The sequence below is a fragment of the Vibrio sp. D420a genome (assembly GCF_030248625.1).
GTDB lineage: Bacteria > Pseudomonadota > Gammaproteobacteria > Enterobacterales > Vibrionaceae > Vibrio > Vibrio fortis_A.
The window spans coordinates 1-198,312 of the sequence record NZ_JAHGAN010000028.1; the positions used below are offsets into that span (position 1 = coordinate 1).

A 198,312-nucleotide genomic window follows, 5' to 3' on the forward strand; every position below is an offset into this window, starting at 1 on the left:
CGGCAGACGTAGCGACCGATGCGGCGGGCAATACCAATACGGCGGCGACCCGAAGCACGCAGGCGGTCGATACGGTGGTGCCGACGGTCAGCTCAGTAAGCGTGCCAACAAATGGTACCTACAAAGCCAGCGACTCCCTCGACTTTACCGTTAACTATAATGAGAATATTACGGTTAATACCAGTGGTGGTACGCCTCGATTGGCTTTGAGCATTGGCTCCGTCAACCGTTACGCCAGCTATGTCTCTGGTAGTGGCAACAGTGCATTGGTATTCAGTTATACGGTTCAGTCAGGTGATAGCGACAACAATGGTATTGTGTTAAGTGCTACGCTGGACACCAACGGTGGAACTCTGCAAGACAGCGCCGGTAACAGTGCCAACACCACGCTGAATTCCGTTGGCAGCCTGACCTCTGTTCTGGTGGACACTGCGGTACCGACCGTGAGCAACGTTAGCTCGACGACAGCCGACGGCAGCTATAAGGAAGGCGATGTTGTGGCCATCACTGTAACCTTTAGTGAGGCGGTAACCGTGACCGGTACACCACAGCTGACTTTGGAAACCGGTGATAGCAACAGAACTGTTAACTACACAAGTGGCAGCGGTACAGACACCCTGATCTTTAACTACACCGTACAGGCAGGGGATACCAGCGCTGATCTGGATTACGCCAGTATCACGGCACTGACCCTGAATGGTGGCAGTATTCAGGATAGCGCAGGCAATGACGCTACCCTCACTTTAGTAGCTCCGGGTAGTACAGGCTCTCTGGCAGCGAATAAAGCACTTGTGATTGATACTGCGGTGCCTGTATTTGACACTGTTTCGGTAACCGATACGGATATATTCTACAAAGCCGGTGAAACCATCACTTTTGGTGTCAATCTGGGCGAAACCGGTCTGACGGTGACTGCCAACCTTTCTGTATTAGACAGTGACTTCGGTCCAGACGTGGCGCTGACCGATGATGGAGATGGCAGTTATAGCCTGACCACTTCAGCATTGAATACTAGTGGTAATATGCAGGAAGGTGCTATTGCGGTGACCTTTACCGCCAGTGACAGTGCCGGTAACCAGGCGAGTAACAGCTCGTTGAGTCTTAACCTGGATAAAACCGCACCGACCTTTGACAGCAATAACTCAACACCAAACGATAATGCCGCCGGGGTAACCGTCGGCGATAACATCGTTATCGACTTTAGCGAAGTGGTTACTCTGCTCAACGGCCAGATTATTACACTGGCGGATGTCACAAACGGTGTGATCGTCGAGACCTTTACTGCTACAAGCACTAACGCTGCAAGCGGTAATAACGGAGGTACCATTTCGGTATCATCCGACAAGGTGACGTTAAATCCGGGGACAGATCTGCTGGCAGGTACCGAATATGCAGTGCAGGTTTCGGCCTCTGCGATTCAGGATCTGGCAGGTAATAGCTTTGCCGGTATCAGTGATAACACCACCTTCAGCTTTAGGACGGCCCCAACTCTGGCGCTCAGTGCGTCTGCGACGGAAATGTCAGAAAAGGGTGGCAGCGTTACCTATACAGTGAGCCTGCAGGACGGAAAAGGTAATCCGTTTACTGCCAGTGAAAACATCGTAGCAGCTATCCAGTTCGGCGGAACTGCAACCAAGGATACGGATTACTCTGTTACCGGCCTGAGCTCTTCCGATGACATTACCATCGCTTCCGGCAGCTCATCGGCAACCTTGAGTGTAACAGCGACCGATGACGTAGAAGAGGATGACGCAGAAACGATAGTCGTTGCCCTGAATTCTGTATCATCCGGTACGGCAACGATCAGTAGCGGCAGTTCAGCTTCTGTTACCATTAATGAGAATAATCCACCGGTATTCAGTAACCTGGACGCGGCACCAGCCTTCACCGAAGACGGCTCAGCGGTCATTATTGATGGTGATGCCACGGTCAGCGATACGGAGCTGGATGCGCTAAATGGCGGTAACGGTAACTATGACGGTGCCACATTAACCATTGCCCGCAGCGGCGGTGCTAGTGGCAATGATCTCTTTGCGAATAACGGTTTACTGGGCGCGCTGAATGAGGGTGAGGATCTGGTTTACAACGGCACAACAATCGGTACGGTAACCAGCAACTCTAATGGTACGCTGATACTGACCTTTAACAGCAGTGCCACCACAGCGCTGGTTAACAGCGTGCTGCAGAATATCACCTATTCTAACAGTGCCAACGAGCCGGCCGGCTCTGTGGTACTGAGCTTTACCTTTAATGACGGCACTGAGAACAGCAGCGGCACCAATCAGGTAACCGCAAACATTACTGCAAGTAATGATGCGCCGACCCTGACGGCGTCGGCCGCTAATCCGACCTTTACCGAGGGCGGAAGTGCAGCCACTGTCTTCAGCAGTGCTAACGTGAGTACCGTAGAGAGTGGACAAACATTAAGTGGCCTGATGCTGATGGTAACTAATGTATCTGATAGTGGCAGTGAAGTGCTGACTGTGGATGGTACTGCTATCACGCTGGCTAGTGACGTAAACGGCACCACAACGGCTAACGGCCTGAGCTATACGGTAGCGGTTGCCGGGACTACGGCGACGTTAACCCTCACTGGCGGCAGCCTGACCGAGGCCGATCTGCAGACGTTGATCGATGGTATCAGCTACCAAAACAACAGCCAAGATCCGACCACGGACAGCAATCGTGTCGTCACCATTACCAGCCTGACCGACAGTGGCAGCGAAAATGCGACCACCAGCCTGAGCATTGCTTCTACGGTTACCCTGACAGCGGTTAACGATGAGCCGACCCTGACGGCTACGTCAGTTAATCCGACCTTTACTGAGAACGGTGATGCAGCGGTAGTATTCAGCAGCGCCACCGCCAGTACGGTAGAAACAGGCCAGACACTGAGCGGCCTGGTTCTGACGGTCAACAATGTCACCGACAGCGGCAGTGAAATGCTGACGGTCGATGGCACCGCCATCACGCTCGATGATGCAGCAAGTGGCACCACTGCAACCAATAGCTTGAGCTATGCGGTAACCGTTGCTTCGGATACCGTGACGGTATACTTCACCAGCGGCAGCCTGAGCAACGAAGCTCTGCAGACGCTGGTAGATGGAATCAACTACCAGAACAGCAGCGACGATCCAGCCATAGAGAATGCCCGTGTGGTTACGATTTCCAGCCTGACAGACAGTGGCTCTGGTAGTGGGGACAATGACAATACGAACGATACTCTGAGCATCGCCTCTAAAGTAACTCTCTCTGCGGTGAACGATGTGCCGATGGTGACCGGACTGGTCTCTGGTTTTAGTGCTACAGAAGATGTCGCAGCCAACCTGGATGTCAGCGGTATCACCGTCTCGGATGCAGAAGGGGATACCATTTCCATTGTACTAACGGTGAACAGTGGCGTACTGACGGCAGCCAATGGTGATGGGAGCATTAACGGTGTTACGGTCAGCGGCTCCGGCACAGCCAGTGTAATACTGAGCGGCAGCGCGGCTGATATTAACATCTGGCTGGATACGGCGAACATGCTGAGCTTTACCTCTTCCAGCAATACAAATGGTAATGTCACCCTGAAGGTAACGCCATCGGATGCGGAAGCCGGTAGTGCGGTATCCTCCTCAGTGAACGTTACTGCGGTGAATGATGCTCCGGTTATCAGCGGTACACCGGCAACCTCGGTTGCGGAAGACTCGGCCTACAGCTTTATCCCCTCAGGTAGTGATGTGGATACAGGTGACAGCCTGACCTACAGCATTGCCAATAAACCGGATTGGGCGGATTTCAGCACTTCCACCGGTGCGCTGACTGGCACCCCCGACAACGATGATGTGGGGAGCTACAACGATATCCGTATCACGGTAGCGGATAGCAGCAATGCCACGGATATCCTGACACCGTTCAGTATCAGCGTAACCAATGTGAACGACGCACCAACTATCAGCGGGACACCGGCTATCAAAGCCGTCCAGGACAGCGCTTACAGCTTTACCCCGGTGGGCAACGATGTTGATACTGGTGACTCGCTCACCTACAGCATCAACAAGACACCAGACTGGGCCAGCTTTGACCCTGTAACCGGTACGCTTTCCGGTACGCCGACCAATGACGATGTAGGCAATACCACCAATAATATCGTGATCAGCGTAAGCGACGGAGAGGAAACCGTTGCGCTGAAGGCCTTTGATCTGGAAGTGGAAAACATCAACGATGCACCGGTGATTAGCGGTACTCCGGCGACAACGGTAGCGGAAGATACGGCCTACAGCTTTACCCCGGACAGTAACGATATTGACGCTGATACCTTAACGTTCAGTATTGAGAACAAGCCGAGCTGGGCAAGCTTCGATACCGCAACTGGTGAGCTTTCCGGTACGCCGACCAATGATCATGTGGGCAGCACTCAGGATATCTTGATCAGTGTCAGTGACGGTGCCGGGACGGTATCGTTGCCGGCCTTTACCCTGACGGTAACCAATGTTAACGATGCGCCAACGATCAGTGGCTCACCGGCAACCAAAGCGGTGCAGGATACAGCGTACAGCTTTACGCCTGCCGGTAATGACGTGGATACAGGGGATACCCTGGCCTACAGCATCAGTAACAAGCCGGGCTGGGCGAGTTTTGATACAGCGACAGGTACGCTGTCTGGTACGCCGACGAATGATGATGTCGGTACCACCACCAGCAATATCGTCATCAGTGTCACTGACGGCGAGGAAACTGCTGCGCTGAGCAGCTTTGATCTGATGGTGACCAATGTCAATGACGCGCCGACCATCAGTGGTACTCCGGCCACCAGTGTGGAGCAGGATACGGATTACAGCTTTATACCGACCAGCGAAGATATTGATGGTGATACTCTCTCCTTCATGATCAGCAATAAACCGGCGTGGGCGAGCTTTGATACCGCGACGGGGGCATTGACCGGTACACCGGACAATAATGAAGTGGGTATTACAAGCGATATCCTGATCAGCGTTACTGACGGTGCAGAAACGGCAACTCTGGCAGCGTTCTCGTTGGAAGTTATCAATGTCAACGATGCACCGACCATCAGTGGTACTCCATCTACTAAGGCGGTGGAAGATGCGGTATACAGCTTCACGCCGGTCGTCGGTGATATTGATGATGACCCGCTGACATTCAGCATTATCAACAAACCTGACTGGATGAGCTTCAATACGGCAACGGGGGCACTGAGTGGCACGCCAACGAATGACGATGTGGGTGAAACCGATGGCATCATCATCAGTGTCAGTGATGATGCAGAAATCGCATCATTGGCAGCCTTCAGAGTGACGGTTGTAAATACCAATGATGCACCAGTCATCAGCGGCACACCGGTTACCAAAGCTGTACAGGGCAGTGGTTACGACTTTACCCCGGTGGGCAATGATGTCGATACCGGTGACTCGCTCACCTACAGCATCAACAACAAACCGGGTTGGGCGAACTTCGACACTACAACGGGCGCACTGACCGGTACACCGGACAATGATGATGTCGGTAGTTACAATGATATTCAGATCAGCGTATCGGACGGTACAGTGAGTGTTGCACTGGCTCCGTTCAGTATTGAGGTTGCCAATGTCAACGATGCACCGGTGATCAGCGGTACTCCGGCGACAACGGTAGCGGAAGATTCAGATTATCGCTTTATTCCTACGGGCAGTGATGTGGATGCTGGTGACAACCTGACCTACAGCATCAGCAACAAGCCTAGTTGGGCGAGCTTCGATACCACAACGGGGGCGCTGACCGGTACGCCGGATAATGATAATGTCGGCATCACCCGCGATATCGTCATCAGCGTTAGTGACGGCAAGGCAACGACGGCGTTAACCGCGTTTTCGGTTGAGGTGACCAATACTAACGACGCCCCGGTGGCGGTCAATGACAATAGCTATACGTTTGTCGTTAGTGACAGCGGCAGCTACACCTTGGATGTGCTTGCTAACGACACGGATGTGGATAACGATACGCTGCAACTGGCCTGGGTAAGTACCGACAGCGGTAGTGTCAGCATTCAGGGCGCATCCGTGGTGCTGGAAACGGACCTGGTTGGTGTGGTGAACCTTAAGTACGGGATCAGTGATGGTAACGGCGGCACCGCTACGGGAATAGCGACTGTAATGATTACATCGAATAGCGCTCAGGCACCGACCATCACCGCTCCGGAAAATGTGGAAGTAAAGGCCAACGCCTTGTTCACTAAAGTTGATCTCGGTGTGGCGGTTGCGGAAAACAGCAGCGGTGAGCCGCTGCCGGTATCACTGGTGGATCACTCTACCTTCTTTGCGCCGGGCCAGCACACCGTGTACTGGCGTACCCAAGATGCGAAAGGCAATGAGGCCAGAGCTAGCCAGCAGGTAACCGTGTATCCGTTGGTTTCTATCAGTAAGGATGATGTGACGACGGAAGGCACCAACCACACCGTTAAGGTATTCCTCAATGGTGAAGCGCCGAGTTATCCCGTAGTCATTCCATATACGGTAAGTGGCAGCAGCGATTCCGCAGACCACAACCTGGTGAGTGATAATGTTATTATCAACAGTGGTACTGAAGGCAGCATTGAGTTCTCCGTTAATGCCGATGAGGTAGCGGAGGGTACTGAAACGGTAGAGATCACTCTAGATGACAGCCTGAACCTCGGGAGTAAGTCCCATTATGTGCTGTCGGTCTATGAAGAGAACGTGGCACCGGAAGTGAGTATCATGGTTTCGCAGAGTGGCGAGTCCCGTCCGCTGGTAGAAAACAGCGCGGTGGCGGTTACGGTAACGGCCACCGTCACGGATGCCAACGCCGGTGACACGCACAGTTATAACTGGCTCAACGACAATGCGCAGTTGGCGAACATCAGTCAGAGTTATAACCAGTTTATCTTCTCTCCGGAAGGCTTAACACCGGGCATCTACCAACTGAAACTGGAAGTGACCGATAGTGCATCCGCGATGGTGACAACGGACATCTATATCGAGGTGGTGGCACAGCTGGCTACTCTGGACGGTCAGGACAGCGATGGCGACCTTATTCCGGATAATCAGGAAGGCTTTACCGACAGCGACAACGATGGTATCCCGGACTATCAGGATGCGATTAGTGAATGTAACGTTATTCAGGAGCAGGCACTGGAGTCGCAGAGTTACCTGGTTGAAGGTGAACCGGGTGTCTGTCTTCGCAAAGGCGTAACGTTAGCGAGCAACCAGACGGGCGGCGCTCAACTGATGACCCATGAGCTAACGGATGATACTGAGGCCGAGAACATTGGTGGGTTATTTGACTTTGTGGCATACGGATTGCCGACAGCAGGGCAGACCTATCAGGTCGTGTTCCCGCAGCGCCTACCTATCCCGGCAAATGCGGTGTACCGTAAATACAAAGAAAGCAGCGCTTGGGTTGATTTCCAGACAGATGCCAGCAACTACGTCTCGTCTACCAAGGGTGAAGAGGGCTACTGTCCGCCTCCGGGAGACAGTGTATGGAGCCAGGGGCTTACTGAAGGCGACTGGTGTGTGCAATTGACTATTCAGGACGGTGGTCCGAACGATGATGATGGCATGGCAAACGGTAGCATCGTTGACCCGGGTGGTGTAGCGACGACCTCGAAGAATACGCTTCCGGTTGCGGTTAACGATAGTGTGTATGTGGCGATAAATGGCTCACTGCAGATCGACGTGCTGGGTAATGACAGTGATGCGGATAATGATTCACTGATCATTACTAGTGTGAGTGCAAACTTTGGTACCGTCTCGATTGAGAACGGCATGATTGCGTATCGTGCAGCAGACAAGTTCTACGGTACCGACATCATCAGCTACAGCGTGACCGATGGTAACGGTGGTACGGCTTACGCCGACGTCACCGTCAATGTCACCCAGTCAGCAGGTGGCGTGGTTAAAAACAGTGCCGGAGGAGGCAGTATGGGCGGTTTGACCGTATTTACGCTGGGATTACTGGGTGCGTTTCGCCGTCATGGACGCAAATTCGCGGCGGCCCTGTTGGCGCTGCTGAGTTTCAGCAGCCAGGCGAACTGGTACCTGGATGCTGATTTAGGGGTGAGTATAGCCGATGCTCGCCTGACGGTGGCAGACAGCCAGTTGCAGGATACGGATAAGCGGGGTACAGCCTGGTCGTTAGGACTGGGCTACCATATCAATCCTGACTGGGCGGTTACCGGCCGCTACCTTGATTTAGGAGAAGGCAGCGCAACCCTGAGTCCGGGTAGCGGTATGAACCCGACGGAATACCACGCCAGCGTAGCTAAGGTTACGCCGGCACTGGCGGAGGGTTTTGCTGTGGATGTCAGTTACACCGTCCTCGAGGAAAACAGTGTCAGCCTACAGACGGTGCTGGGTAGTTTCTGGTGGGAAGTGGATTTTGACAGTGAGTACCAGGGTACTCATATCACCAGCAGCGAAGACGGGTTGGATCCGTACATCGGTATTGCTGTGGATTATCAGCTGAGCGATCAGTGGAGCGCCGGCTGGCAGTTTACCCGTTATTTTATTGATCTAAATGACGTGACGACTTTGACAATAAACCTGATGTACACTTTCGGAAATGAAAGCAACTAATGCCAGTTGTTTTCAAGTGAAAAAAGGTCTCGATTCATGATTGGAACGAGGCCCTTTTTTAAGAGTGTAATGTCCGATATGAAATAATACCAAAAGCCCCAATTAACTGGCCAAATTTGTCCAATTTCTACAAGAGCAGCAAAGCATCTTTCAAATGCGCCGACTTTTAAATGTGGGAAGAACCTGACAAATTAACCATACATCACAGGCCATGCGATTCGAGCCAGCTTATTGGATAACAAAATAACTGCAATGTTGAATGGCTTTCGTTGTTTTAGTTCCGACAGCCAAGAGCCAAAGTATCAGGCCTCGTATGTCGACACCGTGGCATTTCAAGACCAAAATACACAAGTGGGCTAAGAGCATTGATCCTTACGATACGTGAGAAACGTAACTTAGAGGGTAGGCGTTTACAAACTGAATTTATCAGTATACAGCTATTGATGGTAACTCTCGCTCTCGGGTCTAAGGTGTTGCTCTCGGCGTACAGCAGCAAATACAGTCAACTCTGTTGATTGTGTAGTGGAAGAAATGCTATTTCCTATCCAACGAGTTCAGACGGACAGAGGGCGCGAATTCTTTGCAGAGAAAGTCCAGAAGCAACTTATGTTATATGGTATTAAATTCCGCCCCAACAAGTCTGGTTCACCTCACTTGAACGGTAAAGTTGAACGTTCCCAGAAAACGGATAAAAGCGAGTTTTATCCGACCATAGATGTAAGTGTGGGGCCGGATGAGTTGGATCTGCTGCTATCTGAATGGCAGCATTACTACAACTGGGAGCGTCCACATAGCTCTTTAAAAGGGCTAACACCGATAGAAAAGATTACAGAGTTATCTGACCAAACTCCTCTGTCTGAAGAGGTATTACAGCGCTACCAGATATGGAAAGAGAGGTTTCAAGAGCAGAATTACAAGCTTGATCTTCAGTTAAGAAAATTGAAACCATCTCTGTGAATCACACAACTTAAGGGTACTGTTGGTTATGCCGCAATGTTTCTCGAATCTACTTCTAACGTGCTGCCTTTAATGATTTGGTAATCTCTAATTGCTAGCCTAATTCTGCCACGTTTTCTTTCAATAAGATTAGGCACTAAAACACCCTCAGGCTCTAATAGTTCTGAAAGCTGTTTTCGAGCTCTATATATTTGGATATTAATATGACTCTCTGCAAGCCCTAGATCTTTTGTTAGTTGTTCAATTGTTCGCCATCCCTGCATAGGTTCAGCGATATTGTTTTTTAGATCTTCTGCCTTATATCGTGCTAGCAAAGCTGTCAAATAATGATGACTTCGAGCCTGACAATCGATTGATCTTCGTTCATCTGTGATAGTGAGTTCAGTTACCTCTTCATCTAAGCTTAAATTGAAGGTGTAGCAAAGATTATTATTTGACTGTTTTTTAAGACACATTGTTTCGGCGTCTTCAGCCTCAACACTTTTGAATAACTGCCACGTTTTTTCTGAAAACTTGATTTGTTCACCGTCACTCAGGCTACTGCATAAATTGTTCTCAAAGTGCTCACATTGCCATTCTTGTTTTATCTGGTCATAAAATACGACTAACTCAGGAGATGTATCGTTAGGCAAAAAGTGGTAGTGCTCCAAATAAATAGGTTCGAGGCCAGATTCAATGTAAGCTTCTTGCTCCGTTGGCAACAGAATGTCTTTTGGTGGCTCAAGACTTTCGATGATGAAAGGATCTGTTTGCGAATTCGAGAATAAAATTTCGTCATTGACGTTAAGTAAGTGAGGTCGGTTGGGTTCAATTATCTTGCCATTTATTCTGACTCCGTTCTGGCTGACATCTCGGATAAACCAGTGTTTTTGAAACTCTATGATAGCGTGTATTCGTGAAACATCTGGTAAATTGATAGCTGTGTTAACAGATGACGAAAGCCGGCCAAACTGATGGAATGCTTTCAAATATATTGGTTTGGTAAATCTTTGATTATATAAATAAGCCATGTGTTTTCTCACCATTCATGAAACATTAAATGACGCTGCCTCTAAATAGTATAGCTATTTGCATAGTGTAGTGATTCTTCAATAATTAATTCGTCTAGCATCTCCAGTTGCTGTTGGTAACCATCAATACTCTGAGCTAGGTTCTCCATCGCTTGGCTGAGGACCTTTTCAACTCGCTCTGTTGTATCTTCATTTGTTTGCCACTGGTTTTGGATATGTATTATGTCGTCAGTGAGTTCGTTGGAAGTCCATAGTGATGTTAGCTTCCAACCTGTTTCATTGGCGAGTGGGGGGAAAATTGTTTTTGACAACTCGATGAACTTGTTCTCTTGTTCACGTTTGATTTTTATGGTTGCGATGAGGTTTAGGGCTTTTACATAGTTCATTAGTGATTTCCTGATTGCAGATAAAATTGATAGTCCTGGATAGCGGCGTTCTTAAATTCGCTATAGGAAGAAAAGCCAAGTATTGGCCAAAGATCGTTTGGGTCTTGCGCTACGCTGTTTGGATGTTTGGTTGAAAAAAACCAGTTCCATAACTGCTGATCATTGATGTTAAGGTCAGACAGCGACAATGAAGGGTTATCGCGTTTAAATGTGATACGGGTTTGATAGGCGGAATAGGACTTATTAAGCTTTAATAGTTCGAGTAGCTCCTCGTCAAAATGATCCTGGTTTGTACTTAACCACGCGAGTAAAGATTCATTGTAGACAAGTGCATCAAAGTCCAGGTGGTTGACTTGCTGTGAAGTTAACCACTTGGCCAAGTGCTTAAAATCTAATGCTTGATTTGTATAGGCTGATTGCCTAAATGCAATTTCGAGCAGGGCTCTTTGTATGTGCTCATCCGAAATACTTGGATTATGGAAGGATGCGGTTCTTAAGGCGCTTTTTCGAGAAATTGCTTGTTGTTTTAGCTCCCAAAAGCAACCATCAAGTTTAAGCTCTCGGTGAAGCTCTTCGCTTGTTATTGAATGTGCTGAGAGTTTTTGTTGGTGGTTTAGTTGTGAAACTAACCGCTCCCAGGCATCCGTTGGCTTAAAGTGATGTCTGTGATCTTTAGAGAGTGGGAGCGATAGATTTGGGTGCCTATCGAGTTTTTGTAGGAGATGAACGGCATCAGCTTCTTTGATATCTATATAGTTGTTTTCTGTAAACTTATACAATGATAGCGCCTGAACATCTCCAAGAAACTCTATGGCATAGTCATAAAGTTTAGAGAGAGTTCGCTCTGGATAGTGGAGTTGCTTGAATGCTTCTACAATTCGGGCTGAATCTTGTTGGCTCATTATGCGGTTTTTGACGGCATGCTCTAGGGTTGCACGTATGTTCACCATGGGAGTCGAGATATGTGGGTATCCCAATTCTGAAGGGCCATGAACTAGAGCCACCTCGTCGTCGTCTTCCAATACCCCGTTTATATAGTCTTCGAAGACGCTACCAGACCCTTCCATCCCATAATGGGTCAATTCTGATGCTCTCAAAGCTCCCATGCTCGAACAGCCGTATACTTTGATACCCAATGATAAGGCGTAGAGTATTTCTTTATGCCAAACTGCTGGTACACTTTCGAAGTAACCGTCAATCAAAACGATCACATTCGGTTGGTCGCGTGTGGCTAAATAAATATCTCCTTGTTTGGCGGGAGGACGGCAATCTGCATTTACAAGGCTTTTAATTTTTGCTGTGGAAAGGGTAGGGCCGGCAAACACGATAATACTCATGCGAATTCTCCCGTGCTTAATGAATCTTGTATAGCCAAAGCTCGCGTTCCCATCTTATAACCTGACTGTTCTTGAATACCTTCCAACCCTGGGACAATGACACGTACAACAGGTATACGATACTCACTTTTTTCTAGGTTTACGAAGACAGCCTGGTTAAGACCAGCCTTGTTTAGTTGACTTAAAATAAGTTCAATGTCTTTCGTAAAACACGTGTTATTCCAAGATTGGATATCTTTATAGTTTCTTAGCACTTTCGGCGATATGTTAAGTGGTTGATCTGTATTCTTGGTACTGATGCTTGAGTAAGTGTTGGCGTCAATATCATCTCTTGAGCCAGAAATCATGGTTAAGCGCGTTTGCGCTGCTTCCGTTAACGCTCTTAATAGGCTAATGGCCTTGCATGGATGAGTGCCAGAGCCAAAAGCTGGGTAAAGAGGGCCTTGCTCCGGTGAATTAGACATGATTCGACAAAAGAAGCTAGGAAGTGCAACATCGGTTGTGATATCCCAAACTTGAACATCAACGTTAGCCAGACGATATTTTTCTATAATCGTTAGGCAATCCTCATCATCAACGGTTTTTAAGTCTAGTTGGTTGGCATGTTGGTCAACTATATGACGCTGCTTTATTTTCCAAAGTGCTAGGGCATCGCGTTCGATTGTTTCGCAGAGTCCGTGTACTATCGCTTCCTCTAGACTGTTTCCGGAAGCCAAACCATTTGAACTCATGATGAAAGCGCCACTGCCAGTCGGTAGTGGGAGAGTATAGTTGCAGTGAACTACTTCATAAGGGACATACATAGATTGCTGATTAAACAAGTCAGTTCCTTTAATCCATAAACGTTGTTCATGTTCTGAAAACTGACTGAATTCCAGTTTGGGCAAAGCATTGATATTTATGACTGAGTACTTTTTCGAAAACTGATAAAAATCTGCTAGTTTAAGCGGTAGGTCAATATGTTCAGCGTGATACGTTTCTATTGCTTCCATAGCGCCAGAAACTTTTGCTGATATCAAATCCAAGCCTTTCCCCTGAGCAACCGAAATTGCATAAGAGTTAGGACGGCAGACTGTTACGACTGGAATTCCGATATGATCGAGGCCTGTAATGTTTGCAATGCGAGTTATTCCCATTTTTTTGAAATAAGCGGATATTCTTTCGAAAGTTGCCTCCGGAGAACACTGGCGATGCGTTCCTTTTTGGTGTTTTTTTAATGGCATTAATGTTCCTTCAGTAACTAGGGTTCGGAGCCAAGTGTCCAATTTGGCTCCTTATGAATAACTTGCGTTTTATTTAAGGAAGCTTCGCAAGTTTGCAACGGTGCAAACAGTTCCTACCAGTAAGCTTTCTTCTTGCAGATCTTTCGGGTTGACAGCTCCTACCTGCACACCTGCATCGCGATAGTATCGAGCCAATGATTGAGCAGTTAATGTGTTGCTGTTTTGCTTGATAGAGTTTATGTGAGGAACTAATTCATTTTGATGACGATGAATAGTGGCTTTTAATTCATGAAGCGTCTGTTGTAACTCATTGAGATCTTCACTTGCACCCTCCTCTAGGTTGAGTGTTTCTAGCTTGTTTAGATCACTTACGCTGAGATAGTGAACGTGGTAGGGGTAAAACTTGTTATCGTCTCTAACCAATAAAGGATTTACGTAGGAGACGATATAGATATTTTCAGGTACAGGTTCTGCGAGTTCTTTTAACGCTGATGATGGAAGGTGGTCGTTGACAAACCTCGAGATAGGAGCACCAGAGTTCAACTCAAGTTGGCTGATTGGAGTGTCTCTGTCAACGTCTGGATACGGAGAGTCGTGTAGAGGAGCACGTAACCTATTGAGCTGTAAAAGGCGTAGGTCGAGTAAATATCCAGGCTTTAAATCTGATATATTAATACCAGGAGGACACTGAGCATTTTCTAGGTTCCACGGTACGACTTTAGTTAGTGCTGGCCCTATAAGATTCATTTGTTGCAGTTTTTCCCCTTCCTTTTTCGCCCCGAAAAAGAAGTGAAAATCGGTTGCGCTATAGCACCACTCAATGCGTTTTACCGACTTTGAGGTGTAGTCTTCATAATTGATAAGCGTTGCTTGTTGGCCGTTTTGTCTGATCACATAAATATCTTGGGAACGCAGAGTCAGTTGACCTTTATCATCAATGTAAGGGCTTAATTCATTTTGAAGTTCTTCTATCGATTGGCTGTCCATATTTTCTCCTTAAATTACAAGTAGCCTAGCGTTTTTGCATTTTTTAATGCTTCAAGTATTAGTTGTTGCCAATGTTTGTTGCTTCGCTTTTCATCAATTACCTTTTTAAGTGGGTCAATGATGGGGGCGGGAAGTGCATGCTGACTTATGTCTAATAATGTTGTAACGATTTCTATAGTGCGTTCTTGAACGCTACCTGCTGTTGAGTTTGACTGTTTGAGCATTATTAGCTCAAGCTCTACGAGCAAAGCTAACCATTGAAGTGGAAATGGAAATTCGTCTGATAGAGCTCTCCAAATATTATTACTTTTTTGGACTAGCGTCTGACTGTGGGATATATCCCCTTGCCTAAAAGCAAGCCATGATTCATTTGCACTAGCAATAGCGACATAGTCATCCATGCCTGAATTTTTTGCATAGGAAAAAGCCTGTTCTACATAATTACGTGTATTTTCAATATCACCTTTTAATCTGAAAAGTACGGTTAAATAGGCGAGGCAACGGGTTTTTAGTGTTGCATCGGCTTTATCATTGGCGTTTTTTAATGCTGCTAAAAGGTGCTTCTCCGCTTCGGTATATTGTTGGCTAAATAAGTACGTAAATCCTAAACTGAATAAGCTGTGTGTTTGTAGTTGGTGATCGTCAGTTTCTAAAGATATGCTATGGGCTGTTTGAGCTAGATTGATTTGCTTAAGACTTAAATCGTAACGAGTCCGTCGTAATTCAAATTGCAGTTTTGCGTCATAAAATTGTGCTGATGATATTGGATCAGTAAAGTGTTCAAGGCATGTTTCAACGTTACTGATGATAGTACTCATACTAGACAATTCGTTACGCCAGTAATGGATATATAACTTCGCTAACTGGACTGTCAACCATGTGTTGTACCAACGCGAATCTTTCACCATATGACTGTTTATAAGAGCTTCGGCTTGGTCATAGCTCTTTAGGGCCTTTTCATGTAAATGATGGGTTTCTAGAGACTTTCCGTATTTCACGTGCAAACTGACACTGGTTAAAATGTCATCGTCTTTAATTTCATTAAGCGCTTCCAAGTAATGAGAGCGTGCTTCGTCGTGTCTTGCTAAACGGATCAAATTATCACCAAGCCCTATAAGAGCAGATAGTTTGTCAGGATTGGTTTCGTCATTTTTTATTGCATCTAACGATATATTTAATGACTTTTCAAAATGTCTGATAGCATCTTCTACCATTGAAGCTTTAGCAGCCTGATCACCAGCTGTTAAATAGTAGGTTGTCGCTCGTATGGGGGTATTAGTTTTTGACCAATGGTCGCCAATAATAGCTGGGTGGTATTCATATCCCTCTTGCTCTTCCATTGCCAATGCGAGCTGTTGGTGACTTATGTGCTGTGTTGTTGAACTTTCGTAGATGGCATCGCGGATTAGAGCGTGCTTGAATTGATAAAGGTTGCCTTCCACGCTACGTTGTTTAAAAACAATATTGTTACGTTGAAGTTCGTCTAAGTCAGCTTGAATCTGTCCTATGTTCTTATCTGAGGCATGTAGAATTAATGCTTCGCTAAACGTTCGTCCTATTGTTGCCGCAAGCTGAGCTGTATCTTTGGCGAAAGTCAAATCATTGAGTTTCTGTTGAAGGGTACCTCGGAGGTTTTCTGGTACTTGTAGTTCTGGCTCTTTCACGGTGAAGTCAATACAGCCATTTATCTTTTTAACTAGATTGTTCTTTTGAGCATGAAACACCAATTCTTCAAGAAAGAGTGGGTTCCCGTCACTTCTGGTTGTAAATAATTTTTTCACTTGCTCGCTGACGGTTACGTTGTCGAATAAGTGTTCAATCAGTTGGTGACTCTCGTTTTGTGACAGAGAGGAAAGTCCAATCTCGAGAGCTTTGGAGGATTTAAGGGTTTCAGGAATAGGTGTACGTGAGCTGTTCAGCCAATAAAAGCCAAGAGTAGTGGGTAGCTTTTCTTTAATTAGGTAGCCAATAAATTCTAATGTAGTGGCATCAGACCAATGGATATCTTCACAAATAAACAGGCATGAATCGTAACTGCTTTCAGAGCTATTGCAAATTAAAGACAGAAGACGAGACATAGTTAAAAAAAGATATGACTTCTGTTGGCTGAGAGTAAGGTTAGAGATAGCTTGTTGAAATTCTTTTTCATTTTGGTCAGATAACCTTGAGTAAGGTTGTAACCATGCCCAAAGAATAGCTGAACCTCTTTCTCGTTCTAATGCTGAGAGAGAGAGAGAACATATTGCTTTTTTGTAATTGTCCTCAGCATCTTGGCCGTTGAGATCAAAGTACGTGGAAAAAAAGTTTAGTAGAGGGTACAAAGCATTCGTGTGAAACTCAGGTAAACATTGCAAAGAAAACGAACTGGTGTTGCTTAAGCGCTCTTTTAGTTCGAGAATCAAACGCGATTTACCGATCCCTGCATCACCATAAACATGAAATAGTTGATATTGGCAGTTTGGTTGGTTTAGGCGACAGAGTTGTTCGAGAATGGTTTGACGACCCACAATAGAGTTGTGTGACTGTGTTTTGCGCAGAAATGAAAAAGCTTCAGATAAACGCTCTCCCTTAAGACGATATCCATAAGATGCCACATGTATTGAATCATTGACGACACACTCAAATAAAAGCTGGTTGCTTAACATGTCTTTGAATTGAGGTGAACAAATGATTCCTCCTGAGTCACTATTTCGAGCAAGAGTCATAGCTTCAGCTGCGACTCGTCCTTCAGGGGTAGCTCCGTCGATGCTTCTCATCATCCCTTTAGATAGGCCGATTCTAAGATCGAATTTGAGGTTATGTTGTTCCAAGAGCGAAGTTTGCTTAGTGTGTAGATTATTCCAAATGTCGAGCGCTGCTCTTGCACTAAGTCGACTATCGTTGTCACTGACATTGGGATAGCCGAAATAAAACAACGCAGTGTCACCAACAGACGCCACATGAGTAGCTCCATAACGAAGCGCTATATCGACACTTTGACTTTGCTGATCTGATAAGAGCATTTCCGCTATATCTTGTCTTTCGAGTGTTAACTCGTTAGAAGAGTAGGTTCTATCTTCAGAAAGGATCAAACATAGAGCCGTGATCTGTTTCCTCTCCGTGAATTCAGAGTAGTAAGAGGAAGATAATTCGATCGTTTGTGTTATTGACTCTTGTGCTGAACTTGAACCCTCAGTCGAGAATGAGCATGGGGCTTGTAATACTATGTCGGAAAAATTAAACCGTCGAAACTCATGATATAGTTCAACTGTGTTACCAGGACGGTCTAGTGCTTTTTTATTAAGTACACGTCGAAAAAAGTGTGCTGAATGGTGTCCAGCAAGGGGGCCTAACGGAATATTTGCAGCGCTAAGTTGATGAAAAAAAACGGACGCGGCACTGTTGCCTTTTATGACCGAAGTACCGGTGAGACACTCCAAAAATACAAGCCCCCAGGAATAAACGTCCGTTTGAGGTAAAGAAGGCTCGCCTCTTAGTTGTTCTGGAGCACTGTATTTTGGAGTCCCTAAGGTTTCATCATTTAATGTTAATGTTTGCAGATCCGACGTTTTGCTATCACTTTTTAGTGTACTTATCCCAAAATCTAGAACTTTGACGTGTTGTTTCGCTCCAACATTGAAGAGCATTATGTTAGCTGGCTTTATATCTCTGTGGATAATACCAAGAGTGTGCGCATGGGCGAGAGCATCCAGTACTGAAGCCATTATTTCTGCGGATTCTGTTGGTGATATCTGACCATTAGAGGCTATATAGTCTTTCAATGTTATGCCATCGACAAATTCATAAACGGCGTACAAGATGTGATCACCTTGTTGACCTTTGTCCAATAGCGATACGATGTTAGGGTGATTTAAACGACGGACTAAATCACATTCTCGATTAAAGCGAGCGATTTTCTTTTGTCTTTTATGAGGGCATTCAGAATTTGTTAATCTGAGAAACTTTATCGCGACGAATCTTTGAGTGTTGAGTTGTACAGCTTTGAAGACTTTTCCGAAGCCCCCTTCACCTATAGATTCAAGCAATGCGTATTGTTTGGAACTAAACTGCTCTTCAATTGCACCAGCAGTGGTTTCTTGTAAGGTCATTTATCTACTCTGGATGTCCATCTCAAGGAGTCTGATGTTAGTACTTAAGGGGTATGAGAGGATAATTAATTATCATTAATTTTAATAGTTAACCAGTAATCCATATGAGTTGTTTTTTGTTTTCGTGATTTAGGTTTCGTTTTATATTTATCATATGTAAAAACTTGTAACTCTGACTTTCTAATACGAAAGATAACCGCGTCATAAATTCATTGTTAAATATAAAGTTATCAATAACTATCTTGTAATTCCTTTGCTTATTCTTTCGGGTTTTCTTTTAAACTACTGATTATTCTAGGGGCTTCCTCTAATTTTACCAATTTTATACGTCATAAAAATATATTCAGCGAAGCCCATTAAAGCCTCAATGTGAAAATAATATTAGTAGATTTTTTTCTTGACCTGAAGTGGTTACAGGACCTTGTTGCTTAAATAGATGGAACTAAATCAGGACGCTACAATCTGAACGGCTACACCCATCAATCGTCGTAGTATTGTGCCTAAACCTCGTTACAAAACAACTGCTAGGTGGGGAAATTAAGCCTGAGGAACGATAATGCTCAGGTGGGTGAAACCTATACGATGATCAAAGCGTTGAACAAGCTTACTGGATTAGGTATGCCTGAAACTTATCGTATTGACTAAGAAATACACGAAACGGGCGGCTCTATCTCGAAGCTGAATTACGCAACAAAGCCAATTGCCTCACTAAGTTTAACGATTCGTTTTCTTACGATGTCTGACTGATATTAATCTAGATAAATCGAGTGGATGTCCAAATAGGCTTTGAATTGATCAAAAAATGCTTACGTTCTTGTCCTGCTCAATTACCCATCTCCTAGTTAGTGTAATTAACTGTAATTGGCATATGGCGCTCTACATAATAATCTTTCAGAAAGATGGAAAAATAAACAGGAGTACAACAATGACGGATAGTATACCTAATAAGAGCCTTGCCAGTTATCAAATGGTGATATTTCTGGCGATGCAAACCATCAATGACCAGTTTAAAAAGATGGCAAAAATGCCTGTTAAACCCGGTTCATCGCAACATGTATTGCGCACTGAGTTTGGCTACTGGCAAACTGAGGACGACAGTAAAGTTTACGACCGTCAGGTGGTGGCATCGAAAACTGAATATGAAGATGCACTCAATAGTTTTAAGCCATCTATTGAGGATAATGAACCTGTTTTCATGAAAGGCTTTTTTGGGACGATTGAGGTGCCATTTATTGAACCTGTCAGTGAAAAGGATGGGACAGTCAATCTCACCATCGTGTTCAAAAAAGCAGAATACAACTCCAAATTTAAGTCTATCAAAAGTAACAGTATTGACGGTATGAAAATCCTGTTTGAAGTCAATCCGAGTCTGGTGCCGACGCGCAAAACTGAAAAGACGGAATACATTTCTCAGGAAGCCAAAGACGCCGTTGATGCTGAAGTGCGGCGTTTACAAGATGCGACAGAAGAAGAAGGCGATCCATTAACGGACGAGGATTTTACTGTTCAGACCCTATTTTTGGATCTGGAAAACATCGACTACATCAATGACACCTCGGTGGTTCCAGCCAATGACGATCAAAAAGAAATTTCAGGTTTTATGCAATCCATGATGAGTTCTTATGTGCATTTGTCTGCCAAAGATGGCATCAACCCTTATGTTTTAGGCTACACCGTAGTAGTGCCAAAACTGGCAACAAGAGACAAAGCCGTCTTGCAGCCCACAGCCATGTCTTACTCGGTCTCTTATGCGGCAAATGACGCTGTTACTGGCGCAGATCTGCGACGTTCATCTGTTAACTACCTGATGGACACAGACAAAGAAAAAATCAGCTCGGATAAGGGCCGACTGGATGGCAGCTTGATAACGGCCGAGGATGCCAAAGACGGTTACTCGGTATTTGCCATTGATGGAGGGCTTTACAACTCGGCAGTTATTAACCCGTTACTGGCACAGCTCACTGGCATCATCAACAACGTTTTTAACGGCATTAAAGATAAAAATACTGGGGATACCCAACAGATCCTTGGCGGGCCTTCACAATCTTCAGGAAAGTCTCTGACGGTAGAAAATACGCAGAATTATTCGACGCCAAATGTCAGTCTTCAGCAACTCATCAATGAAGGCTACACCTACAGCGAGAGAAAAATAGTGGGCGAGGCCAGTTCCAGCTCCTTTAACCCCCGCTCTGGTGCCAGTACCGGCTCTGGTATGGAGGTCACTATGCACTACCGACCTCGGCTTACCCTGTCATTTGACGAGCACGGCATGAATTTATTCCTGCATTTTCAGGTAAAAAACAAATATTACTCACACGATGGCGTGGTCTTATTTTGGGATACCGGCAAGCGCAATGGCGATGCCGCAAACTATCGCACCGGCAAAATGCCTTCCAGTCAGAACCCAGAGTGTCAGGTGTTGCGTATTCGTTTGTCTCCCGATTCTAATGGGGGATTTAAAGCGTGCACAAAAGTGCTGGGAGAGAACGTTTTTGGCATCATCAAAAACGAAAAAAAGGTGGTTCAGGATGGCAATAAGCTGATTAACTCGGTGGGATTTTATAACAGCATCAAACCCGATGAAATTCTTGCTGAGATAGAGAAAAACATTATTCCAGCCGTGACTGGCCCTCGTATTATTTTGCCTTTGAGCAATGTCTATTCATATGTAGGAATGAACTTTGACGCCCCTGATTCGGCTTCAGACAGAGATTCTGTTGTAGCGGTACAGGCATCTTATGATCCTGAATACCAGGGAGACAAATAATGACTGCGTTAATTTCAATTCAACACGGTGCAGAACTGACTCGCAACTACGCTACACTGAAGTCAATTAAGGCTGGAAACGATCTGGTGGCAGCACTGGACCACAAAAAGTTGCCCATCGTATTTGCCATTGGTGAAGACAATATATTTCGGGCAATCGTGCAGCCTGAATCCCATCTTGAGCGAGAAAATCGCAATGCGCCCTGGGAAAGCTGGGAGCTGTTTAAAGGCGAAGTTCGTCATTTTGCTCAGTATCAAAAAAATGATGATGCTCAAATCAGACTGCTGCTGGTGGCTGTCGATAAAGATGAACAAGGCAATGAAACAGGGGAAAGAATGTTTTACTCTGAGTTGCTGGGTAATGATCTCAGAGGCGCCCTCAACAAGGGGGCTATCACCTGGACGGAGCAGCCACTGCCGGAAAATTTGGGGCGTATTAATCGTCTGCGTTGTGGTGAATACCATGCAGCTTTTTCCACAGAAGGTGAGCAGGCTTACTACTACACGCTAAGGTTGGGTGATAGCCCAGTGCAAAATGCCATTCCTGCGAATTCTGAGAAAATACATGACTTTCAGGTGGGGCAGTACCTGGGAGATGCCGGTTTCTTCCTGTTGTATCAGTCAGCTGCGGATGCGCAAACCTTGCTGTTTTCTCCAAGTGGATCGTTAACAGGGGAGAACAACTCGCGTTTTTCTGTATCAAAAGATACCCGCTCTATCGTTTTACTACCTGGCAGTGAAGATTCAAATTATGTGGTTTCTGGTGGGCGAGAAGTGACCCTCCACTATGACGAATTCTATCGTGATACTCTCATAGAAGCACGAGACGACAGTACTTTTACGCAGCTCACTACATCGCGTTCTGGTGAGGGAATATCACTGTTTGCCTTGGAATACGATGCACTCGATCATAGCCGGTTAGTGTACCTTACCAATCAATATTATGAATCGGAGCTGGGCACTTATAAAACCCAATGGACGCCAGACATTCCCCTGATGAAGGGCGTACGTCAGTTTTCCTGTGTAAAAAGCTCACAGTTAGAAAACCACCTGGTGGTGGTGGATGAGCGCGAACAGCTAATCCACTTCTTTCTGGATCCCACGTCGGGGCTTTGGAACGAGCAATATATTCGCGTTGCCGAACCACAGAAAATTGTTGAACAGTCTTCCTATATCACCCGCATGAGTGTCTATGACGACAACGGAAATCTGCTGCCCAATCAGGAGTGTTTTTTAACATCCGAGCGCACCATACAGGCTGAGGTCAATGGCGTAAGCCACATTTTGGGACCAGATCAGCCCAAAGCTGCTATGACTGATATGACAGGGGCGGTGACGGTTATTTTCCCCTGTGAATATCTGGATACACCTTTGATAAAAGTGGGTCTCAGCGCAGATAAAATAAGCCATGTTTTCGATCCCGCCCATACCGCAATGGAAACCCTGAGTCAGGTGAATGGCGCTTCAGGTTTCAAGGACGCCCGTACCGGTGATGACTTGCCTTTATGGGACAATGGAGAACAACCCTCAGACAGTAATTTGAATCAGGCCAGCTTGATATTTAAACAGATGGTGAGTAATCGCAGCGAGTTGATTGCTGATCAGCGGCAAGGTATCACGGGGATCATGAAGAGTGCGGAAGAAGGCATTCAGGACCAAAACTGGGGAGCGAAATTTGTCGGTGACGACATCAAATACCTCAACAGTGATGAAGCCGATGACGAGTTGCATCACGATGGCGGTTTTCATCCGTTTAAGTGGGCAGGTCATGTTATTGGCTCCATTTTCAGAGCCGTGAAAAATGCCTTTGTCACAGTGCGCTCTTTTGTCGCCAAAGTTAAGCGTAAGATCCTGACATTTGTGATCAAAATTGGCGCGTCCTTGGTGAAATTTGTGATCAAAACTGTAGAGGAAATCTTTCCTTTTATGACCTACGTGTTTGATGCCATTAAGCTTGTGTTTGACAAAGTGGTAGGTTGGCTCGGAAGTTTGCTGGGGGTTGATGACATTTGGCACACCCATAAACGGATCGCGACCTCAACACGAAATGGTGTGCAACAACAAATCCAGTATTTTGAAGCCCAGGCAGAAAAGTGGGAAAAGTATGTCGAAAAGGAGCTGAATGTGTTGGAAGACAAACTCCTGGCATTGCGTGGCGATGACGCCCCAGACCTGGAGGAACCTCGCAATAACCTGCTTGGCAGTGTTATGCGGCTGTTTAACAATCCCATTGTTAACTTTGGTTTGTACAACCTGCTGCACACGGGGGGGGCCAGCGCCCTTCGCAATGTCGAAGCCGATGGGTTTCCGGCGTTGGAGACCTACCTCGACGATAAAGAATCACTAGCAAAGAAATTGATTGTGCTTCTCAACGATCAGACTCAGGCGGTGCTTGACGGATTGCTGCACCCAACGCGCTTCCTCAAAGATCTGATGCGCATTATCGCTGATCTGGGCATTGCTATTATGGAAACCGTTAAATCCATGTTTGCCGGAATGGCGAGAATGTTGGTTGAAGGATTGAAACATATTCAAAACCTGTTGGATAAAAAAGTTGAGGTGCCATTTTTTACGATCTTTTATCAATTTATCGGTGGTTTGTATGAATCGGACAAAGTCGATACACCGAAACTATTGGACGTATTAGCGTTTATCACGGCAGTGCCAGTGTCTATTTCCTATCGGATCTTTACCTTTAAAAAGTTCTATAAGAACGTGCCTGACTGGTTTGGAAGTAAGGATATGTATGAGGACGTGTTTGCACCTGCTAATCCTGATGATTTGTTGCTGCCAACAAAGACAACGGGAGTCTTATCTGGAACCATGGATGAACCGTTATCTGGACCTATAGCTGAACGCAATCTGGTACGAGCAAGCGGCGGTAATCTCTTGCACTCTTATGCTGAATGGGGAGGCCTGATTGCTGCGAATAATTCTATCTTCATGCTGATCCTCGGGAAAACCGAGTTAGCCGACGAGCCAAAATGGAATGCTGCGAGCAAGATAGTGGGTATCATGGGGGCTTCTGTCAGCTTCCCGGTGATGAGTGGTGACAGTGCCGGTTGTCACAGTGTTCGAGAAGCGGCTTACATTCAAAGACTTATTTCGTATATCACCAGTAGCATAGACTTGTTAGCATTTCAGCCCTGGCATGAAGGTGACTATCAACGAGATGGATGGCGAAAATTGGGATATAGGAGTCGGTTAAGTGCTGCTGTCTCCGTCATTGTAATGGGGCTGACTATCGCGGCGGATGCCACTGAGAAAACCGACTGGAATGTTTGGGTCGCCGATACGACATCAACGGCTGGAGATACCCTTAGTGCCATGGGAGATGTCTTCAAAATAGAAAATCCCTACTATGTCGGTACAACCCTGGGTATTCAGTTTGTCGGAGCAGGTTTCGCATTTGGCAGTGCGATTGCCGCAACGCAGAGTTCATAGGAGTTAAACTGACTGGACTTGCCCGGTTGCGTGTCAAGGTGACCTGACCGGGTACTGTCTTTTCCAGGTAAAAATCACAGAATTAATAGGAATTAATCGGACCCCCACCATAAATTGATGAATCATAATTTGTTGCTTATTTTTAAAATTAACGTCTATCAGTAGGTTGCAAACCATGACTAGGGCACGCAAGCAGCAGGTAAATTTACAAGATATTAAGTATTACCATTGCATTTCACGCTGTGTGCGCCGTGCATATTTTTGTGGTGAAGACACACATACTGGCAAGTCATACGAGCATCGCAGGCAATGAGGAGTTTATTCAATCAGGTTTTCAATCTTAGGTACAAGATAAGCACACAAAGAATTTGGACATAGTAGGGGTCGGCGATTCGAGTTCGCCCGGACCCACCAAATTTTCATACTTTGGTATGGCAAAAAGCCCGCAGTTATGCGGGCTTTTTTGTATCTGAAAATCAGTCCTAAGCAAACTCTTTGGCTACATCAGAGAGAGTTTCGACGATGATATCAATGTGCTCTTTTTCGATGATCAGTGGTGGGGAAAGGGCGATGGTATTACCCATGCTACGAACCATGACGCCTTTGTCGTAGCAGCGCTTAAGGATATCAAAGCCGATTGGTTTACCGTGAGACGCTTCTGCGAACTGTACCGCACCAATTAATCCATAGTTGCGGATATCGATAATGTTTCCTGTTCCTTGTAATGAATGCAGCCCTTGCTCGAAGTACTGGCCAATCTCGCCTTTTGCTCGGGTAAGTAATCCCTCTTTTTCATAGATATCCAGAGTCGCCAGTCCAGCAGCACAGGCAACAGGGTGCCCTGAATAGGTATAGCCATGGAAAAACTCGACCGTGCCTTCAGGTGCACTGTTTACCACGGTGTTGTAGATGTGTTCGCTAGAGAAAACCGCGCCTAGTGGAACAACGCCACTACTGATCCCTTTTGCTGAAGTAATCAGATCGGGTACAACATCAAACTCTTCGGCGGCAAAGGCAGAGCCTAAGCGTCCCCAGCCAGTGATGACTTCATCAAAAATCAGTACCACATCATGACGCGTACAGATTTCACGTAGACGTCGTAAATAGCCTTTAGGTGGCAGGATAACGCCGCCGGCGCCTGAGATAGGCTCAACAATAACTGCAGCAATAGAGTCAGCGCCATGAAACTGGATAAGACGCTCTAATTGTTCGGCTTTCTCTACGCCATTATCCGGTAAGCCTTTGCTAAATGCGTTACGTTCGATGTCGAGCGTATGGTCGAGGTGGTCGGTCGCAAGTAGTGGACCAAAACCCTTACGATTAGGTGTTAAACCGCCTACGGATATTCCTCCAAAGTTAACCCCGTGATAGCCGAGTTCACGGCCAATCAGTTTATATTTACCAGTGTTACCTTTGGCTTGCTGATAAGCCAATGCAATTTTAAGTGCACTTTCAACGGCTTCGGATCCTGAATTGGTGAAGAACACTTTATTTAAACCCGGTGGTGTGTGTTTGATAAGACGTTCTGCAAACTCGAAACCGATATCATGCCCAAAATTGAACGGTGAACTGTAATCTAGCTCTGCGACCTGCTTTGCCATCGCTTCACCAATAGAGTTACGACCGTGGCCTGCATTCACACACCAAAGGCCAGCAGTTGCATCAAGCAGTTTGATGTTTCTATCAGAGTAGCAATACATACCCTCAGCGCGATTAATGATTCGAGGGTTGGCCTTGAAGTCGCGGTTTGCAGTGAACGGCATCCAGAATGCGTCGTAATTTACTTTTTTTTCCATGGTCGACATGCTCTGTGTTTGAAAATGTAGCGAGAATGTTATCCACGGCAAAACACCAATAAAATCACTCCGAATAAATATAAAGATTTATCGTCATCAAACTTTAGTCGTGTTGTTGGTCGCGCAATGTGCCTTGTAAGAAGCTGACGAATGCCTTTGCGGCCGTTGAGAGGTAGTGGCTCGATTTCCAACCAATCCCTAACTGTAATGGGATAGGGGGATCAAATGGAATGGCTTTCAGCTGCGGATCGTTAGCGACCAAAATTGGTAAGCAAGTACCAATGCCTATCTGCCGGCGGACCATAGATTTAAGCAGTTCTGGTAGGTTGGTCTCAAAGTGAATGTTGGGCTGGACTTTGTTTTGTTGGCAGTAGGTGTTGATCGTTTCACGCAAAAAATAGCCATTTTTAAACATTACCAATGGCTGCTTGCAAAACTCTTCTAAAGTGATGCTATTTCTTAATGCGAAGTCATGATTAGCGGGAACACAGGCCGCAATTTGGTCTTGAGCCAACAGTGTATGGCGAATCTGCTCGTGTTCGCGGTCACCTCTTATCAGCGCTAGGTCGAGTTCGCCATTAACAAGCATTTGCGCCAATGTCGCTGTACCAGCTTCGTGGACATTAATTTGAATTCCGGGATATGACTTTTTGAATTGCTCCAACGCGTCTGGAAGGTAGTAAGAAGCAAGCATTGCCGGCGCACCGAAATTAATCACTCCACTGGTTAATCCTTTCAACTCTTGTAGCTCTTTTTCAGCTTGTTCAACGTCTTCCAAGATGATTTTGGTGTGACGAAGCAGCACTTGCCCTTCGGCGGTCAGGCTCATTTGTCGCTCGGTTCGATTAATCAGTTTGAGCTCCAATTGTTGTTCGAGCTTCTTGATACTGGTACTGAGAGCAGACTGTGCAATCCCAAGTTGATCGGCGGCTTTGGTAAAGTTTCCAGTCTTTGCCAACTGGCTGAAATAGTAGAGACGTTTCAAATCCATTTTTATTGCCATCTATTTTGTATATGGAAACTATATCTACCATATATTGTTAATATAATCTCGCTGTCGTTATAGTTTTGTTAACTCAAGGCGTGGCTGATATCTAATGCTCAACATTGCTCAGTCATTCAACGTTTTAACAACAAAATATTATGAAAAAGCCGCTCAGCGGCACAGTCAAAAGGAAGTGAAACAATGAATATCGCGACGGTTTTTAGTGAAAACGTACAAGAAAAAAGTGGATTTATTATCTCGCAGCACCCAGAAAACTCACGTCTACAAGTCGTGACATTAGCGAAAGCAACGCTGGATAAGTTTTCTGAGCTCACGCAAGATTACAATCTTCAATCATTAGAATATAAAGCTTTTCTTCGTTTCGCTGTGGCCGATGCTCTTGATAAGGCGTGTGACTACCAGCTTGGTAAATTTCTCGTGGCAACCATGGAAGACAGGGAAACAGGCGCTTTTTTGTTAGAACCTGATGCGGAAGCGAAAGCGGCATTTGACGACAGTGATGAGCAACGTGACTTCTTTGTTATTTTGTCGACCGCAATATCTCATTTGATTGGGATTCCTAACTTCGATGCGATGTATGGTAAGTATTACGCGCGCTTCACCGTTAAAAATGATGACAATAGTGATAGTTATCTACGTCAGGCACATCGACGTATGGAACTTCACAATGATGGGACTTACGTTCAAGAGCGTACCGATTTCGTATTGATGATGAAGATGGATGAAAAGAATATGCAGATGGGCGACTCGTTATTGTTGCACGTTGATGATTGGCAAGATTTAGAGCGTTTCTATCATCATCCAATGGCGAAGCAAGATATTGTGTGGGGTGCACCGCCAAGTAAGAATGTCGGTTACACAGTAGATCACCCTGTGTTCTTTGAAGAGGATAAAAATGGCAAGCCTCATATGTTGTTCATCGACCAGTTTGCACAGCCGAAAAACATGCAGCAAGGCCTTTACCTTCACCAAATGAGTGAATCTCTAGAAAGCGATACTAACTGTTTTAATGTCCGTGTGAACGTCGGCAGTATGTTGGTGGTACAAAATCATTGCTGGCTGCATGGCCGCGATAAGTTTGTGGCAGACCCAGGCCTTAAGCGTGAGCTACTGCGTCAGCGTGGGCACTTTACTCGCTAGTTTTCGAACAATGATGATCAATAAGCGACTTGAACGACAGTAATGCGTTAAGTCGCTTAACTATAATAAAAATAGAGAAAGTAAATAAAAACGAAAAGAGTGAAGGAGCACCAGTCTTGGAAAAAGTGTATGACTACGTCGTAATCGGCGGTGGCATAGTCGGGGTATCGACGGCTTGGCAATTACAAAGCCACTTCCCAGATAAATCGATTTTGTTGATAGAAAAAGAATCGGGCTTTTCGCATCATCAAACAGGTCATAACAGCGGCGTTATTCATGCTGGCGTTTACTACGCGCCGGGCAGCTTGAAAGCGGAATTTTGCAAAGCGGGTGTGGAAGCGACGACGACGTTTTGTGCAAAGCACGACATCCCTGTTGAAAACTGTGGCAAATTGCTGGTGGCAACGTCTAAACAAGAAGTTGAGCGCATGCACGCGTTATATTTGCGTTGCCACGAAAATGGTTTGGATGTTGAGCTAATTGATGAACAGGAATTAAAGCGTCGTGAGCCAAACATTGTGGGCTTAGGCGCCATTGCGGTGTCTACGACGAGCATTGTTAATTATCGCCTTGTGACCGAGAAAATGGCTGAAGAGTTTGTCTCTGCTGGTGGCACAGTATCACTAAACACCGAAGTGACGGGATTGAATGAATCGCCAGATCGCATTGTCGTAACGGCTAATATCAACCAACAAGCGACATCTTATGCTGGCAACTTTTTGGTGGTTTGCTCAGGTCTAATGGCGGATCGTTTAACACGTATGATGGGCATTGAAACTGATTTCCAAATTGTTCCTTATCGCGGTGAATACTATCGATTACCAGAAAAATACAATGATATTGTGAATCATCTTATCTACCCAATTCCAGATCCCGACCTACCGTTCTTAGGCGTGCATTTGACTCGAATGATTGATGGTTCAGTCACTGTTGGGCCAAACGCTGTGCAAGGATGGAAAAGAGAAGGGTACGGGAAGATCAATTTTAGCGTTCGCGACGTGATGGATATGGTGCGTTTCCCGGGATTTTGGAAGGTTACCGCGAAGCACCTAAAGACGGGCTTAATTGAAACCAAGAACTCGTGGCGGAAGCCTGGTTACTTAAAGCTAGTAAACAAATATTGCCCTCAAATCCAAGTGGAAGATCTGGAACCATATCCTGCAGGTATTCGTGCTCAAGCGGTACTTAAAGACGGTACATTGGTGCACGACTTTTTGTTTGCTGAAAGCGAGCGAAGCCTTCATGTCTGTAATGCACCATCTCCTGCAGCAACATCTGCAATACCGATTGGCGGTTATATCTGTGACAAGATCATTGAAAAGCAGCAAATAGAGATAAGTTCAGATTCACTAGCTCAACAAGATAATAAAACAGCGTCAGAAGTGGCTTAAGTCGAACATAGAGTTTAACTCGTCATGTTCGTATCAATAAAAATGCCTGGGCAGCAATGCTCAGGCATTTTCATTTTCCGCCATTATTCATTTTCCGTTATATAGCTAACTCAGTAGCTTGCTTACGATAATAGTCTCGCATTGTTTTGGTAAAAAGTGAGCGTACTTTATTGAGCCCGGATGTTTTCTTGGTGATCGCCATGATTTCCAAATTGTAATAACGGCGGTCGGGGGCGATAGCAACAAGCTCACCAGACTCGACATAAGGCTGTGCATATTGTTCAGGTAAATAGCCAATAAAGCGAGAAGACAACAGCAGCGCCATACGAGATTCGTAGTTATAGGCGGTGGCTTTTAGATTCATATTGGCCAAGTGCCCATTAATGCGCTCTTGGGTTTTGATTCCAGCATAAACCACTGGAAAGCCGTCGATCACCTCATCAGTCAGTTCATGATCATCGAGTTGCGCCAACGGGTTATTATTACTGGCATACAGATAACAAATATCCGTGTAGATATGCTCATACTCTAATCCATCAAGCGCTCTGTGGTAGGGGATAAAGCCAATGTCTGCTTCTTCCTGCATTACCATTCTTTCGATCTCTGTCATTCTTGCGACTTCAGCCGTCAGATAAACCTCTTGCGCTAGTTTTGAAAACTTACGAATGACGGTAGGAATGCTAGCGCGTTTGTCTAGGCTTATCGTGTCACTAAATAGCACCGTCAAACTTCCCGATAACTGAATATCTAAATGATTGATTGTGTTTCGAAAGTCCTCTAGCTCTCCGAGTAATTTAACCGTTGCCTCATAGACAACAACACCTTCTTCCGTTAGTGCGAACCCTGCGCGGCCACGTCTACACAGAATGAGGTTGAGTCGAGATTCTAAGTTAGAGATATGAATACTGATCGTTGAACGGCTGATGTTGAGTTCTGTTTCGGCGGCAGAAAAGCCACCGCAATCGGCGACGACCTTAAATATCTTTAACTGCTTTATTTCGTAGTCACCAATTTGACCGACAGGCGAAGGATTCTTTGTCATTGTTTTAGGCTCATAAAACTTCATGTTTAAAGGAGAACATTTATCCCGATTAAGCGTTTGTTATTATTTTGTTATGTAAGTGGCTGATTATGCGTCAAACAAATTCAAGAATCTTTGAAGTTGTAGGAATTTATAAAATTAGGGACTGAAGTGATGAAACAATTAGATTTAGTAGTATCCCAATGCCTCATTAATGGCGAATGGGTAGAGTCAATTGATGGCAAACAATTTGAGGTTGTGAACCCAACGACAGGTGAAGTGATAACGCACGTGCCGGATATGGGGCAGCAAGAAGCGACAACCGCCGTGTTAGCCGCCCATGATGCATTTTTAGAATGGAAAAAAACAACCGCAAAGCATCGAGCGGGATTGTTGAGAAAATGGTTTGACCTCATTGTCGAGAATGCGGATTCACTGGCTCGACTACTTACATCAGAGCAAGGTAAACCTTATAAAGAAGCCTACGGCGAAGTGATGTATGGAGCCTCATTTCTTGAGTGGTTTGGTGAGGAAGCTAAGCGAGTCTATGGCGATATTATTCCATCTGCGAACCCTAACACACGCTACATGACAATTAAGCAACCTATCGGTGTGGTTACGGCGGTGACACCTTGGAACTTTCCAATCGCAATGATCGCTCGCAAAGTTGGGCCTGCGTTGGCTGCAGGGTGCACTGTGGTGGTTAAGCCAGGAGAAGATACCCCGTTGTGTACGCTGGCGATGGCGAAACTTGCCGAACAGGCCGGTATTCCTAAAGGTGTGCTAAATATTGTAACTACGTCCACACCTGCAAGTGTTGGTGAGGTGCTTTGTCAGCATCCTTTGGTTCGAAAAATCTCATTCACCGGTTCAACGCCTGTTGGCAAACATATACTTCGCCAAGCTGCGGATACAGTCAAAAAAGTCTCCCTTGAGCTGGGTGGCAACGCGCCATTTATTGTGTTTGAAGACGCGGACATTGAAAAAGCAGTTCAAGGTGCGTTGATTTCGAAATATCGAAATGCTGGCCAAACCTGCGTATGTACTAACCGTTTGTATATTCATGATTCGGTCTATGACCAATTTGTTGAGCTTTATACTCAAGCCGTGCGTGGCTTGGTGATTGGCGATGGCCTCTCTGATGGCACTGATATTGGCCCTCTGATTAATCAAAAAGCGGTTGATAAGGTGCATGGTTTAGTCGAGCAAGCGATTGAACAGGGGGCAACTCTTGTATTAGGAGGAAGCGTATCTAAGGTGGGTGGTCAGTTCTATCAACCTACTATTCTGACCAACGTCACTGAAAAGATGGACATCGCACACCAAGAGTTATTTGGCCCAGTCTCGACCATTTTCCGTTTTCGTGATGAAGAGGAAGTTATCCAGCGAGCGAACGACACACCTTATGGCTTAGCCGCTTATTTCTACACACAGAATCAAAGTCGAGTGTGGCGCGTTAGTGAAGCACTTGAGTACGGAATTGTAGGGACAAATGAGGGGATCATATCGACAGAAGTTGCCCCATTTGGCGGTGTTAAGGAATCTGGGAGTGGGCGTGAAGGCTCAAAGTATGGCATTGATGACTACTTGGAGATCAAATATCTATGTCAGGGCATCTAGTCGTCAGTTTATGACCTCTCAGCGTTTTGTTTGAAACATGCCTTTCATCTTATTGCAGTAACGAGAAACTTATTTCGATACCTCGCATGAAGCAGCACTCGATGTGCTGCTTTTTTTCGTTCTGCATCCCGGAAATTGTTGAATGACGAGTCCCCGTTTTTTGCATAGTCACGTATTAAAACTGCAAAGGTTTGAGATTTATAAAACTTTAGGTGGATAAATATGAATTTAATGAATGTAAACAAATTGTAATTATTGTTCACAAGGTGACAACGAGGAAATGAAGCGTCACCCAGCACTGTTTTGGAATAACTAGAACAGCGAGATCATATCAAGGAGATTATTCATGTTTAAAACCTTAGGCAAACTACGCAAAAGAAGTGTAACTAAACTCGTTGCTGGATATGCATTGGCTATTTCTAGCACATTTTTTACTGCGTCTCAGGCCTTTGCGGCAGAGCATAACTGGCGATTTGTGAACCTATACTCTCGCGGTACCGCTTATGGTGAAGTGTATAAGAGCTTTGCTGAAAACATTGAAACCATGTCTAACGGGCGTATTGCCGTTCAAGTGATGTATGCCGGTGAAGGCGTTGGTCAGACTGGCGTTTTGGGTTCGGTTAAATCTGGTTTAATGACAATGGGCGCACCTTTCCAACCGATGCATGCGGGAGAGTTCCCTGCAGGCGTGGTTGAAGTGGGTTTGCCAGGTATGACTGATGATGTCGGTGAGCTGAGTGCGCTATTCCACGAGAAAGGTTGGGGTGAAGTACTTGAAGAAGCTTACGACAAGCAGAACTTGGTATGGCTGGAACCGTACATTCAGCTACCGGTTTATGTGCTGACCAAAGAGCCAATTAACTCTGTGGAAGATTTTAAAGGCCTTAAGATTCGTGCGCCAGGCGCTTACGGAAAGTTCCTGCGTAATCTAGGTGCTTCACCGGCCTCACTGTCTTGGAGTGAAATTTACACCAGTCTGGCTACGGGTGTTATTGATGGGTCAATAGGCAGTAACTTGATTGACCATAGAGACGGAAACCACGTCGAAGTGGCGAAGTACATGTACCGCTTGCCAATCGCTGGTGCGCAGGCCCTTCCTATTGTTGTGAACAAAAGCGCGTGGAACAAGCTACCTGAAGATCTTCAAGCCATTGTTCGTGCAGCAAGCTCAGTTCACGCTCGTGAGCAGATGACAAAATCCCGCTTATGGGAGTCTCAAGCGATTGCTGATATGGAGTCAAAAGGCATGAAGTGGAGCCCAGAACCGAGTATTGAAGATATCGCTAAATGGAATGGTGCTGCTGGCTCTTTATGGAGCGAATATGCTGACGCTGACAAATACAGCCAACGCCTAATCAAAATTGTACAAAACAACGAATAAAAATTTGGCTTATCACTGATTTCAAATCATAGGGTAGATGTCGAATTATCAGTGAAATTGTCAATTTAGGGGGCTTGCCCCCTTTTCCTATTTGCTGCTAGGGATGAAGGTTATGTTTACTAAGGTGTTAACTGCTTATTGTTTGGGCATTAATCGGGTTGTGTATTGGGTTGGCGTGTCAGCATCGGTGTTGATGCCAATCCTTGCAGCCACTGTCGCCTTTGAGGTGTTTTCTCGATATGTATTAGGTGAGCCCACGATATGGGCATACGACGTATCACTGTTTTTATTTGGTTACATTGCCGCTCTGGGGGGGGCATTAGCGCAGCAGAACAAAGCGCATATTAATGTTGATGTTCTTTATCTGTCAGTGTCTACAAGAGTTCGTTCAGTGTTCAATCTGTTTTCCTACTCGTTGGCGATTTTCTTCCTTTGTGTCGTGATGATGATGGCATTTGGTAAGTTTGAAGAGGCGCTGGAGTTTAACTACCGACGCCAGTCTGAATGGGCCCCATCAATGGCGCATTTTTGGGTGATGATGATGTGTGCGAGCGCGGTGTTCATCGCTCAATTTACTAGTGACATGGTGCAAGACATCTATTTCGTTATCACAGGCAAAGACCTGATTGAACGAGAAGTAGAAAGTATCGAACAGTCACAAGAATTAATTGAGCAGGCGGGGGATGCATGAGTATTGAGGTATTAACGCTGCTTCTTATCGGCTGTATTTTATTTAGCTTTGCATTAGGTGCACCAGTTGGTCTCGCACTTGGTGGCATCGCTATGGGAATGGGTTATCTGACCTGGGGAGAGGGCATATTTAATTTAGTGCCAACCACGATAGAGAGTAACTTCTTTAGCTTTATTTTGTTGGCTATCCCGCTCTATATCTATATGGGACAACTGCTTACACGCTCCGGTATCGGGGATGCGATGTTTAACGCGAGTCAGATGGTGATCGGGCGTATCCGTGGCTCATTGGCGATCAGCGTCATTGGTGTCTGTTCCATGATTGGTGCTATGGTGGGCATCATCGGGGCAGGGATTATGACATCGGGAAGCATCGCGCTCAAACCGATGTTAGAACGTGGTTATGATAAACGTCTCGCCCTAGGTGTGATTATGGCAGGCGGTGGATTGGGAATCCTAATACCACCGAGTATCCCGATGATCATGTACGCGGCCACAACCCAGAACTCCGTGGGGCGCATGTTCTTAGCTGCGATCATTCCAGCTTTGATTTCCATAACCTTGCTAATCGCTTATGTGGTTATCAGCTGTAAGTTCAATCCGAAGAAAGCCCCTTTAGGTACGGGCGCTGAAAGCTCAATGACGGGCAAAGAGAAAATAAGAACTGCTCGTGACGGCATGTTTTCGCTGTTACTCATTGTGGCTGTGTTGGGCAGTATTATCACAGGTATCGCGACTCCGACGGAGTCTGGGGCTATTGGTGTTGTTGGTGCGATTCTTTTGGCTATTGTTTTTAAGCGCTTTCGCTTTGAAATGTTCAAATCTTCTGGTTTTGAAACAGCGATGTTGGTCAGCGTATCGATGTGGATCATTTTAGGTGCTTCTTTGTTTAGCAACTTCCACATGCTGAGTGGCGTGCAAAACATGGTCGCTCAAATCACGCAAGATCTCGGTTTGCCCCCATTAGGCGTGATTATCCTTCTGCAAGTCATCATGTTGTTGCTCGGTTTTATCATCGACGAACTGATCATCGTATTGATGTGCGCACCGCTGTTCACGCCAATAGTGGTATCGCTCGGTTATGATCCTATTTGGTTTGGAATTTTGATGATTCTAAACATCGAGATAGCAGTGCAAACACCCCCTTATGGCTTTGCGTTGTTTTATCTAAAAGGTATTGCTCCGCCGGGTGTCAGTATGATGGATATCTATCGCTCCATTTTGCCGTTCATTTTGCTGAAATTATGCGTCTTAATAGCCTGTATGTTGTTTCCTGAAATGGTGATGTGGCTACCTAACAAGGTTATGGGAGCAAATTGATATGAGTCTGAACAGAATTTTAATGCCTGTTGATCTTGCCTATCCAGAAGTGGTCAAAAGGGAAGTCGAGATGGCACTCAAACTGATCTCAGAAAATGGTGTGATTGATATGCTTTATGTGGATGACGCGCGAGTGCATCACAGTATGGTTCCGACGGTAAGTGGGGCGACATTTTCGGATAAACACCTAAGCGTTTTTGACAGTGTACAAACAATGTTGGAAGAGTTGGTGCCAAGACCACACCGCGGTAAAAGCATCATACGTAATGGGATTGTCTTTGACGAAGTGGTTATTCAAGCGAAACAGTCGAATGCTGACGCGATTGTGATGGCATCTGCCAAACCAAAATTTCGCTCTTATCTACTGGGTTCTAATGCAGCGAAGGTTGTTCGCCACGCCCATTGCTCGGTGTTTGTTGTGCGCTGATTGGCTGCAACGGATCCATACAATAACGCCTGCTATCTTTGACTTATTCAAGACCAAGATAGCAGGCGTTTTATGTTTAAGGGACATATCTAAGAAGGAAGCAACTTAAATCCTTCATATCGAATCAGATCTTGCTGCTTCAATATTTCCAGAGCCAGTTTCTTTGGCATTGGTTTGTAGTAATAGAAGCCCTGGATGTATTTTACGCCCAACCCTGCGAGTGTTTGGACTTGCGATTCGTTCTCCACACCCTCAACGATAACTTCCATTCCAAGTGAGTCGGCCAGTTGAAGCATAGACTCAAGAATAGGAACTCCTAAGCTCGACGAATCTGAGATGTTTTTTACAAACACACGGTCAATTTTAAGGACGCTAAAGGGGAACTGACGTACAAAGTCTAACCCCGCATAACCAGTGCCGAAGTCGTCGATTGCGATTTCTACGCCAGCTTCCGCCAGTTTGTTTAAGTTGGTTCGGATCGTCACCATGTCTTTTTCGAGGCACTCACCATCTTCAGTGACTTCAAAGATAAGTTTATTTAACGACTCAGGATTTTTACGAAATAGCCTAAGAACACTGTCGGCGAACTCTGGGTTTGAGACGACATTGCGGCTGATGTTGACGCTAATGTATCTATTCTCAAATAGAGAGCTGTTTGTTTTTAATGTGCTTAACACTTCTTCAAGCACAAAGTAGGTGAGATCTTCGATTAACCCTAGGCTTTCTGCGAGCGGGATGAAAATCGCAGGCGAGACACTGCCTTCGACTGGGTCATTCCATCGTAGGAGTGACTCGCAACCAACAACCTGTGAAGTGCGCTGATCAACAATAGGCTGAAGGTGAACATGTAAGTGTTTGTTTTTAAGTGCATTAGACAGTGAATACTCAAGGCCTCTCCGTTCTTGGTTTCTGTGCTTAATGTTCTGCGCAACGATGGTCGCGACACCCGCACAAAGAAAACCAAACCAAGAGTACTTAAGAAGGAAGTTGAGGTAATAGCCATAACCAGCATAAGAGATGACGGCTAGTGGATAAGTGTCAGACTCTATTTTTAAAGCTTTAATGTATGAAACTGGCTCGAGCGCAGAGATGTCTCGATGAATGACTTCAACCTTTGAATTCAGCCCGTATTGGGACAGATGATCTTCGACAATGTCAGAAATGTAATGCGGTGGGATTAATAGGCTGACACCTTCTTGGCTTACGTGATCTTTGAAGATCAGCATAATGGCTTTCGACTGAGAAATAGCAGAGTTGGTATAAGAAAGTGTTGTTAGATTCGGGTCATTGTTTATGCGGTTGCTGATGGTTTGATATAAAGGAAACCAAACGTCGCCTTCGGTTGTGGAGCAATAAAAGTAGTCTCGATCATTATATATCGCCGCTTCTTTTACCCAGTCCGTGTGAAATACAGCTTGCCTAAGCTCTCGCACAAATGCTTTACACGGAAGGCTAGCATTTTGCGTGGTTATAAAAGAATCGAACTGCGCCTTTATCTCATCTAATTTGGCTTCTGCGAGTACTACCGACTTCTCGCTCACATTCTTGTAGTGAAAGGGTGTGATGGGCAGAAGCATAGCCATAGAACAACAAAAAGAAGCAATGAAATGGAGTGAGGTCTTGGCAATGCTCTGGTACTTGATGGTCATAGTATATGGGACACTTACTCGGCGAGTTGAATATGTATTTTAATTTATAAAATCAATATCAATTGAAACAGGATGAGTTATCAATAATGTGAATGAAACCATAACTTTGTGAATTCTTATTCATTAATTTCGGCGGGCACTTTACATATTTTAAATTAGCGATTCCTTAATTGGTTTAATATTGTACAATGTGTGGCAAATCAATATGCATATTGTTGTTTATCTGGTGGTGAGGGGCTTTTGCATCGCATAACGGTGGTGTAGCTAGGGAGTGGAGGGGCTGACGATTTTCCTCGATGCGTATTTTATTAGGCTTTATTAATATATTTAATCTAAATGATCCTCCATCAAATAATTCCCATTGGTTATTTAAATGAGTAAAAAAGACGGGTAAATAATTCAGATTAGTCAAAAGTAAGATTATATTTTTTCTTTATCTGTGAGTTAAAATCACAACTTATATAAATGATACTCTTTTTATAAAAAATACATTATTAGTCTGTTTTTATTCATGCATAAAATCATTGTTAGGCGCTGTGATAGGCACAGTTATTCAACGAGGATTGATGTTTATGATGAAACGAACAGCACTACAACTCGCAATTTCAGTGGGTATCGTCGCACTACCGGGAATGGCAAATGCGAGCAGTACTCCAATGACCAACCCTAATAGCGGTGTGGTAGTAGGATATTGGCACAACTGGTGCGATGGAACTGGTTACAAGGGAGGCAACGCGCCTTGTGTCACTTTAGATGCGGTAAACCCGATGTACAACATTGTGAACGTCTCTTTTATGAAGGTTTATGATGTTGCAGAAGGCCGCATTCCTACTTTTAAGCTCGATCCAACTATTGGCCTTTCAGAGCAGCAGTTCATTAACCAAATATCAGAGCTTAATCAGCAAGGGCGTTCAGTACTTATCGCACTTGGTGGTGCTGATGCTCATATTGAACTTAAGACGGGAGACGAGACCGCGTTTGCCGAAGAGATCATTCGTCTTACTGAAAAATACGGTTTTGATGGTTTAGATATCGATTTAGAGCAAGCGGCTGTAACGGCTGCGGATAACCAAACCGTTATTCCGACAGCATTAAGACTGGTAAAAGATCATTACCGAGAGCAGGGCAAAAACTTCCTAATTACCATGGCACCTGAATTTCCATACCTGACTGCTGGTGGTAAATACGTCCCATATATCGATAACCTTGAAGGTTACTATGACTGGATTAACCCTCAATTCTACAACCAAGGTGGTGACGGTATTTGGGTCGAGGGTGTAGGTTGGATTGCTCAGAATAACGATGAATTGAAAGAAGAATTTATCTACTACATCTCCGATTCATTGAGCAACGGCACGCGTGGTTTTCATAAAATCCCTCACAACAAGTTAGTGTTTGGTATTCCATCTAACATTGACGCTGCGGCTACTGGTTACGTACAAGAACCACAAGATCTGTATTCAGCGTTTGAACAGTTATCAGAACAGGGTCAGCCATTGCGTGGCGTTATGACTTGGTCTGTGAACTGGGACATGGGCATTAACGCGCAAGGGCAAGAGTACAACGAAACCTTTATTAATGACTATGGCCCATTTATCCATGGCCAAGTGACCCCACCTCCGGGTAACGACGGTGAGCCAATCCTTAAAGGCGTTGGGAATACTCGAGTGCTACATAGAAGCGCTTTTGATGAGTTAGAGGGTGTCTCCGCGCATGATAAAGAGGACGGGGATTTAACGTCTTCAATCGTAGTCGAAGGTTACGTCGATACTGCTTCAATTGGCACTTACGTACTTACTTACAAGGTATCCGATAGCGATGATAACCAAACGACCCAAGCACGAAGCGTAGAGGTCTATAGCCAAAAGCCAGTGTTGAGTGGCGTAGAGAATACAACGGTAATGCTAGGCGACGATTTTGATGCATTGGAAGGTGTTACGGCCAACGATGCGGAAGACGGTGACTTAACAGCATCAATACAAGTCACTGGGCAAGTGGATGTAAATACTATCGGTACGTATTCCTTAGTTTATAAAGTGTCTGACAGTGCCGCTCAAATCGTTGAAGCGACACGTGCTGTGACAGTGACTGATGGAGCAACCTGTGCAAACCCTTGGGATGCAAATAGTGTATATGTTGAAGGCGACAAAGTCTCTCACGATGGACACCCATGGAAAGCGGGCTGGTGGACTCGAGGTGAAGAACCGGGCACTACGGGCGAGTGGGGTGTATGGAGCAAAGATTCCGACGCTTCGTGTGGTGGTGAAACGCCCGATCCTGATGTCGACCCTACGCTGGGCGTAACGGGCTTAGCATCTTCATACGCATTAGATAATGGTCAAGTAACGTTGAACCTACAGTTAGTTAGCAACCAAGCGTTAACGGTTGATGTGAATGTTCGTAATGCTTCGAATCAAGTGGTTGAGCAGTTTCAGACTCAAGTTAATGGCCAATCTGCATTAACTATTGAACTACAAGATATTGAGGCAGGTACGTATCAACTACTACTTGAAGGCGTCGCTGAAGATGGCGAAATGGTTTCATCACAAAACAGCTTTGTTGTGACTGATGAGACGACAACACCACCGCCGGGAGAGTATCCTGACTATGTAGCAGGCACTGCGTATCAAGCAGGGGACCGAGTGATAGGCGCTGACAACGGCGTCTACGAATGTAAGCCTTGGCCATACACAGCGTGGTGTGCGAGCGCGTCTTACGCTCCGGGAGATAGCCTATATTGGGATGATGCTTGGATTAAGCTATGATGATTTAGTGTGTATAAACTACACTGTCTGAAATAAAGAGAGCGGCCTTCGTGGGCGCTCTTTTTGTTGATAGCGTTCAACAAAGTGAGAGCTAAAGAGGCATTGTTAAGCTGTTCGACGTATCCATTGTTACGGGGTACTTTATGTTCTTTGAATAGAACAAACATCACCCTATTAATACACCTTGTTACACTTTTAAATTTTGTTCTGCACTTAGAGCATTGAGTTCCTAGTTTGCTCGCTGCATTATTCTAATTCTGAATTTTCCATTTCTAAGTATCTATTTTATGAATCTGGCTCAAGTCGACCTCAACTTATTAGTTATCCTCAAGCACCTGTTAGAAGAAAAGCATGTTTCAAATACCGCATTAGCGCTGGACATGAGCCAACCGACGATCAGCCGTTCATTGCAAAAACTTCGCACAGTTTTCAATGATGACTTGTTGGTTCGCAGTACTTATGGGTATGAGCTAACACCAAAAGCTGAGTCGATTAAACAAGACTTAACATCGGTATTAGGTCGATTGGAAAAGCTTGTAGCAGGGGATGTGTTTGAGCCAAGTGATAGCGATGCGACTGTTCGTTTCTTTGGTTTGGTACCTCAGATCACTCATTTGATGCCAAAAGTGATGGCGGAGGTTCGTCGTCAGGCTCCGAACATGATTGTGGACATCGACTCAATTCCTAAACGCCACTTCGAGAGTTTGATCTCAGGAGACGTACATTTTGTTCTCTCGACTCATGAGCCGTCTAGCTCAGAGCAGAACCTGTATCGCACCTTTGTGACCAGTCGCGATTATCGCTTGTTGATGAGTAAAGACCACCCGCTAGCAGACAAAGAGATCACGGTTGATGACCTTCTGAATAGTCAGTTAGGACAGATCTCACTTCAAGGTGATAAAAAACTGTCGATTGAAAGTCGTTTTAAAGATCTTGGATTAATCGACAAGCAACGTAAGTTGTCGATTCCTGTCCAACTCTCTAATTTCAATGTCGCTCCTGATATCGCAGAAACCACGGATATCATATTTCACCTTCCAACTCCTTTTGCCCAGCAAGCTGCGAAGCAACGTGAACTTGTGTGTAAAAGGGTACCAAAGGCACTTCGTCATCCTTCAGAAGATGTTTATCTATACTGGCACAAACGTTTTCACAATGATCCTATGTGTCAATGGATCCGACGTATTTTCAAAGAGTTATACAACTAAGTATCACTTTGTGTACGATAATCAGCACTGATTTACAGGTAATAATTAATCAATAAATGGATATGGAAGATAATCTGTATTTGAAAAATAAATAGTCAGAATTACTAAAGGGGATGAAACTTTCATTGATGTAAATGGTAACCGAATGTCTAATGCAAACCATTATCACTTGCAAATAAAGACATCATACTATGACGGATCGTTCTCTTTTTTCTCCTAAGCCTTTAGCTATTGCCGTAGCATTTATCTGTTCTTCTGTTTCAACGGTTTCCTTTGCCAACGAAGATTCTACAGAAACTGATGAACAGATGGTTGTCACCGCAACTCGTACAGAAACCTCTCTAAAACAAGCGCCTGCTTCTATGTCGGTAATCACGGCAGAGGATATTGAGAATAACCCTGGTATCACGCTAGCAGACATCGTTGCGGACTCTACTAGTGTTGAGTCAGACTTTGACAGCACGCGAGCAGGTCGTCAGATGATCTCTATTCGTGGCATGGATTCGGATTACACTTTGATCATGGTAAATGGTCGACGTCTAAGTTCTGCAAGTGCAATCATTCGTGGTAACGACTTCGATCTTTCAACCATTCCAGCAGATTCAATTGAGCGTGTTGAGATCATTCGAGGTCCTATGTCGGCGTTGTACGGTTCTGACGGTATGGGTGGTACGATTAACATCATCACTAAAGCACCAGAGAATGATTGGAGCTCGACATTGAGCATGGATACATCATCGCCAATGGATGGTAATGGTGGGCAAGAACATTCTGTCGGTCTAACTACTTCAGGCGCATTGATTGACGATGAGTTGTTTGCTCGCTTCTCTGTAAACCAAACCAGCCGTGATGCGTGGCAGCCTTATTCTGGAACTCACAGTGCAGGACACGATCGAGAGGATGTAACTGCTCTAGAAGGCCGCGATACCCTGAGCTTACTGGCTACATTGACATGGCATGCAACGGACAACCAGACAATCGATTTAGATCTTGGTTACAGTGACGACGAACGTGACACCGCGGCAGAACATGCGACCGGCCTGAATGTTTCAAATTCCAATGTGAAACGTAACAACCAAGCAATTACACACAGCGGCTACTGGAGTTGGGGTGATACTAAAGTTCGCTACTCTCGTGAGAATGTCATTGATAAAAATGCTGCGGATGTTGGTAGTTCAACACGTGATGTAGAAGAGCTAACACAGATCTTTGAAGCATCGGCTACAAGCTATCTTGGTGACAACCATATTCTAACGGTAGGTGTTGACTACCAATTGAGTGAGCTAACAAACGAAGAAAATGTCACGGGTGCTCCAGCGGAAGCGTATCAAGGTGCTTTGTTCATTCAAGATCAATGGAACGTTACTGAACAACTAACTGCTACCTTGGGTGGTCGTTTAGACAAGCACGAAAAATACGGTGAAGAATTCAGCCCCCGAGTCTATTTAGTTCATCAAACAACAGATGACTTAGTGATTAAGGGTGGTGTAGGTAAAGCATTCAAAGCGCCAACTCTGACTCAGAACCACGTTGGTTATACTGTTGCGAGTTGTAAAGGTTGGTGTGACATTGTCGGCAATGAAGATTTAAACCCAGAGACGAGCTGGAACTATGAACTAGCAGCGCTTTATAGCCAGCCTCGTTGGAACATCGAAGGTGCATTGTTCCGAAATGAAATCCAAGACTTGATCGACCGTGGTGACACAGAGTGTCTATCCGGCGGAACATGGGGTGGTAACGGTGTAGGTTGTGTTGATAATGGTGGTAATTTCGTAAGTAACGGAACCCGCACCTATGTCAACGTATCAGAAGCTGTTATCCAAGGTGTTGAACTGGCTGGTGGATTCCAAATTTCAGAACAATGGGATGTATCAGGTAACTATACATACCTAGACACAGAAGACAAATCAACGGGCGAAGAGTTACTTGAACGTTACAAGCATTCGAGCTTGGTAAAACTGAACTGGAGCCCAACTTACGACCTAACGGCATTTGTCAGTGCGAGATATCGTGGTGAACGCCAGATTGAAACGGATTTGACTCAAGACGCATACACCACGCTGAATATCGGTACTGTATACAACGTGAATGACTCGGTTCGCATTCGAGCTGGTATCACTAACTTAACTGATGAAGCAGTTTCTCAAGAACTTGAGAATATGGGTTATGTTGAAGAACCGCGTACTTACTATGTTGGCATGACGGCAGACTTCTAAGATCTAAAGTTACCTTCCAATAAAAACGCAGGTCAAAATGGCCTGCGTTTTTCGTCTCATAAGAAAATGTTTTTGGCTTTAGTGGGCGCCTTTTTTGACACAAGTGATGATAGCGTTACCTGAGTTCTGCTCCCAAGGCGTCAGCTTTTCATAGTCGTGCTCAAATAAGTGAACATCGAAATACGGTTCGAGGATTTGAACGATCTCTGCGAACGTGAATGCAACCATCGGATGCTCATCATGCCAGATTTGCGTCTGACCATCGGTTGTTTTCTCAATACTCAGCTTGAGTGCTTGTCGATCGACGTCACCAGCGTAGTACCACCCAGAACGGAAGGTGAATGCGTCTCGCTCTAGATTACTAGTGTGACGCACAAACAGATTGTTGTTGATCTTCGCTTTATCGACAACATTGAAGCAGAAGATACCATCAGGCTTTAAAGCAGCATGCACGCTCTCTACACAAGCTTTCAGTTTATCAATCCCATCGTTGTAATGAATCGAGTAAAGGAAACAAGTAATCAAATCAACGGGCTCATCTACTGTAAAGTGGCTCATGTTTTGTTGTGAAAACTGAGCTTCAGGACAGCGTCTCATTGCAATATCTAACATAGGTTGGTTCAAATCAAGCCCACTGCTGGTGTAGCCGTAATCAATAAAATGACGCACGTGCGGGCCGGTACCACAAGCGAGATCAAGGTGAGTACGACCGGTATTGCCGAAGATTTGATGTAATCTACGCACACAGTTACTTTGTGATTGATAGTCGATATCGAGACACATTAAATCGTAGTAACCAGAAAGATCGGTGTAGAGAGCATTAGTACGCATGTTGACCCGTAATGATGTGAATAATGTTGGAGAAGTGGCGCATCGTAAGGAACGTACTTGAGAAAGAGAAACAAAAAGGATTTATCGAGACGAGTAAATAGTTTTGCTATTGATTGGTAAGTCGCTGCTCTGAAAGGTTTATCTTCGAGCTTGAACTATAAATAAGGGTTCAGTTATGCTCTGAGGCTAGTTTTCTGTTCATCAATAAGAAGACAGTTAATATAAAGGCAGCATTAGAAACCCAGTAATACAAAGGAATGGATTCAATGGAAATCAGAAAGGATGATTTGTCGGGCGGCGATGTCATAGCGCTACTCGAGGAACACTTAGCCGACATGTACGCGACTTCACCACCTGAAAGCGTTCACGCTCTTGATGTCGGTGCACTAAAATCTTCAGACATTACGTTTTTCAGTGCATGGAAGGCTGATGTTTTACTTGGTTGTGTAGCAATCAAAGAGCTTGAGCCACAGCACGCAGAGCTTAAATCGATGCGAACATCTCGTCATGCACGAAAGGGCGGGGTTGCCAGCAAATTGCTGCAGCATGTACTCGAGGTTTCCTCTTCTCGTCAATATCAAACACTGAGTTTAGAGACGGGTTCTGAAGAGTACTTTAAACCAGCTCGTAACCTCTACGAGAAATTTGGCTTTCGTTATTGTGAACCTTTTGCGGACTACAAGCTCGATCCTCACAGTCACTTTATGACGATAGACATTCAATCAGCATGACCACATATTTATCAGGCTTCTCCCTTGGCTTATCTCTGATTCTAGCGATTGGCTCCCAAAATGCTTTTGTACTGAAGCAAGGTTTGAAAAATCAGCATGTCTTCATTGTCTGTTTAGTCTGCGCTGTGTCAGACGCACTGTTGATCAGTTTTGGTGTGGCAGGTTTTGGTGCAATTGTTGAGAAGTTTCCACAAATAGAACAGATCGCTCGATTTGGTGGTGCGCTGTTTTTGGCGGTGTATTCAATATTGAGTTTTCGTTCTGCGTTTACCGAAAACCACGCGCTAGAAACCCATGTTCAAACCAAAGGCTCTCTGCTTAAAGTGGTGTCGGTATGTTTGGCATTTACTTGGTTAAACCCACATGTGTATTTAGACACCGTCGTATTGCTTGGGTCTATCTCCACCCAGTACCAACCGAATGAAATGCAATTTGCCATTGGAGCGATCACTGCTTCATTCGTGTTCTTCTTTTCATTGGGGTTTGGGGCGAGATTTCTCTCTCCACTATTCAGTCGCCCTAAGTCATGGAAAATACTAGAGTTTATAGTTGGTGTTATGATGGCAACCATTGTAATCAGCCTGATTATCTAACAATCCTTAAGCGCTATATCACTGAGCCCACTTAATCTTATGATCAGTGGGCTTTTTGTATCGACACACCGGACTTCTTCGATTATTTGAATACTCACTAGGTTGCTAATATTGATATGCCTATTGATGTCTATGCTTTTGTTTTTTGTTCTACACTTAAGCTATTGAATATCGTCAATTAGCTAGGAATTACAAAGTGATATTACACAATTATAAGGCTTTGTTAGGAGGCGTTGCTGTAAGCTTGGTTACTGCTCCTTGTGCGATTGCGGACCTTCCGATTGAAGTAAATGTAGTAAACGAAGAACAGAGGGTTACTACTCCCTATTATTCAGAATGGCCATCATTAGAGAGTGCGATTGCAAAAGATCCTCAGATTGAAGCTCGTATCGCAGATATCTTAAGTCGTATGACATTGGGTGAGAAAGTCGGGCAAATGATCATGCCTGAATATCGACAAGTGACGCCGGCAGAAGCCAAACAATATAAGATCGGTTCAGTACTTAACGGTGGTGGTGGCTGGCCGAATGAAGATAAATACGCAACGGCGCAGGAGTGGGCGAAACAAGCGGACAGCTATTGGCTTGCGTTGGATGAAGCCTATGCCGGCCGAGGGTTCCGAATTCCATTTATGTGGGCAACCGATGCTGTTCATGGGCACAACAATGTTTATGGAGCGACTCTGTTTCCCCACAATATCGGCCTAGGTGCGGCGAACAATCCAGACTTACTTCGTCAGATTGGTGAAGTAACGGCAATAGAAGTCGCAGCGACTGGCATTGACTTAACTTTTGCTCCTACGGTGGCTGTGCCAAGAGATTACCGTTGGGGAAGAGTTTACGAAGGCTACTCAGAGTCTCCAGACATTACTTATCACTACGCGCCTGCGATCGTGGAAGGGCTACAAGGTAATCAACAACAACTGCAAACCGAGTCCAAAGTGATCGCCACCGTTAAGCATTGGCTCGGTGATGGTGGGACTAACAATGGTGTAGATCGAGGAATCAACCACTCCACAGAAGACCAGCTACGTAACCTCCATGCGCCAGGCTATTTCTCAGCTATAGAGGCTGGTGCGCAAGTGGTTATGACGTCATTTAACTCTTGGCAGCAAGTTGACGAAAATGGAAATAGCGACTCTGACGCGAACTCAAACCACAGTGGCAAACTACATGGTAGTCGTTACCTTGTCACGGATGTACTTAAAGGCAAACTAGGTTTTGACGGTATCGTGGTGACCGATTGGAATGGGCATGGTGAGGTAAAAGGGTGTACCAATGCCAACTGCCCGCAAGCAGTCCTGGCAGGTAATGACCTGTTTATGGTGACAGATAATAAAGATTGGAAAGGTTTTTATCGCAACGTCATAAAGCAGGTGCGAAGTGGCGAAATTCCGATGTCTCGAATCGATGATGCAGTGACTCGAATACTGCGAGTGAAAATGAGAGCAGGGCTATGGTTTAAACCGAGACCTTCCTATCGACTCTATGCAGGTGATGAATCTTTACTTGGTGCAGACAAACATCGGCTGGTGGCAAGACAAGCGGTCAGCGAATCCTTGGTGTTGCTAAAAAACAACAATCAAATTTTACCGCTCAACTCAAATAACCAAACTTATCTTGTCGTCGGCAGTGCTTCAAATGATCTGCAAAAGCAGAGCGGGGGCTGGACGTTAACTTGGCAGGGCAATGAGAATAGACGCTCTGACTATAGAAACGGTGAAACTGTACTTGAGGCTTTCGTTGAGCAAGTTGGCGAGAAAAGAGTGTTTACCGACCCAGAGACCGCGCCGATGGATGCCATTGCGATTGTCGTAATGGGTGAAGACCCTTATGCGGAGATGTTTGGTGATATCAAGGAACACCAAAGTATTGCTTATTCAGATCTTAAAGCCAGTTATAAACGCGATTTACGTTTACTAGAACAACTCAAGCGGCAAGGTTTTGAGGTTGTTACCCTGTTTTTCTCAGGCAGACCTCTGTATACAACGCCGGAGCTCAATTTGTCAGATGCCTTCGTAGCAGCTTGGTTACCAGGAACCGAAGCGATGGGCATCACCGATGTGTTGTTTGGTGTGAACGGCAAAGATTTTACTGGACGATTATCGTTTAGTTGGCCACGTGATAAGTGTGTGAGTAATGTAAGCCGTTTTGAATCCCGGATTCCAAACTATGTGATTCCAGAAAACGAGCTTTCTCCAGAGGAGAGCCCACCGTTGTTCGAATATGGCTACGGCTTAAGTTATCAAAAAGCACAGCATTTGAATGAAATAGAGTTAGATAAAGAAAGAATTGGCTGTGGTAAAGAGATCCAAAAAACTAAAGCGATCCATAATTTGGAGATCTTCGGGAGACTTGCCGGTGATCAGTTTGTGCCTAAAGTAAGTGGTCAAGTGACGCAGTGGAAGGGAACCTTTGTCTCTCGCTCAAAAGTGACGGAAATTGGTACCGCGCACACCACACCAATCAACTATAAACACCAACAGGATGCGCTTTCTGTCAGCCTTGGACAGTCGTTACCCATGCAGTTCTATCTGCAAACACCGGATAAAAAAGGTGTTGATTTGACGGACTACTTATTTGCAGGCGCAGACTTGGAGTTCGACATTGCGGTTTATGGCTCAGTGCCTAAGTCTCTAAAACTCGCGAGTCACTGCGTTTACCCATGTGGTGCAATCGCGTCAATTGAGAAAGAGCTCTCACAAGCGCTGGAGAACAATAACGAACCTTGGTTAACCGTTAAAGTGCCTTTGAGTTGCTTGGCTGAGAATGGCTTAGATTTTTCTGATTTGAATACTCCCTTGCTTCTTTACTCCGATGAACCGTTCGATTTTGAGATAGGTGAAGTTCGTTACGTACCTGAGAGTCAGCAAGTTGATGATAAGCGAGCACTGTACTTGTCATGCGGTTTATTTAACCAGATTAAGTAGGAAAGAGTAGTTTCTAACTCGACTAATCGATAACAATGAGAAGGCCGCTCTGTTGGGAGCGGCTTTCTGGCTTTTGTCGGTTATATTTTAGCTTAGAGGTTAAACCTTAAAACGACTCATCAAGGTGCTGATGCTGTGGTTGAGCTGTTTAATCTCGACGGACTCATTCACTTGATTCACGCTGAGCTTATTGAGCTCAAGCACAATTTGGTCAATCTCATGGACACTCTTAGTGATGCTCTGTGTGACGGCGTTTTGCTCTGCTGAAGCACTTGAGATATCACTGTTGAAGTGGCTGACAACTTCCATCTTCTCACTCAATCTAGAGAGCATTTCAACAGCTTGAATCACTTGATTGCGTGTTTTCTCACAATTGGATTTAGTGAGTTCAATCGACTTCACCAAGCCTTCAGACTGGCCTTGGAGGTTAGAGAGCGCTTCCTCAATTTCAGAGGTGCTTTCTTGAGTTCGATTCGCCAACGCTCTTACTTCATCGGCGACCACTGCAAAGCCGCGACCATGTTCACCTGCACGTGCGGCCTCAATCGATGCGTTGAGTGCGAGTAGGTTGGTTTGTTCTGCAATACCACCGATGACGGTCACGATAGATTGAATACTCTGTGATTCGTTTGCCATCGCAATGATGTCGTGAGATGTTGTATCGACTTGCTCTTCTAGAGCATTAATGTAGGACTCCGTCAGTACATTGATCTGCTTAGTCTCATCACTAAAGGTGGCTGCGTTATGAGCGGCCTCAGCTGCAGACTGAGAATTTTTCTCGACCTCAATAGAGGCGTGAGACAAGCTATCAATCGCCGTGACAACTTGGCTAGTCTCGTTGGTATGAACTTGCAACACGCTGTTGGTTTCTTGGCAACAACCTTCGATGCTTCCAACTTTCCCTTCAAGCACCACGTTCTTCTGTTTTACTTCGGTGATCATGCTCTGTAGACCACTGATGAAGATATTGATGTCTCGGGCGATCTTGCCAAGGTCATCATTGGTTTTCTCTTCTAGACGCTGAGTTAAGTCACCGTTACCTTGGGATAGGTCATGAACAATGTTACGTAGCGAGATGATTGGGTGGTACAGCATATTAAGTAGCAAGGTCATCACCGCAATTGAACAGACGACAGCTGCGACTATTAACATCTGAGCATTAAAGACCACATTATCAAGGGTTTGCATTGCAATTTTAGGATCGATAACAGAGATCATATGCCATTGATTTGAATCACCAATATTGACGACTTTAGCCATCAACATCATCTCTTTCTGGTCGATATTGCCGCGAATAAATACTTCTGATTGACGTGTTGCTGCCGCTAATTGAGTGATGGCTGGTAAGGAACTGATCATGCTTTGAGGTGCAATGCTCTCAATGGTCGAAGCGATGATCATGCCGTTGTCGTCAACGATTAAGCCTCGTGCTTGGTAGATTTTTTCGAGTTCACCGAGTTTATCTTCCAAATCATCAAAGCGAAGGTCGGCCATAAGCACGCTATCTTTAAAGGAATACATCACTCCAACCATTGGTGTTTGCGTACTTTTAGTAAAGAACAGGTCGCTAAAAGAGAGCCCAGAGCGGGTTTTTGCTTGTTTATACCAAGGACGAGTCGTTGGGTTGTACTTTTCAGGAATACCAATACCGTTTGGGAAGGATTCGGAAGGGCGTGAAGTAAAAGAACGGCCATCATCGAAGCCAATCACCATCTTATCGATACCGCCCAGTTTAGCAGCGTAGTGCATCAACGCCTGATTCTCGACCTCAAAGTTTGCGGATTTGAGCTCTGCTGCCGTCGAGTTCACGACAGAGATGGTGCGTTGTACATCTTGCTCAATTTCATTGATTTCTACAGAGAGAGAGCGGTCGATCTCTTTGTAAATGGTCTCTTCAACCTGCTCTTTGGCGAGATTGAACGAGAACCAGTTTGAAGCGATTAGCGAAACAGTGGTGACAGCGGCCACCATCAGGATGAGTTTGCCTTTAAAACCTAGTGGAAATAACGTTTTTTTATTTTTCATAATTTTTCACGCGAATAGACAAGTGAGTTTAGACATTGATTGTGTCGTTCTAAAACGGCTCTTCATAACCAATCTTGTGTAATGTTATTGTATTATTTTTAGGTTATGCAATCTGTGAGAAAAATCTATCTGTAAAATCAAATAATCACCAACTATGTGACTTAACTAGAATTTACAACTAACACGACTTCCCTTCAGATCCCCTCTTGTTATGCCACAAGTAACAATGCATCGACCGAATGAGTCATTACTCATTTATTGACTTAGCTCTCTATTTCGCAATCAAAAACTAACCATTTTAGATTATTAGTAATACAATAATGCTGATTGAGGTGTTTGGAGGCCTTGTATGTTGTTGTTAAACACCTCAATCATTTGTTGCTTTTGAACTAGCTTATGTTTGGTTCATCGAAGTTACAAATGAGTTATGTTCCCATTTTACTGAACACAGTAGTTAGCCGAATTTGGTTAGAAAATTGAGTAACGCCAGTAATTATGAGGCGAACGTAGAATTCCGTGGGGGTATCGTTTGTCTTTCTGAACGTTCTCTTCCTGCTTTTGTTCAGGCGGTTTATCCGTTTTGCCCACGTCTTGTTCTCGGACGTGGGCTTTTTTATATGTATGACAAGGCTCTGGTTTTTATCTGTGGTGGGAAAAAGGGAGATAAAAAGACCACACAGTTGATTTATAAAACGGGCTAATCCCTTTCTCTAAAAGGGTTAAGCGCCTCAAATGACACTAGAAACTCACAAGGATCGACGAATTCACAAAAATAATATTAATCTGCCATTAATCACACTTTTGACTTATTGTAGTACAATAGGGTGGGTTTATAGCTATGATGTACAGGTCGAAACTAATTATAGAAAAACAAAAGGTCTATTAGAATGGAACTCAATACAGCTATTGTAGGCATCTATTTCTTATTTCTTATCGCTATAGGATGGATGTTCAGAACGTTTACTAGTACCACCAGTGATTACTTCCGTGGGGGCGGTAACATGCTCTGGTGGATGGTAGGTGCTACGGCATTTATGACGCAATTCTCCGCGTGGACATTTACAGGTGCAGCGGGTAAGGCATACAACGATGGTTTTGCGGTCGCAATCATCTTCTTAGCAAACGCTTTTGGTTACTTCATGAACTTTGCATACTTTGCTCCTAAGTTCCGTCAACTTCGCGTTGTTACCGTAATTGAAGCTATCCGTATGCGTTTTGGTGCTGCGAACGAGCAAGTATTTACTTGGTCTTCAATGCCTAACTCTGTTGTATCAGCAGGTGTTTGGTTGAATGCACTCGCAATCATTGCTTCTGGTATCTTCGGCTTTGATATGACGATGACAATCTGGATCACTGGTCTGGTTGTACTCGCTATGTCGGTAACAGGTGGCTCATGGGCGGTAATTGCATCTGACTTTATGCAGATGGTTATCATCATGGCAGTAACAGTTACTTGTGCTGTCGTTGCCGTTGTTCAAGGTGGTGGTGTTGGTGAAATCGTCAATAACTTCCCTGTGGGCGATACGGGTTCTTTCGTAGCGGGTAACAACCTTAACTACTTAAGCATCTTCAGCATCTGGGCATTCTTCATCTTTGTTAAGCAGTTCTCTATTACTAACAACATGCTTAACTCATACCGTTACCTAGCGGCAAAAGACTCTAAGAACGCTAAGAAAGCAGCACTTCTTGCATGTGTGCTTATGCTTGGTGGCGTGTTCATCTGGTTCATGCCTTCTTGGTTCATTGCAGGTCAAGGTGTAGACCTATCTGCTGCGTACCCTGAGGCTGGTTCTAAAGCGGGTGACTTTGCTTACTTATACTTCGTACAAGAGTACATGCCAGCAGGTATGGTTGGTCTTCTTGTAGCAGCAATGTTTGCAGCAACGATGTCTTCTATGGACTCAGGTCTAAACCGTAACTCAGGTATCTTTGTTAAGAACTTCTACGAACCAGTTGTTCGTAAAGGTCAGGCATCTGAGAAAGAACTCGTAACCGTATCTAAGATTACTTCTACGGCATTTGGTATCGCTATCATCCTTATCGCGCAGTTCATTAACTCTCTAAAAGGTTTGAGCTTGTTCGACACCATGATGTACGTTGGTGCACTAATCGGCTTCCCAATGACAATTCCAGCATTCCTTGGTTTCTTCATTAAGAAGACTCCAGACTGGGCAGGTTGGGGCACGCTAATTGTGGGTGGTATCGTTTCTTACATCGTTGGTTTCGTCATCAATGCAGAAATGGTGTCAGCAGTATTTGGTCTTGAAGAGCTAACTAAGCGTGAATGGTCTGATGTTAAGGTTGCCATTGGTCTTATCGGTCATATTACGCTAACAGGTGGTTTCTTCATCGCTTCTACTCTGTTCTACAAACCACTGCGCGAAGATCGTCAAGCTGATGTAGATAAGTTCTTCAACAACTTAGAGACACCATTGGTTGCTGAGTCGACTGAACAAAAGAAACTGGATAACAAACAGCGTCAAATGCTTGGTAAACTTATCGCAGTAGCGGGTGTGGGTGTGATGCTTATGGCTCTTCTGTCTAACCCAATGTGGGGACGTATGGTGTTCATCCTGTGTGGTGCGATTGTAGGTGGTGTTGGTATGCTGCTTGTGAAAGCGGTGGATGACACGGTTGAAGAGAAGGGCACGGTATCAGAACAAACCTCATGATGGTTGATACATCCTTAATTTCAAATAAATAAGTTTAAAGCGGCTGATAGTTCAGCCGCTTCTGTCGTTTTTATCGTATTGCTTTCGACTCAAGAAGTGACTTGTTGTTTTTCGATAAATAAAACCCCGATATGTCATCCATATCGGGGTTATTTTTTTAGGGTAAGGTTTTTGTATCGGTGATCTTTACTTGTGACTCAAACTATAGAGCTTGGCGATTGGTACTGATGTCGTTGGAGAGAGACGTTTCTTTTGTGCTAAGAAGAGCTCTGCTGTAGAGACCGCATCGATCAGCGCGTTGTGATTGTTATATTCTGGCAGCCCATAACGCTCGCGAGTCGAAGACAATGAGTAGTCTAGGTCATGCTCATTTCGCGCTTTTGCCATGTTCTTTTCGATCGCTAACGTATCAATCCACAAGATAGGCAAATTCACCACTTGATAGTAGGTATCCAAGTAGCGGTCGATGAATGCTTTTTCTACGCCACAAGCATGAGCAATGACTATTTTACCTGCGGCAGCTTCGAAAAATTGAGTCATAGCATTAGATAAAGAGATACCATCTCTGAGCATTTGCGGGGTGATGTGGTTGATCACCGCGGTTTCAGGTACGACGGAAGACTCTTCATTAATGTATAGGTGTGACGCCGAGTTGAGATTGATTTTGTCGTTGTTTATCTCGACCCAACCCATAGACAATATAAGATCGCTCTCTGCTTGTAGCCCTGTAGTTTCAAGATCTAAAACAATATAGCTAAGCTCATCGGCTGTTGTATCGAGCGAACACTCTGGCTCAGATACTAATGCTTTGAGTTCTGGGGCTTGATGGCGCTGCTCAATAAACAGTTCTCGTCTTCTATTCAGCCGCATTAACGGGTGAAAGCGTTTAAACAGCATTGACTAGCCTCCGAATTTCACTTTTGCGGCATCCTGCAATTCCGCGACGATTCTAAAGGCATCTTTTAAGTGTTTACGCTCAAAGCTACCAAAACTGTTTGGATTGATGTGGTTGTTAGGCTCACCACCATGTTTGAGCGCTTCGAGTTGATGACTGAATCGGAAAGAAAGAATGAAGCGATACGCATTTATAATGTTCTTGTACGAATCTTCGCTGAGTGAACCTTTCTCGAATGCAGTTTTAAATCGCTCATCTGTCGCTGAAAGGTCACAAGATACGGCCAGCCCATAGATACGCGCGAGATCGATGATCAGGTTAATCGCGTACTTCTTAATATTGAGTGTCTTCTTGTTTTCACCGGTTTTTTCAAGAACCAAGCTATTGAAGATGCCTAAAGGAGGGTTGGTATTCACTGCATCGTTAACCAGCATAGTAAGGAAGCTTCGATTGCTTTGAATATTTTGATGAAGTTCGTCCCTTAGAATCTTCTCAAACTCGCTGTTGCCATAAACCGAACGAATTTCGAGGAAAACGCTGATGTTAAGTAAGCGTTCGTATTCTGGGTTATCAACCCATTTCTTGTAGTACTGTTTCCAGACGGACAAAGGTTGGCACCACTTTGGCGTAGCTGCCATGTATTTGCCTGGGCAAAGTGGGTAGTGACAGCTCTCTAAGCCTTTGGTGACAATCATGGCTAAGTGTTTGAAGTAAATACGATCGTTATCGGTCGCGTCGTCAGACAGTACAATTGCACTGTCTTGATCTGAAAGCATGTGTACTTCATTACGAGCATGAGAACCGGCAACAATCCACGCGAAATCACAAGGTGGAGGACCTAATTTATCAATGGCAATCTGAATCAGACGGCGAGTATACGCATCCATGATCATTGTCATCACCTTACCGACAACTTCTGGACTCACTTTGCCTTCAACCAAGGCTTCAAAAATTGCCTGACGTTCTGGAGTAAACTTGGCCAATGACGATACGCTACCTGCGTATTTGATCTTCTCAATAAGGAAGATGGCTTGAACACGGTGGTTTTGAACTAGGTGAGTGGTCGTCAAAAGCCCGACCACCTTATTGTCTTGTACGACGGGTAAGTTACGAATATTGAACTGCATCATCATCGATGCCGCTTGTAGTACAAGGTCGTCTGGAGAAATCGTTAACGGTGACAGTGTCATGACTTCCGATATAGGGCGACATATGCTGACATCTTTAGCGATCACGCGCTTGGTCATGTCTCTGTCTGTAATCAAACCAACAATGTCATCTTCTTCATATACCACTGCACAAGGGGATCGTTGAATAAGCATCTCTTTAGCAACGTCTTTAATTGGTTGCTCCGCAGTAACAACGGCTACGCGCCCGCTAGCGACATCACCAACTCGGCGTATAAACAGACCTTTCTCTTTGTTTGACCAAACTACATCTAACGCGGATTTTAGGCGAACTTGTGCCTGTGACGCGAAATGTTCAGCCGATTCTGGATGTTTGGTAAATAGCGTTTTGAGTGCTGAGTGGGGCACTGAGTAGATGAGTGAGTTTTCAATTGCGATCGCTTGATAGATTTCACTGCTGTCTTGTTGTTGGCCGAGGAATGTAAAGCCAAAGAGATCTTCTGGCCCTAATTTCGCTCGCAAAACACCGTCTGACTTACGCTGCTCTAAAGCGCCGGTGCGAACAATGTAGAGCGCTTTTTCGCCTTTGTTTGAGCAAAGGTCAATGACTTCTCCCTTTCCGACATAGCTTATCTGTATCTGAGAGGCGAGCTCTCTTAAGGCGTCTTTAGGCACCTTGTCAAATGGGTCAATTTTATCGATAAACTGCAATATGTTGGGTAAAAGGGTATCTGACATAACTGGTGCTCATTAAGATATATTTGTATGATTATAGCGTGGTTTTTTGGTTTCTAAAACTAGAATCATGATTCAGTCTGACTGTTGCCTAAATCACTAACTATAAGCAAAGTAGTTGATAAAATCGGTGTTGTCTTGAGTTATAGATCTCGTTGTTTAACTTAGGCTATTGTTGCACTTATGGTGGTATTGTATTATTAATTAAGGTAAGGCAGCAAAAGGTAACCATTAGATGTTTGATGATTTAAAAGGCAAGCGAGTGTTAATCACTGGCTCAACGTCGGGTATGGGATTAGCAACGGCAAAGTACTTTGCTCAATGTGGAGCATATGTAGGCTTGAATGGTCGTAGCTCGAGGACTCCGGAAATTGAAGCGATCTTAAACGAATTGAAAGCGCTGGGGGGAGAGGCTGAATTCTTTCAAGCGGACCTAATGCAATCATCAGGCTGTGAAAACCTTGTTGCTGACTTTACAGATCACTTTGGTGGGTTAGACGTATTGATTAACAATGCTGGTGGGCTAGGTGGGAGAGAGAACCTAGAAGATATTGATGATGCATTTTTCGATCGTGTAATTGACCTTAACGCGCGCTCAGCATTGATGGTCACCAAATATGCGATTCCACATCTAAGAGCCTCAGCTTTAGAGTCAGGTGAAACATCGTGTGTTATTAGCACTGGTTCAATCGCAGCGCGCGAAGGCGGCGGTGTAGGGGCAGGTTTATACGCAGCATCAAAAGCTTGGCTTCATGATATCCATCGAAACTGGGTTAAAGAGTTCACCAAGGATCGTATTCGTTTCAATATCGTTTCTCCAGGAACGATTGATACCGCTTTTCATGACGCTAAATCGGATGAGGTTAAATCAAATATAGCTAGCTCAATACCTATGGGGCGGTTTGGACGTGTGGATGAGGTTTCTCCGAGTTTCGCGTTCTTCTCATCTCATGCGTGCGCAGGTTATATCACTGGGCAAATTCTCGATGTGAATGGAGGTCAAATGGCGCCATAGTTTATCTCGACTCTTAATGTAAAAAATCTCAGAAGAGCCAGCACCTAGCTGGCTTTTTTGATCGACTTACGTAAAAGCAATAAAACAAATCGATTGCGTAAAAAGAAAGAGGGTGACGCTATTCACATAATTATCGGTTATTTGTATGACAAGTTGTGTGTGTAGACTAAAGTTCGCTTAATTAGCCATCCGCTCATCAGATTTAGCGACAAGGAATGAACATGAATCTCTTTTATGAAGCCGACAACCACCCGTGGGAATACTTAGGTAATGGATTGAAGCGCAAGGTGGTTTCATTAACCAAAGATTTGATGGCCGTTCACCTCTGTTTTGATAAAGGGGCGGTCGGTGCAGTCTACGATCACACGGTACAAGAGCAGATTGGATACGTGGTAAAAGGGAGTTTCGAGGTTGAAGTGGATGGCAATAAGAAAATCCTAAATGCAGGGGATGCATTTATGGCTCATCGACATCTTGAAAATGGCGCAAAGTCTCTTGAGCACGGCAGTGTCTTGCTAGATTTAGTCAATCCACATTAATGGCAGATTCGAAGCAGCAAAAATCCCACATAGTATCTATTCATTACGATATCCCTCGTTCTTCAAGCACGACTTCTCGTCCTAGACGCGTCTAGTATTAATCTAACCAATCGCATATTCACGGTTGGTTTCTACTTCTCTTTTCATCTACCTCACCGTTTTTGAACGTTCTATCTGAGTAGCGTCCCACTTAAGGGCGGACGCCACCTCTAAACCATCATTCGACTTCCTGATATCAAGTAATCAATTTGTATCATTTTATATTCCACATATGTCATATCTTATCCTTGATTGGTAGTGCTGGTGAGGTTCATTCAATTCAACGCGAAGATATCGAATTGGGTTTGGAATGGGCTTATTTTGTTAGATTGAATCATTACTGGAGCTTATATTTTGTATGTTTTATCATTTCTAATTCACATTTTTTAGCTTTCCTTTATCTTTATTGATTTTATCTGCCATCCTTTTAAATATGGAGCCTTCGTGAATTTTTCTCTGTTTTTGTTCAATGATCTTTATTTATTTGTATGAATAAATGTTTAGGTTTGGCGTAATGTTCCCCTCGCTTCTGTGACTTATGTTTTAGTTTCGACGTAATCATCGCAGTTATTGTGAGAGAGCTCATTCTATCGGTACGCACTATTTGAAGCTTAGTTCCATTTGTCTAACAATAAGACTTAATCCAATTGCGTAACAAAAGAAGAGAAGGGAATATGAAAAATTCTAAAGTGGCTATTGCAGTGGTTACAACACTATTTGCCGGCATGGCATCGGCCGCGTCAATTGATTACCGTTACGAATATCGTGCTGCTACCGATTACACCTACGAAAAAGATGGAACGAGCGAAACTCGCCATGTCGATGCGCGCCATCAACATCGTGTGAAATTGGGTGACAGCTTTAAGCTAGACGACAAGTGGAAGCACTCATCAAGCCTAGAAATCAAATTCCATACAGACGACTCTTATTACGATGCTGACTCGGGCAGCGTTAAGAATGCCAACAGCAAAAGTTTCTACAACGGTAACTGGTATATCTACAACATGGAGTTAGATAACACTGCTACTTACAAAGTGAACAGCAATTGGTATCTACAAATGGGTATGCCAATCGCATGGGATTGGGATGAGCCAAACTACAACGACGGTGACTGGAAAATGAAAAAAGTCACTTTCAAACCTCAGTTCCGTGTTGGCTACAAAGCGGATATGGGTCTAACCACCGCTATTCGTTACCGTCACGAGTACTCAGATTTCCGTAACCACACTCGTTTTGGTGACACGGACAACGAAACTGGGGAGAAGCTAGAATCTGCTCAGAAATCAAAGATCACTCTAACGGGCTCATACAAGGTTGAATCTTTACCTAAGTTGGGTCTGTCTTACGAAGCTAACTATGTGAAATCTCTAGATAACGTACTTCTATACGACAACGATGATTGGGAATGGGACGCGGGTATCAAGGTGAGCTACAAGTTCGGTTCTTGGAAACCATTTGGCGAACTTTGGTCATCAGATATTAGCTCTCGCTCAAGTGACCGTGAAGCGAAGTACCGCGTGGGTATTGCTTACTCATTCTAATGCGTAACGAGGCAATAGTTTAAGGTTAGCTCTGCGCACAGTGGAGCTATGTTTCTCTGTCATATCCTCAATACGGATGAGAAAACCTTTTGTCTAAGAATATATAAAAGTTATAACGAACAAGAGAGTTTATTATGCAGATTTCTAAAGTGGCAACAGCAGTCGCACTGTCTACTGGCTTACTTTTTGGCTGTAATAGCGATGGCTTACCTGTACCGACAGATCCTGTAGTTCCGGCACCGGATTTAAAAATTACCAGCGGTTATTGGCAACTGGGTACAGCTGCATCAGCGACGAGCTTTTCAACGAGTAGCACAGATCTTCCCAATGTTTACGTGTTTAGCGAAGACGGTAATCACAAATATTACGATGATGACGCAACACCTGGTACATACGTGATCAAAGATGCATCAGCATCAACCAATGACTACGATGAAGACGCCGGTACTATTTCATTTATGCTTTACGATAGTGGCACAACAATGGAAGTATCTGGTGAGTTCACGCTAACAGAAGCTTCGGGAGACACACCTGCATCAATGACATTTGTTGATGAAGATAACGGTGTTGACCTATCGGGTTCAGATGAAGTTGATAATGATTCTGTTAAAGATGCGGTTGTTGATGCCAATGAAGATAGCGGGATTAATAATGTCGTTCAAATCTTGGATACAAACTTTGGCGGCGCTAAAAATGACGTTGGTGAGCTGCGTCTGAAATTGTCTGAGTCTGCGGCAGTATCTAGCATTGCCTCTGGTAAATTATCAGTAGACCTAATCTACCAAGTCGATGCAGACACGAATGAAGAAGCGAACGACAGTGGTAACAACGCTTACATCTCTTTGTATGGTTCTGGCACTTCAAACACGAACCTACACGGTGAAGTAATCTTCAATGCGGGTGAAATTTTTTACCGTTCAACGGTTGTTAGTAGTGGTAAACCACAAATTTCTGAAGAACCAGTAGGTACTTATGAGCTAGGGGAAGACTTAGCGGTTGAAGTGAGCTGGGCAAATGGTTACTACACGTTCACTATCAATGACACTGTATACGACAACAGTGGTAACGGCTTTGAGTCATTCGATAAGTCAGCAGTTACGGTTATTTCATTGAAGTTGGGTGATACATCGAACACCACCCACTATGAACTTATCGCCGATAACTTCATGGTTTACTCGAACGATGAGACTGATAATCAAGTGGTTTTCGAAGACAATTTTGATAGCTACGCAAACGGTGCTGCTCTAGGTGGTTCAGACCCTTACAATAATAACAGTGCGGAAGCGACAGTGGTTACTGAAGGAGAAGACCCAACGGATCCAACAGATCCTGAGCCAGAACCAGGTGAAGTAACAGATGACTTCGATAGCTACACGGCAGGCACTCGCATTGATGCCGCAAACAGCGCTTACGCTATCAAGGGTGATAAAGACGGTGATGATGAGACAACAATTGTTGCAGAAGTAAGTACTGAACAAGCTAATTCAGGTGACAACTCACTATTGTTGCATGACAACTCAACACTAGGAAAACCTGTTGTATCCCGTACCTTTAAAGATGGTGGTGCGGAATCGGGTTCGGTGTCGATGTCTGTGTACATTCCATCTGATGGTTATGTGAAATCAACATACTTGTTCTTAGGTTCGTCAGATACTGCATCTTCGAGCAAGCGATTTACAGAAGTGGCATTTGGTAGCTCTGCGCTCAAATTCCGTAACGAAAGTGGCAGCCAAAAAGACCTAGCGTCTTATTCTCAAGATGCTTGGGTGGACGTCACAATGGCATGGGAGCCAAATTCAGACAGCTCTGGCTATGATGTGACGATTACGGTCGATGGTACTGAGTACACGTCGTACGAAGAAGATGGCATGACTTATCCTCTCGTTGCTGAAGCTGATGAAGGTGCACCTATCATGTTTGCAGCTTATGTAGGTGATAACTCGAGCAGTGGCACGTACAGTTACTTCGACGACTTAGATTCTGAATTATTCTAAATCACAGTTTATTGAGTTTTAAAGAGGCCATTTAGGCCTCTTTTTTTGTTTTTTACCCGCTCAAATAACCAAGCTTATGCCTATCTTAAGAGCAAAAACAGAGCACAAAACAAGAAGGTTTGGCCGGTTAATTTGCTTCAATAAGACTCCGATCTCATTTATCTATGATTCGATGGTTATGTATAAGAGCGCGATCTCATTTATGACTTTTTAGGGGTATTTGTATTACTTTATTATGTTTATACTTGTGTCATTAGCGTGAAGGACATAGCTAATACGGTACATGGAACGTGGCTTAGAGCTTGAGTTTCATATCAATAAGGTATCTTGTCCTCGTCTTATAATACAAATAATTCAAACTTAAGCATTAAAGGTGAAAGGTCTAATGAAAAGTATCTATCTAAAAAGCTTGCTTGCATCTTCGATTGTTCTAGCCGTTGGTTGCGCGAGTACTTCAGCACCTGTAGTAGAGCAGTTTCCAAACAACAAAGAAACGGGTGAGCCACTTCTAACGCCAGTTGCTGTGACGGCAAGTAGCCACGATGGTAATACACCTAGCCAACTTATTGATGGCAACATTATGACTCGCTGGGCTGCAAACGGTAACGGTGAGCACGCAACGTTGGATTACGGTTCAGTTCACGAGTTTGATGCGGTTCAAGCGTCGTTCAGTAAAGGTAACGAACGCGTGACGTCGTTTGACATTCAAATGAGTGAAGACGGTGAGAACTGGACTACTGTACTTAAAGATCAGAAAAGCTCAGGACGTGCGATTGGTTTAGAACGCTTCCAGTTCGAGCCTGCGGTAAAAGCGCGTTATGTTCGTTACGTGGGTTACGGTAATACTAAAAACCAATGGAACTCAGTAACAGAGCTTGCGGCTGTAAACTGTGGTATTAACGCATGTCCTTCAAGTCACCTTATTTCAGATGCTGTCGTAGCTGCAGAAGCAGATATGATCGCGCAAATGAAGGCTGACCAGAAAGCACAAAAAGAGCTGCTGAAAAAGAACCGTAAAGGTGATTTCGGTGCGCCACTCGTGCGCCCTTGTGAGACAACGGTAGAGTGTGACCTTTCTCAGCCAATGCCGACACCAACGCTGCCTGCAACGTTGCTGGCAACTAATGCACCTGGTGAGAACTTCGACCTAACACGTTGGAAGCTGACAACACCTTATGACCACGATGGTGATGGCCGTGCAGATGACGTTGATGAGTGGGATCTAGCACATGGCTTCCAGAACGAAGACATTTTCTACACTGCAGAAGATGGCGGTATGGTGTTTAAGACTTACGTGAAAGGCTCACGCACTTCTAAGAACACCAAATACGCTCGTACTGAGTTCCGCTCAATGCTACGTGCAGGTGAGAAGTCACACAAAACTAAAGGTGTGAACCCGAATAACTGGGTATTCAGCTCTGCTCCAATTGAAGATCAGCAAGCCGCTGGTGGTGTAGACGGGACCCTTAAAGCAACACTGAAGATCGACCACGCAACAACAACGGGTCAATCTCATGAAGTGGGTCGTTTCATCATCGGTCAAATCCACGACAAAGATGACGAGCCAATCCGCCTTTACTACCGTAAGCTTCCAAACCAAGCAACGGGTACTGTTTACTTTGCTCACGAAAAAACTAAGACGGGCACAGAAGATTACTACAATCTAGTCGGTGACATGACGGGTGAAATCGGTGAAGACGGTATCGCACTTGGTGAAATGTTCAGCTACGAGATTGACGTGAAGGGTAACATCATGACAGTGACTCTGATGCGTGAAGGCAAAGAAGACGCGGTTCAAGTGGTTGATATGAGCGACAGTGGTTACGACGAAGGTGGTCGTTACATGTACTTCAAAGCGGGTGTATACAACCAGAACATGTACGGTGAGCCAGATGACTACGTACAAGCAACTTTCTACGAGTTAGACGCAACATACGGTGAGTTCCAAGGTTAATCCAACTAGCGCTCTCTAGTAAAAAGAACGATAGAAACTATCAAGCCAGTAACCTTTGTTGCTGGCTTTTTTGTATGCGCATAAAAAAGCCATAGAGTCTTTAACGGAGTCTATGGCTTTATTTACGATAGAGTGGGGAGCTAATCTATTAAGCTCCACACCGATTATAGAGAGTTACTGCACATGTTCAGTTGATACTTCACTAAAGCTGACATCGAAGATCTCGCCTTGGTATTTATCATCAGGTTTAAATTGAGGGTAGATACCGGCTTTAAAATAAAACGCGATGTCATCGCTCGCCCAATCACTACTTAGAGTGACGGTGTCACCATTCATGTCAATGTAGTTAGCTCCCCAGTCAATTTGGTGGGAAACAAGGTTACTGCCATCGGTGTCTGTGGTTGCGAGGAACAGTCCATCTTGTGTTGCACGGATAATGTAGCGCCATTCTTCATTAGCAGCGTATTGGCCTAAGGTTACGCTAAACGGTTCACAACTCGCGCAGTCTTGGTTATTACGCTCAAAACTGTCGTTGAGGATGACACGAACTGGCCTGTCATTACCTTCCCAAAGCAACTTAACCAATGCTTGGCTGATCTTCCAGCCATGAATTTGTCCCAATACAACCTTAGGGCGCTGCTCACTGAAGTCGAGATCTGGATACTCATTGATTTGAAGTTGAGCTTCAAGGGTATGGTTTTTTGCATTGGTACGAAGATCGTTGAGGTACCAACTGGTGTCTTCGTCACTGGTGCTGCAGTCTGGGTTATCTGTGCTAACGTAAAGCTCTCTTAGCTCAGAACGAATGTAATTAGAGTTTGCTGTCGATGTGCCGTATCCCATATCAGCCCGAAAGTGCATCTGACCATCAACAACGTTGAAGTAGGAGAGCCCTAAGTCATTGTCATAGATATTGCTGGCGTTCGACAAAACATCTTTACTCGAGTTACAACGCTCGGGTTCAAGTTCGGCAGCACTATTACCGCCACTGCCGTACCAATCATCTTTACTTGGCGGGATAGTGATCTTCCAGTCATCAATATTCCATTTGGCCGAGGTGTCAATATTCTCTTTCTCGTAGGTGAGCTGGTTAAACTTCGCTTCGCCTTCTCCATTTTCAAACTGGTTGTAAATACCAGCTTTGAAGTAACTGAGTAGGTGCGCCCAGTAGGAGATATCGATATTTGCTTTCGATTCGTCGTTCACTTCGATAGACAAGGTGTTTTCGAATATTGAAATTTCGAAACGGGTAAAGTCATCTAAGTCTGCTTCACCTAAGTCATATCGAGTATAGGAATCGCTGCATCCTTCGGCATTTGCATCTGAACTGCAGTCTAACGCGTTGTTTTTAAGAACAGCCCAGTAATGGCCCGTTAAGCCGTTTCGCTCTTGCTCCCAAACAATACGAACCAAGGGGTGAGGGATGTAACCTGTTCCATCAGAACTGGTGCCCTTATTGTGTATTTGCAAAAAAGTGACTTCATCATGATCAGCGGGTGAGTTGGCCATAGCGAGGTCAATTTCGGGTAGCTTAACTTCTGCGTAGAAAGTGCGCTTAACACCGTTTTCACTAACATCAAAGTTCTCAAGCTCGCGTACCTCTGAACGCATCTTGTAGTTCGACATTTTGAATACAAGATATTCGGTGTCTTCCTCGGCGTAGAAGTAGTCACTTTGATAGTTGTCGAATGCTCCGTTTTTGACCTCAGAAGTCTTATTACCTTCACTACCTTTCGGATCAGAGACTTGCAGATCTGAGTTATCTAAGATGCTCTGATATTTAGCAATGCTGTAGGGTGCGACGGTTTCAGTGGGATCGGTTGGTTGGTTTGGGTCAGCGGGCTCACTCGGAGATGAAGAGGAAGAGCTGCCACCACAGCCCGCGAGTAGTACGGTTATGACCGCTGCGGTGATTGGTTTTAATTTCATCATACTGGTTATTCTTATTATGGGAAAACTTAATAATTACATTTGTAATATTTTAACTCAAATGGGTGATTCTGATTTTGTGACTCAATGTGAGTCTTATGTCTTCACTGACCGCATACTTTGGTCAAATTCCGGACGAACAGTTAGATATCGATGATTAGTTGCCTTTTCATAAGCTTATTAAAGAGATATGCCGGAGCGATTTTGATAGATTAGGAACATTCGATCCCCGTAGCGAGACACCATGAAAATCCTTCACACGTCAGATTGGCATCTTGGCCAAAATTTCTATAACAAGAGTCGTAAAAACGAACACCAAAAGTTTTTAGATTGGCTACTTCAACAAGTTGTTGAGCAGAGCATTGATGCCATTATCGTTGCGGGCGATATCTTCGATACCAGCACACCACCAAGCTATGCGCGCGAGATGTACAACAAGTTCGTCGTAGATTGCAGCAAGTTAAATTGCCAACTGGTGCTGCTTGGCGGGAACCATGACTCTGTGTCAGTACTTAAAGAGACACAGCAACTGCTCAAGTACATGGGAACCGATGTGATTCCCAACACCAATGACGACTACCCAACACAAGTGCTTCCATTGAAAGGTAAGTCTGGAGAGGTTGAAGTCTTGGTTTGCGCAATTCCATTTATTCGCCCACGTGACGTACTGACTAGCCAAGCTGGTGTTTCTGGTGTCGAGAGGCAGAAACAGCTGGGTGACGCCATTAAGCAGCACTATGCAAGTGTTTACCAAACGGCCGTTGCGGAGCGTGAAAATTACGAGAATGCGAGCGAAATTCCTATTGTCGCAACGGGGCACTTAACCGCTATGGGTGTGCAACAGTCTGACTCAGTTCGTGACATCTATGTGGGTAATTTAGATGGCTTTGCCGCAGATGGCTTTCCACCAGCCGATTACATCGCACTGGGCCATATCCATCGACCACAAATCGTGGCGAAGCAAGATCATATCCGTTACTGCGGCTCTCCAATTCCACTCAGCTTTGATGAGCTGAAATCAACCAAACAGGTATGTATTGTTGAGTTCGAACAAGGTCAACGTGCGATTTCCCAATTGAATGTTCCAACCTTTCAGCCACTTGCCGAGATTAAAGGCGATCTTGAAAGCATTGAGACACAGTTAAACCAATATATTGGTCTCGATGGCGATCAGAGTGTATGGCTGTCGATAGAAGTACAAACGCAGGATTACCTATCTGATCTTCAAGAGCGTATTTCGCGTCTGACGCAAGAACTCAATGTAGAGGTACTGCAATTACGAAGAGCTCGAGAGAAGCGTAACCAGACTTTGAATCAAGAATCGGCAGAAACACTATCAGAACTTAGCCCAATGGACGTGTTTGAAAAACGTATCGCACTGGAAGAGTTTGAAACTGAATCAGAAAAAGCGCGTCTAGAGCGCATGACCGTGACGTTCAAACAAGTGATGACAGAAGTGAATGACGGAGAGAGTGAGTAAACCGCTATGAAAATCTTATCGCTAGAATTTGAGAACTTAAACTCACTCAAAGGTCGTTGGAAGCTGGATTTCACCCAATCTCCTTTTGCTGAAAACGGATTGTTCGCCATTACCGGGCCAACGGGCGCGGGTAAAACCACCATTTTGGATGCGATCTGTTTGGCCTTGTTCCATCGAACGCCTCGTCTAAAGAGTATCGCGAAAGGCAATAACGAGATCATGACGCGTGGTACGGGCGAGTGTTTTGCCGAGATTGAGTTTGAAGTGAAGGGGAAAACTTACCGTTCCAACTTCCATCAGAAACGAGCTCGCAATAAACATGATGGCGCACTCCAAACACCCACTTGCGAGTTTGCTGATGCGGACACCAATAAGGTATTAGAAACTCAGCTCAGTAAGAAGATCAAACTGGTTGAGTCAACGACAGGTCTCGATTTTTCTCGTTTCACTAAGTCTATTCTGCTTTCCCAAGGCGAGTTTGCGGCGTTCTTAAATGCCAATGCGAATGATCGTGCTGAACTGTTAGAAGAGCTGACGGGTACTGAAATCTACAGCCTGATCTCAGAGCGTATCTATGAGCATTACAAATCCAGTGAAGAAGGGCTAAACCAGCTTAAAGCGAAAGCCGAAGGTGTAAACCTATTAACCGCTGAGCAAGTTGAAGAGCTGTCTCAAAACAAGTCGAGTTTAGAAATCGATTTAAAGCAGTTCGACCAAGAGCTGAAAGGTTGGTCAGAACATTTGGCTTGGTGGCGAGAACTCAACAAAGCCAAGCTATCACTTGAAAACAGTGAAAGTGAGCTGAAATCTGCTCAAACTGAAATCGAAGCTAACAGTCACAAGTTAGAGCAGTTGGCGAAAAGTGAGCCTGCAGAGAAGCTTCGACCGCTGCATAAAGATCTTCATCGCGTGCAGCATGAGGTAGCGTCGTTAAATACTCAACTGGATGATGCCAACAAACAGCTTGAAGCGGGTAATCAAGAGAAGCTTCAAACAGAAACGGCGCTCAATGCGCAAACAGAGACAACAAACCAACTTCGCAAAGAACAAACCGAGCTTGTGGCAACTATCGAAAAAGTGCGTCCACTGGATCAGCAAGTCGCTTTGCTCAATGAAAAACTAGCCACGCAGAAGCAATCGCAATCTGTTCTTAAAGCGGAACAAGAGACCAAACAGTCTTTGATTCAAACCGCGGAAAAATCACTCGAAGAGTTGAAAGGCAAAGAGAAAGCGTTGGCCGAGTACTTATCGACTCACGAAAACAGCAAATCCCTCGACCGCTATTTGGGTCAGTGGCAAAGCAACGTTGCTCAAATCCGAACGCTTGAACAACAGCAAACTGAGCAGCAAAAGCGAGTGGAACGTCTTGCTAATGAAATTAGCATTCAAGAGCAACAAGCTAAGCAGCTGACTGAAGATCAGCAAAAGAATACTCAAGAGTTGTCAGCGTTAACGGCGGCAGAACAAGCCGCCAAAGCATTATGGGAGCAATCTCAGCAGATCCACAGTGAAGAGCAGTTAAATGGCTTGAAACACATTTTAGACGCGTGGAACCGACAAACTCATGCATTAACTGATGTTCAACGTCGTTACTTATCGGCGACCGAGCAAGCACAAGTTAAGCGTATCGAGTTGAAACGCAAGACATCTGAAAACTCAGAGCTTACAAAGAAACGTGAAGTCTTGGTTGAGCGCTACAAAGAGAAAGAGCAGTCGCTTGAACGTTTGAAGACCTTGATTGCTCAAGAGGGTGAACTCGCTAAGTATCGCGCAATGTTAGAGCCCGGTTCTGAATGTCCATTGTGTGGTTCAACGGATCACTCGGTTGAACAATCTCAAGATGTGAGCGCGTTGCTTCAGCAGCAAACCCAAGAATCAGAGGCGTTGGCGCTGGTAAAAAAAGAGGGACAGGATCTTCGTCAGAAACTGGATTCTCTGGGACCAATTTTGAATCACCTTGAAGGTGAAATTAAAAAACTGACTTCGGATGCGGAGCAGGCTAAGCAGTCTTGGGCGCTGTTGGTAGAGAAGTTCACTCAAACGGGTGCAAGTAGTTCATACGGGAACGCACAATTAGATAACAGCGCACCATTGATGGAGTGGGTTGTTACTCGAGATCAGATTGCAGATAAAGATGCCGTCGCCATGTTTGTTGATCGTTGTGAGTATGAGCTGAATAAAGTCACTCAACTTCAACAGCAACAAATGCAAACTAAAGCAGATTACCAATCGGCAGAGAAGCAGCGTATCAATCTTGAGCTAGCGTTGAAAGATGCGCTTAACAAAGTTGAAGCACTATCAGTGCGTGTTGCAGACCTGAAGAAACAGCGTGCCGATGCAGAAGAGCAAACTGCTCAATTGAAACAAACTCAGTTATCGCAGTGGCAGAGCTTACAACAAAGCATTACCGACACTGGCAACAGCGCACCCGAGTTGGAGAGCATTGATCAATGGCTTGAAGTAAAAAGTGCGGCGTCGCAAGAGTGGCAAACAAACTACCAGCAGAAAGCCGAACTGGATAAAACGCTGATCGCTCAGCAAGAGAAGCATCAGTCTCTGGCAGCTTCCTTGGGTGAACAAACCAGCAAGCTAGAACAGCTTGAGAAAGATCTTGGAATGACCTCGGATGATCTTGCTAAGGTCCAGCAGGAGCGTCAAGCATTGTTTGGCGACAAGCAGATTCAACAGCAAGAGCAGTTGATGAACGCTCGAATGGAAGAAGCCACAAAAGAGCTTGAGACTCTGAAAGCGGCATTCAACCGTTGTGAGCTGACACTGCGAGAGTGGCAAACTAAACAAGCTGCGTTTTCGAAAGAGCTTACTGGTAAGCAGAGTGATTTGACTAAGACTAATGAATCATGGACCCAAGCGTTAGCAGCAAGTCCTTTTGAGTCTGAAACCGATTTTGAACAAGCATTACTGGATGAGCAGCTTCGAGCCGATCTTGTTACTCTTAAACAGAGGCTGGATAACGCGATTGTGAGTAGTTCAGCTAAACTTAAAGCCGCTATGCAAAGTGTTGATGAGCTGCTTGAAAACGTCAACGCAACGAAATGGCAACAGCTTGAAATTGAGCAAGTGGAGCAACAAGTCTCCGATTGCCAGCAACAGCAGCAATCGACAGCGAGCCAAATTGGTGCGATTAACGCAAACCTAGAGATGGACAAGAAGAGTCGCGAGAATCAACAACACTTGTTCAATGAGATTGATGAGAAACAGCAAGCGTTTGATGATATCTCGCAATTGAACTCATTGATTGGTTCGAAGAATGGCGACAAGTTTAGAAAGTTCGCACAGGGGCTAACCCTTGAGAACCTTGTTTACCTTGCCAATAAGCAGTTGCAGCGCCTGCATGGTCGTTATGAGTTAAAACGCAAAGCGGAAGACGGACTAGAGCTGCAAGTGCTGGATACGTGGCAGGGCGATGTGGTTCGTGATACCAAAACGCTCTCTGGTGGTGAAAGCTTCTTGGTGAGTCTGGCTTTGGCATTAGCACTGTCTGACTTGGTGAGCCATAAAACCAGTATTGATTCGCTGTTCCTTGATGAAGGCTTCGGTACTCTGGACAGTGACACATTAGATATTGCTCTCAATGCGCTCGATAACTTGAATGCGTCTGGCAAGATGATCGGTGTGATTAGTCACGTCGAGGCGCTAAAAGAGCGAGTACCCGTCCAGCTTAAAATCACTAAGCATTCGGGCTTGGGTGTCAGTGAGATGAGCAAAGAATTTAAGGTCGCTTAACTAGTTGCAGCTAGTAACTCGTAATTAACAGCTAGTAAGTACGAAGGGGCAGTGAATTTGTCCCTTTTCAGTTGTTTTTTCGCTATTTCAACAGTATTTCAAACCCTTAGCGACTGTTGAGCGTATAGCTTCTAACAACCTCAAGTTAGAGACATACCATGCGAAAGAAACGCGATCTTCCCATTAAACTCTGTCCAGTGTGTTTGCGTCCATTCACGTGGCGCAAGAAGTGGGAAAAGTGTTGGGAAGAAGTGCAATATTGCTCAGAACGTTGCCGCCGCAACAAAGGCAGCATCCACAAGCTGTAAATTACCAAGGCAGCTCTCCTCCGTTGTATGCGAAGAAGCGACCGCTCTCTTCTGGCGTTGATCTTTCAATAATATTCAATAATTGGCGCGCTACATCGTTAGCGTCGAACAGTTTGCCTTCAGGAACATTAGTCTGAAATGGCTTGGAGAGTGGGGTATCGGTCGTTCCCGGATGCAAAGAAAGGATCGTTGCTCTCTTGGCGACACGACTCCACTCGATGGAGATGGACTTAATCAGCATGTTAAGTGCCGCCTTAGAAGAGCGATAACTGTACCAACCACCTAAACGGTTATCACTGATGCTGCCAACCTTGGCTGAAATCGTCGCGAGCTTACCTGCAGGCGAACGTTTCAATAGAGAGGTAAAATGCTTTGCAAGTAGCAATGTCGGAAGCGCATTAGTCGTCATGTTCTCTAAGAAAAACTCTGGGTCGATGGTGTTTAAGCTTTTCTCTGGACTTTGAGTTGCTGTATGAAGTATGCCAACACAATTGACCACCCAATCCAAAGAACTGAAGTGAGATGCCAGCTGTTGTACGTCTGATTCTTTAGTGATGTCGACCTTATGCCATGTGACATTATCGAGAGAGAAGTCTGGCTTGCCATTGCAGAAAGTCGTATGGATGTTGGCTGTGGGCGCGATTGCTTGCAACTGCTTGACCATCGCTTTGCCTATACCGCCAGAGCCTCCAATCACCAACACGGTTTTGATAGCGTTTTCCATTACAAATCCTCCAAATGTTCAAGGTATTTTTCTGCACGTTGTAGCGTATTATCTTGCTCTTGTTCGTCCATGTTGTCCCAAGAGCGGTAGATCATCCCCATTCGCGGATTTCGAGTAAGTTGCTCTCGGTGCTTAGTCATGAAACGCCAATACAAACTGTTGAACGGACAGGCATCTTCATCACTTCTCGACTTCACGTTGTAGTGACAACCCTTGCAGTAATCACTCATCTTATTAATGTAAGCGCCACTTGCTGCATAGGGCTTAGTTCCAACAATTCCCCCATCAGCAAACAGAGCCATACCGCGTGTGTTTGGCATTTCTACCCATTCGATGGCGTCGATGTAGATGCCGAGGTACCACTCATCCACTTGGTCTGGATTAAGTTCAGTGAGCAGACTGAAGTTACCGGTCACCATAAGTCTTTGAATGTGATGAGCATAAGCAAACTCGTGTGACTGCTTGATCGCTTGCTTCATGCACTGCATTTTGGTGTCACTGTCCCAAAAATAGTGAGGTAGATTGCGATCCGCTTGAAAGTGATTGATGGTTTTGTAGCGCGGCATGTTGGCCCAGTAAACCGCGCGAATGTACTCCCGCCAACCGAGAATTTGACGCACGAATCCTTCCACCTGAGAAATATCGATGTTTGCGTTACTGTGGTAAGCAGCAAATGCCGCATCAATGGTTTCTTGGGGCGTAATCAGTTTGCTGTTTAAGCTGAAAGACAGACGACTGTGGTACAAGCTCCAACGAGAAGTATGATCTTTGGTCATTGCGTCTTGAAAGCGACCGAACAGCGGTAGGCAGGTATGGCAAAAGTGCGCTAGTAGAGACAAACTTTGGGCACGATTAATCGGCCATAACAGTCTTGTTTGATCGATTTCGCCGATGGTTTGTACATTGTGTCTGTCCATTCGCTCCACAATGTCGCTCACGTCATTAGCAAACATCAAAGGTGAGGGCAGTGCTTCGATATCTTTTGGTTTGAGTTTGTTTCTGTTGTTGCCATCGTAGTTCCACTTGCCACCCACAGGTTTACCGTCGTCCATTAACACAGAAAAGCGCTTGCGCATTCGGCGATAGAAATGTTCCATCATGATGTGCTTACCTGCTGGAAATTGCGGCTCAATCTCGTCAAATGGCAGCAAGAAGTGTTCAGTGCAGGTGCAGTGTTTTACCGCTTTCGGTAGTTTGAGTTGAGCTAATTGGCCCAGTAGTCGGTACTCATCGGGGCGTTGATACTCGAATTTGTCAGCGTCAAACTCTGTTGTGTAGTGTTCTATCAACTCATTTAGAGATGGAAACTGTTTGGTATCATCCAATGTCAGGTGCAGCACCTCATGCCCTTCATCTTTGAGCTCTGAAGCAAAAGCCGCCATTGCACTAAAAAACGCAGCGACTTTTTGCCTGTGATGATTGACGTAACCTGTTTCCTGATGGAGCTCCGCGATGATGTATAAGACATTGGAGTCACGATTAGAGAACCAAGAGTGCTGAATATTAAGTTGATCACCCAGTATTAGGCGTACAGTGTTGAATTTCATTCTCTAATCCTATTTAGCAATCTGGTGCAGTTCGTTAGTGGTCGACCAACGTTGGATAAACTTATGTTGCGGGTCGTACATTTGCGTCTGCTTTTCAAGATCAAAGTGACGAGTCTGCTGCCCATTCATGCCTGCAATGTAAGACCAGTTTCCCCAGTTAGACGCGACATCGTAATCGACCAACTGAGTTTCAAAATAGGCTGCGCCCCAACGCCAATCGCAACCTAACTCGTAGATAAGGCAACTCGCTGCTAGTTGTCTGCCCCGGTTTGACATATACCCAGTGGCATTCAGCTCTCGCATACAAGCATCGACAATAGGGTAGTTGGTGTTACCCACTTTCCATCGATTGAAAGTTACCTTGGCTTCGGTACTTAAACCGTGAGTGTCTTGTGGGTTAGTAAATACTGCACTTCCTGTAACTCTGGCACGCCAATAGAAATATTCACGCCATAGAAGTTCAAACTGAATCCAGTACGTTGATTCGTTGGATCCGTACTGGTCTTCATATTGGCGTAGTGTGCTGACAATCGTCTTTGGTGATAAACAACCCAATGCCAACCAAGGTGAGAACTTGGTTGAGTGACTCATACCATCAAGTGCGTTTCTTGTCTGTTTGTAGTGGCTAGCATAAGAGTGTCGGAAATAGTCTGAAATGTGTGCGATCCCCGCATTTTCGCCACCTTCAAAAATCGGCGCACCTGATTGACTTGATGGGTACGAAGCCTGATTCGTTTCCGATATTTTTACAGCAGAAATATTCGGATTGCTGTTTATGGTATTTTCTAGTGCATTTGAAATTCTAGGAAGCAAAGGTGCGGGACTATGCTCTGTGATGTTTAACAGCGCGCTGTCTGCCTCAATCAATTTACGAAAGCGAGTAAATGATTTGGGAAGCTTGTTTAGATCGAAAGGTAGATCAGCTTTGTCTAGCAGTGTGCTGTTGTTGGTAGAGATAACCTTTGTGTTAGGTAATGACTCCTGCACTTCTCGTATTAGTTCGGATTCATCACTGCCGGGATGTTGATTACAATAAATGTTGCTCACTTGGCAGGTTTCTATCAACTGAATTAAGTCGTCTGCTTCGCTGGAGTGCATTCTAAATAAGCTTTGATTTTGGACTTCGAATCGTTTTGCGAGATCCTCAATAGATTGTTGCCAGAACAATAGCCTCTGTTCCCCAATTTGGTCTTCACCAGAGTGATGTTGAACGAAAGGAGAGATTTGGATAGGAATAACGACGCCGATCAGTTCATCAACTTGGTCACACGCCAGTGCTAAAAGCTCGTTGTGCGTGAAGCGTAAGTCGTTAGTGAAATAGTAAAGGCCAATTTTTCTCATCACTGTGGTTCTCTTGATTGGGAGCTCGTGAATAGATAACTAGCGATAATTACGGTTTGCTAAAGGGGATCGATCAGGTAAGCATGTTAAAAGAACTAGAAAAATCAAAGGGGAAGGGAAACCTACCGAGTGCGACTTTGATTGAAGCAGAAGCGCGATGCTCGGTAGGATTTTAAGTTACTTCACGTAACTACTACTCGATTGGTACCACTAAAATATCAACCGGTGACTTATCAATAAGCTGTTTGGAGTGTGAGATGATTTTGCTCCAAAAGTCATGGTGGTGACCACAAATCAAAAAGTCGACTTGGTTAGCAGCGACGGTCTCTTTCAGTTTATCCGTCAAATCACCAGTACCCATAAACAGGTGCTTGATGTTGTGCTCAGAGTACGCTTCGAAATCTCTTAACCGTTTAACGGCATCTTCATTAAATGGGAGTTCGCCAGTGTGCTGCTTAATATCCACCAGCTCAGGGTATATCTCACCATGTGTTCCATCGATATAAACGAAAGAAAGATCGGCATCGAGTTTGTTGGCAAAAAATGTCGCTCTATCAATTAAGATGTTTGTGTCTTGTGACAGCTCAATCGCGACGAGTATGTGTTTGTATTCCATAGCTCACCTCTCTTATCTAGGGTCTATAAATAGCATAGAATCTCACCAACAAAATTCCTTCGAACGGATCTCATATTAAACATAATGCTCATATCTATTTGTTCTAAAGGAAGAACTTTCTATTACGCTGATAGTTCACTCAGCGTTGCCTGAATATCAATGAATTAAGAATTACACCGGTTTATACCAGCGCTTAAATATCTTGCAAATATGAGAACAAAAACCGACCGATTACTGGTTTTTTGCCACTGGCTCTCAATAAGTATTCAACTGATATCGTAAGCTATTAGGTAGATTTTGAAGACTAACGAGAGAGGAATGCATTATGAATAATGATCGCCATGGAATATCCGTTGGAGTAGAGCGAATCGACCATGAATATGTCCTGATGTTCAAAGCAACAGGCCATCTGACCCACCAAGATTATCTCGCCTTAACCCCGAAATTAGAGTCGGCACTGAAAACCGTCGGTTCTGAAAACATTAAAATGGTTGCTGATATTAAAGAGCTGAACGGCTGGGATATCCGCGCCGCATGGGACGACTTAAAACTGGGTATCAAGCTTAGAACCAATCTAGGCCGAGTTGCAATATACGGTGATAAGGGCTGGCAAGAGCTCGCATCCAAAGTGGGTAGCTTGTTTATCGCGGGTGAAGTTAAACAATTCACGGAATATGACGATGCGATCGACTGGGTAACAGCGACAACCTAATTAATCTTTTCTTTCTATTTTGATTTTCAATGCGTTGTCTCGATTTTCGGCATACAATTCAGGCAACGCATGCATTTGACTATTAGTTCAAGTGTAAATCTATAACTGGATACGAATCCCTGTTGAAACATTCGCGGGCATCATTAGTATCTTGCCGAGAATTACCATGAGAAAAATCTACGTGACTGAAGGCGATATCAACGCCAAGAAACAAAAAGATGCCTATCCAAAACGCGTGTTGTGTGAGCAGTGTGTATCCTCTTTTATCGTCATCAGTGAAGGCGACAGAACCTACCAAGCTTGTGACAGTTGTGGCGATGATTCGTAACGCTGATTTTTAATTTATTCTTCCATTAAGTAGAAGCTACCTTTGAATAACTATTTTGAAAGTCCCTTTGCGGGCAAGCCTCTTAAAGACCAAGTGACTAATCCGAACATCATTGTTGGTGAACACAGCTACTATTCTGGTTATTACCACAATCACAGTTTCGACGATTGTGCCCGTTACCTTACGCCCGATAGAGACGATGTCGATAAATTAATCATTGGCAGCTACTGCTCGATTGGCTCTGGTGCCGTTTTTATGATGGCGGGCAACCAAGGTCATCAAAATCAGTGGGTGAGTACATTTCCATTTTTCTACCAAGATGATGAAAAATTCGAAGGAGCGCTCGACGGCTTCGAACGTTCTGGAGACACTGTGATTGGTAATGATGTCTGGATAGGCACAGAGGCGATGATCATGAGCGGTGTAAAGGTTGGCGATGGGGCTATTATCGCTAGCCGCGCAGTCGTAACCAAAGATGTTGAGCCATACTCAATTGTCGGTTCTAATCCAGCGCGTCATATCCGCTATCGTTTTAGTGAAACTGAAATTGCGCAGTTGCTAGAAATGAAATGGTGGGAATGGAATGAAGAGCAAATTAAAGGCGCTATGGAGTGGTTGTGCTCTTCAGATATTCAAGGCTTGTATCAATACTGGAAACGCATCACAAAATAGATATTCCACTGATTGCTTAGTATGGCGTCTGGCTTTAACTTTGAACCTAACATCTTGAAAGGTAAATATTATGATGAGTTGCAGCGATTATGATTACATCGAAATTGTCTGTATGTATCGCTACCCGATAGCTATTACTCTGGCGTCTGGTGTTCAACTTGAGTGTATTGCAAGGGACACTAAAAGAGACGAGCAAAAAAGAGAATGCATACAAGTCGATAATCAAGGTGAACTACAACTCATTGTTCTGGATGAACTCAGAACCCTCGAAGTTTTGGTGGACAACCCGCACTTTACGAAAGTGACGTTTAACGGATAGCTAATGAGCAAGCAAGGTTACTAATAGACGAATACTAGACTGGGCAAGGAAGCGAACTGGTGAGCCTTTTGTGTTAATCCCAATGTTTTGCTAACACTAGGAGTTTACTATGCCAATGAGTCAAGAAGTCTGTTATTGCCCATCATGCCAAGCCCGTACGCAACATGTGGTGGTGCTAGTTCGAAAACCGAGCCCTTACGAAAGCTCTCCAAATAGAACCCAAAAAGAGTTTTTTTCTGGGTTTGTAAAGAGCATATTCTTAGGGGCTTTCATCGCGTCAATGGATGAGTTTTCTAGGCACGTTATTTGTGAGAAGTGCGGCAACAAAACTGTTGAGGAATGATCAACTACCTACATACAAGCGAATCAATAGGGAACACAATGAAAGTTCAAATCATCGACGCAGTGGAATTATCGGGTTTTAAAGTGAGAACCACTAATGAAAATGAGATGTCTTTAGAAACTGCAAAGATTGCAGGACTGTGGCAGACGTTTTCGACGCAAGGTGGGCCGCATTTGACTGAGAAGTCACAAGTGTTTGGTGTTTATACAAACTATCAATCTGACTATACCGGTGAATTCGATGTGCTCGCTTGCAGTGATGAGGCTGCGATGGCGGGTTTAGAGCAAACATCTTACGTTCAAATTGAAGCGGGTAAATACCTCACCTTTGAAGCTCAGGGAGAAATGCCTCAAGCGGTTATCGAACTATGGGGTGAGGTTTGGGGCTATTTCACACAGGCAGATTGCCCACATACTCGTCGTTACACGTCTGACTTTGAACGATACATCGGTGAAGATAGAGTCGAAATTTCGATAGCTATTGAGTGATTTAGTCATTAAATAGTTGTGAGTGCTTTAAGTCGCCCTGGTAACTTTAATCGGAAGAACCAAATACCATGTTTTGCTTACTCTCGTTCCAAAGTGGGTAAGCTTTCATGGTTTTGCTATACAGAGCGCTATCTAAAATGCTTCTTAACCAAGTTTGGACGCCAATGTAATGAGATTGGTTAAACCATTTTTTCTCTACACGCGCAAACTGACTAATAAAAGGAACTATTGCATAATCAGCAACACTTGGTGTATCGCCAAATAGATAGCTCTTTTTCGGATAACCACTCCCTTGCTTCAGTCTCGCCTCAAGCTTAGTAAGAAATTCCTCACACAACGCCCTGCGATCTACGAGATCATCATTGTGATAACGAACTGCCGCACGATATTGCTCCAAATGTCCAATAAAGGTGTTGTCGTTCTCTTCAATCAATTCAAAGACATCGCGATGAACTTCGTCACCGGATTTTCGAAGTAGATTTTGTGGGTCGTTCAGTTCCAACGCCCACACCATAACTTGCAAGCTTTGCTCAATAACCTTTCCATCGGGTAATACTAATACTGGGACTGTACCTTTTGGTGAGCATTCCAGCAGTTCCTTTGGCTTATCCTTAGTGACAATCTCACGGATTAAGACTTGTTGATTTGCAAGGAGAATTCCTAGCCTAGCGCGCATTGCATAAGGGCAGCGACGGAGTGAATAAAGGATAGGCAAGTCATGAAGAGTCTTTGTTGTCATTAGGTTTAAAAGTTGCTGTGCGGTGGTAAAGGGTTGGTGTTGTGGGTAGAATACGCGGCTTAAAAATTATAAGTAAGTGAGCGACTTCAAAAATGAGCAGAAAAATTGAGTTATTAGCCCCAGGTGGCGATGTAGAGGCGATTAAAGCAGCTATCGTAGCAGGAGCTAATGCGGTCTACTGTGGGCTGGGTACATTCAATGCCCGTAACCGCGCCTCGAATTTATCTTTAGACGAGCTGAACGGCATTATTCGTCTTGCTCATGAGTACGGTTGTCAGATCTTTCTGACCCTGAATGTCGTGTTACTTGAGAGCGAAATAAAGAACATTAGTAAGCTTTTAAATCAGCTTGTGAACACCAAGGTTGATGGCATCATTGTCCAAGACTTGGGTCTGTTTGATCTGGTGAAGAAATACTTTCCCACGATAGATGTTCACGCTTCTACCCAGCTAACTACGCACAACGAAGGTCAAATCAAGTTCTTGGCTAAGATTGGTGCGTCACGCGTGAACTTATCGCGTGAATTGAACCTGCCTGAGATTAAGGAACTTACTCAAGTTGCGCATGACCACGATGTTCTAACAGAAGTCTTTGTTCATGGTGCTCTATGTATCGCGTTTTCTGGTCAGTGTTACTCAAGCTCGGTGAGTGTCGGTAACTCAGGTAACCGCGGTCGCTGTTCACAGGCGTGTCGTGATGAATACGAGATTACTGATGCAGGTAACCGTTACCCACTTAATCTGAAAGACAACTCTGCTTACTTTGATTTACCGGAACTGGTCGATGCCCAGGTTGATTCGTTGAAAGTTGAAGGCCGTATCAAGGGTGCTCACTATGTTTATACAGTAATCGATACATGGCGTAAGCAGATCGACAGCTTTATCGAGAGTGGCGATCTGATAGGTGACGATTCAAACCTACACAAGGTATTTAACCGTGACTTCACCAACTCTTTCTTGAAAGGTAACTTAACGAAAGACATGTTCATCGATAACCCGCGTGATAACAGTAAAAATTACGCGGTAGAGCAGGCTGCAAAGCAGGTTCAACAGTTTGATCCGAATGCTGAAGATGCAATCTCAGTTGTTCAAATCGAAGATGTCAGCAAAGACCTTCATGCAGCGAAAGATGTGTTGGGCGACGAGATGCGCAGCAAAATTCAGTATCTGGATATCCGCAAAACACCAATCAAACTTTCGTTCAGTGCCTGTGAAGGTGAGCCTCTAGTGGTTTCAGTTATTTCTGACAAAGAGAACTTTGAAGTGAAGTCTAAATCTGTATTGATTGCAGATGGTGAGAAAACACTGACCAAGGAAATCTTAGAGAAACGCTTCAAATCACTTCGCAGCGGTATTCACTCACTTGAAGGTTATGATTTTGAGCAGTTCAATGAAGGTCTATTTGTCTCTTTGAAAGAGCTAACTCAGCTAAAAGAGGAGATCGACTTTATCCTGAATGGTTCTGTAGACGTTGTTAAGAATGTTGATGTTCCAGCTTTACCTAAGTTTGGCAAAGTAAACGAGACGCCGACCCTGTCTATGTTGATTGCTGACACTGCCGATCTGCACCTTTGTGATGTGACGGATGCGGACATCTACTTCAAGCTGCCTGAGAGCTACAAAAAGCGCAACAACAAGTACATTGATATCTTGTCTGAGAACCCACGCTTGATCCCCTGGTTCCCAGCTGTACTGATTGGCAAAGATTACATTGAAGCAATACGTATTCTTGAAACCGTTAAGCCGAAACGAATTGTTACCAACAACACAGGTATCGCTTACAAGGCTTATGAGATGGGTATTGAGTGGGTGGCTGGCCCATTCATGAACACGACCAACTCGCACGCTTTGTACACGCTAAAGGAGCAATTGAACTGTTCGGGTGCTTTCCTTTCAAATGAGCTGAACAAAGGTCAACTGCGTCACGTTCGTCGCCCTGAAGGCTTCAAGCTTTACTACAGCATCTATCACCCAATTTTGATGATGACCAGCCGTCAGTGTTTCTTCCAAAGAACAGTTGGCTGTAACAAACCAGCTATTGAAGATGGTTGTATGCTGCGTTGTGAGAAAGCAACTACGATTACCAATGTGAAAGGCACCTCGTTTGCGGTGGATAAGCAGAAGGGCGGCTACCCAAGCATTTATAACCATGAGCAGTTCTTAAACCAAGATGCGGTTGCGGATCTCTCAAACCTGTTTGACGAGTTCTTTATCGACTTAACTGACATCGGTTCGGGGTCAAAAGAGAAAGCGGACAAGGTGGAGCTGATTAAGCAATTTGAAGCGCTAGTAACGGGTGACCAAGCTGCAACAGACAACTTAAATCACTTAGTGCAGATCAGAACCAACAACCAGTACGTTCAAGGGTTGTAATCCGACACACTCTGAAATGACAAAGGCCACTCAATCGAGTGGCCTTTGTTGATTCTTTAAAATGTATCTAGTTATTCAGCGACTGTTTCTTGCTTAAAGCATGGGCTTTTAAGTGTGCTCATCTTCTGAATTTCATTGAGCAGTCGAACAGAGAGTAGTGCTTTTTGATTGGATGCAAAGTCAAACATAACGATAGTGGCTGTGCCGATGGTGGTGACTTTCTGCTGCGCCTTACTGACGATAGCGTATTCCATTGTGAAACGGTCGTCTTGAACTTCTGTCACTTTTGAACCGACTAATAATGTGTCAGGGTAGGTGACTGGGCGGAAATACTTACAGTAAGTATCACCGAGTACTGGACCAACTTTGGTTACAGCCATCTCTTCCATCAGTTCAACGTGCTTGAAAAAGTCTAAGCGAGCGGTTTCAAAATAGCGAAAGTAGACCGCGTTGTTCACGTGATTGAGTGCGTCCATCTCTCCCCAAGCCACGGGGATTTCAGTGATTACAGGGTATTCAGATAATAGTGCTTCCATGCAGACTCTCTTATTGTGGTTAGAATGATCTTTGAGAAATCATGAGTTATTGGAATAAAAACACTATCGCCATTTTAACATTGCTGCAACATTGAAAATGGCGAGCTGTGACTTGTGACCGATGAACAAATACTCATCAAGCCCTGAGCTATCCGCGGACGTGTTTAAACTGTAACTCCACCAGTCTCTGATAAAGTTCGCAGCTCTGCATGAGCGAGTCGTGATTGCCCAGATCGACTAGCTTACCTTGGTCAAGCACGGCAATTTGATCGGCGTGTTTGATGGTAGAAAGTCGGTGGGCGATGATGAGTGTAGTTCGACCTTTCATAAGTTCTTCAAGAGCTTGCTGAACATGGTGCTCACTTTCACTATCAAGTGCGCTGGTGGCCTCGTCTAATAATAAAATATTCGGATCCTTTAGGATCGCACGAGCTATCGCGATACGTTGGCGTTGTCCTCCAGATAAGCGGACACCGCGCTCACCTAAAAAGCTGTTGTAGCCTTCAGGTAGCGACATAATAAAGTCGTGAGCATGGGCTTTCTTCGCGGCTGCAATAACTTCTTCATCGGTCGCACTAGGATTCCCGTAACGAATATTGTGGAACACATCGTGGCTAAATAATGCAGGTTGTTGTGGTACTAATGCCATTTGTGAACGTAGCTCATTAGGGTCAAACTGATGAAGAGGCACGCCACCAAGTGTAACGCTGCCAACTTGTGGGTCGTAGAATCGTTGTAGTAGTTCGAACAAGGTTGTTTTACCGGCACCGGAAGGTCCAACGAGCGCCAATACTTTTCCTTCTTCCGCTGTCATCGTGAGAGCCGTCGTAGCTGGATCATCTGGGCGAGAAGGGTAGCTAAAGGTGACATCATCGAAAGCCACTTCCGCCGCTAATCCTTTGGTTGTTTGAGGATGACTAACAGGCGCAACAATATGACTCTCAACATGCAAAATCTCTATCAGCCTTTCAGTTGCACCTGCTGCACGTTGAAGTTCACCCATCACCTCTGAGATGGTGCCAAGCGATGAGGCGACCATGATTGCGTAAAACACAAATGCGCCCAAATCACCTGCCGACATAGTGCCATTGATCACATCACTACCACCAACCCAAAGCATTCCTGAGATAGCACTGAACACAATCAAAATCACGCCAGAGATTAGAATCGCACGCTGTTTAACGCGTTGACGACCAATTTCGTAAGCTTTCTCTACTTCCTTACCAAATGAAGCGATCTCTTGTTGCTCGTGACTATAGCTTTGAACGGTTTTAATGTGCTCAATTGCTTCACCAGCATAAGAGCCGACATCGGCCATTGAATCTTGGCTCTGGCGTGAAAGAGCTCTTACGCGTCGGCCATAAACCAGAATTGGTACCAGAACAAAGGGAACGGAGGCCAATACGATTAGGGTGAGTTTAATATTGGTCGCAAACAGCATGATCACAGCGCCAATACACATCAACGCGCTGCGCATCGCCATTGAGAACGATGAGCCGATAATGCTCTGTAGTAGGGTAGTGTCAGTAGTGATACGCGACATAATGTCACCACTGCCGTTGGTTTCAAAATAGCTAGGATGCAGTGAGACCACATGCTTGAACACCGCTAAACGTATATCGGCACTGACACGCTCACCAACCGATGACACTAAGTAAAATCGGAAGAAGGTCCCGACAGAGATCAAACCAATGATCACCAACATAAATTGAATCGCGTTCCCAAGCTCATCGGTTGAGCGTTGGGTAAAACCTTGGTCAATAAGAATACGTACACCATGACCGACCGTGAGCGTGAGACTTGCGGTAAAAATCAGAGCTATCAGTGCAATTGCCACTTTACCTCGGTATGGCTTAATGAACTGGAAGAGCTCAAGTAGGATCTTTAGGCTCTTTTTTGTTTGTTCTGGTGACGGTGTGGTTTGCTCTTCAAGCGTTGAAGCAGAGTCGGACATTAGACTACCTTAGTATTGATTGATAACCCATTAGAGCACGTTATCGCTGGTTGTAATGTGCGATACAAGCTGATCTTGGGGATTACTACTTCTCTAACTATATGACTCACCGCGTTTATTTTAAACCGTCTCACACCTGATTAAGTGGTTACTCATAACTCTTTCCGAGTTGATTTCTCCAATATTTATTCACCGAATGTCTCTATTTTTCTTAACGCAAAAGGATCGTCATTATCAAAGCCTTGTTTTATAAAACTGCGTTCAAACGTTTGCTAATTTAATCGCCTTGCTTCTAATTCAATGAGATAGATTCGAAACTTATACGACCAGATAAATAGCCTACATTTTGCGCAATATTTGTTACAAAAATTCAACAAAGTAAATTTTTATACATTTTTCTTGCATAAAAAGTCTGAGTGAATAGAATAACCAACAAATGACAATTAATGCAGTATTTTGGCATGAGTATTCAAGTAAAGAGCATCAACAAATCGTACGGCGACACCCAAGTTCTTCACGATATTTCGTTCAATTGCGAAAGCGGTGAAACACTGGTTTTACTTGGCCCAAGTGGCGCGGGTAAAAGCTCGTTGCTTCGTGTATTAAACCTGTTGGAAATTGCAGACGATGGCCAACTAGAGATTGCTAGTGAGTCATTTGATTTTTCAAGCTCAATCCCAGAGAAACAGGGTCTGCAACTTCGTCGTAAAGTTGGAATGGTTTTCCAACAATACAACCTTTGGCCACACATGACGGTGATTGAAAACCTGATTGAAGCGCCAGTCAAAGTTGCAGGAATGGACAAGCAAGAGGCGATTGCTCAAGCGAAGAAAGTACTAGAAACACTGCAACTAGCTGACAAAGCCGACGCATGGCCGTTAAAACTTTCAGGTGGTCAACAACAACGTGTCGCGATTGCACGTGCCTTGATGATGAAGCCAGACGTGCTGCTGTTTGATGAACCAACTGCAGCGCTCGACCCTGAAATCACCAACCAAGTTGTCAGCATTATTAAAGAGTTAAGCGGAACCGGCATCACTCAAGTAGTAGTCACTCATGAAGTAGACTTTGCGAAAAAGATTGCTAGCCATGTTCTCTACCTGGAAAAAGGGTACATCGTAGAGCACGGAACGAGCGATGCGTTTATCAATCCTCAGACACCAGAGTTTGCTGAATATCTCACTCATTAAATCTACCCCAAAAGCCAGATTTAGCTAAAACACAACATAGATTAAAACAATCCAATTATAAGAATGGCCACAGGCCGTAATTACGCAGTATTCGGAGTATTAAAATGAAAAAGATTCTACTAGCTTCACTTATCGGCCTTGCTTCTTTCAACGCAGCAGCGCAGCAAGAGATCAAATTCGCAATGGAAGCGACTTACGCACCATTCGAGTTCATGGATGAAAATAACCAAATCCAAGGTTTCGACGTTGACCTAGCAAATGCGTTATGTGATGAGATGAAAGCGAAGTGTACTTTCCACAACCAAGCATTTGATAGCCTGATCCCTGCACTTAAATTCAAGCGTTACGACGCGGCAATTTCGGCGATGGATATTACTGATGCTCGTCTAAAGCAGGTGAACTTCTCTAACGCTTACTACGATAACTCTGCTGCGTTCATTTCTATCGAGGGTAAAGTTGCTGACCAGGCTGCACTAGAAGGCAAGCGTGTTGGCGTTCAAAACGGTTCAACACACCAAAGCTACCTACTAGAGCAGATGACTGGCGTCACTGCAGTACCTTACTCAAGCTACCAAGATGCATTCATCGACATGAAAAACGGTCGTATCGATTCAGTATTTGGTGACACAGCGGTTGTGGCTGAATGGTTTAAAAAGCAAGACAACCTAACGTACGTTGGTGATCAAGTAACGAACCAAGAGTACTTCGGCAATGGCTTTGGTATCGCAGTAAACAAGAGCAACCAAGAGCTAGTTGACCAATTAAACGTAGCGCTAGCAGCTGTGAAAGCGAACGGCGAATACGACGAAATCTTCAACAAGTACTTCGGTAAGTAATATGGAATTAACGGGTTACTCTCTAGGGCTCGTCGAAGCAAGCTGGATGACCATTCAGCTTGCATTTGTCAGCCTATTAGTCGGATTAGTTTTAGCAGTACTGTTTGCAAGTGGAGAGATGTCTCGACGCATCGCAATTAAATGGCCAACAACGGCGTTTGTAACCATGGTTCGTGGTTTGCCAGAGATCTTAGTCGTGTTGTTTATCTACTTTGGCTCGACTCAAGTACTGTTTATGGTCACTGGCGATTTCGTTGAGGTGAGCCCGTTTTTATCTGGTGTTGTTGCACTGTCACTTATTTTTGCATCGTACGCTTCTCAGACTTTGCGTGGTGCATTAAAAGCCGTTAGCAAAGGGCAGAGAGAAGCAGCAAGCGCACTGGGCATTCCTCAATCGCACGCTTTCTTCAAGATTGTTCTTCCGCAAGCGGTAAGACATGCACTGCCGGGTTTAACTAACCAGTGGCTAGTTCTTCTGAAAGACACGGCGTTGGTATCACTAATCGGTGTGACCGATTTATTGAAACAAGCACAGCTAACTTCAGCGGCAACACACGAAGCATTTACATGGTACGCAACCGCAGCAGCTATTTACTTAGTGATCACTCTAGTAACGCAAAGAGCAGTAAAAGTGATTGACGCGAAATACTCAATCCAAGGTTTAGGTGCGAAAGGAGCGATGGCATGAATGAACAATATTTCTCTCAAATGCTTGAAGGCCTATTGACCAGTATTCAACTGACTGGCGCATCGCTGCTTGTTGGCTGTATCTTGTCGCTATTGATGACCGTTACTTTGGTGTTAAGGCTTCCAGCTATCCATTGGCTAACTCGTGGCATCATTACCTTATTTACTGGTACGCCTCTTTTAGTACAGATTTTTTTGGTATATTACGGCCCAGGTCAGTTTGATTGGATTCGTGAAAGCTTTATGTGGACTTGGCTAAGTCAGCCATGGTTCTGTGCAATGTTGGCTCTCGCTCTGAACACTGCGGCATACAGCACACTGCTATTTAAGGGCGCATTCAATGCGATTCCAGCAGGGCAGTGGGAAGCTTGTCGAGCGCTAGGTATGGACAAAGTGGCAACGCTTAAAGTGCTACTTCCTTATGCACTTCGCCGCGCGGTTCCAGCTTACTCAAACGAAGTGATTTTGGTATTCAAAGGCACGTCACTCGCGAGCACCATCACCATCATGGACTTAATGGGCTACGCACAGCGTATCAATGGACAAACCTACGACACACTAACTGTGTTCGGCATCGCAGGCGCATTCTACCTAGGCGTAAATGGACTACTAACGCTGATTTTCCGTCAAGTAGAGAAGAAGGCACTCGCATTCGAAGCTGCTTAACACGGCTCATTACAATCGATACCAATTCTTAAGCCCGCGATCCTGAGAAGGATCGCGGGCTTTTTGCATTTTATTTACTCTTAACTAGATACCGCTCAACTGACTATCCCTAAGAGTATCTCCTTACCTAAATAATCCACATTTTGTGACCAAGTCAAAAGATGGGTGATTTAAGTTACTGAAAATAATCGAGATATGATGGTATTGTGTTATCCATATGAAACGGAGAGAGTTATTCAGTGGTGAAATACTGAATTGTTCTCGAAGAAATAACATAAGGAAAATTTGATATGCAAGGTAAGAAGATGGAATGTCCAAAATGTAGCTCCGATTTTGAGCAACTGCAGACACCATTTGGTGATGTCGAAAGATGCGTAGACTGCAAAGGTTTATGGATTGACCGATGTGAAGTTGAATCAATGAAACCTTTAGCAGATGTTATCGATGATGGTGACGAAGAGGTAGGTAAGGCATTTAATGCAGTAGATCGTATTAGCTGTCCTGTTTGTCCAAATAACAAGTTACTGCGTTTAGTCGATCCTCAACAACCTCATATCTGGTTCGAGAGTTGCCCAACATGTAAAGGTCGCTTCTACGATGCGGGTGAATTCAAAGACTTGGCGACACTCGATTTATCAGACTTTTTTAAGAAGTTTGGCCTTGAAGAGCGCGTCTAGAATTTAAAAAGCATGTTATTCCGGCGCTGAGAGTTACGTTTAGCGTCATATTAACGGTCGGAATACTAGTGCCTCCAAATCTAGAGGAAATTTGATTTATGGATAAATTCAAGATGCTTCAGATGTTGGGAGCGGGTGATTTTCAGCATCTCAACGGATCATTAGAAGCACATTTAAAAGGAACTGAAGAAGTTCTGAGAAGTTGGGGTAGTAGTGAACTACTTCAAACCGCGGGTTTATTTCATGCCGCTTACGGCACCGCGGGTTTCGATGAAAATATGGTCTCGTTAAACCAACGCCAAGAGATAGCTCGTGTTATCGGTATCGATGAAGAGGCTTTGGTTTATTTATACTGCTCTTGCGATAGAGATTATGTTTTTCCACAATTTGGCAAAGTGTCAAATGTCCAATTTAAAGACAGATTTACGGAAACTACCTTTCAACTTGAACCTAAGACAGCGAAGCTATTTTGTGAACTGACCGTCGCTAATGAGCTCGAGCTTGTATATGGCAGTGATGATTTTAAATCGAAATACGGTGCTGAGTTGTTGGAGTTGTTCCAAGGTATGGATAGTTACTTAAGCGTTGAAGCTAGAAGGGCATATAGGTCAGCATTGTCGAGTTTTGCATAAGGATAATTACATGGAAGTAGTAGAAGCGAGTATTGGTTTATCGCCATTGATGGAAAGTTATGCCAAGGAGTGCTCTGAATCGGGAATTCCCAGATACCAAGATGTAGAAAAGGATCCAGAAGGATACCTTTCAGACATCATCAAGCGTGAAAAAGACACTACAGGATTGCCAGAGGGCTATTTACTCAGTAAAACTTACTACTGTGTATCAGATAATCAAATCTTGGGTGCGATTCGAGTAAGACAAGGTACCAATGACTATGTAGAAAACGTAATTGGGCATATTGGCTACGAAACAAGGCCTACAGCTCGAGGAAAAGGAGTGGCTCCCTTTCTATTGGCGTGGGCTCGAGACAACGCCATCATGGAGTCGGCGATAGTCACGTGTTCAGTTGATAACCCAGCTTCTCAAAAAGTGATTGAGAAGTGTGGTGGCGAATATCTTGGCAGTTATACCGCTGAAATAGAAGGAACGGTTAGACGCTATCGTATCAATCGAGCCAAGTTTCTCTAATCGAAATGAATCAAGAGTCGTGGCATTTAGCTTTGTATCCAATATGTTTTTATGGACTACTGCATCACAACACTTATCCAGACAATAGCGAAATGTTGTAATAAATGCAGTTTTCTACAAACGAGTCTCAATCCATTTACAAGCTTTTTACGAACCCTTGTGGTGTCACAAATTGATGATGAATTTGGTCGTAGATGGCGTAAAAAGTTGGTATCAGCACTAGCAAAATCCTAATGTAGTGGCGAAGTTTGAAGTGGTTTTGTTTTGTATCAGGGAGCTGAATGAACGTCTGCTTGAGCATATATTACGTTTATCCCGAGTCTCGTTTTGATGCTCATGAAACGCTTCAAACTTCTCATATATCGATATATTTATACCGCTTTAGGTCACTATCAAATAGGTTGAAACATGGATATAAAGGCAAAAATGCACAGCCAAGAGGTTTACTACTGTGATGACGTCGATCTGGTTGCCGAGCAAACACAGTGCTTAGAGGTGCTTTACGATTTTAATCGCACTCGCCCGAGTGAAGGCGATAAGCGACAACAGATTATGAAGCAGCTGTTCGCGGAGGTAGGAACGGATTGTTACATCGAACCGCCACTGCATGCGAACTGGGGGCGCCATACGCATCTTGGCAACAATGTATACGCGAATTTCAACCTAACGCTTGTGGATGACACAGACATATTTATAGGTGACAACGTGATGATTGCACCTAATGTAACCATTGCGGCAGGCACACATCCGATTAGCCCTGAACTGAGGCTCAAAGCAGCACAGTTCAATGTTCCAGTTCGCATCTGCAATAACGTATGGCTTGGCGCACACACGGTTGTATTATCAGGTGTAACTATTGGTGAGAATTCAGTGATTGGCGCTGGCAGTATCGTAACAAAAGATATTCCAGCTAATGTTGTCGCGGTAGGCAATCCTTGTAGAGTGCTACGAGAAATCAATGAATATGACCGTGAGTACTACTATCAAGGTCGTCGTATTCCTGAAGAATTAAAGTAGAGCAAAGAAACAAAAATGCGGCTGGCGTTATCTCACTAAAGCCGTATTGTTGCCATAAAAATGAATCAATACATATGGTACTTATTTGGATTTTAAGTCATGGATTAGTCCCCACACAAGATAATAAATGGAGGCAACGTTGAAAGATTACAAAGTATACCTGTTCGACATGGATGGAACATTGGTTAACTCAGAACCGTTGAAAGGTAAAGCGCTTGCGATGGCATGCGCTGATTATGGATCGATCGTGGACCACAATATCTATAAAGATGTGATGGGCGAAAGCTGGCAGGTGGTCACAGGGCACTTCTTTCATCATGCACAAATTTCACCGGAGTTAACGGAATTTAATCGCTACTTTCGAGCGCACTATGAAGAGTTACTTAGAGTGAGCCTTGAATTGAATTCTGGAGCAAAAGAGTACGTAGAGGCGTTGAAGAAATCAGGTAAAACCTGCGGCGTCGTGAGCTCAGCAGCTACTTGGATGGTGGAGAATATTTTGGCGTCGTTGGAGTTAGAGAATCTTTTTGATCTAGTGATTACCCAAGAACACGTTACCAAGCATAAACCAGAGCCTGAAGCCTATGTTCTTGCACTTGAAAAACTTAATGCCTCGCCAGAGCAGACCGTTGTGTTTGAAGATTCAAACGCAGGTGTTCTTGCGGGCAAAGCCAGTGGCTGCGATGTTATCGCTATTGAGCACGACTTTAATGGCAAGAACGATCTTAGTGGTGCTATCGCCAATATCCAATCATACAATGAGTTACATGAACAGTTGATGGTACCGAGTTAGTTGGAATCTTGTAACGCAAGGCGTTTACCTAATGGCGAACTAGATAGCACAATGATTTACTCAAAATCAGAGCCTTAGAAAAATACCGCCTGATGTCAGGCGGTATTTTTTGAGTTGTCATTAATTGTTTGCTGCGAGTTCAAGAGTATTAATAGTTGATTGACTTTCTACCTTTGGTTTATCCGTCACGACTTTCCAATCACCACCAAGTGATTTATAAACAGCAATCGCGGTGTTGGCCGTTTGTAGTTTGGCGGCGACTTGTCTGTCTTGCATCATCTTCTGTTGGCGCTGCGCATCGAGTACGGCTAGGTAGTCAACAAGTCCTGCTTTGTAGAGGGACTTAGCTTTACTTACCGCTTTATCAACTGCGAGGGTTGCTTCGTCAATACGCTGCTGATTTTGTTGGCTTCTTCCATAGGCGAACAATGTTGAATCTACCTCTACAAATGCGCTATCAACAGCGTGCTGATAGTTCAATGCGGCAGATTTAAATCGTGCTTCATTCATCTCTACAAGTCCTTCACCGCGTCCACCATCGAAGACATTCCAGCTTATCTCTGCGGACGCTGCCCAGCCAAAGGAGTCGCTGCTGAATAGGTCATCAAAACTTCCAGCGGTAACACCTGGCGTTCCGGTAAGGAAGAACTTTGGATAACGGTTGGCGATACTTGCCCCTAGCTCTTCATTAATTGCTGCCATCTCACGTTCGGCAATTTGAATATCTGGACGTCGCGTCAACAATTCAGATGGAAGCCCGGTAGGAATCACACCTTTAAGTCTTGGTAAGGTGAAGTCGTCTTGCAGTTGAATTTCTAGTTCGGTTAGGGAAGTGCCTAAAAGAACGGTCATTCTATGCTTGTGGACCTGCTCTGCGATCTCAAGTTGAGGCGTGATGGACTGTGTCGCTGCGAGCATCGCTTTAGCTTGTGCCAAATCGAGCTCTGAACCATAGCCACTGCGAACAACTTTCTCGACTAAGTCTAGTGTCTGTTTTTGATCTTCGATGTTCTCTAAAGCGATTGCTTTTCGTTCTTGGGCTCCTCGATATTGCAGGTAATTATGAATAAGATCGGCTGTCAGCAGAGTATTTAGGCCTGATTGCAATATCTCGGCTTGTTCGACTCGAATCGCTGCCGCTTCTGCTTGGCGGTCTATTCGTCCGAAGAGATCCGCTTCCCATGCGATGCCAGCACCAAGAAAACCACCATCATGTTGCGCCTCAAGCAGTGACATGCCCGTAGCAGATTCGACGGCATCTGATGCACCAAACACAGGGCCTAGCAGTGAGTCGTTCTCACTAAGCTGATAGTTGTAATAACCCGCACCGATGTTAACGGTGGGCACTTTGAATGACTCCACTACACTCTTGTAAGAGTTAGCCATTTTTATGCGCTCAGCAGCCACTTTAAGCGTGGTGTTGTCGCTTTGTAGCTGAGTAACCAGTTGGTTTAAAACTGGATCATTCAGTTGTAGCCACCAGTGTGATTGCGTTACTTGTTGGCTATCTTCTGAATAGAGATACGTTTCGGCCATTGTCGTTTGTGGCGCTTGATAATCTGGACCGACTGCACAACCAGCCAACAACAAAGAGAGCGCGACTGGTGCTAGATTCCATGGTTTTGTTGTATAGAAAGACATCATGGCGCTCCTCATTGCTTAGCTTCAGAAAGAGATGCGTTTTCTTGTGAGAAAGAGCGAGTCTCTTGAGTTCGATAAAAGATCTTGTACAGGGCTGGCATTACAAACAGTGACAGTACAGTTGCTGCAGCTAGCCCACCAATGATGGTCGCCGCCATTTGGTCAAACAGTAAGTCTGTAAGTAGCGGAATCATGCCGAGTGCGGTAGTTAATGCACCCATAGAAATTGCCATAGTACGATTTACGGTTGCTTCTTTAATGGAATCCGATAGCGAACGACCATTACTGCGCTCTAGCTCAATTTGGTCCATAAGTACGATGCCATTTTTGATGATCATACCTGTTAGGGTGACCGCACCAATCAATGCCATGAAACCAAAGGGCTTATCCAATAGCAGCAAGCTAAAGGTTGCACCTGTTGCCGCCAAGGGAAGGGTGGTTAGAATAATCACCGGTTGTTTGAAACCGTTAAACATGGCCACCAATATGATCACCATCAGCAACATCGCTTTTGGAAGCTGTTTTAGAATGTCGCTGACCGCTTTGTGTTCATCGTAGTATTCGCCACCCCATTCAAGCTGGTAACCTACTGGCAATTCAATGGCTTCAATTTGTGCTTTAACGTCATTTCTCACTGCCGCTGGCGTTGTGTATCGGCCAACACCTGCTTGAGCTGTAATAGTTTTAACGCGGTCTCTACGCCAGATCATGGTCTCTTCACTGGTCATCTCAAAACCATCAATCACCTGACCAAGTGGCACGCTGTGTAGGCCGAGTAGGGAATTGACGGGTAAAGTTTCAAGCGACTCTAGTGAGCGCTCGACGCCACGAACTTGGATTGTCACCAACTCATCATTGAGATTCATGCGGCCAATCGGCATGCCCTCTGAAGCACGCTTAAGGGCGAACGCAATGTCTGCGCGGTTGATACCTGCTTGACGGCTTTTTTCTTGATTGATGATAGGCTGTAGCACCTTGCTCTGTTGTCGCCAATCATCACGTACATACTTGGTATCTGGATGAGCTTCCAATATCACTTTTGCTTGGTTTGACAGCTCGTGTAGTACTGCGATATCAGGTCCAGAAAAACGCGCCTCGACGCTAAACTTGTCTGATGTTGCTAGCTTCAAACCGCGAAATCTTGGGTCTGCCTCTGGGAAGGTTTGAGCTAGCCATTTGTCGCCACGAGCGATGAGTGAACTTAGCGACTCGTAGTCTGTTGCGTTTATCAGAATCTGGCCGTAAGCCGGATCAAACGGTTCTGGTTCAATCGTTACTGAGAATCGAGGCGCACCAGCGCCGACATAGGTAGAGAGATCGACGACTTCTGGTTGCTCTAGTAACCAAGACTCGATTTTCTTCATATCGTCTGAAGTCTGCTCAACCTTCGCGCCATTCGGTAGCCAGTAGTCTAGGAACAGAATAGGGCGATCGGCTTGTGGGATGAAGTTGATCGCGATTTGAGGAATTGCTAGTGCAGTCACTGCGATCAATGGCAGTAATGCACTGAGAGCTTTGAATGGATTATCTACCGTCCAGTTGACGCTCTTGCGATACAAGCTCTCTTTGGTTTGCTCTTCTTGTCGGCTCGGCTTAATGAACATCCAACACATAAGAGCAGTGAAAGTCATAGCTACAAACCAAGATAATAGCAAAGACGATGCAATGATAAGGAACACCGAGCCCGCAAATTCAGCCGCATCCGTCTTTGAGAAAATAACTGGGCTAGCACCCATAATTGCGATGACTGTCGCACCAAGAAGTGGCGTGGCCGTCTCTTTAACTGAATCAATTGCCGCTTTCGTTCTATCAATGCCACGGTTGATTTTGACAATCATCATATCGGTAATAACGATCGCGTTATCAACCAGCATACCCAAGGCAAGAATGAAGGTACCTAGTGATACACGATGTAGATCGATACCCGCCAAGTTCATGTAGATGAGAGTCAACAAGATAGTAAGCAACAAGCTAGAACCGACGATAGTTGCACTCTTGATGCCCATGAAGACAGATAAGACGATAAATACAATCGCAACACTCTCTAGTAGGTTGTTTACGAAGTTGTCGATCGATTTTTGAACCTCGTCAGGTTGGTTTGCTACCGTCGCGATTTCTACACCGAGAGGGAGTGAACTTTGGAAGTCAGACACGATTTTATTAATGTCATCGCCAAGCGATACCACGTTCACACCAGAGACAGGGCTCATCGCTAGAGTGACCGCTGGTACACCGTTGTAGCGGTTTTCCGTCATTGCAGGTTCTTGATAACCCATAGTGATATCAGCAATGTCGCCTAGGCGAATAAGGCCAGTACCTAACTCACTGATTCCTCCTTTTAGCATCAGGTTTTTGATGTCGTCTATGGATCCAAATTCACTGGATTGTTCGATGCGGATTCTCTCATTAGAAGTCGCAAATCGTCCCGCATCGAACGTGGTGTTTTGGGTATTAAGTTGATTCCATACTTGAGAAATTGACAAGCCATATTGCGCTAGACGCTCATCAGGGATATCAATGTACACAACGCGTGGTTGCACGCCATGAAGCTCGACTTTTTTAATTCCGTCGACGGTCTTAATACGACGCTGTAGCTCTTCTGCGTATTGGCGTAGTTCGTTCGGTGTTGCATCTTGGCTGTAGATGGAAAACAGCATGCCGTAGACTTCAGAGAACTCATCTTGAACCACACTGATTTGTGCGGTTGAAGGGAGTAGAAGCTTCATGTCAGATACTTTACGCCTAAGTAGATCCCATTCCTGCGGCAAAGCCTCTGAGTTCAATGACTCTTTAAGATCGACAAACACCATCGACATTCCCGGACGTGAAAGTGAACGCAGTCGGTTAAGTGTGGCCATTTCCTGTAGTTTAGTTTCAACGGTATCAGTGACTTGTTGCTCTACCTCCTCCGCTGAAGCGCCAGGGTACAGGGTAACAACAACCGCTGTTTTAACAGTAAAACTTGGGTCTTCAAGTTTGCCGAGATCAAAATAAGAGTAGAGACCGGCGATCACACTGAGCGCAGTGAAAAAAAGCACAAAGGTGCGTTGTTTTATGGCGAAATCCGCTAAATTCATCACAGTTACCTACAGCTCTTTAACTTGGATTGATGGGAAGTGCTGACCTTCTTGAATGTATTGTGCACCACTCACAACCACGTAATCGCCGGCATTGAGTTGAGACTGAACACAAGCGTTCTGGTGATTAAAAGAAACAACCGAAACAGGAACCGCGTGTGCAGTTTGACCCTTAATCGTGAATACGAGATCTTGTTGCAGTGGCTTTACAATAGCGGAGTAAGGTACACACAGAGTTGGCTGCGTACTGACTAGGTTGGTAGTTAGTGTTACAGCCTTTCCTGGTAACAACTCTTGATTTAGTCCATCTAGTTGGTAGGTGACCGTGTAGGTCTGTTTGATAGGGTCAGGTAGCGTCGAAATCTCAGTGACTTGTCCAGCGACAGAACGCGCTTCTCCATACCAAGAGATCGCAGCAGGTTGCTTCGGCTTGAATTGGTGAATCAGGTTCTCGGGTACATCGACTTCGACCTCTAACAAGTCAGGCTTATGCAAGGTAAACACTGAAACTCCCGGAAGAACTTGTTCATACTGATCAAAGTTAGACGTTGCGACCACGCCCGAGAATGGCGCGCGTAATTGAGTGTATCGCAATGTATCTTTAGCTCGGCGGATGTTTTGCTCAACCACCTTTACAGCGGCTTCGCTGCGTTCATAGCCACTGATTGCGCGATCGAGATTCACGTTAGCAATTGCGTCGTCAGCAATCGCTTGTTTTACGCGTGCCAGTTCGGCTTTTGCTAATTTGTGAGCTGATTTCGCTTCTAATGCACGAGCTTGTAGCTCTTCGAGTGCCACTTGATAGTCATGCGGGTCAAGAGATGCGAGCGGTTGTCCTTTTTCGACATAGTCACCGGTTTTAACCAGTATTTTCTGAATGGTACCTGGGACACGAAACGCGACAGCGGCACTTTCTGCAGATTGTAGAGTACCCGTAAAGCGCTTAGCTGTCTGTTCGTTTGCAGTTTTCACTTTGATGACTTGTATTGGTCGTGGCTCTTTAGTTGGAGCTAAGGCCTGTGAATCATTGCAGCCGATTAAAGGTATTAAACATGCTGCGATGATGGAATGACGAAAAATAGTGTTCATGGATTGCTCCTATTAATATATAGGGCAATTCTATCTTTCTAATTTCGTTAGATAATCTGGGTTCAGCGTGAAACACTGTCACGTCAAATGAGACAATGCCTAGAGTTTAGGCAGTTCTTGTAATAGAAAGTCGACCAAAAGTTGAGAAGCGTGGCTGAGTGCTTTCCGTTGTGGGTAGAGCAACCAAGCTTCTTCTTTTTGCAGCGTATCGTTTGGAAATAGGTTTACTAACGTCCCGTCTTTTATCTCTTGGCGTACTAGCAGTTCCGGCAAGAGCGCGATGCCACGATGACGAATCGCGCCTCCTTTTACAAACCCGATGCTATCACTAACGATTGAAGGTTCGACGGTTACATTAATGTTGGCGATGTCCCACTGTTGATCAATATCGCCAGTTGGCCAGCGGAAACAGACAAATGGATAATTGGATAGATCTTGGACGGAAACGGGTTGACCTTCTTTAGCAATAAAGTCTGGGCTAGCAACAAACACTCTTTGTAGATCCATTAGCTTACGAGCCACAATATTTGCGTCGCTCAAGCGCCCTCCATGCATTGCAATATCCAAACCTTGGCGATGCATATCAACAAAGCCGTTGTTGATGCTGCGAATGTCGAGTTCCACTTCAGGGTACATGTCCTGAAAGCGAAATAGTGTTGATTGTAAGATGTCACTGGTTTCCGGCAACAAGCCTATCTTAATTTTACCGTGAGGAAGTTCTGAAAGGTTCGATGCCACATGATTGGCTTTCTCTAATGCGCCGAGCGCAATCAGCAATTCTTTGTAATAGAGCTCGCCAGATTGGGTAAGCGATAAACTGCGTGTGGTTCTTATGAACAGTTGAATACCGAGAGATGCTTCGAGGTCGCTGATTCTTCGGCTCACATTACCTCGAGGGAGATCTAACGCATTCGCTGCAGCGGTAAAGCTGCCAAGTTCAACAACGGTGGTAAACAGTTTCAGGTCTTCAATTTTCATTTGCAAAAGGTGGGTAGTCTAAGTCGCTGATTAGGGTACACCGTTTGTGTTCTGAGTTGTGTGAATAAAGTTCATAAATGTAGAAAGCCCAACGCAATGACACGTTGGGCTTTGGTCTTAGATTTATGAATTGTGAGTTCATCAAATCATTTTGTTAACGACCACGACCATCCACCATAACGATGATGGTTTTACTGATAATCGACAGGTCAGCAATGATCCATGATTTCATTGAGCATAAGCTAAGTGCGTAGCTATGGTCGAAACCCACTTTGCGTCTGACGTCTTCAATACAAGTGTCATAACCTTGGTTAACTTGAGCTAAGCCGGTGATCCCCGGCATCACACCATAGGTACGGTCTGCAAAGTACGGAATCTCAGTTTCAAGTTTGTTGTAGAAAGTAGGACGCTCTGGACGAGGGCCAATCAACGACATATCGCCTTTAATAACATTGAACAACTGTGGCAGTTCATCAAGGCGGGTCTTTCTCAAAAAGCGACCGACAGGAGTAATACGAGGGTCATTCTTCGTTGCCCAAACGGCACCAGATCGTTGTTCAGCATCTTCGTACATACTGCGGAACTTAAGGATTTCAAAAATCTCCATCTTCTCTGGTGTCGATTTTCCTACGCGCAGTTGGCGGTAGAAGACGGGCCCTTTAGAAGTCATCACAATCGCAAGAGCAATAATTGGGAAAACCGGAGAGAACAAAATAATCGCGAACATGGACGCAAAGAAGTCAAAGCTACGTTTAGCGCGAGAAATTTTGTTTTGGTAAAGCATTTGTTGGTGGTCTTGATTAAACATAGTTGATCCTTAACGATTGACTCGTGTCCAAGGGGTATTCTCTAATCCAATTAGGTAACGGATACCGCCGACAAAGTTGGCGTAGTGTCCCACCACAAGATAAGAAATTAACGAAAGAGGTTTGATGCTCAGTTTCTTTGGTAATAAATACCCAACGATGCCAAGCGTATAAACGGCGATTTGTGCCCAGAATAAAAAGTTAAATAGAAAATAATCACGTAGGAAGAATGAGCACACTAAGCTAACAATCATTAGGTACGGGGTGAGCAGTCTTAACCCTTTACCTGAGAAGAACGCAAATGCTATTCCTTTGAATTTTGGGCTGAACAAACTAAACAGCTCTATTGCTTGCTGCATGTTCCCCGCCGAGATTCGTAATCTTCTTTTGAAATCCGCTTTGGTATTGGTCTCTTCTAATTCCAGAGCTACCATGCGTGTTTCGTACTCGGCAGTGTAACCCTGCTTGACGATTTGCATTGGTAGAATGAAGTCATCATTAATTGTGTTTCTAGGCAGTGGAGTGAAAAGGCTTGTTCTAAATAGATAGAAGGCACCATGTGAACCTAAACTTGAGCCGAATGATGCTTCACGCTCTTTAACCGCTGTTTGGTATTTCCAATAAACATCTTCACCCTGATTACCCGTTGGGCAAAGTTGATAAGTCGCGTTTACGACACCTACTTCTGGATTCTTAAAATGTTCGCCTGCGATCAGCAACGCGTCTAATGATATTAATGCCGACACATCACTCAGAGCCGTAATGTCCGCGTCGATGTTCGCGATCTCTTCGTTAACGGTCGCCACTTTGCCACGATTAACTTTGTGATCATGGATCTCGAAATAGATGTCACTGCAGATTGCTTCTTGAATCGCCATCTGAGCTTTCTCAACGGTTTTGTCTGTACAGCCGTCACAGGCAATCACGACTTTTAACTTATCCTTTGGGTAGTCGAGAGATGCGAGGTTGCGAATTTTGTCTGCAATCCAAGCTTGCTCATTGTATGCCGGAACTAAGATAGTCACGTTTGGCAGCGTACAGTCCTGGGCTTCTGCTTTATAAGCACGTTGGTTTTCATGCACAGGCTGCTTAGGATGACGCTTTGCATACCAACGAAGCAGAATTGGATAACCTGCATGGTGATATACGATAAGCATTCCAGCCAATAAGCACAGGGTAGCGAGTACAACATCTATCATACGTAACTCTCCTCTGACAGCTTGTTGTAAGACTCCACCATGTCGCTGATGTTGAAATTCTCAAGCACATAGCGACGAGGGTTAGAGAAGTTTTCTAACGTGTCATTTTGTGAGGTTTTGAATAACGAGTAAGCCAAATGAGGAATGTTATCCGGTTTTACTAAGTGGCCAGTCACGGGGCAAAGCGTCTCTTTTACCGCACCTACATCCATGGCAACCGTTGGAATGTTGCAAGCTTGAGCTTCTAGGGAAGACAGTGGCAAGCCCTCTGAGCGTGATGGAAGACAAAATACATCCAGCGAGTTGTAGAATGAGACCATGTCTTCGACCAATCCGAGGAACATGACACGGTCTGACACATTCAATTTTTTAGCAAGTTGCTCAAGAGCCTCCCTTTGTGAGCCGTCACCCGCGATCGCGACTTTAATACGCTTTGGAATCAGTGGCAGCGCTTTGATGAGTTGGTCTTGACCCTTCACCTCTTCTAATCGGCCAGCACAGCCAACAATGAAGTCGTCTTCGCCGAGGTTAAACAGACGACGAGACGCTATTTTAGAAGTCGGGTGGAATTTTTCACAATCAATGCCGTTACGTATTGTTGTGATGTTTTTGTAGGAAAATGCTGAGCACAGTTGGTTATAAACCTTGGCTGCATCTGCGACTAGCATAGGTTTCGCAAATTGAAGAGCGATTGCTTGTAAACGTCTTCTTTTGGCATTTTTAAGGTGCCAAGCGTCGTGCTCTGTATGGATTCGATAAGGAACACTACAAAGGCGAGCAGCATAGCCTGCGTAAAGAAGAGGGCCGATATGGTGGGTGTGAACCACATCTGGCTTGATGCTGCTAAATGCCTTAATGAGAGAAAGTAGAACGTTAAATTGCACACCTGGCTTTTTGTCTAGAAACACAATTTGAGAGCGGTACTGTTCTAGTTTTGGCCAGTTGCTAATTGAAGAGTCACGTTGTCCCTCCAAGCTCACGATCAAAACTTGATCCTTTGGGTCTGCTAGACGAAGCAGGTCGAGCGTTAATGTTTCCAGCCCACCGGGTGCGAGGTGCTGAACGACATGAATGATTTTCTTTCCTTGTGCTTTCATGTGGTACTCCGCTGTAATTATTGTTAGTAAGTGGGTAAACGAGGGTTGCGAGATTTCCTATTTCTCTCAGCTTTTAATTTTGCGTTGCTAAATACCTAGCAGGTCGCGTGCCAAGAAAATTATTCAATAAATACATATATTTAAGTGTCATTGATTGGTTTTTGGTTATTATTCTCAAATTGAAAATCAAAACGCTTATTGAGAAATAGCTTCGTGAGAAACATACTGTTGAAAATGGATTTGCGACAAATCGAATAGAAATAGAAACGAATAAAAAAACCACCAGTTGAAGCTGGTGGTTTGGTTTAGTGATTTATCAAGAAAGCTAGTTCATTTTAGGGATGACTGTAATCACAGGGATACCCAACACTTGTTCAACTTGAGCGCTTCCTTTCACTGATGAATCGAACAACTCGAATAGTATTGCTAAACCGATCCCGAACCCAATTCCTGCAATCAAACCAGCAATGACAAAGATGAACGAAGGCATGTTGGATGGGATGCTCGGGGTATAGGGCAGGTCTATAATTTTGACTCGCTTGTTCTGTTCAAATACACCCAAAGAGCCCGTTAGCTGTGCCATTTCATAACGTTCAACTAGCTCATCATAGAGTTGGCGCTTGATCTGAACGTCACGTTGCAAGCGGTACATCTCCTTCGCATTTTGGCCAAAGTTGTTGGCCTTGTTTTCTAGCTCAAAGATCATTGTTTTTAAGCTCTTAGTCTCTTCTTTTAATGATTCAAAACGTGCACGAACCAGTTGCAAGCTGTGTAACTGTGTCACCAACAAAGGCTGTAGTTCTGAGACGTCGTTAAAGGTGTTACTACTGGCAATGTCCCAAAGCTGGTCACTGTTCATGTTTGGTTGCTTCATTTCAAGCAAGGTTTTGCGTTCGCTCTCTAGTCTGTCTAGCTCACGTAACTTTGCTTGTACGGCACTGTGCTTGTTGGTGTACTTAGCTTGAAGTAGGGTAAGTTCACTACGGATATCGATAATTTGGTCTTCAATTTTACCAATTACCGGGTTAGTGCGTGAGAGTTGCTGATCCATGGAACCTAGGCTTTTCTTAACGCCAGCCATTTCGGCTTCCTTCTCAGAAAGGCTCTGTTTGAGTGCCGCTAATCGGTTGAGGCTTTGGCTCTGAATCTCTGGAGTCGATTCGATATTGTCGTTGCGATAAAGCGCTAGTGCTTGCTCTGCATCGTCGAGTGCTTCACGACGTTTTTCAATATGAATAGCGAGAAAGTTACTCGAGTCTTCAATGGAGGAACGTTCAGGAGCAAGTAATTGAGCGATAAAATGCTCACTGACAGACTTGAGAGTCTCTTCCATTCTGTCTGGGGTATTGCTAGTTAGGCTGATTTTAAGAAAGTCTTTGCCTAACTGTGTCACCATTAGTCGTTGCGACAAGTCATTAATGATCTGTTCTTGCTCGATACTCGACATATTTGAGTCTATTAGCTCAAGATCTTCTGCCACTGAATAAAGAACATGACGACTATGCAGCAAGGTTTTTAGAGCGTTGATACGATCTTTGAGCATGGTTGATACTGCGATGTCTTCTAGAAACGGGTTCATCTTAGCGGTTTCTTGAATCAGCATACTAGTGTGCGAGTCGTATTTTTTAGGCGTAAGATTTGCGACCAATAAACCCACAATCGGTAGTATCAGCATCGGAATGACAATCACATAGCGTTGTCGCCATGCACCATAAAGTATCTGTAGCAATCGGGTTTTTAGATTATTCATAACGACTCCAAAATAGAGTGAACAATCTCACCGCGAGATTCCCAACTCTCTTTTTCTACGATCGTTGGAGAAACAGAGCAGGATTGGCGAGCGTGAGTTAAGGCTTGCGATGCCTGTGCAGCGTTATTCACGGTAGTCACATACTCTTGATAAGGCTTGAGTGCAGGAAAAGGGGTAGTCACAATCGGTGTTCCAGCTGCGAGATACTCCATGAGTTTTAAAGGGCTGCAAGCTCTTATCTGTTCGTTGTCGACAAATGGTAACCAACTCACATCCCAGTGCTGTGAATAACTCGGTAACTGATGATGTGCTCTTGAACCAAGATAGAACACGTTACTGAGTACCGGCAGAGCAAGCTGCTCTAGTTCGTTAGGACCAATGAAAACGAAGTCCCAGTCCGGGCGTGCTAACGCCGTTTTTTCGATCAGCTCGTAATCAAGCCATTGAGATAAACTGCCGTAGAAACCTGCGATTGGACGATGATGGCTTGGCAAATCTGTTGCGCGTTTTGCTGGGTTAGAAAAGAGAGCAAAATCTACCCCATGTGGCAATAAGTGGGCTTTTTCAAAAGGGAATTTATCCATTAGCTTCTGACTAGCTGCAAAAATCACGTCAGCTTTTTCTATTAGAGCCTGTTCGTGTCGAGCGACGCAGTTGTGATCAACGCCGGCGAGCGCCGAGAAGTCATCGCCGCAGTAATAGACGACATGGGTTTCTCCCAAGTGACCACACAAGTCAGCAGCAGTTGGTAGCGAAGTCCAAAGCACTGGGTTTTTCATTCCCAACTTTTTAATAACAGGCTGTAGCTGAGCTAACATTAGCTCCTTAGCAAGCTTTCTAGCGACGAAAGAACGTGGCGCCGGTAAGGTCTTAAGATTAACCACGGTAATGTTGTCGAATGTTTGCTCGGGTAACATGTTTTGAGTTTGTGCGTTACTTCTTCCTACCAGTTTGTTCAACGCACGAGTGATGTCTTTTAGGTTTAACTTTGGTTGTCTTAAACCTATCGAATTTACCCATAGCACTTTATGTTGCTTCGCTAAATGACGAATTAAGTGTTGCGTCGATGACGGTAATCCACCGAAGTCTTCCCCGAAAACAATCAAATCACGCATGACGACCTCCTTTGTGTTCTTCAATATCGAACACAGTTGGCTCGCTTGGAATACTGCCAACGATGCGTGCTGGGTTGCCCGCAACAATTGAAAGTGGCGGAACAGATTTGGTTACGACACTTCCCGCAGCAACCACACTGCCTTCACCGATGGTTACTCCACCTTTCACAGTGACATTGGTGCCCAGCCAAACGTCTCGTTCAAGAATGATATCGCCAATCTGTTCCGGATCGTCGCCTTCACCGAGAGCACGACGTCTAGCATCAAGAGGATGACCAGAATAACCAAACAGGAATGCGCCACTTGCAATACGCACATTGTCAGAAAGAACCACGCGACGGCCAACCGCAATTGTCGATTGCCAACCGACATCAACGTTATCGCCAATTTCTAAGGAAGGTTGGCTACCATCAGTAGTTGGTTGGCTACAACCTGAAAAAGTCGTGTGGCCTGAAATACGACACTCGTTACCCACGTTAATAGTGAGAGGGCCACTTACAAACGGTAGACCGCCATAGAGGTATAGATGTTTACCACAGCGATTTAGACGACCTTTAAAAGCGGGTGTCCAATAGAAGAAGCGAGTAATGCCTGAAATGACACCAGAGATACTGCGGTGAACATGGTATAGGCATTTACTGGCAAATTTAGGTACTGGAAGCTCGGCATTGCGTATGTCTTTCAAAATGAAAAACAGATTACGAATATGAGAATTAGGATGAAACTTCAACCAAGTCTTAAATTGATGAACTGATACTGACGTCATTTTGAAATCTCCATTTTTTGTTTTAATGGAGTACTTTCATTATACGTGCCATATAAATAGTTATTAATTTTCAGTCACTTAAGGATTCTGCTTGTTTGGCTTCTCATTTTGACATTCAGTTTGGGATATATGAGAAACACAAACCGTCAATGCAGAAAGGATGTAAATAGGCCAGTTGAAGCCTTGAGTTAGGAAGGTACCAGACACAATTGTCCCGATAAGCCCGGCATAAACGGCGAACGCCGAAGAGTAGAGGATTGGGTTGACTGAATTACCAGTGGCTTTGATTTGTTTTAGGGTTTTACGTGCGGTGATGAGCAAAGAGCCAATCAAGATGATGAATACGGTTAAGCCAAGAAAGCCAGTTTCGGCGAGTACCCCAAACCAAGTACTGTGTACAGCATGGTTGAGACCATCCCAGTGTGGGCTGTAGAAAAAGTAGTTCGAGTAAAAGTTGTTTAACCCGACCCCTGTTAGTGGATTATCGAGCGCCATTTTAAACGCTGCTTCCCAAGCGTACAGGCGCCCCATAGCCGACGCATCGATACCGGCTTCTGCCGCACCGCCGGACGCTCTATCGGATATGCCAGCAGCGAAATAGAGCCCAACCGCAGCGATGGCACCAAGGGTAATTAAAGTGACCTTTGAGCGAATGATGCTCAAAGCGAAGATTCCGAGAACAGCAATCGAGCCTAGAAGGCCGCCACGGCTTTGTGTTGCGATAACTGCATAAAGAAGGATGATACATGCAGTTGCCCCGATGAAGCGGTGCATTGTGGTTATGCCTTTCGTTGTCGCTTGGCTGATCGCAAAGGCCATAGGGAACATGAGTACAAGAGCGAGATCGTTTGGGTCACCGAGCATTGAGCCAATGTCTCGGCCAATGGTGACACGAGTACCTTCAACAAGACCAATTCCATTGATGGAGTTAGAGATAGCGATGATGCCAATTAAACAGCCCGAGAAGATAATGATAGTCGACGTTTTAGCGAGTTTATCCATGCTGTTTACCAGCCAAACAATCGCGAGTGTCATCACCATGATCTTCCAGTAAATCCCTTTAAACTCTTGGATAGCAACCCCTCGGTTCGAGGCAAATACCAGACCAATTGTGACAAGTAACCAAAACAGTGCTAACCAAGATAGTGAGCGGTGCCAGTAGGTCTTAAGTTCCTTGCTAATAAGCGTGTGCCACATCAAAGCCGATAAAGCTCCAAGTGAAAGAAACAGAGGCAGTTTAAACGCGTAAAGTTGGGGGATGGCTTCGTGGATGCGGAAAAATGAGAATACGACGAACAAAATCACCAACCAATAGGTTTTGTTGATAACAAACAGGGCACCTAATGGGATGAAAGCTAAGCAAATTGCAACGATCGGGTGTGGGACTATATACCAAACGCCGCCCATCAATAGGCACAGCATAGATACTGTGACAATTGAAGGTAACTTGTGGGTGGCGTTAGTCATAATGAAAATCCTGTGTGCTGAAACAATGATCTAGCAAGGCTTGTGCCCAGCTAAGATTCCTAATTTGCCAATAAGCTTTTGTCCCAATGCTTGAACGTTATGCCTTACTGCTTCAATTCGATAAGCGGGCAGACAACATACCACTGGAGCAATGACTGCCATCGCTAGGCAGAACCAGACATTTTGTATAGAGAGTGCTAACAACAAACACAGTACTAGCACGTTAAATTCAAAGAGAAACAGCCCAAGCGAATAAGGTAGATGAGTTAGCCTTTGACTGTAGATAAACACAACGACAGCTTTAAACGCTTGAGCGATACATAAAGCGCCAATTATCCCCCAGACACCAAAGCCACTTAGTAACCACATCATGCACAGACCAATGAGAGTGGCGCTTACCGAAATCCATAGCTGTAATCTGGTGGCTTTGCGATGAAGAATGCCGATATTGAGCAGTTCCGCGACCTCCTTGAACCAAGAAAACAGCAACGTTCCCAATACAAGTTGAGCCGACAATAGATAGGTTTCTGGCAGTGCTAACAAGATGAAAGCTTTGGCTGCGAATGCGACGCCTACAGTGAGTAGAGTGATGTAGATAATTCCAAGCTGGGTAACCTCAACGGTTTTACGGCGACCTTGATTCGCTAGCGTATTGAAACGTTTTGGCATCCACCACATTCCAAAAGGCTGAACCAAGATACACATGGCAAACGAGAATTTAATCGCAATCGCATACTGTCCAAGGGTATCTAGGTTGGTGGAGTAGGCGACGAAGAATCTTTCTGCACCGTTTAAACCAAAACCGATTAAGCCAGTTAGCATCAGTGGCCAACCGTAACGAAGATACTCTCGAAATGCTGAGATGTTGGTAAATGTGAGCTTAAAGCGATTGATAAGCAGCAATGCACTGATTTGGAAAAGGTAGGTGACCACGCCGCACATTAAAATTTTCTCAACACTCGGGCTAGAAAATAGCACACCAAGAATTAAGCTGATTTGTAGTAGTGTTGAAGCGACACTGATTGCTAGAAACGTAAATGCTTTGTCCTGCATTCTCAGCCACGCGGTAGATAAACCGATAACACCTTCAAGAGAAGCACAAACTAAAATGAGATTGAGCTCAGTGCGGCTTGCAAAGGCAAATTGGTCGCCAAGGCCACTATTGATATAGCCAAAAAGAACAGCAGCCAGAATCAGAGAAACGACACAGGTGAGGGAAAAGATTTCACTCGCTTTCAAAAAACGTTTTTTAAAATCACTCTCTTCTCCAACAAAACGGTAAAGTGCCTCATGCAGAGCAAATGTCACAACAATCCCCGCTACCGCACCGATAGAGGCTAACAGGTCTAATCGACCAATTTGAGAAGGGGCAAGATAGTTGGCGATAATCGGCAACATAATTAGAGCCGCGCCTTTGCTTATGACCAATCCGATGCCGTAGGTCAGCATATTTATTAGCGGCGATGGCTGACGTAAAGACTTAATCATGAGATGTCTCCAACGAAGCCATTGCTGGTTTAGTCTCAGCTTGTCCGCGCATAGCAATACAAATCGAAGCGTAACAATGCTCCGCTCGATACTGTTTCGCTATATCTAAACTTGCCTGTGATAAACGTTGACGAAGCTGAGGGGCGTCAATCAACATTTGGACAGCTTCATACAACGATTGTGGATCTTGTGGAGCGAACTTTAGGCAATTGACATTATCTTCAAGGACTCGATCCCAATAAGCGCCATCGCTTGGAATAACGACGCACAGCCCAGCGGCTAGGCTCTCCAAAACAGACAAGCCAAACGGCTCGTTGATACTGGTAGACACAAAAATACCTGAACTTGCGCGGATTTGGTCAAGATTGTTAGGCGCATGGAACAGCTTAGTGTACGTACTTTTTGTCGGTAAACTGCTTACACCTAAATGTGTATTTTGCGGTGTGATATAGCAGATATTGGTATTCCAGGGCGTTGTCTGATTAGCAATGTTCAATGCTTCATTGAGTGTCTCTAATCCTTTCCATTTAAGTAGAGAAGCAGCCCAAAAAACGTCATTTGATGTTCCTGTGCTTTGAGTTGGCCAATTCGCTTGGGTCAAACCATTAGTAAAAGATCCAAATCTAGCGCTCTCAAGAACAGCACGAGTCATGATCTCAGCTTGTTCAGAGTCATGAGCCTTAGAAAAGTAGCAGCTAAGAGCATTGCGTATTGAATCGATGCTTGAAGATAGATAAAAGACCGAATCAGCGCGAGTAAAGCAATGACCTATAGAACGGGAAAGTCCAACAGGACCATGAACCAACTGTATGATTGGCATTCTCCAAAGCCATTTGACGATGTAGAGCGCCATATCGATCCCTGGGTTTGAGGCACCAAGGGTATAACTGATACGTGGTAGACGAATAAATGTGACCATCAGGATCAAGGCTAATACTAACTGAGCAACCCAGTAGCGAAGCCCTTGAGGTACCGTAAGAAAACCCCAGTTGGGGAGAGTGATAATTCTCGCGTTAAGCTTGGTTACTGCCGTTCCCCAAGATTTAGGATCAGCGGTAACAATTGTAAAACTAACATTGTCATCAGCTTGCTTTTCAATTGACTCGTGAGTGGTCATCAACATTTCGAGTGTAGCTATTTTAGAGCCGCCTGCAAAAGGAATTGGATCGTAAATTAAGCCGTGTGTTGCTTTGTCGTTGGCTTTTCGGGTCTTAGTATTCATCGTATGTCTCCAACCTGTTAACGTTAATGAAATGCCCAGCGGACAAGCGGCTTTAAGCCATTGAGTAGGGAAGATGAGTTATTTTTGCGGATAACTTTGCTGTATAGACGTTCAAATTGTTGTGTATTTGCTTCAACGGTGAGTTTGGAGTGCGATAAATGATATAGCTGAGTCGATAGGTCAGTACGTAAAGCCGCGTCTGACATTAATCGAGTCATCTGGTGGCACATTTCGTAAATTGGATTGCTTGGATCGAATAAGAGGCCAGTGCGATTGTGATGGATGAATTCAGGAATACCGCCAACCCTTGGTGCGATAACAGGAAGCTTAGCTAATCCAGCTTCCGCGAGTACTAATCCAAAGGCTTCATAACGAGCACCGCTAATGAATGCATCTACGTTGCTGCAAAGCCAATCTGCTACATCTTCTCTTTCGCCAACAAAATGGACCTTACAGCCTAGGTCTAATTCGTTCACGAGCGCGACTAGGTTGTCTCTGTCTTCACCATCACCAATCACAATAAGATGTGCATCTTTCTCGCTCTGAATTCGATTCAGCGATTGGATAATCAAATCGACGCCTTTTCTAACAATCAGAGAGCCAACGGTAATGAATACAAAGCTTGATTGTGGAATGTTGAGTTCTGCTCGCACGTCTATATTTGTGGTTCGATATTGGACAACGCCATTATGAATGACATACAGCTGATCTTGTGGGTAGCCATCATCAAGAAGGCCCTTACTAATATCATGACTTACACAGGCGATGTTTGGAGAAAGGTGCAAACCTAAAGTAAAGCGATCTCGAAGTTGATAGTCACTGTGAAGTTGCGTTACGACAGGGATGCCACATAACTTGGCGGCGATACACATCCATTGGCATGGAGCGCCACTATTGATGTGAACAATGTCGATATTGTGTTGCTTGATAAGGGAGACAGCTTGCTTTAATTGCACGCCCCACTGGTAAAGGTTGAACCTTGGTGCGCTCCAGCCTAGCAGCAGTTTAAAGGGGGTATAAACGGTTGGGATGCACTGCTTCTTGAAGTGATCTGCTAACGGTTCACAATTGCTCCAAACGACGGGGCTAAACTTGGCCTTATTCAAGCTCGCAATCAAATTGATTAAACATGCTTCGCTTCCACGAATCCAGTTATCACCGTAATGTACAAAGAGTATGTTCTTGTAATTATTCATCGCTAAGCCTCACTCTACCAATTTAAAGACGTTGTCCCTCTGCGGGAAAAATTGTTTGTATAGAGTGAACATAGCAAGCGGAGTGCCAGTATGATTTTTACTTTAAGTGATTGATTTTTAAAGGCTGGTTGTTGGGGTTATCGAGCAAGTGTCAATTTGAGAATCAGATTGATGAGTGATTTCTGGATAAGAGAATCGTGTTCTATTTTGAGAAAGTGAGCTGTTTAGTCGACAATGATAATCTCATTTTGAGAATTAGAGTCCGTAGCACGCTAGTAGCTGCGGGATGACAGCTTGCGGTGAGTATGTCTTGTTAATGGTTTCTATCGCTTGTTGGCTGAGCGTTGTTCTTTCATTTTGAGAGAGAGATAACCAATTATTTACGCATGCTTCGAGTTCCTTTGGAGCATTCGCCAAATAGCCATTCTCCGTGTGATTTATGAGTTGAGGTAAGTTACCTACAGCGGTCGCAATGACAGGAATACCGAGTGACATTGCTTCTAGCGCAGCCATTGGTAGACCTTCATATCGCGATGGGATAACCAATACATCGATACTCTGCCAGACCTTTTTCATATTTTGCTGGTGACCATGAAAGGTACAGTTATCAGCTTTGCGTGATTCCAATTGTTCGCGTTCAGGACCATCTCCAAACAGGTAGAATTGGTGTTCAGGAAACTGAATAGCTAAATCTATAAATCGGTCGGCTGCCTTTTCGTGACTTAACCGACCCACGAAACCAAATCGATATGAGCTAGAGTTAAACTCAGGAGAAGGTTGATTTTCCGGCATACTCACAAAATTATTGAGCATTGTCGTTGCGCTGGGGATTTTTTCCTTAATCTTATTACTCACCACTAATGAGTGGCTAGATAGGAAGCTTGTGTATCGGTCGAGTGCGTCATAGATCCAGACGCGGCCCCTTGGTGTTTCTCCTGCGTGATAAGTCGATACTTGGTAAAGGGAAAGGCGAGGGTAAAGCAGCTTTGTAAGTTTGCCAATGATACTGGATTTGTAACCGTGACAATGCAGCAGCCTTGGTTGGTAAGTTTCGATTGCATGACTAAGCTGAGTCACTGATGAACCGTCAGTCGTCGTTAAATCCTGCAGAAATGAGAAACTGAGTCCCGTTTGCTTAAGGCGTTCAATAATGGGAGGTGTCGGAGAGTAGCGGGTGAGTAAGATAATGCGTACCTGTCGTTGATGCGCTTTCAGTCCTTTAGCTAACTCCAAAACATGAGTTTCGATACCGCCGAAGGTTTGGCTGTCAAGCAACAGCCAAATCTCATTTGGTACAGTCTCTGACTTTTGAGAGTGCTTAGGCTTGGTTATACTCATCTTCAGCTTCCCATGCCTGCTTCTTACGATACACCGTGGAAGGGCTAAGCTCTAACAGCACTGCAGCATTCAACACGTTACCATCACAGTGGTTGATTGCATTTTGAATCGCTTCTCGTTCAATCTTCCACATTGGGCGAATGCTGCCATCACCATTGGTAAGAGCGGGGCCGCTACTCTCAGTTGCTGCCTCCATTTGCTCTGGAGTCAATGGGGCAGGCTTGGAAGCCGATTCTGCTACGGTTTCTTGAACAGGTTCGACGCGCTTAATAGGCGTTACGACCTTGCTTCGGCCTCCCGCACCATTAATCGGCGCAGGGATCATCTCTTTGGTCACACTGGTTTCGTTATTAAGGACCACAATGTTGCGAATAATGTTCTGAAGTTGGCGGACATTACCCGGCCAAGGATAGTTCTTAAGTAAAACCTGAGCTTCTTTATCTATCGACTTAAATTTCTTGCCGTCCTGTTTAGCGTAGATTTTCAGGAAGTGCTTGCACAGCGTGACAATGTCACTAGCACGTTCTCGCAAAGGTGGCATCTCAATTGGCACAACATGAACACGGTAGTAAAGATCTTCTCTAAAACGACCTTCTTCAACCTCTAACAGCGGATCACGGTTAGTCGCACAAATGATTCGCACATCTACTTTAACTTCGCGAGTCGCCCCTAGTGGGGTAAATGTACCTGTTTGTAAGAATCGCAAAAGCTTCTTCTGCATTTCGAGTTCCATTTCACAGAGCTCGTCGAGAAATAGAGTACCGCCATGCGCTTGCATCGCAGCGCCTTTTCGATCTGTTGTTGCGCCAGTAAATGCCCCTTTAACGTGACCGAAGATTTCACTTTCCATCAGATCTCGGGGAATTGCACCGCAGTTGATCGCAACAAATGGCTTGTCGCGACGCTGGCTCTCTTTATGAATGGCTTCGGCACACACCTCTTTACCAGTACCGCTCTCACCATTAATGAACACACTAGCAGTGGTTGGAGCTACCGAGTCGATCGTTTTATATACGGCTTGCATCGGTAGACATGAGCCAATAAAGCCTTGGAAGGCCTCGCGGTCAAACTTGCTCTTAATGTTTTCCACTAAGTTCTCTAGTTTCGCGCGTTTAAGGTGCAGCTGTACCGAGGTTTTCAGGCGTTCGGCTTGGATTGGCTTCTCAAGAAAGTCTTCCGCGCCACGCTGAATTAGGCTAACGGCAATGTCTACTGAACCATGAGCGGTAGCAATAATTACAGCCGTTGGAACTTCATTTTCTGTAATCCAATCTAGTACCTCTTCACCCGACATATCAGGTAGTTTAAGGTCAAGGATAACCAGTTGCGGCGTGTGACGCTCGATAAAGGTTTTGGCTTCTGCTCCCGTCTCGACGTGAAAAATGTCATAGGGCTCATCTTTTACATACTGTTTGTATAAAACAGCTAATGAAGTGGAGTCTTCAACTAACAATACTTTAGGGCGCATTGTGTTATTCCTTTTGAATCTTGTCCTAACCAAACGTCAATCTTTGCGTTCTGTACTTAATGTCGTTTTGTATCTTCTTAATCAGACATTGGTTTTTTAGCCGAAACCGAGTTCTTTTCGCGCTATCAGCGCCTCTATCGAATTGTCCGCTAAAGCAAGAAGTTCATCGACGCGTGTGAATGCGAGCTCTGTTTGTTTCTCTAGGCATTGGCGTTCGATGTCGCGAGCTAATGTTGATAAAGCTCTGTTGCCTAAAGCGAGCGATGTGCTGCCTAGAGTGTGGACTTCAAACTCGAGAACTTCGCCATCTTGGGATTGAGCCGCTTGTTTAATTGCGTCAATGCGCGTTTTTGACTCTTCCACATAATGATCGATAAGAATAGGGATGACCTCCGCACTGGTATCTACAATCATCTGCTGCAGAATAGACTCATCGACAAGGTCTTGGTTTTCAGTGTTAGTAACTGTCATCGTAAATAGATCCATCTATTGATTTCGGTAAACATTCGAAGGATACGCAAAGGTAACATCAACGAATGATGTGTAACGCAATTGGATATTTAAGTATTAGACATTTTTTAGAACAATTTCAACTGCTTGAATATGGAAGATCGCAAAAATGCCAAGCAAGGTGGGTTCTGGGAGGGAATGGGTAAAAATGCAGCAAAGAAAAGTCGCCCGATGACGTTCAAGATACGTACAGCGGGCGATAGTTACAGGTTTAAGACGCTTTATCAATCACGGGCTTTGGGTCAGTTTCAGTTTCCCCTGGCTCTGCAAAAATGTCCGCTACAGCGCTTCGCTCTAGCTCGCCTTTTAAGTTGCCTTCTTCATCGACTACAGGCAGTGAGTATTCGCACGACATGGTATCTTGCAGAATCTCTTCAATGACCGCATCAGGATTGACCGCAGGTACTTCTTCGTAGATGTCATCACTAAAGTCACTCACAGTTTTATCTTCAACGGCATCTTGGAGGCTCTCTTTCGTCACCAGACCTTGATAGCCATCATCCGTTACGTGGTAAGCGTAGTCATGCTTCAACATCTTCATTTGAGCAAGTGCACCTTCAATCGTTTCTGATGTGATGCGATACAGAGGTGGCTGCATAACCGTTTCTACGGTAAGTGCGCGGGCACGGTTTACATCCTTAACAAATGCTTCAACGTAATCGTCTGCTGGGTGTAGAAGGATTTCATGCGGAGTTCCTTGCTGAACTAACTCGCCATCTTTAAGGATCGCGATTCGGTCCCCAAGTCGCAGAGCTTCGTCAAGGTCGTGGGTGATGAAGATAATGGTTTTATGAAGCTTCTCTTGTAGCTCAATCAGTTGATCCTGCATTTCACTACGAATCAATGGGTCGAGCGCTGAGAAAGCCTCATCCATCAATAAGATTTCAGCATCGGTGCAGAGTGCGCGTGACAAACCGACACGTTGTTGTTGTCCACCGGACAATTGAGCAGGGTATTGGTGCTCATAACCTTTAAGTCCAACCGTATCTAGCCATTCAGACGCTTTGGCTAAACGTTTGTCCTTTTTAATGCCCTGAACCTCAAGCCCGTAAGCCACATTCTCAACTACGGTTCTATGAGGCATTAAGCCAAAGCGTTGAAATACCATCGACATCTTGTGACGGCGAAACTCTTCGAGCTCTTTGGTGTTGAGGTTCATGACATCGGTGCCTTCGACGGTGATTTTACCCTCGGTAGGCTCAATCAAGCGATTGAAGTGGCGAATCAACGTCGATTTACCAGAGCCCGACAGTCCCATGATTACGAATATTTCGCCACGATTGATTTCTAGATTTATCTCTTTGAGGCCAACGGTATGGCCCGTATCTGCGAGAATTTGGTCTTTGTTTTGACCATTATGAATACGCTCAATCACCGACTTTGGCTTAGGGCCGAAGACTTTATACAGTCCACTAATTTCAATCAGAGGCTTAGTCATGCTTAAACCCTCCTAAATGTGCGTTGGTTCTTTTTGCGTAGGCTTGCGATGCTCGGTCAAATAGGATCGCTAATGCCACAATAGCGAAGCCATTCAAAAGGCCTAAAGTGAAGTATTGGTTAGTAATCGACTTCAGTACCGGTTGTCCCAAGCCTTTTACACCAATCATAGATGCGATAACCACCATAGACAAAGCCATCATGATGGTCTGGTTGATACCTGCCATAATGGTTGGCATAGCTAAGGGAAGCTGAACACCCCAAAGACGCTGCTTCTTGTTTGCGCCAAAAGCAGTTGCTGCTTCAAGCACCTCTTTATCTACTAGGCGAATCCCCAGGTTAGTTAAACGAATAACCGGTGGGATTGCGTAGATAACAACCGCGATAAGTCCCGGGATCTTACCGATGCCCAGCAGCATTACTACTGGAATCAAATACACGAACGCGGGCATGGTTTGCATTATATCGAGTAGCGGAGTAACCATGGATTGAACACGATTGGAGCGCGCCATCGCAATCCCAATGGGTATGCCTAAACATATCGAAACCAAAGTACAAACGGTAATAATACTTAGGGTGCGCATGGTGTCTTCCCACATCCCAAAGTAACCAATAAGAAGCAAAGAACCGACACAACCTAGCGCAAGTTTCCACGATCGGCTTGCTGCATACACAAGAGCAGTACAGACAGCGAGAACGATAAGCCAAGGTGTTGAGATGAGGAGTTTTTCAAACCAGACGAGGAAGGAGAGAAGAGGATCAAAGAAAGATTCAATCAATTCGCCATATTCACGAGAAAAATCTCGGTAGGCGCCGTCTAGTGTTTTCTTAATTGCTCGTAAGTCTGAGCGTTCCATTTCAGGAAAACTGGAGAACCAGCTATTGTCAGCCATTTTATATCCTTATATTCCGAAGCGGCTGATAAACTCAACCGCTTCGAATGCTGAATAACATCAAGTATAGCGACGTTATAATGTGTGATTTTAACGCGTTATAAACAGTAAACCATTAACTGTTTACAGCTCTGCTTCCACTTTCTTTGCAACTTCTTGAGATACCCATGGGTGCCAGATATCAGGATATTCGCTTAGGAAATGCAGCATCGCTTCTTCACCATCGGCTTGGTTATCTTCCATCCAAGCTAACAGAGCGTTCATTTTGTCGTTAGTAAAACCACGCTTAGTGAAGTAGTCGTAGGCTTCAGGCGCACGACTCGCAAAGCTTTCTGTTGTGATGGTATGTACTGGAGAAGGTGGGTACATAGTCGCTTTAGGCGCTTCACACTCTTCTTGAGTCGTACAGTTCACGAACTCGTCTTTATCGACGCCACTGCCAAAATCAACTTTAACCATGTCGTATTTACCTAGCACAGCCGTAGGTGCCCAGTAATAACCAAACCACGCTTCTTCACGCTCATAGGCTTTGGCGATAGCCCCAGAGAGACCCGCACTAGAGCCTGGATCGACAATGCTAAAGCCACTCTCTTCGAGTTCTAGTGCATTGAAAAGGTTGCCTGCACTGATTTGGCAGTTCCAACCTGCAGGGCAGCTGTAAAATGCGGATGTATCTGGATCTTCCGGATGTTTGAATAGTTTGGCGTGTTTACGAACACCTTCAATGGTTGCAATTTCAGGATATTGGCTCACTAAGTATTTAGGTACCCAAAAACCCTCTTCACCACCGTTGACGAGCGCTTTACCAGCGTAACGTAATCGTTTCTCTTCAACGCCTTTATCTAGCGCTGTTTTTAAACTGTTGCTCCAAAGTTCAGGGGCTACGTCAGGTTGGCCTTTCTCAATCATTGAGGTGCCGGTTGGCATAGTATCACCGGGAATAAGTTCTGCGTCACAACCATAACCGTGCTCTAGGATAAACCTATCGATATTGGCGATGAGTGTCGCTGAGTTCCAGTTCATGTCGGCGATTGTTACGCTACCACATTCACCAGCGTTAGCGTTACTGGCTGCGGCGACTAACAAAAACATGGAGCTTAACTTGTATTTCATATTGAGGTTCCTTTCTCATTAAAGTTTGTAACTCGCACAAAAAGAACACAAAGATCGTGTTTGGCTGTGGACTTACTCTGAGTGGTGTTGATGTGACGAGTCATATCCTTTGGTCGTCTCACGGGCTGGTTCCTTTCGATTTCCGAGGGAACAGATTAATGCAGCAAGAGTGGTACCCAGTATTTATGACGAATCAACAAAAATTGACCACTTTTTATAAGTTTAGGGAATATCTGGATAAATTCCATGTTGGATCTGATTTGATTTAAGCATTGCCAATGCAAGTCACATTATGAGGGATTAGCATGGTGTTTTTATTGGTATTTTCATTGAAATGTAGTGATTTTCTGTGAAATTAATCGATTTGAAATAAAATCACTACATTCATTAAGGCTAAATTGGCAGGTTTAGGAACTCATTTTGAGAAAGTTTGTTGCACAGGGATGAACGCAGTTTAGAAGGAATGAACTTCATTTTGTTTAATTGACGTGCAATCTCTTGAGTGAAACTTGGCGCGTGTTTCATGTTCATGATTGCACCAGACAATAGAATACCGTCTGTCGATAAAAGCTGTTTTGCTTGCTCAAGCTGGCTGGTCGTTGTCTCACCATAAGCGAGGACAAGTAGTGTTGAGTCGCACGCATTAGCGACGGACTGTGCAGGGATATTACCTTTGTTGACTTGCAAGAGTGGAGAGGTGTCTATCACTACACGGTCATATTGAGTTAGCCATTGGGCGACCGTCTTTTTGAGCATGGTTGGGTCTTTAAAGGCTAACTGAGCAGACGCTTCACGTGGTGCAGGTACACCAACAAACAGTCGCTTAGATTCTTTATGTTCGATTAGTTGACCTTGTTGTTCGAGGTTAACCAGTTCCAAGTCGTGAAATGCTGGATTAAACAGATTCAAATCGACATACAGGGTTGAGTGACCCGCAAGCATGCAGCGCTCAGCAAAGGCGGAAGCAATCGAAGTGACGCCGTCACCACTTTGACACGCAGTAATGCATGTTGAACGGTGTCCATTGAGCTCCGATGTTAAGTAGAGCTTCTCGACTTCGGCTTGTGTGGCTGAAATAGTCATCATAATGCTCCAATTAATACGATAGTAGTGGTTAGACGTAGTATGTCATCTAGGGTGACGCGTGCTTTTTCAATAAAGCTCTCACTACGGTCTGGAATGTAAATCGTATCACCAGCGCGAAGAACGGGTAGGTGATAGATGTTCGCTGTCTTGCTGAACTTAATCAGGTCGAATGTACGTGCTTGGCCCTGACAGCAAGACATGTTTACGACAGTAATCTTCTCTAAGTAAGCGTTCTCTGTTGGTCCAGCAGCTTCAGCTAGCAGGTCGAGAATCGTCATATTGTCATTGAACACGTAACGACCCGGCTTGTTGACGGCACCCAGCACACGTACCGTGGACTCTTTTGACGTATCCAACCAGTTTTTATCCTTCTCTGGAATGTAAATCGTGTCACCAGTGGTTACGCGAGGCAGAATAGACTCATCACCAGTTTCAAAGTAAAGCGATAGGTTCAGCTTACTTACTTTCGCGTAGGGTCTGTCTCTATGAGTCACGCGGATATTGTGAATGTCAGCGTCTTTTGTTGGACCATCTGCTGCAGACAAGATATCTAAGAAGTGCATATCTTTAGTGAAGCGGTAACGACCCGGCGCATTAACCTGACCGAATACATAGATTGATGCATCTGAACTTTGGCGAACCCATTGCGATTTGTTGTCAGATGGGTCTTGCGGTAAGTCATGGATACGTACAATGGCGCCAGCACGAATGAAAGGTAGGTCTTCACGTGGCGCACCGTTTTTGATGTAAGCATCCAAATCGAAAACCGTAAGCTTGCGTCCGTTTACGACTTCAATTTTGGTCGTATCTGCACGAAGAGTTGGGCCGCCTACGTGGGCAAGAAGATCCATAAGATCCATTTCGTCAGACCATTCGATGCGTCCTGGGCGAACCACTTCACCAATCACATTCACAGCGCGGTCTGGTGAAATCTTAAGCCAAGACTTTTCATTCATGTCGGTTTTTTCTGGGACAAAGATAGCATCGCCAGGTTGGATCGCTGGTGGCTTCACTCCGCGTAATCCTTCTGTGTAAGCGGTTAAATCAAATTTAAGGACCTGACCACTGGCTTTGATAACTCGAATCTGACGCGACTCGGCAAATCGAGTTGGGCCACCAGCATTCGCCAGAATGTCCATAAAGGTCGCACCTTTTTTACCGTCGTACGCGCCAGGTTCAGCAACTTCACCCATGACGTACACAGTATTTGCACCCGATTTGATCTCTACTTCTTGTTTAGGGACAAAGATAGTTGAGCCTGGACGCAGTACTGGAAGAAGCGAATTATCACCGGTGTCTAGGTAACGTTTTAGATTGAAAAGCGTCGGGGTGTTGTTCGAGATAACGCGAATCTGTTCAACACCAGCGTAACGTGTTACGCCACCTGAACGCATAATCACATCAACAAGGTCGGTATTTTCTTTATAAGCAAAAGAACCTGGCGCGTTAACCTCACCGAATACTTTGATTGAGTTACGAGAGTCGGCGCTATCACCCGAGTTAGCAAGTTTGGCTGCATCAAATTCTTGCTCGATATTACCGACAAGTGGGGATGCAGGAACAAAGATAGAATCAAGTGATTGCAGTTCAGGCAGCTGAGAATCATCACCTGAATCTAAAAAGCGTTTATAGTTGAACTCCTTTCGATCAGCGCCGCGTTTAAGAATTAACTTATCTAATTGCGCACCCGCTCTTAAACCTCCAGCGGCGTAAAGCGCCATTTGAACGCTTGAGCCTAGCGACAATGTGTATTCACCTGGCTGTTCAACATAACCTTGTACTGAAATTAGAATCTGTTGTTCTTTGATAAATACGGTAGCCGTTGATAAATCGCGGTAGGTCGTGCTCAATGCATCGATAACCACTTTTTGTAGTTGTTCGTTATCGTAACCCGCAACAAATACTGCACCCACCTCAGGTAGAGTAATACGGCCGCGTTTGTCGACTTGAAAACCTCGATTCAAGGTCTCTTCACCGGGTACGTTAACTTGGATGAGGTCACCAACTTGGACAGCATCGCTGAATTCGTCCTCAGCAAATACTGGTGAAAAAGCAAGAGTTAAAAAGCTCATTAGAGTGATGATTAGAGTTTTCATAGCGAACCTCCCATCATTTCTGCGTTGTCAGGAGAGACAATCTCAATGCTCACTCGACGATTAGTCAAACGAGTCCCAGCAGACTCACCTTCGAAAAGAGGTACGGTTTCACCAACAGATACTGTTTTGATGCGAGTTGGGCTTAAACCAAAAATAGTAAGGTAACGTTCCACTTGTTTAGCGCGGCCTAGCGCTAATTTGTCGTTGTACTCTTCGGTACCCGTAGCATCAGCGTGGCCGGTTACGATCAAATCTAACGTAGGATGATCCTTTAAGATGGTGCTCGCTTCAGCTAAGTGCCCCATGTACTTCGGGTTTACCTCGGTAGAGTTATGGGCAAATTGGTTGTCGACATTCAGTAGGTCGTAAAGTTGTTCGATAATCGACAGTTGTAATCTGAATTGGGATTCATTCTTAGGCGGTGCGCAACGAGCCTGCGACGTTACATAGTCGAGACGTGTTTCTAAATCGTTGAGACGTTTACGTTGAATCACCAGGTCATTGGCTGCGTCCAGAAGAAGACCACCTTGAAGCTCACGTGCGATACGGTTTTGTTTCTCTATTGCCTGTACAACTGCTGCAGGGAAGCACCAGCGAGCCCCTTCCTGGATAAGAGAATCCAAATGAAGTTTCGCTAACTGCCAGTCAAATCTTAATCCATGTTCAGGGCCGAGTGGCTCATCAGGCATTACTGGTGAAAAATCAGAATTCTGATAATTGATTGAATCGTAACTTTCTGCCAAGCCTCCTGTGCCATGTTCTGGATAGCTGCTGCAACCCACAACAAGGGCAGACAGGGGTAGGGCTATGTAATGAGTCCATTTTTTCATGCCAACGTCCTTTGAATTTTTTTATTATAGTTATGTACATCTTTAGCTTAGTGGAACTTTATGAATTCGCAGCCTTTTTTGAGTTAACAGGGATAGCATGGCCAATGCGAAGTAGGTTCATGATTTCCAGAGGTTGACCAGAAACATTTTCTAAACGCATATTGCGTTCACGTTCCGTCAGACGTTTGAACATGTACACGATGGCACCTACGCCTGACGAGTCTAGAAACTGCACTTGACTGAAATCGATTTCTACCTCAGGGTGAAGGTCGTTTGTAATCACATCATCAATGTCTGGTTGTACTTTGCGACTGCCTGAAGCATCGAGGTCGCCGAAGATTGAAAGAGTTAGCGTTGAATTGTTTAGCTCAATTTTACGTAGTTCCATGATGTCTCTCCTTGAAGCTGTTACTTTTTTTTCAGTTTCCTTCTACAGTGCAGACTCTGTGCCAATTTTATTTTATTTAATTTTCAATTGCTTACTGTTTGTTTAGCCACTTTCTCAGAATAGGAAAAGACGTTTTCTCAATATGAGAATGAAAAAGAGTGGGCTTCATGGGGTCAACAACACATACGAAATGAAAATGAAACGACGGTAATCATAGTTTTGGTGAGTGTGTCGCATCAGGACAATACAGGCGATGAAACTTATTTAAGTACGTTCTTAAATAAAAGCATGACGTTCAATCATGGAATGATGATGACATTAAACAAATTGACCATTGCTACCTTATTGGCCTTTTCAGCCCCGACTAACGCAAACATCCAACCGACCTATCAGGTCATGCTCGCTAACCATTACGATCAACACATTGATATCAACGAGTACTGGCAAAGCGAAAAGCTTGATGGTGTAAGAGCTATTTGGGATGGGGAGCACCTCTATACTCGTAACGGTAATCGTATTTACGCACCAGCTTGGTTTACAGACCCATTACCCCCGATACGTTTAGAAGGAGAACTTTGGGCCGGAAGAGATCGCTTCCACATAGTTCAGTCAACCGTTCTCGATACCACACCTATAGATAAAGCATGGAGTCAAATCGAATTTATGCTGTTTGATATGCCCGGTGCCGCCGGCGACTATCAAAAGCGTTACTACAACATTATTGACTGGGTGAAACGGATCAACCGAAAACACATTCACTATGTAGAGCATTACCCAATCGAGAGCGAAGCCGCTCTTTACATCCAGCTGGATAATATTGATAACGAAAAGGGCGAAGGAATCATGCTGCGAAAAATCACCAGCCGTTATCAAGCTGGACGCAGTAACGATCTACTCAAATTGAAACGACACCATGACGCAGAAGCGATTGTCGTTGGTTACAAGGGGGGAACGGGTAAATATTCGGGAATGATGGGCTCATTATTAGTTCATACCGAGAAAGGCGTGCAATTCTATATTGGTACTGGGTTCACCGATGAGATGCGGTTAGATCCGCCACAAATCGGCAGTCGAATAACGTTCCGCTACAATGGATACACACAATATGGTAAGCCTAAATTTGCCCGTTTTATTAGAGAAAAAGACGGATACTAAAAGAGCCCTTGATACGGGGCTCTTTGTCGTCATGATGAATAGGCTTCTGGAACTTAGCGCTCGCTGAAGGCCAGCTGAACGGTGTCGTCTTGTTTATGCATCCAGCGCAGTCTCAAACCAAGCAATAGAGCAGCGGAAGAGAGGCCAACAATGAAGCCCGTCCAAAAACCGTGAGCCCCCATTGGCTCAACAACCCAATCCGTCATACCTAGAATGTAACCAAGTGGCAAACCTAAAATCCAATACGCGATGAAAGTACGATTGAAGATAGAACGCATATCTTTGTAGCCACGCAGTGCACCCGCTGCGATAACTTGAATCGCATCTGTACACTGGTATACCGCTGCAAACAGTAGCAATTGCATCGCAATGGTAATAACCGCTTGGTTTTCAGTATAAAGAAGGGCGATCTGTTCACGGAACACAACAGTAATGAATGCTGTCGCTAGAGACATCGCTAAGCCAACTAAGATACCAACATGGGTCGCGATTTTTGCGCCTTCCGTGTTGTTTTCACCAAGCTTGTGACCAACACGAATACTAACAGCCGCACCAACACTCATTGGTAACATGAACACCAAAGAAGAGAAGTTGATGGCAACTTGGTGAGCCGCAACAATCATAGGACCCAATGGCGCAACCAACAGCGCTACAACAGCAAACAGCGTTACTTCAAAAAACAGAGCTGCTGCGACAGGAAACCCAAGTTTAAATAGGCGTACCTGAGCTTTTAACTGCGGCTTATGGAATTGACCGAATAGGTTAATCTTAGCGAGGCGCTTTGATGTCATCACATAACCAAGAAGTAGAGCGAACATCACCCAATAGACAATGGCCGTTGCTACACCACAACCAACACCACCCAGTGCAGGGGCACCCAGTTTGCCGTACACAAACATCCAGTTAAGAGGGATGTTGAGTAACAAACCGATAAAACCGATTACCATCGCAGGCTTGGTTAGCGACATACCATCTGTGAAACTGCGAAGCGTCTGAAACAACAGAAACGCAGGAACGGCATACATTACAGCATGCATATAGCCATTAGTTTTTGCTGCCATCAGCGGCTCGACATCCATCAAATTGAGAATGCCTTGGGTTTGAAACAGCACCCCAACAATTGGTATTGAGATAAGTAGGGCCATTACAGCGCCTTGCTGAATCTCAAAAGAGATCTTTTCTTGGCGACATGAACCATTAAGCTGTGCAACCACAGGAACCAGAGCCATCAACAAACCGACACCGAACAGAATAGAGGGCAGCCAGATACTGGCAGCGATAGATACCGCAGCCATATCAATGGCACTAACACCACCGGCCATCACAGTATCGACAAAGCCCATACCGGTTTGGGCAACAGAGGCTATGAGTACCGGTGTCGCGAGTTTTATTAAGTTTGATGCTTCTGTTTTGTAACGATGCACAAAGAACTCCAGCTAGAAGATAATAAGATTAGATACTTAGGGATGGACATTCAGAATGAATCAGAGATACTGACCGTAATGCGCCACTGGGCGAATAATAAAGAAATGTCACTACAACTGCTATGAAAAACTGTGACGTGACGACACAAAACGGGAATATTATGTTTACAGGTATCGTGCAAGGTATGGCGACCTTAGTTGCTATAGAAAAGAAAGAGATGTTCCAAACTCATGTTATTGAGCTGAGTGATGACATGGTCGAAGGCCTGACAATTGGTGCTTCTGTAGCTCACAACGGGTGCTGTTTAACGGTAACGGAGATCAACGGAACTCGAATCTCTTTTGATTTGATGCAAGCAACGTTAAGGCTAACCAACCTTGGCCGTTTAAAGGAAGGCGACTTGGTTAACGTTGAGCGCGCTGCAAAGTTCGGTGATGAGATTGGCGGCCACAGCATGTCTGGACACATCACTCTAGTCGCAGACATCGTTGATGTGATTAAGACAGAAAACAACCGCACAATTTGGTTTGAGCTGCCTCAAGAATCAATGAAGTACGTATTGAGTAAAGGTTACATCGGTATTGATGGCTGCTCACTCACCATTGGTGAAGTTGAAGAGAATCGTTTCTCAGTGCATCTCATTCCAGAAACACTCAATTGCACCCTGTTTGGTAGCCGAGAAGTAGGCGACCAAGTAAACATTGAGTTTGACCTACAGACGCAAGCCATTGTTGACACGGTAGAGCGTGTATTGGCGAATCAAAACAAATAAATTAGCCGTACGGGCAACAATAATATAATCAAAAAGAGCACGTCATTACGTGCTCTTTGTTTTAGTAAGCTCAGTAGCCTTATGGTGGACTAAAATACTTGTTCGTCGTCGGCATCAATAGATAAATTGATTGTGTTCCTTACTTCATCGACTTGCATGTCGAGATGAATCGCATTGCAACAGGCAGGGCAGTCATCATAAAAGTCTTGGCTTCCATTTGAAGCATCAAGTGTGATTCCAATAGAGTGTCCGCAGTGTGGACAAGACACGTACTTTTCAGTGTAGTTGTTCATGATCGAATCTCCTCACAGCAACTTAAACAGCCAGAATCTTCTGAACATGTGCTTCCGTTTGTTCTAGATAACTACCGCCAAACTGATTGCAATGATTGAGAAGATGGTACAAGTTATAAATGTCTTTTCGAATATTATAGTCGACGTCGAGCGGAGCGACGCTTTGATAGCCTTGATAAAACTCTTCAGGAAAACCACCAAACAATTCCGACATCGCAATATCACACTCGCGGTCGCCCCAGTAACATGCAGGGTCGTAGCAGATAGGGCCAAATGCAGATGTCGCTACATTACCGTGCCAAAGGTCACCATGCAGTAGAGAAGGCGTTGGATTGTGGCCAGCTAACTTAGTGTTTACGACATCAACAATCTCATCAATATCCCCAAACTCAATGCCTTTCTCTTTAAGGAGTTGCAACTGGAATCCAATGCGTTGCTCCGAGAAAAAGCGTCCCCACTTTTTATGCCAAGGGTTGGGCTGAAGCGTGCTGCCGATATAATTATCTTGGTCGTAACCAAACTCTTTTTGTTCGCCCCAAAGATGGAGCTTGGCGAGTGCAACACCAAAATCAAATCCGTTGTTGCCGGTATCAAGTGGTTTGGTCGGTAAGTAATTGAGAATAATAAAAGAGCTTTCTTTAGTAGTACCTATCAGCACCAGTTCTGGCACGTAAACGGTAGAGGTATTTCGCAACAATCGTAGGTTTTCAGCTTCAATTTCGAACTTATTAATAAACTCTCTTTGGTTCACTTTAACGAAGTAACGTTCATTACCATCAGTAATCATGTAGCAATCGTTAATCTCACCACCTGATACCTTTACGCGCTCGGTAATTGGGAAGTTAAAAAGAAGGGTGTCTGAAAGTTGTTGAGAAATGGCCTGCCACATAGGAAATCCTCAAAGAACGTGGGTATACGCAATAGTTTAGGATAAATTTCCACTATTTATAGACGTATGCGTCAATGTTCTTAGTTGTTATTTGCTCTTAAGCCAAGCAATTACGAGAATTGTGACCTTTAGCCCCAATCTTAAACATCGTTCTATAACGGCGACAATGGAATCAATCTCACAATTGAGACAACCTATAAACCAGATTGCTGTTAAAGCTCGAATCATTTGTGTAAATCAATTTGTAATTTAAAAAACTATGTTTTAATGAGTCAAGTCGCGATAAAAGACGAACGTTTGGTTTAATCTGTGAAAGTACACTGTACTTTACTCACAACGTAAACCCGGAAGTTACTACTTCTGAGTTAATTTTGAGCATTTAGACGCAAGGTTGAGCGATTTATTAGCAAATCAAACAATTAGTTAATGACAATACTGAGAGTTCGCCTAGTATTGTAGGTTATCGTTGTGACGAATTTACCATTGAGCTTAAACGGAGAAGTATTGTGGTTGTAGAAACCGATGGTTATTTAGCTTTGATTGAACACTTGTCGTTTAATTTGGACGTATTTACAAGTGACAAAGGTGATACAGGCTCAGAGAGTGTTGAAGATATCGTAACTGACATGATTTCAACGAATATCATGGCGATTTTTGAACAAAATCCTGAGATGCACTCCAGTGTTCGATTCCAGTTGCTGAAAGAAGCGGATGCCGTTGTTGCCGACCTAGGTGAAGTGTTAGCGGGTGTTTGGGCTAAGAAAGCAACCAATGAACAAATTGTTTTTCTAGACGAGTATATCGCTCTTGTGAAAAACCTATTTGATACGGCAGTTGCTACGTACGACTAAAACGAAACTCGACTCACTCAGAGCAATTGGCGGATAGTTCAATTGACGTTCGCCAATACCCATTCCTCATACTCTGCCTGACCAGGTTAGAGTCTTCTAAAGTGCCAAAATGCTGAAGCCCAGTAAGGGTTATCCAATCTTGAAATAATCACGCCCTTAGACGTCGAAGCATGTAAGAACTGTTTGTTGCCCAGATAAACGCCTACGTGTCTTACCTTTGGTGACGTTTTGAAAAACACCAAATCACCACTCTTAGCTTGCTCGTAAGCTATCTCAACTCCTTGTTTACTTTGATCTAGCGTTGTTCTTGGTAATGCCTGTTGGGTTGCATTGAGTACCGCAACCTGAACGAATGCCGAACAATCTATACCGTTATAAGACGTGCCGCCAAAGCGATAGGGAACACCTTGCCACTCTTTGTAAACACTCATGTACGCTTGAGTCGTTTGTTTCTCTTGTGGTGAAAGTGTTTGATTGTTAGGCGCAGGATCGTTGAAATCAGGCGACGAAGAGCATCCTACGACACCTATTATTGCGACTGATAATATAACTCTTTGAATTAATTGCAATCTGTAACTCTTCTGAAAAGTTTATGAAATATAAGTGTCATAAATGAAACTTAGTATACCGGGCTTAGAAAGGATGCCACACACCGTACCTAAATCGGAACAACAATGCCTGATAAAAATGTAACTAATCAACCCGCTCGTTTTACTTTTTCTCTCATACAAACCGTCAGCAGTATCTTCTGCGTAATCTTACTGCTTGTTGTCTTTCTATCTATGGTAAGCATAAAAGGGGTCGAGCGAGTTGGCGGCTACTTTGATACGCTTTCTGAACAAGTATTACCGCTTGCACTCAATAATGCCAAGCTGACACAAAATGTACTAGAGCAAGTTAAATTATTGGGTTACAGCACTCAGTCTTCTGACCCAACACAGCTCAATTCAACCAAATCGTCAATTCAAACACTCTCCGATGACTCAAACGCTATGTTGCAAGAGTTGTTGTTAATCACGGAACATTTTCCTGAAGCTATCTCACCACAGGAAAAAGAGCAGCTTCTCTCAGACATGACGAAACTGCAAGCCATGACATCCCATGTCTTAACCATGCAGATCGACATTCAAGCCAAACAGAGTGTCATCAATAAGCAAGTTGAGCCATTTCGTTATGGTGTAAGCTCTGCAGGGCCAGAAATGAGCCGCATTAGCTCTTTCTTAGCAGAAGGTAACCCTGAGTCAACGGACGCTGCGAACCGTTTTGTGTCGAGTGTAAGCGCGATGGAAAGTTCATTCTTGATGTTGATGATGCACGAAGAGATGGATAAAGCAGAATCGGAGTATCGACAGTTACGTAACCGCTTGGCGGGCATGAACCTCGCTTATGATGACTTTTCTGAGTGGCATCCAGATGTGAAAGACTTCACCAGCCTTGTCGCCGCTTATCAGATGGTATCTGAAGGCTTTGAAGAGCAGGGAATCATCAAAAATATACTTACTAGACTCGCCTTGGTAGAAGATCAAAAGCAAGAACTTGCTCAAGTGATGGCGACTGCAAACCGAGTGATTATAAGTCTCAACACCTTGTCTGAAGAGGCATCAAACCTGATCGATGAGAGCGAGTCGGTGGTAAATAGCACGATCAGTAACATTGATAGAGTGCTACTTATTAGCGGTACAGTAATCACTATGATCATTTTGATTTCTGGGTTCGTGCTTCAACGTTGGGTTAGCAAAGGGCTTAAGAATATTAAGCAGCACTTGGCGCTATTGGCTGAACATGATTTTTCAAAGAAGTCGGAGCCTAAAGGTCCATACGAACTGCAAGTTATTACCACAAAGCTCAACATTGTAGTTGAATCAACGGCGGAGTCGGTCAGTTCGGTGACTCGTAACTGCGAAACCCTCTATCAAACTGCCGAGGTAAGTCATGATGCAGCAGAACAAACCAACCAAAGTTTGAACGCGCAAAATGAGTCATTGCAAAATATGATTACGACGATCACTCAATTAGAGGCATCGATCAGCGAAATTGCGCGTATATCGAATGCGTCAAACGACGACGCGCAATTGGCTGAGACCGAATCTGTGAATGGCAGCCAAGTGGTCGGTCTGAACCAACAGCGATTGCATGCGCTCGAGAAGACACTCAGTGTCAATGAAGAGTCGATGGATGAACTCGATGGTCGCGTAAAGCAGATCCGCGAAATGGTGGATATGATCAGCGGCATTGCCGAGAACACAAATTTACTGGCACTCAATGCAGCGATTGAAGCAGCAAGAGCCGGTGAGCAAGGTCGAGGCTTCGCGGTAGTCGCAGATGAAGTTCGTAAACTAGCGAGTGGTACTTCCCAGCAAACGACCAACATCCGCAGTATGATGACGGAGCTAATCGCTGCCGCTGATCGTTCTAAGGAGTCTGTGATTGAATCACGTAGTGAAATGGCCAACGCACTTCAAACGAGCAGTGATGTTAAGCAAGCATTCGAGAAGATTGAGGTCGCTGTTGCTCAAATCAAAGGACGTGTTGAGCAAATCATGGTGGCGACAGAAGAGCAGGCGCGTGCAACGGTTGATGTGACACAATCCATTACACGAGTCTCTGAGCAAGGTGAAAACACCAAGATGCAACTGGAGTCGATGATCGAAAGTTCAGAGCAGGTTGCAGATATCGCGGGGCACCAACAAGCGATGCTGCATAAGTATGTTTTGAGTTAAAGCCTTTCGAGTAAGTTAAATAGAAAAAGGACCGACTATCGATATGATAATCGGTCCCTTTGGTATGTTGGACTCGTTAAATACTTAGTTCTGTTTGATGAAGGGCTGGCGCAACATTTTATCCAATCGTTGCTCTTTACCGTCTTGGATTTCAGGAACGCCTATTTGCACTTTATCGTGTCCAAGTTGGGGCTGTGCGCGATAGGTTTTAAACCATCTATCCCAGACTGATAGGAAGAAACCGAAATTAGAGTGGGTCTCTTTAACAATCACAGAGTGGTGCACGCGATGCATGTCTGGAGTCACTATCCATTTGCGTAAAACTTTGTCTATCGCCAGCGGTAGTTTGGCATTGCTGTGGTTAAACATAGCACTTGCATTCAAGACGATTTCAAAGATAACAACTGCCAGCGCAGGCACACCGAGTAACATCACCAAGCTGATTTTAATCAACATTGATAGAATCATCTCAATTGGGTGAAATCGTGTTCCTGTGGTGACGTCAATATCCAAATCAGCATGATGAACACGGTGCAAACGCCATAGTATTGGGATTCGATGAAATACCAGATGTTGAAGGTAAATAGCGCAGTCCAACAATAAAACGCACAGTATCACGACCAAAGACGCTGGAAGCGAAATCTGGTTGAACAGGCCCCACTGGTTTTGTTCGGCAATGAGCGCAGATTGGAACGCAGCAATGGGAATCAAAGTGGCGAGTAACACACTATTGAGCGCCACTAGAGCAAAATTGTTACTCCAGCGGAACCATTTGCTCTGGGTAAGCTGCTTACGTGGAGAATACGCTTCCCATAAAGCACAGCCGACAAAAGCGGTGACAAAGCAGGCAAGGCGAAGCAAAGAGGGGTCTTGCATAGGAATTCCTTCTATCATTATCCATTCACTCTAAGTACAATCGCACCACTTTTCTAGAGCTATCGTTAAACACCATGAGAATTCACGCTTTTCACCACCTTTATCAACATCGTTTGTCCCTCTCTACTCGACCTTTTAAAGCACGAGGTTGTAAGGTGGTTCGCTGCGAATATTGTAAGATCGAACAAGGTCACTGTATCTGTGACCATCAGCCTGATATTGAAACCAATGTCGCGACTATGTTGATCTTATCCGATAACGAAGTTCTTAAACCGAGCAATACGGGTCGACTAATCGTAGACACCGTCAAAGACAGCCACGTCTACCTTTGGAACAGAACCGAGCCAAATCCAGAGATGCTTGCTGTCTTAAAAGACGAAAAATACCAACCGGTAATTGTATTCCCTGAAGACTATACGGACGACAAGAACCGAGTGGTTCAAGATCTTCCAGCAATGCGTGATCCAAATAAAACACTGCTGTTGATCTTTATTGATGGCAGCTGGCGCGAAGCTCGTCGTATTTTCCGCCGCTCAGAGTATCTGCAGCACCTACCTGTGTTATCTATTGAGCCAGAATCGGTATCGCAATACATGATGCGCAAGTCGGAAAACGAGCAGCATTTATCAACGGCAGAGGTAGCGAGCTTGGTATTGAAGCAAGCTGGTGAAGAGCAGGGCGCAAAGACACTACAAATGTGGTTTGAAGCGTTTAGAGAGAGCTACATGCTAAGTAAAACCCGCTACAAGTCGGACCAAACAAAACCTAGCTTAAATGCTTATATCGATTATTGTGAAAGTGAGACGTCGCTCTAAGCCTGACACCGCATGTGCTGACAACTTGTTCAAACGGACCCAATCAGAGAATAAGTTTGTCATCTATCACGGTTTGTAGGGGGAGTGTTATGGATAATAACCCGCAGTGACTTTTTTATTGTCCCAGATTTAGGGAAAAATTGGAGAGATTTGATGTATTACGGCTTTGATGTTGGCGGCACTAAGATTGAATTTGGTGCATTCAATGAGAAACTAGAACGTGTGGCAACAGAACGTGTACCAACACCTACAGACTCTTACCAACAGCTGATCGACACGATCGCTGGCCTAGTTGAGAAGTACGACAGTGAGTTCTCATGTGAAGGTAAAATCGGTTTAGGTCTACCAGGTATGGAAAACGCGGACGACGGCACAATGTTGGTTGTTAACGTTCCTGCTTCAACAGGTAAACCACTGCGTAAAGACCTGGAAGCTCGTATTGGCCGTAGCGTTAAAATTGAAAACGACGCAAACTGTTTTGCACTTTCAGAAGCTTGGGATGAAGAGCTTCAAGACGAACCATCAGTAGCAGGTCTAATCCTAGGTACTGGCTTTGGTGGCGGTTTAATCTTTGATGGCAAAGTATTCTCAGGTCGTAACCACGTTGCTGGTGAACTTGGTCATATGCGTTTACCGCTAGATGCATGGCTACACCTTGGTGAAAACGCACCGCTTCTAGGCTGTGGTTGTGGTAAGAAAGGTTGTTTGGATAGCTACCTATCTGGCCGTGGCTTTGAGCTAATCTATGAGCACTACTTCGGCGAGAAGAAGAAGGCGATTGATATCATCAAAGCACACGCTGAAGGTGAAGAGAAAGCAGTAGAGCATGTAGAACGCTTCATGGAGCTTCTAGCTATCTGTTTTGCTAACCTATTCACTGCACTGGACCCACACGTAGTTGCACTGGGTGGCGGTCTATCAAACTTCGAACTGATTTACGAAGAGATGCCAAAGCGCATTCCGAAGTACCTGCTTTCAGTTGCTAAATGTCCGAAGATCATCAAAGCGAAACACGGCGATTCAGGCGGTGTTCGTGGCGCAGCATTCCTTAACCTTAAATAATTGTTAGGTTAAATCGACGAAACAAAAATGCCGCAATCTCTGAAGAGGTTGCGGCATTTTTTATTGTTTGGTGTTCAAAACGAGCAATCAGAATGAAGAAGCTAAGAGCTACTTGTTCTTTTTACCAACACCCAAGTTTTCTTTTTGCTTCAGTGTAAGCTTTGTGAAGCCTAGCTTACGGAAGTAGTTGTCTTGGTAGTTACGAACCGCTTTAGTATCTGAAATCAACTCAAGCTGTTGCTCTGTTTTTAAATACTCAGTGATGTCGATGCCTTCAGCCGCAGCAACAGCTTCTTGGATCGTGCGGTGTTGTTGTTTTGAAAACAGCAACTCTTTGTCTTCATCTTTATAGGTATACAGAATAGTACGAGCCATGGTGCTCTCCAGTTGAATCTAGGATTTTCGCGAACTCTACAGAAAATCTTACACACACTCAAGGTTAAGGCGGAATTAGTTGTTTAGTAAAGCAAACCTAAACCGAAAATAGTGGTGAAAGGTTATTATATGGACTGTTTAATGAGTCGAGATAAAAAAGTGAAGCTATAAATAGCTTCGCTTTTGATGCCGTTAGATACGTCCTTGAAGTGGAATAACCGTTACGGTTTCACCAACTTTAACCGTATCAACAGAAGGAGAGATCTCAATCAAGCAGTTTGCTTCGCTCATTGAACGTAGAATGCCAGAGCCTTGTTTGCCTGTTGTGCGGACTTCGAGTTGGCCGTGCTCATTCATGGAGAACACACCGCGGCTAAATTCAGTACGGCCTTGGCGAGAACGAAGTTGTTCTATCGCAATCGCATTGGCTTTCACTGGTGTCCAGTTTGTTTGACCTTGAAGTTTGCGGATCGCTGGCTCAACAAAGTTAATGAAGGAGACCATTACCGCCACTGGGTTACCCGGTAACCCAAAGAAAGGTGTTTGCTCAATCTTACCGTAAGCAAGCGGGCGACCCGGGCGCATGTTGATACGCCAGAAGTTAATCTCACCTAGCTCATCAAGAGCAAGCTTAATGTAATCAGCGTCACCAACCGATACGCCACCTGAAGTTAGAACCATGTCTGTCTCCAACGCAGCAGAGTGCAGAACTTCCGTCATTTTTTGCTGGTCGTCTTCGATGATGCCGTAATCGACAATCTCACACCCTAGCTTCTGTAGCATGCCAATAATGGTGAAACGGTTTGAGTCGTAAATAGAATTCGCTTGCTGCGGAGTGCCAGGAGCTTGAACTTCATCACCGGTAGAGAAAATACCAACCTTAACTTTGCGAAGAACAGGGCAGGTTGCAAAACCTAGCGACGCCATCATGCCCATTTCAGGTGCTTCAATGCGTGTGCCTTGCGTGAATACAGCTTGGCCAACTGATAAGTCTTCACCCGCCATACGAACATTTTGGCCTACATCGATTTTTGCGTCAGGGAAACGAACAAAATCACCTTCTTGAACCGCTTGCTCTCGCATGACGACAGTATCCCCCGCAATTGGTGTTGGTGCGCCCGTCATGATTTTAACCGCTTGGCCTTTTTGAATCTCTTGATCGTAACTGTGCCCAGCGAAAACCTCAGCGACAACATGATACTGTTCTTGGTCAAGATCATCGCCACGGATAGCGTAACCGTCCATTGCTGAGTTAGTGTTTTGCGGAACGTTAATTGGAGAAACAACATCTTCAGCTAACACGCGACCATAAGCGGATTCAACAGCAACGTTTTCGCTGAGCTGTTCTGTAGTGATGCTGTCTAAAATCTTCTCTTGACCTTGTGTGACGCTCAAACCCGCTGGTGAGAAAGAGTCACAACACACTGTCGACGCTTTCGATGGTTTTGATTGGCAGCTGACTGAGGTTGGATTGAAGTCTTTTGCGTAGTTGATAATAAAGTCGCGAATCGATTCCAAATCATTAATCGACATTTGAGGAAGCTCAGATTCAACTTGAGTATCAGCTGCAATGGCTATGATGTTGCTATCGTTAGAGTACAACCAAGGTTTGCCAACTTCTTCGCGGTGTAGCTCTATCTTAGGAAATGCAATATTTTTACACCCTTCAACCAGAATCAGATCCAATTTTTCTATATCGAAGCGAGTCAGCAAGTAGTCAAAATCAGCCTCAGCTTCAGGAGTCTCAGTCATCAACACATGACGTTTTCTTGAAGAGATCAGCATTTGGCCAGCGCCAGCTTTGCGTAAGCGATAGCTATCTTTACCAGGCTTATCGACATCAAAGTCGTGGTGCGCATGTTTTAGAACACCAATGCGCAGACCGGATTCGGTCAACATTGGCAGCAGAGCTTCAAGTAGAGTTGTTTTTCCAGTGCCACTGTAGGCAGCAAAACCTAATAGCGGAAGGTTAGGGCGTTGTTTTGAATCATTCATTATTGAAGCGTACCAAATTGGGTGAGTTCTTCTGGTGTATTAAGGTTTACGAAGCAGTTTGGCGAGTCGCTAAAGTCGACAAACTCGGTAACACAATCTTTATAGAGCAGAATGATCTTGCGATCGCCACGCTCTAGGAATGCTTCTAACCTAGGTAATACGCGCTTATGGAATAGAGTAAATACCGGCTGTTTAAATTCGCCGTCGTGAGCAACCAAAATATCGCTGTCAGGGTTAACCGCAGCACAGAAACGAGCGACTAGATCTTCGTTGATTTGCGGGCTGTCACAAGGAACAAAGCCGACCCAGTCGGTGTCGGCATTTTTCAGTCCTGCATGGATACCGCCTAGCGGTCCCGGATAATCAGGAAAGGAATCAGAAACCACAGGCGCGAAGTCTTGATAGCGCTCTTGGTTGCGATTGGCATTAATGGTGATAGAGACGTTTTGTTGCGACAATTTGTCGATAACGTATTGAATAAGTGGACGACCGTTTAACTCGACGAGACCTTTGTCGCGTCCACCCATTCTGCTCGCTTGTCCGCCAGCTAAGATAACCCAACTAGTTTGCGTTGGAAGCAGCATAAATATTCTCTTGTGCTTTGTCTTTTTTAATAATTTGCAGCAATGGTGATTCAGTCAAAGAGTTATCTTTAATCCACCACTGCTTTTTGCATAGATCGGTCAGGGCATTGGTTTGGTGGCTTGTTATCACCAAACTTGCGCCACGTTGAAGAAGATCTTCGGCCATAATGACCAATCTTTCAATAGATTCTTTATCTAATGATGCGCTTGGTTCGTCCATAAGTAGGATAGAGGGTTTTAAAATCCAGGCCCTTGCCATCGCGACTCGTTGACGTTCCCCACCAGAAAGAACAGAGATATGTTCATCTGCTAGGGTCTCTAAACCTACCATTCTCAACGCATTGATTATTTGAGCTCGCTTATCTTTTTGTGACTCTTTGTTAAAACGAATGCCATAAGCGACATTTTGATACACAGTGCCATCAAACAAATAAGGCGTTTGATGTAGGTAGATAATGTCTTTGAATTTAGAGCGAGGGAATAGGGTACCTTTCCAACTGTGATGCGCTGTTTGGATTTTTCCTGACGTCGGTTTTACTAAGCCAGATAAGATTTTCAATAGGGTCGTTTTACCGACGCCATTGTCGCCCTTTAGATAGATCGCATCGTTTGGACCGATGGACAGTTCAGGGATATGAAAAAGAACGCGCTCTTTGTAGCGCATTGAAACTTGCTGCGTTGTTATTTTTATACTCATGACAGCATTCCTATGTTCTTAAGTAGCCTTTGCCTCTCACACTCGAAAGGAAAAAGTTTAAAACCAGTGCCAATGCTAACAACACCATACCCAAAGCAACGCCTTGCGCGAATGCACCCTTGTGGCTTTCCATCGCGATGGCCGTTGGGATATTTCTTGTCATGCCCATGATATTGCCACCCACCATCATCGAACAGCCAACCTCTGTAACAATGCGTGAAAAGGCAGCAATGGTCGCAGCAAGAAGTGGGAATCGTGTTTCCCAAATCAATGTTGAGGCGATACGGAAAGTCGAAACACCCAAAGTACGAGCAGTTTCAACGGCACGTCGGTCACTCGCTTGAAGCGCACCATGCATCATAGAGACAAGTATAGGGAAGCAGATCAGCATCTGACCGAGAATCATAGCCTTTTGGGTGAAAAGCATTTGCCAATCACCCAAAGGGCCAGAGCGAGATAGCATCATGTACATTAATAGACCAATCACGACTGTAGGGATCGCTTGTAGAGTATTAATGATAGAGAGCAAGCCCCACTTACCGGGAAACTCTGTATAGGCGAGTAAAAAAGCCATGACAATTGCAGGTACGATAACCAGTGAAATTGCCGACAGAGAAACGCTGAATGACACTGCGACAATTTGCCACAGTTCGTGGTCAAAGCTCACAAGTAAGTTCAGTGCATCCAGCGTTGTTTGCCATAGGGTCATGATGTATCTCTTTTGTGCGGAGGCTCCGCATTTAGTTCCAGTATAGCTTTGTCAGTTACGGATATTGTCCGTTACGAATATCGTCTTTTGCGAACTTCGCCAGTTGCGATATAAGTAGCTCATATCGCAACCTGAGACAATTCGCAGTGTTTTATTCAGCACTCGCGACAAATAGCTGCTTACCATGAAGCTTAAACTCGTTGATCAGCTTTTGTCCTTTCGGATTTACCAACCAATCACTGAATGTTTTTGCTGCTTGATAATTGATGCTTGGGTAACGCTCTGGGTTAACAAGAATCACTTGGTACGGGTTGAATAGGTTCTTGTCACCTTGGAATAGGATCTTAAGGTCTAGTTTGTTTTGGTACGCCAACCAAGTACCACGGTCAGTCATGGTGTAGCCTTGCATCTCAGACGCCATGTTTAGCGTTGGGCCCATGCCTTGACCTACGCTGCGGTAACCACCGAAGTTCGGTTCCATCTTCGTTTGAGCCCAGATGCCCATCTCTTTTTTATGCGTACCAGAGTCGTCACCACGAGAAACGAAAGTGACATTGTTAGTTGCGATAGACTTAAATACATCAGCAACATCGTTTTGAGAAACGATTTTAGCTGGATCTTTTTGAGGGCCAACAATAACGAAATCGTTGTACATCAGTTTGCGCGGAAGAACGCCGTAGCCTTTCTCAACAAAGTTCGCTTCCGCTTTCGGTGCGTGTGTCATAACCAGATCAACGTCACCGTTCTCGCCCATGCGCAGAGATTTGCCTGTACCTGCAGCAATTACGTCAACCTTGATACCTGAATCTTTCTCAAATTCTGGCAGTAGGAAATCAAGTAGACCTGAATGGTAGGTACTGGTAGTTGTAGCGAGTTTGATGTGTTGAGTATCTTCAGCGCTGCTAGCTGAGTAACTGACGAGAGAAAGTGCTGCAATAGTTAAAGGAATTGCTTTCATTATTATTATGTCCATGAGTTATGAATAGACCACCATAAGCATAGTTAATCGACTTATGGCTCCTGGGCCAAATGGTATAAATTGATTATCCACACCCTATAAGCAAACTTGATGCCAACAAGGATGGGCAACTAGGTTCATTAAATGTCTGTTATTTCGGGCAAAATAGCACCATTTATGAAATTAAATTTAAAGAAAATATGAGCTAGGACAAAATGTCGCATATTGAACCTGTTGTACTTGAGACGAGTTGGTACACTCTGTCCCAAATTTCCTCACCGGTGTGTTTTTATGTCTCTTACCAGCCCAAATGTCACAAACAAGACTCTGAACTCCTTAACTCAATACCAAGCTTTCTCTGTTTTGGTGGTCGATGATGAGATAGGAATGCAGGCGATTTTGAAAAAGGCGCTGGGTAAGTTATTTGGTAAGGTGATGTGCGCGGGCTCAGTGGAAGAGGCGGAGACAATCCGTAGCGCTGAACACTTTGATTTGATCGTTTTAGATATCAATCTGCCCGGTCGCTCCGGTATTGAATGGGAAGAAGCCTTCAACGCCAGCGAGAAACGCTCAGACGTTATCTTTATGACGGGCTATGCTGACCTAGAGATGACGATTTCCGCTCTTAAACTTGGTGCTTCCGACTTCATTTTAAAGCCCTTCAATTTAGAGCAGATGATTCAAGCAGTGCTTCGCTGTATGGACAAGCGACTTGCACAACGTATGCAATATGCACTAAAGCGTGACGTTAGCCGCCATATTAAAACCGAAATCATCGGTAATTCAGACAAAACTCGACTTCTGAAACAGCTGATTACTCAATTCGCACCATCAAGAGCATCGGTTTTGGTTGAAGGTGAATCGGGGACCGGTAAAGAACTGGTGGCTCGCGGTGTTCACGAAGCGAGTAAAAGAACAGGGCCTTTTGTACCGATCAACTGTGGAGCAATTGCCCCAGAACTACTGGAAAGTGAACTGTTTGGTCACACGTCTGGCGCGTTTACCGGCGCGAAAAAGAATCGTGAAGGTCTTTTTCGCGTAGCCAGTGGCGGCACACTGTTCCTTGATGAGATAGGTGAGATGCCATTGCCAATGCAAGCCGCGCTGCTTCGAGTTTTGGAACAACGAACAATTCGTCCTGTGGGCAGTGAAAAAGAGATCACTGTTGATGTACGCGTGGTCGCTGCTACTAACCGAAACCTGCAAGAAGAGGTAGAGAAAGGCAATTTCAGACGTGACCTTTTCTATCGTTTGAATGTATTGAAGATTGATGTTTCACCTCTTCGTGAACGTGTGTCGGACCTGATGGACCTTGTACCTTACTTCACACGCATGCTAGCCCATGAACTGGGCATGCCGGAACCAACTTGGGCACATGAAGATATTCTTGCCATGAACGAGTATCAGTGGCCGGGCAATATCCGTGAACTTAAGAACTTGATGGAGCGTTGTATTCTGCTTGGTAAACCACCTGCACACTATTGGCGTGAGTTAAATGGTGAGAGTAATGTACCAACTCGAGTATCTGTGACGGTGTCACATGGTTCAGAGCTTCCAGGGATGGACCCGAATGACGCGGCAGAAGGCTATCCAAATAGCTGGACACTCAAAGAAGTAGAGAAGGCACATATTGAACAAGTCGTCTCTTATCACGATGGAAACAAGTCGGCAGCAGCCCGTGACTTAGGTGTTGCGCGTAAAACCCTAGAGCGTAAGTACAAAGATTGGAATGCAGAGGGATCAGAATATGCCGACTAGTCGCCACTGGTGGGCAAAATGGAGTTTTCGATTCAAGACGATGGTTCGCTATCGTCTTCTGTTTTTGACCTCTGCGCCGATCATCCTCACTCTTTGTGCTTTAATCGCTATCACGCTTTACTGGTCAGTGCATTACACCTGGCAAGGTGCATTGATTGATGTTGATGAGCGCTTAGACGTTGCTGACAACAGTATCCACCTTATTCAAAACCAACAGGCCTACAACGTTAGAGCGTTTTCAGAATCTTACCGTTTTAGAAACAAACTACAGAGTGATATCGCTGAAGAACAACTTATCCAATGGGTATCGGACAATAAAGCTCGTTACGAGCTCGACTTCTTACGCTGGCACAGCGCTCAATCTGTCCAAGATATCAGTGAACTTCTTGAACTCACTCGTAAGGAATCCTTTTTTAGCGTACTAACACGCAGTCAGCTTGACGAATTAGATCAAACCTTAGCCAAAAGAGCAGAAGTACCGCTGCTTACTGGCACAGAGATTGAAACTCGTGGCTTAGTCAGTCGCACCGTTATCGCTATTTATGGCGGGGACAATCGCGTTATTGGTTTCCTTGATGGCGGTATTCTTCTCAATAACAGTACTCAGTTGGTTGATCAGATCAGTAATCTTATCTATCCAAGGCGTGAAGGATTCTCTCGTCGGGTTGGTACTGTGACCGTCTTTTTGGATGATCTACGTGTCAGCACCAATGTACCGCTCAATAGTGATGCAAGTGAAGGGCGAGCGATAGGTACCCGAGTTTCTTACGAAGTGCACTCCAAAGTGTTAAACCGAGGAGAAGAGTGGCTTGATCGCGCGTATGTTTACGATGCGTGGTACATCACCGCCTATCAACCAATTCGCGATCAACATGAACAGGTGATTGGTATGCTTTATACCGGTTATCTGATTTGGCCGCTGGTTGAAACTTACCTGACTAACCTTGGTGAGATAAGCATAACCATCGTCGCATTGTTATTGCTGTCCGGCTTTATTGTTCATCGTGGTGCGCGGGATCTATTTAACCCGATTGAGCGCATTCACAAAGTGGTGAAATTAGTTCAGATGGGACAAGACAAACGAATCGGTACCTTGGGACTGGATGATCAGCACGAGCTGACTCAGCTTGCCAAGCAGTTCGACAAGATGCTGGATCTTCTCCACGAGCGCAATCAAGAGATCCAACAAGCCGCGCTAGAGCTAGAGTGCAAGGTTCATTCTCGTACCGCTAGCTTGAAAGAGAAAACGGAGCAGCTTGAACACCACATTACCTTGCTTAACCAAGCTCGAGACAAATTGGTGGTCAATGAAAAGCTTGCTGCGCTTGGTGAGCTTACAGCTGGTATCGCTCACGAGATTAACAACCCAACGGCTGTGATTCTTGGAAACGTCGAGCTCATGAAGTTTGAACTGGGCGACGATACCGATCGCGTCAATGAAGAGATCCAAGCGATCATGGAGCAGATCGACCGAATCCGAAACATCACACGTAGCTTGTTGCAATACAGTCGTCATGGCGGAGTACAAGACGAAGTTACTTGGCAGCACATCAACCCGATTGTTGATGAGAGTATTACTCTGGTGAAAACTGGCGCTAAAAAGAAAGGTATCGTGTATCACTCATCTCTTGATGCCAAAACCTCTGTTGAAGTAAACCGAAACCAGCTTCTACAAATCTTGGTTAATCTTCAAATGAACGCGATTCACGCGATGGATGGAGAAGGGAACCTGACCATTTCTAGTGAGGATTGGATTGAAGAAGGTGTGGTTCAGGGCGCTGTGATTCATGTGGAAGACGAAGGTTGTGGTATCAAAGAAGAACAGTTGAAACGTATCTTCTCACCGTTTTATACCACCAAGCGCGATGGTACTGGCTTAGGTTTATCAGTCTCGCAGAGTATTCTGTCTCAAACCGGTGGTGAAATTCGTGTTGAATCTGAATTAGGTAAAGGTAGCCGTTTCAGCGTCTATCTACCGAAGAAAGCTGCGCCACAATTGCTGGTGTCTAACGTTAACTAAAAACAAGCCAACGTTCATTGTATCGGTGCTGATAAAACGGATATTAGCTACGATGTATGGTTTGCAGTGAACTATGCTCAATTTGTGTTTGGCAAATGAGGGTAGGCTTATGTTAGGTAACCCAGTGGGATGGTTCGAGATCTATGTGAATGACATGGATCGAGCAAAACAGTTTTATCAACAAGTGTTTCAAGTAACCCTGTCGAAGCTTGATAGCCCTGGAGGTATTCCTCTTGATATGTGGGTGTTCTCCGATGACATGGGCAGCTATGGGGCGACGGGCGCTTTAGTGAAGATGGACGATATGGCCGCTGGTGGAAACAGCACCATCGTCTATTTCTCCTGTGAAGACTGTGCCATCGAAGAAAAACGCGCGTTAATGAACGGCGGAACACTTCAGATGAGCAAAATGGCGATTGGAGAATTTGGTTTTATTAGCTTAGTCATGGATACTGAGGGGAACGTGATCGGGTTGCACTCGATGAACTAAAAGTAACAAATAGATATAACGTCATGCATGGAGGCAGAATGACAAAAACGTACCTCTTTGATTGGGGAGACACCTTGATGGTTAATTTCCCCGATCAATCTGGAAAAATGTGCGATTGGCCGATCGTTGAACCGATTGATGGTGCATTGGAAACCCTCGAATACCTTTCTAAACATCACCGTGTCTACATTGCGACTAATGCAGCAGACTCTTCTGAACAAGAAATCCAACAAGCATTTAGCCGAGTAGGGTTAGACAAGTTCATTTCTGGTTACTTCTGCAAAGCCAATCTTGGTGTTGATAAAGCAAGTCCAGATTTTTTCCCCTCAATTGTTTCTCGTCTCAATGTACCTGTATCTAGCGTGACTATGGTTGGCGATACACTTGAGAAAGATATCATTCCTGCTCTGAAATCTGGAATCAATGCCATTTGGTTTGTACGGAAACCAGAACAAAGCACTGACAGTGTTCAATACGAAAGCATTACACAACTTTCGGAATTAAGAGACTAACTCAACAAGGCTTATCAATTATTGATATTTTTATAGAATTCAACTAGCTATAGGTGACAAGTGTCACCTTTTGCATGTGTAACTGTGTGAATATTCACTCTTCATGACTTACATCATCGCGGTTAAAGACAGTTTTGTTAAGTTGCTCCCAACTAATAACAAAAAAATAAAGTCAGTCCGCTATGAAATTAAGCAACCTTTCTATCAAATCTAAACTCGCCTCAATTGTCATATTTTCAGTGGTCTCGCTGATTATGGCATGTACGTACAATTTGCTTCAGCAGCGTGCCACTTCAATGGCCGAACGTGAAAGTAAACTCAGTGCGCAAGTCGAATCCGCCGTATCGCTAGCTAAACATTATTATGGTCAACGTGCCGTGTTGGGTGAGCAACAAGCACAACAGCAAGCATTAGCTGCGATTCAAAACCTACGTTACGACGGTAACAACTACTTTTGGATTCTTAACCAGCAATCACAAGTCGTGATGCACCCGTTAAAACCTGAACTGAATGGTGAGAATACTCATAACTTCAAAGACGGCGCGGGTAAGTTCCACTGGCGTGAAATGGTTTCTATCTCACGCTCTCCGCAAGGTAAGGGTTTTCTAGATTACCAATGGAAAAGTCCTCAAGGGGAACTGAAAGATAAGATATCTTATGTTGAACTGTTTCCTGAGTGGAACTGGATCGTAGGTTCTGGGATCTTAGTTGCAGATATTCAAGAAGCCTTCTGGGCTCTAGCGATAAAAGAGGCGTTGGTAGCCCTTGTTTTATCAGGAATGCTATTTGCGATGGGTTACGCCATTTCTAACAACATTCTGATTCCATTGGCCAAGTTGATTCACAACACTCATGCCATCGCTGATGGTGACTTGCGCGTTCGCATGAACATGACGCGTAAAGATGAACTGGGTGAAATGTCTCAGCAGATCGATAAGATGCTAGAGAAACTGCAAAGCACGCTTAAGACTGCCAATGAATCAGCAGGGCAATCTAGTTCAATGGCGAGTCATATTGCTCAAGCCAGTGAAGAAGCGGCAACCAGTGTTAACTCTCAACACGCACAACTTGAGCTGCTATCAACAGCAATGACCGAGATGAGTGCCACCATTTCTGACGTGGCCGTTAATGCTGAAAACACGGCAGTGAGTACAAATAAAGTGGTAGATCATGCGTATCGCAATGATGAGAACATGAAGGTGACGGCAACAAGTATCTCTCACGTGTCTGATAATATTTCGAATGCGAATAGCTTGGTGCAAGATCTACAAGCAGGCGTAACTGAAATCAGTCAAGTGGTGGGGGTTATCCGTGATGTTTCGGAGCAAACTAATTTGTTGGCTCTGAACGCAGCGATTGAAGCAGCGCGAGCAGGTGAACAGGGGCGTGGATTTGCTGTGGTTGCCGACGAAGTACGTAACCTTGCAAGCCGCACACAGAACTCGACCAACGAAGTGCAACACACGATTGAGAAGCTCACTCAACAGGCAGAGCAAACCTTCGTCGCGATGAAGCAAAGCAATGAAGAGGTTGATCATAGTGTGAAAGCGTCTGACGATACTCGAGCTCAATTGGATGAAATCGTGGCAGAGCTGCAAAATGCTAACGATATGGTGGCACAAATTGCTGCAGCTTCAGAACAACAAAGTTCAGTGGCGACAGAAATGAACCAGAACGTATCTAGCATTCATTTAGCAGCAAACGAAGTGCTTCAGGCATCTCAATCACTGGCTGAAGATAGCCAACAGATGGCGAACACTGCAGAGCACCTAACTGAGCAGCTGAAATACTTCAAAGTGTAATTATTAAAACCGCTCTAGAGAAAAGCCCTCGTTTCATTTGAAGCGAGGGCTTTTTGTTTTAAACCAACGAGTTTGCTAACTTGAAGCCAAAGCTATCTTCGGCGGCTTGATGCCGTGCTTTTTGAACTCTTTCATCACTCTTAAGGTAATGTCGGTTTCAAACAACTTCTCATAAGCCGTATCAACAACATAAGCCTTACAGGTCAATTGAATGGCTAAGTAGTTGTCAGTGATGGTTTGTTTAACGAGCACTGTGACTGGCTTTGGCAGGTGAATGTAACGACTTGACGATGCCGCCTCTTGAATTAAATCGCGGGCTAGGGTGATGTCTTCATCCATTCCTACATAGAAAGGAATCACGACCTGCATATCGAGAGCGCCATAATTCCCGCTGGTCGTTACTTCATTTAGAAACTTATTGTTAGGTATGGTAATGATATCGTCGTTGAGTGTTCTCATACGCACAGAACGTAAGCCGATGGTAATGATGTCGCCGTAATTCCCCTCAAACGTAACACGGTCGCCAACTTGAAACGGCCTGTCTATCATCACGGTTAAACCCGCTATAAACGACGCCGCAAGGTCTTTCAATGCGAAACCTACGGATACAGCGAGCGTACCGCCAATCAGCGCCAAGATATGATCGTTAATTCGAAAGCTCATCATAAAGACGACCAGACCAGCTGTCATATAGATGAAGAACTGTAGGAAAGACTGAACCTTTTGTAGCACCATTCGGTACTGAACAAACTGCCCACCAATGCTCTCGACCAACGAGTTCATAAACTTGATCAGTAACCATGTTGCCGCGACAACTAGAATTGAGAAGAAGACGCCACTCCAACGAATCAGGCTAGCAAACTGTTGGATGCTCTCAACGTTAACCGCTTCTTCTGCGGCAATTGCCAGTTGAGATGGCAGCAACAGTGTCAGTAAGGGGATGCCGAGTACTTTAGATATTCTAATCATATTACTTCACCAATAAATGCTGTCTGTCTAACACATTGGTAATGTGTCTGAACCAGTGATCTGAGATTTTGGCTTTGTCTTCTGTCCATTCGATATAGCCCCGGCTTTGGAAGTAGCGCAGCGTCCCAGTCACTTCGGAGATAGTAAGCTGTGTACATTCAGAGAGCTCTTCTGGTGTCGCAATCTCCAATTGAACAATAGAGCGCAATACCGCCAACATGGGTTTTGGCATCTTCTCAAGCTCTTCTGATTCTGGAGCATGGAACAGCCTCACCAACACTTGTTCGGTCTCTTTATTTCGATTTAACGAGAAACGAAAGAACCTTAATGCAACGGTCGGATTCCCATCAGAATAGTGCCATAGGATTCGATAGAAACCTTGCTTTGCCCGTTCCTCTTCACTGATATCTTGTTGGTCCCACTGTTTCGGTACCACTAACCCGTCAAAGCTGACCGTGTATTCGTCTGATTGGTTGATGCGCGTGTCGAGCAGTGACGCTATTTGCATTTCATTCCACTTAGGCAGAAAGGCGACCCAGTCAAATAGAAGCCTTTCTCCTCGCGCTCGATCGACAAATCGCCAACTTGCTTTTTCAATTGAGATGATTGCACGGTGATTTTTCTTGGAACGTCGAATTAGATTAGTTAAACGGATAAGTGCTGATAAACCACCAACCATAGGTTTCACTAATCTCTGTCCATTATCGACAGCAATTAAGTAAGTGGTTTGACTGCCTCGAAGCTGACTCAGGATCTGTATTTCCGTGGCGTCTTCATCAAGCCCAATACTCACAGCAAAATGAGCCAGTAGCTCTTGATAGCCAGAATGAGGGCAATTGAGGTAAACAGGCTCTGCATTTTTCACTTTATGCAGCATCTGTTTTAAAAAGGTCGTAGTGCCCACGCCACGCTCTCCAGAGACGACACATAAAGCAGGAGAGTCCGTCAGCAGATATTTAGAGAGTTGTTTAATTTCGGCATCAGCATAATCGATTAATTCGCTGTCGTGATTCCCTGGCAACACATAATCAAAGGCAGCATCGCCTTTAACGCGAACTAAAGCGTGGCCATCTGCAGTGTTGTTTTTTTGCTTAGCGACCTCAATTCGAAACAAATAGGCGAGGGCTTGGCTGAAAAAGGTAAAGTGCGACAGCTTTGAAATTAATCGATGCTTAGCAATATGTACTATGACCCATGCTGATGCCATCGCGGTTGCAATGATACTGATGACCCAAATCCGCTTTTTGCTGATTGCCCAATTTACCCACCAAGGACGGTCAGCAATGTTCTCCACCATTTCAAAAACAGTGTCGCGCCACAGCCTCAATACTGAAATGGTGATAAGAACAAACCAGAAGAAGAGCACGCTGTATATCCAGTTGTAAATGGTGCCTTTGCCAAGTGTCATGGTTGAAATTTGCAAGATCACACCAGCAATTATCCCGCTCCATACATAACGACGAATAGTCGACAGTCGTAGTTCAACAATCTGTTGACTAGAAGAGCGGCTATTTCGGTAAGCGAACTCCAAAATGAAACTGATCGCGATAGAGCCACCGAGAATCCACCAGGTAAATATCTCAAGGAAGACGACATGCTGAAGACTTGGAATGGTCGATAGGACTTGTAAGGATAGGGTTATCGCTATCAACCAAGCGATGGCTTTATGAGCGCGGCTAAAATACCAAATTATGCGAACCCATAACGGCGGAGTATTGGTTTTTTCTAAAACTGTGTTTTTATACAGTTCTATTATTCTTGCGCTATTGGCAAGCCACCACATGAGTACGCTATAAATGAAAAATATTTTGATACCAGCCCAAACGACAGGCACGGGTGAAACAAAGATATCTTCTATCAAGGCGCGAAAACTGCGTAGCTGAAAGTAAAACAGGTATTCGGCATTAAGCAGCGTTAACTGCCACTCTTGTTTTAACTGCCTAACTCCTTGCGGTCCAAATCCAATGAGCTTGTCACGAGTGGCGCTATCAGCAAGCTCTAGTAACTTTTGCTTGCTGCTATTGATGCTGCTTAGGGTTATATAGTCAGACTGAACCTTGAACCAAATGTCGTCGCTCGCTTTCGATTTAACATCGGGTTCTTCATCGGATTTAAGGTTATCGATAAACTGGGAAAGATGCAGTGCGAACTGATCGCTCTGTTTTTGTTGTTCGATAAGTACGACTCTTAATAACTGAGACGCTTTGCGTTGGTCCTGGGCCGACATAAATAGCGGCTCAGGTAGGGTTTGAACCTCATTATTGATGCTCACAGCGGTTTCACTAACGCTGGGGGTGACTTCCTGTTCGTATTGCCATTGTGCAGCACTACTAAATGAAACCATTGCTACCCAGAGTAACCAAATATGCCGAACGCATATCAGTGATAATTGGCGCATAAACTTCACTTTAACTTCCTGATTAGATTGAATTAGTGTAGTTCGTTTACCGCCATTGATCCTCTTTAATTGTCGTTACTGTCGTTAACTATGCCTTTTCGGTGAAATAAACGTCACCAAAGCTGGGGGTTTCGAAAATCCCTTCTACTTTTTAATAAGCCATTAGCCTAAGCGAAAGGTTAGATATGATTTTCTCTATTTCACCTGGCTAATATGCGTAATAAGACAAACAACGCTTGCAGTTAACCGCCTGAACGAGTAACGTTGCGGCGTTTTTCACATTAAAAAGGTAAAGGCATTGATTTCCACAGCAAATATCACGGTATTGTTTGCTAAATGACTATGAGCTACACTAGCAGTATGTAGTTCGGTTAGGGGGTTACAATGACAAAAAAGTGTTATTCATACATTCGATTCAGTACCAAGGTGCAAGCCAAAGGTACATCGAAGGAACGCCAGTGGAACGTCGCCCGTGAATATGCAGACCGCCAAGGTTATGAGCTGATAGAGTCTAACTATTCGGATCTTGGTGTATCAGGTTGGAAAGCGGTTCATCGAACTGGTTTGCAAAATATGTTGGATGCCATCGAGACCGGAGCGATCCCGTCCGGCTCAGTCATAGTCATAGAAGCCGTAGACCGCTTGTCACGCAAACAATACCAAGAAACCAATGACTTGGTTCAATCGATTGTATCGAGCGGTGTAGAGCTTTACGTGGACGCTGACAACATGCTTTACAACTCAAGCACTGTTAACGACATCGATAAAATCATGATGTTAGCAATTCGCTGTAAAATCGCGTTTGAAGAGTCAGAGCAGAAAAGCATTCGAGTACAGAAAGCCAAGGACGCTAAGAAGCAGCAAGCCAGAGAAGGCAAGAAAACCAAGAAGCTTTGTCCAAAATGGCTGACGTTCAACGAGCAAACAAATGAGTTTGAGTTTAACGACTACGCAGAAGCGATCCGTTTTCTGGTTAACTTAAAGCTTAATGGTGGTACAGAAAACACTATCACCAAAGATATGAATGACAGCCCCTATAAGCCACCTAGAGCGACGGAATGGAACCCTACAAGCATTCGACGGATCTTAAGCTCTCACGCGCTGTATGGCGCTTGGATGACGTCTAAGAAGCTAAATGGTAAATGGGTCGACGACGAGTTAATATTAAATCACTATCCAGCACTGGTAACATTTGAAGAGTTCCAGATCCTGACACCAAAGAAGCGAGTAGTTAATTCTGGTAAAGGTTCAGTGAATAATCATTTCAGCAGACTCGCGAGATGTTCCAAATGTGATAGCGTGATGACAAAGAAGACGACCGTTAACAAATACGGGACTTACGTCATTTACAGGTGTAACAACGCAGCCAAGCGACTAGGGTGCGATGCTCCTGCTATAAGTGCGAAGCAGCTTGAAAAGTTGGTTTTTGCTTATAGTAGACAGTTAAAAGTCAAAGATCCGAAACCTACCAGTGAACAAGATGCTATTAAGCAGCAAATACAACAGAAGCAAATCGCACTCAAGCAGGTGCAGCGAGCTATCTCAAACGGTGGTGATGTAACCGCGTTGATATCAGCGTCAATTGATCTAGAGTCCGGCATCAAGGCATTAGATAAACAGCTCATACCACAAGACGACACCGCTGCTAATCTTAAAAGTCTATTCAACTCAATACATGAGCCAACTAAGTGGAACAACCTAGCACATCGGTTTATCAAAACGATCTATGTAGACGTTAACGGCGAATCTAGAAAACGCAAGTACCTGAAAATTTGCATTGTTGAGCACAGCGGAAAGGTAACTAAGAGTACTGTTTTCGGAAAAGGCCGACATTATGAATGGGCTGATGTAGACCAGTGGATAAAGTAGGTTAGGTGCTAATAGAGTCACGACGCTTAATGCTTCATGGGTTTTGTTTATAACCAGTCATTTTCATGATACTTTCTTAGTATATCTTCCTTACTGTCAAACAGTCCCAAATGATACAGCGCGGAGCGCGTCCGCTGTAACCTTTCAAAGTTTTCTAATATCTCTAATACACTACTAGTATCAATTCAAACTTAAGCGCAAGCGGCAGCAACACGCCGAAGGCGTCCCGCGAAGCGGCCATTAAAACCCAGTAGAATGTATTCAAACCTTTATCAAATCCCTAATACAACCCAACTGGAACCATAGCCGAAGGCGACAGCGGGACGTGCAAGGACGGAGCGAAAGCGACGTACGGCACAGGATCAGACGCTATCGCTCACTTTTTGCAAAAAAGTGCGTATCGTTTTCTTCTTTCTTCATTCTTCATTCTTCATTCTTAGTTCTTCATTCTTAGTTCTTCATTCTTAGTTCTTCATTGCGAAATACTCGAATAACACAACGGAATAACCGAGCAATAAACATTGCTTTAATACCAAGAATCTACCACTGGCGATCATAAATATTACCAGTAGTTGCAAAGACTACACCCATTCAAATGGGATGAACTACTTGTTGTGGAAGTCAAACGGTGGTACTCGCGTCAACGGGTGCCACCACTCCAACGACAAGACAAGTTTGACGGCTTGAAAATCCCACACAACAAGAAAGAACATAATATGCGGATTAAAAAATACTCAAAGTCCTATAAGGACAAAACCATAGATTTTCAGTTACCAGACACAGCGCAGCTAACCCAGTATGACTTTAACTCAATCAGTCATTCGATATTCAAGAACGAAGCCGACCACAAACACGGTAAGTATGCTGTATCAATAGACATTGCTCATGATGATTACATAGTGATCCGTGGTAACAAAGAGATTACTGGAGGTCTTGATCTATCTCTTAGGTCATACGCTAATGCTAAACCGAAACTAGGCGGGGCAACGCAGTTCAAGAACGCGAAACGTGACCAACTGGATTGGGCTACGAATACCGTTAGATACTTCAGGGATCAAGTGTACAAACACTATGACCCGGTTAGACGCAAACAGCCAAGCTATTACACTTCAGCGATTAAACACAGAGCATCAAAATGTTTACTGGATAAATCACTTGTGTTGTTCATTGAGACACACGACGGTCTAGAGATACACGTATGTATAAATGAAATCTGTTACGGATTCACCGTTAGATTAGAAATGACGAAAACCGGACAACGTAACGCGCATTACACATATAGACCGCTAGCTGATTGTGATGACGACTTTGACGACTGGGACGGGTTAGACCTTGAAGACCTAGACTCAGTAAAAGACCAGCTGGACGCGCTAGAACCAGCTGAGACAGCTGAACTTAATACACCGAATACGATTGATTATGTTGATGATAACGAGCCACAGAAGCCCGTACAGGACGATGTAAGCGACGATGATGACATAATGAGTCAAATAGAAAATATGACATGGGATTTTGAATAATGAAAAACATCATTAAAGAACTTAAGAAATACGAAAAGAAAGACATCTTGAAAAGCCGCATTATTGATATGCAGGATAAACAGATTAAAAAGAACAGTGAACTGATTGATAGACAGCAAGGTTGTATAAGACAGGCAGACGGTATTATTCAGAAATATCGTAAAATGGAAGCACTAGCAAAAGAACTAGGCTTTATTAACATTGAGCAAATGATTCACTACGTTGAAGAACTTGAAAGCGGAATAGAGTTTGATGATTAATAAGAAGCTCAAACAACAAACCAACAATAAAAAGATTAACCGTCCATTTTCTGAATGGATGGAAGCACTAGAACGTCATATTAAGAAAATCCAAACCAGTTAGCTAAATACGTTCACTATTAAACAAAGGTGAACGTTAATGGAATACTTTTCAAATAAAAGAGCATTAGAATTGATGCATGAATGGGATCAGAAAAGCCCAATGCCTAGAGAACTTGCAGAACTAGCTATGATATTGTGTAGGCGACTTGCAACGAGGTCTAACTTTTGCGGTTACACTTATACAGACATAATGATTAGTGAAGCGTTATTGAATATTGTTAAGTATTCCGATAGGTTTGATAAATCTAAAAAAAATATACATGCTTATTGGTCTATGATTGCATGGAATGCATTCGTTACCGTAATAAAGAAACAAAATAAACACGCTGATATTAAGAAAAAGTGTGGTGACATGTATCATGATGCACTGGAAGAAAACGCATTAGATATACATTTTAATAACAGTAACCCAGAGCATATATTAATAGCAGAACAGAAAGTATTAGATGATGATTACATATGCTCACGTATAGAACGTTACGCAGAGAGCTATACAACTAAATCAGGTTCGATATATAAGCAGAAGGTTGAACGTATAGACAACTATTATGACGATGCTATAGAAGCCCAGCACATGCGGGATAATGGCGCACTGAATGCTATCTATTGATAGGGGGGCTATCATACTTTTCTGGTCGGCCTTTCTAAGAACCCCTCGAAGATAGATTTTAGTGAAAATCGAAAATTGAGATTGAGAGTTTTTTTTCTCACAAAGGTTAATGAATGAGTAAGAACACGCGCAAACGAAATAAAATATACAACGCACTGATCGAGGATTCGATTGACCCGGATGCAATGGACTATCAACTTGCTAGTCAAATCGCAGACCTTACGATCATAGTGGAAGAAACCAAACAGGCCATTGAAGACGAAGGTTTCATTATCAAACAGCAGTCAACGAAAGGTACGGTTATCACCCGTGCTAATCCACTTGTTGAGACGTACAGAAGTATTCAAGCTAACTTGAGTTCACAGTTAACTAGGTTCTCAAATAGACAAGACCGCAAACAAGCGCAGCTGATAAAGGATCTGAATGATGACGAGTAAAAAAGAAAGATTACTAGCCAAACACGCTAGTAAAAAGAAAGTTGTCATTGAATATGACCAATACGCGGTAGGTTTAGCACAGTTATTTCTTGATGACCCGGAAATGATTAAACATATCGGCACACTGAACAAGTATGACCCGGATTGCTTTTTAGATCACGTAAAATCAAGTATATAAATAAAGGTAGACTAGGAGAAAAGGGTTTACCCTTTTCATAATTTTAATAAGAGGATTTTTTTTAATGAATACATTAAAATATAATACAAGATTGCATTCTGTACTAACCTCACAAGCAATGTTAGTTGCTCCGATGTCAATGACATCATTTGCACCTAGCATTTCGAAATATTAAAAGATTTTCTTAGTTGAGTATTACCATCAACGGTGATACGTCGATGATATTTTTATCATAACCATTAACAACGTTGATCGCTTAGGTCAACCTACCATGTTGAATGTACATAGTTGTAAGTCAAGAGAATAAGATTTAAGCAAATAGAACTTGTTGTGATTTATGCTACTTCTATTCATGTTCACCAAAACATACCTTTTACGTAGGTTTAGTGTTAAGTCATATATCCCCGTTTTGCTTATAGCAATCTGATGACTAACCAAAAATAAGGCCGATTCTCTTATGAGGATTGGCCTTTTTTTATACCTTAATAAATCAATATACCAATACATAAATAATACCAGAAGGGAACTAGCGGGGGATCCGCTTTATTACCGCGTATGGGAAATACGAAACGAAAAATAACAATAACCCATTAAAGGTATTATTAAATGAAAGAACAAATGAACGTTGATGCTTTGCAGAAGGCAATCGACAAAGCTATTGGTTTAGAGAATCGTGTAAACGACTTAGAAAACCAAGTTGCTAACGCAGACGCAGAACCGAAGCAATACACAGCTAAGACAGAAAATAAACAAACGGTTAAAGATTTTAAAATCAAAGAATGGATTGATTCTGGTGTAAAAGAATATAAGACATTCACCAAAGGTTTACCACTTGATGGTAATACCGCGTTATACGAAGCAGAGCTTAATACAAACGTATTAGAACAAGCAATCTCTAATACTGCATTTCTACAGGCACTAGGCGCACGCGGTTCTAAGAACTTAGATTACCGTCGTACTGTGTTAACACAGCGTCCTAATGTACAGCTGACGAAAGAGAACACGGATTTTACAGCGGTAGTAGAAAGTGATGCGTCGAACTATGCAAGCATCCCGGCACTTTATACCAAGATGTACGCGTATCCGTGGGTAACTATGGAGTCATTAGAGCAATCTGATGTTGGTGTACAGGCTAACATTACGAAGCTACTTGCTGAACAATTTGCATTGACTATGCAAGATCAGTTTTTACATGGTGACGGCTCAAATGTTGGTGGAATTCAACAGTTACGCGGTATGGCTAACGCAGCGATTGATCGCGCTAACGGCTATGTTGAAGCATTCAAGCCAGCAGCTACGCGAAACCGTGAAACATTCGGTGCCGTACAAGCTAACGCGGCTGATATTGGTACGACTCCAGCAGAGATCGAGGCATTTTTATATCAACTAATGCTGACCGTCCCGCAACGCTCACAGGCTAACGCATCATTCGTTATGCACCCGAATACTCTTAGTTTCTTAATGCAGAATCTCAAAGATACGCAGGGACGTTCACTAGTCGATATTGAGCTAGAGAAAGATTACGGTGTATGGGTACGTCGCATCACACTTTATGGCGCACAGGTCATCTTGTCTGAAGAAATGGACGAGATCGGGGCTGGAAACTGTGTGATCTTGTATGGTGATTTAAAAGCAGGTTACGAGCGAATCACACCAGAACAGGGTGCAACACACTTTACGGTCGATATCTGGACGTTACCTGATGTAACTAAGTTTTATCAGGACATGTATATCGGTTCAACAGTTGCTGATCATGAAGCCGTTGCAGCTCTAGTGTGCGTCTAAGGTTGGTGACGTATGAACTTACAGAACTACCTTAAAAAATCATTGATGTATGATCCGGTGTATAGCGCACCGGAACTAAGCGACCAGATTACAGAGCAAGCGTTTAATACAAGCTCATTGCTTGCTGAAATGGGTCAAGAAATCGCTGACAATCCAAGCTACAGAAATGTGTTTGTTCGTCATCCTAGCATTAGCCGAGTGATTGAGGGTGATGACATTCCATCAAGCACTGTACAGACCTATCACACTACAGAAAGCGACTTCACTAAAATCGCGTCTAAGATCGAGTTTACGAACGAGGTTCTAACTCAATCAAAGTTTGATATTGAAGAAAACACTTCAATGCTTGTCGGTAACGTTGCAGCAAACGAGATTGCGACGCTAGTGGTCGAGAATCTACAGACTAGACAAACACAAACACCGATCACCGACCCAAATCAAATGGGGTACGGTGAAGACATCTTAAAAGTCAAAACAGGCACTGCGCCGGGTGTAGGTTGGGGTGATGTTGGTCAAACATATGAGCTACTAGCTGAAGCCGTTAAAAACATTGCTGACGTGTATGACGGTAACTCAAAGCTATTCTTGAACAAGAACAACTTTACGACTTTTGTTGCTTCAGTCACTGACCAGTTTGAACAAGTATGGCTGATCCAAGGTGGTCAGTTGTTCGGACGCTATGACGTGGTTATCTGTGATCAGCTTGATGACAACACGATGTATTTTGGCGACATGCAAGCGGCTTTTGACGTTGTATCCTTACAGGGCAATCAAACGGTTGACCCGGTAACGGTGCCTAACTTGCTGAAGATTACTCAGAGTAACAAATACGCTACCGTCGCAAAGGACGCGAGCGCACTTGTGGCACTGGTTCAGGAAGTATAAATACAGTTAGTATTGAAATAATGTGGGATTAGTCTACCACGGAAGTCATTTCATTACTTTCAAGATAACGTTGAAACCAAAGTCTAAATTTTTTTAGATACGTCCAGATTTACAATATCTATGGATAAAGCACCTATGTTAGTAGTTGCTTGCTGGTTACGATTCAGAATGCAATCAAAAGGTTATTGAACCGTTGGAACGTCTTCGGACTAGTACAGAATCAAATATGATAAGAAGGCCGCTAACAGCGGCCTTTTTTGTAAGGATCTAACATGCCAATAAAAATAGAAAAAGTGAAGATTCAAGGTGTGGATCACTTAAATGAATCACTCAAGGGATTAGCTGACGAGCGCGGTAGGCTATGGAAAAAGAACGCATTTCAGAAAGCAGGACGCGAAGCATTTAAACCAGTATTAGCAAACGCTAGACGACTAGCCCCGGTCAATGGTGGACTCACAGCGAAAGCGTTAACAACATCAAGCAGATACCGAAACAAACCACCCAAGAAACTCGGCTTCGCAGCTGAGTACCACATAGGGACAACACTGGGTGCGAAGTTCAACCGAGAAGCACCAAGGAACTCAAGAGGTAAACCAATCCGATACCCATTCATGCAAGAAGTCGGGATTCCTCCGCAGGTTTACACAAGACGCTCAATCCTTGGTAACGCACACAAGGTTAACCGTGAAGCAAACCGAAGACCGTTGCTATTCCAACACAGATCACTAGCAGCAAACAAAACGAAAGTTGTAGACATATTTGTCTACAAAGCGGGTCAGTACGTCGATTTATACGCACAGACTCAATACGCGAAGTTACCGCAAGCACTAAAAAAGAAAAGGTGACAAATGGCAGCACAACAACTATCAAGCGTGAACGTTGATCTCAACGTTTCAAGCGCACAATATATTGAGCAGCTGAAAGCAGCTCAACGAGAAACAAAGCGTCGTCTAGGCGACATCCAGAAAGATTACAATCGATTCACAACAGCGGTTAACCCGGCAGTTGCATCGGCTACAGCATTCGCAGCGGTGGTAACTTCAGCAGCAAACGAAAGTTATCAAGCAGCGATCGAGATGGAACGTCTCTCAGAATCAGCGGGGTTGTCACAACGTGCATTCAAAGAAATGTCAGTGGCTACAGCTCGCGTTGGTGTAGACATGGATCAACTGGGTTCAATTCTTGGTGATACTGAAGAAAAGATCGGTGACTTCATTGCAACGGGTGGAGGTGGTTTCCAAGACTTTGCAGATGTAATGGGATTAACTGAAGCACAAGCACAAGCGACAGCTGAAGAACTTCAAAATCTGTCAGGTCGTGATGTACTGATCGAAATGGTTCGACAGATGGAGAACGCGGGTGCTTCAGCTGAAGAAATGAACTTTGCTCTAGAGGGTATGGGATCAGATGCCCGGTACTTACTTCCATTGCTGAGAGACAACGCGGCAGAGTTGAACCGTTTGGAAAACCGTTTTGGTAGCCTAGCAACAACGCTAGACGAAAAGACCGTTTTCCAATTGGGTGAACTAAACACCGTGAGCACTCTAGTAGCTGAAAACATGCGTAACGCACTAGCGACCGCACTTGCTTCAGTCAGTGAACGGTTAATCAAAGCGGGGGAGAATGCTGCATTTTTCTGGGCATCAATGCAAGCAGGTACGCAACAACAAGTATTGTCTGACATGGCTCGACTGAATGACCAGATCAAGACAACAGAAAGCGAGTTGCAAGAGCTTAGAGATGGTGGCGCATGGTATGACACCGTACTGACCCCGGATAGTGTCATTGATGGTCAGATTAAGACCCGTGAGAAACTACTGAACCAATACAAAACCGAGTACAAGCAACTTCAGGAAAACTACAAGTTACTAACCGGGTTAGTATTACCAACGGCTCCAACGCAATCAACCGGGTCAGGTGGAAGCGAAACACCCGCAGAGGTAGCCACAGTAGGCACAGGACAAGCAGACCATGACGCACAGTACCAAACCTATGTTGATTATCAAAACGCGATTACACAGGCTTACACGGACGCTGAGAACTATCGACAGCAAACAGATATCATCTACGCTGAGAGCTACGAGGAACGTTTAAGGCTACAAGCTGATTACGAGATAAAACATCTTGATCAGAGTCTGATTAATACCGAAGCGTACCAAGCGCAGAAGAAAGCTATTGAAGACCGTTACAGACTGGAAAAAGAGCGACTGGATAAACTGTCAGCTGAGAAAGAGTTGCAGAACGCAGCGGGTAACGTTGACGCAATCGGCGAAGCATTCGGGTTGCAATTCAACTTTAAGAAAAACCTAGAACTGAGCAAAGCCCTGATTAACGCACCTGCGGCCATTTCCGAAGCGGTAGCGAGTGCACCATTCCCGTATAACATTCCTGCTATTTCGTTCGCTACATTAGAGACAGCTGCGACCATTGCGGAGATCAGAGCTGTAAACATGCCACAGTTCGAACAGGGTTCAGAGTACATCCCAAGAGACATGCCCGCTATGGTTCACGAAGGTGAGCGTGTAGTACAAAAAGACATAAACAGAGATTTACAGAACTTCTTAGACTCAGAGAAAGGTGGTGGTTCATCAGGTGGTATTAACATCCAAGCACCGTTGACAATACAAGGTGGTTCGATAGATGACGAAGTGCTATCAGTGATCGCTAAGTATCCTAAACAGATTGCACTAGCTGTGCAAAGGGGTCAGGGCTACCGACCAACTAGGAAGTGATACAAGTGAATAACCGGTTAGTTAACATTGGTCTTTTCTGGACACTATCAAAAATAGTTATCCCAGTAGTGGATATTTACACGAATTGCCCCCCTTAAAGATCTTAAAGCTCTAAAAGGTAAACTGTTAAAGATCGTAAACTGTAACTATTTGAACTGTTTGGTTGTTAACTAATCAATAATACGGATATTTCAGTTGTAATCATTTCTTAGTGGTGTAGCATACTGATTATCAAAACTAAGCAGCGTCAACGGTCATCAACCAACGACGCACACAATAGAAATCTTTCTTGCAGTGGGCTATCAATCCGTTGTGAGTTGTATTTCTGAAAGGCACTGTTTATCGGGTGAGAGGCGGGATCGAAAGACCGTCCGGAGATGCTTAGTCTCTGATTGAGATACCCCGATACAGTGCCTTTCTACTTTATGGGACTAAGCACCATGAACATTTCTCTAAATCACATCACCGCAGCACAGAACGACGTTCTGAACCAGATCGTATACCTAGACGACCACTTCAAGAAAACTCATCAAATCGAGTGTTTCAGCCAATCTGTTAACCAGTTTATGCGCAAACTTGGTTACTGCCGTACGACCATCAAATCAGCTATCAAGAAACTAGAAGACCTAGGGATCATTTCAGTCGCCAAGAACCAAGGTTTCAAGGGCGCTAATCTGTTTTATGTTCACCTAGACAAACTCGAAGAACTCCGCAAGCAGTCACTAGAAGGTTGCTCTAATGCCACCGAGAAAGTGAAAAACGTATTCTGGCGTTACATGACCGACGCGGTATTTTCTGGAAAAACAGACCTATCAGAACCAGAGCAAGCGGGTGATTTTGCATCATACGCCCGTAACACATTCCAACCAGACTACTTTGTAGACCAAGACGACTACGCCGTCATAACTATATTGGATACTGCTATCAATGGATTAGGTTAGTTAAGGTGATGAATGTGTGATAGACTTCGCGCAATTTTGAACATCTGAACAACAAAGTCTTATGCTTATAACAAACAATATCACCCAACAATTCGGCGCGAAGCCACTTTTCGAAAATATTTCAGTGAAGTTCGGCGAAGGTAACCGTTACGGTCTAATCGGCGCGAATGGCTGTGGTAAGTCGACGTTCATGAAAATCCTTTCAGGTGAACTAGAGCCAAGCGCAGGTAACGTAAGCTACGATCCAAACGAGCGCGTTGCTAAGCTAAACCAAGACCAGTTCGCTTACGAAGAGTTCTCTGTAATCGACACGGTTATCATGGGCCATAAAGAGCTATGGGCTGTGAAGCAAGAACGTGACCGTATTTACTCGCTACCAGAAATGAGCGAAGAAGACGGCATGAAAGTGGCTGACCTAGAAGTTCAGTTCGCAGAGATGGATGGTTACATGGCAGAAGCGAAAGCGGGTGAGCTTCTTCTGGCGGTAGGTATCGAAGAGTCTCTTCACTTTGGCCTAATGAGCGAAGTTGCTCCAGGCTGGAAACTTCGTGTTCTTCTAGCACAAGTTCTGTTCGCAGACCCGCATATCATGCTGCTAGACGAACCAACGAACAACTTGGACATGGACACTATCCGCTGGTTGGAAGAGACACTAAACCAACGTAACTGCACAATGATCATCATTTCGCACGACCGTCACTTCCTAAACTCTGTATGTACTCACATGGCTGACCTTGATTACGGTGAGCTTCGCGTTTACCCAGGTAACTACGATGAATACATGACGGCAGCGACACAAGCTCGTGAGCGTCTACTGTCTGACAACGCGAAGAAGAAAGCGCAAATCGCTGAACTTCAAACGTTCGTATCTCGTTTCTCTGCTAACGCATCTAAAGCTAAGCAAGCAACGTCTCGTGCTAAACAGATCGATAAGATTCAGCTAGAAGAAGTTAAAGCATCTAGCCGTCAAAACCCGTTCATCCGTTTCGAACAGTCTAAAGAGCTGTTCCGTAACGCGCTTGTGGTTGAAAACCTATCTCAAGGTTTTGAAGAAGACCTATACAACAAGTTCGATGCGATCTTCGAAGTGGGCGAGCGTGTTGCAATCATCGGTGAGAACGGCGTTGGTAAAACAACCCTACTAAACACACTTGCTGGTGTACTAGAAGCGCGCACAGGTGAATACAAGTGGTCTGAGAATGCGAACATCGGTTACTACGCTCAAGACCATGCTCATGACTTTGAAGAAGACATGAACCTATTCGACTGGATGAGTCAATGGCGTCAAGAAGGCGAAGATGAGCAAGTAGTACGTAGCTTCCTAGGTCGTATGCTATTTGGCCAAGACGACATTAAGAAGTCAGTTAAGGTTATCTCTGGTGGTGAACAAGGTCGTATGCTTCTTGGCAAGATCATGATGCATAAACCAAACATCCTGCTAATGGATGAACCAACAAACCACATGGATATGGAATCTATCGAAGCTCTTAACTTGGCTCTTGAGAACTACAAAGGCACACTGTTCTTCGTTTCTCACGACCGTGTATTCGTAGACTCACTAGCTACACGTATCCTAGAGATCAAAGATGGTCAGATCCATGACTTCCGTGGTACTTACGCTGAGTTCCTAAAAGCGCGCGGCATTGACGGTTAATTGAACCTCTAACGCTACCTAAGCGACACAGGCTTATTAAAAAGCGCCTTTATCATTGCGATAAAGGCGCTTTTATTTGTGCTGAATTATTCGTTACAACAACACTAATATTTAAACTGGGCGACAATCTTATCCAGTTTAACGCTCACATTAGACACCTGCTCACTACAACGCACAGAGCCTGACACCACTTTATACGTATCGACGGATAAATGGGCGATATCTGTGATGTTTCGGTCAATCTCTGCAGAGACAACAGATTGCTCCTCCGAAGCGGTCGCAATTTGGCTATTCAAGTCAAACATTTCACCAACCTGCAGATGAATACCTTCAATCGCATTAACCACACCCTTGGTTTGGCGTTTAACGTGTTCCGTTTGATCTAAGCTCTCCGACATCTTAGCAACGGTTTTCTCAATCCCGCTGGTTAACCCTTGAATGGTGGTTTCAATTTGATGGGTAGAGTTGTTGGTCATGAGTGAAAGCTCTCTCACTTCCGACGCCACCACGGCAAAGCCTCTGCCATGTTCCCCAGCTCGTGCTGCTTCAATCGCGGCGTTGAGGGCGAGTAGGTTAGTCTGTTCTGCGATACCCTGAATCGTCGTAACCACTTGGTTAATCTCACGGCTCTGCTCTTCGAGATGGTCAATCAAGGTCTGAGACTCTTCGATGTTGGTAACCAGCACTTGAATGCTGTCATCGGTTGCGTGCGTCTCTTGCAGTGCATGATGAGCGTTTCCTTTGATTTTCTCAGCGCTCAGTGCAGCGTTTTCAATATTAGCGGCCACTTCATTACTAGTCATAACCAGCTCATTCACTGCCGTAGCTACCGATTCAGATTGTTGCTTTTGCTTCTCGGCGTTACTCATGCTTTTTTGCGCAGCTTGCTCTGAACTACAGGAACTGTCAGTAAGCACGGTCATAACTCCTGAAAGATCTTTGATGTTTGCATGTAGCTTACTAATGAACGCATCAAAGGAGTGGGAGAGTTGCGCCAGTTCATCGGTACCCTTAGCGTTCATACGCACCGTTAAGTCGCCATCACCATTGGCAATAGACTCCATCATTTGGTTGATTGCTTTGATACGAGTTAAAACACTTTTACCGATTAGTGCCAATAACGCCGATAAAAGAATAACGATGGCAAAGCCGAACAGATGCAGGGTATTTTTGGTATCAGAACTGGCTTGGCTTATTGCCGTGTTAATTTCCAGCTGGACTCCATTAATTGCTTTTTCAGCTTGATGAACGGTTCGACGAAGTTCTCCTTTCAGCCCCAGTTCCTCGGTCAGCCCAAGGCGCGTATTCGCCACGAGCAGCTTTTCGACGGCATCTCGGTAGTTCAAATACGCCTGTTTTGTCGTATCTGTATTCTGAGCATAGGGAGTAAACACATCTAATGCACCATCAAATGCGAGACTGGTTTGGTCATTGGTGTGGGCGAGATAGTGGAAATCTTTCTCTACTAACTCAAGCAATGCGAGTTCCAGTGTGAGATTCACCTCTTTCTCTACCGCATGTTTCAATTCATTTCGTCTTTTGTCTAAAACTGCAATCAAGCCAACAGAAGGATTAGGGTTTTCAATCGCGTTGACTTGTTGAACAATCTGACGAAATTGGTATTCGTAGCTCTCGATTGCTTGGCTGATTTTGGAGGTGTTGTCAGAAAGGTTTAACTCGTGGGAAATAAGCGTCTGATTCAAATCTAATAATCTTTGATCCAGTGTTACGGCGGTAGTATCAAAGCGCTCTGCGTATTTCTGTTCTTTCCTTGCTAGAAAGTCTTTCTCGTGCCTTCTGAGCATGAGTAGGTCGACTGAGCTTCTCAGATTCTCATTGGCGGCACGCTCAAGTGACTCCAGCCGGTCAAGGCTCATCTGTTCATATACGGCATAAACAAACACGGATACAAATAGCGTGATGTTGATAAGAATAAATTTACTTCGTATAGACAATGACAGCGAAGAACGCTGCTTTTCGGTTGACCTATCCATAGGCAACTCCTTTTAGCCGATGACGTTTTATATCTATCTGTTATTTATTTGAGTGATGTATTTATAAAAGATAGATATGTAACTAATAGCTTATTAAGGGAGTAACGCAAGGAATTGGACCAGTTTGGTAAAAATTTTACCCAAACAAGCTTAAAGAAGGCATATTAACAAGCTCTAATATGGTAAATGCCCTCAACAACACATTGATACTGAATACTTCTTATTAGTGTTCACGGCAATTGAGAGCATCAAATTACACCTAATTAGGCTTCGTTAGAAAAGAAACTACGGTGCTTTTTAAATACGTTATTCGCCGTGTTGGCTGCCTTTAACATCAAAGATAATCTTATCTGCACCTGTAAAGACTTGGAAGCGTAAACCTTTAGCACGAGCGATCGTAGTGATGCCAAACTTCTGAGCTAAGTCTAAGCCCATTTGAGTCACGCCTGAACGAGAGAGCAACACTGGAATGCCCATTTGAGCTACCTTAATCACCATTTCAGACGTCAAACGGCCAGTGGTATAGAAGATTTTGTCTGAGCCATCTTCCTGATTCAGCCACATTTCACCTGCCAGCGTATCTACCGCATTATGACGACCGACATCTTCAACGAAAGAGAGCACTTGGTCGTCTTTGCATACAGCACAACCATGGACAGCTCCTGCTTTTTTATAGGTGTCGTTATAGTGAGTTAACGCTTCAAGCGCAGTGTAGATTTCTGATTGCTTAAGCTTGGTTTGAGGCACTTGGTAATTTTCCAGCTGCTTCATTACGTTGCCGTACATAGTGCCTTGACCACAACCTGAGGTGACGGTTTTCTTTTTAAGCGCACTCTCCAACTGGCTTGTATCTTCTTTCGTTACAACCGCCGCTGAACTGGTTTCCCAATCAATGATGATTGATTCAATCGCTTCAGGGTCAGAAAGGAAGCTTTGGTTCTTCAAATAACCTAAGACTAATGATTCAGGACGTGAGCCCAAAGTCATCAGAGTCACGATCTCTTTCCAGTTAAGCATGACGGTTAGAGGGCGTTCGCAAGCAATCTGTTTTGTTAGCTTTTCGCCATACTCGTCGAACACTTCCACTTCAATGGTTTGTAGAGGGTTTTCACTGGTTTTAATAATGTTTGGTTTAACCACTTTCATATCCTAGTTGTGTATACGCTCATCACGCGTTTTGACGTTGACGGTTTAGGCGTTATTTTTGAAGCTCGCGGAGGGTGTCGGCTTCTTTGTCTTAATGCTTAAAGCAATTCTTATTCCAAAGCGCTCTTTATCTCAAATTATTCGGATGATTACCTTTACTTAGCGCAAAAACTGTCACATCGGTCTAACCTGAACAGAGACTTCGCCTATTTTGGTGGTGCTATGGCGTGGTTATTGCTTGGTTGTAGTAAACCAAAGATTTTGTGATGTTGTAAATAGAACAAAATGTCCTATTGGTAGCGACTTCAAATAACAACTGGATGAGATATGTCGGAAACTAAAGAACTAGAACAACAATATGAGAAAACCGAGACATCTTGGTCGATAGGCGTTCATCGCATCGAGAAAGAGATCAAAACGGGCATGTGGACGACCACACAATGGGAACTTGCAGGGTTTGAACTATCCCCAAACAGTGACTCAAAAGATGTGTGTCTACTGCAACTGCATAAAGATGAACGTACAGACTATCGATTCAACCTTAGTTCACAACAACCCAAGCTTTTCTTGGTAATGGATAACGTCGATTCAGGTGTACCTATTATCCAATTGCTGACAGCCTCTCAAACTGTCGCAGGTCAGTATATGGATGGAGATAATCAGGTTCTTTCGTTTGATATGCCTTTACCTGTTCAAGCTTGGATGGAGGCCTTCATTGGTCGCCATGGCGAGCTGTTAGAAAAACGTCGTAAGAAACGTAAAGGAGCAGGGCGCGCAAATGGCAACTAGTTTCTTTAGTCGTTGGTCACAGCGTAAGTTAGATGGAGACAAGGCCACAGACGTTGCGACAGAAGAGTCAGTTAACGCTAACACTGATGCTCAACCTTCTGAATTCACAAGCGTTAATGACCTAGATCCTTCGGTTCATTCAGAACAAACAACCGCGGATGTTTCTAGTGGAACTCTTGATGATTCGGTAAAAAACGTTGAAGGGGAGTCTCCTTCTGTTGCTCAGCTGCTGGTATCTGAGGCATCGGAGAGCGTCAAAAAGGCTGCACTAAGAAAGCTGTTCTTATCTGAAGAGTTCAACGTTCGTGATGGCTTAGATGACTATGATGATGACTACAGCAATCTCAAGTCTCTTACTGAAGGCGTTGCTGATACGTTAAGAGACTGGGTAAAAGATACCGTCGAGGATAGTGAGCCTGTCACTACTAAAGCTCAAGATGAGTCAACTTCGACCGGTGATACCTTAGAACAAGAAGTAGCCGAAACAGACCAAGAAGAAGCTCCACAAGAAGCGGGCGATGTTTCTGAAAACGAACCTAAAGATGCCCTCAATTCAGACACTGAGAAGGTTGAAAAGTCTCCCAAACAATAGTAACTGTATAAATACACAGTTACTCATAAAATCGGTACTTCATCTGAAAGTATGAGTCTTTAACTGGGACAAAATATACCACACAAAGAATAGGTACATTTTGACTAAACACTCAATGAACCGACTGAGACAAATTGTCCCAGTCGGTTTTTTTGTCCTTATTAAATAGCAATAAATAACATAAACCATTGAAATATAATCAAAATAAAGTTGGCATATACATTGCTATAAACAAGCATAATCAACAGGTTAGTAGATTGTTTCATTATCGATGCTGAAATACGACACATCATTAATTGAGCAATTAATCAGCATTCTATACGAGGCTGACTACAATCAAGGTTGAGCAGATTATCCATGACGCTATATGGAACTGAGCAATGCTTAAAGAACTATTAAAAGAAGCAACAACAAATAATGGTAAAGCGCGACTCTATGCTTTTGAAAATACCGTAGAGTTAACCAACCTTATTCCACCAACTGTAAGTTATGAAAGTGGTGGAAATACCCTAATCATAGGGCCAACTGCAATCATTGAGAGCGCGGCTGCGCAGTTACCTCAATTGACTAGCCTTACCTTGCTGTCAACCGATGGAGAGAAGGGTTCAAACAGTGAACTCTATTTCGCTAATTCTGTTCAGGTATCAGGTTTCCTAGGTACGTTTGAAGTAGTTATTGAAAACCGTGGGACGACGAGCAATTTAGCGAAAGTTGCGATTAATCACGATTGCTTTGATGTTGTGTTAGACCTATGCCTAAACAGCTGTATGACTGAAGAAGTTCCAGTTCCGGGTTACTACCCAGTTGGACGTGGCTATCCGAAATTGGCTGAAGCACTAGAAGAGATCCCAACGCTAATGGGGACTTTCGATAAGCCAAAATTCTTCCGTTTAGATACTGATTTGTGTGCGCATAGCTCTCGTGGCGTTAAAGGCTGTGAGCGTTGTGTTGATGCTTGTCCTGCAGGCGCGCTATCAAGTGAAGGTACAGACAAAACCGGTCATCGCATCGAAATTAACCCGTACCTTTGTCAAGGCGTGGGTACTTGTGCAACAAGCTGTCCAACTGAAGCGATCAGTTACGCACTTCCTAATCCAGATGACACTCAAAAATTCATTGAACGCACGTTAGCCAACTATGAGAAAGCAGGGGGGCTAGACCCGATCGTTCTGATTTGTAGCTCACGTCATGAAACATATAACGTGATGGCACTTAAAGCACTTCCAGACAATGTTATTCCGATTGTTGTTGAAGAGCTTCCTTCTGTAGGCATTGATACGTGGTTTGCAGCTTTAGTAAATGGTGCAACTCAGGTTCTGTTTGCAGCGTCTCGCTTTATGCCCGAAACCATTATTCGTGTTCTTAATAACGAAGTCGGTATTGCTCAAGAACTGTTGGATCAAATTGGTGTAGCAAAAGAGACCGTAGATATCCTTTACCTTGAATCTCTTCGTGAAGGTGCACCTACACTTTGTACCGATTCGTTTGATTTGGCACTTGGCGACCTTCAAGGAAATAAGCGCCAGCGCCTATTTACTGCTCTAGATGCACTAAGCACATCACGAATCCCTGTCGAAAATATTGTTGAGCTTCCATCGAACGCACCTTACGGCAACGTTTCGTGTGAAAGCAAAGACTGTACGTTGTGTATGAGTTGTGTGGCGGTATGTCCAACTCGTGCACTTCATACCGATGGCACATCTCCATCTCTAAAATTCATTGAGCAAGATTGTGTTCAGTGTGGCCTTTGTGAAAAAGCATGTCCTGAAAATGTTCTGACTCTAACGCCTCGTATGAATTGGGTGAAAGAGGAGCGTCAGAAGGCCGTTGTGATCCATGAAGAGAAAGCAGCGGAGTGTATTCGTTGTCATAAGCCTTTTGCTCCTCAATCTATGATTGATATGTTGCAAAACAAGTTACGCGGTCACTCTCATTTTTCAGACGAAGCAGCGATCAATCGTATTGCTATGTGTGAAGACTGCCGTGTCATCGATATGTTCGATTCAATGGCTCAAGACCCATTGAAACAACTGAAATACTAGGAGTTGGCTTTGGATACTCATTCAGAACAAGAACAAACATTAAGAACAGATATCTACCTAGTTCTATCCGCACTATTTCGTAGTGCTCCAACAGAAGAGATGATCGACTTTTTAAAATCTCTAGAAATTGAAGAGTCGGAAAGTGCTATGCAGAAAGCGTGGATTGCGCTTCAACAAGCCGCAATTCAATCTAAACGTGAAGCACTAGAAGACGAATACCAAGACCTTTTCATCGGTATTGGCCGTGGTGAAGTTATGCCTTTTGGTTCATGGCATATGACTGGCGCAATGATGGAAAAGCCACTCGCTGAGATCCGACACGATCTTGAGCTTCTTGGTATTGAGCGCGACGAAAACGTAAAAGAGCCAGAAGATCATATTTCAGCTCTTTGTGAAGTCATGGCGATGCTAACCGGTGAAGAAGAAGAGCTTCAACAAGTTGTTTTCAATAAACATATTGCACCTTGGTTTGAATCTTTCACTCGTCAAACGGAGAGTGCGGAACACGCCAACTTTTACAAGCCGGCCGCTCAGCTATGCCAAGCATTCCTATCGCTAGAACAAGTTCGTTTTAGTGTGAATACCAAAAGCAGTAAGCACAAATCAAAAATTGATGTGAAAAACGTCACTGATTACGAGTAATCGAGCAGTACTCGATCATATCGATAGAGGGGCAGTAAGCCTCCATAAAGATCTACCGTAAGGTAAGGAAGCAATGATGAAAGATAATAAAGAAGTAAATACAAGCCGTAGGGACTTACTCAAAGGCTTAACAACTGCAGCCGTAGCGGGTGCTGTTGTCGCTGGAACTTCAACAGTGGCATCAGCAGCTGAAACGCCTGACCTTTCCAAAAAAGACGTGAAGAAGACTGGCTACCGTGAAACGCAACATATTCGCGACTACTACGACACACTATAGGGGATAAAGGATGAAACTAGTCAAACGCTCCGATAGTGTGAGCAAGGAAACCAATCAGCTCGGCGTATCTCGTCGTGCATTCATGAAGAACACTTCATTGGCTGCTGGTGGCGCTGTAGTAGGTGCAAGCCTATTTGCTCCAGGTATGATGAAGAAAGCACAAGCGAAATCGGTTGATCCAGATGCGAAAACTGAGATCAAACGTACGATCTGTTCTCACTGTTCTGTGGGTTGTGGTATCTACGCTGAAGTTCAAAATGGCGTATGGACTGGCCAAGAGCCGGCATTTGACCACCCATTCAACGCTGGTGGACACTGTGCGAAAGGTGCAGCACTGCGTGAGCACGGCCACGGTGAACGTCGTCTTAAGTACCCAATGAAACTGGAAGGCGGTAAGTGGAAGAAACTTTCTTGGGATCAAGCAATCGAAGAGATCGGTAACAAAGCGCTTGAGCTGCGTAAAGAGTCTGGTCCTGATTCGGTTTACTTCCTTGGTAGTGCGAAACACAGCAACGAGCAAGCTTACGCATTCCGTAAAATGGCGTCACTTTGGGGCACCAATAACGTCGACCACCAAGCACGTATTTGTCACTCAACCACAGTAGCAGGTGTAGCGAACACTTGGGGCTACGGTGCAATGACTAACTCGTTCAATGACATGCACAACTGTAAGTCGATGCTATTCATTGGTTCGAACCCAGCAGAAGCACACCCAGTCGCAATGCAGCACATCCTGATCGCGAAAGAGAAAAACAACTGTAAGATCGTTGTTGCGGATCCTCGTCGTACTCGTACGGCTGCAAAATCAGATCACTACGTATCACTTCGTCCGGGCTCTGACGTCGCGTTTATTTGGGGCGTGCTATGGCATGTGTTTGCAAACAAGTGGGAAGACAAAGAGTTCATTCGCCAACGTGTATTTGGTATGGATGAGATCCGTGAAGAAGTCGCAAAATGGACGCCAGCTGAGGTTGAGCGCGTAACGGGCGTATCTGAAGCGGACGTTTACCATACAGCGAAACTCCTTTCTGAAAACCGCCCTGGTTGTATCGTTTGGTGTATGGGTGGTACTCAACACACCACAGGTAACAACAACACTCGTGCTTACTGTGTACTTGAACTTGCACTAGGTAACATCGGTAAATCAGGCGGCGGCGCTAACATTTTCCGTGGTCACGATAACGTACAAGGCGCAACTGACCTTGGCGTACTATCAGACACACTTCCAGGTTACTACGGTCTCTCTGAAGGCTCATGGCGCCACTGGTCGAAAGTTTGGGATCTAGATTTTGACTGGGTGAAAGGCCGTTTCGATGACAACGCTTACGGCGGTCAAAAACCAATGAACAGTGCGGGTATCCCTGTATCTCGTTGGGTGGATGGTGTTTTAGAAAACAAAGACAACATTCGCCAACGTGAAAACATTCGCGCAATGTTCTACTGGGGTCACGCGGTGAACTCTCAGACTCGTGGTCCTGAAATGCAGAAAGCGATGCAGAAGCTGGATATGATGGTTATTGTTGACCCATACCCAACCGTTGCAGCGGTAATGAACGATCGTACTGATGGCGTTTACCTACTTCCAGCGACGACTCAGTTCGAAACTTACGGCAGTGTTACGGCATCAAACCGTTCGCTACAGTGGCGAGACAAAGTGGTTGATCCACTGTTCGACTCTAAGCCTGACCACGAAATCATGTACCTACTTTCTAAAAAGCTAGGTTATGCAGACCAGTTGTTTAAAAACATCCGCGTTGAGAACAATCAACCACTGATTGAAGACTTAACACGTGAGTTTAACAAAGGTATGTGGACGATTGGTTACACCGGTCAAAGCCCTGAACGTATCAAAGAGCACCAACAAAACTGGCACACATTCCACAAAACAACGTTGGAAGCGGAAGGCGGCCCAATTCACGGTGAAACCTACGGTATGCCTTGGCCATGTTGGGGTACACCAGAGATGAAACACCCTGGTACTCATATCCTTTACGATACATCTAAGCCTGTTGCAGAGGGCGGCGGTAACTTCCGTACCCGTTTTGGTGTTGAGTTCGAAGGTAAAAACCTACTGGCAGAAGACAGCTATTCGAAAGGCAGTGAAATCAAAGACGGCTATCCAGAGTTCAGTGACAAGCTTCTGAAACAACTGGGTTGGTGGGACGATCTAACAGCCGAAGAAAAAGCGGCTGCTGAGGGTAAGAACTGGAAAACCGACCTATCTGGCGGTATCCAACGCGTTGCGATTAAGCACGGCTGTATCCCATTTGGTAATGCGAAGGCGCGTGCGGTTGTTTGGACATTCCCAGACCGCGTACCACTTCACCGTGAGCCGCTGTACACGCCACGTCGTGACCTAGTAGCTGACTACCCAACTTGGGACGACAAAGAAGCGATCTTCCGTGTACCAACCTTGTACAAGTCGATTCAAGAAGAAGATAAGTCTGGCGAGTACCCAATCATCCTAACCTCTGGCCGTCTGGTTGAATACGAAGGTGGTGGTGAAGAGACTCGTTCTAACCCTTGGCTTGCTGAACTTCAACAAGAGATGTTCGTTGAAGTTAACCCGAAAGACGCAAACGACATCGGCTTTAAAGATGGCGATGATGTTTGGGTTGAAGGTGCAGAGAAAGGCCGTATTAAGGTGAAAGCTCTTGTCACACGTCGTGTGAAGCCTGGTCTGGCATTTATTCCATTCCACTTCGGCGGTAAGTTCCAAGGTGAAGACCTACGTTCTAAGTATCCTGAAGGCACTGACCCGTATGTTATTGGTGAAGCTGCAAACACAGCAACCACGTATGGTTATGACCCTGTAACGTTGATGCAGGAAACGAAAGTAACCCTTTGTAACATTCGTAAGGCTTAAGGAGTCCAATAATGGCTAGAATGAAATTTCTTTGTGACACTAAGCGTTGTATCGAATGTAACGGCTGTGTCACTGCATGTAAAAACGAAAACGATGATGCTCTAGAGTGGGGTATCCAACGTCGCCGCGTTGTAACACTGAACGATGGCGAACCGGGTGAAAACTCTATCTCAGTTGCTTGTATGCACTGTACTGACGCGCCTTGTATGGCGGTATGTCCTGCAGACTGTTTCGAGCACACTGAAGACGGCATCGTACTTCACAACAAAGATCTGTGTATCGGTTGTGGCTACTGTCTATTCGCTTGTCCGTTTGGCGCACCACAATTCCCTAAACAGGAAGCATTTGGTGAGCGCGGTAAGATGGACAAATGTACATTCTGTGCAGGCGGTCCTGAAACTGAAGCGGGCTCTGTTGAAGAGCGTCAGAAGTACGGTGCGAACCGTATTGCTGAAGGCAAGCTGCCAATGTGTGCATCACTATGTTCAACTAAAGCACTACTAGCGGGTGACGCAGAGAAAGTCTCTGATGTATTCCGTCAACGTGTTGTAGAGCGTGGCGCAAAAGGCGCGGGTTGGACCAATGGTAACGACCTATCTTACGATGCGACTAAGAGCTAAGTAGGGAGAGACGTATGCTTTCATTGTTAAAACGTCTCTCATTTGTCGTGCTGCCGTTATTGGCAGCACTGACAATGCTGGCTCCAATGAGTCACGCTGCTGAGACGAAAGCGAATACCGCAGAGCGTGAGATGACCCAACTTGCGGGTGCAGACTTTTGGCGACAAGTGCGTGAAGGTGAGACAGGATACACAACGTCTCAATCTGCTGAGCACGGCATGCTGATCAGTACTCCTGGACAAACGTGGTACATCTTAAAAGAGAAGTGGATGTCTCCGGCAGGCGCAGTTGCTATCTTCGGTAGTATTGCCTTTGTTACTCTGATGTACATTGTGATTGGTCCACTGATGTTAAGTGCACCGAGAACAGGGCGTAAAATAAAACGTTGGTCTCGTTTAGACAGAGCGCTCCACTGGAGCATGGCGTTTACCTTCCTAACTTTGGCCTTCAGCGGCTTAATGTTGGTTTATGGTAAGCACTTCTTAAAGCCTTATATCCCAACGGATTTGTGGGGCTTTATCATCATGCTCGCTAAGCAATACCACAACTACATCGGTCCAATTTTCTATGTACTGCTAATGTGCGTACTAGTGAAGTGGTGGCGTAAGTCTATCTTCAAGATGGTCGACCTTAAGTGGTTTATGAAGCTTGGTGGTATGGTTGGTAAGCATAAAGGCTCACACCCGTCAGCAGAGTTTTCAAACGCTGGTGAAAAAGCACTGTTTTGGTTACTTATCGTTGTAGGTACCGTCGTTGCGATCAGTGGTTTAGTTCTAGACTTTCCAATCTTTGGTCAAACACGTCGTGATATGGAGCTTTCTAACTTAGTTCACATGCTAGCGGCACTGATCCTTATCTGTGGCTTTGTGTTCCACATTTATATCGGCCTGTTTGGTATGGAAGGGGCGTTAGAAGGTATGGTAACGGGTGAAGTTGACGAAACTTGGGCTAAAGAGCACCACGACCTTTGGTACGAAGAAGTCATGGCTAAAGAGAAACAGGAAGCACTACAAGGTGACACAACTGGTTCGAACACAGAAAATGTCTCGCAAACAGCAAAAGAGGTAAAGCCGAATGAACAAACCTCATAAAGGTATTTGGGTTGCTTACATACTAAGTTGCTTTACGCCATTTACCTGCCTGATTTCGGGTGTGATCGCTATTGTCTATGCGGGTTATCGTCTAGACAAAGGAGAGGATGGGGAGGTCATTGACTCCCATTACTACGGTTTAATCCGTACTTTCTTCCTGAATCTGACCTACTTTGTGGTATTGATCGTGACTGTTGCAACATCAAATGGCGTTTTGAAAGGTGTAAACGACTACTGGTATAAGAGTCATTTCATCGATGAGATTGCATACTACATCCCTTACGTGGGTATGTTGTTTGGTGCTATTGCCATCGTGGTTTGGTTTATTCGTATGTACCAAGGAATGACCCGCTTGAAGCAAGGTTTGCCACAAAAAGCTTCAACAGGACCAAACTTATAACAACACTCTTAAGTTGTTCTATTTGAAACCCAGCTCTTTGCTGGGTTTTTTATTGTCTGCTTTCTAAATCCTCTAAGCTTTTTCCTTAATGTTGCACGCTTCTTTATGGTGCATCTCACTATCTTGGTGCAAATAAAATTAACAACTTACATCCTGTTGCTCACCAAAATTGTGCCACTAAACATTAAATTCATTATTAATCAATAATTTACTTAGCAGTGCAAACTGCGCTTATTCGGTTCATGTGGTTTGGAACGCATTTTGCCTAACTATTGAGTCTTTAAATAATTACATCATTTAACGCGCACACAATCAGTGCAAATGATAAAGCAAAAGGAGTTAGCTTTAATGAGCCAGTCAGTCGAGCAAGTTCATAGTGCAGTACAGAACTTGACGCAAAGTTCGGACACACTGTTTTTACTACTTGGTGCCATCATGGTTTTCTTGATGCACGCAGGTTTTGCCTTCCTAGAGGTAGGTACGGTACGAAAGAAAAACCAAGTAAACGCTTTGGTGAAGATTCTTGCGGATTTTGGCGTTTCCGCCATTGCGTATTTCTTTATCGGATATTGGGTTGCTTATGGCGCACACTTTTTCGCTGATGCCGATACCCTGGCTCAAGCAAATGGCTATGAGTTAGTGAAGTTCTTCTTCTTAATGACGTTTGCTGCGGCGATTCCAGCAATTGTATCGGGTGGTATCGCAGAGCGTGCACGTTTCTACCCAGTACTATTGGCGACCTTATTTACGGTTGGGCTGGTTTATCCGTTCTTTGAAGGCATTATTTGGAATGGGAATTTTGGCCTACAGGATTGGTTCGAAGCGCAGTTCGGTTATGGCTTTCATGACTTCGCAGGTTCAATCGTCGTACATGGCGTAGGTGGTTGGATTGCATTGGTCGCAGTTTACTTTCTGGGAATGCGTAAAGGACGTATTCGTGCGGGTAAGCACACCAACTTCGCACCATCAAACATTCCTTTCTTAGCGTTAGGCGCATGGATTCTTTGTGTCGGTTGGTTTGGCTTTAACGTAATGTCAGCGCAGGCAATCAATGGCATTAGCGGCTTAGTTGCAATGAACTCTCTCATGGCGATGGTTGGCGGTATTCTAGCTGCACTGTTTGCTGGCAAGAACGACCCAGGCTTCATTCACAATGGTCCTTTGGCGGGCTTAGTCGCAGTTTGTGCTGGCTCAGACTTGATGCATCCACTCGGTGCACTCGTAACAGGTGGTGTCGCAGGCGCACTATTTGTTTACCTATTCACTTACATGCAAAACAAAACCAAGATTGATGACGTATTAGGTGTTTGGCCTCTACACGGCGTTTGTGGCGCATGGGGCGGTATCGCAGCAGGTATCTTTGGCCAACAAGCATTCTGGGGACTTGGTGGTGTGAGCTTTGTGGTACAAGTTCTGGGTACTATTGCAGGCATTGTCATTGCAGTTGGCGGTGCATTCATCGTTTACGGCATCCTAAACAAAGTGACAGGCCTTCGTTTAAGCGAGGAGGATGAATTTAACGGTGCGGATCTATCCATTCACAAGATCTCATCTGTAAGTGAAGATTAACCTTTAAACAAAGTAATCTTCTTACCTCTAGATACAGAAATTAAAAGCGGCTTCGGTCGCTTTTTTCATTTTTTGTAAAGAGCGATAAGGAGAAAAAACCGATTCAACAATCGTCTCCGAGCTATGTTTCCTCTTCAAAACTCAAGCTAGTTCACAAATGACCAATGGATACATGCACATAAGACCATGGTCTAATCCCCAAAACTATTGTTGGAATTTGAACAATGCTAAGCTGTTACAAAGTGACATATTGATAAGGACGTAATATGAATTTCCCATACAGAAATATCGTGATTCTCACAGGTGCTGGGATCTCGGCAGAATCAGGAATACAAACTTTTCGTGCGCAGGACGGATTATGGGAAAACCACAAGATCGAAGATGTGGCTACCCCCGAAGGCTTTCAACGAGACCCTGATTTGGTTCAAGCATTTTATAATAAGCGCCGTAAAGGACTGCAAAGCCCCGATATTGAGCCTAATGCTGCACACAAAGCGCTAGGGGAGCTTGAGAAGCGTTTAGATGGGAAAGTCACCATCATCACACAGAATATCGATAACCTTCATGAGAGAGGCGGTAGCGACAATGTGATACACATGCACGGCGAACTCCTAAAAGCCCGTTGCAGTGAATCGAATCAGGTTATTGAGCACAAAGATGACATTCTGACTGGTGAGCTATGTCATTGTTGCCAAATCCCAGCTCAGATGAGGCCTCACATTGTTTGGTTTGGTGAAATGCCACTACGTATGGGGGATATCTATTCAGCGTTAGAAGAAGCGGATCTATTTATTTCTATCGGTACTTCTGGCGTAGTGTACCCAGCTGCAGGCTTTGTCCACGATGCGAAAATGCATGGCGCTCATACTATTGAAATTAATCTAGAGCCAAGCGCTGTAGAAAGCGAATTTGTTGAAAAGCGTTATGGTAAGGCAAGCATTGAAGTTCCTAAATTAGTTTCAGAACTCCTATACGAAGAACCTAAAAGTTTAAGAGCTTGAAAGGAAAAATAGTCTATCGGTTTGTATAAAAACAAGGCATCACGATTCAATGTGATGCCTTGTTTGTTTTTGGTCTGATTCAACAGCACTACTCATATACAGTTAGTGCTTTTTGGCATAGAAAGCGATAGCTTCTTCACTGGTCATCCCGTAGTTTTGAATCAGGTCAACGAGTTGACGTTTTTCTTCTAGCTCAGCAAGAATCTCTGGATCAGTTTCAATTTCATAGTCATCAATATCATCTATCGGCTTCACGTCTTTTATCCTTCTGAACTACAACAAAAAAAGACTAGCATAACCAACAGAGACTCAAGCAATAGTTCACACGAAGTGCGAGTTACAGAGCAAAAACAAACTTGTGTTTTGTCTTATAACGAAGCTCCTTCTACAGCAAATTAAACACTCTTCAAGCTGTGCTTGGCCTTTTTCATTGTGTACATCGCTTTGTCTGACGCAACCAAGGCCTGTTGAAAAGTGTCTTGTGTCGCAGGGGCTACACCATATGAAAAATCAATATTTTCGCCGTGAAGCAGATTGACAACCTGATCTATAAATTCAGCGCTACGTCCTTTGAGTGCAACCACGACAAACTCGTCACCACCAATTCGAAATAGTAACTCGTCCTGAACCGCAGCTTGGCGAAGTACCTGAGAGAAGCGCACAATCATGAGATCACCTACATTATGACCTTTTAAATCATTCACGCGTTTTAGGCCATCAAGGTCCAGATAGATAACATCGAACTCGGCGAGTGTAATTGCGTCGAATTTCTTTCGGTTAAACAGGCCCGTCAACTCATCAATGTGGCTCTGAGCTTTAATGGAGGAGGTGAGTTGGGTAATACCAATCGCGATAAGCAAAAACGCGATCTGCAGTAAACCATCTTCAAGAAAAGTATCAATGAGTTCATGGCGGTCTGCCCATTCATCAAGCCTCTCGAGTTCTGTTGCGACGTCATAACAAAGGTTGAAAATAAGGAGCAGAGCACCGAAGTGCAAGATCTTATGAGGAAGTATCGCTTTTCGAGCAACAGCATAGACATAAATTACGATGATCAGTGTATTGGTTTCAAAGAATAAGTCGTAGTTTGAATCTATGTCTGTCACAGAGCTCAAGCCAAGCATCACAAAGGAGCCTAGTAGCATTAGAGTGACAATCAATAGTATAGGGTTTGCCTTCATATTAAATCGCACTTCGTGTTGTTTATTTTTATCCTATATAAAGTTTAGATAAAAAGAAAGCGGCCAACGCCGCTTTCATATTCATTTAAAAATAAACTAGTTGTTTACTTTTAGTTTTTGGAAGTACTCGTCATAAATAACGCTCGCTTCACCCACTTCGTCTTGCCAAAAACCGTTGTCCATTACAGATTGTGGTGGGAAAACGTTCTGGTCTTCAGCAAACTCTTTCGGTAGAAGAGGGTATGCCGTTTTAACTGGCGTTGGGTAGCCAATTTCTAGAGCAATTTTTGCTGCGTTTTCAGGGCGTAGTAGGAAGTCGATCATCTTGTGTGCCGCATCTACGTTTTTCGCGCCTGATGGAATCGCTAGGCTGTCCATCCAGAAAATTGCGCCTTTCTCTGGCCAGATGATGTCAATTGTTGCACCTTCTTGACGAGCCATGTATGCAGAGCCGTTCCAAAGCATACCTAGAGAAACTTCACCTGCTAGGTAAGGGTTTGCTGGGAAATCTGAGTTGAACACCAATACATTTGGCATTAGCTTCTTCAGCTCTTCGTAAGCCGCTTTGATTTCATCTGGGTTAGTTGTGTTTGGAGAGTAACCCAGCTTTGTTAGGGCAATGTGGAACACTTCACGAGAGTCGTCCATCATCATCAGCTGACCTTCCCACTGTGTATCCCATAGGTCATCCCATGATTTAACAGAAGACTTGTCTAGCATGTCTGAGTTAATGCCAATACCCGTAGCACCCCAGATATATGGGATAGAGTAGCTGTTGCTTGGGTCAAATGGTTTGTCCAAGTAGTTTGGATCCAAATCAGCAAAGTGAGTTAGCTTAGATTTGTCTAGCTCTTGAAGCATGCCTTCTTTGCGCATCTTAGATACGAAGTAAGTAGAAGGTACAACTAGGTCGTAACCTGAACCTTGAGTTTTTAACTTAGCGTACATGCTTTCGTTAGACTCGTAGGTAGAGTAGATAACTTTAATTCCAGTCTCTTCAGTGAAGTCCTCTAACACTTCGTTAGGGATGTATTCAGACCAGTTGTAAAAGTACAGTTCTTGGTCAGCTGCGAAAGAAGGAGTTGAAAGTAAGGTAGCAGCACACAATGCGCCGGTATACAGTGTTTTTTTCATTACTGTTCCGTTCATTTGTTTGATTTGAATCTGGGTTGCGGACCCAATGTGAATCGATTTATAAAAATCGCGTCGGATTATAGCAGTCTAATACGAAAATAGGCAGCCTAAGCTGCCTATTGCATTGAAATTATTATAGACCTTACTGGCCGGCTTTCAACTTCATGAAATACTCTTCATATTTCACGGTTTTGTCACCAACAGCCGCTTGCCATTCAACGCGGTCTAGATCTTCTTGAGAAGGGAACAGCGCAGGGCTATCTTTGAACTTCTCGTTCGATGCTTTTACTGCGGTTAGGTAGCCAGTGTCACGAGAGATCTGCTCTGCAATCTCAGGGCGCAGTAGGAAGTCGATCATCTTATGCGCCGCTTCTACGTTCACAGCACCAGAGCTAATTGCAAAATTATCTACCCAGCCGATACCGCCTTCTTTCGGGAATACCAGTTTAATTGGCAGGCCTTCATTTTGAGCAGCAGCAGCAGAGCCGTTCCAAAGCATACCTAGACCAACTTCGCCAGACATGTATGGCGCACCTGGGTTATCAGAGTTAAACACAAGTACGTTCGGCATCAGCTTTTGTAATTCAGCGTAAGCTTCGTCGATTTGCTTTTCGTCCGTTGTGTTGCCTGAGTAACCTAGCTTGCGAAGAGCAATGTGGAACACTTCACGCGTATCATCCATCATCATCAATTGGCCTTCAAGCTCAGGCTTCCACAAGTCTGCCCAGCTTTGGAATTCTTCTGGGTCATACATATCTGTATTAACAGCAAGACCCGTGATCGCAACAACGTGAGGAATAGAGTAGTCGTTGTTTGGATCGTACGGCTTGTCTAGGTAATTAGTATCTAGGTTAGTGAAGTTACTCAACTTAGACTTATCAATTTTTTGTAGCATACCTTCATCGCGCATTTTAGACACGAAGTAGGTTGATGGCACAACAAGGTCATAGCCTTTGTTATGCGTTTTTAGCTTTGCGTATAAGGTTTCGTTCGACTCATAGGTAGAGTAGATAACCTTAATACCTGTTTCGTTTGTGAACTTCTCTAAGATCTCACTGTTGATGTAAGGACCCCAGTTCATAAACACTAATTCTTTGTTCTCTTCTGCAGATACAGACGCAGAGAACATAGAAAGCGCACATGCACTACCAGCTAATAAAGTAGCCCATTTTTTCATTGACGTTAGCTCCGAACTAAACGTTGCCTAAAAGGCAGTAGATAGAAAAACAGAATGGCGATTTCACCATTCTGTTTATGAATTACACGTGAGGTTTACTTGATCTTCTCTCTTGCTAGCAGTTGAGAAGCAACAACTAGTATCAACGAGACCACAAGCATAACCGTTGCAAGGGCATTAACCTCTGGTGAAATTCCCACTTTTACCATTGAATAAATCTTCAATGGTAAGATTTCATATGTTGGACCAGTCACAAACGAGCTGATAATCACGTCATCAAGCGATAACGTGAAGCTCAGTAACCAACCCGCAGCAACAGCAGGTTTCGCTAGCGGAAGAATGATCTGTTTCAAGATTGTCCACTCACTCGCGCCCAAGTCTTTTGCTGCTTCCAGCATTTTGACATCAAAGCCATTCAAGCGACTGTACACTGTCACCACGACAAACGGTAGACAGAAGGTAATATGAGCCGCGAGTAGGGTAAAGAACCCAAGCTGTACGCCCATTACCAAAAACAGAGCCAGTAATGAGATTGCCATAACAATATCTGGCGACATCATCACCACAAATAGCATTGTGTTTACGACACCTTTACCTTTGAACTGGTATCGGAATAGTGCCACAGCCGTTAAGCTGCCCACGATTGTCGCCGCTGTTGCAGAGAACACAGCCACATTGAGAGAGTGCCATGCTGCCTGCATAAGGCTGTCATTATTTATGAGTGCATCATACCACTTGGTGGTGAAGCCGCCCCATTTCATGCCAAATTTGTTCGCATTAAACGAGTTTGCGATTAATACGATGATTGGTAGATATAGAAAACCATATACCAATGTCATAAAGCTGAACTTAACTGTGCGACCCATTAGTCTAGCTCCACCTTCTTATTCAATAGCTTGCCTGCACGATAGTAGGCATAAAGCATCACAGCCATTGCTGCCGTTAGCGCGATACTGGTTGCCGCACCAAACGGCCAATCTCGGGCATTCAGTACCTGGCTCTTAATCACGTTACCAATCAGTAGGTTCTTCGCACCGCCTAGTAGGTCAGAAATGTAGAACATGCCCAACGCTGGTAAAAGAACAAGCAAACAGCCGCCAATAATGCCTGGCATTGTTAGTGGCAAAATGACTTTAAGTAGCGTCTGTAACTTATTCGCACCCAAATCTTTTGCCGCTTCAATGTAGGTATCGTCCAACTTCTCAATCGCAGAGTAGAGTGGCAGAATCATGAATGGTAATAGGATGTATACCAAGCCGATCATTACTGCGGTTTCGGTATACATAATACGCATCGGCTTATCGATGATTTCTAACGCCATTAAGCTTTTATTCAACACGCCTTGAGTACCCAACACAATCTTCAAGCCGTAAGTACGAATCAGTGAGTTTGTCCAAAAAGGAACAATCACCAAGAACAGCATGAAAGGGCGCCACTTAGCCGGCATTTTCGCTACGATGTAAGCGAATGGGTAACCAATCACTAAACAAAGTAGGGTTGCCACAATCGCCATGTAGAACGAATGCGCTAAGACTTTAAAGTACAGTGGGTCAGCTAAACGAACATAGTTATCGAGCGTGAATGTCATCTCGATAAGGTTCGCTTCATCTCTAGTTAGAAAGCTTGTACCAATGATCATGATGTTTGGAATCATCACGAAAATAACAAGCCAACCAGTGATTAAAGCAATAATGGCGTTTTGTAAATTAAACTTCTTGCTCATCTTCTAGCACCACTTCCCAGCTCTCAACCCAAGTTACAGCAACTTTTTGGCCCAATGAGTGATCAACATCTGGGTCATCTTCGTTGAAGAATTCGCTTACCATTACGCGCATACCAGATTCCAGTTCAACAACTGAATCCAGCGTCATGCCTTTATAGGTACGCTCGATAATATGGCCAACAATGCCACGCTGCTCAGACTCTTTGATCTCTTCGATTCGAAGGTCTTCAGGTCTTAATAGAACTTGCAGCTTTTGTCCTTCAGTGATCTCTTTATCGTGATAGATAATAGAGTCTTCACCTTCAATCTTTGCCACGATGCGCTTTTCGTCTTGACGAGAAATTGCGGTTGCTTCGAACACGTTGATCTCACCAATGAAACGCGCAACGAATAGGTTTTTAGGCTCTTCGTAGATTTCACGTGGCGTACCATCTTGCTCGATAACACCGTCTCGCATAACGATAATACGGTCTGACATCGATAGCGCTTCTTCTTGGTCATGCGTTACAAAGATGAACGTAATACCAAGTTGGCGCTGAAGCTGCTTAAGCTCAATCTGCATCTGTTTACGAAGTTTGTAATCCAGCGCCGATAGAGATTCATCCAGCAGTAGAACTTTAGGCTTATTAACAACCGCACGCGCAATGGCGATACGTTGCTGCTGACCACCAGAGAGTTGGTGTGGTTTTCGCTGCGCCATCTGTTCTAGGCGTACCATTTTCAGAGCTTCCATTACACGAGGTTCAATCTCGGCGCTCGGAACTTTCTGCATACGTAGACCAAATGCCACATTGTCGAAGACAGTCATATGTGGGAATAGGGCGTAGCTCTGGAAAACAGTGTTTACATGCCTTTGTTCAGCAGGAACTTGGGTAACATTTTGGTCAGCTAATAGGATTTGACCACTATCTGCCGTTTCAAAACCCGCAATCATTCTTAGTACTGTGGTTTTACCACAACCGGATGGGCCTAAGATGGTGAGGAACTCACCGTGATTGACATTTAGATCAAGATTGCCGATGACTTCCTTACCATCGAAACTTTTACTAATACCAGTGAGTTGTACTACTGGCTTTCCTACTGATTGTTTAGCGTTCAACGTCTGTTTTTCTCCACCTTGGTCCTTTTCAAGACCTGTTGCTACACACTTTTAAGGCGCGCATCATAATCACCAAAATCGTGAATTCAAAGCATTTTTTATCATTGGTTGATAAAAAATTTCGCAGGTAAAAGTAAACATCCTTTACCATACTGATATTTGAGGCATTTCTGCATGAACAAGTGTTTAATTATTAACCATTAACGCACAAAAGCAAGCCTTGTTACAGAATCAAGTTTTAGTTTGCACTCGACATATGAGTATAATGAAGCCAATTTTTTATCAATAAGTTAGGTGGCTTCGAATTCGCTAGCGCACCTAGGTATCACTATGAATAATGACATCGAAAAAGACTTTAATTTAGGCGGCAGTATCGACAGAGCACTTTCTGGGGACTACGAACTGAAAGCGACAGCTGTTTTCCAAGAAGCTTGGAAGCATACGATTAGTCACTTCTTAAACTTCTCGCCGGCCATTATTGCTTTAATGTTTGTCCAGCTTGCTATCTTTTATATCGCTCTGAAGTTACAGCTTGGTGACCCGGGTATTATCCTTGATGCGGTGATTGATCCTGAAGCATTTACACCACAGATCGTTGAGTCGATTTTCATTGCTAACTTTAGCTACGAAGTTATCAGCGCGCCGGTATACGCAGGCATCAGCCTAATGGCAATGAGCCACGCTGCCGGTTTAAACACCAAACTGCGCCATATCGGTAAAGGGTTGCAATTTACGGTACCAGTGATCCTAGCAACACTATTTAGCTTAATGCTGCAGGGGATTGCAGGTATGATTCTGCCGTTCTTGTCGATTTACTTCTCTTTGGCCTTCACTCATTCGATCCTGCTTATCTGTGATAAGAAAGTTCCGCCGATGCAATCTTTACTGCTGTCACTACGCGCAGTGAACAAAAAGATATTCACGGTTGCTGCGATTTACCTGATGGTGATGCTGATGTTTATTGCGGCCGCAATGTTATACGGTATTGGCTTGATTTTCGTTTTACCTTTCTTCTTCCATGTGAAAGGCATTCTGTATCGTGAAATGTTCGGCATCAAACTGAAACTTATCGCTTCAGATAAGCCAAAAGGTGATGACGATAATAACAACGACTCACAGGTTTTCGATGCATAGTTCAGATTCAACACAAAAAGGCCGTTCTCTTGCACTCAAGGTTACGGCTTTAGCATTGGTAGGCTCGGTCTCCTTAGTTGGTCCTTACCTCTATAATGAGGAAGAGGAACGTAGAAAGGCATCTATCGAGAAAACTGAAGCAAAGGCGACAAATGTCATCCCAGAATTGGACCTGCCATCAGGGAAGCCTAACTTCGCTGCAATTGAAGATACCAACGCGAAGAAAAAAGCCTTCTTCGACTATTTACGTCCAAGTATCAATCTTGAAAACCGCCGCATAGCTAAAGAGCGCTCATTTTTAGAAAGCCTTGCCGATAAGGGCATCTCTAATGCAGATTCGGAAGACAAAGCGTACGCGAAAAGGTTAGCCAAGCTCTACAGCTTACCGCTGCCTACTGCAGGTATTAATGAGGCGTGGTTGCAAGAGATGCTGAATCGAGTAAACGTGCTTCCAGAAGCACTTGTTCTGACGCAAGCAGCCAATGAGTCTGCTTGGGGTACATCTCGATTCGCGACCGAAGCAAACAACTACTTTGGGCATTGGTGTTACAGCAAAGGGTGTGGGTTAGTACCATTACAGCGTAACGAAGGGAGCACCCATGAAGTGGCGAAATTTTCTTCTAGCCAAGAGTCCGTTCATCGCTACTTCATGAACTTAAATAGAAATAAGGCTTATCAAGACCTACGCGGTATCAGAGCGGAGTTGGCCAACAAAGGCGAAGACCTATTAACTTTCGATGCTGCGACTAAGCTAACCGAAGGTTTATTGAAATATTCTGAACGTGGTGCCGACTATGTGACTGATTTACAAGCCATGATACGCCACAACAAGGTATACTGGGTCAAATAACCGATTGAATGAACAAAGAGCAGCTGGTTAACGCTGCTCTTTTTTGTTTCCTAGCTCAACAATTATAAGAAGTACCATGAAAAAGACGACGCTTGCTATTCTAGCCTCATTGAGTCTTGGGCTGTCTCTGCCCGCTGCTGCCCAAGAGTACATGTTCACCTATTCAAAACTATACACGCAACTAAAGAACAATCTTAAAGAAGGTCACGAAGACGTAAAAGTTGCTGTATTTTTTGTAGACCAAGCCAACAATACGACTTGTCACATTCGTAAGTCTTGGATGGAAAAAGAAGAGCACTACGAAGATCTAGAGGTTTCTTCAGGTAATGAGCTTCTGATTCCTATCGACAAAAACTTGCGTTCAGCTAACCCTTTAATCTTCGTTCATACAACAGAAGAAGAGTGCGCATACTCACTCGTAGTCATGACCAAAAAGCCACTACAAGGCGAAGTACAGGTTAGCGATATAGAAACACTTCTACCGCAAATGCAGACCATGTTAGAAGACCTCAGCGGTATGTTTTCTAGTTGGTTCACACCTGATATTGAAGGTGTAACACTGGAATTCCCAAATCAACTCGATAGTGAAATCAGCCTTTCAAATGGCAAAACAATAGCAATTGAGCAAGGTCGTGCTCGCTTTACCATTGCAGAACTCGACGGCGCGAGCAGCTTTACACTGCCAGAACCAACGTTACGAGTGTTGCCATATATTCCAGCTGATAAGTAAATCGGGCTCTAACGTTTAGGCAAAACAGCAAGCACATCGCTTGCTGTTTTTGTTTGAATCTGATTGATATAGAACAGTATTGTCAATAAGAGGTGAGGTAATCTCGCGTTGACTATTTCAACCTTAAATAAAAATCCGTATAATCCACGCCCTAAAACATACCACCTAGCAATCGACAGTCGGTGTTCCCGGCAGTATGAGAATAGCAATGAACCAAAACGATAACAGAAAAGAAATCCACGAATTCAACAAGCTTCAAAAGCGCCTAAGAAGAAATGTTGGAAATGCCATCATCGACTACAACATGATCGAAGAAAATGACGTAGTAATGGCCTGTATTAGTGGCGGTAAAGACTCATTCGCTATGCTAGACATCCTGCTACGTTTACGTGAAGCAGCACCAATCAAATTTGATGTTGTTGCTGTAAACCTAGACCAAAAACAACCTGGCTTCCCTGAGCATATTCTTCCTGAGTACTTTGAAACGCTGAATATTCCTTATTACATCGTAGATAAAGACACGTACTCAGTGGTTAAAGAGAAGATCCCAGAAGGTAAGACAACGTGTGGCCTATGTTCTCGTCTGCGTCGTGGTACTTTATACTCATTCGCAGAGAAAATTGGTGCAACTAAGATCGCCCTTGGTCACCACATGGATGACATCGTTGAAACTATGTTCCTTAACATGTTCCACGGCGCTCGTCTAAAGGCTATGCCACCTAAACTACGTTCTGATGATGGCCGTAACGTTGTTATTCGTCCACTGACTTACTGTCGTGAAACGGACCTAATCAAATACGCTGAACACAAAGAGTTCCCAATCATTCCTTGTAACCTGTGTGGCTCGCAAGAGAACCTACAACGTCAATCTATTAAAGCGATGCTGATTGACTGGGATAAGAAAACTCCTGGCCGTGTTGAGAAGATCTTCAAATCAATCCAAAACGTGAGTCCAAGCCAACTGGCTGACCGCGAACTGTTTGACTTCGTAAACCTTCCACTAGACCGTAGCGGCGAGCGTGAAGAGTACGAATTCCAAGAAGCTGAAATCTCATCTTCTAACATCGATGAGTCAATGTTCATCGACGTAACTAACATCTAGTATTTACGTTAGAAAGAACAGACACAGATAGAAAAGCGCCTCTAGTTAGACTAGAGGCGCTTTTTTAATGATTGATAAAGTTTAGCTCGAGGTATGTGGATCGAGTGGGCTAATGAATCCAGCAGGTTTCAATGCCAAGACGTCGCAGTTGATTTTATCGATCACATGCTCAGCAGTATTGCCAATAAACACAGCAGAAAGACCCGTACGACCTGTCGTGCCCAAAATCACCATTGCTGCATTGTTCTCTGCTGCCACCTTAGGAATGATATCTTCAGGTAAGCCTTGCTCTACAATTGTCTGCTCTTCACACATACCGTGTTTCTGACGCAGAGCTTTCATGGCTGTTAAATGATGACCGCGAACGGCATCAGTGTACGACGTCGGATCAAACTCAGGCAGTTCAATCGTGATGTTGGCTGGAGTTACAGGGTAGGCGTTAACTAAGTAAGGCTGAGCGTCTAATCGACCAGTAATCTCTAATAGGCGATCAACCATCGCATCGTTGAGCTCAAGGTGAGATTCGGTTTCAGAACCTACGTGAACAGACGCATAAATCTTCGCGTCATCTGGCCAGTATTCGTTTTTAACTAACAAGACTGGGCTTGGACATTTACGCAATAAGTGCCAATCGGTCGGAGTAAAGATAACCGACTCAAGTGTATCGTGTTTGCGAGTGCCTTTGATTAGGATGTCGTGCTTACCACTAAATACCTCAGCGATAATCGCTTCATATGGGCGGTTATGCCACACAACTTTAACGTTGAATTCGATAGTGTCATCTAGATATGGCTCAGCCACTTTATTCATCCAGATCTCACGTTGATGAATCACACCTTTACGCATCGCGTCACGCTCGTCAGCAGAGAGCATTGATGTCATGTCATAGGAGAAATCGTAAATGGAAAGAAAGAAAGTAACGTGGCTTTTTGAAGTGCTTTTTTTAGCAAGTTGAATAGCGCGAACTAGGGCAGGTTGCTCATCATGATTGATGTCGGCGACCACTAAGATTTTGTTATAGATACTCATAACTAAGCCTACTTTTCAGACTGGACATATAAACAATGTAGCGTAGTTATAAAGAGATTAAGAGAAATATAGGAGGTTTTTGGAGAGAAACATGATGTAGCTCATTATTGAACTACATCATTGATATTTAGAACTATTCTTTAGAAACGCCAGCCAGTTCCATCAGTGCATCGTGATCTTCGATGGTGATGTACTTACCTTTAACGCTTAGGATATCCGCTTTTTGGAAGCGACCTAATAGGCGGCTGATGGTTTCGACCGTAAGACCTAGGTAGTTACCGATATCACCACGAGTCATTGTTAAACGGAACTCACGAGGGCTGAAGCCGCGTTGAGAGAAACGAGTAGACAAGTTGTAAAGGAATGCTGCAAGACGCTCTTCTGCGTTCTTCTTAGAAAGAAGCAGGATCATTTCTTGGTCACCTTTGATCTCGTTACTCATTAAACGCATGATCTGTTGGCGAAGCTTTGGCATCTTACCTGATAAGTCGTCTAGGATTTCGTATGGGATTTCACATACCATCGATGTCTCTAGCGCTTGTGCAAAGCTAGGGTGTAGATCGCCAGTAATTGCATCAAAGCCTACTAAATCACCCGCGAGGTGGAATGCAGTGATTTGCTCGTCACCTTGCTCAGTAATCGTGTAGCTTTTGATGGTACCAGAGCGTATCGCGTAAAGAGACTTAAGCTCGTCACCCGCTTTAAATAGCTCTTGGCCTTTTTGAATAGGCTTTTTTCGTTCGATGATCTGATCTAGTTGATCCAGTTCAGATTCACTCAAAGTAAATGGGATACACAGCTGGCTAATACTACAATCCTGGCAGTGGATTGCACAGCCACCAGACTGAACACGTTTCGTCACAGGCTTTTCAGAAATCATAACAATCTTTCACTATTTGATATACGTCAATATTTTAGCATCCCTTAAGACTAAAGGATAGCAAAAAAACCGCATTTAAAGCATTGCTATACGGTATAAATAATGAGCTGAATGGCTTGGTAAGCAGTAAACAGACCGTACAAAAGGATCAAAATTGCACCACACTGCCTGAATAAGTCAGCTTGTTGCAGCTTCTTGAGAAAGCCTGCGCCAAAGCCAACGGTAAGCATTGCTGGCAATGTCCCTAGGCCAAACGCAAGCATGATTCCGGCTCCATTGACCCAGCTTCCAGATACAGCTGCCCAAGTCAACATAGAGTAAACCAAACCGCAAGGAAGCCACCCCCATACAAAGCCAAATGGCAGAGCATGGCTTGGGTGTTTAAGAGGAAGTAGAGATTGTCCAATAGGAGAGACGTAGCGCCATAAACGCTTCCCGACTTTTTCAAACGCTAAAAGCCCGAACCACCATTTACCGATGTACAACGCCAGAACGATCATAAACACCGCAGCGACAAGTCTTAACCAAGCTAATGCCGCGTTGAAATCGCTTAGTTGTCCTAATGACGAAACTGCGCCGCCAATCAAACCACCGATCACCATATAACTTAATAAACGTCCGAAGTTATATAGAACAGGCGTAATAGGGGAAGGCTTTTTAGCACCGATAGAGAGTATTGACGCAATGCCACCACACATTCCCATGCAGTGGCCAGCACCAATCAAGCCGACAACAAAGGCACCAATCCAATCAGGTGTCATTTCTTGCTACTTGGTTGTTTCTTTGAAGAAGGGTCGTTCGCGTCTTCATCGAACAAAATGTTGTGACCTTGACGTTCTAGATCTTCAAATTGTTCACTTTTCACAGCCCACAAAAAGATGCCGACTGCGATACACACTAAGACGATAGCGATAGGAATGAGTATGTATAAGCTTTCCATTATTTACCTTGCTCTTTTAGAAGTCTTAATGAGTTAGACACTACAATAATAGAACTCGCTGACATGCCAACTACAGCGATATACGGTGCGACGAGGCCAGCAACCGCAAGCGGCAGTATAAGTAGATTATACCCTAATGACCACGCTAAGTTTTCACGGATGATTTTACGCGTTTTCAATGCCAACTTACGTGATTGAAGTAGTCTATCTAGCTTATCACCCAATAAAACCATATCAGCCGATGCTTTGGCTACGTCTGTACCACCACCCATAGCAACAGAGAGATGAGCACCAGCCAGAATAGGGGCGTCGTTGATACCATCGCCCACCATCATAGTGATGTCTTTGTCGTCACGAGAGTTAAGGTAAGCAAGCTTATCTTCTGGTTTCGCGTTCGCCACGATATCAGTGATACCGATCTCTTCTGCAACAGGTTTGGCGTTCACCAGAGAATCACCTGTTAAAAGAGTGGTCTTAATACCCGCTTCTTTAAACTTCTGAATGAACTCAATACTCTCTTTACGAATTGGGTCTTCATACACAAAGGTGGCGATATGTTTGTCATCCAGAGAAAGATAGATACCGTTGCTCTGATCATTCTGCGCCTGACCAAGAATAAACTCGCTACTACCGATAGCCACTTTGTGACCGTCCCATTCTCCAGTAATACCAGAGCCAATCACGTTGTTCACTGATTCTACTTTTATGTCCTCAGATTCGTAGGCTTTAAACGCCTTAGCGATTGGGTGATTGGCGTGTTGTTCAAGGCTTGCAGCTATCTGTAGACAAGTATCCTTGTCTAACTCTGCATGCGTTTCAGTTTGGCTAATACGGATATCGCCTTCGGTCAGTGTGCCCGTTTTATCTATAATCAGATGGTTCACTTTACACAACGTCTCAAAAACATGCCCTTTACGCAGTAGGATGCCAAAGTTACCCATACGCGAAGTAGAACAAGTGATTGCCGTTGGCGTAGCAAGAGACAATGCACAAGGACAGGTCGCTACCAGTACTGAGAGCATGATCCAGAACGCATCTTCTGGTTTAGTTTGATGCCAGTACAACCAGGTGCCAAACGAGATAATCAGAATCACGGCAACGAAGTAACGCGCAACAATATCAGCAATTTCTGCAATACGCGGCTTAGAGAGCTGCGCTTCATCTTGCAAACGTACAATATTAGAGATAACAGAGTCGGCCTTAGAGCTTTTAACTTCTAACTCAAAAGACTCATCACCATTCAAGGTACCTGCGAAAACAGAATCATCTTGGTTTTTAACCACATGGATTGATTCACCCGTCAACATTGACTCATCAATGTGAACGCGGCCAGAAAGTACGATACCGTCTGCAGGAATATGTTCGCCTGGTAATACGCGAATTTTGTCGCCGACTTTTAGCGTCTTAACAGGAATCTGTTCGCCATCTAATGTCGTCGCCATCGCTGGTACGAGTTTAAGCAGGTTACCACTCGCCGCAGCGGCTTTGCGACGTGCCCGCATCTCTAGGAATCGTCCTAACAGCAGGAAGAACGTAAACATAGAGATAGATTCGAAGAAGACTTCACCTTGCTCTGTGACTGTAGCCACCAAGCTCGCAACATAAGCGAACAATAGGGCGATCGACACGGGTACGTCCATGCCGAGAGTTCGACCTTTAATACTGCGCCAAGCATTAATGTAGAAAGGTAGAGCAGAATAGAGAAGAACCGGTGTAGCGAAGATCAAGCTAACCCAACGGAAGTAGTGTTTAAATTCAGGCTCAAGGTTGCCGAATACTTCAAGGTAGAGTGCGACCGCGAGCATCATCACTTGCATCGTCGCCAAACCTGCAACGCCTAAGCGGTACAAGTAGTTCTTCATCGAGCGATGGTAGGCTGCTTCTTGTTGGTCGGCCTCAAAAGGCGCCGCTTTGTAGCCAAGGGTATGAATGGCTGACAGAAGTTCACTTAGTTTCGTCTTGGTATTGTCCCAGCTAAGTAGGGCACGGTTGGTTGTCGTGTTGACACGGATACCATAAACACCATCTTGAGAGGAGACTTGCTTCTCAATCAACCACGCACAAGCTGCACAAGAGACCCCTTCTAGTGACAATGTCACTTCAGAGGTATTTTCTGAGTTACGAACAAACTCAAGTTGCACATCTTCATTGTCGTAATGACTCAGTGCAAGCAGTTGTTCTGGGACAAGATCAGCTTTTTCAGCCGGAGCGGTACGATACTGGTAGTAGGAGACTAAGCCACTATCAACGATGGTTTGGGCTACGGTTTCGCAGCCCGGGCAACACATTGGACGTATAGAGCCTAATATTTCTACTTTAAAATCCGTTTCCGCTGGTACATCTTCACCGCAGTGATAACAGGATTCACTCATACTTTAGTTCTCTAGCTTGATTTTGTTTTCTAGAGGGAAGGTAATACGGCCTTGCACCAACCATTCTTCGTTATGTGGCGTCAATTCAATGAACCAAGGACCTTCAATTTCATGCTGCGTGTTGAGCACATAATCGCCTTGAGCGTTTGCTGTAAGCAACTGCGTGAAATCACGGTCAGGAAGAGTACGGTGAACAAACATGGCACTGATCGCAGGGAAGTGCTCTAGTTTGCCTTTATCTAGTGAGATGATGATTGACTCGCCACGCTCAGAAATATCTGCTGACAGGCCTAGCTCTTTTGCTACGTTAACTTTAGAGATATCGACATTAATGCCTTTCCCTTTTTTATAGTAATCCTCAGTCACTAAGTCGACAGAGTTTTGTGTAAATACAATAACCGTTAAGATCGTCCAGACCACAACTGTCGCAGGCAACGCGATTAAGAACCACGGCCAAAACTGTTTATACCAAGGCTTTACCATAAAAAAGATCTCGAAAAAGAATAAAAAGAAGTGCTTATAAAATAAAGGAAAGACAGCCCCTAAGAAAGGGGCTGTTATTGAAATGTTACTTATTATCTGAGTTGCTTAAGCTCCACACATATGCAGAAACTAGTTGAACTTTTTCTTCACCTAGAATGTCCTTCCATGCTGGCATTACACCAGAACGGCCGTACATTACAGTTTCTGTTACATCTGCGCGAGAATCGCCGAACAACCAATCGCGGTCAGTCAGGTCAGGTGCGCCTACAGCAGGGTTACCTTTACCATCTGTACCGTGACACGCTGCACACACGACGAAACGAGCTTTACCGGCTTCAGCTTCACGAGCGTTAACGCTACGACCAGAAAGGCTAAGAGTGTAGCTAACTACTTCTTTTACGCCTTCTTCGCCAAGAGCGTCTTTCCAGCCTGGCATTTGACCAACACGACCGTGTAGTACTGTCGTTAGGATCGCTTCCGGCTCACCGCCGTATAGCCAAGCATCGTCAGTTAGGTTAGGGAAACCTTTCTGACCACGTGCATCTGAACCGTGACACTGAGAACAGTTTTGTAGGAACAAACGTTGACCTACTTTAATTGCTTCAGAGTCTGATGCGATATCAGGGATAGAACGAAGACCGTTATCATCGTATGCAAGTTGGTTAAACGCTTCGCCAAAGTAGTTATTAGCGTCGTCTAGCTCTTTCGCATATTGGTCTAGTCGCTTGTTCTGTTGAGCGTCAACTACAGAAGCACGAGATTGTGCTACCGAAGTAACAGTCTGGTCAGAACTCGTCCAACCTAGAACGCCTTTAAAGTTACCTAGACCTGGATAAAGGATGAAGTAGATTACCGCGAACACAAGCGTGCCGATAAATAGGTAAGTCCACCACTTCGGAAGAGGGTTGTTTAGCTCACGAATACCATCGTATTCATGACCCATGTCATCACCTTCTTCAATACCCGTTTTGTTCGAGAAGCATGAGCGAAGTAAAACCGCACAACCAATGAGTGTACCGATAGTAATTACGGAAACCCAGATACTCCAGAATGTACTCATTACTTAGTCACTCCTTGTTCTTTTGAACTCGTTTCAGCTTCATCCGCAAAAACTAGGTTTGCATCGTCTTCGAAACGAGATTTACGATTCTTGCCAAATGCCCACCAAACGATGCCGATAAAACAAGCAAAAACGGTCACAGTCCAAACGCTTTGAAATGTAATAATGTCCATAGTCATTCCTTATTTCATTGCGTGGCCAAGAGATTGAAGGTAAGCAATGATTGCATCCATCTCTGTTTTGCCTTCAACATCTTGCTTCGCGTTAGCAATCTGTTCGTCTGTGTAAGGAACGCCAAATTGGTTGCGGAAGAGTTCAAGCTTCTGCTGAGTCAATTTGCCATCAAGTACATTGTCTTCAAGCCATGGGAAACCAGGCATGTTTGACTCTGGAACAAGTTCACGAGGGTCAATTAGGTGAACACGGTGCCACTCGTCAGAGTAACGATCACCAACACGCGCTAGATCCGGACCAGTACGCTTAGAGCCCCATAGGAATGGGTGTTCCCAAACGCTTTCACCAGCTACAGAGTAGTGGCCGTAACGCTCAGTCTCAGAACGGAATGGACGAATCATTTGGCTGTGACATACGTTACAACCTTCACGAATGTAGATGTCACGACCTTCCATCTCAAGAGCAGAGTAAACACGTAGGTTATCTACAGGTTCAGTTGTCTGCTTTTGGAAGATAAGAGGAGTGATCTCTACAAGAGCACCGAAGCTGATTGCGATAACGATCAGGATTGCTAGCAAGCCAACGTTTTTTTCTACCAACTCATGGCGATTATTTGAATTTGAGCTCATTCTTAAATCTCCTTAAGCCGGTTGCGCGATAGCTTTTAAGCTAGCTTTTGGTGCTGTAACAGTTTTGTACGTGTTGTATGCCATTAAGAACATACCGCTTAGGAAGATGAAACCACCTAGGAAACGTACAAAGTAGAATGGGTAAGATGCTTCTACAGATTCAACGAAGCTGTAAGTCAACGTACCGTCAGAGTTAACTGCACGCCACATTAGACCTTGCATCACACCTGAGATCCACATTGCTACGATGTAGAAAACAGTACCGATTGTTGCCAACCAGAAGTGAACATTGATTAGAGATACAGAGTACATACGTTCTTGACCAAATAGCTTAGGAACTAAGTGGTAAACAGAACCGATAGAAACCATTGCAACCCAACCTAATGCACCGGAGTGTACGTGACCGATAGTCCAGTCAGTGTAGTGAGATAGTGCGTTAACCGTCTTAATAGCCATCATCGGGCCTTCGAAAGTCGACATGCCGTAGAAAGATAGAGAAACGATTAGGAAACGTAGGATAGGGTCGTAACGTAGCTTATGCCACGCACCAGATAGAGTCATGATACCGTTGATCATACCACCCCAAGAAGGAGCGAATAGAACAAGAGACATAACCATACCTAGAGATTGAGTCCAGTCAGGTAGTGCTGTGTAGTGTAGGTGGTGAGGACCAGCCCAGATATACAGAGACACTAGAGCCCAGAAGTGAACAATCGATAGACGGTAAGAATAAACAGGGCGTTCAGCTTGCTTAGGTACGAAGTAGTACATCATACCTAGGAAACCAGCTGTTAACAGGAAGCCTACCGCGTTGTGACCGTACCACCATTGTACCATTGCATCGATAGCACCTGAGTAAATCGAGTACGATTTAAACGCAGATACAGGAACAGCTAGGCTGTTAACGATGTGCAACACGGCAACCGTGATAATGAAGGCTCCGAAGAACCAGTTTGCTACGTAGATGTGTGATGTCTTACGCTTAATCATGGTTCCGAAGAACACGACTGCATAAGCTACCCACACAAGCGTGATAGCGATATCGATTGGCCATTCTAGTTCTGCGTATTCTTTACCAGAGGTTAAACCTAACGGTAAAGTAATTGCAGCGGACAGAATAATCGCTTGCCAACCCCAGAAGGTGAAGGCTACGAGAGGGCCACCAAAGAGACGCGTCTGACAGGTGCGTTGTACAACATAATATGATGTTGCAAACAGGGCACTTGTACCGAACGCAAAAATAACCGCATTAGTATGCAGGGGACGTAAACGACTGTACGTCAGCCACGGCGTATCAAAGTTTAGCTGTGGCCAAACTAATTGAGCGGCAATCAAAACACCAACGCCCATACCGACAATACCCCAAAGAATAGTTACTAAGGTGAACTGACGGACGACCGTATAGTTGTAGTTTTGTTCAAGCTGCTTTTCTTGGCTCATTTGCATGCTTCCAATTTCTTATTTACTACACTTTACTTCCAACACGACTCACGTCGTAATGCCACCCAAATCAGAAAAAGAAACTCAGACTATTCAGAACTTTATTTCCGCTTGCTGATTTTAAAAAAAAGTGGCATTTTCAACGCGACACTATACTTGAATTAACAAATCAATGACAGAGTAGTAACCTTACGGTTGGTCAGGAAATGTATTTTTATTTAAAAACTTTGAACTTTGTAACAAGGAGTAAAGGATAAAATGGCAGCACAAAAGCTCACAAAAGGCAGACTTGTACAAATTATCGTCATGTTGTCTATTTTATTAGCTGCATTTACTTGGAGAACAGTGACATACGAAAATAACGAAACGGTTGACTGTATTCTTTCTACGCCGTGTGAAATTACTATTGATAAATATAATGTTAGAGTTTCAAGTGATAATCACAACTATTTAATCGAAACATCTGAAAGTAACAAAATTGATATTAGCTATGAGGGAGGCGGGTCTTTAGTCACGAAAAGTCCATCTTCTTGGTTGCTTACAACCGATGAACCGACATCACAAATAACAGTCACAACCACGCAACAAGATCATAGTGTTTCGGTCACCCTCTCAAAATAGTCAATATGAGGTCGGAGGTGGCGATAAACTTGTACTAAATCAGTAAAAACTCACGCCTCAAAATGTTATAACTGAGCGATTAATAAATTAATCAAGCGTTTATGAAGTTTCTCTCAAAAGTTTCCTACTCACATGACAACGTTATCGCTGTTCAAGAGCTCCTCGCGGGTTTAGAGCGAACTCATGAGATCGCTTGTCTTATCTGCTACTGCACCGAAGAGTATTCCACGTTCGCGATTCAGGAGTTGCTAAAACAACACCTCCCAAATATACCAATTCAAGGTTGTACGACCTGTCATGGGATAATGACAGAGACTGGGTTTCATTCAGGTCCAGTTATCGGTGTATTAGCCATTTATGATTCAGGAATCAATGCATATGGCACGGGGATAAAGAGCTTCAATGGCGATGTTACCTCAAGCACCTATGATGCTATTGATATAGCATTGAAAAAGGCAGACCGAGCAGGGGAAGTACCCGACCTTATTCTTCTTCATTCAACGCCGGGCAATGAAGAAACGGTCATGGATGCGATTGATTCGAAATTCGGAACCGAAGTACCGATAATTGGTGGCAGTGCAGCTGATAATAAGGTTTCGGGAAACTGGAGTATATTTACAGAAGATCTCGTTTCTATTAATGGTGTTTCGCTTACTGTATTTTTCTCATCGCAATCTGTATATAGCTCACTCAATGCTGGACACACGCAAACTGAATTTTCTGGCACAGTAACAAAAGCGCGAGATCGTATACTCCAAGAGATTGATAATAAGCCGGCTGTTGATGTCTACAATGAATGGACCAATTATCACTTGGGAAGCTCAGATGATGGCTTTATTTTCGAACAGTCATCTGTCTATCCGCTTGGACGAAAGGTGGGTTCTTCGTATAAAACACCTTATTTCAAGTTATCTCATTCAATTAGGCAAACTGAGTGTAAAGGCATTGAATTATTTACCGATATTAATGAGGGTGATGTCATTCATCTCATGCAAGGATCTAGAAAGCAGATCATTAGTAGAGCTGCCAATATCATACATTCATCCTACTTTAACGACATGGATCATGAAGAGAAACTGGGCGCGATCAACATCTTCTGCGCAGGTCCGATGCTAAGTCTTAAACAAGATATGAGCGAAGTCTGCACCCAAATAAATCAAGCACTTAATGGACTTCCGTATATATGTCCATTCACTTTTGGCGAACAAGGACGTCTGTGTGGTGGCGAGAACGCACATGGTAACTTGATGGTGTCATCTGCCACATTTTATAGGTTAAAAAAGTAATGGGTACGGACAACCAAGAAGCGTTGCAAGAAGCACTTGTTCAATTAGAGAGAGCTAAGTCACGAGAGCGCAGTTTAGCTGAAGAGAATAGGGTGATCTTGTCGACAATATCTGAAATTAGTAAAGCTAACTCAATCTCGGATATATTCTCCAGCCTAGAACTAGTGCTTAAGAAGTATATAAAGTTCGATGACTTCATAGTAATTTCGCGTGTCAATAATAGAGATAGTTTTAAAACGCTTCTAACTAACAATCGTGTTTACGAAAATATCCTCTGGCGCGACTCAGGAAAGCTGTCTCGTGTTATTAATGGCGAATGCACGATATTATTTGAGCCTCGAAATCTTCCGGAGTTTAGTTCACTCAACTCTATATTGCTTGATCAGATCAACTCTGTATTGATGACAGGTATCGATACAGGTTTAACCCAGTCGGTTATCGTATTCATTCACTCCAATACAAAGCACTTTAGTGTTGAAACTAAAGCCACATTGAATCGTTTCAGACCTCTAATTGAACGTGCCGTGTTCGACATTGAAAATAAAGAGAAGTTAGAAGCGACTGTTAGAGAACGTACTGCCGAGCTCATCTCTGCACGTAAAGAAGAAGAACGAGCAAACAAAGCCAAATCTGAATTCTTGGCAATGATGAGCCACGAACTCCGGACACCACTGAATGCCATTATCGGACTGATAGAAACACTAAAGTGCTCAGAACTTACTTGCGAACAACGCTCGATCATTCAGAGCATGGGAACATCTTCTGAACTATTATTGGCTATAATTAGCGACGTACTGGACTTCTCCAAAATTGAATCCGGTTGCTTTTCACTGGCTCCTCAATGGAACAACGTAAGAGACACTGTAACTTTTGTATTATCAGAACAAAAGAAGATAGCAGACGCTAAAGGACTGACGTTAAATCTGTCCTGTGAGATGCCTGAAAACGAACTACATTACATAGACCAAACTAGACTTGCGCAGATTCTGTTTAACTTGGTGGGTAACGCCATTAAGTTCACAGAGCAAGGTGAAGTCAACATCGGTATTCATTACCAACAAAGCGCATTCCACATATCGGTTGAAGACACAGGGATTGGAATGAAGCCGCAACAGTTAGCTTCGCTATTCAGTCCATTTGTTCAAGCAGACAGTACCATTACACGTAGATTTGGTGGGACAGGTTTAGGTTTAGCGATTACCAAACGCCTAGTTGAGTTAATGGACGGTAGGATTGAAGTCGCGAGTGAACTCAACAAGGGATCATACTTCAAAGTTCAATTACCAGTGTTAAGTCGATTACATCAGAACGCTGAGAAAGAAGAAATATGCTGCCCAACAGACACATGTTTCAGGGCTCAATACTCAGTGTTAATCGTTGAAGACAATCCAACGAATCAAATGGTAATCCAGCTGATTTTGTCACGACAAGGGCATAAAGTTTTCATCACAAGCAACGGACAAGAAGCAATAGACTTTATCCAATCTGAAGAAGCACCAATAGACATTATTCTTATGGACGTTTCAATGCCGGTAATGGACGGTTTAACAACCACCAAACTGATGAGACAAAACAACATAGACATACCAATCGTCGCGCTGACAGCTCATACATCTAACGAGGATAAAGTCTCATGCTTGGATGTGGGTATGAATGATTTCGTGACCAAACCGGTAAGAACCAAAGAGATCACAGAAGCGATCGATCGTTTATTAGTAGAGTCCTAATAAACGTATTCTGAATCGAAGATTATGAATATGATTATTAGGTATTTTATGGTAAATAGATTTTCGGTTAAATTGAACTGGTTTACCTGTAGCAAAGCGAAGGTGGGGTGTGGATATAAGGAGTTATATCTCGCTCAGACGTGCACAATTTAACATAATATACATAATACGCAGTTGGC

At 44.4% G+C, this 198,312-nt stretch carries 161 protein-coding genes and 2 pseudogenes; 85 read left to right on the plus strand and 78 right to left on the minus strand.

Annotated elements, in window-relative coordinates:
* Positions 1-200 precede the first annotated feature (200 nt).
* A complete protein-coding gene (locus tag KI743_RS17735; RefSeq protein WP_285467497.1) occupies positions 201-8,573 on the plus strand; it encodes a putative Ig domain-containing protein in 8,373 nt (2,790 codons plus the stop codon).
* Between the two features lie 302 nt (positions 8,574-8,875).
* Positions 8,876-9,530, plus strand: a pseudogene (locus KI743_RS17745) (integrase core domain-containing protein); the annotation flags it as partial.
* Positions 9,531-9,556: 26 nt separating this feature from the next.
* On the opposite strand, the gene KI743_RS17750 reads toward KI743_RS17745, so the two are convergent.
* The 6 genes from KI743_RS17750 to KI743_RS17775 all read right to left on the minus strand — a co-directional run bounded on the left by KI743_RS17750 (position 9,557) and on the right by KI743_RS17775 (position 18,561).
* On the minus strand, positions 9,557-10,540 hold the full coding sequence (locus KI743_RS17750) for an FHA domain-containing protein (protein ID WP_285467499.1): 984 nt from the start codon (positions 10,538-10,540) through the stop codon (positions 9,557-9,559).
* Positions 10,541-10,581: 41 nt separating this feature from the next.
* Positions 10,582-10,926 carry a hypothetical protein gene (locus KI743_RS17755; protein WP_285467501.1) on the minus strand — a complete coding sequence of 115 codons (345 nt, stop codon included), beginning with the start codon at positions 10,924-10,926 and terminating at the stop codon, positions 10,582-10,584.
* On the minus strand, positions 10,926-12,263 hold the full coding sequence (locus KI743_RS17760) for a TfuA-like protein (RefSeq protein WP_285467502.1): 1,338 nt from the start codon (positions 12,261-12,263) through the stop codon (positions 10,926-10,928). The genes KI743_RS17755 and KI743_RS17760 overlap by 1 nt, the downstream gene beginning before the upstream one ends.
* Positions 12,260-13,486, minus strand: coding sequence for a YcaO-like family protein (locus tag KI743_RS17765; RefSeq protein WP_285467504.1), 1,227 nt, complete (start codon positions 13,484-13,486; stop codon positions 12,260-12,262). The genes KI743_RS17760 and KI743_RS17765 overlap by 4 nt, the downstream gene beginning before the upstream one ends.
* Positions 13,487-13,555: 69 nt before the next feature.
* Entirely contained in the window at positions 13,556-14,473 is a 918-nt protein-coding gene (locus tag KI743_RS17770) for a hypothetical protein (protein ID WP_285467506.1), read from the minus strand.
* 14 nt (positions 14,474-14,487) lie between these two features.
* The gene (locus KI743_RS17775; protein ID WP_285467507.1) at positions 14,488-18,561 is read right to left on the minus strand and encodes a protein kinase; all 4,074 of its coding nucleotides are present in this window, start codon (positions 18,559-18,561) and stop codon (positions 14,488-14,490) included.
* A 515-nt stretch (positions 18,562-19,076) separates the two neighbouring features.
* Between KI743_RS17775 and KI743_RS17780 the strand changes: the two are divergent.
* From KI743_RS17780 to KI743_RS17790, 3 genes and pseudogenes are all read left to right on the plus strand, one after another.
* A pseudogene (locus KI743_RS17780) lies at positions 19,077-19,206 on the plus strand (IS5/IS1182 family transposase); the annotation flags it as partial.
* A 280-nt stretch (positions 19,207-19,486) separates the two neighbouring features.
* Entirely contained in the window at positions 19,487-21,328 is a 1,842-nt protein-coding gene (locus tag KI743_RS17785) for a hypothetical protein (protein ID WP_285467508.1), read from the plus strand.
* Positions 21,328-24,771 (plus strand): hypothetical protein, encoded by a 3,444-nt coding sequence (locus KI743_RS17790; RefSeq protein ID WP_285467509.1) that lies wholly within the window; start codon positions 21,328-21,330, stop codon positions 24,769-24,771. Before KI743_RS17785 ends, KI743_RS17790 begins: the two co-directional genes overlap by 1 nt.
* Before the next feature lie 482 nt (positions 24,772-25,253).
* Here KI743_RS17790 and KI743_RS17795 read toward each other — a convergent pair whose 3' ends face one another.
* Both KI743_RS17795 and KI743_RS17800 read right to left on the minus strand, forming a co-directional pair.
* The gene (locus KI743_RS17795; RefSeq protein ID WP_285467510.1) at positions 25,254-26,567 is read right to left on the minus strand and encodes an aspartate aminotransferase family protein; all 1,314 of its coding nucleotides are present in this window, start codon (positions 26,565-26,567) and stop codon (positions 25,254-25,256) included.
* A 103-nt stretch (positions 26,568-26,670) separates the two neighbouring features.
* A complete protein-coding gene (locus KI743_RS17800; RefSeq protein WP_285467511.1) occupies positions 26,671-27,558 on the minus strand; it encodes a LysR family transcriptional regulator in 888 nt (295 codons plus the stop codon).
* 195 nt (positions 27,559-27,753) lie between these two features.
* Here KI743_RS17800 and glaH point away from each other — a divergent pair, with 195 nt between their 5' ends.
* Entirely contained in the window at positions 27,754-28,713 is a 960-nt protein-coding gene (gene glaH, locus KI743_RS17805) for a glutarate dioxygenase GlaH (protein WP_285467512.1), read from the plus strand.
* Between the two features lie 116 nt (positions 28,714-28,829).
* Entirely contained in the window at positions 28,830-30,104 is a 1,275-nt protein-coding gene (gene lhgO / locus KI743_RS17810) for an L-2-hydroxyglutarate oxidase (protein ID WP_285467513.1), read from the plus strand.
* 97 nt (positions 30,105-30,201) lie between these two features.
* Here lhgO and KI743_RS17815 read toward each other — a convergent pair whose 3' ends face one another.
* Positions 30,202-31,146: a LysR family transcriptional regulator gene (locus KI743_RS17815; RefSeq protein ID WP_032548901.1), complete on the minus strand. Its 945-nt coding sequence runs from the start codon at positions 31,144-31,146 to the stop codon at positions 30,202-30,204.
* Between the two features lie 153 nt (positions 31,147-31,299).
* On the opposite strand from KI743_RS17815, the gene KI743_RS17820 reads away from it, so the two are divergent.
* The 5 genes from KI743_RS17820 (at position 31,300) to KI743_RS17840 (ending at position 36,563) form a co-directional block, all read left to right on the plus strand.
* Positions 31,300-32,745 carry an NAD-dependent succinate-semialdehyde dehydrogenase gene (locus KI743_RS17820; RefSeq protein ID WP_285467514.1) on the plus strand — a complete coding sequence of 482 codons (1,446 nt, stop codon included), beginning with the start codon at positions 31,300-31,302 and terminating at the stop codon, positions 32,743-32,745.
* Between the two features lie 346 nt (positions 32,746-33,091).
* Positions 33,092-34,126, plus strand: a complete 1,035-nt coding sequence (locus KI743_RS17825; protein ID WP_285467515.1) for a TRAP transporter substrate-binding protein — start codon at positions 33,092-33,094, stop codon at positions 34,124-34,126.
* 112 nt (positions 34,127-34,238) lie between these two features.
* Positions 34,239-34,817 carry a TRAP transporter small permease subunit gene (locus tag KI743_RS17830; protein ID WP_285467516.1) on the plus strand — a complete coding sequence of 193 codons (579 nt, stop codon included), beginning with the start codon at positions 34,239-34,241 and terminating at the stop codon, positions 34,815-34,817.
* Positions 34,814-36,136, plus strand: a complete 1,323-nt coding sequence (locus KI743_RS17835; protein ID WP_152468789.1) for a TRAP transporter large permease subunit — start codon at positions 34,814-34,816, stop codon at positions 36,134-36,136. The genes KI743_RS17830 and KI743_RS17835 overlap by 4 nt, the downstream gene beginning before the upstream one ends.
* A 1-nt stretch (position 36,137) precedes the next feature.
* Positions 36,138-36,563 (plus strand): universal stress protein, encoded by a 426-nt coding sequence (locus KI743_RS17840; protein ID WP_032548907.1) that lies wholly within the window; start codon positions 36,138-36,140, stop codon positions 36,561-36,563.
* Positions 36,564-36,652: 89 nt separating this feature from the next.
* Here KI743_RS17840 and KI743_RS17845 read toward each other — a convergent pair whose 3' ends face one another.
* A complete protein-coding gene (locus KI743_RS17845; RefSeq protein WP_285467517.1) occupies positions 36,653-38,212 on the minus strand; it encodes an EAL domain-containing protein in 1,560 nt (519 codons plus the stop codon).
* A 572-nt stretch (positions 38,213-38,784) separates the two neighbouring features.
* Between KI743_RS17845 and KI743_RS17850 the strand changes: the two genes are divergently transcribed.
* The 3 genes from KI743_RS17850 (at position 38,785) to KI743_RS17860 (ending at position 44,401) form a co-directional block, all read left to right on the plus strand.
* Positions 38,785-40,977, plus strand: a complete 2,193-nt coding sequence (locus tag KI743_RS17850) for an immunoglobulin-like domain-containing protein (RefSeq protein ID WP_285467519.1) — start codon at positions 38,785-38,787, stop codon at positions 40,975-40,977.
* 287 nt (positions 40,978-41,264) lie between these two features.
* The gene (locus KI743_RS17855; protein WP_285467522.1) at positions 41,265-42,185 is read left to right on the plus strand and encodes a LysR family transcriptional regulator; all 921 of its coding nucleotides are present in this window, start codon (positions 41,265-41,267) and stop codon (positions 42,183-42,185) included.
* Positions 42,186-42,376: 191 nt separating this feature from the next.
* Positions 42,377-44,401, plus strand: a complete 2,025-nt coding sequence (locus KI743_RS17860; RefSeq protein WP_285467524.1) for a TonB-dependent receptor domain-containing protein — start codon at positions 42,377-42,379, stop codon at positions 44,399-44,401.
* 78 nt (positions 44,402-44,479) lie between these two features.
* Here KI743_RS17860 and KI743_RS17865 read toward each other — a convergent pair whose 3' ends face one another.
* Positions 44,480-45,232 carry a class I SAM-dependent methyltransferase gene (locus tag KI743_RS17865; RefSeq protein WP_285467526.1) on the minus strand — a complete coding sequence of 251 codons (753 nt, stop codon included), beginning with the start codon at positions 45,230-45,232 and terminating at the stop codon, positions 44,480-44,482.
* 266 nt (positions 45,233-45,498) lie between these two features.
* Between KI743_RS17865 and KI743_RS17870 the strand changes: the two genes are divergently transcribed.
* The 3 genes from KI743_RS17870 to KI743_RS17880 all read left to right on the plus strand — a co-directional run bounded on the left by KI743_RS17870 (position 45,499) and on the right by KI743_RS17880 (position 49,485).
* A complete protein-coding gene (locus KI743_RS17870) occupies positions 45,499-45,963 on the plus strand; it encodes a GNAT family N-acetyltransferase (protein WP_150872599.1) in 465 nt (154 codons plus the stop codon).
* Positions 45,960-46,556, plus strand: a complete 597-nt coding sequence (locus KI743_RS17875; protein WP_285467528.1) for a LysE/ArgO family amino acid transporter — start codon at positions 45,960-45,962, stop codon at positions 46,554-46,556. Before KI743_RS17870 ends, KI743_RS17875 begins: the two co-directional genes overlap by 4 nt.
* 196 nt (positions 46,557-46,752) lie before the next feature.
* Positions 46,753-49,485, plus strand: coding sequence for a glycoside hydrolase family 3 protein (locus KI743_RS17880; protein ID WP_285467529.1), 2,733 nt, complete (start codon positions 46,753-46,755; stop codon positions 49,483-49,485).
* A gap of 99 nt (positions 49,486-49,584) precedes the next feature.
* Here KI743_RS17880 and KI743_RS17885 read toward each other — a convergent pair whose 3' ends face one another.
* Positions 49,585-51,456 carry a methyl-accepting chemotaxis protein gene (locus KI743_RS17885; protein ID WP_306416904.1) on the minus strand — a complete coding sequence of 624 codons (1,872 nt, stop codon included), beginning with the start codon at positions 51,454-51,456 and terminating at the stop codon, positions 49,585-49,587.
* 530 nt (positions 51,457-51,986) lie between these two features.
* Between KI743_RS17885 and KI743_RS17890 the strand changes: the two genes are divergently transcribed.
* Complete coding sequence (locus KI743_RS17890) at positions 51,987-52,211, plus strand: hypothetical protein (RefSeq protein WP_152549186.1); 225 nt, start codon at positions 51,987-51,989, stop codon at positions 52,209-52,211.
* A gap of 186 nt (positions 52,212-52,397) precedes the next feature.
* Positions 52,398-54,182 (plus strand): transporter, encoded by a 1,785-nt coding sequence (locus KI743_RS17895; RefSeq protein ID WP_285467532.1) that lies wholly within the window; start codon positions 52,398-52,400, stop codon positions 54,180-54,182.
* A 186-nt stretch (positions 54,183-54,368) separates the two neighbouring features.
* On the opposite strand, the gene KI743_RS17900 is transcribed toward KI743_RS17895, so the two are convergent.
* Together KI743_RS17900 and KI743_RS17905 are read right to left on the minus strand one after the other, a co-directional pair.
* Positions 54,369-55,079, minus strand: a complete 711-nt coding sequence (locus KI743_RS17900; RefSeq protein ID WP_285467534.1) for a 3'-5' exonuclease — start codon at positions 55,077-55,079, stop codon at positions 54,369-54,371.
* Positions 55,080-55,082: 3 nt separating this feature from the next.
* Entirely contained in the window at positions 55,083-56,942 is a 1,860-nt protein-coding gene (locus KI743_RS17905) for a DUF294 nucleotidyltransferase-like domain-containing protein (RefSeq protein ID WP_285467536.1), read from the minus strand.
* A 232-nt stretch (positions 56,943-57,174) separates the two neighbouring features.
* Here KI743_RS17905 and KI743_RS17910 point away from each other — a divergent pair, with 232 nt between their 5' ends.
* The 5 genes from KI743_RS17910 to KI743_RS17930 all read left to right on the plus strand — a co-directional run bounded on the left by KI743_RS17910 (position 57,175) and on the right by KI743_RS17930 (position 64,021).
* Positions 57,175-57,954 (plus strand): SDR family NAD(P)-dependent oxidoreductase, encoded by a 780-nt coding sequence (locus KI743_RS17910; protein WP_285467538.1) that lies wholly within the window; start codon positions 57,175-57,177, stop codon positions 57,952-57,954.
* Positions 57,955-58,175: 221 nt separating this feature from the next.
* Complete coding sequence (locus KI743_RS17915) at positions 58,176-58,493, plus strand: cupin domain-containing protein (RefSeq protein WP_285467540.1); 318 nt, start codon at positions 58,176-58,178, stop codon at positions 58,491-58,493.
* A gap of 713 nt (positions 58,494-59,206) precedes the next feature.
* On the plus strand, positions 59,207-60,073 hold the full coding sequence (locus KI743_RS17920) for an oligogalacturonate-specific porin KdgM family protein (protein WP_032548923.1): 867 nt from the start codon (positions 59,207-59,209) through the stop codon (positions 60,071-60,073).
* Between the two features lie 134 nt (positions 60,074-60,207).
* Positions 60,208-62,067 carry a hypothetical protein gene (locus tag KI743_RS17925; protein WP_285467541.1) on the plus strand — a complete coding sequence of 620 codons (1,860 nt, stop codon included), beginning with the start codon at positions 60,208-60,210 and terminating at the stop codon, positions 62,065-62,067.
* A gap of 385 nt (positions 62,068-62,452) precedes the next feature.
* Positions 62,453-64,021 (plus strand): polysaccharide lyase family 7 protein, encoded by a 1,569-nt coding sequence (locus tag KI743_RS17930; RefSeq protein WP_285467543.1) that lies wholly within the window; start codon positions 62,453-62,455, stop codon positions 64,019-64,021.
* Between the two features lie 174 nt (positions 64,022-64,195).
* Here KI743_RS17930 and KI743_RS17935 read toward each other — a convergent pair whose 3' ends face one another.
* Positions 64,196-65,950, minus strand: coding sequence for a polysaccharide lyase family 7 protein (locus KI743_RS17935; RefSeq protein WP_373417845.1), 1,755 nt, complete (start codon positions 65,948-65,950; stop codon positions 64,196-64,198).
* A gap of 244 nt (positions 65,951-66,194) precedes the next feature.
* Here KI743_RS17935 and sbcD point away from each other — a divergent pair, with 244 nt between their 5' ends.
* From sbcD to KI743_RS17950, 3 genes are all read left to right on the plus strand, one after another.
* Positions 66,195-67,430, plus strand: a complete 1,236-nt coding sequence (gene sbcD / locus KI743_RS17940) for an exonuclease subunit SbcD (protein ID WP_285467545.1) — start codon at positions 66,195-66,197, stop codon at positions 67,428-67,430.
* Positions 67,431-67,436: 6 nt separating this feature from the next.
* The gene (locus KI743_RS17945) at positions 67,437-71,174 is read left to right on the plus strand and encodes an AAA family ATPase (RefSeq protein WP_285467546.1); all 3,738 of its coding nucleotides are present in this window, start codon (positions 67,437-67,439) and stop codon (positions 71,172-71,174) included.
* A gap of 158 nt (positions 71,175-71,332) precedes the next feature.
* Positions 71,333-71,482, plus strand: coding sequence for a DUF2256 domain-containing protein (locus KI743_RS17950; protein ID WP_285467547.1), 150 nt, complete (start codon positions 71,333-71,335; stop codon positions 71,480-71,482).
* A gap of 1 nt (position 71,483) precedes the next feature.
* Here KI743_RS17950 and KI743_RS17955 read toward each other — a convergent pair whose 3' ends face one another.
* The 4 genes from KI743_RS17955 to KI743_RS17970 form a co-directional block, all read right to left on the minus strand.
* Entirely contained in the window at positions 71,484-72,206 is a 723-nt protein-coding gene (locus tag KI743_RS17955; RefSeq protein ID WP_285467549.1) for an SDR family oxidoreductase, read from the minus strand.
* Positions 72,206-73,753, minus strand: a complete 1,548-nt coding sequence (locus tag KI743_RS17960; RefSeq protein WP_285467550.1) for a cryptochrome/photolyase family protein — start codon at positions 73,751-73,753, stop codon at positions 72,206-72,208. The genes KI743_RS17955 and KI743_RS17960 overlap by 1 nt, the downstream gene beginning before the upstream one ends.
* Before the next feature lie 9 nt (positions 73,754-73,762).
* A complete protein-coding gene (locus tag KI743_RS17965) occupies positions 73,763-75,094 on the minus strand; it encodes a DASH family cryptochrome (protein ID WP_285467551.1) in 1,332 nt (443 codons plus the stop codon).
* Positions 75,095-75,287: 193 nt separating this feature from the next.
* Complete coding sequence (locus KI743_RS17970; RefSeq protein ID WP_285467552.1) at positions 75,288-75,710, minus strand: universal stress protein; 423 nt, start codon at positions 75,708-75,710, stop codon at positions 75,288-75,290.
* A gap of 325 nt (positions 75,711-76,035) precedes the next feature.
* Between KI743_RS17970 and KI743_RS17975 the strand changes: the two genes are divergently transcribed.
* The 6 genes from KI743_RS17975 to KI743_RS18000 all read left to right on the plus strand — a co-directional run bounded on the left by KI743_RS17975 (position 76,036) and on the right by KI743_RS18000 (position 78,572).
* A complete protein-coding gene (locus KI743_RS17975) occupies positions 76,036-76,422 on the plus strand; it encodes an STAS/SEC14 domain-containing protein (protein ID WP_285467553.1) in 387 nt (128 codons plus the stop codon).
* A 166-nt stretch (positions 76,423-76,588) separates the two neighbouring features.
* Entirely contained in the window at positions 76,589-76,750 is a 162-nt protein-coding gene (locus KI743_RS17980; RefSeq protein WP_032548941.1) for a hypothetical protein, read from the plus strand.
* 42 nt (positions 76,751-76,792) lie between these two features.
* Entirely contained in the window at positions 76,793-77,422 is a 630-nt protein-coding gene (gene catB, locus KI743_RS17985; protein WP_285467554.1) for a type B chloramphenicol O-acetyltransferase, read from the plus strand.
* A 70-nt stretch (positions 77,423-77,492) separates the two neighbouring features.
* Positions 77,493-77,741, plus strand: a complete 249-nt coding sequence (locus KI743_RS17990; RefSeq protein WP_032548944.1) for a Rho-binding antiterminator — start codon at positions 77,493-77,495, stop codon at positions 77,739-77,741.
* 109 nt (positions 77,742-77,850) lie between these two features.
* Positions 77,851-78,084, plus strand: a complete 234-nt coding sequence (locus KI743_RS17995) for a hypothetical protein (protein WP_032548945.1) — start codon at positions 77,851-77,853, stop codon at positions 78,082-78,084.
* A gap of 38 nt (positions 78,085-78,122) precedes the next feature.
* Positions 78,123-78,572, plus strand: a complete 450-nt coding sequence (locus KI743_RS18000) for a GyrI-like domain-containing protein (RefSeq protein WP_285467563.1) — start codon at positions 78,123-78,125, stop codon at positions 78,570-78,572.
* A 46-nt stretch (positions 78,573-78,618) separates the two neighbouring features.
* On the opposite strand, the gene KI743_RS18005 is transcribed toward KI743_RS18000, so the two are convergent.
* Entirely contained in the window at positions 78,619-79,311 is a 693-nt protein-coding gene (locus KI743_RS18005) for a glutathione S-transferase (RefSeq protein ID WP_285467564.1), read from the minus strand.
* A gap of 92 nt (positions 79,312-79,403) precedes the next feature.
* Between KI743_RS18005 and KI743_RS18010 the strand changes: the two genes are divergently transcribed.
* Positions 79,404-81,683 carry a peptidase U32 family protein gene (locus KI743_RS18010; protein ID WP_285467565.1) on the plus strand — a complete coding sequence of 760 codons (2,280 nt, stop codon included), beginning with the start codon at positions 79,404-79,406 and terminating at the stop codon, positions 81,681-81,683.
* 71 nt (positions 81,684-81,754) lie between these two features.
* Here the strand turns inward: KI743_RS18010 and KI743_RS18015 are convergent, their stop codons facing one another.
* Together KI743_RS18015 and KI743_RS18020 are read right to left on the minus strand one after the other, a co-directional pair.
* Positions 81,755-82,219 carry a thioesterase family protein gene (locus KI743_RS18015; RefSeq protein ID WP_150872559.1) on the minus strand — a complete coding sequence of 155 codons (465 nt, stop codon included), beginning with the start codon at positions 82,217-82,219 and terminating at the stop codon, positions 81,755-81,757.
* Between the two features lie 148 nt (positions 82,220-82,367).
* Positions 82,368-84,173 carry an ABC transporter ATP-binding protein/permease gene (locus tag KI743_RS18020; protein WP_285467568.1) on the minus strand — a complete coding sequence of 602 codons (1,806 nt, stop codon included), beginning with the start codon at positions 84,171-84,173 and terminating at the stop codon, positions 82,368-82,370.
* A gap of 461 nt (positions 84,174-84,634) precedes the next feature.
* On the opposite strand from KI743_RS18020, the gene artP reads away from it, so the two are divergent.
* The 9 genes from artP (at position 84,635) to KI743_RS18070 (ending at position 91,185) form a co-directional block, all read left to right on the plus strand.
* Positions 84,635-85,363: an arginine ABC transporter ATP-binding protein ArtP gene (gene artP / locus KI743_RS18025; RefSeq protein ID WP_150872530.1), complete on the plus strand. Its 729-nt coding sequence runs from the start codon at positions 84,635-84,637 to the stop codon at positions 85,361-85,363.
* A gap of 104 nt (positions 85,364-85,467) precedes the next feature.
* Positions 85,468-86,199, plus strand: a complete 732-nt coding sequence (locus KI743_RS18030; RefSeq protein ID WP_285467570.1) for a lysine/arginine/ornithine ABC transporter substrate-binding protein — start codon at positions 85,468-85,470, stop codon at positions 86,197-86,199.
* Position 86,200: 1 nt separating this feature from the next.
* A complete protein-coding gene (artQ, locus tag KI743_RS18035; RefSeq protein WP_285400914.1) occupies positions 86,201-86,887 on the plus strand; it encodes an arginine ABC transporter permease ArtQ in 687 nt (228 codons plus the stop codon).
* Positions 86,884-87,552 (plus strand): arginine ABC transporter permease ArtM, encoded by a 669-nt coding sequence (gene artM, locus KI743_RS18040; protein ID WP_285467572.1) that lies wholly within the window; start codon positions 86,884-86,886, stop codon positions 87,550-87,552. Before artQ ends, artM begins: the two co-directional genes overlap by 4 nt.
* Positions 87,553-87,857: 305 nt before the next feature.
* On the plus strand, positions 87,858-88,229 hold the full coding sequence (locus KI743_RS18045) for a zf-TFIIB domain-containing protein (protein ID WP_306416905.1): 372 nt from the start codon (positions 87,858-87,860) through the stop codon (positions 88,227-88,229).
* 98 nt (positions 88,230-88,327) lie between these two features.
* Positions 88,328-88,861 carry a DUF6817 domain-containing protein gene (locus KI743_RS18050; RefSeq protein ID WP_285467576.1) on the plus strand — a complete coding sequence of 178 codons (534 nt, stop codon included), beginning with the start codon at positions 88,328-88,330 and terminating at the stop codon, positions 88,859-88,861.
* Positions 88,862-88,871: 10 nt separating this feature from the next.
* Positions 88,872-89,375 carry a GNAT family N-acetyltransferase gene (locus KI743_RS18055; RefSeq protein ID WP_285467578.1) on the plus strand — a complete coding sequence of 168 codons (504 nt, stop codon included), beginning with the start codon at positions 88,872-88,874 and terminating at the stop codon, positions 89,373-89,375.
* Between the two features lie 408 nt (positions 89,376-89,783).
* Positions 89,784-90,392 carry a sugar O-acetyltransferase gene (locus KI743_RS18065; protein WP_285467580.1) on the plus strand — a complete coding sequence of 203 codons (609 nt, stop codon included), beginning with the start codon at positions 89,784-89,786 and terminating at the stop codon, positions 90,390-90,392.
* A 127-nt stretch (positions 90,393-90,519) separates the two neighbouring features.
* Positions 90,520-91,185, plus strand: a complete 666-nt coding sequence (locus tag KI743_RS18070; RefSeq protein ID WP_285467582.1) for an HAD family phosphatase — start codon at positions 90,520-90,522, stop codon at positions 91,183-91,185.
* A 120-nt stretch (positions 91,186-91,305) separates the two neighbouring features.
* On the opposite strand, the gene KI743_RS18075 is transcribed toward KI743_RS18070, so the two are convergent.
* From KI743_RS18075 to KI743_RS18190, 24 genes are all read right to left on the minus strand, one after another.
* Positions 91,306-92,826: an efflux transporter outer membrane subunit gene (locus KI743_RS18075; RefSeq protein WP_285467680.1), complete on the minus strand. Its 1,521-nt coding sequence runs from the start codon at positions 92,824-92,826 to the stop codon at positions 91,306-91,308.
* A gap of 11 nt (positions 92,827-92,837) precedes the next feature.
* Positions 92,838-95,903 (minus strand): efflux RND transporter permease subunit, encoded by a 3,066-nt coding sequence (locus KI743_RS18080; RefSeq protein ID WP_285467584.1) that lies wholly within the window; start codon positions 95,901-95,903, stop codon positions 92,838-92,840.
* Positions 95,904-95,912: 9 nt separating this feature from the next.
* Positions 95,913-96,992, minus strand: coding sequence for an efflux RND transporter periplasmic adaptor subunit (locus KI743_RS18085; protein ID WP_285467586.1), 1,080 nt, complete (start codon positions 96,990-96,992; stop codon positions 95,913-95,915).
* 99 nt (positions 96,993-97,091) lie between these two features.
* The gene (locus KI743_RS18090) at positions 97,092-97,970 is read right to left on the minus strand and encodes a LysR family transcriptional regulator (protein WP_285467588.1); all 879 of its coding nucleotides are present in this window, start codon (positions 97,968-97,970) and stop codon (positions 97,092-97,094) included.
* A gap of 154 nt (positions 97,971-98,124) precedes the next feature.
* Entirely contained in the window at positions 98,125-98,778 is a 654-nt protein-coding gene (locus tag KI743_RS18095) for a sugar transferase (protein ID WP_285467589.1), read from the minus strand.
* Between the two features lie 9 nt (positions 98,779-98,787).
* A complete protein-coding gene (locus KI743_RS18100) occupies positions 98,788-99,975 on the minus strand; it encodes a glycosyltransferase family 2 protein (protein ID WP_285467590.1) in 1,188 nt (395 codons plus the stop codon).
* On the minus strand, positions 99,972-101,072 hold the full coding sequence (locus tag KI743_RS18105; protein WP_285467591.1) for a glycosyltransferase: 1,101 nt from the start codon (positions 101,070-101,072) through the stop codon (positions 99,972-99,974). The genes KI743_RS18100 and KI743_RS18105 overlap by 4 nt, the downstream gene beginning before the upstream one ends.
* 325 nt (positions 101,073-101,397) lie before the next feature.
* Positions 101,398-102,822 carry a GNVR domain-containing protein gene (locus KI743_RS18110; RefSeq protein ID WP_032548988.1) on the minus strand — a complete coding sequence of 475 codons (1,425 nt, stop codon included), beginning with the start codon at positions 102,820-102,822 and terminating at the stop codon, positions 101,398-101,400.
* Entirely contained in the window at positions 102,819-103,937 is a 1,119-nt protein-coding gene (locus KI743_RS18115) for a glycosyltransferase (protein WP_285467592.1), read from the minus strand. The genes KI743_RS18110 and KI743_RS18115 overlap by 4 nt, the downstream gene beginning before the upstream one ends.
* Positions 103,930-104,703: a DapH/DapD/GlmU-related protein gene (locus KI743_RS18120; protein WP_285467593.1), complete on the minus strand. Its 774-nt coding sequence runs from the start codon at positions 104,701-104,703 to the stop codon at positions 103,930-103,932. The genes KI743_RS18115 and KI743_RS18120 overlap by 8 nt, the downstream gene beginning before the upstream one ends.
* A gap of 78 nt (positions 104,704-104,781) precedes the next feature.
* Positions 104,782-106,170 carry an O-antigen ligase family protein gene (locus tag KI743_RS18125; protein WP_285467595.1) on the minus strand — a complete coding sequence of 463 codons (1,389 nt, stop codon included), beginning with the start codon at positions 106,168-106,170 and terminating at the stop codon, positions 104,782-104,784.
* Between the two features lie 30 nt (positions 106,171-106,200).
* Positions 106,201-107,658: a lipopolysaccharide biosynthesis protein gene (locus KI743_RS18130; protein WP_285467597.1), complete on the minus strand. Its 1,458-nt coding sequence runs from the start codon at positions 107,656-107,658 to the stop codon at positions 106,201-106,203.
* Positions 107,651-108,880, minus strand: a complete 1,230-nt coding sequence (locus KI743_RS18135; protein WP_285467598.1) for a glycosyltransferase family 4 protein — start codon at positions 108,878-108,880, stop codon at positions 107,651-107,653. Before KI743_RS18135 ends, KI743_RS18130 begins: the two co-directional genes overlap by 8 nt.
* 23 nt (positions 108,881-108,903) lie before the next feature.
* Positions 108,904-110,076, minus strand: a complete 1,173-nt coding sequence (locus tag KI743_RS18140) for a glycosyltransferase family 4 protein (RefSeq protein WP_285467600.1) — start codon at positions 110,074-110,076, stop codon at positions 108,904-108,906.
* A gap of 255 nt (positions 110,077-110,331) precedes the next feature.
* The gene (locus KI743_RS18145; RefSeq protein ID WP_285467602.1) at positions 110,332-111,414 is read right to left on the minus strand and encodes a glycosyltransferase family 4 protein; all 1,083 of its coding nucleotides are present in this window, start codon (positions 111,412-111,414) and stop codon (positions 110,332-110,334) included.
* Positions 111,395-112,882: a sigma-54 dependent transcriptional regulator gene (locus KI743_RS18150; RefSeq protein WP_285467604.1), complete on the minus strand. Its 1,488-nt coding sequence runs from the start codon at positions 112,880-112,882 to the stop codon at positions 111,395-111,397. The genes KI743_RS18145 and KI743_RS18150 overlap by 20 nt, the downstream gene beginning before the upstream one ends.
* A gap of 96 nt (positions 112,883-112,978) precedes the next feature.
* Positions 112,979-113,353 (minus strand): Hpt domain-containing protein, encoded by a 375-nt coding sequence (locus KI743_RS18155; protein WP_285467605.1) that lies wholly within the window; start codon positions 113,351-113,353, stop codon positions 112,979-112,981.
* A 250-nt stretch (positions 113,354-113,603) separates the two neighbouring features.
* Entirely contained in the window at positions 113,604-114,830 is a 1,227-nt protein-coding gene (locus tag KI743_RS18160) for a glycine betaine/L-proline ABC transporter ATP-binding protein (RefSeq protein ID WP_285467607.1), read from the minus strand.
* Complete coding sequence (locus KI743_RS18165) at positions 114,823-115,722, minus strand: proline/glycine betaine ABC transporter permease (protein WP_032549001.1); 900 nt, start codon at positions 115,720-115,722, stop codon at positions 114,823-114,825. Before KI743_RS18165 ends, KI743_RS18160 begins: the two co-directional genes overlap by 8 nt.
* A 123-nt stretch (positions 115,723-115,845) precedes the next feature.
* A complete protein-coding gene (locus KI743_RS18170) occupies positions 115,846-116,835 on the minus strand; it encodes an ABC transporter substrate-binding protein (protein WP_150894688.1) in 990 nt (329 codons plus the stop codon).
* Between the two features lie 393 nt (positions 116,836-117,228).
* Positions 117,229-117,918 (minus strand): CpsD/CapB family tyrosine-protein kinase, encoded by a 690-nt coding sequence (locus KI743_RS18175; RefSeq protein WP_150895951.1) that lies wholly within the window; start codon positions 117,916-117,918, stop codon positions 117,229-117,231.
* A complete protein-coding gene (locus tag KI743_RS18180) occupies positions 117,918-119,993 on the minus strand; it encodes an SLBB domain-containing protein (RefSeq protein ID WP_373417846.1) in 2,076 nt (691 codons plus the stop codon). The genes KI743_RS18175 and KI743_RS18180 overlap by 1 nt, the downstream gene beginning before the upstream one ends.
* A 20-nt stretch (positions 119,994-120,013) precedes the next feature.
* A complete protein-coding gene (locus KI743_RS18185) occupies positions 120,014-120,847 on the minus strand; it encodes an OmpA family protein (protein WP_150872471.1) in 834 nt (277 codons plus the stop codon).
* A gap of 58 nt (positions 120,848-120,905) precedes the next feature.
* The gene (locus tag KI743_RS18190; protein WP_150872469.1) at positions 120,906-121,235 is read right to left on the minus strand and encodes an STAS domain-containing protein; all 330 of its coding nucleotides are present in this window, start codon (positions 121,233-121,235) and stop codon (positions 120,906-120,908) included.
* Between the two features lie 312 nt (positions 121,236-121,547).
* Here KI743_RS18190 and KI743_RS18195 point away from each other — a divergent pair, with 312 nt between their 5' ends.
* Entirely contained in the window at positions 121,548-122,390 is an 843-nt protein-coding gene (locus KI743_RS18195) for a DNA ligase (protein ID WP_285467611.1), read from the plus strand.
* A gap of 53 nt (positions 122,391-122,443) precedes the next feature.
* Here KI743_RS18195 and KI743_RS18200 read toward each other — a convergent pair whose 3' ends face one another.
* A complete protein-coding gene (locus KI743_RS18200) occupies positions 122,444-123,814 on the minus strand; it encodes an MATE family efflux transporter (protein WP_285467612.1) in 1,371 nt (456 codons plus the stop codon).
* A gap of 161 nt (positions 123,815-123,975) precedes the next feature.
* Here KI743_RS18200 and KI743_RS18205 point away from each other — a divergent pair, with 161 nt between their 5' ends.
* Positions 123,976-124,587, plus strand: a complete 612-nt coding sequence (locus KI743_RS18205; protein ID WP_285467613.1) for a riboflavin synthase subunit alpha — start codon at positions 123,976-123,978, stop codon at positions 124,585-124,587.
* An 89-nt stretch (positions 124,588-124,676) separates the two neighbouring features.
* Here KI743_RS18205 and KI743_RS18210 read toward each other — a convergent pair whose 3' ends face one another.
* Entirely contained in the window at positions 124,677-124,880 is a 204-nt protein-coding gene (locus KI743_RS18210; protein WP_084181786.1) for a CPXCG motif-containing cysteine-rich protein, read from the minus strand.
* A gap of 22 nt (positions 124,881-124,902) precedes the next feature.
* A complete protein-coding gene (locus KI743_RS18215) occupies positions 124,903-125,769 on the minus strand; it encodes a fructosamine kinase family protein (RefSeq protein WP_032549011.1) in 867 nt (288 codons plus the stop codon).
* 506 nt (positions 125,770-126,275) lie between these two features.
* Here KI743_RS18215 and KI743_RS18220 point away from each other — a divergent pair.
* Positions 126,276-126,620, plus strand: a complete 345-nt coding sequence (locus tag KI743_RS18220) for a DUF3802 family protein (RefSeq protein ID WP_032549013.1) — start codon at positions 126,276-126,278, stop codon at positions 126,618-126,620.
* A gap of 86 nt (positions 126,621-126,706) precedes the next feature.
* On the opposite strand, the gene KI743_RS18225 is transcribed toward KI743_RS18220, so the two are convergent.
* Positions 126,707-127,189, minus strand: coding sequence for a C40 family peptidase (locus tag KI743_RS18225; RefSeq protein ID WP_152468714.1), 483 nt, complete (start codon positions 127,187-127,189; stop codon positions 126,707-126,709).
* Positions 127,190-127,294: 105 nt separating this feature from the next.
* On the opposite strand from KI743_RS18225, the gene KI743_RS18230 reads away from it, so the two are divergent.
* Positions 127,295-129,340: a methyl-accepting chemotaxis protein gene (locus tag KI743_RS18230; RefSeq protein WP_285467614.1), complete on the plus strand. Its 2,046-nt coding sequence runs from the start codon at positions 127,295-127,297 to the stop codon at positions 129,338-129,340.
* A gap of 84 nt (positions 129,341-129,424) precedes the next feature.
* On the opposite strand, the gene KI743_RS18235 is transcribed toward KI743_RS18230, so the two are convergent.
* On the minus strand, positions 129,425-130,216 hold the full coding sequence (locus KI743_RS18235) for a sterol desaturase family protein (RefSeq protein ID WP_285467615.1): 792 nt from the start codon (positions 130,214-130,216) through the stop codon (positions 129,425-129,427).
* Between the two features lie 74 nt (positions 130,217-130,290).
* On the opposite strand from KI743_RS18235, the gene KI743_RS18240 reads away from it, so the two are divergent.
* Positions 130,291-131,031: a tRNA-uridine aminocarboxypropyltransferase gene (locus KI743_RS18240; RefSeq protein WP_285467617.1), complete on the plus strand. Its 741-nt coding sequence runs from the start codon at positions 130,291-130,293 to the stop codon at positions 131,029-131,031.
* 153 nt (positions 131,032-131,184) lie between these two features.
* Entirely contained in the window at positions 131,185-132,093 is a 909-nt protein-coding gene (gene nagK / locus KI743_RS18245; protein ID WP_150872456.1) for an N-acetylglucosamine kinase, read from the plus strand.
* A gap of 108 nt (positions 132,094-132,201) precedes the next feature.
* On the opposite strand, the gene KI743_RS18250 is transcribed toward nagK, so the two are convergent.
* From KI743_RS18250 to KI743_RS18275, 6 genes are all read right to left on the minus strand, one after another.
* Positions 132,202-132,468, minus strand: a complete 267-nt coding sequence (locus KI743_RS18250; protein ID WP_032549019.1) for a DUF2960 domain-containing protein — start codon at positions 132,466-132,468, stop codon at positions 132,202-132,204.
* A 192-nt stretch (positions 132,469-132,660) separates the two neighbouring features.
* Positions 132,661-134,463 (minus strand): bifunctional molybdopterin-guanine dinucleotide biosynthesis adaptor protein MobB/molybdopterin molybdotransferase MoeA, encoded by a 1,803-nt coding sequence (locus tag KI743_RS18255; RefSeq protein WP_285467619.1) that lies wholly within the window; start codon positions 134,461-134,463, stop codon positions 132,661-132,663.
* Positions 134,463-135,047, minus strand: a complete 585-nt coding sequence (gene mobA / locus KI743_RS18260; RefSeq protein ID WP_032549022.1) for a molybdenum cofactor guanylyltransferase MobA — start codon at positions 135,045-135,047, stop codon at positions 134,463-134,465. Before mobA ends, KI743_RS18255 begins: the two co-directional genes overlap by 1 nt.
* Positions 135,025-135,744 (minus strand): energy-coupling factor ABC transporter ATP-binding protein, encoded by a 720-nt coding sequence (locus KI743_RS18265; RefSeq protein ID WP_032549024.1) that lies wholly within the window; start codon positions 135,742-135,744, stop codon positions 135,025-135,027. The genes mobA and KI743_RS18265 overlap by 23 nt, the downstream gene beginning before the upstream one ends.
* A 10-nt stretch (positions 135,745-135,754) precedes the next feature.
* Positions 135,755-136,453 carry an ABC transporter permease gene (locus KI743_RS18270; protein WP_150872452.1) on the minus strand — a complete coding sequence of 233 codons (699 nt, stop codon included), beginning with the start codon at positions 136,451-136,453 and terminating at the stop codon, positions 135,755-135,757.
* 151 nt (positions 136,454-136,604) lie between these two features.
* The gene (locus tag KI743_RS18275; RefSeq protein WP_032549026.1) at positions 136,605-137,411 is read right to left on the minus strand and encodes a substrate-binding domain-containing protein; all 807 of its coding nucleotides are present in this window, start codon (positions 137,409-137,411) and stop codon (positions 136,605-136,607) included.
* A 291-nt stretch (positions 137,412-137,702) separates the two neighbouring features.
* Between KI743_RS18275 and KI743_RS18280 the strand changes: the two genes are divergently transcribed.
* From KI743_RS18280 to KI743_RS18300, 5 genes are all read left to right on the plus strand, one after another.
* A complete protein-coding gene (locus KI743_RS18280; RefSeq protein ID WP_285467621.1) occupies positions 137,703-139,169 on the plus strand; it encodes a sigma-54 dependent transcriptional regulator in 1,467 nt (488 codons plus the stop codon).
* Positions 139,159-141,189 carry a HAMP domain-containing sensor histidine kinase gene (locus tag KI743_RS18285; protein ID WP_285467623.1) on the plus strand — a complete coding sequence of 677 codons (2,031 nt, stop codon included), beginning with the start codon at positions 139,159-139,161 and terminating at the stop codon, positions 141,187-141,189. Before KI743_RS18280 ends, KI743_RS18285 begins: the two co-directional genes overlap by 11 nt.
* Before the next feature lie 109 nt (positions 141,190-141,298).
* A complete protein-coding gene (locus KI743_RS18290; RefSeq protein WP_032549030.1) occupies positions 141,299-141,679 on the plus strand; it encodes a VOC family protein in 381 nt (126 codons plus the stop codon).
* A 38-nt stretch (positions 141,680-141,717) separates the two neighbouring features.
* Positions 141,718-142,191 (plus strand): HAD family hydrolase, encoded by a 474-nt coding sequence (locus KI743_RS18295; RefSeq protein ID WP_285467625.1) that lies wholly within the window; start codon positions 141,718-141,720, stop codon positions 142,189-142,191.
* 182 nt (positions 142,192-142,373) lie between these two features.
* Positions 142,374-143,993 carry a methyl-accepting chemotaxis protein gene (locus KI743_RS18300; protein ID WP_285467626.1) on the plus strand — a complete coding sequence of 540 codons (1,620 nt, stop codon included), beginning with the start codon at positions 142,374-142,376 and terminating at the stop codon, positions 143,991-143,993.
* A 75-nt stretch (positions 143,994-144,068) separates the two neighbouring features.
* Here the strand turns inward: KI743_RS18300 and KI743_RS18305 are convergent, their stop codons facing one another.
* Positions 144,069-144,962: a mechanosensitive ion channel family protein gene (locus KI743_RS18305; protein WP_285467627.1), complete on the minus strand. Its 894-nt coding sequence runs from the start codon at positions 144,960-144,962 to the stop codon at positions 144,069-144,071.
* 1 nt (position 144,963) lies between these two features.
* Positions 144,964-147,360, minus strand: coding sequence for an ATP-binding protein (locus tag KI743_RS18310; protein ID WP_285467628.1), 2,397 nt, complete (start codon positions 147,358-147,360; stop codon positions 144,964-144,966).
* Between the two features lie 384 nt (positions 147,361-147,744).
* On the opposite strand from KI743_RS18310, the gene KI743_RS18315 reads away from it, so the two are divergent.
* From KI743_RS18315 to KI743_RS18370, 12 genes are all read left to right on the plus strand, one after another.
* Positions 147,745-149,229, plus strand: coding sequence for a recombinase family protein (locus KI743_RS18315; RefSeq protein WP_285467633.1), 1,485 nt, complete (start codon positions 147,745-147,747; stop codon positions 149,227-149,229).
* A gap of 716 nt (positions 149,230-149,945) precedes the next feature.
* On the plus strand, positions 149,946-150,749 hold the full coding sequence (locus KI743_RS18320) for a hypothetical protein (protein WP_285467634.1): 804 nt from the start codon (positions 149,946-149,948) through the stop codon (positions 150,747-150,749).
* Positions 150,749-151,009, plus strand: coding sequence for a hypothetical protein (locus KI743_RS18325; protein ID WP_285467636.1), 261 nt, complete (start codon positions 150,749-150,751; stop codon positions 151,007-151,009). Before KI743_RS18320 ends, KI743_RS18325 begins: the two co-directional genes overlap by 1 nt.
* Before the next feature lie 139 nt (positions 151,010-151,148).
* Positions 151,149-151,721 carry a hypothetical protein gene (locus tag KI743_RS18330; RefSeq protein WP_285467637.1) on the plus strand — a complete coding sequence of 191 codons (573 nt, stop codon included), beginning with the start codon at positions 151,149-151,151 and terminating at the stop codon, positions 151,719-151,721.
* Between the two features lie 113 nt (positions 151,722-151,834).
* Positions 151,835-152,158: a hypothetical protein gene (locus KI743_RS18335; protein WP_285467638.1), complete on the plus strand. Its 324-nt coding sequence runs from the start codon at positions 151,835-151,837 to the stop codon at positions 152,156-152,158.
* Complete coding sequence (locus KI743_RS18340; protein ID WP_285467639.1) at positions 152,148-152,336, plus strand: hypothetical protein; 189 nt, start codon at positions 152,148-152,150, stop codon at positions 152,334-152,336. Before KI743_RS18335 ends, KI743_RS18340 begins: the two co-directional genes overlap by 11 nt.
* A gap of 606 nt (positions 152,337-152,942) precedes the next feature.
* Positions 152,943-154,121: a phage major capsid protein gene (locus tag KI743_RS18345; RefSeq protein ID WP_285467640.1), complete on the plus strand. Its 1,179-nt coding sequence runs from the start codon at positions 152,943-152,945 to the stop codon at positions 154,119-154,121.
* Positions 154,122-154,133: 12 nt separating this feature from the next.
* The gene (locus KI743_RS18350; protein ID WP_285467643.1) at positions 154,134-155,006 is read left to right on the plus strand and encodes a phage major capsid protein; all 873 of its coding nucleotides are present in this window, start codon (positions 154,134-154,136) and stop codon (positions 155,004-155,006) included.
* A 272-nt stretch (positions 155,007-155,278) separates the two neighbouring features.
* Positions 155,279-155,851, plus strand: coding sequence for a hypothetical protein (locus KI743_RS18355; RefSeq protein WP_285467644.1), 573 nt, complete (start codon positions 155,279-155,281; stop codon positions 155,849-155,851).
* 3 nt (positions 155,852-155,854) lie between these two features.
* On the plus strand, positions 155,855-157,738 hold the full coding sequence (locus KI743_RS18360; protein ID WP_285467645.1) for a hypothetical protein: 1,884 nt from the start codon (positions 155,855-155,857) through the stop codon (positions 157,736-157,738).
* Between the two features lie 440 nt (positions 157,739-158,178).
* Positions 158,179-158,679: a helix-turn-helix domain-containing protein gene (locus KI743_RS18365; protein WP_285467646.1), complete on the plus strand. Its 501-nt coding sequence runs from the start codon at positions 158,179-158,181 to the stop codon at positions 158,677-158,679.
* A gap of 61 nt (positions 158,680-158,740) precedes the next feature.
* Positions 158,741-160,333 (plus strand): ABC-F family ATPase, encoded by a 1,593-nt coding sequence (locus tag KI743_RS18370; protein ID WP_285467648.1) that lies wholly within the window; start codon positions 158,741-158,743, stop codon positions 160,331-160,333.
* Between the two features lie 104 nt (positions 160,334-160,437).
* On the opposite strand, the gene KI743_RS18375 is transcribed toward KI743_RS18370, so the two are convergent.
* Positions 160,438-162,327, minus strand: a complete 1,890-nt coding sequence (locus tag KI743_RS18375) for a methyl-accepting chemotaxis protein (protein ID WP_285467650.1) — start codon at positions 162,325-162,327, stop codon at positions 160,438-160,440.
* Positions 162,328-162,633: 306 nt separating this feature from the next.
* The gene (fdhD, locus tag KI743_RS18380) at positions 162,634-163,467 is read right to left on the minus strand and encodes a formate dehydrogenase accessory sulfurtransferase FdhD (protein WP_285467651.1); all 834 of its coding nucleotides are present in this window, start codon (positions 163,465-163,467) and stop codon (positions 162,634-162,636) included.
* A gap of 333 nt (positions 163,468-163,800) precedes the next feature.
* Here fdhD and KI743_RS18385 point away from each other — a divergent pair, with 333 nt between their 5' ends.
* The 11 genes from KI743_RS18385 to cobB all read left to right on the plus strand — a co-directional run bounded on the left by KI743_RS18385 (position 163,801) and on the right by cobB (position 175,362).
* Positions 163,801-164,262: a DUF3305 domain-containing protein gene (locus KI743_RS18385; RefSeq protein WP_285467653.1), complete on the plus strand. Its 462-nt coding sequence runs from the start codon at positions 163,801-163,803 to the stop codon at positions 164,260-164,262.
* Positions 164,252-164,854 carry a DUF3306 domain-containing protein gene (locus tag KI743_RS18390; RefSeq protein WP_285467654.1) on the plus strand — a complete coding sequence of 201 codons (603 nt, stop codon included), beginning with the start codon at positions 164,252-164,254 and terminating at the stop codon, positions 164,852-164,854. Before KI743_RS18385 ends, KI743_RS18390 begins: the two co-directional genes overlap by 11 nt.
* Before the next feature lie 380 nt (positions 164,855-165,234).
* Positions 165,235-166,896, plus strand: a complete 1,662-nt coding sequence (locus KI743_RS18395; RefSeq protein ID WP_285467656.1) for a 4Fe-4S dicluster domain-containing protein — start codon at positions 165,235-165,237, stop codon at positions 166,894-166,896.
* Between the two features lie 9 nt (positions 166,897-166,905).
* Positions 166,906-167,538 carry a molecular chaperone gene (locus tag KI743_RS18400; protein ID WP_285467658.1) on the plus strand — a complete coding sequence of 211 codons (633 nt, stop codon included), beginning with the start codon at positions 166,906-166,908 and terminating at the stop codon, positions 167,536-167,538.
* 76 nt (positions 167,539-167,614) lie between these two features.
* Positions 167,615-167,815: a twin-arginine translocation signal domain-containing protein gene (locus KI743_RS18405; RefSeq protein WP_032549042.1), complete on the plus strand. Its 201-nt coding sequence runs from the start codon at positions 167,615-167,617 to the stop codon at positions 167,813-167,815.
* Between the two features lie 10 nt (positions 167,816-167,825).
* Entirely contained in the window at positions 167,826-170,681 is a 2,856-nt protein-coding gene (locus KI743_RS18410; RefSeq protein WP_150872433.1) for a formate dehydrogenase subunit alpha, read from the plus strand.
* A gap of 11 nt (positions 170,682-170,692) precedes the next feature.
* The gene (fdh3B, locus tag KI743_RS18415) at positions 170,693-171,301 is read left to right on the plus strand and encodes a formate dehydrogenase FDH3 subunit beta (protein WP_032549044.1); all 609 of its coding nucleotides are present in this window, start codon (positions 170,693-170,695) and stop codon (positions 171,299-171,301) included.
* Positions 171,302-171,315: 14 nt separating this feature from the next.
* On the plus strand, positions 171,316-172,392 hold the full coding sequence (locus KI743_RS18420; RefSeq protein WP_285467660.1) for a formate dehydrogenase subunit gamma: 1,077 nt from the start codon (positions 171,316-171,318) through the stop codon (positions 172,390-172,392).
* Complete coding sequence (locus tag KI743_RS18425; protein ID WP_032549046.1) at positions 172,376-172,792, plus strand: hypothetical protein; 417 nt, start codon at positions 172,376-172,378, stop codon at positions 172,790-172,792. Before KI743_RS18420 ends, KI743_RS18425 begins: the two co-directional genes overlap by 17 nt.
* A 348-nt stretch (positions 172,793-173,140) precedes the next feature.
* Positions 173,141-174,361, plus strand: a complete 1,221-nt coding sequence (locus tag KI743_RS18430) for an ammonium transporter (protein ID WP_285467662.1) — start codon at positions 173,141-173,143, stop codon at positions 174,359-174,361.
* Positions 174,362-174,627: 266 nt separating this feature from the next.
* Positions 174,628-175,362 carry a Sir2 family NAD+-dependent deacetylase gene (gene cobB / locus KI743_RS18435; RefSeq protein WP_032549049.1) on the plus strand — a complete coding sequence of 245 codons (735 nt, stop codon included), beginning with the start codon at positions 174,628-174,630 and terminating at the stop codon, positions 175,360-175,362.
* A 102-nt stretch (positions 175,363-175,464) separates the two neighbouring features.
* Here cobB and KI743_RS18440 read toward each other — a convergent pair whose 3' ends face one another.
* From KI743_RS18440 to potA, 7 genes are all read right to left on the minus strand, one after another.
* Complete coding sequence (locus KI743_RS18440) at positions 175,465-175,617, minus strand: hypothetical protein (RefSeq protein WP_160168782.1); 153 nt, start codon at positions 175,615-175,617, stop codon at positions 175,465-175,467.
* 140 nt (positions 175,618-175,757) lie between these two features.
* Positions 175,758-176,543, minus strand: coding sequence for a GGDEF domain-containing protein (locus KI743_RS18445; protein ID WP_285467664.1), 786 nt, complete (start codon positions 176,541-176,543; stop codon positions 175,758-175,760).
* A gap of 96 nt (positions 176,544-176,639) precedes the next feature.
* Positions 176,640-177,677: an extracellular solute-binding protein gene (locus KI743_RS18450; RefSeq protein WP_150872425.1), complete on the minus strand. Its 1,038-nt coding sequence runs from the start codon at positions 177,675-177,677 to the stop codon at positions 176,640-176,642.
* A 142-nt stretch (positions 177,678-177,819) separates the two neighbouring features.
* Complete coding sequence (locus KI743_RS18455; protein ID WP_032549053.1) at positions 177,820-178,854, minus strand: extracellular solute-binding protein; 1,035 nt, start codon at positions 178,852-178,854, stop codon at positions 177,820-177,822.
* A gap of 95 nt (positions 178,855-178,949) precedes the next feature.
* Positions 178,950-179,720: a spermidine/putrescine ABC transporter permease PotC gene (potC, locus tag KI743_RS18460; RefSeq protein ID WP_032549054.1), complete on the minus strand. Its 771-nt coding sequence runs from the start codon at positions 179,718-179,720 to the stop codon at positions 178,950-178,952.
* Positions 179,720-180,577 (minus strand): spermidine/putrescine ABC transporter permease PotB, encoded by an 858-nt coding sequence (gene potB / locus KI743_RS18465; RefSeq protein ID WP_032549056.1) that lies wholly within the window; start codon positions 180,575-180,577, stop codon positions 179,720-179,722. Before potB ends, potC begins: the two co-directional genes overlap by 1 nt.
* Complete coding sequence (gene potA / locus KI743_RS18470; protein WP_032549057.1) at positions 180,561-181,676, minus strand: spermidine/putrescine ABC transporter ATP-binding protein PotA; 1,116 nt, start codon at positions 181,674-181,676, stop codon at positions 180,561-180,563. Before potA ends, potB begins: the two co-directional genes overlap by 17 nt.
* Before the next feature lie 330 nt (positions 181,677-182,006).
* Between potA and KI743_RS18475 the strand changes: the two genes are divergently transcribed.
* The 4 genes from KI743_RS18475 (at position 182,007) to ttcA (ending at position 185,492) form a co-directional block, all read left to right on the plus strand.
* A complete protein-coding gene (locus KI743_RS18475) occupies positions 182,007-182,810 on the plus strand; it encodes a membrane protein (RefSeq protein ID WP_032549058.1) in 804 nt (267 codons plus the stop codon).
* Positions 182,803-183,660: a glucosaminidase domain-containing protein gene (locus KI743_RS18480; RefSeq protein ID WP_285467671.1), complete on the plus strand. Its 858-nt coding sequence runs from the start codon at positions 182,803-182,805 to the stop codon at positions 183,658-183,660. The genes KI743_RS18475 and KI743_RS18480 overlap by 8 nt, the downstream gene beginning before the upstream one ends.
* Before the next feature lie 76 nt (positions 183,661-183,736).
* On the plus strand, positions 183,737-184,390 hold the full coding sequence (locus KI743_RS18485) for a DUF2987 domain-containing protein (protein WP_285467673.1): 654 nt from the start codon (positions 183,737-183,739) through the stop codon (positions 184,388-184,390).
* Between the two features lie 208 nt (positions 184,391-184,598).
* Positions 184,599-185,492 carry a tRNA 2-thiocytidine(32) synthetase TtcA gene (ttcA, locus tag KI743_RS18490; protein WP_150872417.1) on the plus strand — a complete coding sequence of 298 codons (894 nt, stop codon included), beginning with the start codon at positions 184,599-184,601 and terminating at the stop codon, positions 185,490-185,492.
* An 81-nt stretch (positions 185,493-185,573) separates the two neighbouring features.
* Here the strand turns inward: ttcA and uspE are convergent, their stop codons facing one another.
* The 10 genes from uspE to ccoN form a co-directional block, all read right to left on the minus strand.
* Entirely contained in the window at positions 185,574-186,521 is a 948-nt protein-coding gene (gene uspE, locus KI743_RS18495) for a universal stress protein UspE (protein ID WP_285467675.1), read from the minus strand.
* 133 nt (positions 186,522-186,654) lie between these two features.
* Positions 186,655-187,401: an FNR family transcription factor gene (locus KI743_RS18500; RefSeq protein WP_032549065.1), complete on the minus strand. Its 747-nt coding sequence runs from the start codon at positions 187,399-187,401 to the stop codon at positions 186,655-186,657.
* Between the two features lie 86 nt (positions 187,402-187,487).
* Positions 187,488-188,162: a sulfite exporter TauE/SafE family protein gene (locus KI743_RS18505; protein WP_285467676.1), complete on the minus strand. Its 675-nt coding sequence runs from the start codon at positions 188,160-188,162 to the stop codon at positions 187,488-187,490.
* Positions 188,159-188,341: a cbb3-type cytochrome oxidase assembly protein CcoS gene (gene ccoS, locus KI743_RS18510; RefSeq protein ID WP_032549067.1), complete on the minus strand. Its 183-nt coding sequence runs from the start codon at positions 188,339-188,341 to the stop codon at positions 188,159-188,161. The genes KI743_RS18505 and ccoS overlap by 4 nt, the downstream gene beginning before the upstream one ends.
* Complete coding sequence (locus KI743_RS18515; RefSeq protein WP_285467677.1) at positions 188,341-190,713, minus strand: heavy metal translocating P-type ATPase metal-binding domain-containing protein; 2,373 nt, start codon at positions 190,711-190,713, stop codon at positions 188,341-188,343. The genes ccoS and KI743_RS18515 overlap by 1 nt, the downstream gene beginning before the upstream one ends.
* Positions 190,714-190,716: 3 nt before the next feature.
* Positions 190,717-191,196, minus strand: coding sequence for a FixH family protein (locus KI743_RS18520; RefSeq protein WP_150872410.1), 480 nt, complete (start codon positions 191,194-191,196; stop codon positions 190,717-190,719).
* An 85-nt stretch (positions 191,197-191,281) separates the two neighbouring features.
* Positions 191,282-192,256 carry a cytochrome-c oxidase, cbb3-type subunit III gene (ccoP, locus tag KI743_RS18525; RefSeq protein WP_032549070.1) on the minus strand — a complete coding sequence of 325 codons (975 nt, stop codon included), beginning with the start codon at positions 192,254-192,256 and terminating at the stop codon, positions 191,282-191,284.
* Complete coding sequence (locus KI743_RS18530; protein ID WP_032549071.1) at positions 192,256-192,429, minus strand: CcoQ/FixQ family Cbb3-type cytochrome c oxidase assembly chaperone; 174 nt, start codon at positions 192,427-192,429, stop codon at positions 192,256-192,258. The genes ccoP and KI743_RS18530 overlap by 1 nt, the downstream gene beginning before the upstream one ends.
* Positions 192,430-192,438: 9 nt before the next feature.
* Entirely contained in the window at positions 192,439-193,059 is a 621-nt protein-coding gene (gene ccoO, locus KI743_RS18535) for a cytochrome-c oxidase, cbb3-type subunit II (RefSeq protein WP_032549072.1), read from the minus strand.
* A gap of 12 nt (positions 193,060-193,071) precedes the next feature.
* Positions 193,072-194,499 (minus strand): cytochrome-c oxidase, cbb3-type subunit I, encoded by a 1,428-nt coding sequence (gene ccoN / locus KI743_RS18540; protein WP_172974229.1) that lies wholly within the window; start codon positions 194,497-194,499, stop codon positions 193,072-193,074.
* A gap of 258 nt (positions 194,500-194,757) precedes the next feature.
* On the opposite strand from ccoN, the gene KI743_RS18545 reads away from it, so the two are divergent.
* The 3 genes from KI743_RS18545 (at position 194,758) to KI743_RS18555 (ending at position 198,133) form a co-directional block, all read left to right on the plus strand.
* Positions 194,758-195,120 (plus strand): hypothetical protein, encoded by a 363-nt coding sequence (locus KI743_RS18545; protein ID WP_152468687.1) that lies wholly within the window; start codon positions 194,758-194,760, stop codon positions 195,118-195,120.
* 101 nt (positions 195,121-195,221) lie between these two features.
* On the plus strand, positions 195,222-196,406 hold the full coding sequence (locus tag KI743_RS18550; protein WP_285467678.1) for an FIST signal transduction protein: 1,185 nt from the start codon (positions 195,222-195,224) through the stop codon (positions 196,404-196,406).
* Positions 196,406-198,133, plus strand: a complete 1,728-nt coding sequence (locus KI743_RS18555; RefSeq protein WP_285467679.1) for a response regulator — start codon at positions 196,406-196,408, stop codon at positions 198,131-198,133. The genes KI743_RS18550 and KI743_RS18555 overlap by 1 nt, the downstream gene beginning before the upstream one ends.
* Positions 198,134-198,312: the final 179 nt, after the last annotated feature.

Excerpts from the sequence above, each read along its gene's own strand:
- KI743_RS18030 (WP_285467570.1), top strand. The coding sequence starts at position 85,468 with ATGAAAAAGATTCTACTAGCTTCACTTATCGGCCTTGCTTCTTTCAAC.
- KI743_RS18105 (WP_285467591.1), bottom strand. The coding sequence starts at position 101,072 with ATGAAAGCACAAGGAAAGAAAATCATTCATGTCGTTCAGCACCTCGCA.
- KI743_RS18410 (WP_150872433.1), top strand. The coding sequence starts at position 167,826 with ATGAAACTAGTCAAACGCTCCGATAGTGTGAGCAAGGAAACCAATCAG.
- KI743_RS17960 (WP_285467550.1), bottom strand. The coding sequence starts at position 73,753 with ATGAAATTCAACACTGTACGCCTAATACTGGGTGATCAACTTAATATT.
- uspE (WP_285467675.1), bottom strand. The coding sequence starts at position 186,521 with ATGAGTATCTATAACAAAATCTTAGTGGTCGCCGACATCAATCATGAT.
- KI743_RS17795 (WP_285467510.1), bottom strand. The coding sequence starts at position 26,567 with ATGGAAAAAAAAGTAAATTACGACGCATTCTGGATGCCGTTCACTGCA.
- KI743_RS18265 (WP_032549024.1), bottom strand. The coding sequence starts at position 135,744 with ATGAGTATAAAAATAACAACGCAGCAAGTTTCAATGCGCTACAAAGAG.
- KI743_RS18475 (WP_032549058.1), top strand. The coding sequence starts at position 182,007 with ATGAATAATGACATCGAAAAAGACTTTAATTTAGGCGGCAGTATCGAC.
- KI743_RS18155 (WP_285467605.1), bottom strand. The coding sequence starts at position 113,353 with ATGACAGTTACTAACACTGAAAACCAAGACCTTGTCGATGAGTCTATT.
- KI743_RS18195 (WP_285467611.1), top strand. The coding sequence starts at position 121,548 with ATGACATTAAACAAATTGACCATTGCTACCTTATTGGCCTTTTCAGCC.
- KI743_RS17970 (WP_285467552.1), bottom strand. The coding sequence starts at position 75,710 with ATGGAATACAAACACATACTCGTCGCGATTGAGCTGTCACAAGACACA.
- artM (WP_285467572.1), top strand. The coding sequence starts at position 86,884 with ATGAATGAACAATATTTCTCTCAAATGCTTGAAGGCCTATTGACCAGT.
- KI743_RS18530 (WP_032549071.1), bottom strand. The coding sequence starts at position 192,429 with ATGGACATTATTACATTTCAAAGCGTTTGGACTGTGACCGTTTTTGCT.
- ccoO (WP_032549072.1), bottom strand. The coding sequence starts at position 193,059 with ATGAGCTCAAATTCAAATAATCGCCATGAGTTGGTAGAAAAAAACGTT.
- KI743_RS17915 (WP_285467540.1), top strand. The coding sequence starts at position 58,176 with ATGAATCTCTTTTATGAAGCCGACAACCACCCGTGGGAATACTTAGGT.
- KI743_RS18055 (WP_285467578.1), top strand. The coding sequence starts at position 88,872 with ATGGAAGTAGTAGAAGCGAGTATTGGTTTATCGCCATTGATGGAAAGT.
- KI743_RS18010 (WP_285467565.1), top strand. The coding sequence starts at position 79,404 with ATGAGCAGAAAAATTGAGTTATTAGCCCCAGGTGGCGATGTAGAGGCG.
- KI743_RS18325 (WP_285467636.1), top strand. The coding sequence starts at position 150,749 with ATGAAAAACATCATTAAAGAACTTAAGAAATACGAAAAGAAAGACATC.
- KI743_RS17830 (WP_285467516.1), top strand. The coding sequence starts at position 34,239 with ATGTTTACTAAGGTGTTAACTGCTTATTGTTTGGGCATTAATCGGGTT.
- KI743_RS18230 (WP_285467614.1), top strand. The coding sequence starts at position 127,295 with ATGCCTGATAAAAATGTAACTAATCAACCCGCTCGTTTTACTTTTTCT.
- KI743_RS18500 (WP_032549065.1), bottom strand. The coding sequence starts at position 187,401 with ATGATTTCTGAAAAGCCTGTGACGAAACGTGTTCAGTCTGGTGGCTGT.
- KI743_RS17950 (WP_285467547.1), top strand. The coding sequence starts at position 71,333 with ATGCGAAAGAAACGCGATCTTCCCATTAAACTCTGTCCAGTGTGTTTG.
- KI743_RS17860 (WP_285467524.1), top strand. The coding sequence starts at position 42,377 with ATGACGGATCGTTCTCTTTTTTCTCCTAAGCCTTTAGCTATTGCCGTA.
- KI743_RS18320 (WP_285467634.1), top strand. The coding sequence starts at position 149,946 with ATGCGGATTAAAAAATACTCAAAGTCCTATAAGGACAAAACCATAGAT.
- KI743_RS18210 (WP_084181786.1), bottom strand. The coding sequence starts at position 124,880 with ATGAACAACTACACTGAAAAGTACGTGTCTTGTCCACACTGCGGACAC.
- KI743_RS18065 (WP_285467580.1), top strand. The coding sequence starts at position 89,784 with ATGGATATAAAGGCAAAAATGCACAGCCAAGAGGTTTACTACTGTGAT.
- KI743_RS18285 (WP_285467623.1), top strand. The coding sequence starts at position 139,159 with ATGCCGACTAGTCGCCACTGGTGGGCAAAATGGAGTTTTCGATTCAAG.
- KI743_RS18275 (WP_032549026.1), bottom strand. The coding sequence starts at position 137,411 with ATGAAAGCAATTCCTTTAACTATTGCAGCACTTTCTCTCGTCAGTTAC.
- KI743_RS18480 (WP_285467671.1), top strand. The coding sequence starts at position 182,803 with ATGCATAGTTCAGATTCAACACAAAAAGGCCGTTCTCTTGCACTCAAG.
- KI743_RS18340 (WP_285467639.1), top strand. The coding sequence starts at position 152,148 with ATGACGAGTAAAAAAGAAAGATTACTAGCCAAACACGCTAGTAAAAAG.
- KI743_RS17755 (WP_285467501.1), bottom strand. The coding sequence starts at position 10,926 with ATGAACTATGTAAAAGCCCTAAACCTCATCGCAACCATAAAAATCAAA.
- KI743_RS17955 (WP_285467549.1), bottom strand. The coding sequence starts at position 72,206 with ATGGAAAACGCTATCAAAACCGTGTTGGTGATTGGAGGCTCTGGCGGT.
- KI743_RS17885 (WP_306416904.1), bottom strand. The coding sequence starts at position 51,456 with ATGGTGGCCGCTGTCACCACTGTTTCGCTAATCGCTTCAAACTGGTTC.
- KI743_RS18085 (WP_285467586.1), bottom strand. The coding sequence starts at position 96,992 with ATGAACACTATTTTTCGTCATTCCATCATCGCAGCATGTTTAATACCT.
- KI743_RS18050 (WP_285467576.1), top strand. The coding sequence starts at position 88,328 with ATGGATAAATTCAAGATGCTTCAGATGTTGGGAGCGGGTGATTTTCAG.
- potB (WP_032549056.1), bottom strand. The coding sequence starts at position 180,577 with ATGAGCAAGAAGTTTAATTTACAAAACGCCATTATTGCTTTAATCACT.
- KI743_RS17785 (WP_285467508.1), top strand. The coding sequence starts at position 19,487 with ATGACGGATAGTATACCTAATAAGAGCCTTGCCAGTTATCAAATGGTG.
- KI743_RS17875 (WP_285467528.1), top strand. The coding sequence starts at position 45,960 with ATGACCACATATTTATCAGGCTTCTCCCTTGGCTTATCTCTGATTCTA.
- KI743_RS18515 (WP_285467677.1), bottom strand. The coding sequence starts at position 190,713 with ATGAGTGAATCCTGTTATCACTGCGGTGAAGATGTACCAGCGGAAACG.
- ccoP (WP_032549070.1), bottom strand. The coding sequence starts at position 192,256 with ATGAGTACATTCTGGAGTATCTGGGTTTCCGTAATTACTATCGGTACA.
- KI743_RS17930 (WP_285467543.1), top strand. The coding sequence starts at position 62,453 with ATGAAAAGTATCTATCTAAAAAGCTTGCTTGCATCTTCGATTGTTCTA.
- KI743_RS17900 (WP_285467534.1), bottom strand. The coding sequence starts at position 55,079 with ATGCTGTTTAAACGCTTTCACCCGTTAATGCGGCTGAATAGAAGACGA.
- KI743_RS18310 (WP_285467628.1), bottom strand. The coding sequence starts at position 147,360 with ATGCGCCAATTATCACTGATATGCGTTCGGCATATTTGGTTACTCTGG.
- KI743_RS17920 (WP_032548923.1), top strand. The coding sequence starts at position 59,207 with ATGAAAAATTCTAAAGTGGCTATTGCAGTGGTTACAACACTATTTGCC.
- potC (WP_032549054.1), bottom strand. The coding sequence starts at position 179,720 with ATGGGTCGCACAGTTAAGTTCAGCTTTATGACATTGGTATATGGTTTT.
- KI743_RS17825 (WP_285467515.1), top strand. The coding sequence starts at position 33,092 with ATGTTTAAAACCTTAGGCAAACTACGCAAAAGAAGTGTAACTAAACTC.
- KI743_RS18120 (WP_285467593.1), bottom strand. The coding sequence starts at position 104,703 with ATGACGTCAGTATCAGTTCATCAATTTAAGACTTGGTTGAAGTTTCAT.
- KI743_RS17790 (WP_285467509.1), top strand. The coding sequence starts at position 21,328 with ATGACTGCGTTAATTTCAATTCAACACGGTGCAGAACTGACTCGCAAC.
- KI743_RS18090 (WP_285467588.1), bottom strand. The coding sequence starts at position 97,970 with ATGAAAATTGAAGACCTGAAACTGTTTACCACCGTTGTTGAACTTGGC.
- KI743_RS17905 (WP_285467536.1), bottom strand. The coding sequence starts at position 56,942 with ATGTCAGATACCCTTTTACCCAACATATTGCAGTTTATCGATAAAATT.
- KI743_RS18205 (WP_285467613.1), top strand. The coding sequence starts at position 123,976 with ATGTTTACAGGTATCGTGCAAGGTATGGCGACCTTAGTTGCTATAGAA.
- KI743_RS17770 (WP_285467506.1), bottom strand. The coding sequence starts at position 14,473 with ATGGACAGCCAATCGATAGAAGAACTTCAAAATGAATTAAGCCCTTAC.
- KI743_RS18430 (WP_285467662.1), top strand. The coding sequence starts at position 173,141 with ATGAGCCAGTCAGTCGAGCAAGTTCATAGTGCAGTACAGAACTTGACG.
- KI743_RS18445 (WP_285467664.1), bottom strand. The coding sequence starts at position 176,543 with ATGAAGGCAAACCCTATACTATTGATTGTCACTCTAATGCTACTAGGC.
- KI743_RS18095 (WP_285467589.1), bottom strand. The coding sequence starts at position 98,778 with ATGTTTAATCAAGACCACCAACAAATGCTTTACCAAAACAAAATTTCT.
- KI743_RS18100 (WP_285467590.1), bottom strand. The coding sequence starts at position 99,975 with ATGATAGATGTTGTACTCGCTACCCTGTGCTTATTGGCTGGAATGCTT.
- KI743_RS18335 (WP_285467638.1), top strand. The coding sequence starts at position 151,835 with ATGAGTAAGAACACGCGCAAACGAAATAAAATATACAACGCACTGATC.
- KI743_RS17845 (WP_285467517.1), bottom strand. The coding sequence starts at position 38,212 with ATGACCATCAAGTACCAGAGCATTGCCAAGACCTCACTCCATTTCATT.
- ccoS (WP_032549067.1), bottom strand. The coding sequence starts at position 188,341 with ATGGAAAGCTTATACATACTCATTCCTATCGCTATCGTCTTAGTGTGT.
- KI743_RS18020 (WP_285467568.1), bottom strand. The coding sequence starts at position 84,173 with ATGTCCGACTCTGCTTCAACGCTTGAAGAGCAAACCACACCGTCACCA.
- KI743_RS18175 (WP_150895951.1), bottom strand. The coding sequence starts at position 117,918 with ATGACTATTTCAGCCACACAAGCCGAAGTCGAGAAGCTCTACTTAACA.
- KI743_RS18135 (WP_285467598.1), bottom strand. The coding sequence starts at position 108,880 with ATGAATACTAAGACCCGAAAAGCCAACGACAAAGCAACACACGGCTTA.
- KI743_RS18140 (WP_285467600.1), bottom strand. The coding sequence starts at position 110,076 with ATGAATAATTACAAGAACATACTCTTTGTACATTACGGTGATAACTGG.
- KI743_RS18170 (WP_150894688.1), bottom strand. The coding sequence starts at position 116,835 with ATGAAATACAAGTTAAGCTCCATGTTTTTGTTAGTCGCCGCAGCCAGT.
- KI743_RS18110 (WP_032548988.1), bottom strand. The coding sequence starts at position 102,822 with ATGAATAATCTAAAAACCCGATTGCTACAGATACTTTATGGTGCATGG.
- KI743_RS17775 (WP_285467507.1), bottom strand. The coding sequence starts at position 18,561 with ATGACCTTACAAGAAACCACTGCTGGTGCAATTGAAGAGCAGTTTAGT.
- KI743_RS17945 (WP_285467546.1), top strand. The coding sequence starts at position 67,437 with ATGAAAATCTTATCGCTAGAATTTGAGAACTTAAACTCACTCAAAGGT.
- KI743_RS18455 (WP_032549053.1), bottom strand. The coding sequence starts at position 178,854 with ATGAAAAAATGGGCTACTTTATTAGCTGGTAGTGCATGTGCGCTTTCT.
- fdh3B (WP_032549044.1), top strand. The coding sequence starts at position 170,693 with ATGGCTAGAATGAAATTTCTTTGTGACACTAAGCGTTGTATCGAATGT.
- KI743_RS18350 (WP_285467643.1), top strand. The coding sequence starts at position 154,134 with ATGAACTTACAGAACTACCTTAAAAAATCATTGATGTATGATCCGGTG.
- KI743_RS18250 (WP_032549019.1), bottom strand. The coding sequence starts at position 132,468 with ATGGCTCGTACTATTCTGTATACCTATAAAGATGAAGACAAAGAGTTG.
- KI743_RS18385 (WP_285467653.1), top strand. The coding sequence starts at position 163,801 with ATGTCGGAAACTAAAGAACTAGAACAACAATATGAGAAAACCGAGACA.
- KI743_RS18115 (WP_285467592.1), bottom strand. The coding sequence starts at position 103,937 with ATGCGTGATTTGATTGTTTTCGGGGAAGACTTCGGTGGATTACCGTCA.
- KI743_RS18395 (WP_285467656.1), top strand. The coding sequence starts at position 165,235 with ATGCTTAAAGAACTATTAAAAGAAGCAACAACAAATAATGGTAAAGCG.
- KI743_RS17855 (WP_285467522.1), top strand. The coding sequence starts at position 41,265 with ATGAATCTGGCTCAAGTCGACCTCAACTTATTAGTTATCCTCAAGCAC.
- KI743_RS18280 (WP_285467621.1), top strand. The coding sequence starts at position 137,703 with ATGTCTCTTACCAGCCCAAATGTCACAAACAAGACTCTGAACTCCTTA.
- KI743_RS18330 (WP_285467637.1), top strand. The coding sequence starts at position 151,149 with ATGGAATACTTTTCAAATAAAAGAGCATTAGAATTGATGCATGAATGG.
- KI743_RS18240 (WP_285467617.1), top strand. The coding sequence starts at position 130,291 with ATGAGAATTCACGCTTTTCACCACCTTTATCAACATCGTTTGTCCCTC.
- KI743_RS17850 (WP_285467519.1), top strand. The coding sequence starts at position 38,785 with ATGATGAAACGAACAGCACTACAACTCGCAATTTCAGTGGGTATCGTC.
- KI743_RS18300 (WP_285467626.1), top strand. The coding sequence starts at position 142,374 with ATGAAATTAAGCAACCTTTCTATCAAATCTAAACTCGCCTCAATTGTC.
- KI743_RS18450 (WP_150872425.1), bottom strand. The coding sequence starts at position 177,677 with ATGAAAAAAACACTGTATACCGGCGCATTGTGTGCTGCTACCTTACTT.
- KI743_RS17760 (WP_285467502.1), bottom strand. The coding sequence starts at position 12,263 with ATGAGTATTATCGTGTTTGCCGGCCCTACCCTTTCCACAGCAAAAATT.
- KI743_RS18215 (WP_032549011.1), bottom strand. The coding sequence starts at position 125,769 with ATGTGGCAGGCCATTTCTCAACAACTTTCAGACACCCTTCTTTTTAAC.
- KI743_RS18420 (WP_285467660.1), top strand. The coding sequence starts at position 171,316 with ATGCTTTCATTGTTAAAACGTCTCTCATTTGTCGTGCTGCCGTTATTG.
- KI743_RS18405 (WP_032549042.1), top strand. The coding sequence starts at position 167,615 with ATGAAAGATAATAAAGAAGTAAATACAAGCCGTAGGGACTTACTCAAA.
- ttcA (WP_150872417.1), top strand. The coding sequence starts at position 184,599 with ATGAACCAAAACGATAACAGAAAAGAAATCCACGAATTCAACAAGCTT.
- KI743_RS18255 (WP_285467619.1), bottom strand. The coding sequence starts at position 134,463 with ATGAATGATTCAAAACAACGCCCTAACCTTCCGCTATTAGGTTTTGCT.
- KI743_RS17925 (WP_285467541.1), top strand. The coding sequence starts at position 60,208 with ATGCAGATTTCTAAAGTGGCAACAGCAGTCGCACTGTCTACTGGCTTA.
- KI743_RS18185 (WP_150872471.1), bottom strand. The coding sequence starts at position 120,847 with ATGAAAAAATGGACTCATTACATAGCCCTACCCCTGTCTGCCCTTGTT.
- KI743_RS17910 (WP_285467538.1), top strand. The coding sequence starts at position 57,175 with ATGTTTGATGATTTAAAAGGCAAGCGAGTGTTAATCACTGGCTCAACG.
- KI743_RS18545 (WP_152468687.1), top strand. The coding sequence starts at position 194,758 with ATGGCAGCACAAAAGCTCACAAAAGGCAGACTTGTACAAATTATCGTC.
- KI743_RS17965 (WP_285467551.1), bottom strand. The coding sequence starts at position 75,094 with ATGAGAAAAATTGGCCTTTACTATTTCACTAACGACTTACGCTTCACG.
- cobB (WP_032549049.1), top strand. The coding sequence starts at position 174,628 with ATGAATTTCCCATACAGAAATATCGTGATTCTCACAGGTGCTGGGATC.
- KI743_RS18190 (WP_150872469.1), bottom strand. The coding sequence starts at position 121,235 with ATGGAACTACGTAAAATTGAGCTAAACAATTCAACGCTAACTCTTTCA.
- KI743_RS17840 (WP_032548907.1), top strand. The coding sequence starts at position 36,138 with ATGAGTCTGAACAGAATTTTAATGCCTGTTGATCTTGCCTATCCAGAA.
- KI743_RS18555 (WP_285467679.1), top strand. The coding sequence starts at position 196,406 with ATGGGTACGGACAACCAAGAAGCGTTGCAAGAAGCACTTGTTCAATTA.
- artP (WP_150872530.1), top strand. The coding sequence starts at position 84,635 with ATGAGTATTCAAGTAAAGAGCATCAACAAATCGTACGGCGACACCCAA.
- KI743_RS18290 (WP_032549030.1), top strand. The coding sequence starts at position 141,299 with ATGTTAGGTAACCCAGTGGGATGGTTCGAGATCTATGTGAATGACATG.
- KI743_RS18360 (WP_285467645.1), top strand. The coding sequence starts at position 155,855 with ATGGCAGCACAACAACTATCAAGCGTGAACGTTGATCTCAACGTTTCA.
- KI743_RS17815 (WP_032548901.1), bottom strand. The coding sequence starts at position 31,146 with ATGACAAAGAATCCTTCGCCTGTCGGTCAAATTGGTGACTACGAAATA.
- mobA (WP_032549022.1), bottom strand. The coding sequence starts at position 135,047 with ATGCTGCTTCCAACGCAAACTAGTTGGGTTATCTTAGCTGGCGGACAA.
- KI743_RS17820 (WP_285467514.1), top strand. The coding sequence starts at position 31,300 with ATGAAACAATTAGATTTAGTAGTATCCCAATGCCTCATTAATGGCGAA.
- KI743_RS18005 (WP_285467564.1), bottom strand. The coding sequence starts at position 79,311 with ATGACAACAAAGACTCTTCATGACTTGCCTATCCTTTATTCACTCCGT.
- artQ (WP_285400914.1), top strand. The coding sequence starts at position 86,201 with ATGGAATTAACGGGTTACTCTCTAGGGCTCGTCGAAGCAAGCTGGATG.
- KI743_RS18160 (WP_285467607.1), bottom strand. The coding sequence starts at position 114,830 with ATGACTAAGCCTCTGATTGAAATTAGTGGACTGTATAAAGTCTTCGGC.
- KI743_RS18520 (WP_150872410.1), bottom strand. The coding sequence starts at position 191,196 with ATGGTAAAGCCTTGGTATAAACAGTTTTGGCCGTGGTTCTTAATCGCG.
- KI743_RS18150 (WP_285467604.1), bottom strand. The coding sequence starts at position 112,882 with ATGCGCCCTAAAGTATTGTTAGTTGAAGACTCCACTTCATTAGCTGTT.
- KI743_RS17750 (WP_285467499.1), bottom strand. The coding sequence starts at position 10,540 with ATGGCTTATTTATATAATCAAAGATTTACCAAACCAATATATTTGAAA.
- sbcD (WP_285467545.1), top strand. The coding sequence starts at position 66,195 with ATGAAAATCCTTCACACGTCAGATTGGCATCTTGGCCAAAATTTCTAT.
- KI743_RS18345 (WP_285467640.1), top strand. The coding sequence starts at position 152,943 with ATGAAAGAACAAATGAACGTTGATGCTTTGCAGAAGGCAATCGACAAA.
- KI743_RS18235 (WP_285467615.1), bottom strand. The coding sequence starts at position 130,216 with ATGCAAGACCCCTCTTTGCTTCGCCTTGCCTGCTTTGTCACCGCTTTT.
- nagK (WP_150872456.1), top strand. The coding sequence starts at position 131,185 with ATGTATTACGGCTTTGATGTTGGCGGCACTAAGATTGAATTTGGTGCA.
- KI743_RS18180 (WP_373417846.1), bottom strand. The coding sequence starts at position 119,993 with ATGAGCTTTTTAACTCTTGCTTTTTCACCAGTATTTGCTGAGGACGAA.
- KI743_RS17995 (WP_032548945.1), top strand. The coding sequence starts at position 77,851 with ATGCCAATGAGTCAAGAAGTCTGTTATTGCCCATCATGCCAAGCCCGT.
- KI743_RS18045 (WP_306416905.1), top strand. The coding sequence starts at position 87,858 with ATGGAATGTCCAAAATGTAGCTCCGATTTTGAGCAACTGCAGACACCA.
- KI743_RS17865 (WP_285467526.1), bottom strand. The coding sequence starts at position 45,232 with ATGCGTACTAATGCTCTCTACACCGATCTTTCTGGTTACTACGATTTA.
- KI743_RS18355 (WP_285467644.1), top strand. The coding sequence starts at position 155,279 with ATGCCAATAAAAATAGAAAAAGTGAAGATTCAAGGTGTGGATCACTTA.
- KI743_RS18485 (WP_285467673.1), top strand. The coding sequence starts at position 183,737 with ATGAAAAAGACGACGCTTGCTATTCTAGCCTCATTGAGTCTTGGGCTG.
- KI743_RS18015 (WP_150872559.1), bottom strand. The coding sequence starts at position 82,219 with ATGGAAGCACTATTATCTGAATACCCTGTAATCACTGAAATCCCCGTG.
- KI743_RS17935 (WP_373417845.1), bottom strand. The coding sequence starts at position 65,950 with ATGAAATTAAAACCAATCACCGCAGCGGTCATAACCGTACTACTCGCG.
- KI743_RS17870 (WP_150872599.1), top strand. The coding sequence starts at position 45,499 with ATGGAAATCAGAAAGGATGATTTGTCGGGCGGCGATGTCATAGCGCTA.
- KI743_RS18305 (WP_285467627.1), bottom strand. The coding sequence starts at position 144,962 with ATGATTAGAATATCTAAAGTACTCGGCATCCCCTTACTGACACTGTTG.
- KI743_RS17980 (WP_032548941.1), top strand. The coding sequence starts at position 76,589 with ATGAGAAAAATCTACGTGACTGAAGGCGATATCAACGCCAAGAAACAA.
- KI743_RS18370 (WP_285467648.1), top strand. The coding sequence starts at position 158,741 with ATGCTTATAACAAACAATATCACCCAACAATTCGGCGCGAAGCCACTT.
- ccoN (WP_172974229.1), bottom strand. The coding sequence starts at position 194,499 with ATGAGCCAAGAAAAGCAGCTTGAACAAAACTACAACTATACGGTCGTC.
- KI743_RS18390 (WP_285467654.1), top strand. The coding sequence starts at position 164,252 with ATGGCAACTAGTTTCTTTAGTCGTTGGTCACAGCGTAAGTTAGATGGA.
- KI743_RS18130 (WP_285467597.1), bottom strand. The coding sequence starts at position 107,658 with ATGATTAAGTCTTTACGTCAGCCATCGCCGCTAATAAATATGCTGACC.
- KI743_RS18375 (WP_285467650.1), bottom strand. The coding sequence starts at position 162,327 with ATGGATAGGTCAACCGAAAAGCAGCGTTCTTCGCTGTCATTGTCTATA.
- KI743_RS18145 (WP_285467602.1), bottom strand. The coding sequence starts at position 111,414 with ATGAGTATAACCAAGCCTAAGCACTCTCAAAAGTCAGAGACTGTACCA.
- KI743_RS18165 (WP_032549001.1), bottom strand. The coding sequence starts at position 115,722 with ATGGCTGACAATAGCTGGTTCTCCAGTTTTCCTGAAATGGAACGCTCA.
- KI743_RS18070 (WP_285467582.1), top strand. The coding sequence starts at position 90,520 with ATGGAGGCAACGTTGAAAGATTACAAAGTATACCTGTTCGACATGGAT.
- KI743_RS17765 (WP_285467504.1), bottom strand. The coding sequence starts at position 13,486 with ATGCCATTAAAAAAACACCAAAAAGGAACGCATCGCCAGTGTTCTCCG.
- KI743_RS18075 (WP_285467680.1), bottom strand. The coding sequence starts at position 92,826 with ATGTCTTTCTATACAACAAAACCATGGAATCTAGCACCAGTCGCGCTC.
- KI743_RS18550 (WP_285467678.1), top strand. The coding sequence starts at position 195,222 with ATGAAGTTTCTCTCAAAAGTTTCCTACTCACATGACAACGTTATCGCT.
- glaH (WP_285467512.1), top strand. The coding sequence starts at position 27,754 with ATGAATATCGCGACGGTTTTTAGTGAAAACGTACAAGAAAAAAGTGGA.
- KI743_RS17895 (WP_285467532.1), top strand. The coding sequence starts at position 52,398 with ATGGAACTCAATACAGCTATTGTAGGCATCTATTTCTTATTTCTTATC.
- KI743_RS18295 (WP_285467625.1), top strand. The coding sequence starts at position 141,718 with ATGACAAAAACGTACCTCTTTGATTGGGGAGACACCTTGATGGTTAAT.
- KI743_RS17990 (WP_032548944.1), top strand. The coding sequence starts at position 77,493 with ATGATGAGTTGCAGCGATTATGATTACATCGAAATTGTCTGTATGTAT.
- KI743_RS18315 (WP_285467633.1), top strand. The coding sequence starts at position 147,745 with ATGACAAAAAAGTGTTATTCATACATTCGATTCAGTACCAAGGTGCAA.
- KI743_RS18270 (WP_150872452.1), bottom strand. The coding sequence starts at position 136,453 with ATGACCCTATGGCAAACAACGCTGGATGCACTGAACTTACTTGTGAGC.
- KI743_RS18000 (WP_285467563.1), top strand. The coding sequence starts at position 78,123 with ATGAAAGTTCAAATCATCGACGCAGTGGAATTATCGGGTTTTAAAGTG.
- KI743_RS17800 (WP_285467511.1), bottom strand. The coding sequence starts at position 27,558 with ATGGATTTGAAACGTCTCTACTATTTCAGCCAGTTGGCAAAGACTGGA.
- KI743_RS18425 (WP_032549046.1), top strand. The coding sequence starts at position 172,376 with ATGAACAAACCTCATAAAGGTATTTGGGTTGCTTACATACTAAGTTGC.
- KI743_RS18505 (WP_285467676.1), bottom strand. The coding sequence starts at position 188,162 with ATGACACCTGATTGGATTGGTGCCTTTGTTGTCGGCTTGATTGGTGCT.
- KI743_RS18365 (WP_285467646.1), top strand. The coding sequence starts at position 158,179 with ATGAACATTTCTCTAAATCACATCACCGCAGCACAGAACGACGTTCTG.
- KI743_RS17835 (WP_152468789.1), top strand. The coding sequence starts at position 34,814 with ATGAGTATTGAGGTATTAACGCTGCTTCTTATCGGCTGTATTTTATTT.
- KI743_RS18080 (WP_285467584.1), bottom strand. The coding sequence starts at position 95,903 with ATGAATTTAGCGGATTTCGCCATAAAACAACGCACCTTTGTGCTTTTT.
- KI743_RS17975 (WP_285467553.1), top strand. The coding sequence starts at position 76,036 with ATGAATAATGATCGCCATGGAATATCCGTTGGAGTAGAGCGAATCGAC.
- KI743_RS18125 (WP_285467595.1), bottom strand. The coding sequence starts at position 106,170 with ATGACTAACGCCACCCACAAGTTACCTTCAATTGTCACAGTATCTATG.